The sequence below is a fragment of the Rarobacter faecitabidus genome, assembly GCF_006716265.1.
Lineage (GTDB): Bacteria > Actinomycetota > Actinomycetes > Actinomycetales > Cellulomonadaceae > Rarobacter > Rarobacter faecitabidus.
Genome location: NZ_VFOS01000001.1, coordinates 1,152,713 through 1,383,398, shown reverse-complemented (window position 1 = coordinate 1,383,398; position 230,686 = coordinate 1,152,713). Strand labels below are relative to the sequence as shown.

At 66.1% G+C, this 230,686-nt stretch carries 186 protein-coding genes, 2 tRNA genes and 3 rRNA genes (1 of these 191 only partly in view); 163 read left to right on the top strand and 28 right to left on the bottom strand.

What is annotated here, in order from left to right:
- Window positions 1–288: 288 nt before the first annotated feature.
- Together FB461_RS06095 and FB461_RS06090 are read right to left on the bottom strand one after the other, a co-directional pair.
- A complete protein-coding gene (locus FB461_RS06095; protein WP_142119880.1) occupies window positions 289–552 on the bottom strand; it encodes a hypothetical protein in 264 nt (87 codons plus the stop codon).
- A 322-nt stretch (window positions 553–874) separates the two neighbouring features.
- Window positions 875–948 (bottom strand) — tRNA-Pro (locus tag FB461_RS06090).
- A 151-nt stretch (window positions 949–1,099) separates the two neighbouring features.
- Here FB461_RS06090 and FB461_RS06085 point away from each other — a divergent pair.
- The 7 genes from FB461_RS06085 to FB461_RS06055 all read left to right on the top strand — a co-directional run bounded on the left by FB461_RS06085 (window position 1,100) and on the right by FB461_RS06055 (window position 11,164).
- A tRNA-Gly gene (locus tag FB461_RS06085) sits at window positions 1,100–1,173 on the top strand.
- Window positions 1,174–1,377: 204 nt separating this feature from the next.
- Entirely contained in the window at window positions 1,378–2,694 is a 1,317-nt protein-coding gene (gene tig, locus FB461_RS06080; RefSeq protein ID WP_142119878.1) for a trigger factor, read from the top strand.
- Window positions 2,695–3,028: 334 nt separating this feature from the next.
- The gene (locus tag FB461_RS06075; RefSeq protein WP_142120848.1) at window positions 3,029–3,643 is read left to right on the top strand and encodes an ATP-dependent Clp protease proteolytic subunit; all 615 of its coding nucleotides are present in this window, start codon (window positions 3,029–3,031) and stop codon (window positions 3,641–3,643) included.
- A gap of 30 nt (window positions 3,644–3,673) precedes the next feature.
- Window positions 3,674–4,357, top strand: coding sequence for an ATP-dependent Clp protease proteolytic subunit (locus FB461_RS06070; protein WP_142119876.1), 684 nt, complete (start codon window positions 3,674–3,676; stop codon window positions 4,355–4,357).
- A 186-nt stretch (window positions 4,358–4,543) separates the two neighbouring features.
- Entirely contained in the window at window positions 4,544–5,815 is a 1,272-nt protein-coding gene (clpX, locus tag FB461_RS06065; RefSeq protein ID WP_142120846.1) for an ATP-dependent Clp protease ATP-binding subunit ClpX, read from the top strand.
- 224 nt (window positions 5,816–6,039) lie between these two features.
- Window positions 6,040–9,813 carry a discoidin domain-containing protein gene (locus tag FB461_RS06060; RefSeq protein WP_142119874.1) on the top strand — a complete coding sequence of 1,258 codons (3,774 nt, stop codon included), beginning with the start codon at window positions 6,040–6,042 and terminating at the stop codon, window positions 9,811–9,813.
- Window positions 9,814–10,225: 412 nt separating this feature from the next.
- On the top strand, window positions 10,226–11,164 hold the full coding sequence (locus FB461_RS06055; RefSeq protein ID WP_142119872.1) for an endonuclease/exonuclease/phosphatase family protein: 939 nt from the start codon (window positions 10,226–10,228) through the stop codon (window positions 11,162–11,164).
- A 142-nt stretch (window positions 11,165–11,306) separates the two neighbouring features.
- On the opposite strand, the gene valS is transcribed toward FB461_RS06055, so the two are convergent.
- Window positions 11,307–14,039 carry a valine--tRNA ligase gene (valS, locus tag FB461_RS06050; RefSeq protein ID WP_142119870.1) on the bottom strand — a complete coding sequence of 911 codons (2,733 nt, stop codon included), beginning with the start codon at window positions 14,037–14,039 and terminating at the stop codon, window positions 11,307–11,309.
- Between the two features lie 276 nt (window positions 14,040–14,315).
- Here valS and FB461_RS06045 point away from each other — a divergent pair, with 276 nt between their 5' ends.
- Entirely contained in the window at window positions 14,316–14,495 is a 180-nt protein-coding gene (locus tag FB461_RS06045) for a hypothetical protein (RefSeq protein ID WP_142119869.1), read from the top strand.
- A gap of 76 nt (window positions 14,496–14,571) precedes the next feature.
- On the opposite strand, the gene proC is transcribed toward FB461_RS06045, so the two are convergent.
- Window positions 14,572–15,384: a pyrroline-5-carboxylate reductase gene (gene proC, locus FB461_RS06040; protein ID WP_142119867.1), complete on the bottom strand. Its 813-nt coding sequence runs from the start codon at window positions 15,382–15,384 to the stop codon at window positions 14,572–14,574.
- 150 nt (window positions 15,385–15,534) lie between these two features.
- The gene (locus FB461_RS06035; protein WP_211349843.1) at window positions 15,535–16,809 is read right to left on the bottom strand and encodes a serpin family protein; all 1,275 of its coding nucleotides are present in this window, start codon (window positions 16,807–16,809) and stop codon (window positions 15,535–15,537) included.
- Window positions 16,810–16,985: 176 nt separating this feature from the next.
- On the opposite strand from FB461_RS06035, the gene FB461_RS11980 reads away from it, so the two are divergent.
- The 28 genes from FB461_RS11980 to FB461_RS05895 all read left to right on the top strand — a co-directional run bounded on the left by FB461_RS11980 (window position 16,986) and on the right by FB461_RS05895 (window position 47,750).
- A complete protein-coding gene (locus FB461_RS11980) occupies window positions 16,986–17,171 on the top strand; it encodes a DivIVA domain-containing protein (protein WP_170222630.1) in 186 nt (61 codons plus the stop codon).
- A gap of 448 nt (window positions 17,172–17,619) precedes the next feature.
- Window positions 17,620–20,949 (top strand): isoleucine--tRNA ligase, encoded by a 3,330-nt coding sequence (gene ileS / locus FB461_RS06025; protein WP_142119863.1) that lies wholly within the window; start codon window positions 17,620–17,622, stop codon window positions 20,947–20,949.
- Window positions 20,946–22,334, top strand: a complete 1,389-nt coding sequence (locus FB461_RS06020) for a bifunctional folylpolyglutamate synthase/dihydrofolate synthase (RefSeq protein ID WP_425466885.1) — start codon at window positions 20,946–20,948, stop codon at window positions 22,332–22,334. The genes ileS and FB461_RS06020 overlap by 4 nt, the downstream gene beginning before the upstream one ends.
- Window positions 22,331–22,780, top strand: coding sequence for a DUF4233 domain-containing protein (locus tag FB461_RS06015; protein WP_246046040.1), 450 nt, complete (start codon window positions 22,331–22,333; stop codon window positions 22,778–22,780). The genes FB461_RS06020 and FB461_RS06015 overlap by 4 nt, the downstream gene beginning before the upstream one ends.
- 148 nt (window positions 22,781–22,928) lie before the next feature.
- On the top strand, window positions 22,929–23,363 hold the full coding sequence (ndk, locus tag FB461_RS06010; protein ID WP_142119861.1) for a nucleoside-diphosphate kinase: 435 nt from the start codon (window positions 22,929–22,931) through the stop codon (window positions 23,361–23,363).
- 125 nt (window positions 23,364–23,488) lie between these two features.
- Window positions 23,489–24,136 carry a hypothetical protein gene (locus FB461_RS06005; RefSeq protein WP_142119859.1) on the top strand — a complete coding sequence of 216 codons (648 nt, stop codon included), beginning with the start codon at window positions 23,489–23,491 and terminating at the stop codon, window positions 24,134–24,136.
- A 56-nt stretch (window positions 24,137–24,192) separates the two neighbouring features.
- A complete protein-coding gene (gene smc / locus FB461_RS06000; RefSeq protein WP_211349842.1) occupies window positions 24,193–27,759 on the top strand; it encodes a chromosome segregation protein SMC in 3,567 nt (1,188 codons plus the stop codon).
- A 169-nt stretch (window positions 27,760–27,928) separates the two neighbouring features.
- Window positions 27,929–29,116 carry a signal recognition particle-docking protein FtsY gene (gene ftsY, locus FB461_RS05995; RefSeq protein ID WP_142119857.1) on the top strand — a complete coding sequence of 396 codons (1,188 nt, stop codon included), beginning with the start codon at window positions 27,929–27,931 and terminating at the stop codon, window positions 29,114–29,116.
- 2 nt (window positions 29,117–29,118) lie between these two features.
- Entirely contained in the window at window positions 29,119–29,805 is a 687-nt protein-coding gene (locus FB461_RS05990) for a hypothetical protein (RefSeq protein ID WP_142119855.1), read from the top strand.
- Window positions 29,806–29,996: 191 nt separating this feature from the next.
- On the top strand, window positions 29,997–31,289 hold the full coding sequence (locus FB461_RS05985) for an ammonium transporter (RefSeq protein ID WP_142119853.1): 1,293 nt from the start codon (window positions 29,997–29,999) through the stop codon (window positions 31,287–31,289).
- A complete protein-coding gene (locus FB461_RS05980; RefSeq protein ID WP_142119851.1) occupies window positions 31,289–31,627 on the top strand; it encodes a P-II family nitrogen regulator in 339 nt (112 codons plus the stop codon). Before FB461_RS05985 ends, FB461_RS05980 begins: the two co-directional genes overlap by 1 nt.
- A 71-nt stretch (window positions 31,628–31,698) precedes the next feature.
- On the top strand, window positions 31,699–33,501 hold the full coding sequence (locus FB461_RS05975) for a [protein-PII] uridylyltransferase family protein (protein ID WP_142119849.1): 1,803 nt from the start codon (window positions 31,699–31,701) through the stop codon (window positions 33,499–33,501).
- A gap of 63 nt (window positions 33,502–33,564) precedes the next feature.
- On the top strand, window positions 33,565–35,163 hold the full coding sequence (ffh, locus tag FB461_RS05970) for a signal recognition particle protein (protein ID WP_142119847.1): 1,599 nt from the start codon (window positions 33,565–33,567) through the stop codon (window positions 35,161–35,163).
- A gap of 2 nt (window positions 35,164–35,165) precedes the next feature.
- A complete protein-coding gene (locus tag FB461_RS05965; RefSeq protein ID WP_142119845.1) occupies window positions 35,166–36,272 on the top strand; it encodes an amidohydrolase family protein in 1,107 nt (368 codons plus the stop codon).
- A 189-nt stretch (window positions 36,273–36,461) separates the two neighbouring features.
- Complete coding sequence (gene rpsP / locus FB461_RS05960; protein WP_142119843.1) at window positions 36,462–36,887, top strand: 30S ribosomal protein S16; 426 nt, start codon at window positions 36,462–36,464, stop codon at window positions 36,885–36,887.
- A complete protein-coding gene (locus FB461_RS05955) occupies window positions 36,887–37,126 on the top strand; it encodes an RNA-binding protein (protein ID WP_142119841.1) in 240 nt (79 codons plus the stop codon). Before rpsP ends, FB461_RS05955 begins: the two co-directional genes overlap by 1 nt.
- A 138-nt stretch (window positions 37,127–37,264) precedes the next feature.
- A complete protein-coding gene (gene rimM / locus FB461_RS05950; protein WP_142119839.1) occupies window positions 37,265–37,798 on the top strand; it encodes a ribosome maturation factor RimM in 534 nt (177 codons plus the stop codon).
- Window positions 37,795–38,553 carry a tRNA (guanosine(37)-N1)-methyltransferase TrmD gene (gene trmD, locus FB461_RS05945; protein WP_142119837.1) on the top strand — a complete coding sequence of 253 codons (759 nt, stop codon included), beginning with the start codon at window positions 37,795–37,797 and terminating at the stop codon, window positions 38,551–38,553. The genes rimM and trmD overlap by 4 nt, the downstream gene beginning before the upstream one ends.
- Window positions 38,554–38,664: 111 nt before the next feature.
- The gene (locus FB461_RS05940) at window positions 38,665–39,906 is read left to right on the top strand and encodes a CAP domain-containing protein (protein WP_142119834.1); all 1,242 of its coding nucleotides are present in this window, start codon (window positions 38,665–38,667) and stop codon (window positions 39,904–39,906) included.
- A 278-nt stretch (window positions 39,907–40,184) separates the two neighbouring features.
- Entirely contained in the window at window positions 40,185–40,544 is a 360-nt protein-coding gene (gene rplS / locus FB461_RS05935; RefSeq protein WP_142119832.1) for a 50S ribosomal protein L19, read from the top strand.
- Entirely contained in the window at window positions 40,541–41,422 is an 882-nt protein-coding gene (gene lepB, locus FB461_RS05930; RefSeq protein ID WP_246046039.1) for a signal peptidase I, read from the top strand. The genes rplS and lepB overlap by 4 nt, the downstream gene beginning before the upstream one ends.
- Before the next feature lie 4 nt (window positions 41,423–41,426).
- A complete protein-coding gene (locus tag FB461_RS05925; RefSeq protein ID WP_142119830.1) occupies window positions 41,427–42,107 on the top strand; it encodes a ribonuclease HII in 681 nt (226 codons plus the stop codon).
- A gap of 34 nt (window positions 42,108–42,141) precedes the next feature.
- Window positions 42,142–42,441 (top strand): DUF2469 domain-containing protein, encoded by a 300-nt coding sequence (locus tag FB461_RS05920; RefSeq protein ID WP_142119828.1) that lies wholly within the window; start codon window positions 42,142–42,144, stop codon window positions 42,439–42,441.
- A 90-nt stretch (window positions 42,442–42,531) separates the two neighbouring features.
- Window positions 42,532–42,972: a YraN family protein gene (locus FB461_RS05915; RefSeq protein ID WP_170222629.1), complete on the top strand. Its 441-nt coding sequence runs from the start codon at window positions 42,532–42,534 to the stop codon at window positions 42,970–42,972.
- Entirely contained in the window at window positions 42,969–44,531 is a 1,563-nt protein-coding gene (locus FB461_RS05910) for a YifB family Mg chelatase-like AAA ATPase (protein ID WP_281282063.1), read from the top strand. The genes FB461_RS05915 and FB461_RS05910 overlap by 4 nt, the downstream gene beginning before the upstream one ends.
- A complete protein-coding gene (gene dprA / locus FB461_RS05905; protein ID WP_170222628.1) occupies window positions 44,528–45,736 on the top strand; it encodes a DNA-processing protein DprA in 1,209 nt (402 codons plus the stop codon). Before FB461_RS05910 ends, dprA begins: the two co-directional genes overlap by 4 nt.
- Window positions 45,737–45,841: 105 nt before the next feature.
- Entirely contained in the window at window positions 45,842–46,789 is a 948-nt protein-coding gene (locus FB461_RS05900; RefSeq protein ID WP_246046038.1) for a tyrosine recombinase XerC, read from the top strand.
- Window positions 46,790–46,829: 40 nt separating this feature from the next.
- Window positions 46,830–47,750: a FliA/WhiG family RNA polymerase sigma factor gene (locus FB461_RS05895; protein ID WP_142119820.1), complete on the top strand. Its 921-nt coding sequence runs from the start codon at window positions 46,830–46,832 to the stop codon at window positions 47,748–47,750.
- 110 nt (window positions 47,751–47,860) lie between these two features.
- Here FB461_RS05895 and FB461_RS05890 read toward each other — a convergent pair whose 3' ends face one another.
- The gene (locus FB461_RS05890) at window positions 47,861–48,415 is read right to left on the bottom strand and encodes a M23 family metallopeptidase (RefSeq protein ID WP_170222627.1); all 555 of its coding nucleotides are present in this window, start codon (window positions 48,413–48,415) and stop codon (window positions 47,861–47,863) included.
- A gap of 323 nt (window positions 48,416–48,738) precedes the next feature.
- On the opposite strand from FB461_RS05890, the gene rpsB reads away from it, so the two are divergent.
- The 11 genes from rpsB (at window position 48,739) to FB461_RS05835 (ending at window position 59,376) form a co-directional block, all read left to right on the top strand.
- On the top strand, window positions 48,739–49,629 hold the full coding sequence (gene rpsB, locus FB461_RS05885; RefSeq protein WP_142119816.1) for a 30S ribosomal protein S2: 891 nt from the start codon (window positions 48,739–48,741) through the stop codon (window positions 49,627–49,629).
- Between the two features lie 50 nt (window positions 49,630–49,679).
- On the top strand, window positions 49,680–50,531 hold the full coding sequence (tsf, locus tag FB461_RS05880) for a translation elongation factor Ts (protein ID WP_142119814.1): 852 nt from the start codon (window positions 49,680–49,682) through the stop codon (window positions 50,529–50,531).
- A gap of 104 nt (window positions 50,532–50,635) precedes the next feature.
- The gene (gene pyrH, locus FB461_RS05875) at window positions 50,636–51,367 is read left to right on the top strand and encodes a UMP kinase (protein ID WP_142119812.1); all 732 of its coding nucleotides are present in this window, start codon (window positions 50,636–50,638) and stop codon (window positions 51,365–51,367) included.
- 46 nt (window positions 51,368–51,413) lie between these two features.
- Window positions 51,414–51,971, top strand: a complete 558-nt coding sequence (gene frr / locus FB461_RS05870; RefSeq protein ID WP_142119809.1) for a ribosome recycling factor — start codon at window positions 51,414–51,416, stop codon at window positions 51,969–51,971.
- The gene (locus FB461_RS05865) at window positions 51,971–52,834 is read left to right on the top strand and encodes a phosphatidate cytidylyltransferase (RefSeq protein ID WP_142119807.1); all 864 of its coding nucleotides are present in this window, start codon (window positions 51,971–51,973) and stop codon (window positions 52,832–52,834) included. Before frr ends, FB461_RS05865 begins: the two co-directional genes overlap by 1 nt.
- 17 nt (window positions 52,835–52,851) lie before the next feature.
- A complete protein-coding gene (gene rlmN / locus FB461_RS05860) occupies window positions 52,852–54,000 on the top strand; it encodes a dual-specificity RNA methyltransferase RlmN (RefSeq protein WP_142119805.1) in 1,149 nt (382 codons plus the stop codon).
- On the top strand, window positions 53,997–54,545 hold the full coding sequence (locus FB461_RS05855) for a DivIVA domain-containing protein (protein WP_142119803.1): 549 nt from the start codon (window positions 53,997–53,999) through the stop codon (window positions 54,543–54,545). Before rlmN ends, FB461_RS05855 begins: the two co-directional genes overlap by 4 nt.
- Window positions 54,542–55,735 carry a 1-deoxy-D-xylulose-5-phosphate reductoisomerase gene (dxr, locus tag FB461_RS05850; RefSeq protein WP_142119801.1) on the top strand — a complete coding sequence of 398 codons (1,194 nt, stop codon included), beginning with the start codon at window positions 54,542–54,544 and terminating at the stop codon, window positions 55,733–55,735. The genes FB461_RS05855 and dxr overlap by 4 nt, the downstream gene beginning before the upstream one ends.
- Before the next feature lie 56 nt (window positions 55,736–55,791).
- A complete protein-coding gene (locus tag FB461_RS05845; protein ID WP_142119799.1) occupies window positions 55,792–57,090 on the top strand; it encodes a M50 family metallopeptidase in 1,299 nt (432 codons plus the stop codon).
- A gap of 222 nt (window positions 57,091–57,312) precedes the next feature.
- Complete coding sequence (gene ispG / locus FB461_RS05840; RefSeq protein WP_211349841.1) at window positions 57,313–58,479, top strand: flavodoxin-dependent (E)-4-hydroxy-3-methylbut-2-enyl-diphosphate synthase; 1,167 nt, start codon at window positions 57,313–57,315, stop codon at window positions 58,477–58,479.
- A gap of 33 nt (window positions 58,480–58,512) precedes the next feature.
- A complete protein-coding gene (locus FB461_RS05835; RefSeq protein WP_142119795.1) occupies window positions 58,513–59,376 on the top strand; it encodes a GNAT family N-acetyltransferase in 864 nt (287 codons plus the stop codon).
- A 103-nt stretch (window positions 59,377–59,479) separates the two neighbouring features.
- On the opposite strand, the gene FB461_RS05830 is transcribed toward FB461_RS05835, so the two are convergent.
- Entirely contained in the window at window positions 59,480–60,187 is a 708-nt protein-coding gene (locus tag FB461_RS05830) for a YoaK family protein (RefSeq protein ID WP_142119793.1), read from the bottom strand.
- A 158-nt stretch (window positions 60,188–60,345) separates the two neighbouring features.
- Here FB461_RS05830 and FB461_RS05825 point away from each other — a divergent pair, with 158 nt between their 5' ends.
- Window positions 60,346–62,121, top strand: a complete 1,776-nt coding sequence (locus FB461_RS05825; protein ID WP_142119790.1) for a proline--tRNA ligase — start codon at window positions 60,346–60,348, stop codon at window positions 62,119–62,121.
- Between the two features lie 183 nt (window positions 62,122–62,304).
- Here FB461_RS05825 and FB461_RS05820 read toward each other — a convergent pair whose 3' ends face one another.
- Window positions 62,305–63,420: a hypothetical protein gene (locus FB461_RS05820; RefSeq protein ID WP_142119788.1), complete on the bottom strand. Its 1,116-nt coding sequence runs from the start codon at window positions 63,418–63,420 to the stop codon at window positions 62,305–62,307.
- 153 nt (window positions 63,421–63,573) lie between these two features.
- Between FB461_RS05820 and FB461_RS05815 the strand changes: the two genes are divergently transcribed.
- From FB461_RS05815 to FB461_RS05785, 6 genes are all read left to right on the top strand, one after another.
- On the top strand, window positions 63,574–64,140 hold the full coding sequence (locus tag FB461_RS05815; RefSeq protein WP_246046037.1) for a ribosome maturation factor RimP: 567 nt from the start codon (window positions 63,574–63,576) through the stop codon (window positions 64,138–64,140).
- Window position 64,141: 1 nt separating this feature from the next.
- Window positions 64,142–65,206: a transcription termination factor NusA gene (gene nusA / locus FB461_RS05810; protein WP_142119786.1), complete on the top strand. Its 1,065-nt coding sequence runs from the start codon at window positions 64,142–64,144 to the stop codon at window positions 65,204–65,206.
- Entirely contained in the window at window positions 65,161–65,619 is a 459-nt protein-coding gene (locus FB461_RS05805) for a YlxR family protein (RefSeq protein WP_342776112.1), read from the top strand. Before nusA ends, FB461_RS05805 begins: the two co-directional genes overlap by 46 nt.
- 50 nt (window positions 65,620–65,669) lie before the next feature.
- A complete protein-coding gene (gene infB, locus FB461_RS05795; protein ID WP_142119782.1) occupies window positions 65,670–68,447 on the top strand; it encodes a translation initiation factor IF-2 in 2,778 nt (925 codons plus the stop codon).
- Between the two features lie 89 nt (window positions 68,448–68,536).
- Entirely contained in the window at window positions 68,537–68,977 is a 441-nt protein-coding gene (gene rbfA / locus FB461_RS05790; protein WP_142119780.1) for a 30S ribosome-binding factor RbfA, read from the top strand.
- Entirely contained in the window at window positions 68,974–70,011 is a 1,038-nt protein-coding gene (locus FB461_RS05785; protein WP_142119778.1) for an NAD(P)-binding domain-containing protein, read from the top strand. The genes rbfA and FB461_RS05785 overlap by 4 nt, the downstream gene beginning before the upstream one ends.
- A 118-nt stretch (window positions 70,012–70,129) precedes the next feature.
- Here the strand turns inward: FB461_RS05785 and FB461_RS05780 are convergent, their stop codons facing one another.
- Window positions 70,130–71,218, bottom strand: a complete 1,089-nt coding sequence (locus FB461_RS05780) for an N-acetylmuramoyl-L-alanine amidase (protein WP_142119776.1) — start codon at window positions 71,216–71,218, stop codon at window positions 70,130–70,132.
- A gap of 35 nt (window positions 71,219–71,253) precedes the next feature.
- Between FB461_RS05780 and truB the strand changes: the two genes are divergently transcribed.
- The 8 genes from truB (at window position 71,254) to FB461_RS05740 (ending at window position 80,282) form a co-directional block, all read left to right on the top strand.
- Window positions 71,254–72,201 (top strand): tRNA pseudouridine(55) synthase TruB, encoded by a 948-nt coding sequence (gene truB / locus FB461_RS05775; RefSeq protein WP_170222626.1) that lies wholly within the window; start codon window positions 71,254–71,256, stop codon window positions 72,199–72,201.
- Window positions 72,202–72,310: 109 nt separating this feature from the next.
- The gene (locus FB461_RS05770) at window positions 72,311–73,612 is read left to right on the top strand and encodes a TrpB-like pyridoxal phosphate-dependent enzyme (protein ID WP_142119774.1); all 1,302 of its coding nucleotides are present in this window, start codon (window positions 72,311–72,313) and stop codon (window positions 73,610–73,612) included.
- 45 nt (window positions 73,613–73,657) lie between these two features.
- Complete coding sequence (locus FB461_RS05765; RefSeq protein ID WP_142119772.1) at window positions 73,658–74,650, top strand: bifunctional riboflavin kinase/FAD synthetase; 993 nt, start codon at window positions 73,658–73,660, stop codon at window positions 74,648–74,650.
- A 201-nt stretch (window positions 74,651–74,851) separates the two neighbouring features.
- Window positions 74,852–75,121, top strand: a complete 270-nt coding sequence (gene rpsO, locus FB461_RS05760) for a 30S ribosomal protein S15 (protein WP_142119770.1) — start codon at window positions 74,852–74,854, stop codon at window positions 75,119–75,121.
- A 213-nt stretch (window positions 75,122–75,334) separates the two neighbouring features.
- On the top strand, window positions 75,335–77,581 hold the full coding sequence (locus FB461_RS05755; protein ID WP_142119768.1) for a polyribonucleotide nucleotidyltransferase: 2,247 nt from the start codon (window positions 75,335–75,337) through the stop codon (window positions 77,579–77,581).
- Window positions 77,582–78,895, top strand: a complete 1,314-nt coding sequence (locus FB461_RS05750) for a M16 family metallopeptidase (protein WP_142119766.1) — start codon at window positions 77,582–77,584, stop codon at window positions 78,893–78,895. It begins immediately after the preceding gene.
- An 80-nt stretch (window positions 78,896–78,975) separates the two neighbouring features.
- Complete coding sequence (gene dapB, locus FB461_RS05745; protein WP_281282062.1) at window positions 78,976–79,767, top strand: 4-hydroxy-tetrahydrodipicolinate reductase; 792 nt, start codon at window positions 78,976–78,978, stop codon at window positions 79,765–79,767.
- Window positions 79,767–80,282, top strand: a complete 516-nt coding sequence (locus tag FB461_RS05740) for a tetratricopeptide repeat protein (protein ID WP_142119764.1) — start codon at window positions 79,767–79,769, stop codon at window positions 80,280–80,282. The genes dapB and FB461_RS05740 overlap by 1 nt, the downstream gene beginning before the upstream one ends.
- Here FB461_RS05740 and FB461_RS05735 read toward each other — a convergent pair.
- Window positions 80,276–80,863 carry a TIGR00645 family protein gene (locus tag FB461_RS05735; protein ID WP_142119762.1) on the bottom strand — a complete coding sequence of 196 codons (588 nt, stop codon included), beginning with the start codon at window positions 80,861–80,863 and terminating at the stop codon, window positions 80,276–80,278. The two genes, FB461_RS05740 and FB461_RS05735, sit on opposite strands and share 7 nt — an antisense overlap.
- A 138-nt stretch (window positions 80,864–81,001) precedes the next feature.
- Here FB461_RS05735 and FB461_RS05730 point away from each other — a divergent pair, with 138 nt between their 5' ends.
- The 3 genes from FB461_RS05730 to FB461_RS05720 all read left to right on the top strand — a co-directional run bounded on the left by FB461_RS05730 (window position 81,002) and on the right by FB461_RS05720 (window position 90,494).
- A complete protein-coding gene (locus FB461_RS05730; protein WP_142119760.1) occupies window positions 81,002–81,811 on the top strand; it encodes a thymidylate synthase in 810 nt (269 codons plus the stop codon).
- A gap of 284 nt (window positions 81,812–82,095) precedes the next feature.
- On the top strand, window positions 82,096–86,067 hold the full coding sequence (locus FB461_RS05725) for an OmpL47-type beta-barrel domain-containing protein (protein ID WP_142119758.1): 3,972 nt from the start codon (window positions 82,096–82,098) through the stop codon (window positions 86,065–86,067).
- A 68-nt stretch (window positions 86,068–86,135) separates the two neighbouring features.
- On the top strand, window positions 86,136–90,494 hold the full coding sequence (locus FB461_RS05720; protein ID WP_142119756.1) for a glycoside hydrolase family 97 N-terminal domain-containing protein: 4,359 nt from the start codon (window positions 86,136–86,138) through the stop codon (window positions 90,492–90,494).
- 601 nt (window positions 90,495–91,095) lie between these two features.
- Here the strand turns inward: FB461_RS05720 and FB461_RS05715 are convergent.
- Window positions 91,096–93,870: a family 49 glycosyl hydrolase gene (locus FB461_RS05715; protein WP_142119754.1), complete on the bottom strand. Its 2,775-nt coding sequence runs from the start codon at window positions 93,868–93,870 to the stop codon at window positions 91,096–91,098.
- A 500-nt stretch (window positions 93,871–94,370) separates the two neighbouring features.
- Here FB461_RS05715 and FB461_RS05710 point away from each other — a divergent pair, with 500 nt between their 5' ends.
- From FB461_RS05710 to FB461_RS05690, 5 genes are all read left to right on the top strand, one after another.
- Window positions 94,371–98,687: a TIM-barrel domain-containing protein gene (locus tag FB461_RS05710; protein ID WP_170222625.1), complete on the top strand. Its 4,317-nt coding sequence runs from the start codon at window positions 94,371–94,373 to the stop codon at window positions 98,685–98,687.
- 92 nt (window positions 98,688–98,779) lie between these two features.
- Window positions 98,780–99,334: a dihydrofolate reductase gene (locus tag FB461_RS05705; RefSeq protein ID WP_142119750.1), complete on the top strand. Its 555-nt coding sequence runs from the start codon at window positions 98,780–98,782 to the stop codon at window positions 99,332–99,334.
- 25 nt (window positions 99,335–99,359) lie between these two features.
- Window positions 99,360–100,265, top strand: a complete 906-nt coding sequence (gene dapA / locus FB461_RS05700; protein WP_142119748.1) for a 4-hydroxy-tetrahydrodipicolinate synthase — start codon at window positions 99,360–99,362, stop codon at window positions 100,263–100,265.
- A gap of 37 nt (window positions 100,266–100,302) precedes the next feature.
- On the top strand, window positions 100,303–101,985 hold the full coding sequence (locus FB461_RS05695; RefSeq protein ID WP_142119746.1) for a ribonuclease J: 1,683 nt from the start codon (window positions 100,303–100,305) through the stop codon (window positions 101,983–101,985).
- A gap of 76 nt (window positions 101,986–102,061) precedes the next feature.
- On the top strand, window positions 102,062–104,932 hold the full coding sequence (locus tag FB461_RS05690) for an FtsK/SpoIIIE family DNA translocase (RefSeq protein ID WP_142119744.1): 2,871 nt from the start codon (window positions 102,062–102,064) through the stop codon (window positions 104,930–104,932).
- A 24-nt stretch (window positions 104,933–104,956) separates the two neighbouring features.
- On the opposite strand, the gene FB461_RS05685 is transcribed toward FB461_RS05690, so the two are convergent.
- On the bottom strand, window positions 104,957–106,291 hold the full coding sequence (locus FB461_RS05685; protein WP_142119742.1) for a CapA family protein: 1,335 nt from the start codon (window positions 106,289–106,291) through the stop codon (window positions 104,957–104,959).
- A gap of 75 nt (window positions 106,292–106,366) precedes the next feature.
- Between FB461_RS05685 and pgsA the strand changes: the two genes are divergently transcribed.
- The 10 genes from pgsA to dapF all read left to right on the top strand — a co-directional run bounded on the left by pgsA (window position 106,367) and on the right by dapF (window position 115,379).
- Window positions 106,367–106,957, top strand: a complete 591-nt coding sequence (gene pgsA / locus FB461_RS05680) for a CDP-diacylglycerol--glycerol-3-phosphate 3-phosphatidyltransferase (protein ID WP_142119740.1) — start codon at window positions 106,367–106,369, stop codon at window positions 106,955–106,957.
- Window positions 106,958–106,961: 4 nt separating this feature from the next.
- Window positions 106,962–107,471 (top strand): CinA family protein, encoded by a 510-nt coding sequence (locus FB461_RS05675; RefSeq protein ID WP_142119738.1) that lies wholly within the window; start codon window positions 106,962–106,964, stop codon window positions 107,469–107,471.
- A gap of 171 nt (window positions 107,472–107,642) precedes the next feature.
- The gene (locus tag FB461_RS05670; RefSeq protein ID WP_142119736.1) at window positions 107,643–107,972 is read left to right on the top strand and encodes a helix-turn-helix domain-containing protein; all 330 of its coding nucleotides are present in this window, start codon (window positions 107,643–107,645) and stop codon (window positions 107,970–107,972) included.
- Between the two features lie 24 nt (window positions 107,973–107,996).
- Window positions 107,997–108,215: a DUF3046 domain-containing protein gene (locus FB461_RS05665; protein WP_142119734.1), complete on the top strand. Its 219-nt coding sequence runs from the start codon at window positions 107,997–107,999 to the stop codon at window positions 108,213–108,215.
- A 217-nt stretch (window positions 108,216–108,432) separates the two neighbouring features.
- Window positions 108,433–109,452, top strand: coding sequence for a recombinase RecA (recA, locus tag FB461_RS05660; RefSeq protein WP_142119732.1), 1,020 nt, complete (start codon window positions 108,433–108,435; stop codon window positions 109,450–109,452).
- Window positions 109,453–109,508: 56 nt separating this feature from the next.
- Window positions 109,509–110,066, top strand: coding sequence for a regulatory protein RecX (locus FB461_RS05655; RefSeq protein ID WP_142119730.1), 558 nt, complete (start codon window positions 109,509–109,511; stop codon window positions 110,064–110,066).
- Window positions 110,067–110,253: 187 nt separating this feature from the next.
- Window positions 110,254–111,768 carry an Rnase Y domain-containing protein gene (locus FB461_RS05650; RefSeq protein WP_142119728.1) on the top strand — a complete coding sequence of 505 codons (1,515 nt, stop codon included), beginning with the start codon at window positions 110,254–110,256 and terminating at the stop codon, window positions 111,766–111,768.
- Window positions 111,769–111,823: 55 nt separating this feature from the next.
- Window positions 111,824–113,437 (top strand): tRNA (N6-isopentenyl adenosine(37)-C2)-methylthiotransferase MiaB, encoded by a 1,614-nt coding sequence (gene miaB / locus FB461_RS05645; protein WP_246046036.1) that lies wholly within the window; start codon window positions 111,824–111,826, stop codon window positions 113,435–113,437.
- Window positions 113,434–114,468, top strand: coding sequence for a tRNA (adenosine(37)-N6)-dimethylallyltransferase MiaA (gene miaA / locus FB461_RS05640; protein WP_142119724.1), 1,035 nt, complete (start codon window positions 113,434–113,436; stop codon window positions 114,466–114,468). Before miaB ends, miaA begins: the two co-directional genes overlap by 4 nt.
- Window positions 114,465–115,379: a diaminopimelate epimerase gene (gene dapF, locus FB461_RS05635; RefSeq protein ID WP_142119722.1), complete on the top strand. Its 915-nt coding sequence runs from the start codon at window positions 114,465–114,467 to the stop codon at window positions 115,377–115,379. The genes miaA and dapF overlap by 4 nt, the downstream gene beginning before the upstream one ends.
- A 122-nt stretch (window positions 115,380–115,501) precedes the next feature.
- Here the strand turns inward: dapF and FB461_RS05630 are convergent, their stop codons facing one another.
- Entirely contained in the window at window positions 115,502–116,215 is a 714-nt protein-coding gene (locus tag FB461_RS05630) for a class I SAM-dependent methyltransferase (RefSeq protein WP_246046035.1), read from the bottom strand.
- Window positions 116,216–116,333: 118 nt separating this feature from the next.
- On the opposite strand from FB461_RS05630, the gene hflX reads away from it, so the two are divergent.
- From hflX to FB461_RS05615, 3 genes are read left to right on the top strand one after another with little or no spacing between them, the layout of a single operon-like run.
- The gene (gene hflX / locus FB461_RS05625) at window positions 116,334–117,893 is read left to right on the top strand and encodes a GTPase HflX (RefSeq protein WP_142120821.1); all 1,560 of its coding nucleotides are present in this window, start codon (window positions 116,334–116,336) and stop codon (window positions 117,891–117,893) included.
- Between the two features lie 9 nt (window positions 117,894–117,902).
- Complete coding sequence (locus FB461_RS05620; protein WP_142119720.1) at window positions 117,903–119,909, top strand: ATP-dependent DNA helicase; 2,007 nt, start codon at window positions 117,903–117,905, stop codon at window positions 119,907–119,909.
- Between the two features lie 52 nt (window positions 119,910–119,961).
- Window positions 119,962–120,960, top strand: coding sequence for an L-lactate dehydrogenase (locus FB461_RS05615; RefSeq protein WP_142119718.1), 999 nt, complete (start codon window positions 119,962–119,964; stop codon window positions 120,958–120,960).
- 246 nt (window positions 120,961–121,206) lie between these two features.
- On the opposite strand, the gene lexA is transcribed toward FB461_RS05615, so the two are convergent.
- Complete coding sequence (gene lexA, locus FB461_RS05610; RefSeq protein ID WP_142119716.1) at window positions 121,207–122,037, bottom strand: transcriptional repressor LexA; 831 nt, start codon at window positions 122,035–122,037, stop codon at window positions 121,207–121,209.
- 272 nt (window positions 122,038–122,309) lie between these two features.
- Between lexA and FB461_RS05605 the strand changes: the two genes are divergently transcribed.
- Together FB461_RS05605 and nrdR are read left to right on the top strand one after the other, a co-directional pair.
- Window positions 122,310–122,705, top strand: coding sequence for a LysM peptidoglycan-binding domain-containing protein (locus FB461_RS05605; RefSeq protein WP_211349840.1), 396 nt, complete (start codon window positions 122,310–122,312; stop codon window positions 122,703–122,705).
- A 395-nt stretch (window positions 122,706–123,100) separates the two neighbouring features.
- Complete coding sequence (nrdR, locus tag FB461_RS05600; RefSeq protein ID WP_142120819.1) at window positions 123,101–123,553, top strand: transcriptional regulator NrdR; 453 nt, start codon at window positions 123,101–123,103, stop codon at window positions 123,551–123,553.
- A 68-nt stretch (window positions 123,554–123,621) separates the two neighbouring features.
- On the opposite strand, the gene serA is transcribed toward nrdR, so the two are convergent.
- Together serA and FB461_RS05590 are read right to left on the bottom strand one after the other, a co-directional pair.
- A complete protein-coding gene (serA, locus tag FB461_RS05595; protein WP_142119712.1) occupies window positions 123,622–124,836 on the bottom strand; it encodes a phosphoglycerate dehydrogenase in 1,215 nt (404 codons plus the stop codon).
- Between the two features lie 75 nt (window positions 124,837–124,911).
- Complete coding sequence (locus FB461_RS05590) at window positions 124,912–127,104, bottom strand: HelD family protein (RefSeq protein ID WP_142119710.1); 2,193 nt, start codon at window positions 127,102–127,104, stop codon at window positions 124,912–124,914.
- A 172-nt stretch (window positions 127,105–127,276) separates the two neighbouring features.
- On the opposite strand from FB461_RS05590, the gene FB461_RS05585 reads away from it, so the two are divergent.
- On the top strand, window positions 127,277–128,203 hold the full coding sequence (locus tag FB461_RS05585) for a proteasome assembly chaperone family protein (RefSeq protein WP_142119708.1): 927 nt from the start codon (window positions 127,277–127,279) through the stop codon (window positions 128,201–128,203).
- A 108-nt stretch (window positions 128,204–128,311) separates the two neighbouring features.
- Here the strand turns inward: FB461_RS05585 and FB461_RS05580 are convergent, their stop codons facing one another.
- Window positions 128,312–129,211 carry a spermidine synthase gene (locus FB461_RS05580; RefSeq protein WP_142119706.1) on the bottom strand — a complete coding sequence of 300 codons (900 nt, stop codon included), beginning with the start codon at window positions 129,209–129,211 and terminating at the stop codon, window positions 128,312–128,314.
- Window positions 129,212–129,269: 58 nt separating this feature from the next.
- Between FB461_RS05580 and FB461_RS05575 the strand changes: the two genes are divergently transcribed.
- The 6 genes from FB461_RS05575 to ftsL all read left to right on the top strand — a co-directional run bounded on the left by FB461_RS05575 (window position 129,270) and on the right by ftsL (window position 134,171).
- Complete coding sequence (locus FB461_RS05575) at window positions 129,270–129,764, top strand: SAV_6107 family HEPN domain-containing protein (protein ID WP_142119704.1); 495 nt, start codon at window positions 129,270–129,272, stop codon at window positions 129,762–129,764.
- A 108-nt stretch (window positions 129,765–129,872) separates the two neighbouring features.
- Window positions 129,873–131,099: a DNA polymerase IV gene (gene dinB, locus FB461_RS05570; protein ID WP_142119702.1), complete on the top strand. Its 1,227-nt coding sequence runs from the start codon at window positions 129,873–129,875 to the stop codon at window positions 131,097–131,099.
- Window positions 131,100–131,195: 96 nt separating this feature from the next.
- Window positions 131,196–131,585 (top strand): DUF3040 domain-containing protein, encoded by a 390-nt coding sequence (locus tag FB461_RS05565; RefSeq protein WP_142119700.1) that lies wholly within the window; start codon window positions 131,196–131,198, stop codon window positions 131,583–131,585.
- A 570-nt stretch (window positions 131,586–132,155) separates the two neighbouring features.
- A complete protein-coding gene (mraZ, locus tag FB461_RS05560) occupies window positions 132,156–132,590 on the top strand; it encodes a division/cell wall cluster transcriptional repressor MraZ (RefSeq protein WP_211349867.1) in 435 nt (144 codons plus the stop codon).
- 157 nt (window positions 132,591–132,747) lie between these two features.
- A complete protein-coding gene (rsmH, locus tag FB461_RS05555; protein WP_246046034.1) occupies window positions 132,748–133,752 on the top strand; it encodes a 16S rRNA (cytosine(1402)-N(4))-methyltransferase RsmH in 1,005 nt (334 codons plus the stop codon).
- Entirely contained in the window at window positions 133,749–134,171 is a 423-nt protein-coding gene (gene ftsL, locus FB461_RS05550) for a cell division protein FtsL (RefSeq protein WP_142119694.1), read from the top strand. Before rsmH ends, ftsL begins: the two co-directional genes overlap by 4 nt.
- 198 nt (window positions 134,172–134,369) lie before the next feature.
- On the opposite strand, the gene FB461_RS05545 is transcribed toward ftsL, so the two are convergent.
- Window positions 134,370–134,936 (bottom strand): hypothetical protein, encoded by a 567-nt coding sequence (locus tag FB461_RS05545; RefSeq protein ID WP_170222623.1) that lies wholly within the window; start codon window positions 134,934–134,936, stop codon window positions 134,370–134,372.
- Between FB461_RS05545 and FB461_RS05540 the strand changes: the two genes are divergently transcribed.
- The 25 genes from FB461_RS05540 (at window position 134,929) to FB461_RS05420 (ending at window position 163,138) form a co-directional block, all read left to right on the top strand.
- Complete coding sequence (locus FB461_RS05540; RefSeq protein WP_246046033.1) at window positions 134,929–136,662, top strand: peptidoglycan D,D-transpeptidase FtsI family protein; 1,734 nt, start codon at window positions 134,929–134,931, stop codon at window positions 136,660–136,662. The genes FB461_RS05545 and FB461_RS05540 overlap by 8 nt on opposite strands.
- Before the next feature lie 43 nt (window positions 136,663–136,705).
- Window positions 136,706–138,280, top strand: coding sequence for a UDP-N-acetylmuramoyl-L-alanyl-D-glutamate--2,6-diaminopimelate ligase (locus FB461_RS05535; protein WP_142119689.1), 1,575 nt, complete (start codon window positions 136,706–136,708; stop codon window positions 138,278–138,280).
- Between the two features lie 77 nt (window positions 138,281–138,357).
- Window positions 138,358–139,761: a UDP-N-acetylmuramoyl-tripeptide--D-alanyl-D-alanine ligase gene (locus FB461_RS05530; protein ID WP_142119687.1), complete on the top strand. Its 1,404-nt coding sequence runs from the start codon at window positions 138,358–138,360 to the stop codon at window positions 139,759–139,761.
- A complete protein-coding gene (mraY, locus tag FB461_RS05525) occupies window positions 139,758–140,843 on the top strand; it encodes a phospho-N-acetylmuramoyl-pentapeptide-transferase (protein ID WP_142119685.1) in 1,086 nt (361 codons plus the stop codon). The genes FB461_RS05530 and mraY overlap by 4 nt, the downstream gene beginning before the upstream one ends.
- Window positions 140,840–142,282: a UDP-N-acetylmuramoyl-L-alanine--D-glutamate ligase gene (gene murD, locus FB461_RS05520; RefSeq protein WP_170222622.1), complete on the top strand. Its 1,443-nt coding sequence runs from the start codon at window positions 140,840–140,842 to the stop codon at window positions 142,280–142,282. The genes mraY and murD overlap by 4 nt, the downstream gene beginning before the upstream one ends.
- A gap of 3 nt (window positions 142,283–142,285) precedes the next feature.
- Window positions 142,286–143,599: an FtsW/RodA/SpoVE family cell cycle protein gene (locus tag FB461_RS05515; protein ID WP_142119679.1), complete on the top strand. Its 1,314-nt coding sequence runs from the start codon at window positions 142,286–142,288 to the stop codon at window positions 143,597–143,599.
- Complete coding sequence (murG, locus tag FB461_RS05510; protein WP_246046032.1) at window positions 143,593–144,768, top strand: undecaprenyldiphospho-muramoylpentapeptide beta-N-acetylglucosaminyltransferase; 1,176 nt, start codon at window positions 143,593–143,595, stop codon at window positions 144,766–144,768. Before FB461_RS05515 ends, murG begins: the two co-directional genes overlap by 7 nt.
- The gene (murC, locus tag FB461_RS05505) at window positions 144,765–146,204 is read left to right on the top strand and encodes a UDP-N-acetylmuramate--L-alanine ligase (RefSeq protein ID WP_142119677.1); all 1,440 of its coding nucleotides are present in this window, start codon (window positions 144,765–144,767) and stop codon (window positions 146,202–146,204) included. Before murG ends, murC begins: the two co-directional genes overlap by 4 nt.
- A 116-nt stretch (window positions 146,205–146,320) precedes the next feature.
- On the top strand, window positions 146,321–147,352 hold the full coding sequence (locus tag FB461_RS05500; RefSeq protein ID WP_142119675.1) for a cell division protein FtsQ/DivIB: 1,032 nt from the start codon (window positions 146,321–146,323) through the stop codon (window positions 147,350–147,352).
- A 144-nt stretch (window positions 147,353–147,496) separates the two neighbouring features.
- Complete coding sequence (gene ftsZ / locus FB461_RS05495) at window positions 147,497–148,846, top strand: cell division protein FtsZ (protein WP_142119673.1); 1,350 nt, start codon at window positions 147,497–147,499, stop codon at window positions 148,844–148,846.
- Window positions 148,847–148,877: 31 nt separating this feature from the next.
- Window positions 148,878–149,588 (top strand): peptidoglycan editing factor PgeF, encoded by a 711-nt coding sequence (gene pgeF, locus FB461_RS05490; RefSeq protein WP_246046031.1) that lies wholly within the window; start codon window positions 148,878–148,880, stop codon window positions 149,586–149,588.
- Window positions 149,589–149,697: 109 nt separating this feature from the next.
- A complete protein-coding gene (locus FB461_RS05485; RefSeq protein ID WP_142119668.1) occupies window positions 149,698–150,156 on the top strand; it encodes a cell division protein SepF in 459 nt (152 codons plus the stop codon).
- A 3-nt stretch (window positions 150,157–150,159) separates the two neighbouring features.
- Window positions 150,160–150,453: a YggT family protein gene (locus FB461_RS05480; protein ID WP_142119666.1), complete on the top strand. Its 294-nt coding sequence runs from the start codon at window positions 150,160–150,162 to the stop codon at window positions 150,451–150,453.
- 146 nt (window positions 150,454–150,599) lie between these two features.
- Window positions 150,600–151,343, top strand: coding sequence for a DivIVA domain-containing protein (locus tag FB461_RS05475; RefSeq protein ID WP_142119664.1), 744 nt, complete (start codon window positions 150,600–150,602; stop codon window positions 151,341–151,343).
- 199 nt (window positions 151,344–151,542) lie between these two features.
- Window positions 151,543–152,004, top strand: coding sequence for a TraR/DksA family transcriptional regulator (locus FB461_RS05470; protein WP_142119662.1), 462 nt, complete (start codon window positions 151,543–151,545; stop codon window positions 152,002–152,004).
- Window positions 152,005–152,586, top strand: coding sequence for a signal peptidase II (gene lspA / locus FB461_RS05465; RefSeq protein WP_211349839.1), 582 nt, complete (start codon window positions 152,005–152,007; stop codon window positions 152,584–152,586).
- Entirely contained in the window at window positions 152,583–153,506 is a 924-nt protein-coding gene (locus tag FB461_RS05460; RefSeq protein WP_142119659.1) for an RluA family pseudouridine synthase, read from the top strand. Before lspA ends, FB461_RS05460 begins: the two co-directional genes overlap by 4 nt.
- Window positions 153,507–153,593: 87 nt before the next feature.
- Window positions 153,594–157,142 carry a DNA polymerase III subunit alpha gene (gene dnaE / locus FB461_RS05455; protein ID WP_142119657.1) on the top strand — a complete coding sequence of 1,183 codons (3,549 nt, stop codon included), beginning with the start codon at window positions 153,594–153,596 and terminating at the stop codon, window positions 157,140–157,142.
- Between the two features lie 36 nt (window positions 157,143–157,178).
- A complete protein-coding gene (hisD, locus tag FB461_RS05450) occupies window positions 157,179–158,513 on the top strand; it encodes a histidinol dehydrogenase (protein ID WP_142119655.1) in 1,335 nt (444 codons plus the stop codon).
- Between the two features lie 28 nt (window positions 158,514–158,541).
- Complete coding sequence (locus FB461_RS05445; RefSeq protein WP_142119653.1) at window positions 158,542–159,687, top strand: histidinol-phosphate transaminase; 1,146 nt, start codon at window positions 158,542–158,544, stop codon at window positions 159,685–159,687.
- Window positions 159,684–160,295, top strand: coding sequence for an imidazoleglycerol-phosphate dehydratase HisB (gene hisB, locus FB461_RS05440; RefSeq protein ID WP_142119652.1), 612 nt, complete (start codon window positions 159,684–159,686; stop codon window positions 160,293–160,295). The genes FB461_RS05445 and hisB overlap by 4 nt, the downstream gene beginning before the upstream one ends.
- A complete protein-coding gene (locus FB461_RS05435; RefSeq protein ID WP_142119651.1) occupies window positions 160,292–160,783 on the top strand; it encodes a hypothetical protein in 492 nt (163 codons plus the stop codon). Before hisB ends, FB461_RS05435 begins: the two co-directional genes overlap by 4 nt.
- Window positions 160,776–161,417, top strand: a complete 642-nt coding sequence (gene hisH, locus FB461_RS05430; RefSeq protein ID WP_142119650.1) for an imidazole glycerol phosphate synthase subunit HisH — start codon at window positions 160,776–160,778, stop codon at window positions 161,415–161,417. The genes FB461_RS05435 and hisH overlap by 8 nt, the downstream gene beginning before the upstream one ends.
- A gap of 81 nt (window positions 161,418–161,498) precedes the next feature.
- Window positions 161,499–162,242 carry a bifunctional 1-(5-phosphoribosyl)-5-((5-phosphoribosylamino)methylideneamino)imidazole-4-carboxamide isomerase/phosphoribosylanthranilate isomerase PriA gene (gene priA / locus FB461_RS05425; RefSeq protein WP_142119649.1) on the top strand — a complete coding sequence of 248 codons (744 nt, stop codon included), beginning with the start codon at window positions 161,499–161,501 and terminating at the stop codon, window positions 162,240–162,242.
- Between the two features lie 11 nt (window positions 162,243–162,253).
- Complete coding sequence (locus tag FB461_RS05420; RefSeq protein WP_246046030.1) at window positions 162,254–163,138, top strand: SseB family protein; 885 nt, start codon at window positions 162,254–162,256, stop codon at window positions 163,136–163,138.
- Window positions 163,139–163,144: 6 nt separating this feature from the next.
- Here FB461_RS05420 and FB461_RS05415 read toward each other — a convergent pair whose 3' ends face one another.
- Entirely contained in the window at window positions 163,145–163,516 is a 372-nt protein-coding gene (locus FB461_RS05415; protein ID WP_142120809.1) for a DUF1844 domain-containing protein, read from the bottom strand.
- 181 nt (window positions 163,517–163,697) lie between these two features.
- On the opposite strand from FB461_RS05415, the gene FB461_RS05410 reads away from it, so the two are divergent.
- The 5 genes from FB461_RS05410 (at window position 163,698) to FB461_RS05390 (ending at window position 167,560) form a co-directional block, all read left to right on the top strand.
- Window positions 163,698–165,044, top strand: coding sequence for a PAS domain-containing protein (locus FB461_RS05410; RefSeq protein WP_142119648.1), 1,347 nt, complete (start codon window positions 163,698–163,700; stop codon window positions 165,042–165,044).
- A gap of 268 nt (window positions 165,045–165,312) precedes the next feature.
- Window positions 165,313–165,897: a translation initiation factor IF-3 gene (gene infC / locus FB461_RS05405; RefSeq protein ID WP_281282074.1), complete on the top strand. Its 585-nt coding sequence runs from the start codon at window positions 165,313–165,315 to the stop codon at window positions 165,895–165,897.
- Between the two features lie 127 nt (window positions 165,898–166,024).
- Complete coding sequence (rpmI, locus tag FB461_RS05400; protein ID WP_142119646.1) at window positions 166,025–166,219, top strand: 50S ribosomal protein L35; 195 nt, start codon at window positions 166,025–166,027, stop codon at window positions 166,217–166,219.
- 58 nt (window positions 166,220–166,277) lie between these two features.
- On the top strand, window positions 166,278–166,661 hold the full coding sequence (gene rplT, locus FB461_RS05395; RefSeq protein ID WP_142119645.1) for a 50S ribosomal protein L20: 384 nt from the start codon (window positions 166,278–166,280) through the stop codon (window positions 166,659–166,661).
- 77 nt (window positions 166,662–166,738) lie between these two features.
- On the top strand, window positions 166,739–167,560 hold the full coding sequence (locus tag FB461_RS05390; protein WP_342776111.1) for a TrmH family RNA methyltransferase: 822 nt from the start codon (window positions 166,739–166,741) through the stop codon (window positions 167,558–167,560).
- 51 nt (window positions 167,561–167,611) lie between these two features.
- Here FB461_RS05390 and map read toward each other — a convergent pair whose 3' ends face one another.
- The gene (gene map, locus FB461_RS05385) at window positions 167,612–168,382 is read right to left on the bottom strand and encodes a type I methionyl aminopeptidase (RefSeq protein WP_142120807.1); all 771 of its coding nucleotides are present in this window, start codon (window positions 168,380–168,382) and stop codon (window positions 167,612–167,614) included.
- 66 nt (window positions 168,383–168,448) lie between these two features.
- Between map and FB461_RS05380 the strand changes: the two genes are divergently transcribed.
- The 4 genes from FB461_RS05380 to FB461_RS05365 all read left to right on the top strand — a co-directional run bounded on the left by FB461_RS05380 (window position 168,449) and on the right by FB461_RS05365 (window position 178,120).
- Entirely contained in the window at window positions 168,449–168,751 is a 303-nt protein-coding gene (locus tag FB461_RS05380; protein ID WP_142119642.1) for a helix-turn-helix domain-containing protein, read from the top strand.
- A 77-nt stretch (window positions 168,752–168,828) separates the two neighbouring features.
- A complete protein-coding gene (gene pheS / locus FB461_RS05375) occupies window positions 168,829–169,896 on the top strand; it encodes a phenylalanine--tRNA ligase subunit alpha (protein ID WP_142120805.1) in 1,068 nt (355 codons plus the stop codon).
- On the top strand, window positions 169,896–172,490 hold the full coding sequence (pheT, locus tag FB461_RS05370; protein WP_142119640.1) for a phenylalanine--tRNA ligase subunit beta: 2,595 nt from the start codon (window positions 169,896–169,898) through the stop codon (window positions 172,488–172,490). The genes pheS and pheT overlap by 1 nt, the downstream gene beginning before the upstream one ends.
- Before the next feature lie 143 nt (window positions 172,491–172,633).
- Window positions 172,634–178,120 carry a beta strand repeat-containing protein gene (locus tag FB461_RS05365; protein WP_142119638.1) on the top strand — a complete coding sequence of 1,829 codons (5,487 nt, stop codon included), beginning with the start codon at window positions 172,634–172,636 and terminating at the stop codon, window positions 178,118–178,120.
- Window positions 178,121–178,204: 84 nt separating this feature from the next.
- On the opposite strand, the gene FB461_RS05360 is transcribed toward FB461_RS05365, so the two are convergent.
- On the bottom strand, window positions 178,205–179,209 hold the full coding sequence (locus FB461_RS05360) for a quinone oxidoreductase family protein (protein ID WP_142119636.1): 1,005 nt from the start codon (window positions 179,207–179,209) through the stop codon (window positions 178,205–178,207).
- Window positions 179,210–179,275: 66 nt separating this feature from the next.
- Here FB461_RS05360 and argC point away from each other — a divergent pair, with 66 nt between their 5' ends.
- From argC to tyrS, 9 genes are all read left to right on the top strand, one after another.
- Window positions 179,276–180,331, top strand: coding sequence for an N-acetyl-gamma-glutamyl-phosphate reductase (gene argC, locus FB461_RS05355; protein ID WP_211349838.1), 1,056 nt, complete (start codon window positions 179,276–179,278; stop codon window positions 180,329–180,331).
- On the top strand, window positions 180,328–181,551 hold the full coding sequence (argJ, locus tag FB461_RS05350) for a bifunctional glutamate N-acetyltransferase/amino-acid acetyltransferase ArgJ (RefSeq protein WP_142119632.1): 1,224 nt from the start codon (window positions 180,328–180,330) through the stop codon (window positions 181,549–181,551). The genes argC and argJ overlap by 4 nt, the downstream gene beginning before the upstream one ends.
- Window positions 181,548–182,546 carry an acetylglutamate kinase gene (gene argB, locus FB461_RS05345; protein ID WP_142119630.1) on the top strand — a complete coding sequence of 333 codons (999 nt, stop codon included), beginning with the start codon at window positions 181,548–181,550 and terminating at the stop codon, window positions 182,544–182,546. Before argJ ends, argB begins: the two co-directional genes overlap by 4 nt.
- Complete coding sequence (locus FB461_RS05340; RefSeq protein WP_142119628.1) at window positions 182,543–183,838, top strand: acetylornithine transaminase; 1,296 nt, start codon at window positions 182,543–182,545, stop codon at window positions 183,836–183,838. Before argB ends, FB461_RS05340 begins: the two co-directional genes overlap by 4 nt.
- Window positions 183,838–184,779, top strand: a complete 942-nt coding sequence (argF, locus tag FB461_RS05335; protein WP_142120803.1) for an ornithine carbamoyltransferase — start codon at window positions 183,838–183,840, stop codon at window positions 184,777–184,779. Before FB461_RS05340 ends, argF begins: the two co-directional genes overlap by 1 nt.
- A complete protein-coding gene (gene argR / locus FB461_RS05330; protein WP_142119626.1) occupies window positions 184,779–185,294 on the top strand; it encodes an arginine repressor in 516 nt (171 codons plus the stop codon). The genes argF and argR overlap by 1 nt, the downstream gene beginning before the upstream one ends.
- A 57-nt stretch (window positions 185,295–185,351) precedes the next feature.
- Window positions 185,352–186,581, top strand: coding sequence for an argininosuccinate synthase (locus tag FB461_RS05325; protein ID WP_142119624.1), 1,230 nt, complete (start codon window positions 185,352–185,354; stop codon window positions 186,579–186,581).
- Window positions 186,582–186,583: 2 nt separating this feature from the next.
- The gene (argH, locus tag FB461_RS05320) at window positions 186,584–188,050 is read left to right on the top strand and encodes an argininosuccinate lyase (RefSeq protein WP_142119622.1); all 1,467 of its coding nucleotides are present in this window, start codon (window positions 186,584–186,586) and stop codon (window positions 188,048–188,050) included.
- A gap of 123 nt (window positions 188,051–188,173) precedes the next feature.
- Window positions 188,174–189,439: a tyrosine--tRNA ligase gene (tyrS, locus tag FB461_RS05315; RefSeq protein WP_281282061.1), complete on the top strand. Its 1,266-nt coding sequence runs from the start codon at window positions 188,174–188,176 to the stop codon at window positions 189,437–189,439.
- Here the strand turns inward: tyrS and FB461_RS05310 are convergent.
- The gene (locus FB461_RS05310) at window positions 189,436–190,038 is read right to left on the bottom strand and encodes a GNAT family N-acetyltransferase (protein WP_142119620.1); all 603 of its coding nucleotides are present in this window, start codon (window positions 190,036–190,038) and stop codon (window positions 189,436–189,438) included. The two genes, tyrS and FB461_RS05310, sit on opposite strands and share 4 nt — an antisense overlap.
- Before the next feature lie 612 nt (window positions 190,039–190,650).
- On the opposite strand from FB461_RS05310, the gene FB461_RS05305 reads away from it, so the two are divergent.
- The 3 genes from FB461_RS05305 (at window position 190,651) to rrf (ending at window position 195,850) form a co-directional block, all read left to right on the top strand.
- Window positions 190,651–192,169: ribosomal RNA gene (locus tag FB461_RS05305) — 16S ribosomal RNA — on the top strand.
- 365 nt (window positions 192,170–192,534) lie between these two features.
- Window positions 192,535–195,654: ribosomal RNA gene (locus tag FB461_RS05300) — 23S ribosomal RNA — on the top strand.
- Between the two features lie 79 nt (window positions 195,655–195,733).
- Window positions 195,734–195,850 (top strand): 5S ribosomal RNA (rrf, locus tag FB461_RS05295).
- Together the 16S, 23S and 5S rRNA genes form the textbook arrangement of a ribosomal RNA operon.
- 479 nt (window positions 195,851–196,329) lie before the next feature.
- On the opposite strand, the gene FB461_RS05290 is transcribed toward rrf, so the two are convergent.
- On the bottom strand, window positions 196,330–197,679 hold the full coding sequence (locus FB461_RS05290; RefSeq protein ID WP_142119618.1) for a hypothetical protein: 1,350 nt from the start codon (window positions 197,677–197,679) through the stop codon (window positions 196,330–196,332).
- On the opposite strand from FB461_RS05290, the gene FB461_RS05285 reads away from it, so the two are divergent.
- The 13 genes from FB461_RS05285 (at window position 197,602) to FB461_RS05230 (ending at window position 211,964) form a co-directional block, all read left to right on the top strand.
- Complete coding sequence (locus FB461_RS05285; protein ID WP_142119616.1) at window positions 197,602–198,573, top strand: hypothetical protein; 972 nt, start codon at window positions 197,602–197,604, stop codon at window positions 198,571–198,573. The genes FB461_RS05290 and FB461_RS05285 overlap by 78 nt on opposite strands.
- A complete protein-coding gene (locus tag FB461_RS05280) occupies window positions 198,566–199,606 on the top strand; it encodes an HAD-IIA family hydrolase (protein WP_142119613.1) in 1,041 nt (346 codons plus the stop codon). The genes FB461_RS05285 and FB461_RS05280 overlap by 8 nt, the downstream gene beginning before the upstream one ends.
- A gap of 145 nt (window positions 199,607–199,751) precedes the next feature.
- Complete coding sequence (locus FB461_RS11975) at window positions 199,752–199,898, top strand: hypothetical protein (protein ID WP_170222621.1); 147 nt, start codon at window positions 199,752–199,754, stop codon at window positions 199,896–199,898.
- 19 nt (window positions 199,899–199,917) lie between these two features.
- Complete coding sequence (locus tag FB461_RS05275) at window positions 199,918–200,826, top strand: TlyA family RNA methyltransferase (RefSeq protein ID WP_425466904.1); 909 nt, start codon at window positions 199,918–199,920, stop codon at window positions 200,824–200,826.
- Window positions 200,827–200,834: 8 nt separating this feature from the next.
- Window positions 200,835–201,698, top strand: coding sequence for an NAD kinase (locus FB461_RS05270; RefSeq protein WP_170222620.1), 864 nt, complete (start codon window positions 200,835–200,837; stop codon window positions 201,696–201,698).
- Window positions 201,695–203,395: a DNA repair protein RecN gene (recN, locus tag FB461_RS05265; RefSeq protein ID WP_142119607.1), complete on the top strand. Its 1,701-nt coding sequence runs from the start codon at window positions 201,695–201,697 to the stop codon at window positions 203,393–203,395. Before FB461_RS05270 ends, recN begins: the two co-directional genes overlap by 4 nt.
- Before the next feature lie 5 nt (window positions 203,396–203,400).
- Window positions 203,401–204,588 carry a putative cytokinetic ring protein SteA gene (gene steA / locus FB461_RS05260; protein ID WP_425466881.1) on the top strand — a complete coding sequence of 396 codons (1,188 nt, stop codon included), beginning with the start codon at window positions 203,401–203,403 and terminating at the stop codon, window positions 204,586–204,588.
- Window positions 204,589–204,641: 53 nt separating this feature from the next.
- On the top strand, window positions 204,642–205,805 hold the full coding sequence (locus tag FB461_RS05255) for a copper transporter (protein ID WP_142119604.1): 1,164 nt from the start codon (window positions 204,642–204,644) through the stop codon (window positions 205,803–205,805).
- A 214-nt stretch (window positions 205,806–206,019) separates the two neighbouring features.
- On the top strand, window positions 206,020–206,673 hold the full coding sequence (locus FB461_RS05250) for a hypothetical protein (protein ID WP_246046027.1): 654 nt from the start codon (window positions 206,020–206,022) through the stop codon (window positions 206,671–206,673).
- A 10-nt stretch (window positions 206,674–206,683) separates the two neighbouring features.
- The gene (murJ, locus tag FB461_RS05245) at window positions 206,684–208,285 is read left to right on the top strand and encodes a murein biosynthesis integral membrane protein MurJ (protein WP_142119600.1); all 1,602 of its coding nucleotides are present in this window, start codon (window positions 206,684–206,686) and stop codon (window positions 208,283–208,285) included.
- Window positions 208,282–209,457 (top strand): glycosyltransferase, encoded by a 1,176-nt coding sequence (locus tag FB461_RS05240; protein WP_142119599.1) that lies wholly within the window; start codon window positions 208,282–208,284, stop codon window positions 209,455–209,457. The genes murJ and FB461_RS05240 overlap by 4 nt, the downstream gene beginning before the upstream one ends.
- A 129-nt stretch (window positions 209,458–209,586) precedes the next feature.
- Entirely contained in the window at window positions 209,587–211,287 is a 1,701-nt protein-coding gene (locus tag FB461_RS05235; protein WP_281282073.1) for a CTP synthase, read from the top strand.
- A complete protein-coding gene (locus FB461_RS05230) occupies window positions 211,284–211,964 on the top strand; it encodes an NUDIX domain-containing protein (protein ID WP_342776110.1) in 681 nt (226 codons plus the stop codon). The genes FB461_RS05235 and FB461_RS05230 overlap by 4 nt, the downstream gene beginning before the upstream one ends.
- Before the next feature lie 199 nt (window positions 211,965–212,163).
- Here the strand turns inward: FB461_RS05230 and FB461_RS05225 are convergent, their stop codons facing one another.
- Window positions 212,164–213,108 (bottom strand): COX15/CtaA family protein, encoded by a 945-nt coding sequence (locus FB461_RS05225; RefSeq protein WP_170222619.1) that lies wholly within the window; start codon window positions 213,106–213,108, stop codon window positions 212,164–212,166.
- Between the two features lie 33 nt (window positions 213,109–213,141).
- On the opposite strand from FB461_RS05225, the gene FB461_RS05220 reads away from it, so the two are divergent.
- From FB461_RS05220 to pflA, 3 genes are all read left to right on the top strand, one after another.
- Window positions 213,142–214,446 carry a M18 family aminopeptidase gene (locus FB461_RS05220; RefSeq protein WP_142119593.1) on the top strand — a complete coding sequence of 435 codons (1,305 nt, stop codon included), beginning with the start codon at window positions 213,142–213,144 and terminating at the stop codon, window positions 214,444–214,446.
- 280 nt (window positions 214,447–214,726) lie between these two features.
- Window positions 214,727–216,997, top strand: coding sequence for a formate C-acetyltransferase (pflB, locus tag FB461_RS05215; protein WP_142119591.1), 2,271 nt, complete (start codon window positions 214,727–214,729; stop codon window positions 216,995–216,997).
- A 152-nt stretch (window positions 216,998–217,149) separates the two neighbouring features.
- On the top strand, window positions 217,150–218,019 hold the full coding sequence (gene pflA / locus FB461_RS05210; protein WP_142120797.1) for a pyruvate formate-lyase-activating protein: 870 nt from the start codon (window positions 217,150–217,152) through the stop codon (window positions 218,017–218,019).
- Here the strand turns inward: pflA and FB461_RS05205 are convergent.
- Window positions 218,012–219,280 (bottom strand): HRDC domain-containing protein, encoded by a 1,269-nt coding sequence (locus tag FB461_RS05205; protein ID WP_142119589.1) that lies wholly within the window; start codon window positions 219,278–219,280, stop codon window positions 218,012–218,014. The genes pflA and FB461_RS05205 overlap by 8 nt on opposite strands.
- Complete coding sequence (locus FB461_RS05200; RefSeq protein WP_142119587.1) at window positions 219,277–219,876, bottom strand: DUF3000 domain-containing protein; 600 nt, start codon at window positions 219,874–219,876, stop codon at window positions 219,277–219,279. The genes FB461_RS05205 and FB461_RS05200 overlap by 4 nt, the downstream gene beginning before the upstream one ends.
- Window positions 219,877–219,994: 118 nt before the next feature.
- On the opposite strand from FB461_RS05200, the gene gndA reads away from it, so the two are divergent.
- Genes gndA through FB461_RS05185 form a run of 3 tightly spaced genes read left to right on the top strand, consistent with a single transcriptional unit; the run spans window position 219,995 to window position 223,685 of the window.
- A complete protein-coding gene (gene gndA / locus FB461_RS05195; protein WP_142119585.1) occupies window positions 219,995–221,428 on the top strand; it encodes an NADP-dependent phosphogluconate dehydrogenase in 1,434 nt (477 codons plus the stop codon).
- Window positions 221,429–221,487: 59 nt separating this feature from the next.
- Window positions 221,488–222,528, top strand: coding sequence for a lipid II:glycine glycyltransferase FemX (locus FB461_RS05190; RefSeq protein WP_142119583.1), 1,041 nt, complete (start codon window positions 221,488–221,490; stop codon window positions 222,526–222,528).
- Window positions 222,525–223,685, top strand: coding sequence for a DegT/DnrJ/EryC1/StrS family aminotransferase (locus tag FB461_RS05185; protein ID WP_142119581.1), 1,161 nt, complete (start codon window positions 222,525–222,527; stop codon window positions 223,683–223,685). Before FB461_RS05190 ends, FB461_RS05185 begins: the two co-directional genes overlap by 4 nt.
- Window positions 223,686–223,813: 128 nt before the next feature.
- On the opposite strand, the gene FB461_RS05180 is transcribed toward FB461_RS05185, so the two are convergent.
- Window positions 223,814–225,046: a carboxylate--amine ligase gene (locus tag FB461_RS05180; protein WP_142119579.1), complete on the bottom strand. Its 1,233-nt coding sequence runs from the start codon at window positions 225,044–225,046 to the stop codon at window positions 223,814–223,816.
- Between the two features lie 166 nt (window positions 225,047–225,212).
- Here FB461_RS05180 and zapE point away from each other — a divergent pair, with 166 nt between their 5' ends.
- Window positions 225,213–226,247 (top strand): cell division protein ZapE, encoded by a 1,035-nt coding sequence (gene zapE, locus FB461_RS05175; RefSeq protein ID WP_142119577.1) that lies wholly within the window; start codon window positions 225,213–225,215, stop codon window positions 226,245–226,247.
- Between the two features lie 115 nt (window positions 226,248–226,362).
- On the opposite strand, the gene sepH is transcribed toward zapE, so the two are convergent.
- Complete coding sequence (sepH, locus tag FB461_RS05170) at window positions 226,363–227,718, bottom strand: septation protein SepH (RefSeq protein WP_170222618.1); 1,356 nt, start codon at window positions 227,716–227,718, stop codon at window positions 226,363–226,365.
- Between the two features lie 176 nt (window positions 227,719–227,894).
- On the opposite strand from sepH, the gene FB461_RS05165 reads away from it, so the two are divergent.
- From FB461_RS05165 to FB461_RS05145, 5 genes are all read left to right on the top strand, one after another.
- Entirely contained in the window at window positions 227,895–228,746 is an 852-nt protein-coding gene (locus FB461_RS05165; protein ID WP_142119573.1) for an inositol monophosphatase family protein, read from the top strand.
- A 145-nt stretch (window positions 228,747–228,891) separates the two neighbouring features.
- On the top strand, window positions 228,892–229,191 hold the full coding sequence (locus FB461_RS05160; protein ID WP_142119571.1) for a DUF4193 domain-containing protein: 300 nt from the start codon (window positions 228,892–228,894) through the stop codon (window positions 229,189–229,191).
- Entirely contained in the window at window positions 229,188–229,646 is a 459-nt protein-coding gene (dut, locus tag FB461_RS05155) for a dUTP diphosphatase (RefSeq protein WP_142119569.1), read from the top strand. Before FB461_RS05160 ends, dut begins: the two co-directional genes overlap by 4 nt.
- A 142-nt stretch (window positions 229,647–229,788) precedes the next feature.
- Window positions 229,789–230,520, top strand: a complete 732-nt coding sequence (locus FB461_RS05150) for a DUF3710 domain-containing protein (protein WP_142119567.1) — start codon at window positions 229,789–229,791, stop codon at window positions 230,518–230,520.
- Between the two features lie 21 nt (window positions 230,521–230,541).
- Window positions 230,542–230,686 carry the beginning of an OB-fold nucleic acid binding domain-containing protein gene (locus FB461_RS05145; protein WP_142119565.1) on the top strand. 266 nt of this gene lie beyond the right edge of the window, so 145 of the gene's 411 nt are visible here — the first part of the coding sequence; its start codon is at window positions 230,542–230,544; its stop codon lies beyond the right edge, outside the window.

Below are 230,686 nucleotides of genomic sequence, written 5' to 3'. Positions count from 1 at the left end.
CGTGGCCTCGACGCTGAGGGTGAGAGTGCCACGGGTACTGCGGAAAATAGACGCGCGGAGGCGCTTGGCCAGTGGGCCGCGGCCCGGACCAATAAGGTCAGCGGCTTGAGGGACAGCAACAACAGGGGAGGGCGCGGTAACTGAGCGTGGCTCGGATGCTACGCATGTCAACCCTCCTGTGCTGGTCGGTCGCGGAAATCGCGTTATGCCCATGATAGGCACGAAAGTGCGGGCATTGTCTTCGATATCGGAGGATTCGTCGGCGACGACTACCAGCAGGGGTGCCTGTCAGAGGTAAATGGCGAGCCAGATCACGACGCTCGCGGCACTGGCGGCAGCGATGACGATGCGCAACGCGGTAGCGAGCCGTGTGTGCGGGCGGCATGGCCGTGCCTCGCGCGCCGCCCGTCGGATCTCCTTCTTCAATGCGCGCCGCTCGGCGCGGTTCAATCCGGGGCGGCCGCCTGGGGCGCCCGGCATCATCTTTCGAGTGTCGCGTACCTTGAACTCCGTGGACGAGTCCTTCCCCGTCCCGCCCAGGCGATTAGCCATCCAAGGATCCATCGGACCATTGTTGCAACCGATGGCGGTCGAATCCAAGGGCGGGCGGTACTTGCCGTTCGTTGACAGGCTCCTATTGTGAAACGCGCGGCGTAGGTGCCGGTGAGCGTCCCTGGGTGACGTCTTCGAACCGCCACCAATTTCGCCAGAGGCGCACCCAATCATCGCGCACGGCTAGTTGACGGATCGCCGGTGCCGCGAAAGTGTCGGGGCGACAGGAGCCGTCACTCGCTGACGCTCGCTCCTCCCAAATCCTGGCCAAGTTCAATAAAATCAGTGAGGACCCAGCTACGCCGGGCCCTCACTGATTTTGTCGGGGCGACAGGATTTGAACCTGCGACCTTCCGCTCCCAAAGCGGACGCGCTACCAACCTGCGCCACGCCCCGATGCCGGACAGAGCCACTCGTCCATGCCCCGGTCCGCAGCACAGTCTAGCCATGCCACGCGACGGAGGGCGAATTCGGACGTTGTGAAGTTCGCCAGGACGCGCGGAGTTGCTATAGTGGTCCGTCGGACAGCCCGAAACGGATGTCCCACGCGGATGTAGCTCAATGGTAGAGCCTCAGTCTTCCAAACTGATTACGCGGGTTCGATTCCCGTCATCCGCTCCATTTTTTCGCCCGCGGGACGCAGTGGCGCTCCATCAGGCGGCGTGCCTTAGAATGGTGTAGTTGTGCCCTCAGCGTGGCCACGCAAAGTGCGGCTCCCCTCGGATTCGCCACTGCCGCAGCGACACGCGCCCGGGCGACCATCATGCCAGTCACCGTTAGCGCCGCCCATCGCAAGGCGCATGACACCCGTTGGAGAGAACCGAAGTGAAGAGCACTGTCGAGTCACTAGAACCCACCAAGGTCAAGCTCACGGTGGAGGTGACCTACGACGAGCTCAAGCCGAGCATCGACCACGCCTACAAGCACATCGCCGAGCAGGTGCAGGTTCCCGGCTTCCGTAAGGGCAAAGTTCCTGCCCGCATCATCGACCAGCGCGTCGGGCGCGCGGCAGTGCTCGAACACGCCATCAACGAGTCGCTCGGCGGCTTCTACTCCGAGGCGGCGCGTGAGAACGAACTGCGCCCCCTCGGCCGTCCCGATGTCGACGTCACGCGCGTGCCCGACACCGACGACACCAGCGGGGAACTGCACTTCACTGCTGAGGTGGAGATCCGCCCCGAGGTCGAGCTTCCCGATCTGTCCTCGATCACCCTTACCGTCGACGACCTTGAGGTCACGGACGCTGAGGTCGACGAGCGCGTCACCCTGCTTCGCGAGCGCTTCGGCACCCTCGTGGGCGTTGACCGTCCGGCAGCCGACACGGACTTCGTAGTGATCGACCTCGAGGCGAAGGCCGATGGCGAGGTGCTGGACTCGGTGAAGGGCATCAGCTACCAGATCGGCTCGGAGTCGATGCTCGATGGGTTGGACGAGGCGCTCGACGGTCTTTCGGCCGGTGAATCGACCACGTTCACCTCCGCCCTGGTGGCGGGCGAGAACGCTGGCCGCGACTCGGAGATCACGGTGACCGTCGAGCAGGTCAAGGAGCGTCAACTGCCTGAGGCGGACGACGACTTCGCTCAGCTCGCCAGCGAGTTCGACACGTTCGATGAACTGGTTGCCGACCTGCGGGAGCAGGCCGGTCAGCAGAAGGAGCAGGGACGCGTCACGCAGGCACGCGACCTGCTGCTCGCCGAGTTCGACAAGATCGAGGTCCCGCTCCCCAGTGGCGTCATCGAGACCGAGGTCCACTCCCACCTCGAAGGCGAGGGACGCCTGGAGGACGAGACGCACCGCGCCGAGGTGACCGAGGAGGTCAAGGAGGGCCTGCGCCGGCAGATCGTCCTCGATACTCTCGCGGAGAAGCTCTCAGTCAAGGTCGGCCAAGGCGAACTCCTGGAGTTCCTTCTCAACGCTGCCCGCCAGTACGGTCAGGACCCGAACGAGTTCATCCGCAACATCGATTCCTCCGGCCAGATCCCGGGCGTCGTGGCCGAGGTCGCCCGATCCAAGAGCGTAGTTCTCGCCCTCCGCGACGTCACCATCGTCGATGGCGCGGGCAACTCGGTGGACATCTCCGAGTACCTCGCCGTCCCGGAGGACACAGAGGACGACGAGGCTGCAGAAGGCTCCGAGGACTGAGTCCGACACATTTTCGTAGACCGTCGCCTCCGCGACGGTCTACCGTGTGGGGCGGCACCGAATTCGACGGTGCCGCCCCACACGTGTTCTCACCCGCGGCGCGAGAGAAACGAGACGCCGCCCGCTCGGGACGGGCTCGCACGCATGCCTGGACGGGAGCGGGAATCGATGGCGGTGCGCCGACAGCGAAACCGGGCGCGAATGGCACTTTTTTCGTTTCCCGGCGCGCTAATGTCAATACACGCGGCCGCAGCCTCGGCCGCCGACAATCAGTCCCACCGGTTGCGCTCAAGCGTGCCGGTTCGTGAGTTGAGGAGACGGCGTGACTGAACTTATGCCACAGGCTGCCCGTGGCGAATCGGGGTCGTTCGCATTGAACGACAGCATTTACAACCGCCTGTTGAAAGAACGAATCATCTGGCTTGGCTCGGAAGTGCGCGACGAGAACGCGAACGCGATCTGCGCTCAACTGATGCTCCTCGCTGCCGAGGACCCGGACAAGGACATCTACCTCTATATCAACTCGCCCGGCGGCTCGATCACCGCTGGTATGGCCATCTACGACACGATGCAGTACATCAAGCCCGACGTGGCAACCGTCGCTATGGGGCTTGCCGCGTCGATGGGTCAGTTCCTGCTCTCGTCCGGCGCGAAAGGCAAGCGCTACGCGACGCCGCACGCCCGCATCATGATGCACCAGCCCTCCGGTGGCGTAGCCGGCACCGCGACGGACGTGCGCATCAACGCCCAGCTCATCCTCCACATGAAGCAGGTGCTGTCGCAGTTGACGGCTGAGCAGACCGGCCAGCCGCTGGAGAAGATCCTGAAGGACAACGATCGCGACAACTGGTTCACCGCGCAGGAGGCGCTGGAGTACGGGTTCATCGATCAGGTCGTCGCCAGTTCCCGCTCCGTTGCCGGCGGTGGCGGCACCGACAACAACTCCTAACCCCCTTACGCACCGAAAAGAGGAATTTCCGTGAGTATTGAATCGCAGTTCGCCTCCACGGCGCGTCGGCTGGCGGGGGACCGTGGACTGAACGTTCCGTCTGCACGTTACGTTCTTCCGCAGTTCGAGGAGCGCACCGCGTACGGCATGAAGCGGCAGGACCCATACACCAAGCTCTTCGAGGATCGCATCATCTTCCTGGGTGTCCAGGTCGATGATGCGTCGGCCGATGACGTGATGGCGCAGATGCTCGTCCTGGAGAGCCAGGACCCTGACCTCGACATCAAGATCTACATCAATTCGCCCGGCGGATCGTTCACCGCCATGACGGCCATCTACGACACGATGCAGTTCGTGAAGTCACGAATCCAGACTGTCTGCCTCGGCCAGGCCGCGTCCGCCGCTGCCGTGCTGCTGGCGGCCGGCCACCCAGGGTTGCGCCTAGCGCTGCCCAACGCTCGCGTGCTCATCCACCAGCCGGCGATCTACGAGGGCTCCTACGCGCAAGCGACCGACATCGAGATTCAGGCCAACGAGCTCGACCGCATGCGCAACTGGCTCGAATCGACCATCTCGGCCCACACCGGAACGGACATCGAACAGGTTCGCCGCGACATCGAGCGCGACAAGATCCTCTCCGCTCAGCAGGCCCTCGAATACGGCATCGTCGATCAGGTGCTCGAGAGCCGCAAGCCCGTGGCAGTCAGCCTCTGACGCACGCTTTCGCGTGTCAGCCCGCCGCTCCGTAATCTGATAGTCATCGTGTACGGGGCGGCGGGCTGACTTTCGTATCCGAGTAGTGTGGAATAGATGAAGTGCTCGATTCGCGGAGAGTGACCAAGGTTGCCTCGCTCGTCGAGGGATCTCGTCGTGAATCGACCCGGCCCAGGAAGGAACGTGATCACGCGCATGTCCGAAGGCGGAGACCTGCTGAAGTGTTCGTTCTGCGGCAAAACCCAGAAACAGGTCAAGCGGCTCATTGCTGGTCCTGGAGTCTATATCTGCGACGAATGTATCGAATTGTGCAATGAGATCGTGGACGAGGAACTCGGTGAGGACACCACCGATGACGAGATGGAACTCCCGAAGCCGCAGGAGATCTACGCGTTCCTCGAGCAATACATTGTCGGACAGGATGGGGCGAAGAAGGCTCTCGCCGTAGCCGTCTACAACCACTACAAGCGTGCCCGCGCCGAGAACGCCTCACGTTCAGTGGGTGAGGATGACGGCGTGGAGATCGCCAAGTCGAACATCCTTCTGCTCGGCCCGACGGGCACGGGCAAGACCTACCTCGCGCAAACCCTCGCGAAACTGCTCAACGTCCCCTTCGCCATCGCCGATGCGACAGCCCTCACTGAGGCGGGCTATGTCGGCGAGGACGTCGAGAACATCCTGCTCAAACTGCTTCAGGCCGCGGACTTCGATGTCGCACGTGCGCAGCGGGGCATCATCTACATCGACGAGATCGACAAGATAGCTCGCAAGGCGGAGAACCCGTCGATCACTCGCGATGTCTCCGGGGAGGGCGTGCAGCAGGCACTCCTGAAGATCATTGAGGGCACCGTTGCGTCGGTACCGCCGCAGGGCGGGCGCAAGCATCCGCATCAAGAGTTCATCTCGATTGACACCTCCAGCGTGCTGTTCATCTGCGCCGGCGCCTTCGCGGGCCTCGAGGAGATCATCGCCCAGAGATCGCGTAAGCGGGGCATCGGATTCGGCGCACCGATGTACACGAAGGACGATGGCGACATCTTCAGCGAGGTCAAGCCTGAGGACCTGCACAAGTTCGGACTGATTCCCGAGTTCATCGGACGGCTCCCTGTAGTCACCAACGTCGAGAAGCTCGATCGTGACGCCCTCGTCAGCATTCTGACCGTGCCTCGCAATGCACTGGTGCGCCAGTACCAGCGCATGTTCGAGCTTGATGGCGTGGAGCTCGAGTTCACGGACGAGGCGATCGCCGCGATCGCCGATCAGGCGCTATTGCGCGGCACCGGGGCTCGCGGCCTGCGTTCCATCATGGAGGAGGTCCTCCAGCAGGTGATGTTCGAGGTTCCCAGCCGCACCGATGTCGAGCGCGTCGTCATCACGGACGAGACTGTGCTCGAGAATGTCTACCCGACCATCGTGCCAAAGGAGACCAAGCGCCCCCCGCACGAGAAGAGCGCCTAGCCCCCAGTCAGCACGCCGCCCGGCGTCACCATCGCTGTTCCGCCCGGCGCGCCAGCGTGACGGGCAGTCAAGAGGTGTCGTCCGAAACGATTCGCCGCGGGGAGTCAAACCGGTTTGATTCGTGGTATGTTGTGACTGACCCAAGTCTCACGGATACCCACGTCAACGAAGACGAACCGTTTCGGTTGTCCCGGTAGGTAACCACAAATCTCCTGGAGAACGTCATGCGCATCTTCTCGCGTAGATCGGCAATCGCGTCGATCGCCTTCCTGAGCGCGGCAGCACTCGTCGCCCCGACAACGTCCTCTGCCTCGACCTTCGTGCAGGCGGAAATCACCGGCGTCAATGCCTATCCGGCGGCGCCGCAACCCGCGTTCGGTAATTTCAGCTGGATCAACCGCGCCCAGGCCTTCGACGACTTCGCCTACGACTGGACCGATCGAGGCATCTACACCACGATCCGCACCGACAGCACCGCCCTGAACATGCCGGGCGGTAAGCCCACGTACAAGATGCCGGCCTACTACGGCGATCAGCGGGTGCAGACGGCCGGCCCCAATAATGGCGATGGCTATCAGGAGTCCGTTACCCAGCTGGCATCCGTGATCAGCGCAACCCTGATCGGCATCGACAAGTCGAACCAAACGTGTGGCATGCCGACCGCAGTGAACGGCAAGTGCAACTACGTCGACATGCTGCAGACCTTCTATCGCGGGAGCACTACCGGTGTGGCGGGCAACACGCCCACCCCGGGTGGGTCGGGCGTACCCGGCACGAACGACGGCTGGTACCAGTTCCTTCCCAACGCGCTGTACTCGATCCTCGGGGAGATGTACCCAGAGGCCGAGAACATGACGACCATTCAGCGCAACATCGGCGATAAGTTCTACGACGCTGTGGTCAACCTAGGCGGGGCGAACGCGAATTTCGACATGTGGGACTACAACTTCGCGACCGGCCAGAAGTACCTCAACGGCACCAAGTATCAGTCGGCTGAGCTGGCGACCGTTGTCGCGTTCGTACTGATCAACGCCTACGAGAAATTCGGAGACCAGAAGTACCTCACTGGTGCGAAGTGGGCGATGGACTCGATCGAGCGCTCGAACGACAACACCTACTACGAGATCACCGTTCTGCTCACGCCGTACATCGCGGCCCGCATGAACGCGCTCTACGGCACCAACTACGACGTCACCAAGCCGTTGCGCTGGCTCATGGAGGGCTCGAAGGTCCGAAACAACTGGGGCACGCTCGGCGCGCTCGCGACCACCCCCGTCAAGTGGGCTGGCAAGGACGTGTCCGGACTGCAGGGCAGCTTGAGCGACCGAGGTCCGAGCGGAGACGGTGAACCGGGTTATGTGTTCGCCATGAACTCGTTCGCATCGCCGTGGTTCGCCGCGACCGCGAAGTACGACACGTCGTACGCGAACCTCGTCGGGAAGTGGCTCCTGAACGTCAACAGCGCAGCGCGGCTGTTCTTCGCGGACCAGCTCTCGGCAAGCCAGCAGTACTACGGCTCCGACTTCATCGATGGCGTCTCGGCCGGCCAGTCGGGCTCAGCAACCGGCTGGGACAAGGACGACCGCGCGTCCGCCATCGCCTACGAGGCCCTGCAGTCCAAGGCCAACGACGGAATTCGCGCGCTTTCGGACGTGCCCGAACGATCCACCAACTGGGGCGTCGGCTCCGCCGCTCGCGGCCTGGGCATGTATGGCTCGGCATGGATCGGATTCATGTCCGTGATCCACCCGACCAATGTTGACAACGTCCTGCGCATCGACCTGAACGCGCTCGACACCTACGGTGAGAAGACGTACCCCACCTCACTGATCTACAACCCGACGGGCTCCGTGCAACAGATCCAGGTTCCGCTCGCGAGCGGCGCTAAGGACCTCTACGACTCCGTCTCGGGCACCTTCCTGGCGCGCGGTGTCAGCGGCAACGCAACCATTCCTGTGCCCGCCGGGAACTCCGTGGTCGTCGTCGAGTTGCCCGCCGGGGCGACCCTGACGCACAGCGGAAGTACCCTGCTCGCCAATGGTGCGGCCATGGCCTACGACGTGGCCGACCTCGGAGACGTAGCCCGCGACAAGTCGGCAACCTACGAGACGGCTGACCCCGCCACATCCGTCCCCGTGGCGCCTGTCGTCGATGGCGACGCAACCACCGGCTTCGCCTCAACTCAGGCTGTGGCTCGCAGCGTGACGGTGGACACCGGCACGGTGCGAGAGCTCGGACGAGTTGCCCTGAACTGGGGGGCCAAGCACCCGTCGTCCTACACGTTGAGCGCTTCTGTCGATGGCACCAGTTGGTCAACGGTCGGATCGCCCATAACCTCGCTCGGCGGCATCGAAGACATCACGTTCGCCCCCGTGAATGCCCGATATGTGCGAGTGAATGTAGCCGCCGGCGCAGGGGAGTTCACGCTCCGGTCGTTCGAGGTCAGCATCGCCGACCTCGCTCGGAGCAAGCCCGCCAACGCGTCTTCCACACAGCCGGGCAAGGCGCACGATGCGTTCCAGCTGACCGACGGATCGAGCGGCACCCGCTGGGAGTCCCGAACCCAGGACTACAACGACACCGAGAAGAACAACCAGAATGTCGTCATCGATCTCGGCAAGAAGATGCCGCTCGGCGGCGTCCGTCTCAACTGGGAGGGCGCATTCGGCAAGACCTACACGTTCGATGTGTCGGACAACGGTACGGCGTGGACGACGGTCGGCACCGAGTCGAACAACACCGCGGCGGGGATCAAGAACTACACGCTGAACCCCGGAGCGAGCGGTCGCTACCTCCGTTGGTCGGGAACGGCGCGCGGCACCACGTACGCCTACTCGCTGTGGGACTTCCAGGTGTTCGGTGCACCCGGCCTCACGCGAACCGGCCAGGCCTACACGGACGTGGAGTCCGTCAGCCCGGGTGACGACATCGCTCTGACCGGAGCGGGCTATCAGCCTGGGGAACAGATCCAGATCACGATCGACGGAATCGTCGTCAAGACGATCAACGCGGATCCGTCGGGAGCCTTCGCCACATCCGTATCGGCGCCGAACACCACCGGCCCCGCAACGATCGTGGCAACGGGAACCGCATCGGGCTCGTCGACTCAGTTCGTCGTCACGGTGGAGGTTGCGGACGCGACCACCACATCGCTTGCGCTGAACGGGACCAAGATCGTCGCGGATTCAACCGATTCGGTGGTTGCGACGGTCAATGTCGCCTCCGCTGGCTCGACGACTCCGGAAGGGACCGTGGTGCTCACCGGAGGAGCCCGCGAAATCGGCCGAGCCACTGTCGTGAACGGCGTCGCCCAGATCACCATGGGCTCGGATCTTCCCATCGGTTCGTACAACCTCGTCGCGAGCTTCGAGAGCGCTAACGCGTCCAAGTGGACTGACTCCGCGTCGATGGCTCGCCAACTCGACGTTGCGATCGCGTCGGTCACCATCAAGGCATCCGTGCTGAACGTGCGAGTCGGTGTCCAGCCGGTGCTCGACCTCACCGTGACGACGCCTGGCAAGTGGGAGCCCACCAATGTCTGGATCGCCCGCGCTGGGGGCGGGCAGTTCGTGACCGTGCCCGCGTCGGGCAAGGTCAAGGTGAAGCTTCCCTACGCTTCCGTCACCGGCACCCAGAAGGTGACGGTGACCGTCCCGGCCGCGCAGCGGCGGGCAGCGAAGAGCGCTTCGGTCACCTATTCGGTCGCCAAGGCGGCGCCAAAGATCAAGGTGGCAGCCAAGAAGAAGGTGCGTAAGGGCCAGGCGCTGAAGCTGACCATCAAGATCACGGCACCGGCTCGGACCGGAACGAAGGCGGCCAAGGCGAAGATCTTCGTCGGTTCCAAGCGCGTTGCCACGGTCAGCGTGAAGAAGTCGGGCAAGGCCAGCGTCAAGATCCGCATCTCCAAGACCGGCACCAAGAAGGTGCAGGTCAAGTTCCCCGGGAACAAGACGCTCAAGGCGGTCAAGAAGACCGTGAAGGTGCGCGTCATCCGCTAGTTAGACGAGCAAGCAACAAAAGATGGGCGGTCCTCATAAGGAGGGCCGCCCATCTTGCGTTGTGGGGCTAGTTGATCAGTCCAAACGCGAGACCAGATGTGTCGACAGGCGCAACTGAAGTTCTCGCTCCAACGCCCGCAACGGTGCAGTGCAGTTGTAGCGATTTCAGCAATTTTGATTGTGAAAAGCATATATCCATATCTGACATCGTTGTCGCCCCCCCCTTTGTTGATTGCGAAAGTGATTACTTTGTTTGGGGGTGAGTGCTCAAGTGCATTCGCGGCCATAACTAATTCAGGCAAGCAAGCGGTTCTCTCAATGTGTTACCGAAGAGGGAAGGAGATGCGAAGATGTATGACCTATGCGGCTGTGGTAGGTTGAACACTCCCCCCCAAGTAGACGAGGAAAGCGCGTGAAATTTCGCAAGATCGCATCCATATTGACGCTATTGAGCGTCGTAGTTGTCGTGAGCGTGACCGCAACTCCAGCGCAAGCGGCGATTGCACCTGGGGTCAACGTCATGGAGTGGAATGTATGTCACTTAGACCCGGAGTGTGGAAATGCGGGGGTCTACTCGAAAAACCTGGCGACGGCTTCTGCCCGAATTGTTGAAGAAAAGCCTGCCATCTTTCTCGCCATCGAATTCTGCCAAAAATTGATGGGTGATTACCAGAAGATCGGTAACAAGTGGTTCGCAGGATCTGTGTTCTATCCCAAGCGCGACTCGGGAAACTCTAAGTGTGGCAAGGTAGGAACTGCCATCTTCACGCACCGTCCACTGACCGATCTTGGTTTCGTCAAGATTCCAGTCAGGGTCCAAAGTGGAGCGTTGGACACGGTCGGTTGTGCATTGACGCAAGTTGGTAGCAATAAGATTTCGGTGGTTGCGTGTGTCACACACCTTGACAACTCGAGTGATGTGACGGTTCAAAAGGCCCAGCTTCAAGGTACTAAGGCAAAAGGGGCCGCGCCAGGGAGTCTTACCAACGGGACAACCAAATGGCAGGGCGCAGCTGGTTGGGCTTTGGACAAGGCCAACGGCAAGCCCATGGTCTTTGGTGGAGACCTAAATCTGAAGCACGACAGTGCGGCGTTAAGTCACATGTATAGCAATGTGATCGAGGACGGGAACGTATCGACTGGACAGCGTTTTGCCGAGGTCGATCAGGTTGGCAATGGCGTGACTCACGGCGCCGACACGAAGGGGAAGAAAATCGACTACATCTTCTTTAAGAAGGGGTACTCTTCACGCTACAAAGTTGGGCAGCACGCTCCGGAAAAATTCGCTGCCTCGGATCACCGCATGCTTTATGGTGAAGTTCGACTTTGCAGTGATCCCTCTGAGTGTTGATCCATGACTTTGTGGCTTAGAGGTATTCCGTCGTGGACGGTTGCGTGGTAACTGGCAGGCTAACTCGGTTGGCATGAAACCAGTGCGGTGGCCGTCGCGCGGGACTAATTTCAACGCGCGACGACCACCAGACGTGGTTTGGCTATGCCTGGCGCCGGGCCGGTGCCTCGCCAAGTTCGACCGCAGTCACGGCAATGCCGCCCTGGACGGATGGGTCGGTTGCGCCAGCGTCGACCGCGGTGATGTCTACCGTGCCGATGGCCCGTCCACCATTGCGGACATCGACAATGACGGCCTCCAGCGCGGCCACCGAACCGGCGGGAACATCGAGCGTTACTGCCAGGATCGGCGTCTTCATGGATACCTTCGCCTCGGTCTTCGTCTTGCGTAGCGCGGCAAGGGCGTGACCGGCAACGGTCAGCAGACTCGGATCCGTGTCGCCCGCCGCCTTGCGTAGCGTCTCGGCGCTGGGCCAAGGCGAGGTGTGGACCGACGTGTCGTTGTACCAGGACCAGACCTCCTCGGTCGCGAACGGCACGAAAGGCGCCAGCAGGCGTAGCAGCGTGTCGGTCGCGATCGCGAGGGCGGTCCGCACGGATACGGTCTCACCCGAGACATCATCGGTTCCGGAACCGTAGGCGCGATCCTTGACCAGTTCGACGTAGTCATCGCAGAACGTCCAGAAGAACGTCTCTGTCAGTTCCAGCGCGCGCGTGTGGTCGTACGATTCCAGCGCCGCCGTCGACCGCTCGACGACCTCGGCTAGACCCGCCAGCATGGCCTTGTCCAGGGCCACCGTCACCAGCGAAGGGTCGAGCGAGATCGAACCGGTGCCGTCCTCCTGCACGCCGTACGACAGCGCGAGCTTGGCGGCGTTCAGCACCTTGATGGCGAGCCTGCGGCCGATCTTCATTTGCCCGACCTCGAAGGCAGCATCTGTGCCGAGTCGCGCGGAGGCCGCCCAGTAACGGACGGCATCCGAGCCGTACTCCTCGAGCAGGCCCATCGGGGTCACGACGTTGCCCTTCGACTTCGACATCTTCTTGCGGTCCGGGTCGAGGATCCAGCCCGAGATCGCAGCATCGGACCAGGGCAAGCCGCCGAATTCAAGGTGGGCGCGCACCACCGTGGAGAATAGCCACGTGCGGATGATGTCCTGACCCTGGGGGCGCAGGTCCATCGGGTAGACGGCGGAGAAGAGCTCCGGTTCTTCGAGCCAGCCGCCGGCGATCTGCGGCGTCAGTGAGCTCGTGGCCCAGGTGTCCATGATGTCGGGATCACCCAGGAAGCCGCCGGGCTTGCCACGCTGGGACTCGTCATATCCGGCGGGAACGTGACTCGACGGGTCGATAGGCAGCTCGTCCTCGGTCGGAGCGAGGGGATTCTCCCACTGCACCTCACCCTCGGCGTCGATCGGATACCAGACGGGGAAGGGGACTCCGAAGAACCGTTGGCGCGAGATCAGCCAGTCCCCATTGAGCCCCGAGACCCAGTTCGCGTAGCGCACCCGCATGAAATCGGGGTGGAAGTTCAGTTCGTCGCCATCGGCGAGGAGTTCGGCGCGTAAGTCTCGGGAAGTGCCGTCCTCCTTGACCCAGTCGCGGCCGCCGTTGCGCAGGTACCACTGGCGCGACGTCACGATCTCCAGGGGCTTGTCGCCCTTCTCGAAGAAGTTCGTCATGCGCTGGGTCGCCTTCGGCTCGCCGTCCAGGTCGCCGCTCGCGCGCAGGGCATCGACAACGATCTGGCGCGCCGAGAACGTGGTCTTCCCGCCCAGTTCCGCGAACGTTTCCCGGCCACCCTCGTCCGTGATCCACTCCGGGACCTCGGCAACGATGCGACCGTCGCGGCGAATGATGGAGCGCGTGGGCAGTTGCAGTTCGCGCCACCACTGGACGTCGGTGAGGTCGCCGAACGTACAGCACATGGCGATTCCCGCACCTTTGTCCTTCTCAGCTGCGGGGTGCGCGAGCACGGGCACCTCGACGCCGAAAACGGGGGAGGTGACGACCTGGCCGAATAGGTGCTGGTAGCGCTCGTCATCGGGGTGGGCGATCAGCGCCACGCATGCGGCCAGTAGTTCCGGGCGCGTGGTCTCGATGTAGACGGGTGAACCGTCGCCCTGGTGGAACGCCACCCGGTGGTAGTGGCCGGGATACTCCCGGGCCTCGAGTTCGGCCTGCGCTACGGCCGTCTGGAAGGTGACGTCCCACAGCCCCGGCGCCTCGGCCTGATAGGCCTCGCCACGAGCAAGGTTCCGCAGGAAGGCCGCCTGCGCGACCTTCTGTGCGCGCCTACCAATCGTCTGGTAGGTGTGGTCCCAATCGACGGAGAGCCCCAGTCGGCGCCACAGCGCCTCGAACTGCTTCTCGTCCTCGACCGTCAGCCGCTCGCACAACTCGACGAAGTTCCGGCGCGAGATCGGCTGCTGATCCGCGGCCTTCACGCTCTTGCCCTCGGCCCCCTGGAGCGGCGGCTCGTAGCCCTCGATGTAGGGCAGCGACGGGTCGCAACGCACGCCGTAGTAGTTCTGCACGCGACGCTCGGTCGGCAGGCCGTTGTCGTCCCAGCCCATCGGGTAGAAGACCTGCTTGCCGCTCATGCGCTTGAAGCGCGCGATCACGTCGGTGTGCGTGTAACTGAACACGTGGCCGACGTGAAGCGAACCGGAGACGGTGGGCGGCGGGGTGTCGATCGAGTAGACATCGGTCCTGGGCGACGAGCGGTCGAACGAGTAGGTCTGCTCGCTCGTCCAGCGCTCGTCAAACTTGGTCTCCAGGCCGTCCGTGCTGACTCGGTCCGGTACGCCCTTGACCGCCGCGGTCTTGCGTGTTGCGGGCGCGTTCGAGTCAGGCGTGTGGGGGGAGTTGCTCATAGCCCTATATTCTTCCACAGCGGCGCGCTCCGGCAGCTCAGGATCAGCGTCCTCAGCCGCGGTTCACGATGTGAGATTTCTCGACCATCCGTTGTCGAGCGAGTACCGTCGCGCCAGGATGGATGCATGAGCGCATCACACATGACGAATGCAGGCGGCCACCCGCCCGTCTCGTCGATGCGCCCCCGAATGCTCTGTTGTTGATGAAACGGCCGCCCTTCCAGGCCGCACGCGCTGACCGCACCCCCATCATCGACAACCTCAGGCAGGCATTCCATGACTACTTCCGCACACCTTGAGCGCTACCTCGCGACCTTCGTGAAATCCGCTCGCGCGGGCAGGCTTTCCCAGGACGAGGCCTCCGTCGCCGCCGCTGACGTGATCATCAGCATCGAGCACCTAGTGGCGCGCGACATCGACGCCTATTCCAAGCGCGCGCGCCTCGCGACCGCCTGACGATCCGATAGGCTTCGTCGCGTAACAACGTTGACGCGCACGGAACCTGGCGCGTTGCTTCTGCCGCGACGTCGGCTCAGGCCTTGCCGAGTTCCTGATCGCGGTCGATGGTCGCCTTCACTCCGGCCACGACGGCGGCGAAGAAGCCCTCGTCCTCCAGTTTGAGCAAGCCCGCTACGGTGGTGCCGCCGGGGGATGAGACTATGTCGGCCAACTCCCAGGGGTGAGTGCCGGATTCGAGCAGTAGTTTGGCGCTGCCGAGCACGGCCTGGGCGGCGGCTTCCGTCGCCACGGCCTTAGGCATTCCAGCCGCTACGGCCGCTCGAGCGAGCGCATCGATGTAGACAAAGGTGAACGCGGGGGAGGAGCCGGCGATCGCCGTGAACGCGGAGAACTGCTTCTCATCTAGTTCGATCACGCGACCCACGGCCCCGAACACGTCGAGCGCTGCCGAGCGCTGGGCTTCGGTCACGAATTCGTTGCCGGTCAGGGCCGACATCGAGGCGCCGACGGTCGCGTTCACGTTCGGCATCACCCTGACAATCGCGGCATCGGCACCCGCCAACTCGGTGAGCCGGGCGAGTGTGAGGCCCGCCGCGATCGACACGATCGCGCTGCCGCGCTCGGCGACGATGGTACCGAGTTCGGGCAGGACGCTGGCGACGACATTCGGCTTGACGGCGATCACCGTAAGGTCGGCTCGCTGAGCGATCTCGGCGGCACTGTCCAGCACCTGGGCGCCGCCCACTGACTCGGCCAGCGCGACTGCCTTGTCGCGGCTGCGGTCAACGAGCAGCACGTCAGCGGCGGCAACGATGCCATCCGCGACGATTCCCTTCACGATCGCGCTCGCCATGTTGCCGGTGCCAATGAATCCCACGGTTGTCATAGGGACTACGTTACCGTCGCCCATGCGCGGACTGGTGGCTATGGCGCGACCTGCGCCGGCCGCCCCGGCGATGCTTTGACCGACTTGGGCGAGGCGCGGTTTCCGTATCAGCGTGGTGCGCCCCACCCCTTGGCGCCGGCGCCGGTTCGCCTAGCGGGGGTCGCGGATAGCGGCGTAGAACAGCGGCCAGCCCGTGCTGTCGTGGTTGATGGTGAACAGGAAGGGGCGGTCGAACCGGATCTCCCTGACTTGGGGGGCCTCCATAGGGGCACTTCCCGCGAACACACCCAATTCGGTTACCGCTGCGGCTATCGTTCCTGCCTCGTTCACGCGAAGCACCACTTGCTGCGCGGCTTGCTGCACGCACAAGTCGCCGGGGCTCAGCGCAATACCGGAAAGATCCACGTCGGGGTTACCGCACAGGATCGATCCGATGCCGAGGCCGCCAATCGCGCCACCCTGAATCAGATCGATCTTGTCCTTGAAATCAATGGTCGGCAGCCACACGCTCGCTGGTGCAGGCTGAGCCGCCCCCAGTTTCTGCGCCGCCTCGGCAAGAAGCTCAGGGCTCGCCTCGGCCGGGTCGGTGCCCGCTGGGGGAAGCAGAACATCGGCCACCGCGCCGGACGTGTAGGGGAGACGCACCGCTACCCAGCCGTCAGTTAGGTCCGCGTAGGCGAACGGCTCATCGTGGATCGACATCGTAGGAACCGCCACGCTGCCGCCGGTTCCCAGGGTGAATGGCAGATCCACTGTTCCCGCCGATTCGAAAGGCGTGGCCCAGCGGGCGGCGAACAGCACGGCATCCTGAATGACTAGCCGAAGATCCGCATTCGGTTCGATGGCCGACTTGGAGATAAGACCACCCGTGTGGTGCTTCACCCACTCGTCGAGCACTTTCTTGCTTGCCGCCGACGTAAGGTCGGCCCGCTGCACCCCCGTGCCGAAACCATCGGCAAGAGCCCGGAGGAACTCGTCCCTGACCTCGAAGTCGTCGTGGACGACCAACCGATTCGCCAGGTGTATCAGCGCATTCTCGGGCAGTTCGTCGCCAGTGGCATCGCTCGGATCACCGTCGAATTCACCGATCACGGCCCGAAGCGCCGCAAACGCGTCCCGGCGGTCCTCGCCGGTTGCGCCGAGCGCCGCCTCCAAGTCCGACAGGGTTGCGCCTTGTGCGCCCTCGGTCAGCATGGCCAGCGCGGAGGCGAGGCTGGCTGGCGAGACGACAACGTTGTTCTCCCTGTCGGCCCCGCTCAACACTGTGGTTCCAACCGCCCGGGAGGCGTTCACGATATCGCCGAGCGCGCTAGCGTCGGCCGGGGAGACGACCCGCATCGACACGCCCTCGGCGCGCACCATATCCGCATCCGGTCCGCCCCCGCACGCGGCGAGGCCGATCAGCATCGGAATGATTGCGCCCACGGCCAGTGTGCGTATGGCGTTGGACGAGTTCGGCCGAACGTTACGGCGACTACTAGACTGTGGATGCACGCCTCCAACGCTACCCCGCCGGGCGTCTCCGTGCAGGGTGGTGTTCGCTGCCCAACGGCTGGCGAGCTTTCGACGCGATACTGATTGCCTGCTTCGAAAGGATCCCCGTGCTCACCGCCGATGATGTCCGTGCCACACGGTTCAAGAAGGCCAAGCGTGGGTCGCTCTACGACGTAGCGCAGGTCGATGCTTCCTTTGCCGAGGTTATCGCTGCCCTTGAAGCCAGCTGGCAGTCCGGCAATACATCACAGCCGGGCACTAGCTGGTCGTCGGGTACGAGCTGGTCTCCGTAGTCCCCGTGAATCTCGCTGGCGAGGATTGCCCGCCGCGTGAGCAAGTGTCCGCGCGACGCCCGTATCGATGCGCGATATGGCACCCTCGAGGGTCTCTGCGGCACAGCAACGCGATTGAGCATTCCGGTCGAGTAATATGGTCGGTTAGAGACATCGACCCGGCAATCACCGGTGAGTCTCCGGAAGAACGGCCCCCGCGTGCCAGCGCAGTTGACGCTCAGCAGTCCATTGCCTCGTGGCCACGCGGGCGGCCTAGTAGAACCGGACGGGCGGGCCCGTGACAGCCTGGCAATGAGTGGCCGCGAAGAACTCGTCCAAAAAATCCGGACGGAAGAAGACGCGGCAAGCGGGGTGGTACCGCGGGCCACGGGGAGACCCGGGCGCTCGTCCTCGTAGCGTCGTTCGTCAACCGATCGCGCCGACCGCGACACTCAGGACCAGGAGAGACATGGCCTACCCCCGCCACCGCGCCGAGGAATCCGTACCGGCGTCCCCGCGTTTCCCCGCCATCGAGGAGCAGATCCTCGCCTACTGGGAGCAGGACGGCACGTTCGCGCAGTCCATCGCCCAGCGGCCCGCGGGCGAGAACGGCTCCAACGAGTTCGTGTTCTACGACGGCCCGCCGTTCGCGAACGGACTGCCTCACTACGGCCACCTCCTTACCGGCTACGCCAAGGACGTGATCCCGCGCTACCAGACGCTCCGCGGCAAGCGCGTCGAGCGCCGGTTCGGCTGGGACACTCACGGCCTGCCCGCCGAACTCGAGGCCGAGCGCGAACTCGGCATCCAGGGCAAGGCCGACATCGAGCGCGTCGGCATCGACCGCTTCAACGAGGCCTGCCGGTCCTCCGTTCTCAAGTACACCCGCGAATGGCAGGACTACGTCACGCGGCAGGCCCGCTGGGTCGACTTCGACAACGACTACAAGACCCTTGACGTCACCTACATGGAATCGGTGCTCTGGGCCTTCAAGCAGCTCTACGACAAGGGCCTCGCCTACGAGGGCTACCGCGTGCTGCCCTACTGCTGGAACGATCAGACGCCGCTGTCGAACCACGAGCTTCGCATGGACGACGACGTCTACCAGAACCGGCAGGACAACACCGCGACCGTGGGCGTGCGCCTGGACAGCGGCGAACTCGCCCTGATCTGGACCACCACGCCGTGGACGCTCCCGTCCAACCTGGCGATCGCGGTCGGCCCGGAGATCGACTACGTCACAGTCGCCCCGGCGGACGGCCCGCTGGCCGGTGAGCGCGTCATCCTCGCCAAGGCTCTCGTCGGGTCCTACGCCCGCGAGCTGGGGGAGGCGCCGCAGGTCGTCGCCGAATTCGCGGGCAAGGACCTGGCCGGCCGGCGCTACGCGCCGATCTTCGACTACTTTGCCAATCGTGGTGAGGACGAGGCGCCCGGCGCGGCGGCCTTCCACATCCTCGCGGCGGACTTCGTCACCACCGAGGACGGCACAGGGCTTGTCCACCTGGCCCCCGCCTTCGGTGAGGACGACATGGCCGTGTGCCGAGAGGCCGGTATCCGCACCGTGCTGCCGGTGGACGACCGGGCCGTGTTCACCTCTGAGGTTCCCGACTACGCGGGCTTGCAGGTGTTCGACGCCAACAAGCCGATCATCACCGACCTGCGCGACGGCTCCGGGCCGCTGGCACGGCGTCCCGAGACCGACCGCGCCGTGCTGGTGCGCCAGGCCTCGTACGAGCACTCGTACCCGCACTGCTGGCGATGCCGCAAGCCGCTCATCTACAAGGCCGTGACCAGTTGGTTCGTGGCCGTGACCACGTTCCGCGACCGGATGGTCGAGCTCAACCAGCAGATCGACTGGACCCCGGACAACGTCAAGGACGGCCAGTTCGGCAAGTGGCTCGAGAACGCCCGCGACTGGTCGATCTCGCGCAACCGCTACTGGGGTTCGCCGATCCCGGTGTGGGTCTCGGACAACCCCGACTACCCACGCACTGACGTCTACGGCTCGCTCGCCGAGATCGAGGCCGACTTCGGCCGGTTGCCCCGCAATCACGAGGGCGAGGTCGACCTGCACCGACCCTTCATCGACGAACTGACCCGCCCGAACCCGGACGACCCGACCGGCCAGTCCACCATGCGCCGCATCACGGACGTGCTAGACGTCTGGTTCGACTCCGGCTCGATGCCGTTCGCCCAGGTCCACTACCCTTTTCAGAACCGCGAGTGGTTCGAGGACCACTACCCGGGCGACTTCATCGTGGAGTACATCGGGCAGACCCGCGGCTGGTTCTACCTGCTGCACGTGCTCGCCACGGCGCTGTTCGACCGCCCCGCCTTCCGCTCGTGCGTCTCGCACGGGATCGTGCTCGGGAACGACGGCCGCAAGATGAGCAAGTCGCTGCGCAACTATCCCGACGTGCGCGAGGTGTTCGACCGCGACGGCGCCGATTCGATGCGCTGGTTCCTCATGTCGAGTTCCATCCTGCGCGGAGGGAACCTCATCGTCACGGAGGAGGGCATCCGCGAGGCAACTCGCCAGGTGCTGCTTCCCCTGTGGTCCACGTATTACTTCTTCACCCTCTACGCGAACGCGGCAGGCGGGCAAAACAAGCGCGTAACTGACCCGATCGAATACCGCAATGCGGCGAACTCGACTGGCGACGGCGCCGGATATCAGGCGAAGCGCCTGGACGCGGCGGAGGTCGCCAGCCTGCCCGCGATCGACCGCTACCTCCTGGCACGCACCCGCACCCTCGTGGAGCAGGTACAGGCCAGCCTGGACGAGTTCGACGTTCCCGCCGCCTGCGAGGCAGCGCGCGACTTCGTAGACGTCCTGACCAACTGGTACGTCCGCACGCAGCGCACGCGCTTCTGGGACGAGGACACCGCCGCATTCGACGTGCTCTTCACCGTGCTGGAGACATTGACTCGCGTCATCTCCCCGCTCGCACCGCTGATCACCGAGGAGGTGTGGCGCGGCCTGACCGGCGAGCGCAGCGTCCACCTCACGGACTGGCCGGACCTCGACGGCGAGTTGGGTGGCATCCTGGTGGGTGACGATGAACTCGTCCGCGTCATGGACGAGGTTCGCGCGATCACCTCGTCCACGCTCTCCCTGCGCAAGGCGCACGGGCTGCGCGTGCGCCAACCACTGGCCGCGCTCGCCGTGTGCGTCGACGATGCGGACCGCCTTGAGCCCTATGTCGCGCTGCTGCGTACGGAGCTCAACGTGAAGGACATCGTCCTGACGGAGCACACCGCGGAAGCCGAACGGGAGTACGGCATCTCGCAGCGCCTCACGGTCAATGCGCGCGCCGCCGGGCCGCGCCTGGGCCGCGGCGTGCAGGCCGTGATCAAGGAATCGAAGTCCGGTAACTGGCACCTCGATGAGGCCGGTGCGGTCGTGATCGACACCGAGGGCGGGCCAGTGCCGCTTGAGGCACCCGAGTATCAACTCGAGACGGTGGTCGAGTTCGGCGACGGCGATGGCGAGCAGACGCGCGCCGCGGCCGTGCTGCCGGCCGGCGGATTCCTGGTGCTCGATATCGAGTTGACCGACGTTCTGCGCGCCGAGGGCTTCGCCCGAGACGTCATCCGCGAGGTGCAGGAGGCGCGCAAGAACGCCGGCCTCGATGTGGCCGATCGCATTGTTCTCACGCTCGAGGTTCCTCGTGACCAGGCCGACGCCGTGCACACCCACAAGGACCTGATCGCGGCCGAGACCCTCGCGACGGCCATCGATGTCATGCCGGTCGACGGCGACGCGATTGCCGCAGGCGTGGTCAAGGCGGGCTCGTGAGCCAGCCAATGGAGCCGCACGTGCGCGAACGCCTGGCGGAGGTCTATGCCGCGATTCTCTCGCGCGCACCGGAACACGACATCGACCCGACGCTGGATCGCGTCCGGGACGTCCTCGATCTGCTCGGCAACCCGCACCTGGCGTACAAGGCCATTCACATCACGGGCACGAACGGCAAGACATCGACCGCTCGCATGGCGGAGGCGCTCATCCGGGCGCACGGCCTGCGCACGGGACGTTTCACGTCGCCTCATCTGTCGAGCGTCACGGAGCGCATCGCCATCGACGGCGAGCCGATCAGCCCCGAGCGGTTCATCGATACCTATGACGACGTGATCCCGTACGTCGAGATGATCGACGGCCGATCGCAGGAGAACGGCGGGCCACGGCTCAGCTTCTTCGAGGTCCTCACGGTGATGGCCTACGCCGCGTTTGCCGATGCGCCCGTGGACGTAGCAATCGTTGAGGTCGGGCTCGGGGGGCGCTGGGACTCAACTAACGTGATCGAGGCGGAGGTGGCGGTGCTGACCCCCATCGCCATCGACCACACGCGCTGGCTCGGCTCCACGATCGACGAGATCGCGTTCGAGAAGTCGGGAATCATCCACGCCGGAGCGACGGTCGTGAGCGCGCGACAGCCGGAGGCTGCGGCCGCGCTGATCGCCGATCGCGCTTCCGAGGTCGGCGCCGTGGTTGTCCGCGAGGGTGCGGACCTTCGCGTGCTCGACCGGAAGGTCGCCGTCGGTGGCCAGATGGTCACGCTGCAGACGCCAGCCGCCACCTACGAGGATCTGCTGATCCCGCTGCACGGCGAGTATCAGGCGCACAACGCGCTACTCGCTTTGACCGCGGCAGAAGCCCTGCTCGGCGGAGGCCGCTCGCTCACGGGCGACGTGGTCCAAGAGGGGTTCGCAGAGGTCACCTCGCCGGGGCGCCTAGAGGTCGTGTCCACGTCCCCGACCGTCATCGTGGATGCCGCGCACAACCCCGCCGGAGGCGAAGCCCTAGTGGCCGCGCTGGCCGAGGCCTTCGCCCTGCAACGCGTCGTGGCGGTCGTTGCCATGATGGCCGACAAGGATGCGGAGAGCTTCCTGTCGGTCCTCGAACCCGAGATCGAGGCCGTCGTCGTCACGACGATGCCCACCGAGCGTGCCTACGAGGTCGATGACCTCGCAGAGATCGCCCTCGACGTGTTCGGCGAGGACCGCGTCTACCGGGCCGAGAACCTGCCCGACGCCATCGAGGCGGCCGCCGCGCTCGCGGAGTCGGGTTCGGACGAGTCCTCTCCGCTTACCACCGGGGTCGTCGTGACGGGCTCGGTCGTGCTCGCGGCGCACGGCCGCACGTTGTTCGGTCGCGACGAGCCGAAGGAGACCGCGCCGTGAGCGAGAACAGGCCGAAGAACCCGGTGCCACGCCCGGGCGACCGGATCAGGGCGAAGCGCAGCGCGAAAATGCAGTTCGCCCAGGCCACGCTCATTCTCGAGGCGTTCGTCATCCTGTTCGCGACACTCGTCGTCAACACCCTGCGCAGCGTTCCGAGCGTCTGGCAGGGCGATCCGCCCACGGCCGCGCGCGTGTGGATCGCGGGCGGCGCGCTGGTGCTGATACTGATCCTCATCTCGCGCTACGCGGGGACGTCGACGGGGGATATCGCCGGTTCGGCAGTGCAGGTTCCGATCCTGCTCAGCGCGCTTGTCGTGCCGATGATGGTCGTGCTCGGCATCGTTTTCACGGTCATCTGGATACTCTCGCTGTGGGTGGGCGGCAGGATCGATCGAGAACGAGCGGCCTACGACGCGGCCAACCCGGATACGGCCCCGAACGTCTGACTGGCCCGATGCCCATGCCGGTCAGGGCCGCGTTGATGTGCTCGGCGGGCACGTTTTCCTTCCCCAAAAGGTTCTCGGGTGGCCCGCGCCACGATGAGGCCCTCGATTGGCGGACTCGGGCACCCGCACGCCTATTAGGCTTATCACCATGACTGTCACAACTGAACGCACGCTCATTCTCGTCAAGCCCGACGGCGTCGCGCGAGGCCTCGCTGGTGAGGTCCTGCGCCGTATTGAGGCGAAGGGTTACGTCCTTGAGGCCGTCGAACTGCGTCGCGCACCGCGAGACCTGCTCGAACTGCACTACGCGGAGCACGCTAACCGTCCCTTCTTCGCGCCGCTCGTCGACTTCATGAGTTCCGGCCCGGTGCTCGCCGTTGTCGCCAGCGGCGAGCGCGTCATCGAGGGATTCCGGTCGCTCGCGGGGACGACCGACCCGACCACGGCGGCTCCGGGGACGATCCGGGGCGACCTCGGACGCACGTGGGATGCCCCGGTGCAGCAGAACATCGTTCACGGTTCGGATTCGGTCGAATCGGCCGAGCGTGAGATCTCCATCTGGTTCCCCTTCCTGGTTCGCTGACCGCGAACTGGGGTTTCGAAGCCGAAACTGGGGTAGATGGCGCTATTGGGCAGCGCCTTTCTCGCGCCAAGATGGATGGACGAGCCGCGCGAGCGGCTCGTCCTGGATAGGGCGGAGAGGTCAGTATGCGGAAGGTCATCGGAGCGGTCATTGCCGGACTGCTCGCCACAGTGACCCTCGTCGGCCCCGGGGCCGCTGGGGCGAACGCCAAATTGAAGGAATGCGACAGAACGGGCAAGGTGACGGCGGGCAAGATCGCCCGGTTCGGCCAGGACGTCACCGAATACGCGCAGGTCGCCGAACTGGCCAAGCAGTTCTACACCAAGGGCGAGACGTTCAAGAAGTCCAAGACCAAGTCGGGCTTCTACGTGGAGACGTACGTGGCGGTGAAGAAATCCAGGGTCAAGATCGGCGGAAACACCTACACGCTACCTAAGAAGACGGTCTTCTTCGTGGAGTGCTACGGGCAGTCGAAGGCGGGTCCGTTGTACTCGTCCCTCAAGCCGATTGCCGTCTTCGCCAAGAAACTCACGATATCGGTACAGACGACCGCCAAGAACCCGGGTGGGGTCGTTACCCGGTACGCACTTATCAACCCCATTGGCAAGAAGTCGCAGACCTACAAGGTCACCGTTTCCGAGACCGAGACTCGCTTCTCGTCGACCGAAAAGCTGAACGTCACCCCATACGTTGGCAAGAACGCGGGTAAGTGCTTCTACCCCCGAGCGGGATACGTGAACAGCAAGGGCAAGTCGGCGACCACGAAGAAGTAAGCGCCATTCGGCTCGATATCGTCCACATCCCGCGGCGTCCCGGTTAGTCTTTTGGGGTGTACCTCAAGACGCTGACCCTGCGCGGCTTCAAGTCGTTCGCGTCAGCGACGACCCTGCAACTCGAGCCCGGCGTCACCTGCGTCGTCGGCCCAAACGGTTCGGGAAAGTCGAACGTCGTCGACGCTCTCGCGTGGGTGATGGGGGAGCAGGGGGCTAAGACTCTACGAGGCGGCAAGATGGAGGACGTCATCTTCGCCGGAACATCGGGCCGAGCCCCGCTCGGCCGCGCTGAGGTGTCACTCACGATCGACAACGCCGACGGGGCGCTGCCGATCGACTACGCCGAGGTCACCATCTCGCGCACGCTGTTCCGCAGTGGCGGCTCCGAATACGCGATCAATGGATCGCCGTGCCGGCTCCTGGACGTGCAGGAACTCCTCTCCGACACTGGCATGGGCCGCCAGATGCACGTCATCGTCGGGCAGGGCCAGCTCGATGCGGTGCTACGCGCGACCCCGGAGGAACGCCGCGGGTTCATCGAGGAGGCATCGGGCGTCCTCAAGCACCGGCGTCGCAAGGAGAAGGCGCTGCGCAAGCTCGAAGGGATGGCGACAAATCTCACCCGCCTCCAGGACCTCACGGCGGAGATCCGGCGACAACTCGGTCCGCTCGCCAAGCAGGCGCAGGTCGCTCGGCGAGCTTCGGTGATCCAGGCCGAGGTGCGCGACGCCAGCGCCCGCCTGCTTGCGGACGATCTGGCGCAGGCCATCGCTCGACACGAGCAGGAGGCCGCGGACCTCAGCCAGATCGAGGCGAAGCAGGCGGAACTCGAAACTGAGATCAAACGGGCCGACGCGCAGGTGGCCTTCGCGCAGCATCGGATCGCCGACGCCAGCCCGGCCGCGGATCGGGCGGCGGAGACCTGGTACCGGTTGTCATCACTGCGAGAACGCTTGCGCTCGCTGCGCGCGTTGGCTACCCAGCGCGTCCAATTGCTCAGCGAGGTGCGGACTGCCCAGTTCGGCGCCGACCCGGAGGAACTACTCGCCCAGGCCGAGCGGACGCGCGTCGCCGAGGCCGAGTTGGCAGCCGAGGTGGAGGCGGCGGCGACATCGCTCGCCGCGATGACCCAGGCAAGGGAGATCGCGGAGGCGAAGGCGCGTGAGAGCGCCGATGAGGCACGCGAGCTACAGCGGGCAATCGCTGACCGTCGGGAGGGCATGGCGCGCCTCGCCGGTCGGGTCGAGACCAGCCGTGGCAAGCTCGAGGCGAGTGAACTGGAGATCGCCCGCTTGGATGCGGAGATCGCCCGGCTCACCGCGGAAGTCGCGGAGGCGGAGCGCAGTTACCGCTCCATCGAGATGGAGGTCGCGGACGTCGAGGCGGGCGAGATCGACCTGGATGCGGCATTCGAGGCGGCGCGCGATCGCCTCGAGCAAGTGCAGTCTTCGAGCAGGGATCTCGCCGACTCGATCCAGCGTGCGAGCGGCGAGATCGCCACTCGCAGCGCCCGGCTAGAGGCCCTGGACCTCGCGCTCACCAGGAAGGACGGTGTCGGCGCCCTCCTTGCCGATCAACCGGCCAACGTGCAGGGATCACTGGCCGCGGCCATCGTGGTGGAGCACGGGTTCGAGGAGGCGATCGACGCTGCGCTTGGGCCCTACGCCAACGCTGTCGTGGTGGCGGACGACGAGTCGGCAACCGCGGCGTTGCACTGGCTTCACGAGAACGATGCTGGACGCGCCGCGATAGTCATCTGCGCAGTGGGAGACGAGTCCGTCGTCGTGCCAGCCGCGACGGGCGACGGCGTGCGTCGTGCGCTCGATGTCATCTCAACCTCGGCCGCGATCACGCCGGCACTCACGGCACTGCTGGGAGACGTGATCGTCGCCCCCGATCTCGCCACGGCCCGCGCGCTGCGAGGCCGGTTCCCGCAACTGCGGGTGGCGACGACGGCGGGCGACCTGCTAGGACCAGCGCACGGCTGGGGCGGGTCGAGTTCCTCGCCGTCGGTCCTGCAACTTCAGGCAGACTACGACGACACGGCGCGCGACCTTGAGACGGTGCGCGCCACCCTGGCCGAACTCACGCGGCGGGAGTCGGATGTGCAGTCGGAGGTGGCATCGGCGCAGGCGGAACACGATGCGGCGCTCATGCGGCTGCACGATTCGGACGCCAAGATTTCTGCGGTCGCAGCCAAACTCGCGCGCATCGGCGAGGAGATGCGCCGAGCGCAGGCGAACATCGAGCGGCTGACCGCCAGCCGCGCCGAACGTGAATCGGGTATGGAGACCATGCGGGCCGACCTCGCCGAGGCGGTTCAGCGATACGATGCCGCCCAGCAGGATCCGGCGGAATCGCAAGGGCGCGTCGAAGAACTCGTCCAGGAACTGAGCGCATTCGAGGAAACCGCAAAGCGTGCCCGGGGCGCAGAAACCGACGCCAAACTCGTGCTGCGTACCGCCCAGGAGCGGGCGCGAGCGCTGGCAGGCAAAGCGGAGGCGCTTACGCGCACCGCCGATCAGGAGCGCCAGCGCAGGCGCGAGGCCGCGCAGGCCGAGGAAAATCGCAAGCAGGGCATCGAACGCGCAGCGGATGTCGTGACGGGAATCGATACGGCGCTCACCCGGCTGGAGGCATCGCTGCAGCAGGCGGCGGCCCATCGAGATGAGACGAACGCCCAGCGCCGCGAACTCGAACGCGAGGCCACGCGAGCGCGGGACAAGAGGGAAGAGCTTCGAGCGGAGGCAGCGAAACTTCTCGATGCTGCGCACCGCGAGGCACTCGCACAGGCTCAGCACGAGGCCAGGCTCGAACAGGTCCGCCAGCGCGCCGCCGACGAGCTGGGCATCGATCCAGACGTTCTCGTGGAGGAGTACGGCCCCCACCAGGGGGTCCCCGTCGTCGACGAGCCCGACGAGTCGGACGAGGACGGCGGCGAGCCCGAGCCGCGGCTGATTCCCTACGTGCGCGCGGAGCAGGAGAAGCGGCTGCGCGCCGCCCAACGTGCCATGTCCCTGCTCGGCAAGATCAACCCGCTCGCGATGGAGGAGCACGCTGCGCTCGAGGAACGCCACCGATTCCTCACGGAGCAGTTGGCCGACATCAAGCGATCGCGCCAGGACCTGCTGCACATCGTCCATGAGGTGGACGAGCGCGTCGAGAAGGTCTTCGCCGAGGCTTTCGCCGACACGGAGCAGCAGTTCGAGCGGGTTTTTGCCCGACTCTTCCCGGGTGGTGAGGGGCGGCTCGTCCTGACCGACCCCGCCGACATGCTGAACACGGGCGTGGAGGTGGAGGCGCGTCCAGCGGGCAAGAAGGTCAAACGACTGTCGCTGCTCTCCGGCGGCGAACGCTCGCTCGCGGCCGTCGCCATGTTGGTCGCGATCTTCAAGGCCAGGCCAAGCCCGTTCTACGTGATGGACGAGGTCGAGGCGGCGCTCGATGACGTCAATCTGGGGCGGCTCCTGGAGATATTCAAGGAACTTCAGACCGACTCGCAACTCATCGTCATCACGCACCAGAAGCGCACGATGGAGATCGCCGACGCCCTTTACGGCGTGACCATGCGCGGCGACGGCGTGACGACCGTCATCTCCCAGCGCCTGACGGCCGACGCCTGACGGCCGACGCTAGTCGACCTCCCCGAGCCCGCCCTCGAGAAAACACCGGATAGGGCCATCGAGCACCCGATATAGGGCGCACTCAGCAGCCACAACCGGTGTTCCCTCGTCTCGCGGATCCTGACGGCTACGGCAGGCGAGCCGGGCTCCGCGTGGCAGACTAGGGCGCGTGAATGATCTGTTCTCCCCAGCCGTGATAGTTGCCGCAGTCCTGGTGGTCGTGGCCATCGTCGCCTCCATCGTGCTCATCTCCCGAAAACGACCGGGCAAGCCCTTCGAGCCGCCGTCGGAGCCGTCGGAGACTCCCGTCCATGAACCCGCGGGCATCGACCAGTTCGGTGGCCAGGCGGAGGCGCCGGCCGGTTCCTCGGCTGAGGACGAGTCCTCCGCCGTCGCCGTGCTGGAACGTCCCGAGCCGGTGCTCGGCCGGTTCGGGCGGCTTAAGGCACGGCTCGCGCGGTCCGGCTCGCCGCTCGGCGTCAAACTGCTCGCCGTGCTCTCGCGCGATTCGCTGAGCGAGGACGACTGGGACGAACTGGAAGAGACGCTCCTACTAGCGGACATCGGTGCCGGTCCGGCGATCGAACTCGTGGAAGATCTGCGCAATGAGGTGCGCGTGCGCGCCCTGGCGGAACCCGCGCAGGTGCGCGCCCTGCTGCGTAGCAAGCTAGTCGATCTGGTCGATCCGACGCTCGAGCGCACCCTGAACCTGTCCAAGCACATCACCGAGGACGGCGCTGAGAAGCCAGCCGTCGTCCTGGTGGTCGGCGTCAACGGAGCCGGGAAGACCACGACCGTCGGCAAGCTGACGCGAGTCCTGGTCGCCGAGGAAAAGAAAGTCCTGCTCGGTGCCGCCGACACGTTCCGCGCCGCCGCTGCCGACCAGCTCACCACGTGGGGCAACCGGGTCGGCGTGGAGACCGTGCGATCCGACCGCGACGGCGCCGATCCGGCTTCGGTGGCGTTCGACGCCGTTAAGCGCGGATCGGCCGAGGGCGTGGACGTGGTGCTCGTCGATACTGCCGGCCGACTTCAGAACAAAACGGGCCTGATGGACGAACTGGGCAAGGTGTCGCGTGTCATCGAGAAGGAGGCGCCGCTGAGCGAGGTACTTCTGGTGCTCGACGCGACTACCGGCCAGAACGGATTGGCCCAGGCGCGAGTGTTCACGGAGGTGGCCGGTGTGACGGGCATCGTCCTCACAAAGCTCGACGGCACCGCCAAGGGCGGGATCGTCGTCGCCGTGCAGCGGGAACTCGGCCTCCCGGTCAAACTCGTGGGACTGGGCGAAGGGTCGGACGACCTCGCGCCGTTCGATCCTGAGCAATTCGTCGACGGGCTACTCGGGGAGGCCTGATCGTGCTGCCTCGAGTGGGCGCCGCGGTGGCGATGGCGGCGGCTTGCCTCGTCTGTACCGCGTGCGGGCCGCACTCCGGTGAAAACGACGAAGCGAACGCGGTTAGGTCGGATACCGTCGAGGCGTCGGTCCTTGGCAGTCGGTGCGAGGACCCCATCGAGTGGCGAGGTGCCGAGCCGGGCTGGTGGAGGGGCCTGCGAAACGGTGACGCCCCCACCGGCACAGTCACCCTCTGCGCCTCGACGTCCGTCCTCAAGGACGACGACCCGGACTTCGACTACTACTCGGTCACTATTTCGTCGACATGGGAAACGAACAAGGCCAACGATACGGAGGCGCCGGCCACACAGTCCGTGTCCTCATCACTTCCCGCACTGGACGGCGTGTACTCGGCGACTCCCACCTTCACCTCGCTGAGTGGGTGTGATTCCGTCTCTCGAATTCCCACGGGTGCCGGGTGGCCGTCTGCCATCGTGCGTGCCTGCAGCGGCGCGACCCTTGAGTCCATCGCCAGCGATGAGGCTGGCGCGACCTGGGAGACGGCGCGAGTGCAGGACGTTCCGAAGTTTGTCTCCATTTTCAGCCAAAAGCTCGAATCCGGTGTCGTTCCTCGGTTCACGGCATCGTTCCGTATTCCAACGTATGTAGATGGCGAACCGCGCTGGATCGAAAAGAACCTCCAGTTCTGAGCGATCCAGCCCACGCGGGACGCGCCGCGTAACACAGCATTTACATACAGACGCGTCGCGATACAGAAACGAAATATTCGCGCACGATGGGTGAAATCCCCATGCGTCAGGGTTGATCTTGAGGTTAGTCGAACGGCTGACCAAAGATGATGACCGGCCTGGCGCTGGTGGTTCAGAGAGGCGACCCATTCATGGATGAGTTTGTGTTGGATAGCGGTAACACCGCGTGGCTGATCGCATCAGCCTCGCTCGTGTTGCTGATGACGCCGGGACTGGCGTTCTTTTACGGCGGCATGGCGCGCTCAAAGTCGGTGCTGAACATCATGATGATGTCCTTCGGTGCGATGGGCGTCGTGGGCGTCATCTACGTTCTGTGGGGATACTCCATGAGCTTCGCAGACGGAAACCCGATATTCGGTAACCCCTTCACGTGGTTCGGACTGTCGGATCTGACGGATGCAGATGCGCTGCTCGGCGGAAGCGGTGTCCCGGCACTGGTAGGCGTGGGTTTCCAGGCGACGTTCGCGATCATCACGGTCGCACTCATCAGCGGCTCGATCCCCGACCGCGTCAAGTTCGGCTCCTGGATGACCTTCGTTGCGCTCTGGGTCACGCTGTCCTACTTCCCGCTGGCCCACATGGTCTGGGGCGGAGGCTGGCTGGCTGGCGAGGGCATCACCAAGAGCCTGTCCACCCCGCTCGACTTCGCTGGTGGAACCGTCGTCCACATCAACGCCGGCATCGCCGGCCTCGTGCTCGCCCTCATCATCGGCAAGCGCAAGGGCTTCGGCAAGGAGCCGATGCGACCGCACAACCTGCCGTTCGTCATGCTCGGCGCAGCACTCCTGTGGTTCGGCTGGTTCGGATTCAACGCTGGTTCCGCTGGTGCTGCTGATGCACTCGCCGGTCAGGCCTGGGTCACCACGACTACCGCCACGGCAGCCGCGATGCTCGGCTGGCTTATCACGGAGAAGTTCCGCGACGGACACGCCACCTCGCTCGGTGCCGCATCCGGTATCGTCGCCGGTCTCGTCGCCATCACTCCGGCGGCAGGGTTCGTTTCGCCGGTCGGATCGATCTTCATCGGCATGATCGCAGGCGTCCTGTCCGCACTCGCCGTCGGCCTGAAGTTCAAGTTCGGCTACGACGACTCGTTCGACGTCGTCGGCGTCCACCTCGTCTCTGGCCTCTGGGGAACCGTCTCCATCGGACTCTTCGCCACCGCGGATGACCTGTGGGACGGCTCGAAGGCCGGACTGTTCTACGGCGGCGGCTTGACGCAGATCGCTACGCAGACGATCGTGGCTGTAGTGGCCGTACTGTTCGCCGGTATCATCACCGCGATCATCGCCTACGCCATCAAGGCGACCATCGGATGGCGCGTGAGCGAAGAAGTTGAGGTCGCCGGAATCGACCTCGCTGTGCACGGAGAATCGGCCTACGAGACGGTCTCGGCGGGTCGCGTTGTTACGGAGGTGAAGTGATGAAGCTTGTGACTGGGGTTATCCAGCCGCACCGGCTCGACGACGTGAAGTCCGCACTTGAGGCGGCAGGCGTGCGAGGCATGACGGTATCGGAGGCCAGCGGCTACGGTCGGCAGAAGGGCCACACCGAGGTCTACCGTGGTGCTGAGTACACCGTCGACCTCGTCCCGAAGGTTCGTATCGAGGTGCTGGTGGACGACGAGGACTCGTCCGCTGTCACCGAGGTCATCGTGAAGGCCGCTCAGACCGGCAAGATCGGTGACGGAAAGGTGTGGACGGTGACGGTGGACGATGTCGCCCGGGTCCGCACGGGTGAGCACGGCGCACAGGCGCTGTGATCAGCCCGACACCTTGAAGTTCGACCTCACAAAACAACATCGCTGACGCAGGGAATCGAAGGAGGGCCAAGATGGATCACTCCGGAACCCAGCACAGCGAGGTACCGAAGGCCCCGCACACTGATGGCGTGCGGGGCCTTCGGGCTGCGATGCTCGAGGTCGGGGCGCGGTACTCGGGGCCGGACGCGCTTCCGGCGGCCGACGGCATGACGCTCGGCCAGACCCGGCGCCACGTACTGGTCGAAACGATCGCTACCCGACTCAAGGTCCTGTGGGATGAGGCGATCGACGGCTCGGCGGAAGGCGTTGCCCTCGCCGCGGTGGGGTCGCTCGGACGTGGCGACATGGGCCCGGTGTCCGACCTCGACCTCGTCCTCGTCCACGAGGGACGAGGACACAGCTCAACCGATCTGTCGACGCTCGCCGAGAAGCTCTGGTACCCACTGTGGGACGAGGGAATCGACCTCGACCACTCCGTGCGGACGCTTGCCCAATGCCGCCAGGTGGCAGCGAAGGATGTTCCCGCGGCCGTGGGGATGCTCGACATGCGAGCGCTCGCGGGTGACACCGTGATCGTGCATCGCGCCAGCTCAGTCGTCCTGAGCGACTGGCGATCGGCGGCCCGCCGCCGGCTACCCGAGTTGCTGTCCTCGATCAAGACGCGCGCCGAGCGGTTCGGCGAACTCGCCTACCTCATCGAGCCCGACCTCAAAGAGGCGCGTGGCGGCATGCGCGATGCCGTGGTGCTCGACGCGCTCGCCGCCACCTGGCTCACCGATCGCCCGCACGGGGCGGTGGACGAGGCGCGAGAGGTTCTCCTGGACGCCCGCGATATGCTGCACCTCGTCAGCAAGCGCCACACCAACAAGCTACTCCTGGCCGATCTGGACGAGGTCGCTGAACTCAGCGGCTATCCGGACTCCGACGACTACCTCTCGGTGCTCGCCGAGGCGGGTCGCGAGGTGAGTTACGCGCTCGACTCCACCATCCGCCGCGCTCGCCAGGCATTGCAACGGCCATCGCTCGCCGCGCGCCCCTTCATCATCCGTGGCCGGCGCACGGCGCCGCGGCTACGTGCGGTCGCAGACGGACTGGTCGAGCACGACGGCGAACTCGTCCTGGCCGTGGATGCCAAGCCCGCCAACGATCCGCTGCTACCTTTGCGGGCGGCCGCCACCGCGGTACGTACCTCCCTCGCGCTGTCACCGGTATCGGTCGCGAGCCTCGCCAAGTGCCCGCCCCTGCCCGAACCGTGGCCGAAGACGGCCCGCACCATGCTGCTGTCCCTGCTCGCCAGCGGTCCGGCGCAGATTCCCGTCTGGGAGGCGCTGGACCTCGCGGGCGTCGTGACTTCCTGGATCCCCGAGTGGCAGGGCGTGCGCAACCGGCCGCAGCGCGTGGCGGCGCACCGGCACACCGTGGACCGGCACATCGTCGAGGTCATCTCGAGATGCCGCCCCACGCCGGACATGCCGCGCCCCGAGATCCTCTATCTCGCCGCGCTCCTGCACGACATTGGCAAGCGAGCCGGTGCCGACGACCACTCAATCACGGGGGCCGAGCTCGTCCCCGGGATCCTGCAGCGCATGGGCTTCGACGACCAGACCATCTCGGATGTGACGCTGCTGGTCCGCCACCACCTGTCGCTGTCGAAACTGGCGCTAAACAACGATCCGGAGGACCCTCGGACCGTCCGCGAGCTCATCGACCTGGTCGGCGGGCGCGAGGACCTGCTCGGCGTGCTGCGAGCCCTAACCGAGGCTGACTCGTCCTCGCTCGGAAAGCAGGGCTGGACGGCGTGGCGCGCCACGCTCGTGAACGGGCTCGTGGAGCGTGCGATCAGCGCACTGAGGGCCGGAACCGGTACCCTGTAACGAGATTTGTGTACGCCGATCCGCTGGCGCGCACTCGATGCCAGTAGCGAAGGAACTCGTTTCGTGTTTGGGACCCTGTCAGACCGGCTGACTTCCACTTTCAAGAACCTGCGATCCAAGGGCCGGCTCACCGAGTCGGACATCGACGGGACCGTCCGCCAGATCCGTCGTGCGCTGCTCGATGCCGACGTCGCCGTCCCCGTCGTGCGCGAATTCACCGGGCGAGTTCGCGAACGCGCATTGTCGGCCGAGGTCTCCGGCGCGCTCAATCCGGCGCAGCAGGTCGTCAAGATCGTCAACGACGAACTCGTCGGAATCCTCGGCGGTGAATCGCGCGCGCTCAACTTCGCCAAGACGCCGCCGACCGTGATCATGCTCGCCGGGCTCCAGGGTGCCGGTAAGACGACGCTGGCGGGGAAACTCGCCAAGCACCTGCGAGAGCAGGGGCACACGCCGCTACTGGTCGCCGCGGACCTGCAGCGCCCGAACGCGGTCACCCAGCTGCAGGTGGTCGGCGAGCGCGCGGGCGTCCCCGTCTACGCCCCGCACCCCGGCATCGCCTCCGAAGCGGAGGTTCCCACCGGCGACCCCGTCGAGGTCTCGCGCGGGGGCGTAACCGAGGCGAGGGCGAAGCTTCACGACGTCGTCATCATCGACACCGCCGGCCGCCTCGGCGTTGACCAGGAACTGATGCGGCAGGCCGCGGACATCCGCGAGGCCACGCAACCCGACGAGGTTCTGTTCGTCATCGACGCGATGATCGGTCAGGATGCCGTCAACACGGCCAAGGCGTTCCTCGACGGCGTCGATTTCACGGGCGTCGTGCTGTCCAAGCTGGACGGCGACGCGCGCGGCGGGGCGGCGCTCTCGGTCGCATCGATCACCGGGCGCCCCATCCTCTTCGCATCGACGGGTGAGCAACTCACCGACTTCGAGCCCTTCCACCCGGATCGCATGGCCTCCCGCATCCTCGACATGGGTGACGTCCTATCGCTCATCGAGCAGGCCGAGAAGGCGTTCGATGCCGACCAGGCCGCTTCCATGGCGCAGAAGATCGTCTCGGGCGACGGTTTCACGCTCGAGGACTTCCTGGTCCAGATGCAGCAGTTACGCAAACTCGGGTCGATGAAGAAGATGCTCGGAATGCTGCCCGGCATGGGACAGATGCGCGACGCCATCGACAACTTCGACGAGCGCGAGGTGGACCGAGTCGAGGCGATTATCCGATCGATGACGCCCCAGGAGCGCACGAGCCCGAAGATCCTGAACGGCTCGCGTAAGGCCCGTATCGCGCGCGGTTCGGGCGTGACCCCCGCCGAGGTCAACCAACTGCTCACGCGCTTCGAGAGTGCGCAAAAGATGATGAAGCAGATGGGCCGTAGCGGGGGACTTCCGGGTATGGGAGGCATGCCCGGAATGGGCGCACTGCCCGGCTCCGGTAAACGAGCCGGAGCGCGGACCCCGTCGAAGGGCAAGAAGAACAAGGCGGCCCAGCGTAAGGCGTCCGTGCAGGCGATGAAGGCGCGCAAGGCCGCGCTCGCTCCCGAGACAGACGCGGCCCCGGCGGGCTCGTCCTTTGGACTCGGCGCCGGGCCGGGACAACCCGCCAGCGTCGAGGATCTTCAACTGCCCGCGGACCTGGAGAAGTACCTCAAGGGCTGACCATGACCACGATTCACCTGACCGGACGCGTCATCCTCTCCGACGAGATCGAGGTAGGCGAGGCGTGGGTGGTCGGTGGCAGGCTGACCCTCGATCGCCCCTCGTCGCTCGGAACCGATGTGGTTCGCGTCGATGGGTTCGCCCTGCCGGGCCTGGCCGACGCTCACTGCCACGTCGGGCTCGGGCCGCTCGGCTCGGTAAGCCGTGACGAGGCGCTCGCCCAGGCCCGAACCGATCGCGACAGCGGCGTGCTGGCGATCCGCGATGCGGGTTCTCCTGCCGATACGCACTGGCTGGATGACCGCTCCGACATGCCCCGCATCATCCGGGCGGGGCGCCATATCGCCCGACCAAAGAGGTATCTGCGCCACTATGCGGTGGAACTCGCCGAGCCGTGCCAACTCGCATCGGAGGTGGCGCGACAGGCAGAAGCCGGGGACGGTTGGGTCAAACTCGTCGGCGACTGGATCGACCGCACGGAGGGCGACTCGTCGGATCTGCGGCCGCTGTGGACCCGGGAGCAGTTGACCGAGGCCATGAGCGCGGCGCATCGCCTCGGTGCGCGGGTGACGGTCCATACCTTCGCTCACGAGGCGATCGACGACCTGCTCGCCGCGGGAATCGACTGCATCGAGCACGGCACGGGCATCGCAGAACGCCACCTGTCGACGCTCGTTGAGCGAGGCATACCCGTGACCGCCACGCTGCTGCAGATCGGCCAGTTCGAGGCCATCGCCGCGCAGGGCGCCGCAAAATATCCGGTGTTTGCCGCTCGTATGCGCCGGCTATACGAGCGCCGCTACGAGCACGTGCGCATGCTGCACGAGGGCGGGGTCCAGCTCCTGGTCGGCACCGATGCCGGCGGTACGATCGGGCACGGAACAATCGCCGCGGAGTGCGCCGAGATGGTCGCCGCCGGGGTCCCGGAGCCAGCCGTCGTGGCCGCAGCATCGTGGCGCGGGCGGGCTGTCATCGGCGCGGAGACGATCGGCGAGGGCACCCGGGCGGACCTGGTCGTCTTTGACGAGGATCCACGCCGCGACATCCGTGCGCTTGGGGCTCGGCCCACTGTGTTGCTCGGCGGGGAGATCGTAGCGCCGGGGGCGTAGGACGGGTTCGTGCCCGCATCGCCGTCGTGAGTGGCGCGAGAGTCGAAAACCTGGCACAATGGTCCGCTGTACTCGGCGCGTTCCGGACCCTCTCACCGGAGTGGCGCTCAGTGAAGAATCTCACCGCGATGCGGCCCCACCGCGAGCGGGGTGCGATTCACCCAATCCAAGCTAGGAGAGACCACAAAAGTGGCCACCAAGATTCGCCTGAAGCGGTTCGGCAAGATCCGCGCCCCGTACTACCGTGTCGTCATCGCCGACTCCCGCGCCAAGCGCGACGGTCGCGTGATCGAGGAGATCGGCAAGTACCACCCGACCGAGGAGCCCTCGGTCATCGACATCAACTCAGAGCGTGCCCAGTACTGGCTCGGGGTCGGCGCACAGCCGACCGAGGCCGTCCTCGCGCTCCTCAAGGTGACCGGCGACTGGCAGAAGCACAAGGGCCTGCCGGGCGCTGAGGGTACCCTCCGCGTCAAGGAAGGCGCCTTCGACGCGCAGGCAGCCATTGAGGCGGCCAACAAGGAAGCCGAAAAGCTCAAGGCTGACGCTTCCGCTGCCAAGGCTGCCGTTGCCGAGGCACCGGCCGCGGACGCTGAGTCGGACGAGCAGGCCTGATGGTCGCGGACGCGCTGGAGCACTTGGTGCGGGGGATCGTCGATCACCCGGATGACGTCACCGTCACACTCAAGCGCTCGCACCGGCTCGAGATCCTCCAGGTGCGGGTGCATCCCGAGGATTTGGGCCGCGTGATCGGGCGTGGCGGGCGTACGGCCCGCGCGTTGCGCACGGTCATCAACTCCATCGCGCCGAGCGGCAATGTCCGCGTCGACGTCGTGGATGTCGACCGCGGATAGCGACGGCGCGTCGCACACCTCATCGGCATTGGTCCGGCTCACCGACTCAGGCGAGCCGGGCCTTTGCTTTCCCCAGCAGTAATACTCTGTGCCGGATCTCGGCGAGTCAGCCGACCGGTGGTTCTCCAAGGAGACGACGTGGAACTGAACATTGCGAGGATCGACCGGGCACAGGGCTTGCGCGGCGAGGTGGCGCTGACGCTATTCACTGACGATCCGGACAGCCGGCTCGCCGTCGGAACTCAGCTCGAGACGGACCGCGATGACGCGGGATCTCTGACGATCGCGTCGACGCGCATCTACAAGTCACGGTGGTATGTGCGTTTCGAGGAGGTGCCCGATCGGACTGCGGCCGAGGCGCTTCAGGGTACGATCCTGACGGCCGATATCGAGGGCTCGGACGAGGAAGACGCGTGGTACGCCCACGAACTCACCGGGCTACACGTCGAACTGGCGGACGGTACGGTGGTGGGCACCGTGATCGGCTTGGAGCACCTGCCCGCTCAGGACCTCCTCGTGGTCGCCGAACGACCGGGTGGCCGCACGCTCATCCCCATGGTGTACGAGATCCTGCTCGACGTGGACATCGCAGGCAGACGCATCGTCGTTGATCCCCCGGGCGGGCTCCTGGAACGCGACCAGATCGAGGGTCAGGAGGACGACGCCCTGTGAGGATCGACGTCGTAAGCATCTTCCCCGAATACCTTGCGCCACTCGACCTGTCCCTCGTGGGTAAGGCTCGCCAGTCGGGACTCGTCGACATCACGGTGCACGATCTACGCGACTGGACCTCCGATCGTCACCGTACGGTGGACGATACGCCGGTGGGCGGCGGCGCGGGCATGGTGATGCGCGCCGATGTGTGGGGCAGGGCGCTGGACGAGGTGCTGCAGCCGGGTGCCACGCTGGTTATACCGACCCCGTCCGGACGGACCTTCAACCAGCGCGAGGCCGAGGACCTAGCGAGGCGCGAGCGGATCGTATTCGCCTGCGGTCGATACGAGGGCATCGATGGACGAGTCGCCCGGCATTATCGCGGGGCCGACTATCACGTCGAGGAACTGTCGATCGGGGACTACGTCCTCAACGGCGGCGAGGTTGCGACGCTCGCGATGATCGAGGCCATCGCGCGGCTCGTGCCCGGAATGGTCGGAAACCCCGAATCGCTGGTCGAGGAGTCGCACGGTGCCGCGGGCCTGCTTGAATATCCCGTGTTCACGCGCCCCACTACGTGGCGTGGCCTCGACGTGCCCGAAATTTTGCTGAGCGGACACCACGCGAACATCGAGCGCTGGCGACGCGACGAGGCTCTCGAGCGCACCGCTCAATTACGTCCCGATCTGATCGCAGCGCTGGCCAAATCTCAGGGACTGAGCGCGCGCGATCTGCGGGCGCTCAGCGACGCGGGCTTCGAGAATCCCTCCTGAGCGCTTCCTCCCGGGCACCTGAGCGAACAAGGGTGGGCCCGCGCAGACCAGTGAGTTGGACCGCCCAATCCATGATTGACGCTACCGCTCGGGCGTTCGTACGATGCAGGGATGCGAAAGAGAACGCTCGTGGCCGCGCTCGTGACCGCCGCGCTGGCGGTACCAGCGCTTTGCTCCGCCGCGTACGCCGATGACCCCGTTCCGCTCAAGACGGCCGTCAAACTGAAGCTCATCGACGAGAACCGCTGGCCGGTGCGCGGTATCGACGTGACCGCCACTGACGGGAATCTCCTGGTCGAGGACGCGACATCGTCCAGCAACGGCGCGGTCAACCTCGTCTTCGACTATGCCGAGACCCGAGACGTGACCCTCACGCTCGTCGATGGATACGGCGAATCAGCCGACTCGTGGCGCACTTTGACGCTCCAGGCGCTGCATCCGGGAGAGACGCGCGACCTCGGAACGATCACGTATCGGGTTCAGGCGAAGCCTGGCAAAGCGAGCACCGCGATCAACACGTCAAGTAAGGCGGCCGTGGCGAAGGCCTACCGGAGCCAGTACAAGAAGCAGTTGCGGAATGAAAAGCCGGTCAAGGTCAAGGGCTGCAAGGTCGGCAAGACTCCGGCCGCGCTGCAGAAGCGTGTGCTCACCAGCGTCAACTTCGTCCGTTCCCTCGCTGGTGTCGAGAAAGTAACGCTCGACAAGAAGATTTCGGCCCGCGCGTCCAAAGCGGCTCTCATTCAGTACAAGCAAGGGTGGCTCGAACACTTCCCGAGCAAGAAGGCAAAGTGCTGGTCCAGCGTCGGCGCCGACGAGTCGGGCAAATCGAACCTGTCGGGCGGCACCATTGGCGCGGCGAACGTCAGGGCGTACATGGACGATGCAGGCGGGAACAACCTCGACGCCGGGCACCGCGGATGGCTCCTCACGCCTACGCTGAGCAAGATCGGCGTCGGCTACGCCGGCGACTTCGGCGCGTTACACGTCGTGAACTACGGTGATGGGCAGCGCGTCGACAGCGTGAAGCAACCGCTGTGGACGAGTTGGCCGACGGCGGGGTATTTCCCGAAGCAGTTGGAACCGCAGGGCCGTTGGTCGTTCAACACCTCGCGGGGTGACATCAGTTTCGCCAAGGCGAAGGTCAAGGTGCAGGTCGGCAAGAAGACGGTCAAGCAGAAGGTCGTGTCCAGGGGTGACGGCATCGTGTTCGATCTCGCCAAGACGCCCTACAGTACCGCGAAGAAGTACAAGAACAAGGTGGCCTCGGTGAAGGTGACGATCTCGGGCATGCGGTTGCGCGATGCGACGACGTTGCCTCCTTACACCTACACCGTCAAGTTCTTCACCCCGTAGTGGTCGCACGCGAGCGGGAATCAGCACAGCAGCGCCTGCAGGGTGACGCCTGACGTTTCGATCGCCCCACGCGAGCGGGAATCAGTACGTCGTGTTGAGAACGGCGAACGGGGTGGGGTAGAGTGAATCCTTGGTCTGCGCCGCCGTCTCTGCCTCAGGGGAGTACGCGGGCTCTGGCCACCGGCTTCGACGGTGGCGCCGCAGTTCCACACCCAAGACAAATGGGACCCGTGAGGTCCACGATCGTGCCTGACCTGTGGCAGGTACTGGAGAGAAACATGCAGACGCTTGACCATGTTGATGAAGCTTCGTTGCGTTCCGACATCCCCGCGTTCCGCGCGGGCGACACCGTCAAGGTGAACGTGAAGGTCGTAGAAGGCAACCGTTCCCGCATCCAGGCGTTCCAGGGCGTCGTCATCGGACGTCAGGGCGCTGGCGTCCGCGAGACCTTCACGGTCCGCAAGATCAGCTTCGGCGTGGGCGTCGAGCGGACCTTCCCGCTCCACGCTCCGACGATCGAATCGGTCGATGTCATCACCCGCGGTGACGTCCGCCGTGCGAAGCTCTACTACCTGCGCGCTCTTCGCGGCAAGAAGGCGAAGATCAAGGAGAAGCGCGAGCAGGCTCCCGCTAAGTGAGCAACGTAAGCGATGATGTGACGCCGGCGGCGGGCGACCCTCAGGGTCGGCCGCCGTTGGCGTCCGACCAGAAAGCGGCGGACGTGGCCTCACCGATCGAGCCGGAGAGCGGCGAACAGCAGGACGACAGCGCCCCGAGCGGCGAGGCGAGCGAGCCCGTCGAGGAAGCCGGAAACGCCCCGCTCACGCGCAAAGAGCGCCGCGAGCGCTGGCGTCGGGCACATCCCACCGCGAGCCACGTACTCGACTTCTTAACGGTCATCGTCGTAGCGCTCGTCCTCTCCTTCCTCATCAAGACTTTTCTCGCGCAGCCGTTCGTGATCCCTAGCGAGTCGATGGAGGATACCTTCGTCCGCGGTGATCGAGTCGTGGTCTCCAAGTTGTCGACGTCCGTTTCCCACGTTCGGCGCGGCGACATCGTGGTGTTCCGCGACGACGACGGCTGGCTGGCTGAGCCGGTGGACGTTGACCGCAATGCTCTTCGCCGCGGACTCGAGGCGGTGGGGCTACTTCCCGAGACCGAGCATCAGTACCTGATCAAGCGAATCATCGGCGTCGGCGGAGATAACGTCGCGTGCTGCGATTCTCAGGGAAGGGTGACGGTCAACGATCAGCCGATCACCGAGCCATATCTCAAGCCAGGCTCGATCCCGAGTCAGATCCCGTTCTCCGTGCAGGTTCCGGAAGGCAAGCTGTGGGTAATGGGTGACAACCGTCAGAACTCGGGCGACTCGCGGTTCCATATGGGCGATCCCGGCGGTGGATTCGTCGACGAGGATCAGGTTGTCGGGTCTGCGTTCGCGACGGTCTGGCCGCTCAACCGGTTAAGTTGGCACAGCAACCCCGAGTCGGTGTTCGACCAGGTTCCAAACCCGTAGCACGATGGCCGCAACCAAGCTCCCGCAGGCGGACTTCGTTTTCGAGTCGGGGCTCACCGCCCGGGGCGGCGTTCTCGCGGGGATGGACGAGGTTGGCCGCGGTGCGCTTGCCGGACCGGTTTGCGTGGGTGTGACGGTCGTATTGGACAGGTCCGTTCCCGTGCCGGTCGGTCTGACCGACTCCAAGCTACTGACGCCCCGGCGCCGGGCGGCCCTCGCCCAGGAACTGCGCGCTTGGGTGGATGCCTGGGCGGTGGGGACAGCGACGGCCCGCGAGATCGACGCGGTGGGAATCATCGGCGCGCTCCGTCTCGCAGGCGAACGGGCGCTCGAGAAAGTAAGTGCGACGATCGACGACGTGGAACTCGTCCTGCTCGACGGAAGTCACGACTGGCTCACTGGGCGTGCGCGGGACTCCGGTGAGCTAGACCTGTTCGGCAGCGCTTCCGGCGCGCGTTCGCCTAAGGTCGTGACGAAGGTTAAGGCGGACGTATCGTGCGCAAGCGTTGCCGCCGCATCCGTCCTGGCGAAGTGTCATCGTGATGCGATCATGGCCGAGCTCGACGCGCACTATCCCGGCTACGGCTGGCTTCGCAACAAGGGATACGGCAGTGCCGATCATCGCGAGGCGATCGGTCAGCTCGGGCCGACTGGTCTGCATCGCCGCTCGTGGCGTCTCAACTGACACGTATCGCAGCAAGATAGGACATGATGATCTAGTGAGCGGCGAAGAACTCGAGAACTACGAGACCGACATGGAACTCGCGCTGTATCGCGAATATCGCGACGTGGCGCGGCTCTTCTCCTACGTCATTGAGACGGAACGGCGGTTCTACCTGGCGAACTTCGTGGACCTGCAGGTGCGGTCCGCCGCCGGCGAGGTCTACTTCGAATTGCGGCTCCAGGATGCGTGGGTTTGGGATGTCTACCGGAGTAAAAGGTTCGTCAAGTCCGTGCGAGTGGTCACCTTCAAGGACGTCAACGTCGAAGAGCTGGCGAAGACGGACATCGACCTCTAGGCGGATGCCTGAGCGCTCGATCCGCCATTAAGTTCTCCACAACCCCGCTTTCGACGCGTGCCCAGCGCGCCGATTCGCCACCCTTGAAGCGTGAACAACGCACCGAGGACCGCACCCCCCGCTCAAGCCAAGACGGAGGCGATTTCGCGCGACGATGTGGCGCCGACGCCTGACACCAGGCGGATCGAACTCGGCCGCCGTGGCGAGGACACCGTCGTTGCGCTGATCGAGGACTGGGGATGGACGCTGCTCGACCGCAACTGGTCGTGCCGGTTCGGCGAGATCGACATCGTGGCGATGGACGGCCATGAGCTGGCGATCATCGAGGTCAAGACGCGCAGTTCGCTGAATTTCGGGCACCCTGCCGAGGCCGTCGATGACCGGAAGCTGCAACGCTTGGGCAGACTCGCGGCACAGTGGCTGAGCGAACACCCGGACGTTCGCGCGGGAACCGTACGCATCGACGTCGCCGCAATTCTGCAGCAGGGGACATACCTCGACTGCGAGTACCTTCACGGGGTGACACTGTGACCGCGACGGTGTCTGGCGAGGCTCGCATCCGCGGAAAGCTCGGCAGATCGCTCAGTGTCGGATTAGTGGGGATGTCGGGCCATCTGGTGGACGTCGAGGCGCACCTCGCCAACGGCGTTCCGGGCTTTGTCATCGTCGGGTTGCCGGACGCCTCCCTCGCAGAGGCTCGCGACCGGGTTCGGGCAGCCATGTCGTGCTCGGGGTTGCGATTGCCCCAGCGCCGCATCACCGTCAACCTGGCACCCGCTTCTCTGCCCAAGCGTGGCTCCGTGTTCGATGTGTCTATCGCGGTCGCCATCCTGGCGGCGGGACTTGTGGTTGACCCGGAACGCGCCGCCACCACCGTATGTCTCGGCGAACTGGGCCTGGACGGTCGTGTGCATCCGGTCAGGGGCGTTCTGCCCGCGGTCTCAGCGGCCATGGCGTCCGGGCCGGCGAGGATCATCGTCCCCGAGCAGAACGCCGCAGAAGCCCGGCTCGTTCCTGGCGCCGAGATAATCGGGGTGAACTCCCTGCTCGAGGTAGCGGCGAGGCTGGGCGCCGATGTCGAGCCTCCGGCACCGGAGGCCGTCGCTCCTCCCGGTGCGCCCGTGGCACGACCCGCGCATCGTGCACCGGACCTGGCCGACGTCGTCGGCCAGCACGAGGCCCGCCACGCGCTCGAGATAGCCGCGGCAGGGGGCCATCACCTCTTCATGGTCGGCGCGCCCGGGACCGGAAAGACGATGCTCGCGCAGCGGCTGTCGACGATCCTGCCGGACTTGAACGACGAGCACGCGGTGGAGGTAACGGCCATCCATTCCCTCGCGGGAACCCTGGATGCCTCGGCAGGGCTGATCCGGCGTCCGCCGTTTCAGTCGCCTCACCATACGGCGACGGCTGCCGCGCTCGTGGGCGGGGGCAGCGGGCTGCCCCGGCCAGGTGCGGTATCGCTCGCGCATCGCGGCATATTGTTCCTCGACGAGGTTCCGGAGTTCGCCGGACGCGTCTTGCAGACCCTGCGCCAGCCGATCGAGGCCGGAGAATTGACCATCCATCGTAGTGGCGGAGTGGCGCGCTATCCGGCGCGCTTCCAACTCGTGATGGCAGCCAATCCGTGCCCGTGCGGCAAAGCACTCGACGATTGCGGCTGCACCTCGCTGGTTCAGCGCAGGTATTTCTCTCGCCTTTCCGGACCACTGTTGGACCGGGTGGATCTCCACTGTCACGTCAGCCCTACCGGAATCGGGACGCTGCATGGAACTGGCGGCGAGAGTTCCGCCGCTGTCGCGCAGCGAGTGGCGGAGGCCCGCCGAGCCGCTGCGGAGCGCCTGCGGGGAACGGAATGGACACTGAACTCGCAGGTGCCCGGCTCCTGGCTACGCGAACGGTGGGCGGCCGATCCGAAGATTCTGCAGCCACTGCATAACGCGATCAGCCTCGGACACATATCCATGCGGGCCGCCGATCGAGTGGCGCGGGTTGCATGGACGATGGCCGACCTGGCCGGACGAGTGTCCCCGGGACGCGAGGAGATCGATGCGGCCCTTGCGATGCGCTCGGTGGGATCGATGCGATGACTGGGCCAATTCCAGCCGCTGCGCCGGACGAGCGTCAGGCGAGAATGTCATGGGCCATGGTCACGGAGCCAGGGGAGATCCGCGCGATTGCCCTCGTCCAGCAACTAGGTGCCATGGATTCCTGGGAGTGGCTGCGCGAGCAGGGGCACCGCCTAGAATCTGGCGGCAACCATCACGTGCCCGCATCGCTCCGCAGGAGCGTCAAACGCTGGTACGAGCATGCCCGGACAATAGATCTCCCCGGCGTCCACCGGGCAATTGAGAGCGTTGGTGCGCGCACGCTCGTACCCGGCGATTCCGGGTGGCCGGTCAAGCTCGACGACCTCGCGGACGAGGCGCCGTTGTGCCTCTGGGTCCGAGGGAACCCGGATCTCGGGGCTGTCTCGCGCTCTGCCGTCGCAATCGTCGGGGCGCGGGCCGCGACCGCGTATGGCGTGGGGAGGGCGGGGGAGATGTCCGCCGATCTCGCGAGCCAGGGTATCGCCGTGGTCTCGGGTGGAGCGTTCGGTATCGACGCCGCGGCGCACCGAGGGGCATTGGGAGTGGGAGGCCCCACGATCGCTTTCCTGGCGGGTGGGATCGATCAGTTCTACCCGCGGGCGAACGCAGCCATGCTCGCCGCCATCTGCGAGCGCGGGGGTGCCGTCGTGAGTGAACTAGGTCCCGGTGCCCAGCCGTTGAGATCCCGATTCCTGAAGCGGAATCGCCTGATCGCTGCACTCGGGGACGCGACGGTCGTCGTCGAGGCTGGCCTGCGGTCGGGAGCGATGTCCACCGCGAGGCAGGCATCGAGCCTAGTGCGCCCGCTCGGCGCCGTGCCAGGGCCGGTGACATCGCGGGTCTCTGCGGGCTGCCACGAACTGATCCGCAGCGGCATGGCCGTCCTCGTGTCGAGGGCACAACACATCGTGGAGTTGGTGAGGCCGTTCGGGGATTTGGCGGCGTCCGATGCGGATATCGTGATGGCTGGCGTGCAGGGTGAGTTGCGCGAGCCTCAGGAGTCCGCGCCGACGTGGCTTACCGACGCCATGGACGTGGTGCGCAGTGCGTTGCGCGCGCGGCGGCGGGGAGTGAGTATCGACGAGATCGTCGAAGTCACCGGGCTCGCGACCAACACGTCCCTCGCGGTGCTCGGTGAACTAGAGGCGCGGGGCGAGGCAACCTGGCGGGGTCGAGGGTGGGAGTTGATTGATTCGAGCAGGTGAACGGCAGATTGCCGGTGGTTCCGTCCGGCCACAGGAGAGTAACGAAATTCATCCGACGACCGAGCGAGACTTGCTTTTCCGAACATAATGGACAACGGTTGCCACATGAGTGTGACTCAGGCAACAGGTCGCGAAAGCGCGCACCGAGCTGCGCCTTCGTGCCTCGATCGCTTCGAGGAGTACTTGCGAAGCAGGCGCGGGTTGTCGGAGGGGACCGTGCGCGGCTACCTAGCGGATCTGCGGACGTACCGGGATTTCCTCGCAGTACCGGACCTCACGGCCGGCGAAGTGACCGTGGCACATGCGCGCCGCTGGTTGGCTGCGGGGACTCGCAACGGGCTTGCCAAGTCAACGATTGCGCGCCGCCGCGCAAGCATCCGCGCATACAGCGACTGGCTGGCGCGAACCGGCGAGGCACCGTCCGGTATCGGGCGGATTCCCGCCCCGTCCCTCCCCAGCCGCCTTCCTGCGGTCCTGCACGTCGAGGCGGCCGCCACGCTGCTGAACACCGCGCGGGCGGACTACGACGAAACGCAGGCTCCGGAGGAGTTGCGCCTGTGGGCCTGCCTCGAACTCATGTACGGCACGGGAGCGAGGATCGCCGAGATCGCCGCGATCGACGTGGACGACCTGGATCTCTCCGGTCGATTCGTCCTGCTACACGGCAAGGGCTCGAAGGACCGGGTCGTTCCCCTCGGGGCCCCAGCGGCCAGCGCATTGCAGACCTGGCTGACAGCGGGCCGCCCCACGATGGCCTCCGCTGGCCGAGGCACTACCTCGCATGCGTTGTTCCTCGGCACGCGCGGGGGCAGGTGGGGAGTTCGGCAGATCCGCGAATCGGTGCATCGGGCCTGCATTAACGCGGAAATCACTGACATCTCGCCCCACGCCTTGAGGCACAGCGCCGCCACCCATTTAATTGAAGGCGGAGCTGACCTAAGATCAGTTCAGGAGTTACTGGGACATTCGAGCATTGCAACGACGCAACGCTACACGCACGTCTCGGTCGAACGACTGAAGTCCATCTACCGCCAAGCGCACCCGCGTGCGTGACGGTCTGTTGAAGGGAACTCTCCGAATGAACGCTGCCAGCATGAATGCGACAGAGGTGGAAGGCGCGACTCAAACCGCTGCGACCAGGACCACGGCTCGTTCGGGCCTGTTGTTTGCGCGGCGGGACGAGCGAGCGAAACCCGTCCACGAGGTGGCGCTGCGCGCCGACCCGAGCGATGCACAGGTGGTTGACCTCGAAAACGGTGAGATCCGGGACGTATGGACCTACTACCGCATGACGCGCGCGTTGGCCGCTCGCGAGAAACTGATTCTGTTCTACAGCCCGCTCGTCGGCCAGGTGGCCACGCGCATAGGCATGCGGCTGCCGAACACGGTGGAGCAGGCCGACCTCGTCTCCTACGGCATGTTCGGACTCATCGACGCGATCGACAAATTCGATCCAGATCGGGACATCCGCTTCGAGACCTACGCCCAGACGCGCGTGCGTGGCGCCATCATCGACGGACTGCGCTCAATGGACTGGGTGCCGCGCTCTGTTCGAGCGAAGGCGCGAAGCCTGGAGCGGGCCGTCGAAGAGCTCGAGGCTAGGCTGCGCCGGGCCCCGTCTCGCGAGGAACTGGCCGATCACCTGGGTATCGCGCTTGGCGAACTTCATCACATCGAGTCTGCGAATTCGAGTTCCTCCATCGTGGCGCTCGATGAGCTCCTGGCCCTCGGGGATGGGATCGAGCAGCGCCTCGCCCCGTCGCAGCCGTCTCACCACGACGTTGACGATCCGGCTGGTAGTTACGAATCAGGCGAGCAGCGCCGCATTCTTTTCGATGTCGTCAGCCGACTCGGCAATCGTGACCGACTGATCCTGATGCTCTACTACTTCGAATCCCTGACGCTCAGCGAGATCGGCGCCATCCTTGGCGTCACCGAGTCCCGCATTTCGCAACTCCACTCCGGGGCGATGAAGCAACTCCGGTCTCAGCTCACCGACATGGGAGTGCGGTAACCCGAGCTGCCGTAAGCGGTTCGCGTTCCGGTGCGGGCAGGCACGCACCGCGAGGGTGACGTGCCGCGCAATACCGGAAGATCGAACTGCGCGTCAGGAGGGATGCGGGCTCAGGAGGGATACAGGCGGATTGCGATGACTCCCAGGAGCATCAGCGGATTGAGATAATCGCCGCGCGGGTTGCGCACGCCCCAGTGCAAGCATGTGGCCGCTCCGCGGCAGTCGTGTCCGGTCGCAACCTCGCCAACCGACTGTCCACGCACGACAACTGTGCCGGAGGACAAATCCGACTCGACGGGTTCGAGCGTCGACCTCAGGCCGTCCTCGTGCTCGATGACAATGAGCGGCCTGCCCGCAACGCGTCCGTTGAACGTAACGGTGCCCCCCGCCGGAGCGCTCACCGCCGTCGCCGCTTCGGCCGCCAGGTCGACCCCTCGGTGCCCGGCCGCATAACGGTTTGCTGGCGCCTGGAAGCCGCGTATTACTAGGGAGGCGATCGTTCCCGGTAGCGGAAGCTCGTATCCTCGTAGTGATTGCGGCTCTTCGTTCGGCTGGTGGGCGAGAGGATCCTGCGCGGAGGACGAGGCCCACGGTGCGGCCATCGGCGCAGGAGCCACACTGGCTACCACGGCCGACGCCAGGACGACTGCCAGAATTCTCTTCATGACAGCACTCATACCCGCCGTCTACTACCACCGCACGCCAGCACGAGGGTTGGGGATAACTCGTCCCAGCCGCCGCGTGAGTGGCCGGCGCGAAATCGGGTAGGATGGTCCAAGCAGCTGACCTCGTCGGCTGACTTCGCGTGCCAGCATTCACCGGTTCCACCGGTGAGGCGCGGTTTCCCTCCGGTCCATGAATCAAGATTCATGGCGGGAGCCCGGCTGGCACCAGGGGAGGCATCGCACGTTGCCTCCGACAACCACCGCGGCGTTCACGTCGCCAGATTGATGGCGCTACTCCATGAGTTGCGCCCGAAAGGACCACCATGGCTGTGGTAACCATGCGCCAGTTGCTCGAGAGCGGCGTCCACTTCGGACACCAGACTCGCCGCTGGAACCCCAAGATGAAGCGCTACATCTTCACCGAGCGCAACGGCATCTACATCGTCGACCTGCAGCAGTCGCTGTCCTACATCGACAATGCCTACGAGTTCGTCAAGCAGACCGTCGCGCACGGTGGCTCGATCCTGTTCGTCGGCACCAAGAAGCAGGCACAGGAAGCGATCGCCGAGCAGGCGACCCGCGTTGGCATGCCATACGTGAACTACCGCTGGCTTGGCGGTCTGCTGACCAACTTCAGCACCGTGCACAAGCGCCTGCAGCGCCTCAAGGAACTCGAGCAGCTCAACTTCGACGACGTCGCCGGCTCTGGCTACACCAAGAAGGAACTGCTCGTCCTGCGCCGCGAGCGCGACAAGCTCGCCCGCACGCTCGGCGGTATCCGGGACCTGAACCGCGTTCCGAGTGCGGTGTGGATCGTGGACACGAACAAGGAGCACCTCGCGGTTGACGAGGCTCGCAAGCTGGGCATCCCGGTTGTCGCGATCCTCGACACCAACTGCGACCCGGACCTGGTCGACTACCCGATCCCGGGTAACGATGACGCGATTCGATCGGTCGCCATGCTAACCCGCGTGATCGCCGACGCCGCAGCCCAGGGGCTCATCGAGCGCGCTGGCGCCTCGTCCTCCACCACGGAGGCGGCACCCGCTGCCGAGCCGCTCGCCGAGTGGGAGGCCGAACTGCTCGCCGGTTCCGCCGACGCTGAGGCGCCGAAGACCGAGGCACCCGCTGCTGAGGCCGCTCCGGCTGATGAGGCACCCGCTGCTGAGGCCGCTCCGGCTGATGAGGCACCCGCCGCCGAGGCGCAGGCCTGAGCCTGACTCAGTTTCCAGACTCTTACCACACAGGAAAGAAGCAAGACGTTATGGCGAAGATTAACCCCGCCGACATCAAGGCCCTGCGCGAGCGTACGGGCGCTGGCCTGCTCGATGTGAAGAAGGCACTCGTCGAGGCTGAGGGCGACCCAGAGCGCGCGATCGAGATCATCCGCGTCAAGGGCCTCAAGGGCGTTGCCAAGCGTGAGGACCGCTCCACCTCGGAGGGCCTCGTCGCGCTCAGTGTCCGCCAGTCCGAGGAGGTGGAGGGCGAGGTCGGCACGATCATCGAACTCAACTCCGAGACCGACTTCGTCGCGAAGTCCGACCCGTTCATCAACCTTGCCGCCCGCGTACTCGACTCCATCGTGGCCGCTGGTGCCTCGAACGAGACCGACGCGCTGACCGCCGATGCCGATGGCAAGACGGTCAAGGAGGTCATCGACACGACCGCCGCGACGCTGGGCGAGAAGGTGGCGCTTCGCCGCGTCGCTCGCGTTGCAGGCGAGCGCGTCACGAGTTACCTCCACCACACCGCCGCCGGCCTGCCGCCGTCGATCGGTGTCTTGGTCGCGACGAACGTCGCCGGTGCCGCTGTTGCCAAGGACATCGCGCAGCACGTAGCCGGCCTCTCGCCGCAATACCTCAGCCGTGAGGACGTTCCCGCCGATGTGGTGGAGAACGAGCGCCGCATCGTCGAGGAGACGGCCCGCAATGAGGGCGGTAGCAAGCCGGATCACATCATCGCGAAGATCGCGGAGAACCGTCTCAACAAGTTCTTCGAGGATGTCGTCCTGCTCGAGCAGCCGCTCGCAAAGGATCCGAGCAAGACCATCGGTCAGCTCCTCAAGGAGGTTGGCGGAACCCTCACCGAATTCGTTCGGTTCCGGGTAGGCGCCTGATCTTGCAACTCGGCCCGGTCCACTTTCTCAGTGGGCCGGGCCGAGCCGCACCCGGGTAGTTTCAATCCTGCGATACATAGCAACTCACATGAAGGGCAACGAGGATGACAGTTGAGCAGAGCACGAGTGAGCCGCGTCGGGTACTCCTGAAGCTGTCCGGAGAAGCGTTCGGCGGCGGGCGTGTCGGGGTCTCACCCGATGTCGTGCGCCGAGTCGCCGGAGAGATCGCTGCGGCTGCGCACCAGGGCGTGCAGATCGCGATCGTCGTCGGCGGTGGGAACTTCTTCCGCGGGGCCGAGCTCGCGCAAAACGGACTGGACCGCTCACGCGCCGACTATATGGGCATGCTCGGTACGGTCATGAACTGCCTGGCGCTCCAGGACTTTCTGGAGCAGGCAGGGGTCACCACGCGTGTGCAGACCGCCATCACCATGGGGCAGGTCGCCGAGGCATACATACCCCTGCGCGCGGTGCGCCACCTTGAGAAGGGACGCGTCGTAATCTTCGGTGCCGGTGCCGGAATGCCCTATTTCTCCACAGATACCGTCGCTGTCCAGCGACTGCTGGAGATCGGCGGCCAGGAGGTCCTCATGGCGAAGAACGGCGTCGATGGCGTTTACACGGCCGATCCGAAGGTCGATCCCACGGCCACGCGACTCGACACGCTGGGCTACAACGAGGCCCTGGTCAAAGGCCTTAAGGTTGTAGACGCTACGGCCTTCAGCCTTTGCAAGGATAATGACGTTCGCATGCGGGTGTTCGGCATGGATGAGCCAGGCAATGTCACCAAGGCTCTGCTTGGGGAGAATATCGGAACGCTGGTAAGCGCCGACTGATTGACGCGACAGCACAAGCATCGCGAACGAGATGGGAGATGGATCGGTGATTGACGAGATCCTCCTCGAAACCGAGGAGAAGATGGACAAGGCGATCGAGGTCGCCAAAGAGGAATTCAGCGCGATTCGAACGGGCCGCGCGAACCCCGCGCTGTTCTCGAAGCTCGTCGCCGACTACTACGGCGCCCCGACGCCACTGCAGCAGCTCGCATCATTTGCCATTCCCGAGGCCCGCACCGTCGTCATCTCGCCTTTCGACAAAACCGCGATCGCCGCTATCGAGAAGTCGCTACGCGATTCCGACCTGGGTGTGAACCCCACCTCCGACGGTAACGTGATCCGCGTGTCCCTTCCCGCCCTGACGGAGGAGCGGCGCAAGGAATACGTCAAACTCGCGAAAATCAAGGCTGAGGAGGGGCGCGTCTCCGTTCGCGCCGTGCGCCGCAAGGCCAAGGACTCGCTCGACAAGCTCGAGAAGGACGGCGACGCCGGCGAGGACGATGTCGCTCGCGCGGAGAAGGAACTCGAGGCTCTTACCAAGGCGCACGTGGATCAGATTGACGTGCTCCTGGCGGGCAAGGAGAAGGAACTTCTCGAGGTCTAATGACCGACTCCGCCAGCCCCGCCGAGGCCGAGCCCAGAGCACGTAAGGGCGGACGCGATCTGCGCGTCGCCATACCTGTGGGGCTCGGTCTGCTGGCGCTTGTCGCGGCCGGACTGTTCGTACAGAAACAGTTCTTCATCATCGTCGTGGCTATCGCGCTCGCGCTGAGCATGTGGGAACTTGATCAGGCTCTTGCCAAGAAGGGCATCCGAATCCCGGTTGTCCCGCTCGCGGTCGGCTCGGCCGGCGTCAGCATCTCGGCATATCAGGCAGGCACCGAGGGCCTGATGATATCCATAGTCCTGACGATCTTCGCCGCGATCGTCTGGCGACTGATGGAGGGCGGGGGCCCGGCGGCGCTACGAGATTTGACCGGCATCGCGTTCGCGACGGCCTATCTGCCGCTCATGGCAGGATTCGTCGTGGTCATCCTGGCCAGCGACAACGGTCAGCATAAGGTCGCGTTGTTCCTGCTGCTCGCGGTCGCCTCTGACGTGGGTGGGTTCTTCGCGGGCGTCTTTCTCGGCAAGCATCCGCTCGCTCCGTCGGTGAGCCCAAAGAAGACCTGGGAAGGGCTCGCGGGATCATTCGCCTTGACCATCGCGGTTGCCACGGTGGGGGCGCGAATTCTCGGACTGGATCCGATCTCGGGCGCGATGCTCGGCCTTATCGTGCCGATCACTGCAACTCTGGGCGACCTCGGAGAGTCGCTCCTGAAGCGGGACCTCGGCCTGAAGGACATGGGCTCGCTGCTGCCGGGTCACGGGGGAGTCCTGGACCGCATCGACTCGATGCTGCTCACGGCGCCATTCGTGTACGTGGTTTTCGTCGTCGCCGACCGCATGAGTGCGGCGGCGGCCTGACCGTAGGGAAGTTCTTCATGGCCGTCCGCCCGCAATCGCTCGGGATGCCGCTCGATTTTTCGGCCCGAACCAAGGGCCGGCGAGGTAAGCCGCCTCGCCATTTCGTCGACTTCTCGCAGGACGAGGTCTCCGAGTTCCTCGCCGAAGTCGGTCAGCCGAAGTTCCGCGGCAAGCAACTCGCGACGCACTATTTCGAGCATTTCTCGAACGACTCGAGCGAGATGACTGATCTGCCGGCCGCGATTCGCGAGCGGATCCAGGAGACCCTCTTTCCCGCGCTTCTCACCGAGGTACGCGAACTCACGGCCGATGGCGGCACGACCGTCAAGACCCTGTGGAACCTGTTCGACGATGCCAAAGTCGAGTCGGTCCTGATGCGTTACCCCAGTCGCAGCACGCTGTGTATCTCCAGCCAGGCCGGCTGCGGGATGGCTTGCCCCTTCTGCGCCACCGGCCAACTCGGCCTGACGCGCAACCTGACCACGGCGGAGATCGTCGAGCAGGTACGGGCCGCGCAACGCGCCCTGCACGAGGGACGAATCCCTGGCGGGCCCACCTCGCTCAACAACATCGTGTTCATGGGCATGGGTGAACCGCTGGCGAACTACAAGGCGATCATGGGGACCGTGCGCGCGCTAGTCGCCCCGCGACCGTGGGGGATGGGGATGTCCGCCCGCAACGTCACGGTCTCGACCGTCGGCCTCGTCCCGGCCATGCGCAAACTGGCCGATGAGGGGATCCCCGTGACCCTAGCGCTGTCGCTGCACGCGCCTGACGATGACCTTCGCTCGGAGTTGGTGCCGATTAACACGCGATGGTCGGTGGGGGAGGCGCTTGACGCCGCGCGCCACTACTTCGAGGTGACCGGCCGCCGGGTGTCGATCGAATACGCCCTGATCAAGGACATGAACGATCACGCATGGCGCGCCGACCTGCTGGCGAAGAAGCTGAACGCCCGCGGCAAGGGCTGGGTCCACGTAAACCCCATCCCGCTGAACCCGACCCCCGGATCGATCTGGACCGCGCCTGACAAGGACGTGGAACGCGAATTCGTCGACCGGCTGCGCGCCGCCGGCATTCCGACGACGATTCGCGATACTCGTGGAAGTGACATTGACGGTGCTTGTGGTCAACTTGCCGCCGCTAAGGAGGAAAAGTCAGCATGACGACGGCGTTCCCAAGGTCAAACTGGTTCCGATTCGGCTACGATCCCGAGGAGGTTGACGACTTCTTCGACCTGGCCAGGGCATCCTACGAGGGTGATCCCGCGGCCCGGCTCAGCGTGGACGAGATTCAGAGCGTCGCTTTCGATCAAGTTCATCGCGGCTACAAGTGCGATCGCGTGGACGCCGCCCTGGACCGACTGGCCGCGGCCATGGTGGTCAAGGAGCGCGCGCAGATCGTGGAGGCGCTCGGCCAGCAGGACTGGAATCAGCAGCTGGCGCAGCGCGCGACGACGCTGTACAGCAGGCTCACGCGCCCGGAGAGGGAACGCTTTGCGCCACCGAGGGGACGACGCGGATACGATGCCGCGCAGGTGGATGCCCTGCTCGATCGATTGACCGCCTTCTTCGACGAGGGAACTCCCATCACCGCCCGCGAGGTGCAGCAGGCGACCTTCAAACGGCGCGGTCCCAAAAAGGGGTACGACGAGGCCTCGGTCGACGCCTACCTGCGCCGCGCCGGGCAGGTTCTGCTCGCCGCCGTATGAGCGCACCAAGCGACGGGCCGCGCTCTCTCGCACTACTCGGCTCGACGGGGTCAATCGGCACGCAGACCCTAGACGTCGTCTCGCGGAACCCCGACCGATTCACCGTGGCCGGACTGGCCGCATCGGGTTCGAGCCCGGACGAGCTCGCGGCCCAGGTGGCACGCTTCCGCGTCCCGGTTGTTGCGATCGCGAATCCCGACAACGTCGCTCGGGTGCGCGCCGCGCTACAGCAGCGCGGGATCAGCGGCGTCGAAATCCTCGCGGGCCCAGGAGCGACCGCGGAACTGGCGGCCCGCGGTGCGGACGTGGTCCTGAATGCGGTGGCCGGATCGATCGGTCTCGGCGCAACCCTTGCTGCACTGCAGGCCGGATCCACGCTCGCCCTCGCCAACAAGGAATCCCTGGTGGCCGGCGGGAACCTCGTCCTCGAAGCCGCCAAGCGCCCAGGTCAGCTCGTGCCCGTCGACTCCGAGCACTCCGCCATGGCGCAGGCGTTGCGCGCTGGACGGCGAACCGAGGTGGCGCGGCTCATACTCACGGCATCGGGTGGCCCCTTCCGCGGCTGGCCGGCGGAAAGTCTGCGGGATGTGACCGTGGAACAGGCGCTCGCGCATCCGACCTGGTCCATGGGGCCGGTGGTCACTATCAACTCCGCAACGCTCATGAACAAGGCGCTCGAACTCATCGAGGCGCACGTGCTCTTCGGCGTGGATCCGGACGAGATCACCGTCGTCGTCCACCCGCAGTCGATCGTGCACTCGGCCGTCGAGTTCGTGGATGGATCGACCATTGCCCAGGTGTCGCCACCGGACATGCGCCTACCCATCGCCGTCGCCCTCGACTGGCCGAACAGGCTGCCCGACGTGATTCGGGGCTACCCGTGGGACAAGAGCGTCGACTGGCACTTCGAACCGCTAGACGACGTGACCTTCCCCGCGATTGCGATCGCCCGCGCAGCAGTCGGCGCCTCCGCCTGGCACACCGCAGCTCTCAATGCCGCCAATGAGGTGGCGGTCGAGCGTTTCCGCCGCGGTGAGCTCCGCTTCCCGCGCATCGCGCAGATCGTTGCCGATGTCGTGGCCGCGGTGGAATCCACCGGCATCACCGGCACTGGTCCCGCCAATTTCGATGAGGTCCTCGAGATCGAGAACTGGGCCCGCGCGTACGCGGCGGAACTCTCAGATCGATAGTCCACAATGGATGAGCCGCCACGACGCCCCACGTGGCCGGTGGATGGGAGAACCACATGGATTCGGCGCTCGGGATCATCGTCATCGTGATCGGACTGCTAGTGTCGATCGCGTTGCATGAGGTGGGGCATATGCTTCCCGCCAAGAAATTTGGCGTTCGCGTGAGCGAGTACTTCGTGGGTTTCGGTCCCAAGCTGTGGTCAACAAGGCGTGGCGAGACCGAGTACGGCCTTAAGGCGATCCCGCTGGGCGGGTATGTGAGGCTCATCGGCATGTACCCGCCGGCGCGTCCGGGGCAGAAGCAGCGCAAGGGTCGCCTCGCCGAAATGGTCCGCGATGCGCGCATGATGTCGCAGGACGAGATACTGCCGGGCCAGGAACCACGCGCCTTCTACAACCTGAGCGCGCCAAAGAAGGTCACCGTGATGCTGGGCGGGCCCGTGATGAACCTTCTCATCGCCGTGGTCCTGATCGCCATCGTGCAGGTCGGCTTCGGCGATCTGGGGCCATCGACGAAACTGGGAACCGTGCAGGCGTGCGTCGGCGCGGCCAGCGTGCAAGGGGGCAACGACGAACAGCCCTGCACCGACGGTGCGCTACCCGGGCCGGCGATGTCGGCGGGCTTGCGAGTGGGCGATGAGATAGTCGCCGTGGACGGGGTCCAGATCGCATCGTGGGATCAGGTTCCCGCGGCGATTCGCGATGCCGCGGGCGCCGTTTCCATCGACTATCTGCGCGACGGTCAGCAGTTCTCCACGACCATGACCCCCGTCGAGGTCTCCTCGACCGGCGCGAACGGTAAGACCCTGACCCGCCGCTACATCGGGATCGCGCCCGAGGAGCAGTGGCAGTCGCAGCCGATCTCGACGGTCCCCGGTATCGTCTGGGGTCAGATGACGTCCATGGCCGGGATCGTCGTGGAGCTGCCGATGAAGGTGTACCAGACCGCCACGGCCGTCGTTTCCCCGCGCCAGGAGCGGGATCAGGACTCCGTGATCTCCGTGGTGGGCGTGGGACGCATCGCTGGCGAGATCACCTCTGCACCCACGCAGGACCTGCCCTCAGGGTTCAGGGTCGTCAGTCTCCTCAGCCTGTTGGCTGGCCTGAACATCGCGCTGTTCGTGTTCAACCTGATTCCGCTCGTCCCGCTCGACGGCGGACACGTCGTCGGTGCCCTGTACGAGGGCCTTAAGCGACAGATCGCCCGGCTGCGACGCCGTGAGCGTCCCGGCCCGGTGGATACCGCCCGCATGGTGCCCGTCGCATTCGGGATGTTCATCGTGCTGATCGTCATGGGGGCGGTACTTATCGTGGCGGACATCGTTGATCCGATCAGCCTGTTCGCGGCCGGATAGGCGAGCTGGCGCTGCGGGGGTGTGCTGCGGGTATCTGGCGGCGCGCCTTAGCACGTGACTGATGGACGCGCACAGAGACAGGCGCGTGACGTTGCCGCATTGTCGTATCCGATCTGGCCGCGTTCGATGCCCGGCGCGTGATCCGTTCGTGCGATGAGTGTCACACTCGAGAACGCGACGGGCGCGGCCGCACCCGCCGTTAATCCAGCAAGGTGGGGGATAATGAAAAGCGTGAGTACGCCTCTGAACCTCGGTATGCCTTCTGCCCCCGCTCAGGTCCTGGCGCCACGCCGCAAGACCCGCCAGATCCGGGTGGGTAGCGTCGCCGTCGGGGGCGATGCGCCGGTGTCGGTCCAGTCGATGACGACGACGAAGACGACGGACATCAACGCCACTCTCCAGCAGATCGCGGAGTTGACCGCCGCCGGCTGCGACATCGTCCGTGTCGCATGCCCCTCCCAGGACGACGCCGAGGCTTTGCCGATCATCGCGAAGAAGTCGCAGATCCCGGTGATCGCGGATATCCACTTCCAGCCGCGCTACGTGTTCGCGGCGATCGACGCCGGCTGCGCCGCGGTGCGCGTCAATCCGGGAAACATCCGCAAGTTCGATGACCAGGTGGGGGAGATCGCGCGCGCCGCGAAGGACGCTGGGGTGTCGATCCGCATTGGCGTGAACGCGGGATCCCTGGACAAGCGACTCCTGGAGAAGTACGGAAAGGCCACGCCGGAGGCGCTCGTGGAATCAGCCGTCTGGGAGGCCTCACTCTTCGAGGAGCACGACTTCCACGACTTCAAGATCTCGGTTAAGCACAACGACCCCGTCGTCATGGTCCGCGCCTACGAACTGCTGTCGCAGCGCGGAGACTGGCCGCTCCACCTCGGCGTCACCGAGGCCGGTCCCGCCTTCCAAGGCACGATCAAGTCCGCCACGGCGTTCGGTGCGTTGCTGTCGCAGGGCATCGGTGACACGATTCGCGTGTCGCTGAGCGCGCCTCCGGTCGAGGAAGTCAAGGTCGGCATCCAGATCCTGCAGTCGCTGAATCTGCGCGAACGAAAGCTGGAGATCGTATCCTGCCCGTCGTGCGGGCGCGCGCAGGTGGACGTCTACACGCTCGCCGAGCGGGTGACCGCCGGGCTGGAAGGCCTACCGGTTCCATTGCGCGTCGCAGTGATGGGTTGCGTCGTTAACGGCCCTGGGGAGGCGCGCGAGGCGGATCTCGGGGTCGCGTCGGGCAACGGCAAGGGGCAGATCTTCGTCAAGGGCGAGGTCATCAAGACGGTCCCGGAATCGATGATCGTTGAGACGCTCATCGAGGAGGCGATGCGCATCGCCGAATCGATGCCCGCTCAGGATGGTGCCGCGCCGACCGTCACCGTCGGCGCCTAGCGGGCCCCGGCCGGAAACCTGTCTGGGCTTGCGATGCGGCAACTCTTCACGGGACTGAGGCTCCTTCGGGAGGAGGATCTCGCTGAGGCGCTGAAACTGTGCCGGGTCGATCCTGCGGCATCCATCCTCGCGGCCGCCCGAATCGAGGGCGCGCTCCGCTCGGGCCTGCGAGACGGCGGCGGGATGTTGCTGGGCTATCCGCGCTTCGGTGAACTGCAGGCGTTCGCCTGGGTCGGATCGAATATCGTGCCCGTCAACCCCTTCGGCCTCGCGGACTTCCGCCCGGCCCTCGCCGATGGCCTGTCGAGGCACGGCACCGCCGTCTCGTCCATCGTGGGCGCGAGCGATGAGGTGCTCGGCCTCTGGCGGATGCTGGTGGACGATTGGCCCGCCCCGCGCGACATCCGGCCAGTCCAGTACTCGATGGTGCTGCGCGGGGCTCCGCGCGTCATGCCCGACACGACGGTACGTCTGGCCGAGCCATCCGAACACGGTGAGCTGCTACCGGCGTGCGTCGCTATGTTCACCGAGGAGGTCGGTTACTCTCCGCTCAAGGCGGCTCCGCACTCCTATCCTGAGCGCGTGCGCTGGCTGATCGATTCCGGTTCCGCCTGGATATCGCGCGGCGAGGTCGATGGGCGCTCGAACGAGATCCGTTTCAAGACGGAGGTGGGCGCGACCACGTCCGAGATGGGGCAACTCCAGGGCGTCTGGGTGCACCCGAGCCTGCGCGGACGAGGCCTGGCGGCACCGGCAATCGCGGCGGTCGCCGCGAGCGTTGCGTCGCAGGGGAGGACCCCATCGCTGTATGTGAACGACTTCAATGCCCCGGCCATCGCGGCATACGAGCGCGTCGGCTTCGAGCGCGTCGGCACCTACGCGACCATACTGTTCTAGGTTGCTCTGCGCCGGGAACGGGTCGCGCGGCCGTCACGAACCTGCTCCGCTGTCCTGCGCGATGCGCGATTTCCCATGCCGCTCGCGTTCCTGCGCGCTGCGGCTATGGTCCCAGCCGCACTCGTATTGCGCGATGCGAGCGGTGCGTGGCCACGCCCACGGCGATGATCGACACTCCGCAGGCGGCGAGCCCAGCCGCGAGGCCGATCTTGACGAGGAGCGCGCCGGCCGCCGCGCCGGCCGCCAATGCCAGCAGCGCCCCGGTACGGCGACGCCAGCGCCTGTTTTGGCCGGCTCCGATGGACGAGTCCGCCGCCAAGCCCGTGAGCGTCATCGTCACCACAACGGTGGATACGTCGGCCACGCCGAGGCTCCGGGCGGCCGCGGCCTGCGCGCCCATCGCGAGACCCAGTGTCGCGGTGACGACTAGCGCCCAGCGGCTTCCGTGCTGTGGTGGGCTCAGCAGAACCGCCAGGGCCGTGGCGGAGACGAGCAGTCCGGTTGCCAGCAGCGTCCTCGTCGTCGTGCTCGTCCACCCGCTACCGGCGCCTCGATGCGCGCGACCACTGAGTGCTGCGCCGAGGAAGAATCCGGCGAACGCTACCAGGGGGCCTGCCACCGGGAGGGCGGCGCCGCCGGCGACGCCGATCGCGAGAATCACGACGTTCCCGGTCATGTTGGCGGTGAACACCCGGTCCAGGCCTAGGTAGCCGATGGCGTCGATCATCCCAGTGGTGAAGGTGAGGAGCAGTGCAGCCAGAACGTTGAGCCGGCTGTGCCCTAGTCTGTGCAGCGCGGTCCCAGCCGTCATGTCTTCCCGCTCTTCCCTAACGTCGACATCGTCATTGCGCACGACTTTACCCGCCGATTAGCCCTGCGCCGGATCCGATGGGCCGGTGCGAGGCGCACGCCATGTGGGCTGCATCCCACAATGTCCGGTGCATCGCACAAACTGAGTAATCTGTAACCATGCTCATCCGGATGTCCACCCTTTTCCTGCGCACTTTGCGTGAAGACCCCGTCGACGCCGAGGTCGCAAGCCACAAGCTGCTCGTGCGCGCCGGCTATATCCGCCGCGCCGCGCCTGGCATCTACACCTGGTTGCCGCTCGGCCTGCGCGTGCTCGGCAAGATCGAGCAGATCGTCCGGGAGGAGATGGCGGCCGCCGGTGCGCAGGAGGTGCACTTTCCGGCACTGTTGCCGCGCGAGCCCTATGAGTTGACGAACCGGTGGACCGAGTACGGCCCGAACCTGTTCCGCCTCCAGGATCGCAAGCAGGCGGACTATCTCCTCGCCCCCACGCACGAGGAGATGTTCACGCTACTCGTGAAGGATCTCTACTCGTCCTACAAGGACCTGCCGGTAACCCTCTACCAGATTCAGACGAAGTATCGGGACGAGGCGCGCCCTCGCGCGGGCTTGCTGCGGGGCCGCGAGTTCATCATGAAAGACGCCTACTCATTCGACATCGACGACGAGGGCCTCAACGCCTCATATCTCGCTCAGCGCGACGCCTACGAGCGCATCTTCGCCCGCCTCGGACTCGACTACGTGATTGTCACCGCCACCTCCGGTGCGATGGGTGGTTCGCGTAGCGAGGAGTTCCTCTCGCCCACCGCCATCGGCGAGGACACCTTTGTCCGTTCTCCTGGCGGATTCGCCGCCAACGTCGAGGCCGTCACGACGCATGCCCCCGCGCCACTTCCGTTCGAGGACGCCCCGGCCAGCCGCGTGGTGGACACGCCGGACACCCCGACCATCGACAGCCTCGTTGAGCGGCTGAACGAGATCGCCCCGCGCGAGGATCGCGCGTGGCACGCCAGCGACACCCTTAAGAACGTCGTCTTCGCGCTGACGGGAGTCGGCGGCGAGCGCGAGCTTCTAGTCGTCGGCGTGCCCGGCGATCGCGAGGTCGACGTCAAGCGGCTCGAGGCCGCGGTATCGCCCGCTGAGGTCGAGCCTGCCGGCGATGCCGACTTCGCAAAGCATCCTGAGCTCGTGCGTGGCTACATCGGGCCGCAAGCCATTGGTCGTGCGCAGACCGGGAACGAGGACGGCATCCGCTACCTCGTGGACCCGCGTATCGTCTCGGGGACGAGTTGGGTCACGGGCGCTAACGTGGCGGGGAAGCACGTGGTGGGCCTCGTGGCCGGCCGCGACTTCACGCCCGATGGCACGATCGAGGCCGCCGAGGTCCGGGCCGGGGATCCATCACCGGATGGTTCGGGACCGCTCGAGCTTGCTCGTGGCATCGAAATCGGCCACATCTTCCAGCTAGGCCGCAAGTACGCCGACGCGCTCGGCCTCAAGGTGCTAGACGCGAACGGGAAGCAGCAGGTCGTGACCATGGGCTCCTACGGCATCGGCGTTTCGCGCGCCCTGGCCGCGCTCGCGGAGAACTTCCACGACGACAAGGGCCTGGCATGGCCGGCGCACATCGCGCCCGCGGACGTCCACATAGTCGCCACCGGCAAGGACCCCGCTGTGTTCGAGGCGGCAGGTGCTCTCGCAAACGAGCTGAGCGAGGAGGGGGTCGAAGTTCTTTACGATGACCGACCCAAGGTTTCGCCCGGCGTGAAGTTCGCCGATGCCGAACTCCTGGGCGTGCCGCTGATCGTCGTTGTCGGGCGTGGCCTGGCAGGCGGCACGATCGAGATTCGATCACGCTCGGGCGATTTCCGCGACGAGGTGCCTGTCGCCGAGATAGCTCAGCGGGTTCGTGACGAGGTTCGCTCGCGAAACTAGCTCCCTTGGCGGGCGCGTGCGCACTTGCGCGTATGCACTCGTGCCGGCGTGCGTTGGCGCGTGCCGCTGGGTCGGTCAGGCACTCGGGGCAAAGCGTTGACATGCGCTCGGCACCGCGGCGGGCAGAGTCGCGCTGGCCGCGGCAAAGCGAGAGGTGTCTGGGCGGCGACCTCTCGACTTCGATCAGTCGGCTGAACCGGTTGCGGAGGTATCGGCCTCGTCACTCGACTCGTCGGCACCCTCTGCGTCGTACTCGCTGAGGCCGGGCAGCGCGGACGGCTCTGCGCCGAGCGCCCGTTCTGCGAGGTATGCCTCCGTCGCGAAATCGAGTAGCGACTGGCGCTCGTCCGCCCCCACGCTCGCGAATGCGGCGAGGAAACGGTGGGTTTGATCGGCGAACTGGTCGCGCGCGAACCGCTTGAGGATTCGGGGCGCAGGGCGTCCTTCGCCGACGACGTAGAATACCTCGCGAGGGTCGGCGTCCGTTCCGGCGATCCCCGCCGAGATGGCCCATGCGCGTGCGCGCGAGCGGTCGGAACGTGATTGATCGAGAATCTTGGTGCCGCTCTTGCTGGACGTGTGCAGACCCCATTGCTCCCGCGCGTACCCCACGGCGTCGAGGCTCGCGATGGCGGCAATGGCCTCGTCCTGGCTCAGCCCGGGGGGAAGCGTGGCCGACGCGGTGGCGGCAACGGCGGACGAGTAGTCGGTTGCGGGCAACGTCACCTTGAGTTCCGTTTCGACACCCACGCTCGCGGCGGTCACGAGGGTCACGGCGGATTCGTAGTCGCTGAGCGCGATCGAGGCGTAGAGGCGTGCGCGCAGGGGATCCTCGACCGTGGGGAGGGTGCCCCGGGTTCGATTCGCCGAATCGGCGAGAAGTTGGATCAGCGACTCCACCGTAACCGGAGTGGGCGACGGGGTCGTGATGGGAACGGAGCGGGATACATAGTCCGGACCGGGATCGTAGGTTCCCCCGAGCGCCGTGATCTGGGTGGCGGTGTCGCTGGCGATTCTGGTCAGAACCGTGGCGACCTCCTGCGATGCGGTGCCCGCCGCGCCCAGTTGGGCCGCGCTCACCTGGATCATGAGGGCGTCCGCGACCATCGCCTCACGCAGTACCTCAGCGGCGTCGGGTGCCGGTGCCGTAGGTGCTGGGGTCTCGATGCGCACACCGCAGCCTGCGCCGAGCGTGAGGGCGAGGATCGCGGCGAGGGCAGTCGCGCATCGAAACATTTTGCGCGCCGAGCGGGTGAGGTGCGCCCGCCCGGTAGTGGCGGTCGAAGTTGGCGAAGTCATTGCCTCCGATCATGTCACGATGACGGTGAATGTAGTCGCAGCCGTTCCGTGGGCGGCGAAAATCCGGATAGGCTTGGATGCAACGGCTTGCGCCACGCTCAATTTCACATGGGGTCTCGTGCGCAGTCGCCCTGCAACGAAAGGCGGTCCCGTATGGCGCGCGGCGCACACAATGGCCGTAATCGGCACGCCGGCTCACGCCCGAGCAAGCCCCAGCAGTCGCATCAGCCGGCGGCGAACCACGATGAGGTGCTGGCGTTGCTGGCTCCCGTGGCGGCTGCGGATGGCGCGTACCTGGAGGACTTATCGGTTCGGCGCGCTGGCGGTACGACTCTCGTGCGGGTCACAGTCGATCTCCCCGACGACCAGGTCGGATCGATGTCGCTGGATCAGATCGCCGTGGTTTCCCGGTCGATCTCGGATGAATTGGATCGCGCCGACGTGATCGCCGGGGCGTACACGCTCGAAGTCTCGACCCCGGGCGTTTCGCGACCGCTCACTGAGTTGCGGCATTTCAAGCGAGCCCGGACGAGGCTCGTGACGATCGTGCTCAAGGATGGTTCGACGCGAGCGGGAAGGCTGACAGACGCCGACGAGTCCCGACTCGTGCTGGCCGGCGGTATCGAGATCCCCCGGGAGCAGATCGTGCGCGGACAAGTAGAGGTAGAGATGTCATCGGCGGCGAAGGCCGACTTCGGTGACGAGGAAGGGGAGGTCTGACATGGACATCGATATGGCGGCGCTGCGGGCGCTCGAACGCGAGCGCGAACTGAGCCAGGAGATGATGATCGATGCTATCGAACAGGCGCTCCTGCTGGCGTACCAGAAGAACTTCTCGACGCATCGAACGGCACGCGTCGAGGTCGATCGGTCCACTGGACACGTCGTGGTGTGGGCTCGCGATGTGCTCGAGAACGAGGTGCCCCTTTCCGCGGATGAGATCGAGGCCCTTCGTGAGCAGAGCGAGGATGACGAGGCCGAGATCCCCTCGACCCGCATCGAGCGTACGCTCGGGCCCGAATACGACGACACGCCGAGCAACTTCGGTCGCATCGCCACCGCGACGGCTCGCCAGGTCATCGTCCAGCGCCTGCGCGAGGCGGAGGACGACCAGGTGCTGGGCAGCTTCCGCAACAAGCAGGGCGAACTCCTGGCCGGGATCATCCAGCAGTCACCCGATTCGCGCAACGTCAAGGTGGACGTGGGCGGCACGGAGGCGATTCTGCCGTCGCACGAGCAGGTGTCCACGGAGCGTTATCCGCACGGTGAGCGCATCCGCGCCTACGTTGTAGAGGTCGCCCGCGGCCCCCGCGGGCCGCAGATCGTACTGTCGCGCAGTCATCCCGAGCTCGTCCGCAAACTCTTCGAACTCGAAGTGCCCGAGATCGAGCAGGGGAGTGTCGACATCGTGTCGATAGCCCGCGAGGCCGGGCACCGCACCAAGGTCGCGGTCAAGTCCAACGTGGCCGGCCTTGGCGCAAAGGGCGCGTGCATCGGGCCCATGGGGCAGCGGGTTCGGGCAGTGATGGCCGAGATCGGCGGCGAGAAGATCGACATCGTTGACTTCAGCGAGGACTCCGCCCGCTTCGTGGCCAACGCGCTGTCGCCCGCCAAGGTCTCGTCCGTGACGATTGTCGATCAGGAGGCGCGCACCGCCCGCGTCGTCGTGCCCGATTACCAGCTGTCGCTCGCGATCGGTAAGGAAGGGCAAAACGCCCGCCTGGCGGCGAAACTCACCGGATGGCGCATCGATATCAGATCCGATGCGGAGCAATCCGGGGCGTGATGTCGGAAAACGCCACGAGTCGCGATAGAATGGACGACGGCCCGGATATAGGTTCCGGGCTTGACACCGGCGAATCAGCGCGTTCGCAGCCGATCCGAACTTGCATCGGATGTCGGGCACACGACGCGCAAAGCAACCTGATTCGCGTCGTCGCGACTGCCTCGGATGGCACGACGCGCGTGGAATTCGACCGCGCGCGCAGGACCCCCGGAAGGGGAGCCTGGCTCCACGAACGGTGTCTTATGCGAGCGATTTCGAAGCGCGCCTTCGGGCGCGCCTTCCGAGTGGTGGGGAACGTCGATACGTCGGCCCTGACACGCGGCGCTCACCAGCACGGGACGAACCAGTCCCACAACGTCGATTTGGAAAGCGGGTTGGAAGCCGATGGGCACCCGATGAGCACCCAGCGATGAAGTTCTAACGACGGTCCACCCTGTCCCGGGCGGGCCGAGACAGGAGAAATGTGGCTAAGGTCCGCGTTTACGAGCTCGCCAAAGAGCTCGGAACCAGTAGTAAGGACGTGATGGCGAAGCTCACCGAACTGGGTGAGTTCGTTCGTTCCGCATCGTCCACCATTGAACCGCCCGTCGTGCGTAAGTTGCGCGACGCATTCCCCGCGCCGGCCCAGGCCGCGCCGGAGGCACCCGCCGCCAAGGCTGAGCCGAAGAAGCCTGCGGCCAAACCTGTAGCGAAGGCTCCCTCCGAGGCGAAGCCCGCGCCGGTGCCCGCCGATGCGGAGCAGGCACCTGTGCGCAAGCCGGCGGCTCCCACTCCGGCGCCCGCGGCCCGCAAATCGCCCGAGCCCGAGGCACCTTCGGCGAAGCCGGAACAGTCCCCAGCGCCGCGAAAGGCCAGCGGGGGCCCCGCTCCGCGTCCATCCGGCCGCGTGGGTAACAACCCTTACGCCTCTACGCAGGGCATGCCCCGTCCGCGTGCGGGCAACAACCCCTATGCCTCCACGCAGGGCATGCCCCGTCCGGGCAGCCAAGGTGAGCGCAACGACGCACCCCGGCCCCAGGGCAGCGGTGCAGCCGGGCCTCGTCCTGGCGCGCCCCGACCCGGTGCTCCTCGTCCCGGAGCCGCGCGTCCCAACCCCGGCATGATGCCGGGTCGCGCCCCAGGCCGGCCCAGCGAGCGCACCGGAGGCGCTGCGCCGGGTCGCGGCGGAGCGGGCGCTGGCCGCGGTGGTTTCAACAACGGCTTCCGTCCCGGCGCCGGCGGAACCGGGGGAGCCCCCGGGAACACCGGTGGTGGCTTCGGCGGCGGCCCTCGTGGCGGTGGCCGCGGTGGTGCCGGTCGAGGATCGACGCAGGGCGCCTTCGGTCGCCAGGGAGGACGTCCGGCACGCGGGCGCAAGTCGAAGCGCGCGAAGCGCCAAGAGTTCGAGGCAATGCAGGCACCCTCGCTGGGTGGCGTGCAGGTGCCTCGCGGTGATGGCAACACCGTCATCCGGTTGCGCCGTGGCTCGTCCCTCGCGGACTTCGCCGACAAGATCGATGCCAATCCCGCCAGCCTCGTAACCGTGCTGTTCCACCTCGGTGAGATGGCGACGGCCACGCAGTCGCTCGACGAGGACACCTTCGGCACCCTCGGTGTCGAGCTCGGATACGTCATCGAGATGGTCTCCGCCGAGGACGAGGACCGCGAACTCCTGGAGGCGTTCGACATCGACCTCGAGGCCGAGGAGGCGGGCGAGTCCGACGACGTCCTGGAGCCGCGTCCGCCGGTCGTGACCGTCATGGGTCACGTCGACCACGGTAAGACGAGGCTGCTCGACGCGATCCGTCACTCCGACGTCATCGCGGGCGAGGCCGGCGGCATCACGCAGCACATCGGTGCCTACCAGATCCACCACGAATACGAGGGCGAGAGCCGCGCCATCACGTTCATCGACACTCCGGGTCACGAGGCGTTCACCGCCATGCGTGCCCGCGGTGCGCAGGTCACGGACCTCGCGATCCTCGTGGTCGCAGCCGATGACGGCGTGATGCCGCAGACGATCGAGGCGCTCAACCACGCTCAGGCGGCGGGCGTGCCGGTCGTCGTGGCGGTCAACAAGATCGATAAGCCGGAGGCCAACCCGGCCAAGATCCGCCAGCAGCTCACCGAGTACAACCTGGTGGCTGAGGAGTACGGCGGCGACACCGTGTTCGTGGACGTCTCCGCGCGCCAGCAGCAGGGAATCTCCGAACTGCTCGACTCGGTGCTGCTCGTAGCCGATGCGGAGCTCGACCTGCGGGCGAACCCCGACAAGGATGCACGCGGCGTCGCGATCGAAGCGAACCTCGACAAGGGGCGTGGCGCGGTCGCTACCGTGCTGGTCCAGTCCGGGACGCTCGCCGTGGGCGACTCGATCGTCGCCGGTACCTCGTACGGACGCGTCCGCGCGATGTTCGATGAGCACGGCGAAAACGTCGACGTGGCGCTCCCGTCGCGCCCTGTTCAGGTGCTCGGCCTTACGTCCGTGCCGCGGGCCGGCGATACCTTCCTGGTCGCGCCCGAGGATCGCACCGCCCGGCAGATCGCTGAGAAGCGCGAGACGGCCGAACGCGCGGCAACGCTGGCCAAGCGTCGCAAGCGCGTGTCGCTGGAGGACTTCACTCAGGCACTCGAGCAGGGCAAGGTCGAGACGCTCAACCTCGTTCTCAAGGGCGATGTCTCCGGTGCCGTCGAGGCACTCGAGGACGCGTTGCTCAAGATCAACGTGGGCGACGAGGTCGAACTGCGCATCATCCACCGAGGCGTCGGTGCGATCACGCAGAACGATGTCAACCTCGCCACGGTCGACAACGCGATCATCATCGGCTTCAACGTCAAGCCCGCTGAGCGCGTCGCTGAACTGGCCGACCGTGAGGGAGTGGACATCCGCTTCTACTCGGTCATCTACCAGGCGATCGACGACGTCGAGGCGGCGCTCAAGGGCATGCTCAAGCCGGAGTACGAGGAAGTCCAGCTCGGCACCGCTGAGATCCGCCAGATCTTCCGCTCATCGAAGTTCGGCAACATCGCCGGTTCGATGGTCAAGAGCGGGCAGATTCGCCGCGGAGCCAAGGCACGCGTGCTGCGCGACGGGGTCGTCGTGGGGGACAACCTCTCGATCGATTCGCTGCGCCGCGAGAAGGACGATGTCACCGAGGTTCGCGAGGGCTTCGAGTGCGGTATCGGCCTCGGGTCGTTCAACGACATCACCGAGGGCGACATCGTGGAGACGTTCGAGATCCGCGAGAAGCCGCGGGCATAGGCCCGGTCATCGGTTCGTGGGGTCCGCACTTGTGCGGGCCCCACGGCCGTATCATCAAGAGATAATCGTCAGAGATAAGGAGAACGTCCGTGACTGAAAACCCAAGGGCGGGTCGCCTCGCGGAGCGTATCCAGCAAATCGTTGCGCGGCTCCTCGAATCGCGTATCAAGGATCCCCGGCTCGGCTTCGTGACGATCACCGATGTCAAGGTGACCGGCGACTGCCAACACGCATCGATCTTCTACACGGTCCTCGGGTCGGAGGAGGACCGCGCGGGTAGCGCCGCGGCGCTCGCCAGCGCCCGCGGACTCATCCGTTCCGAGGTCGGCAAGCAGACCGGATTGCGGCTCACGCCGACAATCGATTTCCACCTCGACTCTGTACCGGAGGAGGCGCAGCACCTCGCGGACGCACTGGCCGAGGCGCGCGTCCGGGACGCCGAACTGGCCGAACTGCGCCGCGGGGCTACTCCCGCAGGCGACGCGGACCCCTACAAGAAGCCACACGAACGGTCGGACGACGACGAGTGAGTGAAGCGGTATCCCGCGTCGCCGTCATAGGCATGGGCCAGGCCGGCCTTTCGGCGGCCTACCACCTGCAGCGGCGCGGGATACCGTCTCTTCTGCTCGACTCCGAGCAGGGCCCCGGCGGGGCGTGGCGTCACCGGTGGGACTCACTCACGATGGCCACCGTGAATGGTATCTTCGGCCTACCAGGTATGCCGGTGCCGCCCGTCGATCCGGCGGAGCGCAGTTCGGTCGCCGTGCCGCGATACTTCGCCTCCTACGAGCGCGAGCGGGCATTCGATATCCGCCGGCCGGTCCGCGTCGAGCGAGTGGAGCGTATCGCCGGCGGCTTCGAGATCTTCTGCCCCGGCGCTTCCTGGCGTGTCCGCGCCCTGATCAATGCAACCGGCACGTGGACGAATCCCTACACCCCGGTCTACCCGGGTGCGGCGGAATTCCGGGGTGCCCAGCTCCATGCGGTGCAATACCGGCGAGCCGCCGACTTTGCCGGTAGTCGGGTCGCGATCGTGGGTGGCGGGATCACGGCCGTTCAGTTGCTGGACGAGCTCTCCGCCGTCGCCGACACGCTATGGTTCACTCGGCGCGAGCCGGTGTGGGTGGACGAGTTCCGCCACGAAACCCTAGGGCGAGAGGTCGAGGCGAAGGTGGCCGCGGACGTCGCCAATGGAGAGCCCGTCGGCTCGATCGTCTCCTACACCGGCCTGGTGAAGAGCGCGTACACGCAGCGGGCTGCGGCGCGCGGCGCGCTGGTGCGTCATCCGATGTTCGTCGCCATCGAACCAGACGGCGTGCGGCTCGCAGCCGGGAGGTTCGAGCCGGTGGACGTGATCCTGTGGGCGACTGGCTTCAGGGCCGCCCTCGACCACCTGCGCCCGCTGGGGCTGGATCCCGCTCTCGGGATCGCCATGGACGGCACGGCCGTTGCAGGCGAGTCGATGCTTCATCTGGTCGGGTACGGCCCGAACCAGTCCACGATCGGAGCGAACCGGGCCGGGCGCCACGCCGTGGCGGCGCTGGCGCGCAGCATGGCGACGTGATTCTGCCTGTTGACGTGCCTGTAGACACACGACGCCGTCAAGCCTCGGAAGTGCCCCCAGAGCCGCGGCGAGAGGAGCTCGGACCTGGTCGCCCGACGAATCGTCGCCTCGCTTTTCCTCAGCTCGCAGCCACCCACGCCGAGATCCCGGCCGCGATCGCGCGGGCGTAGCGCCGCTGGCCCTTGGCGCTGCGCATGACCGCTACGTCGCGGGCATTGCGCATCTCGCCCAGTTCAAGCATGACGACCGGCTTGGCCGACCAGTTGAGCGTTCCCAAATCGTTGCGATACGACGTAGCGCTGCGGATAGTGCTCGACTTCGCGAAGCCCTGGTCTTCGAGCGAACCGATCAGTTGCTTAGCGAGCGCACGGCTCGGCTTCCCCTGCGCCTTGTTCAGCGGCGTTCGGGTGACGATCGCGAAGAATCCGCGGACTGAGGTGTTCACGGAGCCGTTCGCATGGATGGAGACGAGCAGATCGGCATCGTGATCGCCGGCGAACCTGCCGCGCACGTCGACGCACGGGCCATTTCCGGTGTCGGAGTTCCTGGTCAGAATGACTGTCGCCCCACCCTTGCGCAGGATCGTGCGCGTGCGCTTCGCAACGAGCCAGTTGAAGCGATGCTCCGAGATACCTGCCCCACCGGTTCCGGAGGTGTTGCAGGTCTTGCGGCTTCCGCGGCCGTCCGGGGCCGCGGCGCGCTGGGCGGCCGCGTTCTTTCCGTTGTGGCCGGGATCGAGAGCCACGATCACGCCCGCGAGGGGAAGGTCCCCCGAAGTTGCGGTTACGGCGCGGGTAGAACTGCGAACAGTGCGCTTGCCAGTCTTCACGGAGGCCCGGTATTCGAGGCCGCGCTTCTGATTCGTGGACGTGCGGTATCGGCCCGACGAATCGGCACGGACCGTCCTGTAGGTATGCCAGTTCGCCGCACCGATCCGCCTCTTCTGGATCACGACGCGGGCATCTGCTACACCGCCCTTGGCAGCATTGCGGACGCGGCCGGTCAGCCTGATCGTGGTGCCGGGCGCCGCGTTGCGCGACGATGAGGTCAGGCTCACGTTCGCCGCGACGGTCCCGGTTGCGCGCATGACTCCGGGGTCCGAAACCACCGCGGCACCGGGTAGATTCGGTGCCGCAAGAGTGCCGGGAGCACTCGTCCACAACGAGCCAGCCACCAGGGCGAGCGCGAAAGCGTGACGGAATCGCATTCGATCAGTGTCGCACGGTGATAACGTGACTCGGCGTGAAGACTACCCGCATCGATACGCGCCCCTGGGGCCCGACCGAGAACGGCATCGTCGTCGTCGACAAGCCGCAGGGTTGGACGAGCCACGACGTAGTCGGCAAGATCCGTTCCCTCGCGAAGAACCGCAAGGTGGGGCACGCGGGCACGCTCGACCCTATGGCGACCGGCGTGCTTGTCGTCGGGATCGGTAAGGGCACGAAGCTCCTGCAGTACATTGTGGACGCCCCCAAGGAATACGTCGCCACCATCAGGCTCGGGGTTGCCACAGTGACGGAGGACGCGGAGGGCGAGGTGACGGCCACACCCGGATTCGCCGATACCGACCTGACCAGGTTACGAGCGGTCGCCGCGGGCTTCGTGGGGGACATCCTGCAGGTACCGTCCGCCGTGAGCGCCATCAAGGTCGATGGCAGGCGCGCCTACGACCGTGTTCGCGCCGGCGAGGACGTCGAACTGGCGGCGCGTCCAGTACGTATCCACGCAATCGACATCGTCTCGGCAATCACCGAGGTCACGGCCGATGGCGTGGCTGTGGTCGACGTCGAGGCGAGGATCGAATGCGGGGCGGGGACGTATATTCGCGCGCTTGGGCGTGACATCGCCGCCGAACTCGGCACGGCGGCGCATTTGACGGCTCTGCGCCGGACTCGCATCGGCGGTTTCGCTGTGGCGGACGCGCGGACCACGGCTCAGCTCGAGGAGATCACCGAGCGCGATCTCGCGCTGCCGGTCCAGCAACTCGCCGCGGCCGCCGGAGCCGTGCTGCCGGTTCGGCGACTCAGCGGGGACGAGGTCACCGAGTTGGGCTTCGGCCGCGCGATCGAGGCCAGCGGGGTTCCGGGGCCCGTTGCCGCGATTGGCGAGGACGAGTCCCTCGTCGCGCTCGTGCAGGACTCCAAGCGGCGCGGAGAAACCAAGGCGTGGCCGCTCGCCGTCCTGGCTTAGCCTCGAGGAATCGGCTCGATGCTCGTCTGGATGGGCGGGCTATGATCGTTTCTGAGCAGCCGAAATCGCTGCCCGTCTCCGAGTCAATGCCGACCCCAAAGGAAGCGCGATGTCCGCAAACGTGCCAGCCATTCCATCCGAAGCAGGATCGCTTGTGCCCACTCACTGGTACAACATCGCGGCGGACTTTCCCGAGCCGCTGCCCCCGCACCTGCACCCCGGAACCGGCGAACCCGTCACCGTCGAGGACCTGATCGGGCTGTTCCCGCGGGCCCTCGCCGAGCAGGAGCTCAGCGTGGAACGCTATATCGAGATCCCGCAGGAGATACGCGACGTGTACGCGATCTGGCGCACGACGCCGCTCGTGCGCGCGACGCGACTGGAGAAAGCGCTCGGCACGTCGGCACGCATCTTCCTCAAGTACGAGGGAGTCTCGCCCGTCGGGAGCCACAAGCCCAACTCCGCGGTCGCGCAGGCGTACTACAACCGCAACGAGGGTGTCACCAAGTTGACGACGGAGACCGGCGCCGGCCAGTGGGGATCGTCGCTCGCCTTCGCGGGGGCCCTGTTCGGCATCGACGTCGAGGTGTGGCAGGTTCGGGCCAGCTACGAGTCGAAGCCGTACCGCCGCTACCTCATGGAGCTCTACGGCGGACGGGTCCACTCGAGCCCTTCCGAGCTGACCGAGGCGGGCCGAGCCATCCTCGCGGCCGATCCAGAAACGACGGGTTCGCTCGGTATGGCGGTCAGCGAGGCAGTCGAGGTCGCTATGCGCGATGATGCCACCCGCTACGCACTCGGTTCCGTGCTGAACCATGTGGCACTGCACCAGAGCGTGATCGGGCAGGAAGCCCTCGCGCAGTTGCAGGCCGCGGGCTTCGACGGCGCCGACGTAGTCTTCGGCTGCGCTGGCGGCGGCTCCAACCTGGCGGGACTGTCGTTCCCGTTCCTGCGCGAGGTGCTCGCACACGGCGCGAAGACCCGCATCGTTGCCGCCGAGCCGGTCGCGTGCCCCTCGCTAACGCAGGGCGAGTACCGGTACGATTTCGGCGACTTCAGCGGTATGACGCCGCTACTGAAGATGTACACGCTCGGCAAGGACTTCGTTCCGGATCCCATTCACGCCGGAGGCCTGCGCTATCACGGCATGGCGCCCACGCTGAGCCACGCGGTGAACCTCGGCCTCGTGGACGCCGTCGCGATTGAGCAGGACGCCGCCTTCCACGCGGGAATCCTGCTCGCCCGGACCGAGGGGATCGTTCCTGCGCCCGAATCGACGCATGCACTCGCGGCCGCGTATCGGTACCTCGCAGAATCCGACCGTGACGAGACGATCGTGATCGGAGTCTCCGGACACGGCCAGCTCGACCTGCCGGCCTACGGCGGATTCTTGGACTCGTACCCGCGCTGAGTACCCTGGAAGGCGCACACATCGCGCCTATAGATGAGGAATGCAGTGCAGGTCTTTAACGGTATCGGCGAGGTGCCGGCCAATTTCGGTCCGTCCGTGGTGACGATCGGCAACTTCGACGGCGTTCACCGAGGGCATCGCAAGGTGCTCGAGCAGGTCGCCGCCATCGGGCGTGCCAACTCGCTCACCTCCGTGGCCATGACTTTCGACCCGCACCCGGCGGTAGTGCACAATCCTTCGGCGGCGCCTGAGCCGATCTGCGACCTGCCGCAGCGGCTCAGGCTCCTCGCGGAGACGGGGATCGACGCGACGCTCGTCGTGCCGTATGCGCTGGACTTCGCCCGGCAGACCCCGGAGGGCTTCGTACTGACCTACCTCGTGGGCGTGCTCGGCATGAGAACCATCGTCGCGGGCCGCGACATCCGATTCGGATGGCAGAACGCGGGGGACATCGCCACGATGCGATCCCTTGCGGACGAGTACGGGTTCGACGTGGTGGAGATCGCCGACGTTGGATCGGCCGATGCGGGTGACCGATGGTCGTCAACGAAGATTCGCGAGCTGATCGCCACCGGAGACGTCGCCCGGGCCGGAGAGATGCTCGGCCGATCGCCGTTCGTCGAGGGCGAGGTCGTGCATGGCGATCATCGCGGACGCGAACTGGGGTTCCCGACCGCGAACCTCGGCCAGGTCCGCGGGCAGATCCCTGCCGATGGCGTGTACGCCGGATGGCTGACCGCTCAACACGAGACGCAGGCCCGCGAGGACGTCCCCGGCCGCGCGGCGGTCAACGGTGCCGACATTGCGGACGGCAGGCTCCCCGCGGCCATCTCGGTGGGGACGAACCCGACTTTCGGCGAGAACGCGCGCCGCATCGAAGCCTTCGTGCTGGACGCGACGGGTCTGGACCTGTACGGCCAGGACATCGTCGTCGAGTTCGTGGCGAAGGTGCGCGGGCAGGCGACGTTCGCCTCGGCGGCCGAACTCATCGAGCGGATGCACGCCGACGTCGCCGAGGTCAGGCGGATCCTCGGCTAGCACGAACGCCCTGTCCTCCCGCGCTGTCATCCCGCGCTGTGGGCGGCCGGTGCTGGCGAGGGCGACCTGCCACGAGGTCGAAGCAGTGAGGGTGGTGCCTGTGGTAATGTGGTTTGTTGCCGTCAGAACGGCCGCGGACTTGAGAGCGCCCGGATGGATCAGCCCCGGAGCACCGCGCAACGAGAAATCATAAGGAGAACCGTGCCCCTCGACACCGCCACCAAGGCGCAGATCATCAAGGAATATGGAACCAGCGAGTCGGACACCGGTTCGCCTGAGGTCCAGGTCGCCCTGCTCACGCAGCGCATCAAGGATCTGACCGAGCACCTCAAGGAGCACAAGCACGACCACCACTCGCGTCGTGGGCTCCTGCTCCTCGTCGGTCAGCGTCGCCGTCTCCTCGGCTACCTGCAGAAGATCGACATCAACCGCTACCGTAGCCTCATCGAGCGCCTCGGTTTGCGCCGCTAATCATTCTCGCCAGCCAGCCCGGGCCGCATTGCGGCACCGGGCTGGGCTGCAGAAGCGGCTCATTTCAACAATCACCCATTCGCTTCCCTCCTGACCACCCTTCGTTTTCGGTCCTCGGTAGTGACTTCCGCCACGCGGCACGCGTGCGTGAGTCTCGATCGAAGACCGGCGCGGGACATCGAGGGCGAGTGACACACGAAAGGACAGGTACCCATGGCAGGTACTGAATTCGCCACCGAGGCCACAATCGACAACGGTCGATTCGGCACTCGCACCATTCGTTTCGAGACCGGCCGCCTCGCTCAGCAGGCAGGCGGCGCAGTGCTCGCCTTCCTCGACGGCGAGACCACCATTCTCTCGACAACGACCGCGGGCAAGCACCCCCGCGATCAGTTCGACTTCTTCCCGCTCACCGTCGACGTCGAAGAGCGTCAGTACGCGGCGGGCAAGATCCCGGGCTCGTTCTTCCGCCGCGAAGGCCGTCCGTCGACCGACGCGATCCTCGCGTGCCGCCTGATCGACCGCCCGCTGCGCCCGCTCTTCGTCAAGGGCCTGCGCAACGAGGTCCAGGTCGTTGAGACGGTCCTCGCCATCCACCCGGACGACGCCTACGACGTCCTCGCGATCAACGCCGCCTCGGCCTCGACGCAGATCTCCGGTCTGCCGTTCTCGGGCCCCGTAGGCGCGGTTCGCCTGGCTCTGATCGACGGTCAGTGGGTCGCGTTCCCGAAGTACTCCGAGAAGGAGCGCGCGGTCTTCGAGATCGTCATCGCCGGTCGCAAGATCATCGACAAGGACGGCAATCCCGACATCGCGATCGCCATGATCGAGGCCGAGGCCACAGAGGCCGCGTGGAACCTCATCAAGAACGAGGGCGTCCAGGCGCCGAACGAGGCGATCGTCGCGCAGGGTATCGAGGCATCCAAGCCGTTCATCCGCGCCCTGATCGATGCTCAGGAGGAGCTCGCGGCGGGTGCCGCCAAGGAAATCCAGGCGTTCCCGCTGTTCCCGGACTACCAGGACGACGCCCTGGCAGCCGTGGAGGGTGCCGCAACCGAGCGCCTGACCCAGGCGCTCTCGATCGCGGACAAGCAGGATCGCGAGAACCGCCTGGACGAGATCAAGGCGGAGATCCTCGGCGAGTTCGCCGATTCCTTCGAGGGCCGCGAGAAGGAGATCAGCGCCGCCTACCGCGCAGTGCAGAAGGCGATCATCCGTCGCCGCATCCTGACGGACGGCTTCCGCATCGACGGCCGTGCGCTGTCGGACATCCGCTCGCTGGCCGCCGAGGTCGACGTGCTGCCTCGCGTGCACGGTTCCGCGCTGTTCGAGCGCGGCGAGACGCAGATCCTCGGCGTCACCACGCTGAACATGCTGCGTATGGAGCAGCAGATCGACTCGCTGAGCCCCGAGACGCGCAAGCGTTACATGCACAACTACAACTTCCCGCCCTACTCGACCGGCGAGACCGGCCGCGTCGGCAGCCCGAAGCGCCGCGAGATCGGTCACGGGGCACTTGCCGAGCGCGCCATCGTGCCGATCCTGCCGAGTCGTGAGGAGTTCCCGTACGCGATCCGCCAGGTGTCCGAGGCTCTCGGATCCAACGGTTCGACCTCGATGGGCTCCGTGTGCGCCTCGACGCTCGCACTGCTCAACGCCGGTGTGCCGCTGCGCGCACCCGTTGCCGGCATCGCGATGGGTCTGGTCTCCGGTGAGATCGACGGCGAGACCAAGTACGCTGCCCTCACCGACATCCTCGGTGCCGAGGACGCCTTCGGCGACATGGACTTCAAGGTTGCCGGTACCTCGGAGTTCATCACCGCGATCCAGCTCGACACGAAGCTCGACGGCATCCCCGCGTCGGTGCTCGGTGCCGCGCTGTCGCAGGCTCGCGAGGCGCGCCTCGAGATCCTCGACCTGATCAACGACACGATCGATTCGCCGGACGAGATGGCCGACACCGCTCCGCGCGTGATCAGCGTCAAGGTTCCGGTCGACAAGATCGGCGAGGTCATCGGCCCGAAGGGCAAGATGATCAACCAAATCCAGGAGGAGACCGGCGCCGACATCACGATCGAGGACGATGGCACCGTTTACATCGGTGCCACCGATGGTCCGTCGGCTGAGGCGGCTCGCGCGCAGATCAACGCGATCGCCAACCCGACGGTTCCCGAGATCGGCGAGCGCTACCTGGGCACGGTCGTGAAGACGACCACGTTCGGCGCATTCGTGTCGCTCACCCCCGGCAAGGACGGCCTGCTGCACATCTCGCAGATCCGCAAGCTCGTCGGTGGCAAGCGCGTCGAGAACGTCGATGACGTCGTATCCGTCGGCCAGAAGATCCAGGTCGAGATCGGCGAGATCGACGCTCGCGGCAAGCTCTCACTCCTCGCGGTCACCGCGGAGGATGAGGGCGGCAAGAGCGATGCCGAGACGCAGAACGCCGAGCAGAACAGCTAGATGCCCTGGCAACTGCCACTCGTCGCCGCAGGTTCACCTGAGGCGACCTTAACCGCCAGGCAGGATGGAGCGACCATTCGCCGCTCCGTCCTGCCTGGCGGCGTCAGGGTCCTGACCGAGTACGTTCCATCGGTCCGTTCCGTGACGCTCGGGCTGTGGGTTCCCGTCGGATCGCGAGACGAGACCAAGGGGCACTTCGGCTCCACGCACTTCCTCGAACATCTGCTGTTCAAGGGCACGGCGACCCGCACGGCCGCGGAGATCGCTGCCTCGTTCGACGAGGTCGGCGGGGAATCCAACGCGGCCACCGCGAAGGAGCACACCTGCTACTACGCGCGCGTGCTCGACTCCGATCTCGACATGGCGGTCGGGGTCCTCACCGACATGATCACGGGCGCGGTCATCGATCCCGGCGAGTTCGACACCGAGCGCCAGGTCATCCTCGAGGAACTCGCGATGAATGAGGACGACGCGGCGGATGTAGTCCATGAGCGCTTTGCCGAGCACACCCTTAGGCCAACGTCGCTGGCCCGTCCGATCGGCTGCACACGCGAGACCATCACGGCCGTCCAGCGCGACGACGTCTGGGAACACTATGTGGCCCACTATCGGCCCCACAACCTCATCGTCACCGCCGCCGGCAACGTAGACCACGACCAGCTCTGCGACCTCGTCCTGCATGGCCTGAGCGCCGGCGGCTGGCAACTCGATGAGAAGACCCAGCCCAGCGCCCGGCGAGCCTCGTCCGCTGCCCTGCCGCCCGCGACCGAGGCGCGCGTGCAACTGGCCAAGCCGGGAGAGCAGGCGCATCTCATCGTGGGATCCCCAGGGATCGTCGCGGGCGACCCGCGCCGTTTCACCATGTCCATGCTCTGCACCATCCTGGGCGGCGGTTTGTCCTCGCGCCTGTTCCAGGAGATCCGCGAGCGGCGGGGATTGGCATACTCCGTGTACGCGTTCTCGTCCTCCTACAGCGACGACGGATCGTTCGGCATGTACGCGGGGTGCGCCCCGCGAAACGTTGCGGAGGTCGAGCAGCGAATGGCGGACGAGTTGCGCGCTCTCGCGCGCGGTGAGATCGATGCCGATGAATTACGGCGAGCGCAGGGTCAGCTCACGGGCGGGCTCGTTCTCGGGCTCGAAGACACCGCATCGCGGATGAGCCGGCTCGGGCGGGCCGAGATCTCGATTGGCGAGCTCTACTCGATCGACGATTCACTCGCTGCCATGCGCGCGGTGACTCTCGACGACATCGTCGCGCTGGCGGACCAGCTGGCGAGCACGCCACTAACGACGGTTTCCGTTCAGCCGTAGGCTCTCAGTTGGTCGAATGCGCAGCGCCCACGTCCGCAAGTCTGGTCAACGATCACAGTTGGGATTGGTAGGGTGCTTCGGTGACTTCCTCAACCGCCCCTGATACCCCAGAAACGACGAATCCCCTCCGCGTAGCCGTGCTCGGCGCGCAGGGACGCATGGGAAAGACGGTCTGCGATGCGGTTGAGGCCGCGGACGGGCTTGAACTCGTTGCACGCGTCGATTCGGGCGAGGACCTCGCGACCGTCCTCGAGCGATCGAAGGCTCAGGTGGCAGTGGACTTCACCGTGCCCTCGGTGACGGAGGCGAACGTCCACGCCCTGATTGATGCCGGCGTGCACGCGGTCGTTGGCACCACCGGGTGGGACGAGGCTTCCCTCGGTCGCCTTTCGGAGCACCTGCAACGCGCTCATAACGGCGTGAGTGTGCTGATCGCACCCAATTTCTCGCTGAGCGCGGTTTTCGCCATGACGCTCGCCGCGAAGGCGGCGCCCTATTTCGAATCCGTCGAGATCGTCGAACTGCACCACCCCGACAAGGTCGATGCTCCATCCGGCACCGCTCGCCACACGGCGGCTGCGATCTCAGCGACGCGCTCGGCCGCCGGTCGCGGATCCTCGCCGGATGCGACCGAGACCGGTCACGAGGCGCGCGGTGCCGTGGTCGATGGCATTCACGTGCACGCGGTGCGCCTGCGCGGGCTGACCGCGCACGAGGAGATCCTGCTCGGAAACCCCGGCGAACAGTTGTCCATCAGGCAGGACTCGTTCGAACGTACCTCGTTCATGCCCGGCGTGGTGCTGGCCGTGCGCAAGGCGCCGTCGAGGCCGGGCCTGACCGTCGGCCTCGAGAACCTGCTGGAGATCGGCTGATGCGGCAGTTTAAGGCGATCACCCCAGTGGTCCTCGTCACCGTGCTGCTGGCGATCTACTTGTGGGCCGTGACCGGCAGCGCGATCGCGCTGATCAAGACCGGCGAATGGCACGGCATCGGGATCGGCGTCGCCGTGCTGGCCTTGCCCGTCATCGTGGTCTTCTTCGTGATGCGCGAACTCATGCTCGCGTCGCGCGTGCAGGCGATGGCCAATGAGCTCGCCCGACTCGATGAGTTGCCGAAGGACGAACTGCCTCGTTCGCCCGGCGGACGGATCGACCGCAAGGCGGCCGACGAGGCGTTCCTGCACGTTCGCGAGGTAGTGGCCGAGGACCCCGAGAACTGGAAGAACTGGTACAACCTGGCATTCGCCTACGAGGCCGCCGGCGACCGCTCGCGGGCCAGGCAGTCGCTGCGCAAGGCGGCGGCTATCAGGCGGACGCAGCGATCCGAGCGGGGCGCAGGGACTGTTGCTCCGGCCAACGCGGGGCCGGAGCAACAGTCCGATCAGTGACCCTTGGGCTGGGACATCTTGTCGATCCAGGCTAGTGCCAGAGCGGACACGACGAAGGCCAGGTGGATCACCGTCTGCCAGAGCATCGTCTCGGACGTTACGCGCCCGGAGTTCGATTCGATGAATGTCCTTAGCAGGTGGATCGAGGAGATTCCCACGATACTCATCGCGAGCTTGGTCTTCAGCACGTTCGCGTTGACGTGGTTCAGCCACTCGGGCTGGTCCGGGTGGCCATCAAGGTTGATGCGCGACACGAACGTCTCGTATCCGCCGATGATCACCATGATGAGCAGGTTCGAGATCATGACGACGTCGACGAGGCCCAGCACGAGCAGCATGGTGCTCGACTCAGTGAGCGCCTCGCCGTGGCCGAACGCCCCCTCGATCAGGTGCCACAACTCCTTGAGGAACTGCCAGACGTAGACGGCCTGCGCGACGATGAGTCCGAGGTAGAGCGGGGCCTGCAACCAGCGGGAGGCGAAGATCGCCATGCCGATGGCGGAACGCTGCCGGGGTGTCGGGCCGTTCGCAGCGGCTGCGATACTCGAATGATCCGGGCTGTCGGGGGTGACCGTGGTCATGGAAGAACTCCTTGCGGGGTTTGGCTCGCGGAACCGATAGACAGTGCTCCGGAATAATACTCGGTGAAAGCGACCTGATCCTGAGTACGCGTGCGCTGCGGCCCGTGAACCGACCGCTTCCGCGGTTACGATGGTGAGGTGACCGAAACCACGCCTGCCACCCCGTACGAGGATCTCCTGCGCCACGTCGTCGAGCACGGTACCGCGAAGTCCGATCGCACCGGCGTGGGAACCACCTCCGTGTTCGGCCACCAGATGCGCTTCAATCTGCAGGAGGGATTTCCGCTCGTCACCACCAAGCGGGTCTTTCTCAAGGGCGTGGTGGGGGAGTTGCTGTGGTTCCTGCGCGGTGATTCCAACGTCCGCTGGTTGCAGGAGCGCGGAATCAAGATCTGGGACGAGTGGGCCGACGCCGACGGCGAACTGGGTCCCGTATACGGCGTCCAGTGGCGCAGCTGGCCCACTCCCGACGGCGGTCACATCGACCAGATCGAGCGGGTGCTCGAACAACTTCGGGCCAACCCCGACTCACGGCGCATCATCGTCTCGGCCTGGAACGTGGCCGACCTGGATGACATGGCGCTTCAGCCGTGCCACGCGTTCTTCCAGTTCTATGTGGCCGATGGCAAACTCAGTTGTCAGCTCTACCAGCGGAGCGCCGACCTGTTCCTCGGCGTCCCGTTCAACATTGCCTCGTACGCACTGCTCACTCACATGGTTGCGCAGCAGGTTGGCCTCGAGGTGGGTGACTTCATCTGGACCGGCGGCGACTGCCACATCTACGACAATCACCGGGAGCAGGTGGCGGAACAGCTGACCCGAGAGCCGTATCCTCTGCCGACGCTTCGTCTGCACCAGGCGCCCAGCTTGTTCGACTACGACTTCGCCGACGTCGAGATCGAGAACTACCAGCACCACCCGGCGATCCAGGCACCCGTGGCCGTCTGACCCCGAGACGACCCTCGACGAGGGTTGATGCGTGGGTTTGCTGGCGCGCGCTTTTTATCTGTTGCGGCGCTCGGTCCCGTTTTTCCCAGTTAGCGCCCCCGGTCGGATGTAAATTTGCCACTTTACGTCTGTAAAGAAGCATATAAACCGGAAGTCGAATTGCATATATGACCATTCCTTCGCTACTCTTGCCTTTACACAGTTAATGGAAGTCTCGCCCGATGCGGGGCGGACTAAAACCAGGGACAACTGACGTCCCGCTGAATTGCCTCAAAGGAGATGCAATGCGTCGACTGACGACTACCCGAATTGCGACATTGTCCTTGGGGGTGTCACTGGCTGCGGGTGCCATTGCCGTGGCGCCGCCGGCGACTGCGAGCAGCAGCGCGACGGTCGATCCGTGCGCCGTAACCGAACCCGTCGGGGAGTACACCGATGGAATCGACGGCGCCACGATCCGCGTGCTCGCCACCGATCCGGTCACATGTCTGCGCAGCTATCGCCTCACCAGCGACATGGGCGTGACCAAGCAGTTCAACGAGACCCCCGGAGACCCGCTACTGCGCACCGGATCCGCGGTCCTCGACGGGATGTTCGCATTCGCTCTGCACGAGGAGAAACTGTTACAGCGCGATCGGATCAACACCGACAACTACAACGCTGGCGCATCGATCGACTGCAACCCCCAGGGAATCCCTGATGCCGAACGCGTCGGCTGCTACATCACCGGCAAGAACTGGTCGTACATCTGGACTCGCGACCTGGCCTACGCAGCAGACCTGGGTCTTGCCGCAGTCGATCCCATCCGGATGCGCAACACGCTGGACTTCAAGCTTTCCGAGCGTCGCGTGGACGGTGTCGCTGGCGGCGGCGGCATCGCTGGTGACCTGCAGATCCTGCAGGACACCGGCACGGGCGGCAGCTACCCGAACTCGACGGACCGCGTGTCCTGGGCAACCGGCGCCGACGAACTCCTCAATTGGCTGCCCAGCGCCCAGCGGGCGAGTTTCGCCAGCCGTTCGCTCGAAGCGGTCAAGAACACCGTCGATCACGACCGTGCGGTGATCTTCGACAGCGAAACCGGCCTCTATCCCGGTGAGACCTCCTTCCTCGACTGGCGCCAGCAGACGTACCCCGAGTGGACGGGATCTGACGTCACCGATATCACGGAGTCCAAGTCGCTTTCGACCAACGTCACCCACTGGATAGCGATCGATCTCGTTGCGCGGCTCTCCGCGGAGGCGGGGCATACTGCCGATGCGGCCAAGTATCGGACATGGGCCAACGATCTCGCCGCCGCCATTCGGGACAACCTGTGGTTGCCCGAGCGGCAGCAGTTCTCCTCTGTTCTGTCGAACGCGCTGAACCCAACGCCAACGGAACGCTATGACGCGCTCGGCACGGCGCTCGTCATCCTGAGCGGAATCGCGACGGACGAGCAGGCCAAGGCCGCGATCGCGAACTATCCTCAAACGTTCACCGGACCATCGGTGATCTGGCCGCAGCAGCAGTTCAACGGGACCTACCACAATGAGGGGGTGTGGCCGTTCGTCACGGCGTACATGCTGCGCGCCGCCGCGAAGGTCGGCAACGACACGGCCGCAAGCCGGCAATTCGAATCCATGCTGCGCACGCCGGCACTCTTCGGCTCCAACTACGAGAACCTGAACATCCTCACGACGAGCGTCGACACTCGACTCAACTCGCAGTACCAGACTTGGTCCGTCGCCGGCAGCATCGGCATGATCCGCGACGTGATGTTCGGCGTGGAGGCCGAGTCGGGTGGCCTGCGCATCGCTCCGTTCATCACAGCCCAGATTCGCCAGCGATACCTGGCGGGAGTCGACAAGATCTCCCTGAGCAACATCGACTACCGGGGCAAGAAGGTCAACGTCGTGATCGATCTGCCGAACGACGCCGCCAGCATCGGGGCATATCCGGTGGACGCTATCAAACTGGACGGCGCGAGCGTGCCGACGGGTGAAGTCATCGGGGAGGGTGCCCTGACTGCGGAGTCGAACATCGAGGTGAGCCTCGGAAAGGCCAGCGCGAGCGTCGGAGCGGCTCCGATCGCGAATACCCACAGCAAGGAAGCGATCTACGGCCCCAAGACTCCCGCGGTGACGCTCTCGACGACGGGCAGCGGAACGGACAAGCGAGTGCGGCTCGGCATCAACTACGCCGGTGAGGACCCCGCTCGACTCACAGTGGACGTACTGCGCGATGGAGTGGTAGTCGCCAAGGACGTTCCCGCCGCGAGCACGTGGACCGACCCGGATTCCGCGGCATTGAACAGCGTGTCCTACTGTTACGCGATCCGCGCGACCTACGCCTCGAGCGGAAACGCTTCCCAGGATTCGAATCCGCAATGCTATTGGGGCGACGCGTTCGAGCGAGTGCTTAAGGTTCCCGCCAGTCAGTTCGTGGACGTTGTCGCTGGCGGGATTCCGGCCAGCGGTGCGACCACGCACTACTCCAACTGGGGCACCAACCCAGCCGACCAGATCACCGCAAAGTTCTCTCCCACGGTGACAGGGACCTACCTGCTCCAGGCCGACTACGCCAAGGGCAACGATCTGCGCAACGGCGTGGATTCCGGGATCAAGAAGGTCACCGTAACGCAGGAGGGCTCGTCCGACGATGTCGCGGATGGCTTCTTCGTGATGCCGCGGACGTACGTGGATCCATCGGAAGGCGGCACGCTCGGAAACTGGCAGGCGCGGCAAGGCTCGACGTTCGTCAAAGCCCGTCTTGAGGCGGGAAAGACCTACGAGGTACGCGTTCATCACGACCCGCTAGCCATCAACATGAGCTACTTCCAGGCAAACAAGTGGCACAACGAACAGACCGCCGGGGCATCCAACTACGTGGACATCTTCGAGATCAAGGCACTGCTGAAGAAGGCCGACGTCGGCGCCTTCGCGGCGGCGATCGATGACGACGCAACCGATGTTGAGGCGGAGACCGGCCAGAACGTGACCGTATCCGCCACGATTACAGGCGGGGCCGCTGGCAGCATCTCGGGCGTCACGACCCGCACGGTCGACTTCGGTGACGGCACCGTCAAGCAGGCTCGACTGCTCCCTGACACCGACGGCACGGGATACATCGCGACGGCGTCGCACCAGTACGCGACCGCAGGTTCGTACACCGCAACGCTGACCGCTGGCACCCCCGTCGACGCAGACCAGACCGACACCGTCGGCGTAACCGTGCGCGGCGCGACGACCGGCGCCCTCACCCCGGCGACGCCGAACGGGCTCGCCGGGTGGTACACGGCGAAGCCTGCCCTGTCCGTCAACGGTCCCGCCGGTGCCACCTTGCAGTACAGCACCGACGGCGGCGCCACCTGGTCCGCGTACGCGGCCGGCGCGACGATCGGCGACGGCCCGTCGGATGTCGCAGTGCGTTCGATCGGCGCGCAGGGCCGTACCGGCGATGCCCACAGCGTCGCTGCTGTCAGCGTGGACACGACGGCTCCGAGTGTCTCGGCGAGCGTTGCCACGGGAGCCCGGAGCGCGACGGTCACCCTCACGGGCACCGACGCAGCGTCGGGCATCGACCGGGTCGAATACCAGTTGCCCGGTAGCGCGGCGTGGGCCACCTACACCCTCCCCGTTGACGTCGCCCTGACCGCGGCGAACCAGGTCGTGGCGTACCGCGCCGTCGACATCGCCGGTAACGTCAGCGCAGCGGAAACCGCCAACACCGGCACGTTGCCCAACCCCGCGGACAAGGACCAGCCTGCCGGGTCGGTCAAGGTCTCGGGCAAGGTCAAGGTCGGCAAGAAGCTCACTGCCAAGGCGTCCGGCTGGCTGCCGGGCGCGACGTTCACCTACCAGTGGCGCGCGGGCGGCAAGAACATCGCCGGGGCCACCAAGGCTACGTACAAGCCGACCAAGGCGAACCTGGGTAAGAAGATCACCGTCGTGGTCACGTCATCCGCGGCCGGGTACAAGAAGGTGACGAAGACAGCGAGCGCCGGTAAGTGGAAGATCACGGCCGGCAAGGTCGCGATCGCTGGCAAGGTCAAGGTCGGCAAGACGCTCAAGGCCAAGACCAGCAAGTGGAGGCCGAAGGGCGTGAAGCTCACGTACCAGTGGTACGCCAAGGGCAAGGCCATCAAGGGAGCGACCAAGAAGAAACTGAAGGTGACTTCGGCTCAGCGAGACAAGCGCATCACCGTGAAGGTGAAGGCAAGCAAGAAGGGATTCGCCCCGGCGACGCGAACTTCCAAGGCGGTCTCCGCCTCCTGACCCGCCAGCGGTGGGGCGGCCCAGCGCCCCACCGCTCCAGCCACCTGACTTGAATCAAAGGACAAAAAATGACTTCACATGACACCGGTACGAGGTCCTGGCGCCGTATGCTGCCAGTCGGCTTGGCCGCCGGATCCCTCGTCGTCACAGGCGGTGCGCTGGCAGTGGCGCCTGCCGCGCTGGCCGCACCTGCACCTGCCGTCGTCGTCGTGGGCGACGCCACGACGTCGCCCGACGGCACGATCGCCATCGGCGTTGACGTAGACGCGGATGGACAACTCGTCTACTCCGTGACCAAGGACGGCGAAGAACTCGTCAGCGAATCTGCGCTCGGACTGAACCTCGTCGGCGGTGAGATCCTGGGGGACGACGCCGCGATTACGTCGGCCTCCGCGCAGACGACCACGGACGAAACGTGGGAAACGTACGTCGGCCGCGATGCCGAAGTGCGCAACCACTACACCGAACGCACCTACGCGGTCACCGACAACGGCTACGCGTTCTCCGTGATTGCTCGCGCCTACGATGACGGGGTCGCGTTCCGCTACGACGTGCCCAACCAGACCGGGCTCGCGGATCTCGAAATCATCGACGAGGTCACGCAGTTCAACCTCACCGGTAACCCCGACGCGTGGTGGACACCGCAGAACTTCGACGACGACGAGGCGCTGTGGCAGCAGTCCACGTACGCCACGATGGGCAGCTCCAACGCCCCCGCCACCTTCCGGTACGCCAACGGTGACCACCTGTCCATCCACGAGGCCGACCTCGATGACTATTCGGCGATGACGCTGAAGAAGGAACCGACAGGGCTGCGCGTGGAACTCGTCCCCTCCATGACGCGCGATGCGGCCGTTGTCCGCACGGGCGCCGGGCGCGACGAGCCCACCCCGTGGCGCAGCCTGACCATCGCGGACAACGCGGGCGGACTGGCCGACTCCTACCTCCTGGAGAACCTCAATCCCGCTCCCGACGCCACCTTGTTCGCGGACGCGCAGGACTGGGTGAAGGGCGCCACCTACGTGGGAATCTGGTGGATGCTGCAGCAGGACCTCGCCTCCTGGGAGGAAGGCGACCACCACGGCGCGACCACCGAGCGGCTCAAGGAATATATAGACTTCGCCGCAGCCAACGGCATCCAGGGCGTGCTCGCCGAGGGCTGGAACAAGGGCTGGGACGGTCACTGGAGCGATCAGGATTTCGACGCTCCGACGGACGACCTGGACATCGATGAGGTCCTGTCGTACGCCGAGTCCAAGGGTGTCGAATTCATCGCCCACAATGAAACCGGATCGAACCCGTGGGGCTACGAGACGCAGATCAACGACGGACTGTTCGAACAGTACAAGGACTGGGGAATCCACTACCTCAAGACCGGCTACGTCGGTTCCACCCCGTCGATCCCCAGCCGCGAGGATGCAGACGCCGTCTACCCCGGCTCGACCGGCGACCTGACGCCCAAGCACCACCGCTACGACCAGGAGATGGTCAACCACTTCCGGTTCGTGCTGACGGAGGCCGCGAAGAACCAGATCAACGTCAACTGCCACGAATGCGTGCACGGCACCGGCGAGATCCGCACCTTCCCCAACGCCATCTCACGCGAGGCGATGCGCGGTCAGGAGTGGGACGCCTTCTCGGGGGTCGGCAACACGCCCGAGCACCAGTTGATCCTTCCGTTTACGCGCGGCCTTGCGGCGCCTATGGACTACACGCCAGGCGTGATGGACGTCGCCTACAACAACAGGCAGCCGGGCAACTGGCGGGTGAAGACGACTGCGGCCAAGCAGCTAGCCATGACGGTCAACTACTTCTCCGGGGTCCAGATGGCCGCGGACATGATCGAGCACTATTCGATCAACCGGGGCATCGAGTGGTACGACGGCCTTCCGGCGCAGTGGGATGAATCCCACACCCTCTCGGCGGACATTGGTGATCACCTGGTGACGGCGCGGCGCAAGGGTACCCAGTGGTGGATCGGCGCCATGAATGCCGACCAGCCGCGCGACCTGTCGTTCCCGTTGAGCTTCCTGGGCACGGGCCAGTGGGTAGCTGAGATCTTCGCGGACACCGCCGCTACGGACTACGACGCGGACCCCAGTTCGCTCGACGTCACGCGGGTGCGTGTGACGAGCGCGGACACCATGGTGGCGCAGCTCGGCAAGAGCAGCGGGCAGGCGATCCGCATTCGCCCTGCCACTGCCTCGGATGCGTCGCTTCCCTCCTACGGGCAGCCCGCGCTGACGGTGCAGTCGTTGTCTGCTCCCGCGAGCGCAGAACGCGGCGACATCGTTCCCGTCGTCGCGACCATCGTGAACAATTCCCCGCTGACGGCGCGCAAGTCCTTTCAGGTGAGCGTGAACGGCCGGCCAGGGGTCGCGCAGGAGGTCGTCCTCGAGCCGGGTGGCTCGACGACCCTTCGATACTCCGTGCGCATCGTCGGCAATGATCCCGTTTCCGTGTCCGTGGGCGGCGTGACGGTTAACGTCGCGGTGACGGCTACCGTGCCCGTGCCTCAGAACGTGCGCCTGGTCTCGGTGACCTCGACCTCGGTGAACATCGCCTGGGACCCGGTCCCCGGCGCGAGTTACGAGATCTATCGGCGAGCGGACGTAGGCGTCTATCCGGCTACGCCCCTGGCATCGCTTCCTGTGGGAACGACGACATGGACGGACGCGAAGCGAGCGAACGGCAACAACTATGTCATTCGGGCCGTGCTCAATGGGGCGCGTTCGGCGGCATCGAGCGAGGTCAGCCAATTCGGTACCCTCGTCGGAACGCTCTCCGATCCCACCGGTGACGACAACGGTCCGGGCACCTACGAGTACCCGAAGAACGGCGTGTATGCGCCGGGCTCGTTCGATCTGACGGGGGTGAGGGTGTACGACACCGGAAACGGGCTGACGTTCGTGACCGCCATCAACGCACCGATCGACAACCCGTGGGGCTGCGACACCATCTGCCTTCAGCACGTGGAAATCTACCTCGGATCCGGAGACGGGAGCGCCGTGCCAGCACGCGCTGGCACGAACCTGTCAGCCTCATCTCCGTGGTCCCGGGCCGTCGTGATCGATGGCCGTTGGAACGGCGGCGTCTACAGCGCTCCCGGTTCGGCGAAGGTAGGCGATGTGTCACTGTCCAAGCTCGCGACTCGGGGGGAGATCGCGGCGTCGATCTCGAAGAGCGCACTGCCTGCTGGCTTCAACATCGGGCAAGCACGAATCGGCGTGGGCATGTTCATCAATATCGAGACGCCGGACGCGATCAACAACATCCGTCCCGTCCTTAACTGGGATGACCCGGGCAACACGGACGGTTGGATTCCCGATTGGCGCCCGGGCGGCGGACTCGGCTATGCGGACTTCGGATCCGCTGCCAAGGACAGCGACACCAGGGATGGGAACGCCCTCGACATTATCGTCGACGAATCCACGCAGTCCCAAGCAGATCTGCTCAACTGGACGGCACATTCGCCAGTCATCCTGCCCCTCGTCGCGCTCCAGCCGCCGGCCGCGGAAACCGTGGCCGAACTGATCCGAAACGGAGGCGCAACGGAGGTGGTGGAGCAAACGCCAGCCGCCAATCCGCAACAGGGTGTCACGGCGCTCACCGCGTCGGGCGATCGAGTGCCCGGACTGGCCGTCAGCTTCACGCTTACCGGTTCCGCGACCTTCGCGGCGGGCGGCCAGGTTGCGGTGGTGACCACCGGCGCGGACGGCAAGGCGGATGTGCCGGCTATTCGGACGAGTACCGCGTTGGGCACAGTCAAGCTCAGTGCAACCGCAGGTGACATCTCGCAGGCGCTGGCGGACATCACCGTGGTGCCAGCCCGGGTCACCGTCGCGAAGCCGTCGTTCTCGAAGCGCTCGCAGACGTACGGTCACAGCTCCGTGGCAACCGTGACGGCCGATGTCTCGGGCGCGATCCAGGGGGTCGTGACCTTCCGCAATGGCGGTCAGGTGCTCGGATCGGCGCAGCTGGTTCGCCAGGGATCCTCGTACCGAGCGAGCATCAAACTGCCGCGCACGTTGGCGGCGGGCGTCTACAAGCAGGTAACGGCGTCCCTGGCTTTGCCGGATCGTCCTGGTGCCACCTCGGTGCCCGCAGTAACGTTCACGGTGGTCAAGGCGCGACCGGGCAAGGTGACCGTGTCTGCCAAGCGGTACAAGCGGTCGGCGAAGCCGGTCGTCACCGTGAAGGTCGCCAAGCTGAACAACGGCGCTCCGGCGATCGGTTCCGTCGCCATCTCGGTGGGGAAGAAGCGCGTCAAGACGGTGTCCCTGCCGAAGGGCGGCACGGTCAAGGTCAAGCTCGCCAAGAAGTTCTCGGCCAAGAAGTCGCTCAAGGTTCGTGCGGTCTTCCTGCCGAAGGACGCGAGGAACGTCGCGAGCAAGACATCGAAGTCGGTTACAGCGAAGCGCCGCTGACGCTCGATCAACGGGACGGGGACGGCAACGCAATGCGTTGCCGTCCCCGTCTGTGTTCTGCAGCGCAACGGCAGGTCGATATGGCATGCGTTTGAATGAGTCGGAACTACGCCGGGTGGGGATTTCATGTGCCGGATTGTGGCCATACCGAATGCTCCACTCGGTCGAGGCTGATCTGCACAGAGTGGAGCAGGGCCGAGCCGATCCGCCCAACGGCGAGCTGAGCGGGGCCGAGTCGAGCGGGGCCGAGCCGATCTGCCCAACTACGGGTCGATCCGCCCTACGGCGAGCCGGGCAGGGTCGAGCCGCCCAACTGCGAGCCGAACTGACCTTGCCGAGACTGACCCGGTCCGGCGGTGCGCACGGTGGCCGAATCGCGCTCCAACCCGTCGGCACACTTGACAGTGGGCTATGGAGTGCGAGTGTGCCCCGGGGGTAGCCGCGAGGGCGCCATTTGCCCCGGGGTGGGCCGCGGGGCGCGGGCTCCGCCGGAAGGTCGCTGCCAGGCGCCCGCCTCGCGATTGGCCGCACGCCGGGAATCCATCTCGCACGGCCGCTGACTTCTCACCGCGATCCCGACGACGCCCAGGGGCAAAGGGCGTCAGCGCAGCGTGACAGTGACCCGCCGGGACGTGGCACGCGTCGTGTAGCGGGCCAGCTTCTTGGCGGGCGTGAACTTGGCGGTCACGCGCGCCCGCCCCGCCGTTGCACGGCTCACAACGGTGACTCGTCCGCGGTCCTTCGCGCGGACCTTGACGCTGATGAGCCTGTTGCCAATGCGCACCCTGAGTTTCCCGGCTGGGCGCTTCGTCGCCGCAGTGGCGATTCGCACTCGAATCGTGTGCCGCGCCCCCGCCCTCGCGGCACTGCGCTTCACGGTGACTTTCGTGAGCGCCTTCGCGCCGCGACGAGGGGCCGATTGGGCGTTCCCACTCGCGTAGCCGGGCTTTGTCGCGCTCACCCGTACCCGGACGAGTTTTCCCGCGTCCGCATTCTTCAGGGTGTATGCGGCCCCGGTCGCTCCGGCGATGGGCTTACCAGCGCGTAACCACTGATATCGAACCGTAACGCCCGGCTGTGACCACGTCCCAGACGTTGCCCGCAATCGCTTTCCGACGCGCGCCGTGCCGGTCAGCGTCGGTATGGTCTTGCTGCTGATCTTCACCGGGGCGGTTGACGGGCCGCCGGGCTTCGGATCGTTGTCATCCGGGCCGCCCGGGCAGTCCGCGGCGCCACACGGCTCCCCGCATCCGGGTGCCGCCGCATCGCACGGATCGGGGTCATCCGGGCAGTTAAGGCCCGAGTGGTTCACGCTGTCGTCGCCGCAGGGATCGGTGAGGCCCGCGGCGGAGCCGGTGGGGAAGGGGACATCCGGCGCGCCAGATGCGCGATACACGTCCCACGATTCCCACGGCAGGCCAACGTAAAGCCGACCCAGTTTGTTGTCATGCCAGTTTCCCCAGCCACCATCGTCACGCCGGCTCTCCACGTAGGCGTTCCCGACCGCGTAGTTCTGGATCGTCACGCCGTGCGGGTTGGTGCCAATGACGACGGGTAGCGATGATTGCGTGCTGTCCTTGTCGGCGGTGAGGTGGCTGGCAAGTCGCGTGCCGGGTTCGACCCAGCCGTCGACGTACATGCCCTTGATCGTCAGGTCTGACGTGTTCGACAGCGCGTATATCCGGGCCATGCAGTTCACGGCGCCCTCGACGTACGTGTCCTCGATCGTGACGTTCGCGATGTTCGCCGCACGCGAGGCGCGGTTGTCGTCGCCGCTGAAGTCCCAGTGGCGCGAGGAGTTGAGCACGCAGGTGTTGATCGTGTCCCACTGCATCTGGTTGTGGATCACGTAGGTTCGCGAGACGCGGACGTTGGCGATATTGCGTGGGACCCACCCCCACTGGATGACCGGCCCGTTGGGGCCCTTCCAGACGACCGTGTTGTCGATCGTGACGTTTGAGTGGTAGATCTTCAGCACGTCATCGTTGGCGTGGATGAAGGAATCTCGCATGGTCGATCCGTCGTATAGTTCCAATCCGTCCGTCTGCCAGTACCAGGCGCCGACCTGGTGATAGTTGCGCACGTTCATGGCGAAACTTGACTCGTCGCCGTACACGACGAACGAGTGGTACGGCGGCTCGGCGATCGTGACGCCCTGGAGGTCTAATGTCTGCGGAACGCCCGAGGCGGAATCGAACCGCAACGGCTTGACGCATGCGGCGTGACAGTCGCTGTACTGCGAGGGATCGCGACGGGTAAAGCCGGGATTGCGCGTGTCCGCCTCGTACACGTACTGCTCTCCGGACAGGACCCCGAAGCCGGTGATTTTGTAAGACGTCGTGGCGGCGTTCGAGGGGAACTCGAACGCGCCCTTCACGTAGGCGCCGGGCGCGAAGTAGATCCACCGCACGCGGGGATTCAGCACAGCCCGGTAATCGGCGCCCATGTGGTAGGTTCCGGGTTCGAAATAGAGCACGTCCGCGTTGACCGTATGCAGATTGCGGATTTCGCCGGGAGTCGGCCGGTAGATCTCGCCATCATCCGGACCCGGAATCGATGCCTGGGCTTCGTCTCCGCTCGGGATCGCCTCGGCGAATACGATCATCGCGTTGCGGGGTTCGATCATGCGGCCCACGGAGACGTCCGGCTGGGCGGGGGCAGAGTGCCAGTAGTCACGATTCGCCCCCACCACCTCGGTGAGTTGGGGCGCGAACTCGACCGAGAATCGGTAGCCGTCGGGGGAGTACGGCACCAGAATGCGCACGGTGGACGAGTTGACCAGATACCTAACGAAGTCGAGATTCCGCGGCCGGAGTTGGACATCGTCGATGGACTGCACCGATTCGCCCGTGGCGAGGTGGACGTCGACCCAGGTCGCGGCGGCGTACTCGAACGTGGTCCAGCTCATGGTGTGATGGGCGTTGGTGCCGCCGATCTCCTCGGCGTTCTCCCAGACGTTCTCCGCGCCATCCTGGTGGTACCCGCCGTCGGCGGGATCCTCGTAGCCCGGCTTTCCCTTGCCTGAGCGAGGGATCGTCAGGTACGTGAAGGAGTCGTACCACGTAGCGCGCGCGGTGTCGGAGGCGACCTTGACTGTGTAGAAGGTGGATTGCCGCACGTTTTGTGCCGCGACGGGGACGTCCGCGTTGGCCTCGGCGTTCATATGCCACCAGGTGCGCAGCGAAGGAGTGTGCGCCGTGGACGGGGCGGCTACGCCCAGCGAATGTAGCGTGTCGCCGGCGACCGCTGCCGCTGGTGTTTCGGTGCGAGGTGTGGCGGCCGCGTGTCCGCTGGTGAGAATCAGGCCGGCAAGGACTATGAATGCCGTCGCCACGGCTCGGCGTCGTGTGTGGGGTGTGCGGTGTGGAGTCGTCATTGACAATAACCTTCATTATGGACGAAATAGGAGCATTTCATCTGGTTCTGGTTCCAGTGTAACTTGCAATTTTGTCCATGCGTTGACGGCCGGGAAATCCGGATATCGGCATGCGATCTGCCGTGCGGCGCCGCTCCGCGATGTCTCGCACCATCGCGCCTGTAGTCCCGCAAATCGCTCTTATTCTGGGGAATTATCCGGAAGACGTGGCAACGGGATACTCGACGACAGTGGCGCGCCGAGGTTGCCGCATTCAAGGTTTGAACCCCACAACGGTCGCCTGATTGACTGTCAGGTTTTGCGTCCATAGAATCGAAAAGCAGGAGTTGCGCCGTCGCATCTCCCACGCCGCCAATCAATCGCCGTCTCCAGCAGACCGGAGTCGAGAATGATGCGGCGCGGTGCAAAGCAGCACCGCGCATTCCACGCACGTCCCGATGGAGGATCCCATGCACCGTCCAGTCCACCCTGTCGAACGGACAGACTTGCAGCGTCAGCGCATGCCGAGAATCGTACGTACGCTACGTCGCATCCTCAGTGGCACGGCCATCGCCAGCCTCGCGATTGCTGCCGGGCTGACTCAACCGTCAATGGCGCTCGGTGCGGACCTGCAGGATCGAACCGTCGTCTCGGGCGACGCGCGCTTCGAGGTGCTCAGCGACACACTCTTCCGAGTGGAGTACGCCCCGGGCGGAACGGACCTCACCGACGCCGCGACGTTCAACGCCATCGGGCGAGACGACTTCACCCCAGTGAGCTTCGAAACGACGACCGCTGGCGGCTGGCTCACGATCACCACGGATCGCGCCGAACTCAAGTATCGGGTCGGCACCGGAAAATTCGCGGCAGACAACCTGCGGCTTACCGTGGATGGCACCGAGGTCCGCCCCACGTTCGGACGCGTCGATCAGTGCCAGATCGATCGGATCTGTGAGGCCGAGGAGGGCCAGCTCTACAACCTTGGGGTCGAGAGCGAGCATCTGGGCTTCACCGGGCGCGGATTCGTTGCAGGCTGGGGCAATAGCACCACCCACGGGGCATATCAGTTCGTGGCTCCTGCCACGGGGATTTACGACCTCCACGTCCGTTACGCCAACGGCGGCGCTGCGAGCCGAACCCTGAGTTACACCTTCGACAACGCGCCGCTGAGCCGCGTCACGCTGCCAGCGCTCACCGCGCAAGCGCCCGAGACCAACAACTGGAAGGCATGGGGTACAGCGGTCATCGAGGATGTTCCGCTGACGGTGGGACCGCACAACTTCTATCTGGTGCGCACGGGAAGTGACACCGGATCGGTCAATGTGGACGCGTTCGCCCTAACCGCGCCGGGGGCGCCCTATCCGGCTGCGCAGCCGGCGTCCTGCTCCTTCGGAATCGCTTGCGAGGCGGAAGCCGGCACGATGTCCGGAGCGGTCAAACGGGAGTACGACCACGCCGACTACAGCGGAAGCGGGTTCGCGGGCGGATTCCTCGCAACCGGGGCCAAGACATCGCTTGCCGTTACGGGCGTCCCCGCCGCAGGCCGCTACTGGGCCCACGTGCGCTACGCGAACGGGCCGACGACGCTGACCACCGCAGTCGACCGCGCGGTCACGATCGGTGGCACGCGCGTCGTGCTCCCGTCCACGGGCAGTAACGACGCAGCTTGGGGCAACTGGACCGACTTCAGCTTCGAACTCGAATTGAACGCCGGGACGAACCCGCTGGATATCGAACGCACGTCAACCGACGACGGGTCGGTCAACATCGACTCGATCGCCATCACGGATTCCCCGACGCCGCCGCCCGCGCACGTCCAGATCGGCGGTTACGTCCGCTCGCTCGACAATGTCGACAAGCAGACCACCCTGGCTCCGGGACTGCTGTACCGCGACGGGTGGATGCTGTTGGACGACACGGTGACCTCGCTGTGGGACCCGCAAGCTCTCTCGGCGACCGATCGCAACATCCACCACGCTGACTACCAGGACGGCTACCTGTTCTCGTACGGACACGATTTCAAGGCGGCGCTGCAGGACTTGCGAACGCTCACCGGCCCATCGAAGCTCCTGCCGCGCTGGGCGTACGGTGTGTGGTTCTCTGAGTACCGAGACTTCTCGCAGGACGACTACGAGCACAACATCATCGACAAGTTTGCCGCAGAGAACGTTCCGCTTGATGCCCTCGTCAGCGACACCGACTTCAAGAAACTCAACAAATGGAATGGATGGGAGTTCGACGAGGCGCGTTTCCCCGACCCGCAGGGATTCTTCGAGTATTCCGCGGATCGTGGAATTGCCAACGTGCTCAACATTCACGCGACCATCGACACCCGCGACCCGCTGTACGAGCAGTACTTGGACGACGTGGACGCGGCAGGCGGAAACAGCGCGAACGTGAAGCTGGACGAGCCCGGCGAAGGCTGCCGGATGTTCGGGTCCTACCCGGCCAGCGTGAAGTGCGCGACCTTTGACTGGTCCGACCCCGCGCAGCTCTCGGCCTATATGAAGCTGCACGACGGTATGGACGATCTAGGCGCCGATCTGTGGTGGCTCGACTGGTCCACGGCGGACTACTCGTCCGCGTCAGGCCAGGGCTACGGCGACGACGCGTTCATCAACGAGCAATACGCGGGCCAGAAGGGCTACCTCGTCAACGTCGCGGACGACACTCCCTCTTCTGCGACCGCGCGCGGCTTCGGATTCTCCCGAACCTACGGCGACAACCTGACGCCCCTTCAGTCCGGGATCTGGAACGACCCGAGCAAGGTGCCGGTCTACGGCGCGAACGGACCGAGTTACGGCGCCGTGGTAGGACCCTGGGCGGACAAGCGTTCAACCGCGCACTTCACGGGGGATGCGCGGTCGACGTTCAACTCCCTGCGCTCCCAGATCTCGTTCACTGCCGATGAATCCGCCACCACCGGCATGTCGGCGGTGAGTCACGACATCGGCGGATTCCAGCAGGCCGATGGACTGTTCCAGGTCGGGGACGACGCGCAACGGCGTCTGTGGGACGACCTCTACATCCGCTGGCTGCAGTTCGGGGTGTTCCAACCGATCCTGCGCCTTCACGGCGATCATTCGGCGCGCATGCCGTGGCAGTACACGCCGTCCTCGGTTCCCGCAGCCTCCGCCGCGGTGGAACCCGCAGCCAAGGACTTCCTGCGCCTGCGGAACCGCTTGATGCCGTACATCTACACCGCCGCCAAGCAGGCGGAGGACACCGGGCTTCCCGTGGTACGGGCCATGTATCTGGAGCACCCGCAGGAAAATCTCGCCTACCAGTACTCCAAGTCGCAGTACTACTTCGGGGACGATCTGCTGGTTGCCCCGATCACCGGCGTGGGCAACCCTGCATCGACCACGGTGTGGTTCCCCGCGGGAACGTGGACGGACTTCTTCACCGGCGAGAAGTTCACCTCGGACGGGACTCGCACTGAGACCATCACGCGCAGCTTCGCTCAGATGCCGGTGTTCATCCGTGACGGCGGAATCGTGACTACGCGGTCGACCGCCGTGACCAACGACCACCTCAACCCGCTCGACCAGGTCACGGTGACGGTGGGGTCTGGATCGTCCGGCGAGGCTGAAATGTACGAGGATGACGGCGAGACCGCCAATCCCACAGCGTCGGCCCGCACCGGGATCACCTACGCCGAGTCCGCCGCCGGGGCGTCGCTCGACGTCGCCGCGACCCAGGGCACGTTCTCCGGGCAAGTGGCGAACCGGGCCTGGACGGCCGTGTTCACCGGATTGGACGAGGCACCCGCCGCCGTTTGGCTCGACGGGCAGCAGGCGGATGCCGCGCAGTGGACATTCGACGCCGCGAGCGGTCGCCTCACGGTTCAGGCCGGGACAAAGTCACCGTCCGCGACCACGACGGTGCGATACACGCGACACGATGCACCAGTGGCGACCGTCAACCTCACGGTTTCCGGCGGCAGCCATCTGGTCGGAGACACGGTGACCCTCACCGCGTCTGTCACTCCGAACACGGCTTCCGGGGAGATCACCTTCCACGACGGAACCCAGATCATCGGCCATTCGCCGCTCAATGCGGGCATTGCTACGCTGCCGGTGACTCTCACCGCGGGCTCGCATCAGTTCCGCGCGACGTACGCGGGCTCACCGGACGTACTCGCTGGCTCGAGCCAGACGGTGACGGTCGTTGCCGCCGTCGCCTGCTTGGCAGGCGCTGCGATACCGCCTTGCGGACCAGATGGTCCCGGAAGCGAGACGCCTGCGGTGAGCGCGGCCACCCTGTCGGCGACCAAGCAGACGTACGGCGCGAAGCGACCGGCCACCATCACCGTGGTCACCACCGGCACAACTGGCGGAACGCTTCGCGTGAAGCTCGGGAGCGACTCGCTGGGCACGAAGCCCGTAGCCGCGATCGGCACCAGGAAGGGCGCGGTGTTCGCTTTGCCGAGAACCCTGGGAGCAGGCAAGTACGCGACGCTCTCCGTCGAACTGGTGCCGAGCGGCAAGACCACGACGGTGAGGCGGACGTTCGCCGCCAACTTCACGGTCGTCAAGGCTAGGCCGGCGTCCATCAAGGCGAAGCGCCTCGCATCGCCGGCCAAGGCGGGACCGCGCCTTCGCATCACGGTCAAGCGACTGACCAATGGGTCGCTGCCCGCCGGACGGGTTCAGGTTCTGCGGGGAAAGAAGGTCCTCAAGAGCGTGAAGCTCCCGGCTAAGCGCAAGGGGAAGGTCACGATCACCCTGGCCCGCAAATACGCCAAGGTGAAATCGGTCAAGGTCCGGTTCATGCCGACCAACAAGGACAGCCGGAACATCGCCAAGGTGACCTCCAGGAAGGTAGCGCTGCGCTAAATCGGCACTGAGCCCAAAGCCGGGGCGCATCGCGGCATCCGCGGTGCGCCCCGGTCGCTCACGGCGAGCGCCCTGCAGATACGATTGGCGGCATGACAGGAACGACGCCGGAACCGGCTTCCGCATCCGCCTCGCGCGCCACGAGCCCTGTAATCGGGATGATCTGGGCGCAGGCGGCGGGCGGCGTCATCGGTGCGAACGGAGATATGCCCTGGCACCTGCCCGAGGATCTCGCCCACTTCAAGCGCGTGACGGCGGGGAGTCCGGTCGTGATGGGGCGGGCGACCTGGGACTCGCTTCCCGCGCGCTTCCGCCCGTTGCCCGGCAGGGCCAACATCGTGGTGTCCACTACCGAGTCGGCCCACGACGGAGCCGATACCTTCCCGTCGCTTGATCGGGCACTGGCGGCCGCCCGCGGGGAGTCGACCACCGGCGAAGTGTGGATCATGGGCGGCGGGCGGATCTTCGCGGAGTGCGAGCCGATCGCGGACATTGCCGTCGTCACCTACATCGACCTGACCGTCGAGGGGGACACCTTCGCACCGGACCTTTCGCCCAGATGGGCCGTGGAGCAGGAATCGGCGTGGGAAAACTCGTCCACGGGCCTGAAATACCGGATCGTGCGCTACCGGGCGACGCCGGCGTAGGTTCCAGCCGGGGTACCGTAGAGGCATGCCCTTGACACATGATGCTGCGCTGCCGTTCGGAGCGCTCCTGACCGCCATGGTCACACCGTTCACCGAAGATGGTGACATCGATATCGACGCAACAGTCTCGCTCGCCAGGCGACTCGTGGACGAGGGCAATGACGGCCTTGTCCTGCACGGCACGACCGGGGAGGCGCCCACTACGCACGCACCAGAGAAGTTCGACGTGATTCGCGCGGTCGTGGCGGCCGTGGGGGATCGCGCGACCATCGTGGCAGGTGCCGGATCGAACGACACGAAGCACGCCGTCCGCATGGCCGAACAGGCGGCCGAGGCCGGAGCCGACGGCCTGCTCGTCGTCACGCCCTACTACTCGCGTCCGTCCCAGGCGGGTGCGCTCGAGCACTTCAAGGCCGTGGCGGCGTCCACGGATCTTCCCGTCATGCTCTACGACATCCCGGGCCGCACCGGCCTGCGCATCGGACCGGCCACGTACGACGCGCTGGCCGCTCTCGACAACGTCGTGGCCGTCAAGGACGCCACCGGTGACGTCTATACCGCAGGACTGACCCAGCATCGCACCGGGCTCGCGCTGTACAGCGGCGACGACGGTCTCTATCTGCCCTTCCTCTCCGTCGGCGCCGTCGGCCTCGTCTCTGTCGTCGCGCACGTCGCGACCGGGGCCTTCGTGGCCATGCGCCAGGCCTGGGATGCCGGCGATCACGCCGCAGCCCAGGCACACTTCCACCGCGCCATCCCGCTCATAGAGGCGATCATGGGTGGCGGAATCGGAGCCGTCATGGTCAAGGAGGCGCTGTTCGCCCTTGGTCATCTGCCGTCGGCCGCGCTGCGCCTCCCGCAGGTGCGCGCGAGCGAGGACGAGCGCTCCGCCCTCATCGCAGAACTAACGTCGGCCGGCTTGACGGGCTGATACCCATCGGCCGACACCCAACCACACAGGAGTCAGATTGAGTCTGTCCACACCAGAACTACTGCCACCCCCGCCGCTCGAGCCGGGCACGCTGCGAATCGTGCCGCTCGGCGGACTCGGCGAGGTTGGTCGCAACATGTCCGTCCTGGAGTACGAGGGCCGGCTGTTCATCATCGACTGCGGCGTGCTGTTCCCCGAGGAGCACCAGCCGGGCGTCGACCTGATCCTGCCGGACTTCGACTACATCGCGCACCGACTCGGCGACGTCGAGGCGCTGGTCCTGACGCACGGCCACGAGGACCACATCGGGGCCGTGCCCTACCTGCTTCGGCTGCGGCCCGATATCCCCGTCGTCGGCTCCACGCTGACGCTCGCCTTCGTGACCGCGAAGCTCAAGGAGCACCGGATCAACCCGCGCACCGTCGTGGTCAAGGAGGGCGAGACTCACAAGTTCGGCGCCTTCGAGTGCGAGTTCGTCGCCGTCAACCACTCCATCCCGGACGCACTGGCCGTCGCGGTCACCACACCGGCCGGCACCGTGCTCAACACGGGCGACTTCAAGATGGACCAGCTCCCGCTCGATGGCCGCATCACCGACCTGCGTTCGTTCGCACGCCTCGGCGAACGCGGGGTTGACCTGTTCATGGTCGATTCGACCAATGCCGAGGTTCCGGGATTCGTCACGCCCGAGCGCGAGATCGGCCCCGTCCTCGACCAGGTCTTCGCCGAGTCGTCCAAGCGCATCATCGTCGCCTCGTTCGCGTCGCACGTCCACCGCGTGCAGCAGGTGCTCGATGCGTCGTACGCGCACGGGCGCAAGGTGGCGCTCGTCGGACGCTCGATGATCCGCAACATGAAGATTGCGGCCGACCTCGGCTACCTGCGGGTGCCTGAGGACGTCCTGGTCGATCTCCGCTACGTCGAGAACCTCCCGGACGACGAGATCGTGCTGATGTGCACCGGCTCCCAGGGGGAGCCGATGGCGGCCCTGAGCCGCATCGCGAACGGCAATCACAAGGTGTCCGTCGGCCCAGGCGACACCGTCGTGCTCGCCTCGTCGCTCATCCCCGGTAACGAGAACGCTGTCTTCCGCGTCATCAACGGCCTGACCAAACTCGGCGCTCGCGTGGTGCACTCGGGCAACGCCAAGGTGCACGTCTCCGGGCACTCGGGCGCCGGTGAACTGCTCTACTGCTACAACATCGTGCGTCCTCGCAACGTCATGCCGATCCACGGCGAGACCCGCCACCTCGTGGCCAACGGGGCGCTCGCCGTCAAAACCGGTGTGCCGCCCGAGCGGGTCGTGATCGCCGAGGACGGCATAGTCGTGGACCTCAAGGACTCCAAGGCGCAGATAGTCGGGGCGGTGCCGTGTGGACTCGTGTACGTGGACGGCTCGTCCGTGGGCAAACTCACGGATTCCGAACTCCAAGACAGGCGCGTACTCGGCGAGGAGGGCTTCATCTCCGTATTCGCCGTCGTGGACAGCAAGACACGCGAGATCGTCGCCGGCCCGATCGTGCAGGCGCGCGGCGTCGCCGAGGACGACTCGGTGCTCGAGGGTGTCGTGGACCAGATCCGCGAGTCGCTGCTCAGCGGCCTGGCCGAGAACGTCGGCCGCCACCAGTTGCAGCAGGGCATGCGTCGCGTGGTGGGCCGATTCGCGTCAGGTCGCCTACGCCGCCGCCCGATGATCCTCCCGGTCGTCGTCGAGGCCTGAGTACCGACCTTCAACCTGCCCGAATCCCAGCGCGCCTAGCGGCGCCGGGGGTTCGGGCGGCGATAGATTGACTCATATGTCTGCTCGTTCGCACAACAGTGACGCGCGAGGGCGTGGCGGGTCCGGTCGGCAGTCCGGTCGGAACGCTGAGTCCTCGCTGTCTTCGTCGCCGCCGACCACGAGTGGACGCGCGCGCGCGCAGAGGGCGCCGGGGCAGGACGGCGGGTCAGGCTCAGCCGATCATCGCGGTTCCGCTCGTGCGCAGAAGAACTCGTCCAAGCCCGCGCCGCGAACGCAGGCCAAGCCACGCGTCAAGACCGCGGAGCCGGTCAAGCCGCCGTGGATCGTGCGCGCCGTGCGCGGTTTCTTCCTGGGAATCGCGCACGTGATCGGCGCGGGAGTCCGGCGCATGGGCAGGGACGTCAAGGATCTCGATCCCGCGCATCGCCGCGACGGCACCGCGCTGCTGCTGCTCATCGTCGCCCTGCTCACGGGAGCGGCGGGGTGGTTCGGCGGGGGAGGTCCGGTTTCCACCTGGGTCTACTTCGCCTTCGCCTTCGTCTTCGGCCTGCTCGCCAAGTTGGTTCCGCTGGCTCTCATCGCCGGTGCGGTGCGACTCATGCGCAACCCCGTTCGCAGCGAGCACTCGGGGCGTTTTTCCATCGGAGTGACGGCACTTATCCTTGGCGCGAGCGGCCTGATCCACATCGTGCGGCACTCGCCATCGATCCACTCCGAGGCCGATGGCTGGCACAGCGCGTCGGCCGCAGGTGGCCTGATCGGCTGGGCATTGTCGACTCCGCTCGTGGCGGGGCTAACTGCTTGGCTGGCGGTCCCCGTGCTGATCCTGCTGCTCGTGTTCGGGCTGCTGATCGTCGCAAATCTGTCCGTGAGCGATCTCGGCGCCGTGCTGCGGGGGCAGTCATCGGACCGCCCTGACGACGAGGACGAGTCACCCGACGCGCTGCTCCTGGCCGAGGGCGTTGACTCGCACGATCTGCCGGGAACCTCGCCAGCCGCCGCGCCCTCGCCTCGGCGCCGCATCTTCGGCCGCCGTAAGAGGGATGCGAACCCTGACGACCCAACCGAAATCCTTCCCGAGGGCTACGTCGGAGACGAGGCCTTCGTCCAGGCCGCCGAGCGTATCGCCTCGGACGACACTGGACCGATCCCCGCCAACTGGTACGACCAGGACGAGCAGGACGCCTACGATCAGGACGATGCCGACGCGGTTCGAACCGCCGACGACGCCGTCGAACGGGAGTCGAACGACGCGGAGACCCAGCTACTGCCCACAGCCGATGAGGAGGACCGCGAACTCGTGGCCCCCGAGACCCGCGGCGTGCCGCAGGGCGAGCAGCCGGTGCTGGGCGGCGACATCGTTTACCTGCTGCCCACGGACGACATGCTCATCGCCGGCGCGCCGCACAAGGCGCGCAGCGCGGCCAATGATCGCGTGGTCGAGGCGCTGACAACCGTTTTCGAGCAGTTCAACATCGACGCCCGGGTCACGGGCTTCAGCCGCGGGCCCACGGTTACGCGGTACGAGGTCGAACTGGGCATCGGGGTCAAGGTCGAGCGGGTGACGGCGCTGGAGAAGAACATCGCCTACGCCGTGGCCAGCGCGGACGTGCGCATCCACTCCCCGATCCCGGGCAAGTCCGCCATCGGCGTGGAGATCCCGAACGTGGACCGCGAGACGGTGGTGCTGGGTGATGTGTTGCGCTCCGCCAGGGCGCGCCAGACAGAGCACCCCATGGTCATCGGCGTCGGCAAGGACGTGGAGGGCGGATACGTCCTCGCCAACCTCGCGAAGATGCCCCACCTACTGGTCGCCGGTGCGACCGGCGCCGGTAAGTCGAGCTTCGTGAACTCGATGATCGTGTCGATCATGATGCGCTCGACCCCCGACCAAGTGCGAATGATCCTAGTCGACCCCAAGCGCGTCGAACTCACGATCTACAACGGCATCCCGCACCTGATCACCCCGATCATCACGAACCCCAAGAAGGCGGCCGAGGCGCTGGAGTGGGTCGTTCGGGAGATGGATGCGCGCTACGACGACCTTTCGGCGTTCGGCTACAAGCACATCGACGATTTCAATGCCGCAGTGCGGTCGGGCAAGGTCAAGCCGCTGCCGGGCTCGGAGCGCAAGATCGCCCCGTACCCGTACCTGCTGGTCGTCGTGGACGAGCTGGCCGACCTGATGATGGTGGCGCCCCGCGACGTCGAAGCGTCGATCCAGCGCATCACGCAGCTCGCGCGCGCCGCCGGTATTCACCTCGTGCTCGCCACCCAGCGACCGAGCGTCGACGTCGTCACGGGACTGATCAAGGCCAACGTGCCTTCGCGCCTGGCCTTCGCGACATCGTCGCTGTCCGATTCCCGCGTCGTCTTGGATCAGCCGGGCGCGGAGAAACTGATTGGGCAGGGCGACGCCCTGTTCCTACCCATGGGGGCGGCCAAGCCCATGCGCGTGCAGGGCGCGTGGGTGAGTGAATCCGAGATCCACGACGTCGTGGAGCACGTCAAGACCCAGCTGAAGCCGATCTACCGCGAGGACGTGGCGGTCGCCTCGTCCAAGAAGGTCGTGGACGATGACATCGGCGACGACCTCGACGTGCTGCTGCAGGCGGCGGAACTCGTCATCACGACCCAGTTCGGATCGACGTCGATGCTGCAGCGCAAGCTCAGGGTCGGATTCGCCAAGGCCGGCCGGTTGATGGACCTGCTCGAATCGCGCGAGATCGTCGGCCCATCCGAGGGCTCTAAGGCGCGCGAGGTGCTCGTGAAACCCGACGACCTGGCGGGCACGCTCGCGCTGTTGCGTGGAGACGGGCCCGGGGCGAGTCCCGCAGTCGCGGACGATCCGATCGGCACGCACGTCTACGACGACGATGAGGAAGACGGCTCCGAGGACGCCTGGCAGCTCACCGACCGGGGCTGACCTACTGGGCTGGCACTGCCCGAATCATCCACGCTTTTCTACCGTCGGGGCCGGCCCAGTCGGTACAGGCGCCTCCTTGATCTCCTTCGCCTCGTCGCCCACCTCATCCGCGACCCGCGCGTGACGTGCCTTCATTTCCGCTGCGCTCAGCGTCCCCGCGCCGGACTTGAGGTTGCCCGCGAAGGGGAACAGGTGATGCTTGCCGCGGCGATCCACGGTGATTCCCTGCCAGCGCACGTCCGTGACGGCGGCCGGTTGGCCCTCTGTCTTGGTCACATCCGCGACCATGAGCAGCCCGGATTCCGTGCCAGCCACGCAGCAGCTCGAATCCTGGTTCGAGAGCATGTTGCCCAGTCCGTAGGCGACCCACATGCCGTCGCCTCGCGGTCCGCCCGCGAGTTTCGCCATGGGCTGCGGGATGTGCGCGTGGTGGCCGATCAGCAGGTCCACCGCCCCGGAATCCGCAATCTCCTGGGCGATCCGCAACTGGTCGTCGGTAGGGGCCACGCGGTACTCCTGCCCGAAGTGCAGGCTGACCACGACCAGGTCCGCACCGTCCTCGCGAGCCTGCTTCGCCTGCGCAACTATCTCATCGACATCGATGAGGTTCACGGACCATGGCTTTCCCGCGGGCACCGACAGTCCGTTGAGTCCGTAGGCGGCGGCGATGTGCGCGATGTCGATGGTCATGCCCTCGCGCTCCAATGTGTAGCGCTGCGGAATGCGTTGCATCTTCTCGCTGGTCGCGGTGCCCTCGAAACCCAGGCCCTCGTCCCGCATCGCCGCGATCGTGGCCTCGATCCCGCTATACCCGCGATCCACCGAGTGGTTCGAGGACAGGGAGCAACCGTCCCACCCCTGCTCGGCGAGGGCCGTGACGATCTCGCGCGGCGCCCCGAACATCGGGTACCCGCTGGGCTTCGTACCCTCGGGGGCGATGGGGGTCTCAAGGTGACACAGCGCCAGGTCGGCGCCCTGCACCCACTCGTCGATGCCGGCTAGAAGCGGGTTGAAATCGTAACCGCCAGACACCCGAGCGGATGCACTGACGGGAGTGTGCACAAGGACATCGCCGGCCGCCAGAATCGTGAATTTCGCTACTGCTGGCGGAGGCGGGGTGGTGGGTGCCACCGGCTTGGGGGTGGTGGCGGGGTCGGCTGGCGTGGACGAGGCCTGCGTCGCCGGCCCCGGGGTCGTTGACCCGGCAGTGGCGGAGGGCTCGTCCTTGAAGGGCCTCCAAGCGCCGACGGCGATGGCCGTACCCAGGCCCGCCACGGCGACGACGCAGACCAGGATCGCGATCCCCGCGATCCGGACAATGGGATTGCGTGGCGGGCGCGGAGCGGCGTGACGGGGCATCACAGCAGAATACTGTGCGGCGCCAAAGCGCGCCGCGAATCTCGATCTGGGACCAGCACGGCCTAGGCTAGAGGGGTGAACCAACCCAGGCCGCTGTTGCTCCAGTGGAATGCAGCGAATGCAGTGACCGCTATCCGGGTTGTGCTGGCGCCCGTACTTGCCGTGGTCCTCGCCATGGGTGGCACCGAACCCGCGTGGCGCTGGATCGCCGCCGCGCTTTTCCTCGCCACCGCGCTAACAGACCGCCTCGACGGGCACCTCGCCCGCAGTCGCAATACGGTCACCGACCTGGGTAAGTTGCTCGATCCCATCGCCGACAAACTGCTGATAGGCGTCGCGCTGGTGGCCCTCAGCGCACTTGGGGAGCTCTGGTGGTGGGTGACGATACTGATCCTCGCTCGGGAGTTGGGGATCACCTTCCTGCGGTTGTTGCTGGTGCGCATAGCGATCATTCCGGCGTCGCAGGGCGGCAAGATCAAGACCGCGTTGCAGGTGGCGGGGATTACGCTCGCACTGCTGCCGCTGTGGACTCTTCCCTCCGCGGTGCGATGGAGCGCGCACCTGCTGTTGGCGGTTGCGGTCGTGGTGACGGTTGCTACGGGTGTGCAGTACGTCGTGGACGCACTGCGATTGGCGGCGGCCAATCGCCGCGAGGGTGGCGAGTAGGCCGATGCCCGACTCGCGTCCCCTCGCCGCGGACCTGGTGGGAGCCTGCTCGGCTCGAGGCATCTCGATCGGCACGGCGGAATCGCTGACGGGCGGGCTGGTTGCGGCGGCCATCGTGGACATCCCTGGCGCCTCGGCAGTGCTGCGCGGCGGTATCGTTGCCTACGACCTGCAGATCAAGGCTGGCGTCTTGGGGGTTTCGCACGACTTGCTTGCCGCGCGCGGCGCCGTCGATCCGGAGGTGGCCGCGCAGATGGCGGACGGCGCAGCCCGCATGCTCGGAGTTCGTCTCGCGATCTCCACCACCGGCGTCGCCGGCCCCGGCTCCGACGGCGGGCACTGCGCCGGCGAGGTGTACGTGGGCCTGCGGCTGGCAGACTCGGACGACCACGTCACGCAGCGGGTTCTGCGGCTGCGACTGTCGGGTGACCGCACGCAGGTCCGTGCGCAGGTCGTTCGCAGGGCATTGTCAGAAGCATTGTCTATGGTGAGGTCCGGCGAGTCGGGAGAGTGAGCGTCGCGACCGATGATCTCACCGGCTGGAATAACACGGCCCCGTCTCGGGTTGTACACAGCGATGAAATATGGTGGAACTAAGGTTGGTCGCGAGGCTGGCGTGGAAATCCGCGTCGCGAGCGTCCGTCAGCCGAGTAAGCGCACGGGACACACACAAGGAGGACGCACGATGATTCTGCTTCGTCAAGAAATCGGTGACGTGCTACGTGACCTGCGCCAGCGTCAGGGACGCACGCTACGCGAGGTGTCCTCCAAGGCGAGCGTGTCCCTCGGCTACCTCAGCGAGATCGAGCGCGGTCAGAAGGAGGCCTCGTCCGAACTGCTGAGTTCGATCTGCGAGGCCCTTGATGTGCCGATGTCTACGGTGCTGCACCAGGTGGGTGACCGTATCGCGGTTTCCGAGGCCCTCGAGGTCCCCGACACGCTTCCCGCGGACTTCACCATCGGTGCGGTTTCGGATGCTCCTAGCGGCTACCGCACACTGACCTCCGTCGTCTGACGGTCGCGAGGCACAGCGAACTCGATGGACCTGCGCGAATTCTGGCAGTGCGTTGACACCGTGTTCGGAGTCGGCCACGGCCGCACCATCGCTAGCGAGCACGTGGTGCTTGATCTGGGAGGATCAACCCCGCAGGATGCCCTGGGCCGCGGAATCGATCCGGGTGCGGTGTGGCGTGCGATGTGCGCGGACTTTGACGTGCCGTACGAGTATCACTGGGGCCTTCCCGAGGCGCGCCGGTAGCGGCGTGTCGACCTTTCGTAGAACACTTGTGCGATAGGCTGAGCGGGTTAATGTTGATCCGCTTCCACGCGCGGGGCCGTGAGTTTTCCACATCGCGACCGTCGGCGAGAGCAATCGGCAAAGATCTGATGATGTCAGAGGTAGACCCTAGGGTCGACCCTGACCACGCTGAGCGGCGACCGCCTCGCCCTCGGCTCGACGGATGGAAGGTTCTCTCATGGCCGCACCGGCAGACCGCGAAAAGGCGCTCGAAGCAGCTCTCGCGCAGATTGACCGTAACTTCGGCAAGGGCTCCGTTATGCGCCTTGGTGCCGAGGATCGGGTTCCGATTGAGGTGATCCCGACCGGCTCGATCGCCCTGGACGTGGCCCTTGGCATCGGCGGGCTACCTCGGGGGCGCATCATCGAGGTCTATGGACCGGAGTCCTCGGGTAAAACGACAGTCGCCCTGCACGCGGTTGCGAACGCCCAGCGGGCGGGGGGAGTGGCGGCTTTTATTGATGCCGAGCACGCGCTCGATCCCGAATACGCCGGTAAGTTGGGTGTCGACACCGATGCGCTGCTCGTGTCGCAGCCCGACACCGGCGAACAGGCGCTCGAGATTGCGGACATGCTGATCCGCTCCGGCGCTATCGACATCATTGTGATCGACTCGGTCGCGGCGCTCGTTCCGAAGGCCGAGATCGAAGGCGAGATGGGTGACAGCCACGTTGGCTTGCAGGCGCGACTCATGTCGCAGGCGTTGCGCAAACTGACCGGAGCGCTGTCGGGTTCGGGAACCACCGCCATCTTCATCAACCAGTTGCGAGAGAAGATCGGTGTGTTCTTCGGATCGCCGGAGACGACCACGGGTGGCAAGGCGCTGAAGTTCTACGCGTCAGTGCGGCTCGATATCCGGCGCATCGAAACCCTCAAGGAGGGGACGAACCCCGTCGGGAACCGAACGCGCGTCAAGGTCGTCAAGAACAAGATGGCGCCGCCCTTCAAGCAAGCAGAGTTCGACATCCTGTACGGCGTCGGAATCTCGCGCGAGGGAAGCCTGATCGATCTCGGCGTCGAGCAGGGAATCGTGCGCAAATCCGGATCCTGGTTCACCTACGAGGGCGATCAGCTCGGTCAGGGCAAGGAGAACGTCCGCAACTTCCTGCGCGACAATCCGGATCTCGCCGATGAGATTGAGCAGAAGATCAAGTCGAAGCTGGGCATCGGGCCCGCGGGCGCAGATAGCGACGAGTAGTGGCGGGCAGGGCGCGCGATGCGCGTTCATCCCGTTCTCAGGGGGCGAACTCGGGGATGAGCAATACCGGCTCGGACTCCACAGGCCAGCGCGCCGATCGGTCGGACGAAACAGCGGCCGATCGGCGCCGCGGGCCGCGCCCCCCGGAAGACCCTGGGAGCATCGACCTTGCGCGCGAGGCTGCGCTCCGCATTCTGACGAACGCTGCGCAGCCCTCAGCCGTGATTGCCGCCAAATTGGCGGCCAGGGGATTCGAGGAGCAGGCTATTTGGGCCGTCATCGACCGATTCACCGAGGTCGGCCTGATCAACGACCTCGACTACGCACGATCTCTGGTCCGGAATCGTCGTGACAGCGCTGGGCGGTCGCGCCGGGCGATCAGCGAGGAAATGCGGACGAAGGGAATCGAACCCGGAGTCGCCGAGACCGCGCTTGAAGAGTATGCCCCCGAAGGCGAACTCGAGGTCGCCGCGGCATTCGTCGCGCGCAAGCTCCGCCGAGGGGAGGACCTATCAGACGCCAAGACCGTCCGCAGGATCTTCGGCGCCCTCGCACGACGCGGATTCAGTCCCGACGTCATCGCGCGAGCCCTGCGGGCGCATTCCTCGCAATAGAATGGGTATCGTCGTCGATCCCGTCCGTGAGCGTGGGGTGCGCGCGACGACGACCGGACAGCGGTTCGCAACCGGACGAATCGGACAGAATCGGTCGTACCGGACACCTTCCCCGATGCGGATGTCGCGAGTTCCCATCGAATTCGCGTAATGTGCACTTTCACAACGATGTAGCGGAGGTGGCGACATGTTTGGCGTACTTGAATGGGGATATGTCCTCGCGTTGCTCTCCGCCTGCCTCATCGCACTCATCCTCGTGCTGGTCGCCCGCCGAGAGGCCGCGGCGGTACGCCGGCAGGCCAAGGAGGACTCGCGTGAACTTCGCGACCACCTCCGCGACCGCTCCGCAGAAATCCAGAGCAGGCAGGCGCAACTGCGCGACGAGGAGCGCGACCTAGTCGAGGAACGGCGGGCGTTGCGGAAACAGCGCATGCGGCTACTCCGACGCGAAGAAGCCCTCAAAGAGGCTCAGGAGAGACTCGAGGCTCTCCACCTTGACGGAGCGTCGAGAATCGAGGAAGAACTCGGGCGCATCTCCGGAATGAATCGGGAGGCGGCCAAGTCGGCGCTCGAGCGTAGGCTCGCGGACGAGGCACGCCGCAGCGCCGCCGCCACCATCCGCGCCATCCAGTCCGAGGCGCGCAGCGAAGCCGAGGACCGGGCCAGGGAGATCATTGTTTCCGCGGTAGAACGCCTCGCCGTGTCCGCGAGTTCGGCAGCCGCGGTGACGACCGTGGCGCTGCCATCGGAGGAGATGCGGGGCCGGATCATCGGCAAAGAAGGGCGCAACATCCGCACCTTCGAGGCGACGAGCGGTGTCGACGTGCTCATCGAGGACAGCAGTTCCGTCGTGGTGCTCGCCTCCTTCGATCCGACCCGACGGGAGATCGCCGAAGTGGCCATGTCCGAACTCGTGAGCGATGGGCGCATCAATCCCCAGCGGATCGAGGACGCTCTTGCCCGCGCCGCGAACGAGATCGAGTCGCGAACCCTTCAGGTGGGCAGGCAGGCAGCCGAGCAGATCGGCGTCCACGGACTCGCCGAACCGATCATTGAAGTGCTCGGGAAACTCCGCCTGCGAACGTCCTTCGGTCAGAGCGTCCTGGCGCATAGCCTCGAGGTGGGACAGATCTCGGCACATCTCGCAGAGCAACTTGGCGCAGATACGGACCTCGCTCGCCGCGGCGGCCTGCTACACGACATCGGCAAGGCATTCACCGGCGACATCGTCGGCACGCATGCGGCCGTCGGCGCCGAATTCCTGCGGGACAACGGGGAGGACGAGGTAGTCGCGTCGATCGTTGCCGCGCACCATGACGAGATCCCCCACGAGACTGTCGAATCGGTCATCGTCCAAATCGCCGATGCGATTTCGGCGGCACGGCCCGGCGCGCGCCGCGACGAGGCGGCGCACGTCGCTCAGCGACTGGAACTCCTCGAGAAGGTTGCCGTCAAGGTGCCCGGCGTTGCAAAAGCCCTCTCCCTGGCCGCCGGTCGCGAACTTCGGGTGATCGTCGAACCCGCCGCAGTGTCCGACGACGACGTGGCGCGGATCGCCGCCGAGGTTGCGCGTCAGATCGAACTCGCCTCGTCGAACTCGAGCCTCGTCACCGTGACCGCGATCAAGGAGCTACGCGCGGTCGCAACCACCGGTACCGCTGTTGAGGACGATCCGATCATCGGCGCCCTCACCGATCACTAGCGCGCGGCCAGCGGGCTCGACGACAGGTACCTGCGGGCCGACTAGAATGTCCCTGATGTCTAGCTACGCGCCCCTCCCGACGACGGCCCCCCGCCCCGGCCCCACGTATATCGTCAAGACCCTCGGCTGCCAGATGAATGTGCACGATTCAGAGCACCTCGCCGGCATGCTCGAATCCGCTGGATATTCGCCTGCGTCGCCCGCTGAAGAGGCTACGGGCGCGGCTGACGTCGTCGTGATCAACACGTGCGCGGTACGCGAGAACGCTTCCTCCCGGCTCTACGGCATGCTTGGACAATTGGCATCGAGCAAGGCCGCGCGGCCGGGAATGCAGATCGCGGTGGGCGGGTGCCTGGCGCAGAAGGACAGGTCGGGCATCGCCGAACGCGCCCCGTGGGTCGACGTCGTGATCGGGACGCACAACCTCGACGCGCTCGTGCCGCTCCTGGACCGGGCCCGTCACAACCGGCGCGCTGAAGTTGAGATCGCCGAGTCCCTGCAGGTTTTCCCCTCGACGCTTCCGACGCGCCGTGAATCCGTCTACGCCGGCTGGGTCTCGATCTCCGTGGGCTGCAACAACACGTGCACCTTCTGCATCGTGCCGCACCTGCGGGGCAAGGAGCGCGACCGGCGTCCGGGCCAAATCCTCGCCGAAGTGCAGTCGCTCGTCGACGACGGAGCAGTCGAGGTGACGCTGCTCGGCCAGAACGTCAACTCGTACGGGGTCGAGTTCGGCGACCGCGGAGCCTTCGCCAAGCTACTGAGGGCTTGTGGCGAGATTGACGGCCTGGAACGAGTCCGCTTCACCTCGCCGCACCCCGCCTCGTTCACCGACGACGTCATCGAAGCCATGGCGCAGACGCCGAACGTCATGCCAAGCCTCCACATGCCCCTGCAATCGGGCTCCGATCGCATCCTGCGGGCCATGCGCCGCTCCTACCGCGCCAAGCGATTCCTGGCGATCCTCGACAACGTCCGCAGTTCGCTTCCGGACGCCGCGATCACGACAGACATCATCGTCGGCTTCCCCGGAGAGACGGAGGAGGACTTCCAACAAACCCTAGACGTCGTCGAGCAGTCGCGCTTCACCTCCGCCTTCACGTTCCAGTACTCGCCGCGCCCAGGAACGCCGGCCGCGACCCTCGACGGCCAGTTGCCCAAGGAAGTGGTGCAGGAGCGCTACGAGCGCCTTCTCGCGCTGCAGGAGCGCATCAGCGCGCAGGACGGTGCCGCCCAAGTCGGCCGCGCGGTCGAGGTTCTGGTCACGGAGGGATCGGGTCGCAAGGACACGGATACCCGCCGTGTCTCCGGCAGGGCGCGGGACAACAGGCTCGTCCACGTGCAGGTTCCCGATGGGCTCAGCCACGGCTTCTCGGCAGCTCGCGAGGTCATGGCGGACGATCCGCGGTTGCGCGACGACATCGACCCGCGCCTGCCGCGTCCCGGCGACGTCGTGACCGCGACCGTGACGCGCGGCGCGCCGCACTTCGTAGTCGCCGACTCGGTGACTCACGGAGGGCGCTACGAGGTCCGGGGCACACGCTCCGGCGACGCCTGGGTGGCGCGCGAGCGTGCCCGGCTACTGGGCGGCGGGCACGATCATGCAGCCGCCGCGCAACCCGGCATTCCGATCACCCTCGGCATGCCCACACTGCGGGCCGGTCGGTGACGGCGGGCAGCTCGGCGTCGCAGCGTGTCCTGATCGCAGTCGTCGGGCCGACAGCTGCAGGCAAGTCGGAACTGGCGCTCGACCTCGCCGACGTGCTCGGCGGGCCGGGCCACGTGGAGATCGTGGGTGCGGATGCCTTCCAGTTGTACCGCGGCATGGACATCGGTACCGCCAAGCTTCCCGTTTCGCAGCGCCGGGGCTACCAACATCATCAGATCGATGTGCTCGCGCTGGGCGAGGAATCCTCCGTCGCCGATTTCCAGGCTACGGCCAGAGCCGACGTAGCGGGGGTCGAACGCCGTGGGCGTCGAGCGATCGTCGTCGGCGGATCCGGCCTCTACGTTCGGGCACTCCTGGATGACATCGACTTCCCCGGCACCGACCCGCGTGTGCGCGCGCGGTTGGAGGACCGGGTGAGGGACGAGGGCTCCGCGGCACTATTCGACGAACTGGCCAGCCTCGATCCCGTCGCCGCCCGTGCTATGGACCCGGCGAACCCCAGGCGGATAGTCCGGGCGCTCGAGGTGATCGAGCTGACGGGCGAGCCGTTCAGCGCGCGACTGCCGCGACCGTCGTACACCCGCCCGGCAGTTCAGCTCGGAGTCGACTACGGCCGTGAAGGACTCGACGAGCGCATCGAACGGCGCGTGGATGCGATGCTCGCCGATGGCCTGCTCGACGAGGTCGCCACACTCGCGGGGGGTGATGCGCAGGCATTCTCGCGCACCGCTGCGCGCGCCGTCGGCTACCGGGAGTCACTGGCCCACCTGCGTGGCGAGATCGATCTCGCCACCGCGCGCACTCAGATCATCGCCGCGACGCGACGGCTCGCGCGCAAGCAGATGGGCTGGTTCGGTCGTGACCCCCGCATCAAGTGGCTGCGCGCGGACACCCAATCCGGCGCGGAACTGGTCGATCGCGCCGCCGAGTTCGTTCGCGAGGCGCAGGCGGATCCAGCGGCCACGCTGAACCCCGCTGAGCGCTTCGCCTTGCCCGTTAGCGAACCAGTGCGCCGTAGGCTTGGGTCATGACGACGATCCGCGCCTACAAGGGCCACGGGACCCGGAATGACTTCGTGCTGATCTACGATCCGCAATCCGAAGTCGACCTGAACGATGACCTTGTTCGCGCGCTCGCGGACCGGCGCGGGGGCATCGGCGGCGACGGGGTGATCAGGCTCGTCTCCTCGCACGCGCTCGATGATCCTGCCGCGCGCACGGCAGCGGACGCGGGTGCCGACTGGTTCATGGACTACCGGAATTCGGACGGCTCGATCGCCCAGATGTGCGGCAATGGGGTGCGCGTTTTCGGGGCGTTCTTCGAACTGATGGGGCTTGGCGACCTGAGTGGTGGGCCGCTGGCACTCGGAACCAGGGCCGGTATCAAGACTGTGAGCAGGGACGCTGTCACCGGATGGTTCACGGTCGGCATGGGCCCTGGAAATCTCGTCCACTCGACCGAGGCCGCAATCGCCGGATCGGACAGTGAGGTGGCGGCTGCAGGGCTGGATCGCCCGCGCCCCGCGCTCAGCGTCGATATGGGCAATCCGCACACGGTCGTTGCGCTGGCGGACCCGGACGAACTGGCCGGGCTCGATTTGAGCCGCGCCCCGCAGGTCGAACCGGCGCCACCCCACGGCAGCAATGTCGAGTTCGCCGTTCCACTGGGGGAGATAGCGGGCGAGAGTGGCCCCGTGGGGCGGGCCGCCATGCGCGTATTCGAGCGCGGCGTGGGGGAGACGGAGTCCTGCGGGACCGGCGCGTGCGCGGTCGCCGTCGCCTTGAACCTGTGGGGCGGGCCGGCCGCGCCAGCCAAGTGGCTCATCGACGTGCCGGGTGGCCAGGTCGGCGTGGACGTCTCGGACCTGACCGCGATCACACTGTCGGGGCCCGCCGTGATCCTCGCGCGGCTCGATATCGAACGCGAAGGCCTTAGCGGGTAGCGCGTCGCTTCCGGATTGCTCGCCAGCGCTTGGGGTCATTCGCGACCTCGCGACGGCATGAGGTGCCAGTTCGCGGCACTTCCTCCGCCGCGAAGCATCGCCGCTGGCCGGTCCTCCGGTGGCTAGGCGTTCCGCCGGACGCGCAGGATGCGGAAACCCTTCGCTGTCTGGACGCGCCCGACCTCGCCGGACACCGGCACGCCCTCGGCGCTGAGCATAGATCCGCTGCCGGGAGCGAACTGTTCGGTCAGCCATCGCTGCAGTGAATCGGCCCCCAGGTGTTTGGCGACCACCAGGTACGCGGCCCCGCCCACGCGCAGCCGCGGCAGCCACGCGGTGAGGATGCCGTGGAGGGCCGCCTTGCCGATGCGGATCGGGGGATTGGAGACAATGAGATCGAACGAATCGCGGGCGCTCGGGTCCTCGGCGCGCATCGGCTCGATCTGCGGCAAGGCGTGAATGCTTGCGTTGCGCCGCGTCAGATCCAGGGCGCGGTCGTTGATGTCCGCGGCGACCACCCGCCACGGCTGCGTCTCGCCGGCACCATCCACGGCATTCTTGCGCGCGAGCGCCAGATACAGCGCGATCGCTCCCCACCCGCAGCCCACGTCGGCCGCCGACTGGAAGGTCAGAGGCGCCTCCAGTTCGTCCACCGTTCGCAGCAGGATCGATGTACCGATGTCGAGATGCTCGTGCGAGAACACGCCGCGTGCCGTTGCAACCCGCGTATGGAACGGGCCGAGGGTGACCTCGCGGTACTCGATCTCGCTCTCGGCCGCCGGAGCCATTGCCGTGAAGTAATGCGAATGTTCGGGCTTGCCCTCGTTGATTGACACCCGATCATCGTAGTCGGGGACGAAAAAACTCGGGCTTTCAGTCGCGGAGCGTGGGAAAATGGAAACTTCAGTCGGCGATGCCTCGTCGCAGAGGATCGCACGCAGGATTAAGGACAGCATGACCCAAGACTTCACCCCCCATGATTCCGAACTCGAAGATGCGGCGGGAAGCGATACATCACGCACGGACAGCGATCGGGCGAACGACGCCCTGGCCAGGGACGTCGTCGCAAGGATCCTCGCCCGCGGCGGCACCGCGCTGGACGAGGGGGCTACCCGCCACACCAGTCGCGATGGCGAGCAACTGGAGCTGCAGGAGCGTAGCGCGCTACGGCGCGTGCAGGGACTGTCAACCGAACTGCAAGATGTCACCGAGGTCGAGTACCGGCAGTTGCGCCTTGAACGCGTGGTTCTCGTTGGGCTCTACTCCGGACAGCGGGCCACCGAGGCGGAGCACTCGCTGCGCGAGCTCGCCGCCCTGGCGGAGACCGCCGGCTCGCAGGTCCTTGACGGCATGCTGCAACGGCGCGACAACCCCGACCCGGGGACGTATCTCGGCTCAGGGAAAGCGGCGTCGCTCGCCGACATCGTCGAGGACGTCGAGGCGGACACGGTGATCGTCGATTCCGAACTGGCGCCCTCCCAGCGACGGGCGCTGGAGGACATCGTCAAGGTCAAGGTGATCGACAGGACGGCCCTCATCCTGGACATCTTCGCGCAGCACGCCAAGTCCCGGGAGGGCAAGGCGCAGGTGGAACTCGCCCAGCTCGAGTACCTGCTTCCCCGTCTGCGAGGCTGGGGAGAATCGATGTCCCGACAGGCCGGTGGCCAGGTCGGTGCGGGGGCTGCCGGTATGGGCTCGCGTGGTCCCGGTGAGACCAAGATTGAGCTTGACCGCCGTCGCATCCGGACTCAGATGGCCAAGCTCCGACGCCAGATCGCGCAGATGGGCCCCGCTCGAGAGGCCAAGCGCCGTGCGCGGCGAGGGGCGGAGATCCCCTCGGTCGCCATCGTCGGGTACACGAACGCTGGCAAATCATCGCTCCTGAATGCCATTACGGGTGCCGGGGTTCTGGTAGAAAACGCCCTGTTCGCGACCCTCGATCCGACAGTGCGGCGTGCCCGCACCAAGTCGGGCCGTGAGTTCACCATTGCCGACACGGTGGGCTTCGTTCGCAACCTGCCCACGCAACTGGTGGAGGCATTCCGCTCGACGCTGGAAGAGGCAGCCGACGCGGACCTGGTGCTGCACGTCGTCGATGCCTCGCACGCCGACCCGGTCGGCCAGATCAGCGCCGTGCGGGGGGTGCTCTCGGAGATCGAGGGGATGTCGCAGATCCCCGAGCTCGTGGTGCTCAACAAGGCCGACGCGGCGACGCCCGAGCAGGTCGCGGAGATCCGCCGGCAGGAGCCGGGGGCGCTCGTCGTGTCCGCTCACACGGGGGAGGGGCTGGAGACGCTCATCGAGCAGATCGCAGCGTCGCTGCCCGAGCCGCGTATCCACATCGATCTGACCGTGCCCTACAGCCACGGCGATCTGGTCTCGCGGGCCTATCGCAACGGCGAGGTCGCCACCGTGGAGCATCGTGAGGCGGGCACGCGCATAGTGGCATTCGTGGACGAGAAACTCGCCCGGCAACTCAGCGCGGTTGCGGTTGGCGATGATGCGGGTCGGTAGACTCGTTCGATGATCACGCCGCGCACAGTTCTCGAACGAGTCGTGGGCGCGATGGGCGGGCAACCGCGGGCGGGGCAGCAGGACATGGCCGATGCGGTCGCGGAGGTCATCACCGACGGCGGAACGCTCCTCGTTCAGGCCGGAACGGGTACGGGAAAATCCCTGGGCTACCTGATCCCGGCCATGCTCGCCGCGCGCGAGCCCGGTCACCGAGCCGTCGTCTCGACCTCGACGATCGCCCTGCAGCGGCAACTGCTCGCCAAGGACATTCCCCTCGTCGCCGAGCAGATCAAGGAGCTTCGCGGCGGCGTTGTAACCTCGTCCGCCCTCAAAGGCTGGAGCAACTACGCGTGCCGCAACAAGGTCGAGGGTGGATACCCGGACGAGGAATCGTCCCTGTTCGACCTGCCGGAAACCAGCACCGCGGGAGCGACCAGCGCACTGGGCGCGGAGGTCACCAGGCTTCGCGAATGGGCCGCCGATACAACTACGGGCGACCGCGATGATCTCGATTGGTCGGCCTCGGATCGCGCCTGGCGCCAGGTGTCGGTTTCCACGTCCGAGTGCCTGAACAACAGGTGCACCTTCTGGGAGGAATGCTTCGCCAAACTCGCGCGCGAGGACGCGAGCAGGGCCGACGTGGTGGTCACCAATCACGCCATGCTCGGTATCGCCGCGGCGGGCAATGAGAGCATCATTCCGCCCCACTCGACGCTGGTGATCGACGAGGCGCACGACCTTGTCGCGCGGGTGACCTCGTCCACCACGCAGGAACTCTCGGTGGGCACGGTGACCTCCGCGGCCAAGCGCCTGCGCCGTCACGGGACGCCGGGCGCATCGAAACTCGATGAGGCGGCCCGCTCGCTTGCCGAGCAACTGGTCCAGTTCGATGCCAGCCGGCTCACCACAGGGCTTCCCGATGAGCTGGCAAGCGCCGTGGAACTCGTCCAAACAGCGGCACGATCCGCGCTCAGCGACCTCAAGGATGGAGACACGCAGGCGGTCACGCACAAGGTGGCCCGGGCCGCCGTGACGGACATCTTCGAGATCGCCGAGCGCCTCCTGGTGGGCGGGGAATGGGACGTGCTCTGGACTGAGCGGCGCCCGGGCGATGCCACCGCCAGTCTGAAGATCGCCGCCCTCGACGTGTCCGCAGCCATTCGCGAGCAGATACTGAAGTCCCGCACGGTGGTGATGTGCTCCGCCACGCTTATCCTCGGCGGGGCATTCGAGCCCTTCGCGCGGACAGTCGGCCTCTTCTCCGCACAGGAGGAGGGGACCTGGGCGCCCTTGCCGGCCGATTCCCGGTCCGATGACCTCGAATCGGCGCCCCCCACGGCATCGAGCAGATGGCGCGGCGTCAACGTCAGCACGCCATTCGACTACCGCAGGCAGGGCATTCTCTTCATCGCCCGTCACCTGCCCGAGCCTGGCCGCGCCGGACTCACCCCGGAGCAACTCGACTTGATGGCCGAATTGATCGAGGCCGCTGGCGGGCGCACGCTCGGCCTGTTCACCTCCAAGCGCGGCGCCATTGAGGCCACCGAGGCCATGCGGGATCGACTCTCCCTGCCGGTCCTGAGCCAGGACGAGGGCTATGTCCCGGAACTGATCGCACGGTTCAAGCAGGAGGAGCAGACGTCTCTGTTCGGAACAATGAGCCTGTGGCAGGGCATCGACGTGCCGGGCGACTCGTGCCGGCTGGTCATCATTGACCGGATCCCGTTCGCTCGGCGCGACGACCCGATCGTCTCGGCTCGGCTGGAACGCGTGACGAAGAAGGGCGGCAATGGCTTCCAAACCGTCGCGTTGCCGCACGCCGCGCTGCCGCTCGCCCAGGGCGCCGGTCGCCTTATCCGCAGCAGCACTGATCGCGGGGTCGTGGCGATCCTCGACCCCAGGCTCAGGACGAAGGGCTACGGGTCCTACTTCATCCGGTCCCTGCCGGGCTTCTGGCAGACCGACTCACTCGAGAAGGCCGCCGGGGCGCTGCGCCGACTCGGAAGTGGCTCCTGACGATAGGCTGTATCCGTACTCCGATTCACCCCTAACCAGGAGCGATATGATCATGGCAGAACCGGCAACCGAGCAGCAGGCAACCGCGTCGACGGGATCGACCGTGCGCAGGACGAAGGTATCCGTCGTGGGAGCCGGGGCGGTTGGAGCGACAATGGCCTATGCGCTGCTGACCCGCGGGGTCGCGCGCGAGGTTGCGCTGTTTGACATCAACCGAGCCAAGGTGGAGGCCGAGGCGCTCGACCTGGCCCACGGCATTCAGTTCACCGCGCAATCCGAGGTCGTCGGTTCGGACGACGTGGAGGTCGTCCGCGGTTCCGATGTGGTGATCGTGACCGCTGGCGCCAAGCAGAAGCCGGGACAGAGCCGGTTGGAACTGGCCGAATCGACGATCTCGCTCATGGGCAAGATCCTGCCGTCGCTGCTCGAGGTTGCCCCCGACGCCATCTACCTGATGGTCACCAACCCCGTGGATGTCGTCACCTATGCATCCTTGAAACTCACCGGGCTGCCGCCGAACCGACTGTTCGGCTCGGGTACCGTGCTCGACAGCTCCCGCCTGCGCTACCTCGTCGCGCAGGCGACCGGGGTCGCGGTTCAGAACGTTCACGCATACATGGTGGGCGAGCACGGTGATTCCGAGATTCCGCTGTGGACGTCCGCCACGATCGGCGGAGCCCCGCTCCTCGACTGGCAGGGACTGGAGGGGCGCGGCCCGCTCGGGGACGCCGAGCGAGCGGCGATCGCCTACGAGGTCGTCAACTCTGCCTATCGCATCATCGAAGGCAAGGGTGCGACCAACTACGCGATCGCCCTCGCCGGGTCGCGCATCGTCGAGGCGTTGCTGTACGACCAGCACGCCGTGCTGCCGGTGTCGTCTCTTCTCAAGGACTACTACGGGATCTCGGACGTCTGCCTCTCGGTGCCGTCGGTCGTGGGCAAGGGGGGCGTGCTGCACCAGATCGAGGTGCCGCTATCCGCCGCTGAGTTGCGCGGACTTCAGGCGTCGGCCGAATCGATCCGCAACACGGCGCGTTCGTTCGGCCTGTAGCGCCCCCGGCATTGTTCGTGGGACGAGTCCTGCGTCGCTCGCGGCGCTCTTGCGCTCGGGACGCGACGGAACGCCGTCGTAGCAGGCGGAGCGGAGCGCTTCACGAGCGATAGAACCGAGTCGCGTCGCCATCGGGATACTGGGCAGCTCCCCGTTCTGGAGCCACAGGCTTGGCGACCAGCCAATGTGCCCCTGCCACAGGCTTGGCGACCGGCCGATGTGCCCCTGCCGCCAACGCGACGGGTCTCAGAGCGCGCGCAACACCGACACAACGCGGCCGACGATGGTTGCGTGGTCTCCGTTGATAGGGGAGTACGCGGGGTTGTGCGGAAGCAGCCAGACGTGACCGTCCCTGCGCTTGAAGGTCTTGACCGTCGCCTCGTTGTCGAGCATGGCGGCGACTATCTCCCCGTTCTCCGCAGTCTGCTGGCGACGCACCACGACCCAGTCGCCATCGCAGATCGCGGCGTCGATCATGGAGTCTCCGCTTACGCGCAGGAGGAAGAGTTCCCCTTCGCCCACGAGTTGCCTAGGCAGAGTGAACACATCCTCAACGTCCTGCTCGGCGAGGATGGGCGAGCCCGCCGCGATGCGCCCGACCACGGGGACGATGGCTGGCTTGGGTGTATTGCCGGGCTCGTCGTCGTAGGCGAACGAGTGGTCGGGGTCGAAGGCCGTTACCTGCGCGGTACCGTGGGCGCGACCGGGGCGCGACGGCGTGCCGCTCACAGCCGTTGACGAGTCGACTCCGAGCGGGGTGAGCTCCATGGCCCGCGGCCGGCGCCGGTCGCGGCGGAGATAGCCCTTTTCCTCGAGGGCGATCAACTGGTACTTGACGCTCGACGGGGAGACCATCCCGACCGCCAGGCCGATCTCCCGCATCGAGGGCGCATAGCCGCGTCTGTCAAGCGACTCACGAATGACCTGGAGGATCTCGCCCTGGCGTGAGGTCAATGCCGTGCTGCCGTGAGTGTCGCCGCCTCCCGCCGAGTCTGTTCGATTGCGCTCGGCGATCTTCGACCAGGACACGTCGGGCTCTCTTCGCTGCTCGGGGCGTTGCTCGTCGGCTGCCATCATTCGCTCCAATCGTGGGAATTCCGCGGCGTGTCAGAGGCTCGTGTTGGTATTGCTTCCGCTGTACGAGTGAGTCCCACTCTACGCGAGCGTCCAGTGCATTTGCGACAGGTGTTCTAACGTGTCGTACAAAAACACTGGCACACGCGTACTATCCATCGTACACTTGTAATAAGTACACGTGTTCGATGCGGGCGGACAATCGGATTCGCGCCGAGTCAACGAAGTGCGGAGCCTGATCCGTGAGATCAGGCGCCTGGCGGATGGAGATCGAGATGACTGTTGTGGCTGTTGGACCTCAAGGTGTACGTGTCCCTTCGACGCGTCGTGTCGCGCGCGCGTCGGACGAAGTCGCGCGGCGCAACCGCCCGAACGGGTTGTCGTTCAGGCGAGTCCGACTGGCGCTCGCGATAGTCGCCCTCCTCGCCGTCCTGGGTGCATGGGCGGCCCTTACAGGCGGCGGGCAGGCGACCGCCGACGGTCCTGGCCGTCCGCTCGCGGTGACTGTCCACACGGTCATGGGCGGGGAGAGTCTCTGGTCGATCTCGGCGAGTGTTACCCCGGCCGGGTCCGACGTTCGGGACGTGTTGTTGGACATTGCGAAACTCAATAACCTCGTGGAGAGCCACATTGAGCCGGGAATGACGCTGGTCCTTCCCGCTCGGGCCTGAGCGCCACACCGCCTGACCGCACCGATGCCGTCCCGACCATATCGTGAGACACTCGACGCCACGACTTGCACGTGAGGTTAGCCTTTCCTAAATTGTTGGATGTCGCACCGACTGACTGGGGGGTCCATCGGCGCGACCGACACCGGTCCTAGACACGGAGTCACACAGCGTCGCCAGCGGTTCGGCAGTTGACACACTGCGCTTGATGCCACTGAGGTGGCTCTCACACCCGGCGATGGGGATGGGGCGTCCCGACGGGGAGCGGCTGAGGACGGCCGCTCCCCGTCCTCGTCTTAGCCGGATCACGTCGCTGCTCGCAGTAACGGTCGGTACCATGTTGCCTGCCGCCATTCGCGGTGCCCATCGAGTTCAGAGCCGATCCTGCGAGGAGAACCGTGCACTGCCCATTCTGCCGACACCCAGATTCGCGCGTCGTTGATTCACGAACGTCTGAAGACGGACTCGTGATCCGACGCAGACGACAGTGCCCTGAATGTGGTCAGCGATTCTCGACCCTGGAAACGTCCAGTTTGATGGTGGTGAAGCGCTCCGGAGTCACGGAGGCATTCAGCCGGGAGAAGATCGTGAACGGCGTGCGAAAGGCCTGCCAGGGGCGCCCCGTCAGTGACGACGATCTCGCGCTACTGGCGCAGCGAGTCGAAGAGACCCTGCGCGCATCGGGCAGCGCAGAACTCGACTCCCATGATGTAGGTCTGGCCATCCTCGGCCCGCTGAAGGACCTCGATGAGGTCGCGTTCCTGCGCTTTGCAAGCGTCTATCAAGGTTTCGATTCACTTGATGACTTCGAGGCCGCCATCAATCTCCTGCGAATCGAGCACGGCCAGTAGGGGACCAACAGACGACGAAGGCGGGGCTCCCATCACGTGGATGGGAGCCCCGCCTTCGTGCTCGGCCACTACTGCTGCGGCGCGCCCCAGAGGACCTGCAGGCGAACCGTCTGCTCGATCGCCTGCAACGCGGTGATCGTTTCCGGTTCCAGGGATGAACCAATATCCGTCACCACGTACCCCAGGTCTCCGCGGGTGGCCAGCAACTGACCTTCGATGTTCTCGCCGTGCTCGGCGAGGATGTTGTTGACGCGCGCGAGCACACCGGGCGTGTTGCGGTGCAGGTGCGCAATGCGGGCTGCGCCGGTCGTCTGCTCGAGGGCTAGATTCGGAAGATTCACGCTCAACGTCGTCGAGCCGGTCGAAAGGTAGTCCACGATCTTGTGCGACACGAATTGGCCGATCGCCTCTTGAGCCTCCTCGGTGGAACCTGCCGTATGCGGCGTGAGGATGACGTTGCTGAGTCCCTGCAGTGGTGACGAGAAGGGATCTCCCTTGCGCTTGGGCTCGGTAGGGAAAACGTCCACGGCCGCGCCGGAGATGTGACCGCTCTGAAGTGCGTCAGCCAGGGCGGCGACGTCGACAACGAATCCGCGCGCCAGGTTGAGGAACACTGCTCCTGGCTTCATTGCCGCGAAGTGCTCGGCACCAAAGATATCGTGATTGGTCGGACGGCCATCCACATGCAGCGTGACGACGTCGGACTTCCGAAGCAGATCCTCAAGGCTTTTTGCGCGGCGCGCATTTCCCAGAGCGAGCTTCTCGGCAATGTCGTAGAAGATTACCGACATGCCGAGGTTTTCCGCGAGCACCGACAACTGCGTGCCGATGTTGCCGTAGCCGACGATGCCAAGCGTCTTACCGCGCACCTCGTGGGCGCCGATCGCGCTCTTGTTCCAGATCCCTGCGTGCATCTCCTTGTCGAAGACGGGTTGCCGGCGCACGAGGGAGATGATGTTGGAGATGGCAACCTCGACCACCGAGCGAGTGTTCGAGAACGGAGCGTTGAACGCCGCGATGCCGCGCGCTGCCGCCGCCTTCAGATCGATCTGGTTCGTTCCGATGCAGAACGCCCCGATAGTGGTCAGATCCGGAGCCGATTTCAGCACGCGTTCGGTGAGCTGTGTCTTGGATCGGATGCCGACGATGTTGACGCCCTGGAGGGAGTCGATGAGTTCGTCCTCGTCCAGGGCGCCGGTGCGCGTGACCACTTCGATGCCGCGGCTCGCCAGGATCTTGGCGGCGTCGGGGTGAAGGTTTTCTAGCAGGAGAGCTTTTTGCACTCGACCATCGTGCATCGCCGAGGCCGACAAGTCCAAACCGGACACGTCGGCCTCGTTCCCGTGCGGCGGTCTTCGCTACTGGCTGAAGCCGCGAGGCAACGGATCGCTGTGGACGACGATCAGCCGCTGAGTGGGTCGCGATAGCGCGACGAACAGATCCGCCGCACCGTTGCCAGCCGAGAGGATGCGCGCGGGTTCGTGGACGACCACGACATCGAACTCCAAGCCCTTGACCTGCCCCGGAGTGGCGATGGTGAGGCGCTGTTTTCCATCGCGGGCGGTGAACTCGTCCGCGTGTGCGGCCAGCCAAGGAGCAGCCAGTTCCGGCTCGAGGGTGACGATCGCGATCGTTCCCTCGCTACGCGAGTTCGCTTCGGTCAGTGCGCTATCGAGCGCCACGCTCAGCGAAGCGCCCCGGCTCGTCCGCTGGATCTCCAGGCAATCGGGCACATCTCGGGCCGACGTGAGCGGACTCACAGGCAGGCCGGCGTGCCGAGCGACGGACATCGCCAGGTCGCTCACCAGTCGGGGCGTGCGGTAGTTCACCGTTAGCGATTCCAGGTGGAGGTGCCGTCCGAACATGGCGCCCAGCCGCGCACGCCAGTCGCGTGTTCCCGCCGCCGAACTCGCCTGCGCGACGTCGCCAACGATCGTGAAGGATCGCGTGGGGCAGCGCCGAGCCAGTGAATGCCACGCCATCTCGGACAACTCTTGAGCTTCGTCAACCACCACGTGGCCGTAGACCCAACTCCGGTCGTGGGCCGCCCGCTCGGCGAGGTCGCCGCCGCCGCGGGACTCCGCGAACCGCTCTGCGAGGGTCTCGGCGTCCACGATCCCCGCTCCTGCGCCCGACGACTCCAACACCTGGCGGGCGTATTTCACTTCCGCCGCGCGGCCTCGCTCCGTCTCGTCACGCTCAGTCGAGCCGTCGATGGGCCCAAGCAGGTCGAGCGCCTCGTCCAACAGCGGGATATCACCGATCGACCAACCCGCCGAAGTCGGCCGGAGCAGCGCTTCGCGCTGTCTCGGGGATAGGAACGGGGCCGCCTCAGCGAGCCGATGCGGCTTGGCGAAAAGGTCCTTGATGAGTCGCTCTGCGCTGATGGGGAACCACGCGAGGTTGAGTTCGCGGCGTACGGTCGGATGAGAACGCAGATCCTCGGTCGCCAGGGAGCGGAAATCACTGTCGAGATCCTGCCCGGTAGCCAGAAGGTACTGATCCGTGAGGCGTCGCAGCATGTCCCGTACGAACGATTCGCGGGCTTCGTTGTGAGGGCGGTGGGTACGCCGTGCGCGAGCGATGGCGTCGCTGACGTCCCCCCGCCTGATCACGAGCCCGTGTCCGTCGAGATCGAACGGGACATCGACCTCAGGAACGCGCTGGCGGGCACGAACCGCCCGCTCGATCGCCTTGACCCACTGCCTGCTTCCCTTGGCCTCGGCAGCGAGAGGGCTGTCGGTTTCGGTCGCCCTGAGGTGGGGGATGAGGCCCGCGATGGTGGTTGACACCACTCCCGTCTCACCGAGGGAAGGCAGCACCTGATCGATGTAGCGAAGGAACGTGCGTGAGGGGCCCACCAGCAGCACGCCGGAACGCTCCAGGCGAGACCGATGCGCGTAGAGCAGGTACGCGGCGCGGTGGAGGGCAACCGCTGTCTTTCCCGTGCCAGGTCCGCCCTGTACCACGAGCGCGCCAGCTAGCGGGGAGCGGATGATGCGATCCTGCTCGCGCTGGATGGTCGAGACAATGTCGCGCATCTTCTCGGTGCGCCCGCGCGCCAGAGCCGCCATGAGCGCGCCCTCGCCGGCTAGCTTTCCGTCATCCTCACGCTCGAGGTCGAGCAGGTCGTCCTCGATGCCGGTGAGTTTGCGGGACGATGTCAGCAGGTGGCGTCTGCGCCACACGCCGTCGCGCTGCTCGGCGGTGGCCTGATAGAACGGTTCCGCCGCCGGAGCCCGCCAGTCGGTCAGGATTGTGTGGTGACCCTCGTCGGTGAGCCCGATGCGGCCGACGTAGCGCGAGTCGCCCGAGTCGAAATCCAGCCGGCCGAAGCACAAGCGCTCCTCCACCGATTCCAGGTGGGCGACCCGATCCTCGTACATCGTCGCGAACGCGTCGCGTTCGGATCGATTCTGGGGGGATCCGCTCGGACCTGCGCGGCGGACCTGCGCGAGTTTGTCCCGCAGCGTGAGCCGCAGGTGATCCAGCCGCTCGTAAAAGCGATCGATCGCGCGTTGTTCCCGGTCGAACTCCGTCACATCGGACACGTCGGCGACCCCTTCCTCAGTGACTGCGTAGCGATACGAAAAACCGGCCTACCATTATCCACGAAACTTGGCCGGACGTTCGGGAAGTTATCCGCCTGCGCGCGCGTTGTGATGAGTACACCGTCGCGCTTCCGTGCGCGAGCGGGCGGAAGAAGGGACTCGGGCCACGAGCATGACGACGTCAGGGGAGCACGACGTGATCTACACGATCAACGATGCCGCTGAGCGGGAACTCGCCGAGTTGACCGCCGGGGCAGGAGTGGCGATGATTGTCGCCCTCGAGGGGTACATCGACGCGGGCCAGGCCGGGAAACTGCTTTCCGACGATCTGCTGCGCGCAAGTCGCCGGCTCGTAACCTTCGACACCGATGAGTTCATTGATGCCCGCTCGCGCCGCCCGATGGTCACATATGACGATGGTGCCTACTTCGACCTGAAGCGTCACGTGTTGGCCATGGACGTATGCCAGGACGCTCAGGGTGTCCCGTTTCTGCTGCTGCACGGGCTCGAGCCCGACTATCGCTGGGATCGCTTCGTCACCGCTGTGCTGGCGCTCGCCGAACGCTTCGGTGTCGATCTGACCATCAACGTGCACGGGATTCCCGTGGCGGTTCCGCACTCTCGCCCGTCCAAGTTCACGACGACGGCTACGCGCGGCGATCTGGTCGAGGACACGGATCAGTGGTTCGACCGGGTCACATTGCCCGCCGCGCTCGCGACGGTGCTGCACGTTCGGCTGGGGGAGGAAGGGCGCGATGCGGTCGGCATCGCGGTACACGTTCCGCACTACCTGGCGCAGATGCCGTACTTCCCCGCCGCGCTGGGTCTCGCCGACCGGATTGCGTCGCTCACCCGGCTGGAGCTCGATACCGCAGTCCTTGAGGACGAGGCCACCAAGACAATCGACGAGGTCGCCTCGCGGGTGACTGCGTCTGCCGAGCTCACGCAATTGGTGGCATCGCTTGAGGGGCAGTACGACGCGGTCGAGGCGGGACGCTCCGAAGCCTCGCTACTGATCTCTGATCTCGACCAATCGGCGAATAACCTCGCGGACGAGGTCGAGCAGTTCCTTGCGCAGCAGCGTCCGGAGCAGAAGTAGCCCTCTTCGCATGCGCGGAGGTATGCGCCCCGAATTTCGTGGCACCCACTATCTGCCAGGCCGCCCTCGCATACGCGGAGGTATGGGAGACCGGCAACCCGTGATCCGCTAGTCGATGATTGCAGGTGCGCCCGCGCTGAATGCGACCGCCTCATGGTGCAGCAGCACGCGCACGGGCGTCGGCAGGGTACGCAGCGGGCGCTCTATCGCCGCCAGCGAGTCCCATCGTTCCCGAGCGCCGTTCGTCTCAGCGGCCCACGGTTTGGCGACGACCATAACGATGTTGCCGTAGCGCCTGCCCCGAAGAATGCCCGGCTCGGCGGCGATCGCCAGTCGAGCTTGATGTCCGAACCCGGCAATAGCGCTTGAAATCTCGCGCTTGACGAGCGAGAGGGGTGGCTTGTCGGCGATGTTGGCCAGCAGGATTCCGCCCGGCGCCAGCACCCTCGCCGCCTCGGCGAAGAACTGCTCGGTCGTCAGGTGCGCCGGCGTCGTATCGCCGGCGAATGCGTCGCGCACGATCACGTCGGCGCTTTCCGACCGCATCCCGGCGAGTGCCGCGCGTGCGTCTCCGGTTCGGATGCGCAATTGGGGAGAGCGCGGGAGGTCGAGCCATTCGCGGGCGAATGAGGCGAGCAACTCATCTATCTCGATCGCGATATGCACGGAGTCGGGCCGCTCGGCGCAGAGCGTGCGCGCCAGGCTGCAGGCGGCGCCGCCAAGGTGCGTGACGCGGATCCGCCCGGGGTGCAGGGCGTCGATTATCGCCTGCATGATCTCCAGGTATTCGAACCCCAACCGCGTGGGGTCGGCAAGGTCGATATAGCTGCTCGGAACGCCGTTGACGAAGAGCGTGAAGGCGCGCGAGGCATCGCGATCGGGCTCGATATGCGCGGTTCCGTGCGACAGCTCGATCGTCTCCCCCTGCAATGTCAGAGGGTCACGCGATGCTGTGGAGGTGGCGGGCCTCGCCGGACGGCGGCCGCGGCCTGAGGAACGTGGGGGCATCGACACACTTTATCGCGACAGGCTTGCGCCAATAGAACAAGTGTTCGATAATGGGAGTGTGGAGGTGGTGACGATGGTCGAATTGACGCAAGCGGAAGGCGCGGCGCGCGTTCGCCCCATGCGGCACGTCCCTGTGCGGCGTCCGGGCTTTGATCTCGTGCGTCGGGCGGAGGACGAGTTGACCGCTGCGCGCTCAGCCGAGGACGCCGAGTCGGCGTACATCTACGGCCACCTCGCCGCGCTCCGGTACGCGGCTGCGGTACTCGCCGCTCTTGGGCCCGCGCTAAGGCGGTCGCGAAGCAAGTCGGTCTGGGTGCAACTGGCGGATCGGGCGCCGCAGTTCGCGCACTGGGCAGCCATCTTCGAGGAGTCTTCTCGCACGCGTTCGGCGCTCGAGGCCGGCCTCGCTGTCGACCTGAGTGGTGATCAGGTTTCACGCTGTCTGCGCAACGCTGACGAGTTCGGTGCCGAGGTGACGACATTCGTGGACGTTCTCTCTCACTCGGGCGAAGCCTCGGTTCCCCACTGGTCCAGAGAGCGATTCGCGTCGTGAGAACACCACCGTGTGGACGCCGCTGCAGGTATGCCACCGTGTGGAAGTGGCTGGGTCGAAGTCACGGTGTCACCTGCGCCGTGAGGATGCCGCTATCAGGACTGTGCCGTGAGTAATGCGCCGAGGGCCGCAGGTGTGCGCCGCGATTGGGGTGGTGCCGATGACTCGTGCACCATCCTGCACGTCGACATGGATGCCTTCTACGCGGCGGTGGAGATAGCCGATGCGCCCGAGCTCGCAGGTCTGCCGATCATCGTGGGCGGAAGTGGCCGCTCCGTGGTGTTGTCCGCCACCTACGATGTGAGGTCGCTCGGTGTCCGTTCCGCGATGCCAATGGCGAGCGCACGGCGCCTGGCGCCGGGTGCCCTGGTGATCCCGCCACGCATGCACCGATACCGTGAGGTGTCGCGGGAGGTTATGGCGATCCTGTCCGAGATCACGCCCATCGTCGAACAGGTCTCGGTCGATGAGGCGTACCTCGATGTCTCCGGGGTACGCAGACATTGGCGCAGCGCGAGCGAGATCGCCCAGCACCTGCGCGAGCGGATCGCCGCGGAGTTGCGCGTCACGTGCTCGGTAGGGGTGGCGCCGTCGAAACTCATCGCCAAACTCGCGTCAACGAACGCCAAGCCAGACGGCCTACTGGTGATTCCCAGGAACGCTGAGGTCGAGTTCGTCCAGTCCCTGCCGGTAGGGGCGTTGCCAGGGGTCGGGGCTCGAACGCAGGAGGCGCTTCGCGAACGGGGGATTGAAACCGTTCGCGAACTGGCTCAATCGGATCCGGCATCGCTCAGGTATTGGTTTGGCCTGCACGGCGGAAACCTCTACGATCTGGCGTGGGCGCGCGATAGGCGCGGCGTTGACCCCCGCAGGGAGGAACTCAGCATCGGGTCCGAACGTACGTTCGCAGCCGATACATCCGATGAACGCGAACTGGATCGCGTGCTCGTCGCGCTGACCGACCGGGTCGCTGGAATCCTAAGATCCCGCAAGGTCATGGGCGGGGTGGTCGTGCTGAAAGTGAAGGACGCCGAATTCCGGGTGCTGTCGCGATCTCGACAGCTCCCGCATCCATCGTCGGATGCGGGGATACTCATCGATACGCTGCGTCAACTCTGGCGCGAATCGCCAGCCAAGGGACGGCTTATCCGCCTCGTCGGAGTCCGAGTGGAGCAACTTCACGCGAGCGCGGTGACGGGCGTGCAGGGAACCCTGGACGATGAACTGGCGCAGACGTCCGTGCCGCGCGAACTGGTGGCTTCGGCGGTCGATTCAGTACGCGACAGGTTCGGCGGGCATGTGCTCGCCCCCGCGAGCGGCTTGCGCCGGGGCTAGGTGCAGTCTCATTGCCCAGGAACTCAACTACCAACCGGACCCGTTGCGGACTATCCTGGTTGTGTTGCATTGTCACGCACCGGATGGAGGTGTCTCGTGCCTCTTTCAGAGTACGAGCAGCGCGTTCTCGATGAGATGGAGCGCTCGCTACGCGGAGACTCGAGTGAGCCGGCCACCGAATCGAGCGCGCCGCGACGCGTTCGACCCCGAAAGTACTCGGTGGCCATCGCGGGGATCATCGTCGGACTCGTCCTCGTCGTGCTCGGCGCGGTTCAATCACTGGTCGTCGTCGGCATCCTTGGCTTCCTGATCATGCTGAGCGCAACCATCTACGGCTTCGGCCGTCCCGCCAACTCTCGGACCGAAGCGCAAGGCGGTCGTGGAAAGTCCGAAACGGACAAGGCGCGACGCGCTTCGACCCCCAAGGCCAGTTTGAGCGAGCGGCTCGCTGACAGGTGGGAACGCCGCCGTCGCGGCGAACTGTAGCGCGCCCATTCACTACGCCGCTTCCCGCGCCTGGTGCGCGGCGAAACCTGGCGAACCCCTAACGCACAAGAGGGAGCGCCCCGGCAACTGCCGGGGCGCTCCCTTTCTTAGTGATGCGGTCATTCGCCGCCCACAGGCGGCTGGACTGCCCCGCATGCACGCTCGCCAATGGTGGGGCCGAGGCGGAACCCATCTCCACCACTTTCCTCCACATCGTTTGCTCACATCCCCTCCCGTTCGATCTGGCCCTACGCCGTGTCATACGATGCATGCGCCACTGAGGGGACCAAAACATTGATATTTCAATGAATTCAACGCTGAACTGAACTCGCGGACACACCACGCCAGCGGTTGGGTGACCGCCATGGGAAGCCCCCCAAACCGCGCTATGGCGCATTCAGGCAAAACATCGCCACTTTGCACCACGGGCTTGACCTGCAGTTATGCACCAATTTCTCTGGAATCTCCCCAAATGACGCGACAGAGTGGAGTGAAGTGGAGTACTGTGGTGCCACTGGGTTGAGGAGAGGAGGTGACTTGATGTCCGAGGAACTTGGCGGGCTGCCGAACTTGTTGCTAGGCACCTACACGCCGTTACTCGATGACAAGGGTCGCCTCATCCTGCCCGCGAAGTTTCGCAACCAGCTCGCGACCGGATTCGTCATGACTCGCGGTCAGGAGCACTGCCTCTATCTGCTGCCGCTGGACGAGTTCAAGCGGATGTACGCGAAGATCAGCCAGGCCTCCGTCAACAGCAAGGGCGCACGCGACTACATGCGCGTCCTGATGTCGGGTGCCAGCCAGGAACTCCCGGACAAGCAAGGCCGGGTATCGATCCCGCCGCTCCTGCGCAAATATGCCGGCCTGGAGCGCGAACTCGCCGTGATCGGCGCGGGCAGTCGAGTGGAGATCTGGGACCTCGCGGCGTGGGAGCAGTACCTCGCTCGCACCGAGGGCAGTTATGCGGATACCGAGGAGGAGGTGCTCCCCGACCTCAGGTTCTGACAGGCATCCCCTCTTGTGGCCTCCTCCCGCAGTTCTGACGCACTTCCCCGGCGCCAGCACCGCCGCGGTGGGAGACCTCAGGGGAGGAACCTCCCACCAGCGTGTTGCGGCACGCGTCTAAAAACCCAGCGGAGAACGGATGAGAAAGGACGCACGTGTGACCGCTTCTGAACGGCAAGCCGACATCTCGGCGCGGCACATTCCCGTCCTGCTCGATTCCGCACTCGACCTCCTCGGTGCCGCGCTCACGACGGACAGCCCGGTGCTCGTAGACGGCACACTGGGCCTGGGAGGGCACTCCGAGGCGTTCCTGACGGCTTTTCCACACCTCAAGGTGCTCGGAATCGACCGGGATACGAGCGCTCTTGAACTGGCACGCAAGCGGCTGGCGCGATTTGGCCCGCGCTTCGTCGGAGTGCACACGACTTACGACCACGTGGATGAGGTCGCGTCCGAGTACGCCAACGGGGCCGTGCAGGCGATCCTGCTCGACATCGGGGTGTCATCCATGCAAATCGACGAGCGTGAGCGGGGATTCTCCTACAGCCAGGACGCTCCGCTGGACATGCGCATGGACAACACGCAGTACCTCACGGCGGCCGACGTCCTCAATACCTACCCGGTCGAGGAGCTCACTCGCATCCTCAAGGAGTACGGCGAGGAGCGATTCGCCCGGCGCATCGCCGAGAAGATCGTGGCCCGTCGAACTTCGCGTCCGTGGGAAACCAGTGCCGATCTCGTAGAACTGGTGAAGTCCTCGATTCCCGCCGCACTTTGGAAGGGCGCGGGCAATCCCGCCAAACGGACGTTTCAGGCGCTCCGCATCGAGGTGAACGCCGAACTCGACGTGCTGCGCCGGACCCTTCCGGCTGCGATCAACTCGCTGGCGATCGGCGGGCGCATCGGCGTCATGTCATACCACTCCCTCGAGGACCGAATCGTGAAGCAGTCATTCGCATTGGGAACCTCGTCCAGAACCCCGCCCGGAATCCCCGTGGAACTGGCGGGCGACGAACCCTACCTGGCGGCGATCACGCGAGGTGCCGCCAAAGCCTCGGCTGGCGAGATCGCCGACAACCCGCGCGCGGCTTCAGTGCGCTTCCGCGTCGCTGAAAGAACACGTAGCACCCCCGCCCAGATGCCCCAAGGAGCGACTCGATGAGCCTCGCACAGCCGTTGCCTCCGGCACGCCCACAGCGTCGAATCGATCGCACCGGATCGACCCGCACATCCGTGCGTCCGCCCGCCGCCGAGCGGCCTCACCTGGAGGTCATCCCGTCGACGGTTCCCGATAGCGGCCGATTCGTATTCCTCATCCTCTGCATGATCCTGCTCGGACTCGGGCTGTTCGGATCGCTCGCCCTCAATACCATGATGGCTCAGGGCAGTTACCAGCAGGCGTCGCTTCAACGCCAACTGGCAGACGAGGCGCAGTCCAAAGATATGCTCCAGACACACCTGAACTTTTTGAATACCCCGGAAAACCTCGCAAAGTCTGCTAAGAAGTTGGGTATGTCCCAACAGCAGGCACCGCTGATGATCCGGCTCCAGGACAAGCAGATCATCGGTCTGACGGAGTGACGGCGGATCCGGCAACGATATGACTGACTCAGGCAGGAACGCGGATCGTCCAGTAACGCGCCGGCGGCCCACCGGCGGCAGCGGTTCCGGGAGCCCGTCTCCTGACGGCGCGACGCGACGCTCCGGTTCCGGTAATCGGAGCTCAGGATCATCGAGGCAGGCCGGCGGCGCGTCCGGGCGGGACGCAACGCCGTCGCGTCAGTCGCGCGCCTCGGGCAGTGAGGCTACCAACTCGGCACGCAAGGCGAAGCCGGGTTCCACGGCGCCGCGGAGTCCCGGTACTCGCGCCGGAATCCAGCCAAGCGGGGAGGGAACCCGAACGACCGACGTCACCGCCGAGCGAACCGCCCGGGGGCGTGGCTCGAGCCGGGCCCACGGCCGTGGCGACGATACCGGGCGCGTCACCAAGCCGCGAGGGGCAACCACGGCCAACTCCGGATCTGGCGCGCCCTCAGTATCCAGCGGACGCAGTGCAAAATCGCCGCGCCCTTCGAGCGGCAACGGTCGCAGTCGAGCCGGCGGGCAGGCACCACGGACTGCCGGCACGCGCCGGGCGTCGACGCGCAGCGCGTCCTTGCGCACGTCGTCGTCGCGCAGCTCGTCCTTGCGCACGTCGTCGACGCGCACCTCGTCCACCAGCGAAGTCAGCGGACTCAGTTCCGCGCCGGGGAGATCCCGCAGGGTCGAGGAGGCGAGGGTCGTCGAGTCGGGCCAGCGGCGGCATGGCCGCTGGCGAGCGCGCGCCGGACGCCCATCGGTGCGCACCAACTGGCTGGTGGGAATGGCCGCTGCGGTCCTCGTCCTCTTCGTCGGGCGCCTCGTCTGGATCCAGGGCTTCGAGGCTTCGGCCCTCGCTGCCGAGGCCTACAAGCAGATCACGTTCACGCGGGAGGTCCAGGCCAGCCGCGGCGACATCACCGATGTCAACGGGGTGGTGATGGCGACGTCGGTCAAGCGGTACAACCTCACGGTGAATCAGCGTGAACTCGCCAAATGGACCCACAAGAACGAGGCGGACATCGAGGTGGGCGGCCCGGCCGAGGCCGCGCGCCTGACGTCGGATCTGCTCGATATGAACGAGGCCGAACTCGCCGCCATCTATACCGGCGATCGGATGTTCAAGTACGTCAAGAAGGGCCTGCTGCCCGAGGTGTGGGACGCCATCTCGTCACTGCGCATCGCTGGGCTCTACTCCGAGGAGACCTCGCAACGCGTCTACCCTGCGGGAACGGTTGGCGGCAACATCGTCGGCTTCGTCGGCTCGACCGGAGAAGGGAAGGCCGGTATCGAGTCCGCCTTCAACGAGCAGCTGACCGGAACCCCTGGATCGCGCACCTACGAGCGCTCCGGCACCGGGCACGTCATCCCCGCCGGCAAGCAGACAACCGTCGCCGCGCAGCCGGGGGACAACATCACGCTGACCATCGACCGGGACATCCAGTACGTCGCCGCCCACGCGCTCGCTCAGCAGATCAAGAAGTACGGCGCGAGCGGCGGCTCGGCGACGGTCGTCGACATCCCCACGGGGTCGGTCCTTGCCCTGGCGGAATCAGGATCCGTTGACCCGAACAAGCCGGGCGCCACGGACGAATCCAACCGCGGAGCCAAGTCGGTGTCCGACGTCTTCGAACCCGGCTCGACCGCGAAGGTGATCACGGTGGCGGCGCTGCTGGAGACAGGGCTGGCGACCCCCAAATCCAAGTACACGGTGCCCGACCGCTACACCACGAGCAACAACCAGACCTTCAAGGATTCGCACGATCACGAGAAGGAGAAGTGGACCCTGACGGGCATCCTCTCCAACTCCTCCAACACCGGCACGCTCATGGCCGCCGAAGACCTGCCCACTCAGGTGCGATACGACTACCTGCGCAAGTTCGGGTTCGGGGAGAAGACGGGCATCGAACTGGCCGGCGAATCGCGCGGCATCCTGCACGATGTCGACGATTGGGATGGACGAACCAAGCACGCCGTGCTCTTCGGCCAGGGCGTGTCCGTTACGGCGCTACAGGCCGTCGACGTGTTCGCGACGATCGGCAACGGCGGCAAGCGGGTCTCGCCGCACCTCGTTCAATCGATCACCTCGGCTGACGGCACCGTCACCACGAAGGACGCCGGAGAACAGACCCAGGTCATCAGCAAGGAGGTCGCTGATCAGCTCCTGCGGATGCTCGAATCCACGGTGATCGACGGCACGGGCAAGCCCGGTGCGATCCCCGGCTACCGCGTCGCCGCCAAGACCGGAACGGCGCAGGCAGCGGATGCCTCGGGGCAGATGAACGACATCGTGTCGTCGTTCATCGGCGTCGTGCCGGCCGAGAAGCCGCGCTTGGCGATCTCGGTCGTGATCAACAACCCCAGCGAGCGAATATCCATCTACGGTGGCCCCGTGGCGGGTCCGGTATTCGCCGAGGTCGGTTCCTACGCGCTGCAACGCCTCGGGGTCGAACCGAGTACAGAATCCCCGAAGCTCTACAAGGAGGAGTGGTGAGCCGAGTCGGAGAAGGTGACTCGCGAGCGGTAGATTGGCGATCATGACTTCGGACCAGGGGCGGCTTCGCCCTGCCGCGAAATATGCCCGTAGCCTCGGAGAACTCGTCGATCACTACGCGGACTCGCTCGTCCTGCTCGACCTCACTGCACGCGAGATTCAGTTCACCGGCTTGGCCGTGGGAACCTCGGATCTGCTGCCGGGAGACGTCTTCATCGCCTTCCAAGGGCTCAAGACCCACGGCGCTAGATTCGCCGTCGATGCGCAGCGCGCCGGGGCCGTGGCGATCATCACCGATGACGCGGGCGCGACGCTGCTGCGGGACGAAGGCGGGGCCTCGATCCCCGTGGTCGTCCTGCGCGAGACATCCACCCAGCGTGCCCTGGCCGGAGACATCGCGGCGTGGTTCTACAACTATCCGTCGCGTGGCATCACGACCGTCGGGGTCACCGGGACGAACGGCAAGACGACCACCACGTACTTCATCGACGCCGCGCTGTCCGGAGGCGATCACACGACCGCACTCCTCGGCACGGTGGAACTGCGGGTGGGGCAGGATTCGATCCCGAGCCCGCGCACGACCGTCGAGGCTCCCGTGCTGCAGGCGATCACGGCCATGGCGAGCGAGCGAGGTGCAACCGCGCTGACCACGGAGGTGTCATCGCACGCCCTCGCGCTCGACCGCGTCGCGGGGGCCAAGTTCGACGTCGTCGCCTTCACCAACCTGCAGCGCGACCACCTCGACTTTCACGGCACCATGGACAACTACTTCGCTGACAAGGCGAGGCTTTTCGCACCGGGGCTCGCCCGGCACGGGGTGGTGTGCGTCGACGACGAGTGGGGAGTCCGACTCGCCGACAACGCGCCTATTCCCGTCGACACCGTCGCATCACGGCCCGGATCCCCGGGATACGAGACCGCCCAATGGCGGGTCACTCAGGCGACGATCGGGCTCGACAACGTCGGATCGTCCTTCCGGCTCGTTGGACCCGGCGGCATCGAGGTCACCGTGCACAGCCCGCTACCAGGCCTCGTCAACGTGTCGAACGCGGCGCTCGCCGTCGTCGTGGCGTATCGGTCCGGCGTGGAACTCGCCGCCGCGGCTCGCGGCATCGAGACGATTACAGCGATCCCAGGTCGCATGGAACGCGTGGTGGACGATGCCGACCATCCGCTCGTCATCGTCGACTACGCGCACACGCCCGACGCGCTCACGCTCGCCCTCGAGGCGGTGCGGCCCATTACCGCGGGACGCCTGGTCATCGTCTTCGGGTCCGACGGCGATCGCGATCAGGGGAAGCGCCCCATCATGGGCGAGATCGCCGCCCGGCTCGCAGACGTGCTCGTCGTCACCGACGAGAACCCGCGTTCAGAGGATCCTGCCGAGATCCGGTCGGCGATCCTCGCCGGGGTCGGTCGCGTGCGGCCGGACCTGTCCGACGTTGTCGAGGTCAGTCCGCGGTGGGATGCCGTGGCACGCGGCATCGAACTGGCCCAGCCCGGCGATACCGTGATCATCACCGGCAAGGGCCACGAGCCGACCCAGGAGATCGCCGGCGTCTTCCATCCGTATAACGATCGCGACGCCGCCCGCGCGGCAGTCTCCGCAGATTCATAGTTCCGTCATAATTAGATGCTGATACACATCGCCGATGCTGCCGCCGCCCGAACGGGCCGGCCAAAGGAGAATCTCGCGTGAACAATCTGTCCGCCGCTACGATTGCCGAATTCGTCGGTGGCAGCCTGCGAGGGACCGACGCGACAGTGACCGGCCCCGTCGTGACGGACTCGCGCGAGGCCATCCCGGGCAGCCTCTTCGTCGCCCTCAAGGGCTCGGCGGCAGACGGTCACGACTTCATCGACGCCGCGGTCGCAAACGGCGCCGTTGCAGTCATCGCCGAGCGTGAGGCGGAGGGCGCTTCGACGATCGTGGTCCCCGACGCGCTCGCGGCCCTCGGAGCGCTGGCACGGGCGTGGCTCGCGAGACTGCGCGATTCCGGCGACATCCGGGTCATCGCCGTGACCGGCTCAGCCGGGAAGACCACGACCAAGGACCTGCTCCTTCAGATGCTCAGCTCGCGCGGACCCACCATTGCGCCCGTCGCGTCGTTCAACAACGAGGTGGGCCTGCCCCTTACCGTGCTACGGGCCGATGAGTCCACGCGCTTCCTCGTCCTCGAAATGGGGGCCAATCACCTGGGCGAGCTCACCTACCTGACGTCCATCGCGCCGCCGGACATCGCGATCGTGCTGATGGTCGGCCAGGCGCATGTCGGCGAGTTCGGCGGGATCGAGGCGGTCGCGAAGGCGAAGGCCGAGCTCGTCCAGGGTCTGCGCCCCGGCGGCACCGCCATCCTCAACGCCGACGACCTGCGGGTCGCGGCCATGGCCGACCTCGCGGACGGCCCCGTCGTGACGTTCGGCAATGTGCGAGGAACCACCCTCATGGCCCGCGACGTCTCGATCAGGCCCGACGGCGGCGCCGATTTCAACGCCTACGATGCGCGGACCGAGCTGAGCGCCCCCGTGAGCCTGCGCCTGATCGGCGCGCACAATGTCTCGAACGCCCTCGCGGCTATCGCAGCAGTGGGCGAGGTGGGCATCGATGTGGCCGACGCGGCGGCCCTGATCAGCGATGCCACTGCCATGTCGCCGCATCGGATGCACGTCACCACGCGTGCTGACGGCGTGACCGTCATCGACGATTCGTACAACGCGAATCCGGACTCGATGAAGGCTGCCCTGCGGACGCTCGCGGTCATCGCAGGGCGTAAGCGGCGCACCGTGGCGCTCCTGGGCGAGATGCTTGAACTGGGTGACGCCTCACGCGCTCATCACCACGACATCGGGCTGCTTGCCGTCCGGCTCAACATCTCGCTCACCATCGTGGTCGGCCGCGGTGCCTCGAGCATCTTCGACGGCGTCACGCAGGAGGGCTCGTGGGGCGATGAGGCTCGCTTCGCAGAGACGCTGGACGAGGCCCGCGAGATCCTGTCAGCGCAATTGCAGCCGGGCGACGTGGTCCTCATCAAGTCCTCGCATGGCGCGGGCCTGTGGCAACTGGCCGACGAACTGGCCACGGAAGGGAGCTTCGCGTGATCGCCATCATCGTCGGCGCCGCGGTCGCGCTACTGGTGTCGATGGTCGGCACCCCGTTGTTCATCCGGTTCCTGGTCAAGCGCCAGTACGGTCAGTTCATCCGGCAGGATGGCCCTCAGTCCCACCAGGTCAAGCGCGGCACGCCCACGATGGGAGGCGTCGTGATCATTGCGGCGACCGTCATCGGCTGGATGAGCGCGTCGATCGTCATGGGACGCCCCCCCGGCATGTCGGCCATCCTGGCTGTGGGCCTCATGGTCGGTCTGGGAATAGTCGGTTTCCTCGACGACTACACGAAGATCCGCAAGGAACGTAGCCTGGGGCTCTCGCCGATCGCGAAAATGATCGGCCAGGGCGTCGTCGGGGTCGCGTTCTCGATCCTCGTCCTGCAGTTCCGCGACCAGCACGGGCGAACACCCGCGTCCATGAACATATCGTTCCTGCGCGACACGCCGCTCAACCTCGCCCATTGGGGGACGGGAATCGGCATCGTCCTGTTCATGATCTGGGCGAACTTCCTGATCACCGCCTGGTCCAACGGCGTCAACCTCACGGATGGACTAGACGGGCTCGCGACTGGCGCCTCGCTGATCTCCTTCGGGGCGTACGTGCTCATCGGGCTGTGGCAGTTCAACCAGGATTGCACGTCGCCTACGGCGCTGGCCTCCACCTGCTACCAGGTGCGAGATCCGTACGATATGACGATCGTCGCGGCGGCGATAGCAGGCGCGTGCTGCGGCTTCCTGTGGTGGAACGCCTCACCCGCGAAGATTTTCATGGGGGACACCGGATCGCTGGCGCTCGGCGGCGCATTCGCGGCGATCTCTATCCTGACGCGCACCGAGGTTCTCGCCGTGGTCATCGGCGGGCTGTTCTTCATCATCGTGATGTCGGACGTGATCCAGATCGGCTTCTTCAAGATGACGGGCAAACGAGTGTTCAAGATGGCACCGTTGCACCATCACTTCGAGCTGAGCGGCTGGCACGAGGTGAACGTCGTGATCCGTTTCTGGGTCATCGCGCTGCTGTGCGCCGCTGCCGGACTCGGACTCTTCTACGGGCAGTGGGTGGCTTCGTCGTGACCACCGCTGTTCCCGCCCTCGCCGATGCACACGTACTGGTGGTCGGGCTCGGCGTGACAGGTACGGCCGTGGTCGAGGCCCTTACCGGTCGGGCTCGCGCCATCACCACGCTCGACGCGGGCGGTGGCGCGGACTTCGCGGACGATTCCGCCGTCGACCTCGCGGACATCGACGTCATCGTCGCCTCGCCCGGGTGGCAGCCGCGATCGGATATCTTCGTCCGCGCCGATCTGCTCGAGATCCCGATCTGGTCCGAGGTCGAGCTCTCCTGGCGGCTGCGCGTGGCCGGTACGCGGACGGGAAAGCCTGCCGCATGGCTGGCCGTGACCGGAACGAACGGGAAGACAACGACGGCCCTGATGACGGGCGCGATCCTTGACGCCGCGGGCGTCCCGCACGCGGTGGTTGGCAACGTGGGCACGCCCCTGATCACCGCCGCACTCGATCCGGCGCTGGAGGTGCTGGTCGTCGAACTCTCGAGTTTCCAACTCCACTTCACGCATTCCCTGCAAGCGCACGCAGCGGCGGTGCTCAACCTCGCCGAGGACCACCTCGACTGGCACGGATCCATGGCGGCGTACGCCGCGGCGAAGGCCAAGATCTTCGCCGGCGTCACAGGCGCCCTGGTGTATCCCGTGGGAGACGAGGCCATCACCGCTATGGTGCGCGAGGCGGACGTGACCGATGGCGCCCGCGCCATCGGCTTCACCCTCGGGGCGCCGGGACCCGGCGAGATCGGGCTGGTGGAGTCGATCATCGTCGACCGGGCCTTTCATGCGGATCCCGCAGATCCGCTCCGTCATCGAAGCAGCGAGGAGATCGGCACTCTCGACGACCTGGGTCATCTGGGGGGCGCCGACGGGTCGATTCCATCGCACGTGATCAGGAATGCGCTTGCCGCGGCCGCTCTCGCCCGCAGCGTGGGCGTGCCCGCAGGGGACGTCAGCGAGGGACTGTCGTCGTTCCATCCCGGCCACCACCGGATTGAGACGATCGCCGCGATAGGTGGCGTTCGCTATATCGACGATTCCAAGGCGACGAATCCGCATGCCGCGCGTGCCGCGCTGCTCGCGCAAGTGGATGGCTCGGCCGTGTGGATCGCAGGCGGCCTGACGAAGGGGGTCAGCTTCGACGACCTGGTGATCGAGGTCGGGCGCAAACTGCGAGCCGCCGTGGTCATCGGCCGCGAACGTGGGCAGATCGTGGAGGCACTTCGCCGACACGCGCCGCATATCCCCACCCTCGAGGCGGATGACAGCGACACTGACATGGTGATGAGTAGTGCGGTCGAACTTGCAGCAGGCGTGGCCAGGCCCGGCGATGTCGTGTTGCTTGCCCCCGCGTGCGCATCCATGGATCAGTTTCGCTCGTACGCGCACCGTGGCCAGGCGTTCGCCTCGGCAGTGAGTCGGCTCGCGGAGGCGACAGGGGCGCGGTAGCAGATGACACGACTTGATGCCCACGCTCAGGCCGCGCGTTCCGCAAACAACCCTCGTCCGCATCGCGACGCATCTCGTCAGCCCGGGTGGTGGGCGACGGTCTGGGATTCCCCGCTCACCAGTTACTACATGCTGGTGGGCGCCACGACGATGCTCCTCGTTCTGGGGCTCGTCATGGTGTTGTCCTCGTCCTCCGTGGATGCGCTGGGCGATGGGCAGTCCGTGTACTCGGTGTTCCTCAACCAGGGCATGTTCGTGCTCGTGGGACTTATTCCCATGCTGCTGGCCACCCGCATCCCCATCGGCTTCTACCTCAAATCCGCCGGCGTCCTGCTGATCGTGTCCTTCGTCATGCAGTGCCTGATCTTTACGCCGCTCGCGCGTGGGCAAGGCGGCAACACCAACTGGGTGCACATCGTCGGCGGCATAACGGTTCAGCCGTCTGAGTTCATCAAGCTCGCGCTCGCGGTATGGCTCGGCTCGATCATGTTCCGCAAGGAAAAGTTGCTGGATCACTGGCTGCACGCAGCGATCCCGGCGGTGCCCGTCATCGGCCTGGCGGCGATGCTCGTCATTGGCGGTCACGACCTGGGGACGGCGGCTATCCTGCTGCTCCTGTCGGCCGGGGCGCTCTTCGTGGCGGGGATCCCCATGCGCATCTTCTCCGTCGCGGCGGCGGGCATCGTCGTTTTCGCCATCGTGTTCGTTGTGTCGGCCCCGAACCGCGTGCAGCGAGTCCAAGCGTGGCTGGGTCACGCGGATGTTGCCGATCCCCAGGGAACCTCGTATCAGACCAAGCACGGCCTATGGGGCCTGGGTACGGGCGGATTCACGGGAGTGGGCCTGGGCGCGGGCCGCCAGAAGTGGTCCTATCTGCCCGAGGCGCACAATGACTTCATCTTCGCCGTTATCGGCGAGGAACTCGGACTCGTCGGCACGCTCTGCGTCCTGGCGCTCTTCGCGGCACTCGGTATCGGCATGGTTCGCGTGATCCGCCGACACGAGCACACCATGGCACGGGTGACGACGGCTGCAATCGCGTGCTGGATCATCGGGCAGGCGCTGATCAATATCGGCGTCGTTATCGGCCTGCTACCGGTGATCGGTGTCCCGCTGCCCCTGGTCTCTGCGGGAGGATCGGCGCTGATCGCGTCAATGACGGCGCTAGGCATCGTCATACATTTCGCCAGGACGGAACCCGGGGCTGCCGAGATGCTGGCGGCGCGGGGATCGGTGGTGAAGAGATCCGTGGCAGTCGTCAGTCGGGTCAAGCGCAGCGTCAAACGTGGCGGGCAGGGAGGAAGCGGATCATGGTGAAGGCGATGTCGGTGCTGCTCGCTGGCGGTGGTACGGCCGGGCACGTCAACCCGCTGCTGGCTACGGCGGACGGTTTGCGGCAGAGCAACCCGGCGACGCTCATCACGGTACTCGGCACGGCGACCGGCCTCGAGGCTGAACTGGTGCCGGCACGCGGCTACGACCTGCGCACGATCGCCCGCGTACCGCTCCCGCGCAGGCCCTCCAAGGAGTTGCTGACGTTGCCGTCCCGATTCCGCGGCGCTATCCGAGACGTCAAGGACATTCTCCGGCAGACCGGCGCGGACGTCGTCGTGGGGTTCGGCGGATTCGTCGCCACCCCGGCGTACGTGGCTGCTCGCCGGCTCGGCATACCGATCGTCATCCACGAGCAGAACGCACGCCCCGGGCTGGCCAATCGCCTCGGCGCGCGCTGGGCCACCGCCGTCGCCACCACGTTCGCAAGCACACCGATCAGGGGAGCACATCAGGTCGGCCTGCCATTGCGTTCGGAGGTGGAGCGGCTTGCGAGCGCCCGGCTATCGGGATTGGACGAGGCCTCCGTCACGGCCGCGAAGGTCGAACTGGGCCTCGCGGCGAATCTTCCAGTGCTACTCGTCACGGGGGGCTCGCTCGGCGCCGCTCGTCTCAACGCGGCGGTGGTCGGCGCGCTCGCCGATCTGGTTGGGCACACCAACATCGTGCACCTGACGGGCAAGGGGAAGTCGGTTGAGCCGCTGCGTGCCAGGGCGGGCCTGCCCGAGGACCTACGCGGCCGGTACCTAGCGCAGGAGTATTCGACCGACATCACCTCTCTGTTCGCCATCGCGGACTTGGTCCTTGCTCGCGCCGGGGCCGGCACCGTCGCGGAACTGACCGCGCTCGGCCTGCCCGCGGTGTACGTACCGCTTCCCATCGGCAACGGCGAGCAGGAGCGCAATATCGCAGATGTGGTGGCAGCGGGCGGAGGAGTACACGTGCGCGATGCACAGTTGACGGCCGACTGGATTCGTGACGAACTGGCCCCGCTGATCGGTGACCGGATGCGGCTCGCAACAATGGGACGGGCAGCTCGGAGCACGGGCCGCGTCGACGCCACAGCCGAGCTGGTCCGCATCGTGGAGCGAATCGGATCCGGGGATCGGGGGCGGACATCGCCGACCGCCGACGACGCGGAGGATCCGAAATGACCGGCGTCCGCGAGCAGCAGGATAGCGCTCGATACGACGCGGCCTGGTGGGGAAGGGTTCATCTGATAGCGATCGGCGGCGCGGGCATGAGCGTCATCGCCGCCATGCTGCTGGAGCAGGGGGTATCCGTCCAGGGCAGTGATGCCAACGACTCCGCAGGACTACGCGCGCTCGGAGAGGCGGGTGCCACGACTTGGGTCGGCCACGACGCTTCCCACGTCGACGGCGCCGACACCGTCGTGGTCTCGAGCGCGATCAAGGAATCCAACCCGGAACTTGCGGCGGCGCGCGCGCGAGGCCTGCGGGTGCTGCATCGCTCGGAGGCGCTCGCGGCATTGGCGCGTGGAAGGTCGCTCGTAGCGGTCGCCGGCGCGCACGGAAAGACCACGACCTCGGCGATGATCGCGACTGCGCTGCGCGGACTCGGCGCGGATCCGTCGTTCGCGATCGGTTCGACGATCGCGACGGCGACGGGAATGGCCAGCGGGGGGCATTCGGGCAGCGACGCGCTCCTTGTCATTGAGGCCGACGAATCCGACGGCAGTTTCCTGAACTACTCCCCGACGATCGCGGTGGTCAATAACATCGAGCCCGATCACTTAGACCACTACGGTACGGCCGAGGCCCTGTACGCGGCGTTCGACGCGTTCGCCGAGCGTGTCGTCGCGGGCGGGACGCTGGTTCTGTCAGCGGACGATCCTGGCACCCGTGCCCTTGCCGAGCGCTCGCGGGCGAGGTGGGCAGGTCAGACTCCGACGCATCGCCGCGTCGTCACGTTCGGCACCGATCCCGCGGCAGACTACGTCATCTCCTTCTCCGGGAGCGGTTCAGACGTGCATTTCGGTGACCGTGTCACTCGCCTGGAACTGACTGTGCCCGGCGAGCACAACCTGCGCAACGCGACTGGTGCTCTCGCCGCAATCGTCGAACTCGGATTCGATGCGGACGAGGCCGCCGCCGCGATTGGTGCCTTCCGCGGCACCGGGCGCCGGTTCGAGTTCCGCGGCGAAGCGAACGAGGTGCGCGTGTTCGACGACTACGCGCACCATCCGACGGAGGTGGCCGCGGTACTGGCTGCCGCGCGGCAGGTGGCGGGGGAGGGCCGGGTGATTGTGCTGTTCCAGCCGCATCTGTATTCGCGGACGGTGGCCTTTGCCCGCGAGTTCGCCGAGGCACTGCAGCTTGCCGACGTGGCGGTCGTGTCGGACGTCTACGCTGCCAGGGAGGCGCCGCGCTCCGACGTCGGCGCCCGGACCATCACCGATCTCGCGACGCCGGGCAGTGGCGTCGCTGCGGTGCCCGACCTGGCGACCGCCGCCCGCACCGTGGCCACCGAGGCCAGCCCCGGCGACCTCGTCCTCCTCGTCGGAGCAGGGAGCGTCACGGCTATGGCCGGCGAGGTCCTGCGCACGCTCGCGGGGGACGAGGGCTTGTGAAGCCACCCTCACGGCCGCGACCAGCACCGGATCGCGCCCCGCCAAAAACTCCCGAGCGCTCGGCGGGCCGCTCGTCCGCGCCGGACGCGGCCACCCAGGAGCGTGGGCGTCGCCCCGTGTCCGATGGGGGGTCGTCAAGCACGGCTGGCGCGACTGCTGCGCAAGGCGATGCGGCTCGCAAGCCCACCTCACGCGACGATGCGGCGCGCGCGACGCGGGCGCGCGCGGGCACCGAGCCGCGCACGGAGAGTTCGACGGCGACCAGCCATCCCGGGACCTCGCAGCGGCACCTGCCTGCCGTGCCGCCGCCCCCCGAGAGCTCCGACGGGGCGATGGAACAGAAGTCCGGTGTGCTCGGCCCGCTCACCGGCGCGCAGGCGCGAGCCAAGTCGCGGTCGGTCGTTTCGACCGGATTGCAGGCTCGGCTGGCGGAGAAGCGCAGCATCGAGCGGGCGCGACGCATGCGGCGATGGTCCTGGATCGGTGGCAGCGTCGCGCTGTTCGCCGTGGTCATGTGGGTCATCTTTTTCTCGCCGTTGCTGGCGCTCGATGCCAACCGCGTGACGATCGAGGGCGCTTCCCAGACAGTCGACGAATCCGCCGTGGCGGAACTCGTGGACAGTCAGATCGGGACGCCGTTGCCGCGACTCAACACGACGGCACTGCGCAACGAAATCAAGAACGTGCGCGGGGTTCGCGACGTCACCCTGCGCAGGCAGTGGCCGAGCGGCCTGGCAGTCATCATCGACGCTCGCCAGCCCGTGGCGGCGGTCGCGGACGGGTCTGCAAGCGGCAGCTACGTCCTGCTCGACTCCGAGGCGGTACAGGTCGGCCGGGCGAAGAAGGTTCCCAAGGATCTGCCGGTCATTGACATCCCGCTAGGTCAGGACAACAGCGATGTGCTGGAGTCCGTGCTCGTGGTCCTCGAGGCCATCCCCGAGGATCTCAGCACGCAGCTCAAATCCGTGAGCGCCAGCACCAAGGACGACATCCTGCTGACGCTCAAGGGTGATACGGAGGTCAACTGGGGAGACTCGTCCAACAACAAACTCAAGGCGGCCGTGCTGGAAGTGCTGCTGGCGGACGAGGCCAATGCGCAGGTGAAGAAGTTCGACGTGTCGGCACCGACGGCGCCGATCACGTCCTAGGGGACGACGCGGAGGTCAAGTTTCCGACACGCGCCCGATGTCGTTGCTCAGCGGCCACGTGACCCCTAGCGTCTGGGTACCAGTTGAACCTGACATAACAATAACCTTCAAGTAGAGGGTTAAGGAAGACCGAGGGGTACCGTCGTGGCCGATCCACAGAACTACCTGGCAGTCATTAAGGTCGTCGGCATCGGCGGCGGCGGCGTCAACGCCGTGAACCGCATGATCGAGGTGGGATTGCGCGGTGTTGAATTCGTCGCGATCAACACCGACGCGCAGGCGCTGCTGATGTCGGACGCCGACGTCAAGTTGGATGTCGGGCGAGAACTGACCCGGGGCCTAGGTGCGGGTGCCGACCCTGAGGTCGGGCGAAAGGCGGCGGAGGACAACGAGGACGACATCGCCGAGGTCCTGCGCGGCGCCGATATGGTGTTCGTCACGGCCGGCGAGGGTGGCGGTACGGGAACGGGCGGTGCTCCCGTCGTCGCCCGCATCGCGCGCAACCTCGGGGCGCTCACCATCGGAGTCGTCACCAGGCCCTTCAACTTCGAGGGCCGTCGTCGAGCGACGCAGGCCGATTCCGGCATCGAGGCGCTCCGCGACGAGGTCGACACCCTGATCGTCATCCCGAACGATCGTTTGCTGCAGATGTCCGATCGCAGCGTCTCAGCGCTTGATGCGTTCCACTCGGCGGACCAGGTGCTGCTCTCCGGCGTCCAGGGCATCACTGATCTCATCACCACTCCCGGCCTCATCAACCTCGACTTCGCCGACGTCAAGTCGGTCATGCAGGGCGCCGGCAGTGCGCTGATGGGCATCGGAGCCTCGCGCGGTGACGATCGAGCGGTGCAGGCCGCAGAACTCGCGATATCCTCGCCCCTACTCGAGGCGAGCATCGACGGCGCCCACGGCGTGCTGCTGTCGATCCAGGGCGGCAGTGATCTCGGCCTCTTCGAGATCAACGAGGCGGCCCGGCTGGTGCACGAGGCCGCGCACCCCGAGGCCAACATCATCTTCGGTACAGTGATCGACGACGCACTCGGGGACGAGGTGCGCGTCACGGTAATCGCCGCGGGATTCGACCAGCCGATCAATTCGTCGGACCTGCCATCGCCGTCGCGTTCCGCCAGCCACGCCCCGCAGCCCGCCACGCCACAGCAGCCGATCGCGGCCCAGCCCGCTGCCCGGGCCGCTGCACCCTCCCCGGAGCCCGAGCAGCAGGAGTTCCGCTCGCGGCGCTCAGCCGAGCGGGCGCCCGTGACGGGAGCCCACGCGACAGTGCGTCCGGTGGTTCCGCTCGAAGACGATATCGACGAGACCGGTGGGCAGCCGGCGCAAGAGCGCAACGGCGAGGCGCCGGCGGTGACGGCGCAGCAGGCAACGCCCACCACATCGGCTCATACCGGTGCCATCGAGCTGCCTCACATCTTCGACGAGCAGCCGTCGCGGCCTAAGGTCTCGGATGAGCTGGACCTGCCCGATTTCCTGAAGTGAGTTCATGGCGCCCGGTTGGATAGCTGCTCCATTGAGCGGTGTCGTTGCCGGATTCACGACCAGATTCGGCGGCGGCTCCGCGTTTCCGTACGACTCTCTCAACTTGGGTCTCAACGTCGGCGATTCCCCGGAAAACGTCGCCGCGAACCGAGCGGAAGTCGCCGCCGCGACCCGCGCGCCCCTGCGTTACATGAAGCAGATCCATTCGGCGATCGCCATCGAGTTGGGCAGCGACGAAGATGGCTTGGCGGAACCCGAGGCCGACGCCTCGATCACTCGTTCTGACGCATTCGCCCTTGGCGTGTTGGTCGCGGATTGCGTCCCGATCATCCTTGCCGATGCAGAGCGCTCGGTCGTGGCTGTCGCGCATGCGGGGCGAGCAGGCATCCAGTTGGGCATTATCGGTTCCTGCCTGGCTGCGATGCGCACTGCTGGCGCCGAGTCCATCTCGGCTGTGGTGGGTCCGGCGATCTGCGGAAGGTGCTACGAGGTACCCGAGGCCATGCGCGACGATGTCTCTCGCGTGACCCCGGCAGCGTATGGACATACGCGCGAAGGTACACCGGCGCTCGATCTGCCAGCCGCCGCAGTGGCGCAGCTCACCGCCGGCGGCGTGTCGTCGGTCACGGCACTGGGGATCTGCACGTATGAGGACGATCGCTTCTACTCGCACCGCCGAGCGACACACGAGGGGCGCTCGGCGACAGGGAGATTCGCGGGTTTCATCGCGCTGGAGCGCTGATCGGCGTGTCGGCCGAACGCGGCAAGTCCAGCGCGTTAGCGTGTGATCAGAGCAGGTGGGTGCAGACGGCGCTCACGGGTATGAACAGACGGCGAGAACGGAGTCAGTGATGGCCTCAGGCGCACTTCGCAAGACCATGCAGTACTTGGGCCTTGGTGACGCACGTGATGACCAGGAGTTCCAGGAGTACGACGACGTGGACGGTTACTACGAGGACGACGCGCGCGAATACGACGCGCCCGTCACGCCCATCCGCCCAGTTCATGAGGCGCCCGCCCAGGGTGAACTGAGCCGGATCACCACGATTCACCCCCGGTCGTACAACGACGCGCGGGCGATCGGGGAAGCGTTCCGCTCCGGCACGCCCGTCATCATCAACCTGTCCGACATGACCGACGCCGATGCCAAGCGACTCGTCGACTTCTCCGCCGGGCTCATCTTCGGTCTTCGCGGCTCGATCGAGCGCGTCACGGCCAAGGTGTTCCTGCTGACCCCGACCTTTGTCGAGATCGCGGGAGACCAAACCAACCGCGAGGGTTCGCGCGCCGGTTTCTACAACCAGAGTTAGCCGATGCACGTCGTATGGTGGCTACTGTCGTGGCTGCTGATGGTCTTCCTTCTGCTCCTCCTGGTACGCGCGGGCCTGAGTTGGGTGCAGGTTCTCGCCAGGGACTTCCGCCCTCGCGGGGTGGCACTGTTCGTGGCTGAGATCACGTACACCGTCACCGACCCGCCGCTGAAGGTCGCCCGTAAGGTGATCCCAAGCATTGCGCTGGGACGGATACAATTCGACTTGAGTTTTATCGTCGTGTTCTTCCTATGCTCGATACTCGTGCAGGTGTGTTCCGTGCTTGCGGCCACCTGAGCGAATAGGTGAGCATGGGTGTTCAGATCGCGAGAATTTCGCGCTTGGTCACGCTCATGGTGCGCCAACTGCGATCATTCCGCTAACGTAGTGCCAGCATGTGGTTCTTTGCCACGCAATCCGCTCTAATTGTTCGAGGTGAAACGATGGAACTACTGACACCAGAAGACGTCCTTAACAAGACGTTCCAGACGACGAAGTTCCGTGACGGCTACGACGTCGAAGAGGTCGATGACTTCCTTGATCTGGTGCTTGGTACGCTGCGCGATCTCTACGCGGAGAACGAGCAACTGAAGGCACAGGCCGGTAGCGCCCCCGCCGCCCCGGACAACAGCGAGCAGATCGCGGCGCTCGAGGCCGAACTCGCGGCAGCGCGCGAGCAGGCGGCCACAGCAGCGGCCCGTGCCTCTGAGGTGGAAGCGAGCGCGATCAGCGCCGACGCACTGAACTCCGCCCAGGGCGAGGCGGACGCGCTCCGCGGCGAACTCGAGAGCCTTCGATCAGAGCTGGCCAGCAAGGAACAAGAACTGGCCGACAAGGCCGCCGCTCTCGACGCTGCGACCGCGGCCACGCCGGTAGCCGAGCCCGAGGCAGCTGCGGGGATCATCTCGCTGGCCCAGCAACTTCACGACGATCACGTTCGCCAGGGTCAGGACGAGGCGGCGCGACTCGTCGCCGAAGCGAACTCCGACGCGGCACGCATCGTCGGAGAGGCGCAGTCGAAGTCCGCGCAGATCCTCTCGGATCTGGAGCGCGACCGCGGGGTCCTCGAGGGCAAGATCGAAGACCTGAAGGCCTTCGAGCGGGACTACCGTGGCCGCCTCGAATCGTCCCTCAACGGCTTCCTCAGCCAGCTGCAGAACGGGCGGACGCCCGGCGCGTCGGCCTGACGGGTCGGCTGAACGCAACCGTTTCGAAGCGGTGCGGCACCATCGTCGATGGTGCCGCACCGCTTTTCGCATTCCGTCGGAGCCTTGCCGCACAATCGACGCGAAAGCGTGTAGTGTAGGCCGACAGCCGAGTGCTCCACCGCCGAGTGATTGGACTAGCGCGGATGGTGCCAACCCGTGAACGATGAAAGTGACGAAGATGACGACTAGCGAAAGCCAGATCGGTTCAACTGCCGCGGAACGATTCCCGCACCTTCGCACCGACGCGGCGGAGTTCGTGGTTCGCGAAGGCGAGAAGCCATGGACGCCTGAGGAACTCGAGAAGATCGCCGATGATCTGCTGACGGCCAATGCGCGTGTCTCCGGCGAACTCAACGACGCAGACAGATTCCTCGGCGAGCTGCTGCGCAACTCCGGCGACGGTGCGGGCGACGACCAGGCGGATTCCGGCTCGTCCGCCTTGGAGCGTGAGCACGAATTGTCCATGATCAACAACCTGCGCGACCTGCTGGCGCAGAACAACCGCGCGCTCGAGCGCATCGACAACAAGACGTACGGCCAATGCGAACAGTGCGGCCAGGCAATCGGCAAGGCGCGCCTCCAGGCATTCCCGCGCGCCACGCTGTGCGTCACCTGCAAGCAGCGCGAGGAGCGTCGGTAGTTGAAGCCAGCAGCCAAGTCGGTACCGATCGTCGTTGGTGCCGTCGGCGCCGTCACGGTCCTCATCGACCAGCTCACCAAGTGGTGGGCACTGTCCACCCTCACCCCGAACGCCGAACCGATCGAGATCCTCGGCAGGTTCCTCGGATTGCGGCTCGTTCTCAACCCCGGGGCGGCGCTTTCGCTCGGAGCGTCCAGTACCTGGATCATGACCTCCCTGGCGGTGGCCATCACCGTAGCCGTTATTGCCTATTCGCGGCGGGTAACCTCACGACGATGGGCCTGGGCGCTCGGGTTCATCCTGGGGGGCGCCGTGGGAAACCTCATTGACAGATTCTTCCGCGCACCGGGTTTCGGCCAGGGGCACGTCGTTGACTTCATCGACTATCAGGTATTCGTCGGGAACGTGGCGGACATAGCGCTCGTGGGGGCGGCGGTGTACGTCGTGTGGCTGAACCTTACTGGCGTCCCGCCGCACGCGCAGACGCCCCGGCAATCCGTGTCCTCGGCGCCGCTTCCGGCCTCGTCCACAAGCCAGGCCGATCCGCGCCCGGGGCGGCCGAGCGACGAGGACGTCAGGTGAGCGCCGCGCGTGGCCTCTACATCCCCGACGGCATCGCCGGAGAGCGCGTCGACACGGCACTGAGCCGCATGCTCGGATTCTCCCGCGCCGCCGCGGTGGAACTGATCGCCGAGGGGAGGGTGAACCTCGACGGGCGTTCGGTGCGCAAATCCGACCGGGTACCGGCAGGGGGATGGCTCGAGGTCGACCTGCCCGAGCCTGATACGCAAGTGGGCGCGGCACCAGAGCCGATCGAGGGCATGGACATCGTGTACGACGACGACGATATCGTCGTCGTGAACAAGCCCGTCGGCGTGGCCGCGCACACCTCACCGGGATGGACCGGCCCGACTGTGCTGTCCGGCCTCGCCGGGGCGGGCTACCGGATCGCCACCTCTGGTCCGCCGGAGCGGCAGGGGATCGTGCACCGGCTCGACGTCGGCACCTCCGGACTGATGATGGTCGCCAAGTCCGAGCTCGCCTACTCCGTGATGAAGCGAGCGTTCAAGCAGCGCACCGTCACGAAGGTGTATCACGCACTAGCCCAGGGGCACTTGGAACCGATGGCCGGCACTGTTGACGCGCCGATCGGGCGCCACCCCGGCCGCGATTTCAAGTTCGCCGTGACATCGGATGGCAAGCCCTCGATCACGCACTATCAAGTCATCGAGATGTTGCCCGGCGCCTGCCTGGCCGAGGTCCACCTCGAGACCGGCAGGACTCATCAGATCCGGGTCCACATGGCGGCACTCAAGCATCCGCTGGTAGGCGACCTGACGTATGGCGCTGATCCGACGTTCGGGCGTCGAGTCGGGCTCGAACATCAGTGGCTGCACGCCGTGGAGCTCGGTTTCGCGCACCCGCGAACTGGGGAGCCGATGCGGCTGACGAGTGACTACCCGGCCGAACTCGAGCGCGTGCTGGAACAACTGCGGCCCTAGTTGTCGGCCGGCGGACGCGCGGGGAGGCCCCGACACCCGCCCTCGTACTGAGCCCTTCGGCACCGCCCGACAACTAGGATGGTGACCATGCCAGCGCCGAGCGACTTCGTCCATCTCCACGTCCACACCGAGTACTCGATGCTGGATGGCGCGGCGCGAATCGGGGACCTGATCGCGGAGGTCGCCCGCCAGGAGCAGAAGGCCGTCGCGATGACGGATCACGGCTACCTGTTCGGGGCGTTCGAGTTCTGGAAGAAGGCGACTGCGGCCGGTATCAAGCCGATCATCGGCCTCGAGGCCTACCTGACCCCGGGCACCAGCAGGCACGATAGAACCCGCGTCCAGTGGGGCGGCCCGGGAGACAACCGGGACGACGACGTCTCCGCGCGCGGCGCCTACACGCACATGACGATGTGGGCCGAGAACAACGAGGGTATGCACAACCTGTTCCGCCTCGGCTCCCACGCGAGCCTTGACGGGCAGATGGGCAAGTGGCCGCGCGCCGACCGTGAATTGCTGCAGACGTACTCCAGGGGCCTGATCGCGTCGACGGGATGCCCCTCCGGCGAGGTGCAGACCCGCCTACGGCTCGGCCAGTGGGACGAGGCGGTCCGCGCCGCCGGCGAGTTCCAGGACATCTTCGGCAAGGAGAACTTCTACGTCGAGCTGATGGACCACGGAATCGACATCGAGCGGCGCACCTTCCGCCAGCTGATCGAACTGTCGAAGGTCATCGGCGCCCCCCTCCTGACGACGAACGACCTGCACTACGTCAAGAAGGAGGATGCGTACTCCCAGGAGGCGATGCTCGCGGTCAACTCCGGTGATCCCCTTACGGAGCCCACCAAGGCGCAGGGCGGCAAGCGCTTCGCGTTCGACGGCGAGGGTTACTACGTCAAGTCCTCGCAGGAGATGTACGCGCTCTTCCCGGAATTCCCGGAGGGCTGTGCGAACACGGTCGAACTAGCGGAGCGCTGCGAGGTCACGTTTGACACGAACGCAAACTACATGCCGAACTTCCCCTGCCCGCCCGGGGAGGACGAGACGAGCTGGTTCATCAAGGAGGTCGAGACCGGCCTGGGCCTGCGCTACCCGGGGGGCATTCCCCAGGACGTGCGCAAGCAGGCCGAATACGAGACGGACATCATCGTCCAGATGGGTTTCCCGGGTTACTTCCTGGTGGTCGCCGACTTCATCAACTGGGCCAAGAAGAACGGCATCCGGGTGGGGCCGGGACGAGGATCCGGCGCGGGCTCGATGGCGGCCTATGCCATGCGCATCACCGACCTCGACCCGCTCCAGCATGGGCTCATCTTCGAACGATTCCTCAACCCCGAGCGGGTCTCGATGCCCGACTTCGATGTCGACTTCGACGAGCGCCGTCGCGGTGAAGTCATCCGCTACGTCACTGAGAAATACGGCGAGGATCGCGTCTCTCAGATCGTCACCTACGGCACGATCAAGACCAAGCAGGCACTCAAGGACTCGGCACGGCTGCTCGGCATGCCCTTCGCGATGGGGGAGAAGCTCACTAAGGCCCTCCCGCCCGCCATCATGGGCAAGGACATCTCCCTGAGCGGAATCTTCGACTCCGCCGACAAGCGCTACAAAGAGGCGGGGGAGTTCCGCGCCCTGCACACGGAGGACCCGGACGCCCAGCGCGTCGTCGAGCTGGCCCGGGGCATCGAAGGACTGAAACGCCAGTGGGGCGTCCACGCTGCGGGCGTGATCATGTCGAGTCATCCGCTCATCGACATCATCCCGATCATGCGCCGGCCGCAGGACGGGGCCGTCATCACGCAGTTCGACTATCCGACCTGCGAGAGCCTCGGCCTGATCAAGATGGACTTCCTCGGGCTCCGCAATCTCACGATCCTGGACGATGCCCTCGACAACATAGTGCGCAACGGCAAGGATCCGCTGGTCCTGGAGGACCTCGCGCTCGACGACGAGGAAACCTACGCACTCTTGGCCCGCGGCGAAACCCTGGGGGTGTTCCAGCTCGATGGCGGGCCGATGCGGTCGCTGCTGAAATTGATGAAGCCCGACAACTTCGAGGACATCTCCGCCGTCCTGGCCCTGTACCGGCCAGGGCCGATGGGCGTCAATTCCCACACCAACTACGCGCTGCGCAAGAACGGCCTGCAGGCGGCAGACCCCATCCACCCTGAGCTAGCGGAGCCCCTCGCCGAGATCCTCGGCGGCACCTACGGCCTGATCGTGTACCAGGAGCAGGTGATGGCCGCGGCCCAGAAGCTCGCCGGCTTCACGCTCGGGCAGGCGGACGTGCTGCGCCGGGCCATGGGTAAGAAGAAGAAGGAGGAACTCGATAAGCAGCAGGCCGACTTCTTCGCGGGCATGACCGCACAGGGCTATTCGCGCGAGGCGCAGGAGACCCTGTGGAAGGTGCTCGAGTCCTTCGCCGACTACGCGTTCAACAAGGCGCACACCGCCGCCTACGGCCTCGTGTCCTACTGGACCGCCTATCTGAAGGCCCACTATCCGGCGGAGTACATGGCCGCGCTGCTCACCTCTACGCGCGGCGACAAGGACAAATCGGCGATCTACCTCTCCGAATGCCGCCGCATGGGCATCACGGTGCTTCCGCCCGACGTCAACGAGTCGGTGGGCCTTTTCACCGCGGTCGGCAGGGACATCCGCTTCGGGCTGTCGGCGGTCCGCAACGTCGGCGCGCAGGTGGTCGAGGAGCTCGTCGCCGCGCGCACCGAGCTGGGGGCCTACACGAGCTTCAACGACTTCCTCGACAAGGTGCCGGCGGTGGTGTGCAACAAGCGCACCATCGAGTCGCTGATCAAGGCGGGGGCGTTCGATTCCCTCGGTCACGGCCGCCGGGCGCTCGTGACTGTGCACGAGCAGGCGGTGGACGCGGTGATCTCCGTGAAGCGCAAGGAGGCGGAGGGCCAATTCGACCTGTTCGAGGATCTGGGCGGCGACGACGGCCCCGGCTTGGCGGTGGTAGTGCCGAACGTGCCGGAATGGCACAAGAAGCAGTTGCTCGCGTTTGAACGGGAGATGCTCGGCCTCTACGTCTCCGATCACCCGCTGTACGGGCTGGAGCAGGTGCTCGCGCGCGAGTCCGATGCGACGATCGCCTCGCTCATCTCGGATGACGAGCGCGCCGATGGATCACAGGTGAAGATCGCGGGACTGATCTCCCAGGTCCAGCGCAAGATGTCGAAGAAGGGCGAGCAGTTCGCGACGGTGACCGTCGAGGATCTGGACGGCTCGATCGACGTGATGTTCTTCGGCGACACCTACCTCGCGTACTCGACTGCGCTGGGCGAGGACCAGGTGGTGACCGTGCGCGGCCGGCTGCGCAGGCGTGAGGACGAGGTCTCCATGCAGGCGTTCGAGTTGACACTTCCGGACGTCACGACGATCGGCGATGACTCGCCGCTGGTGCTGTCGGTGGGCTATTCGCGGTGCACCAAGCCGGTCGTGGACGAACTCCGCGACATCCTGCGCGCTTATCCAGGCGGTTCTCCCGTGCACATGCGGCTCTCACAGCCCGGCCGAACGACCGTGATGAAACTCGAGGACGGCTTGCGCGTGGAACGCACCGCCGACCTGTACGGCTCGCTCAAGGCGCTGCTGGGACCGAACTGCGTCGCCTAGGCTCGGCTGCGCGATGGGCCACGTAGAATGGTTGGCGTGATCAGGCGAATTGACCTCCGTGGCCAGGCCCTGTCGAACCGCGCACTGGTCGACGCCCTTCCGCGCCCGGAACTGAGCGTTGACAATGCGGCCGAGATCGTCGCGCCCATCCTGGCGGACGTCCGCGTACGGGGTGCCGCGGCACTGCGGGACCTGTCCGAGCGATTCGATGGCACGCGCCCTGAGTACCTCCGCGTCCCGCAATCGGCGATCGATTCGGCGCTGCGGGACGTGGACCCCGAACTCAGGCAGGCACTGGCGGAATCGATCACGCGCGTGCGCGCGGTCCACGAGGCGCAGCGACCGGCCGACTTCTCGGTGTCTGTGGCGCCGGGTGCCGAGGTTCGCCAGCGGTGGATCCCCGTGCAACGCGTCGGCCTGTACGTCCCCGGCGGGCTGGCCGTCTACCCGTCGTCGGTGATCATGAACGTCGTGGCGGCCCAGTCTGCGGGGGTGCCGTCGCTCGCGGTCACCTCGCCGCCGCAGGCGGGTAGCGGCGGGCTGCCGCACCCGAGCATCCTTGCGGCGTGCGCGATGCTCGGGGTGGACGAGGTCTACGCCGTCGGCGGGGCACAGGCGATAGGCATGCTTGCCTTCGGCGCGGCGGGTGAAACGGCGACCGATGGTGACGTGCTGTGCGAACCGGTCAACGTGATCACCGGCCCAGGCAACGTCTACGTCGCGGCCGCCAAGCGACTCGTGCGCGGGAGCGTCGGCATCGATTCGGAGGCGGGTCCCACGGAGATCGCCATCCTTGCCGACTCGTCGGCGGATCCCGAGTTCCTCGCCGCGGACCTGATCTCGCAGGCCGAGCACGATCCCAATGCGGCCGCGGTGCTCGTGACCGACGACGAGGCGCTCGTGGAACAGGTCGAGGAAAGGGTGGCGGCCCGTGCCGCTGACACCCCTAACGCTGAGCGGGTCGGCACCGCACTGGGCGGCCAGCAGTCTGCGATCGTCCTGGTCGATTCCATCGAGGACGGACTGCGGGTAGTCGATGCGTACGGTGCCGAGCATCTCGAACTTCACACTGAGAACGCGGCCGAACTAGCGACTCGCGTGAACTCGGCAGGCGCGATCTTCGTCGGCCCCTACTCGCCCGTCTCGCTGGGCGATTACATGGCCGGGTCGAACCACGTCTTGCCCACCGGGGGGGTCGCGCACTACTCGTCGGGCCTGGGCGTGCACTCGTACCTCAAGGCCGTACAGGTCATCGAATACTCCGACCGCGCGCTCAGCGAGGTCGGGGAGAAGATCATTGCCTTCGCCCGCGCCGAACACCTGCCCGCCCACGGCGAGGCCATCGAGGTCCGCCTCGACGCCACGGTCTGACGCGGCGGCACCGACCTCCTGGAGAATCGTGACTACCGAAAGCCAGCGAATCGCGGGCGCGCTTCCGTTGCGCCCCGAGTTGCGCGACGAGAAGCCGTACGGCGCGCCGCAACTCGATGTTCCCGTTCTCTTGAACGTCAACGAGAACCCCTACACGCCACCACCTGCGGTGATCGAAGACATCGCTGCCGCAGTCGCGGACGCCGCCGGTTCGCTCAACCGCTATCCCGATCGGGAGTTCCTCGGCCTGCGCAAGGGGCTGGCCGACTACCTGGGGCGCGAATCGGGAGTGCACCTGGTACCCGAGCAACTATGGGCGGCAAACGGCTCCAACGAGGTCATGCTCCACATCATGTCGGCCTTTGGCGGACCTGGCCGCACGGCGCTGTCCTTCGCCCCCACCTACTCGATGTATTCCGAGTATGCCCGTAACACGCACACGGCGTGGCTGGCGGGTCCGCGGCGTGACGACTTCTCGCTCGATGCGGGCGAGGCGGCGAACCTGATCGAGCGGGTGCAGCCGGCGATCATCCTGCTGACCAGTCCCAACAATCCGACCGGCACCGCGCTGGAGCAGGGCGTGCTCGCGAGCGTGCTCGAGGCGGCCGGCCGGGTCGATATCGACGGCGCGCCCGCAGTCGTGGTCGTGGACGAGGCTTACGCCGAATTCCGCCGGGAGGGCGTTCCATCGGCGCTCGAACTGCTCGCTTCCCACCCGAACCTCGCCGTGACTCGCACGATGTCGAAGGCGTTCGCGGCCGCAGGGCTTCGCCTGGGTTACCTCGCCGCAAGCCGCGACTTGGTCGATGCGTTGCGGATAGTCCGCCTGCCCTATCACCTTTCGGCGATCACGCAGGCCGCGGCGAGCGCGGCCCTGCGGCACGCCGACGTCCTGCTGGCTCAGGTCGAGGAACTGCGCGCCGAACGTGATCGCACGGTCGAGTGGCTCCGACAACGTACAGTAGATGGCACGCCGCTCCGCGTGGCAGATTCCGATGCGAACTTCGCCTACTTCGGCGTGTTCGAGGACCGGCACCGGATCTGGCAGGGGCTGCTCGAACGGGGAGTCCTGATTCGCGAGGTGGGCCCGGCGGGCTGGCTACGCGTGTCGATCGGCACGGCGCAGGAAATGGACGCGTTCAAGAACGCCTTGGTGGAGGTAGCAGGACTATGAGTGAAGCACCCGCGCGTCGCGCGCGCCTGGAGCGATCCACATCCGAGTCGACGGTCACCGTCGAACTGAACCTCGATGGCAGCGGGCTTGCCGACGTTCAGACCACCGTGCCGTTCTTCGATCACATGCTGGGCGCCCTCGCACGGCACTCGCTGATCGATATGGTCGTGAGATCCACCGGGGACACGCACATCGATGCCCACCACACGGTGGAGGACACGGCTATCGTCCTCGGGGAGGCGCTGCGGATCGCGCTCGGCGACAAGGTCGGAATCTCGCGGTTCGGCGATGCCACGGTGCCGCTGGACGAGGCCCTTGCGCAGGCCGTCGTCGACGTCTCCGGGCGGCCCTACTTCGTGCACACCGGAGAGCCCGCGGGCCAGGAGTATCACCTGATAGGCGGGCACTTCACCGGATCGCTCACGCGCCACGTGCTCGAATCGATCGCACACCACGCGGGTATCTGCGTGCACATGCGTGTGCTCGCGGGACGCGACCCCCACCACATTGTGGAGGCCCAGTTCAAGGCGCTCGCGCGCGCACTGCGGTTCGCGGTGGCGCGCGACGAACGCGTGGTTGGAGTTCCCTCGACCAAGGGAGCGCTGTGACGGAGAAGGATGCCTCGCGGCTCGTGCCCGGTGGCGCGTCTGCGCGGGCTCCCCAGCCCGCGATCTTGCTCACCCAGATCGCCTCGGCTGAGGCGCTCGCGGCGACCTGCGCGCTGCATGACCTGGAGATACTAGCGTTCGATAGCGAGCTCGGGGCATTCGGCGTCACTGATGCCGACAGCGCCCCGACGGTGGCCAGGACGCTCAGCGCGGCCGTGTCGTCCGTGCCTTTCCTTGAGTTGAGCGTGCGCGACGACAGGCTCTCGGCTCACCGCTGGGAGAACGGCGAGCAGGGTGAGGATGTGCCTGCCGCCCTGATCCTCGACTCGCTACCCGAGCGGGTGGAGCAGGTCCTCCTCGGACAGGCCACCGATGCGGACCTGAGCGCGGGAGTGCGCGCGAGTTCGCTGGGCCGATGGAAGACCATGCGGATCCTGGCGAAGTCTTCGAGGCGGTCACGAGGTGACCGGGAGGTTGCGGATGGCTAGCTCGGTCGTCGTCTTCGACTACGGTTTCGGCAACGTCCGCTCGGCCGTGCGCGCCCTCGAACGGGTGGGTGCGCAGGTCGAGTTGTCGAGCGATCTGGATACGGCGATGGCGGCCGACGGGGTCGTGATCCCGGGCGTGGGCGCCTTCGCCGCATGCGCGTCCGCTTTGCGCGCGGCCCGCGGGGACTGGGTCGTGGAACGTCGCCTGGCGGGTGGCCGGCCGGTGCTCGGGATCTGCGTGGGAATGCAGATCATGTTCGATTCCGGCATCGAGCACGGCGAGGCGGCTGAGGGGCTCGCTCAGTGGCCGGGGACCGTGGACCGCCTCGAGGCGGACGTGGTGCCGCACATGGGTTGGGACACGGTCGATGCGCCCTCTGACTCCGTATTGTTCCGCGGACTCGGCGACGAGCGCTTTTACTTCGTTCACTCGTATGCCGCGCGCAGCTTCCCCCTGTCGGACGAGCCCGTTTCCAGCGCCGCCATTCGGAGGCCTGCCGTCACGTGGAGCGACCACGGAGGACGCTTCGTGGCGGCCGTCGAAAACGGCCCGCTGAGCGCAACCCAGTTTCACCCCGAAAAGTCGGGGGACGCCGGGGCGCGCCTGCTCGAGAACTGGCTGACGACACTCTGACAGGCTCGACGCCTGAAACGGATTCCACACGACCCGGCGACAACGCGCCGGCACGACCGCGCGAAGAAAGTGAGTTCCACCATGCCCGATCAGACCCAAGAGCGGCTCGTCCTCCTGCCCGCCGTAGACGTCGCTGGTGGGCAGGCGGTCCGGCTCGTTCAAGGAGAGGCAGGCTCCGAGACATCCTATGGTGACCCCATTCGTGCCGCGCTCGACTGGCAGGACGGTGGCGCCGAGTGGATTCATCTCGTCGACCTCGATGCGGCTTTCGGACGCGGATCCAACGCGGAACTCCTCGCTGACGTGATCGGCCAGCTGGATGTCGACGTCGAGCTTTCGGGCGGCATCCGAGATGACGAGTCGCTCGCCAGGGCGCTCGCGACCGGTTGCCGCCGCATCAACCTCGGCACCGCCGCGCTCGAGAACCCCGAATGGACCGCTCGCGTGATCGCTGAGCACGGCGACAAGGTCGCGGTCGGCCTCGACGTACGCGGAACCACGCTCGCCGCCCGCGGCTGGACCCAGGACGGCGGCGACCTGTGGGACGTCCTCGCACGGCTCGACGCCGCGGGCTGCTCGCGGTACGTCGTCACGGACGTCACCAAGGACGGCACCCTGCAAGGACCCAACCTCGATCTCCTGGCCGAGGTCGCTCGTCGCGGCAACGCCCCAGTGGTCGCATCGGGGGGAATCTCCTCGCTTGAGGACCTGCGCAACCTCCGCGAGCTCGTGGGCCAGGGTGTCGATTCGGCGATCGTGGGCAAGGCGTTGTACGCGGGTGCCTTCACACTGCCGCAGGCGCTCGACGTGGCAGGACGCCCGTAGGGGAGAGGAACGTGGGTTTTCGTTTCTCCCGAAAGTCGTCCCCGGTGCGCGACGACGGCGGTTCAGCCACCTATGACAGCCGCGACTGCACGACGGGCGATCCCGCTGACACTGGTTCCGGAGGTTCGTGCAGCGATCACGGCGCGAGCCATTCCCATGCGGACGTCCCCGGCGGTAAGGCGCTTCCGCCGGGCTCGTCATTCGCCGCGGATGACGGTTCCGCGGATCCGGCCTTCGCCGCGATCGTCCGCCAATTCAGCGAAGGCGACGCGCCCCTGTCCGCGGTGATCGAGGCACTCCGGGACACGCGCGTCCTGATCCCCATGCTGGCCGAGTTGGTGTCCGAGGATCAGACGGCGACCGGCTTGCGCGTCGACAAGGAGGCCGCCACGGGTGTCGTTGCCATCGCCACGCCCGATGGTCGCAAGGCACTACCGGCATTCACCAGCGTCGCCACGATGGCGGCATGGCACCGCCAAGCGAGGCCGGTGCCCGCGGTGGGCGCCCGAGCGGCGCTCGCGGCGGTGGCCGAGGACTGGTCCCTGCTCGTCGTGGATCCCGCCGGCCCGCACCGGGTGATCATCCCGCGCACGGCCGTGTGGGCGATGGCGCAGAGCGAGCCGTGGCGCCCGGCTGTGCGCTCGGGCCGGGTGGACGAGTCCGTCGCTACCGCTATTCGCACGGCGATCCTGGCGCAGGCCGAATCCGTGACGGGCGTCCGGTTCTCGACCATCCCCGGTGACGACGAGACGCTTGTCGTCGAGGTCGTGCTGCAGCCGGGGCTGGATCGTTCGAGGTACGAGACGACCCTCGCGTACGTGAACCGGGCGCTCGCCTCGATCGCGGAAGTCGCCGAGCGAGTCGACGCTATCAAGATCCAGGTCCGGCCGAACTAGCCCTGCTTACCTGACGGGCCCCGTCAGGTCCTCTCCTGGCCCCTGACCGATCGGGTCGGGATACGCAGAGGCCTCGCGGAACGCGAGTTGTAGCGACCTCAGCCCATCCCGAAGCGAGCGGGCATGCTGCGACCCGATGTCCGGCGCGGCCGCCGTGACGAGTCCGGCGAGCGCCTGAATGAGTTTGCGTGCCTCGTCCAGGTCCTTGAAGGTCTCGGCATCGGAGCCCTCGGACAGGCCGCACTTGACGGCGGCAGCGCTCATGAGGTGGACGGCCGAGGTCGTGATGACCTCGACTGCCGGCACCTCCGCGATATCGCGAGTTGCGCCCGCCACGCTCTCATCGGGCGGGGCGGGATCGCCGTGGGGCAATGTCATCGATTCGTCGGTCACCGCTCCATTGTCGCCGATGCCGCGGCTGGATTTCGCGGTGCCGGTGTGAAGGCTCCCCGAAACTTGCTGCGATGGCCTTGTCCTCGGCCCGGAACGTGCCGAATATCACTATGGATGCGGCCACCGGGCGAATCCGGCAAGTCGTTGGTGAGCGAAAGGACCATGCGTGCAGTCTTCAGTCATTCCAACTGGAATCGTTCGTGAAATTCCCGCCGGAACGGTCCTGTTCTCCACGACCGACGAATCCGGCAAGATCACGGGAGCGGGCAAGAGTTTCTGCGAGATATCGGGATACACCGCCGAGCAGTTGGTCGGTTCACCGCACAATATCGTCCGCCATCGCGAGATGCCTGGCGGATTGTTCCACCTATTCTGGGCCCAATTGGCGACGGGCAAGCCGATCGCCACCTACGTGCTGAATCTCGCGGCGGATGGGGCTTCCTACTGGACACTCGCGTGCGTCTCGCCCGTCAAGGACGGAACGTACTTGTCGGTTCACGTGCAGGTGTCCCGCCAGGATCACCACGAGAATCTGCGACACGCGTACGACACAGCACGTGCGACTGAACGCAAGATGCGCGCCGCCGGGATGAGCGCCCGCGATGCCGCGGCCGAATCGAGCAGCATCCTCGAAGGCCTGCTGGTGGAGCGCGGCTACGGCGGCTTCGCCGCTATGGCGGCCGTGGTCCTGCCTGATGAAGTCGACGCTTGGGACAAGCTGCCCCGGCCGCAATTGCCGGCGGCGTTCGTCAAGGACGGCCACGATGTCGGCCGAGTCCTCGGCGCCACGAGGGAGATCGACGAGGAACTCGCGGTGCTGCGCGCCCGGTTGGTGGAGTACACGGCACTCGCGCGGTCGTTGTCGACGGAGGCGGAGAGCCTGCGCGGCTCGGTCGGTAACCTCTCGCGCACGGTGACGGCCGCTGCGGCGGCTTCCGAGGAGGTCGGGGGCTCGGCTCCCGTTCTGGCGCGGGCCGCGGCTGCGGCCGCGGCCTTGTCCGACGAGACGTCGGCGCACCTGCAGGCGCTGCCTGCCCTGCTGCAGGCGACGCAGGCTGAGCTGATGCAGTTGCGCGTCGTAGTCGCCATGTGCGTACTCCACTCGGCGGCAGCCGAATCGTTCGCGGTCGAGATTGCCAAGGGCGAGGCGTCGGGCGACGCGATGGGCAGTCTCGAACTGCTGTGTGCCGCTATCGAGCGGACGGTCGCAGCGGTCGAGCGGGAGTGGAACTCGGTGGGGGTTCGCGTCACGGAGGCCGCGGATCACATCGAAGAGGCGGCCGACCGGCTCGCGAAGTTCCAGCGCATGCTGCTGGACTGGCGCAACCTCGTGGTGCGCTTCCGGCTCAGCGGGCAGCTGTCTGGCATGCTCGGGGACATCGACGGCCAGGAGGTCCGAAGTCGGGCGCGAATGAAGTCGTTGCGTGACCTCGCCGCAGAATGCCGCGATGCGGCCAAGCCACTCGACCTCAATCGGCTTCGCCAGGCAGTATCCCGCGTCAGCATCCGCTGATGCGTAGCGTTCCCTCCTAGGTGCCGGGCGTCGTCTGTGGTAGATTGTTAGAAGGTCCGAGTGCGTAAGTGTGCCCTCGGTATCCAATCGAAGCGGAGTTCGGCTCCCACCTTGGATGCGACTGCGGCTGGCGCCGCGACAGTTTCCGGGTTCCTCACAGCGAGGTGGCGCATTTGCGCCGCCCTTTTCGTGTGGTGTGGTAGGCCTTCGTTTCGTATGCAACGGAGGCCTTTTTCGTTGCCGAAGCAGACCAGACAGATGTGAGGAGATCACCATCAGCGAGCCGCGTATCAACGACCGGATTCGCGTACCCGAGGTCCGACTTGTGGGCCCCGGCGGCGAACAGGTAGGGGTCGTCCGTATCGAAGTGGCGCTCAACCTTGCCCAAGAGGCGGACCTTGACCTCGTCGAAGTTGCGCCGGATGCACGTCCGCCGGTCGTGAAGCTCATGGACTACGGCAAGTTCAAGTACGAGTCCGACATGAAGGCGCGCGAGGCTCGTCGGAACCAGACGAACGCGCAACTCAAGGAGATCCGCTTCCGGCTCAAGATCGATGATCACGACTACGAGACCAAGAAGGGGCACGTGGTCCGCTTCCTGTCCGCAGGCGACAAGGTCAAGACAATGATCATGTTCCGCGGTCGTGAGCAGTCTCGTCCGGAGATGGGCGTTCGCCTGCTGCAGCGACTCGCGGATGACGTGGCCGAGTTCGGCACCGTCGAGTCCATGCCGAAGCAGGACGGCCGCAACATGGTGATGGTTCTCGCTCCGACGCGCAAGAAGACCGAGAACAAGGCTGAACCGAAGCGCGCGCGGTCGAGCCGCGGCGGCGACGAGGTTCCGGCCGAATAGGCGCTGCTTCGCCGCGCTTTCAACTGAATTTCCAGATAACCAGCAAAGTGTGCCCGCCATCGGGCGTGCACCACGACGATGTCGCCCGGCGCTCCCGGGTGACCAGACACGAGGAGAGACGGCAGTCATGCCGAAGAACAAGACACACTCCGGTGCTAAGAAGCGCTTCCGGACCACGGGAAGCGGCAAGCTGATGCGCGAGCAGGCGAACAAGCGACACCTGCTCGAGCACAAGTCGTCGCGGCGCACCCGCCGACTGAGCCTGGACAAGGCCGTTTCGGCTGCGGACACCCGCACGATCAAGAAGCTGCTGGGCAAGTAAGCCCTGGTGCTCACGCACCCAAGACCCCCTTTCGAATCACTACTGCAAGGAGCATCACGTGGCACGCGTGAAGCGGGCGGTCAACGCCCAGAAGAAGCGTCGTTCAACCCTCGAGCGGGCCAGCGGCTACCGCGGTCAGCGCTCGCGCCTGTATCGCAAGGCCAAGGAGCAGGTCACCCACTCGCTCGTTTACGCCTACCGCGACCGCAAGGCGCGCAAGGGCGACTTCCGCAAGCTGTGGATTCAGCGCATCAACGCGGCAGCTCGCGCTGAGGGCCTGACCTACAACCGTTTCATCCAGGGCCTCAAGGCCGCTGAGGTCGAGGTCGACCGTCGCGTGCTCGCCGAACTCGCGGTGAGCGACCCGACGGCGTTCAAGGCTCTCGTCGACATCGCGAAGAAGGCCCTCCCGGCCGACGTCAACGCGCCGAAGGCGGCCTGACCTGCACCCTTGACGGGGCTCGTCAACATTCGCTGAACGCCCGGACAGGCAGGGTACGGACTCTCATGATCACCAATGTGCGAAGTGATCGCGTCCGTGCCGTGAGCAACCTGTCCGGGCGTTCAGCGCGTCTGCGTGGCAATCGTTTCCTGGTCGAGGGGCCGCAGGCCGTCCGCGAACTCGTCCGGTACGCGACGGACGACGTCCTCGATCTCTATCTGACGGCCGCGGCCGCGGAGCGCTACGCCGATATTGCGGACGCGGCGGATCTAGCCGGCGTCTACGTGCATCAGGTGTCGGACGAGGTTTCGCGCGCCATGAGCCCGGATGCCCAGGGGATTCTGGCGGTTGCCGAACGCACGCGGTACTCGATGGCCAGCGATGTCGCGCTCGGTCTGCTCGCAGATGTCGCGCGCGATGGCGCGCTCATCGCGATCCTGTCTCAGGTGCGCGATCCCGGAAATGCGGGAGCCGTCATCCGCGCATGCGACGCCGCAGGAGCGGATGCCGTGGTGCTCACCGATTCATCGGTGGAGATAACCAATCCAAAGGTCGTGCGGTCCACCGCCGGATCGATGTTTCACCTGCCCGTCCTTGGGGGAGTCGACTTGATCGAGGCGGTGGATGTCGTTCGCGCCGCCGGCCTGCAGGTGTTGGCCGCTGATGCAAGCGGCTCGACCCTCGCGCAGTTCGATGGGGAAGGCGGGCGCCTCGCGCGTCGAACCACCTGGATCTTCGGCAACGAGGCGTGGGGCTTCACTCCCGATCAGCTCGCGCTCGTGGACGAGCCGGTGGCGGTGCCGATTTTCGGCCGCGCCGAATCCCTGAATCTAGCGACCGCCGCAGCGGTGTGCCTCTACGCGTCGGCGCTCGCTCGACGTTCTGCTTTCGGCGCCTAGGCGCTGACGGGACTTCCCGACGATCATCTCGCGACGATCATCTCCGGGCGGTCATCGCGGCAGCGTCAGGACGCGTGGGCCCTCCTCGGTGATGGCGATCGTGTGCTCACTGTGCGCTGTGCGGCAACCGGTCGCGCTCCGGAGCGTCCATCCGTCGCCATCGGTGACTAGTTCGTCTGTGTCGGCCATGACCCAGGGTTCAATGGCCAGGAGTAGTCCCGGGCGCAACTGGTAGCCGCGGCCCGGCCGCCCGGCATTGGCGATGTGCGGATCCTGATGCATGGTGGATCCCACCCCGTGTCCACCGAATTGAGTGTTTATGGGATAGCCGGCGTCCGTCAGGACGGTGCCGATGGCGTGGGAGATGTCGCCGACGCGGGCCCCAGGAACGGCGGCGGCGATACCGGCCGCCAGTGCTCGCTGCGTCGCGGCGATCATGGCGAGGTCCTCGCTGCGGGCGGACGAGCCGACGACGAAGCTGATCGCCGAGTCGGCGACGATGCCGTCGAGGGACACCGCGAGGTCGAGCGTGAGCAGGTCGCCATCGCGCAGGGCGTAGTCGAATGGTTTGCCGTGCAGCACGGCATCGTTGACGGACGTGCAGATGTAGTGCCCGAACGGCCCTCGACCGAAGGAAGGCTCGTAGTCGACGTAGCACGACTGCGCGCCGGCCTCGGTGATCATGGTCCTGGTCCAACGGTCGATGTCAAGCAGATTCGTGCCGACGGTCGTGCGTTCCCTGGCGGCCCGGAGAATGCTGGCCACCAGTTCGCCACTCCTACTGGCGCGATCCAATTCCACGTCGTTCAAGACCTCGATCACGCGTTTCCCCTCCCGCAATCGGCCGATAACTATGCCGGCCATGCTACCGGTATTATAATTGGATTCATGGTGAGACTACCGCTCACACCGGGCGAACTGGCCCGCGGGCAGCGCCTTGGCGAGTTGTTGCGTCGTTCGCGTGGCGCGCAGTCCATCCCCGAGGTCGCCGCTGCGGCGGAGGTGTCGCCGGAGACCCTCCGGAAGATCGAGTCCGGCCGTATCGCGACCCCTGCCTTCACGACGATTGCCGCGATCGCCGCCGTCCTGGACATGTCCCTCGACGGGTTGTGGGGCGAGATCAGCCGCGTGAGCGAGGAGACCGGCCCCGACGAACCGTCCGCCGCTTCGGGAGGCCCCCTGGCGTCGTGATCCAGGGGTCAGGGCTGTCCTAGAATGGTTCGATGGCGCGGCCGAGCGCCACCCCGAGCATCGACCGGAAGGCAAGCATGCCCACCACCGACGATTCGACGATTTCGCCCCTGGACGAGGTCGCGGTCGGCGCCGCAGTCGCGGCGGCCCTCGCAGACATCGCAGCGGTCACCTCTCTAGAGGGACTGAAGGCCGTCCGCCTGGAGCACACGTCCGACAAGAGCGCACTCGCGCTCGCCAATCGGGCCATTGGCAGTCTTCAGGGCGCCGATAAGGCCACCGCCGGAAAACTTGTCGGGCCCGCTCGGGGCCGGATATCGAAGGCGATCGCGCAGCGGCAGGCGGAACTGGAAGCGGAACGCGACGAGCGGGTCATCCGCACCGAGCGCGTGGACGTGACCGTTCCCACGGACCGGCGCCCGCGGGGCGCCCGTCACCCCCTGGAGACCATGCAGGACCGCGTTGCCGACTTCTTCGTCTCCATGGGATGGGAGATCGCGGAAGGCCCCGAACTCGAAGCCGAGTGGTTCAACTTCGACGCGCTCAATATCGCCGTCGACCATCCATCGCGCCAGATGCAGGACTCGTTTTACGTCGATTCCGGTGCCGAAGGTCGGGCATCCGGACTGGTGCTGCGCACGCAGACGTCGTCCGTCCAGGTGCGCGAGCTCCTTGCGCGAGATCTCCCGCTCTACATTGCTTGCCCCGGCAAGGTGTTTCGGGCGGACGAACTCGACGCCACTCACTCGCCCGTGTTCCACCAGGTCGAGGGTCTCGCGGTGGACAAGGGCCTCACGATGGCTCACCTGAAGGGCGTGCTCGACCGCTTCGCTCAGGCGCTGTTCGGTTCTGAGGCACGCACGCGCCTGCGCCCGAGTTACTTCCCGTTCACCGAGCCGAGCGCCGAGATGGACCTCTGGTTCCCGCAGAAGAAGGGCGGAGCCGGCTGGATCGAGTGGGGCGGCTGCGGGATGGTCAATCCGAACGTCCTGCGCTCCGCGGGAATCGATCCCGAGGTGTACACCGGATTCGCCTTCGGCATGGGCATCGAGCGATCGGTGATGCTTCGGCACGCGGTGACGGACATGCGGGATATCGTCGAGGGCGATGTTCGCTTCTCGCAGCAATTCGGGATGGAGATCTGATGCCGTACGTCATCAAGGACTGGCTGGCTGAGCACGTTAAGGTGCCCGCGGACATGACCGCGGAGGAACTCGCGCGGGCACTGGTTAAGGTCGGCCTCGAGGAGGAGGCGATCCACAGCTCGGACGTGACGGGGCCGGTGGTCTTCGGACGAGTTCTCAAGGTCGAGCCGGAGCCTCAGAAGAACGGTAAGACGATCAACTGGTGCCAGGTCGATGTTGGCGCGCACAACGTCACCGACGAAACCGGTGAGCCCGTCGCGCCGCGCGGCATCGTCTGCGGCGCGCACAATTTCGAGCAGGGGGATCTGGTCGTCGTGTCGCTCCCCGGCGCGGTGCTGCCCGGTGGTTTCGCGATCGCTTCGCGTAAGACCTACGGGCACGTGTCGGATGGCATGATCTGCTCCGCGCGCGAGCTGGGCCTAGGGGACGAGCACGACGGCATCATCGTGTATCGGAAGGCGAACGAGCAGTCCGAGGCGGATCCCGCGCCCGGCACAGACGCGCTGGGCCCGCTCGGGTTGTCGGACGAGATTCTCGAAATCAACGTCACCCCCGACCGCGGATACTGCTTCTCGGTGCGCGGCGTCGCGCGCGAGTTCGCGCTATCGACTGGCGCCGAGTTCACCGATCCGGGCCTCCCCGCGGCGCCATTGCCCGGCCCCACTGCGGACGGCTTCGAGGTCGAGGTCGAGGATGGCGCCCCGGTGCACGGTGCAGTGGGCTGCGATCGCTTCGTCACGCGCATCGTTCGCGGCATAGACCCGCAGGCCCCCAGCCCGCAGTGGATGCAGGAGCGCCTCACAAAGGCTGGTATGCGGCCGATCTCCTTGTCGGTAGACGTCACCAACTACGTCATGCTCGACCTGGGGCAGCCGCTGCACGCCTACGACCTGAGCAAGGTTTCCGCACCGATCGTCGTGCGCCGCGGACGCGAAGGCGAGGGCCTGACCACGCTTGACGGCGTTGAGCGCCGCCTTTCGACCGAGGATCTGTTGATCACCGATTCGCCCGCGGGCCAGCGTGGTTCACGTGTGCTCGGGATTGCGGGTGTGATGGGTGGGGCCTCGAGCGAGGTCTCCGAGACGACGACGGATGTGCTCATCGAGGCTGCTCACTTCGATCCGGTTTCGATCGCGCGCTCCTCGCGCCGCCACAAACTGCCATCCGAGGCGGCCAAGCGATTCGAGCGCGGGGTCGATCCGAAACTCGCCCCCGTGGCGGCGCAACGCGTCGTTGAACTGCTGGTCGAGTTCGGTGGCGGTGTCGCCGACGCGGCCGTCAGCGATCTAGACGACACGACGGCGCCTGCGCCGATCCAGATGCGCCTGAGCGAACCGCAGCGCCTGGTCGGCGTCGCCTACACGCGCGATCAGGTAGTCGGCGTGCTCGAGGCCATCGGCGCGCGCGTTGAATCGGCGGGTGAGGACGACGTCACCGAACTACTGCGAGTCACGCCTCCCACCTGGCGTCCCGATCTGACCGGCCCGGCCGAACTGGTCGAGGAAGTCGCGCGCATCGTTGGTTACGACGAGATCGTCCCGGTGCTGCCGAAGGCGCGGGCGGGACGAGGGCTCACCGACAGTCAGCGATTGCGCCGATCCGTCGCCAGGTCGCTCGCCGAACAGGGCCTCGTGGAAACACTGTCCTATCCGTTCGTGGCACCGGATGTGAATGACATCCTGGACGTACCTGCGGGTGACCAACGGCGAGGCGTGATCAGCCTGGTCAATCCCCTTGGCGACGACCGGCCGGATCTGCGGACATCCCTGCTGGCCACGCTGCTCGACACGGCCAAGCGCAACCTCGGCCGCGGTGCGAGCGACCTGGAACTGTTTGAGATCGGGCAGGTCTTCTTGCGGGGCGATCATTCATTGGCCGCACCGTCGCTTCCGGGCGGAACGCGTCCTAGCGATTCCGATCTCGACGAACTTGCAACCGCAGTTCCTGATCAGCCACGGCACGTCGCGGGCATCCTGCTTGGGAACCGCGAACGCTCCGGCTGGTGGGGCGAAGGCCGGGCGGCGGATTGGGCGGACGCCATCGATCTGGGGCGGACTGTCGTCGATGTGGTCGGGATCCCAGTGTCGGTCTCGTCTGCGGAATATGCTCCGTTCCACCCCGGACGATGCGCATCGTTCACCGTCGAGCAATGCAACGGTGAGGACACGATCGTGGCAGGCTACGCCGGGGAACTACACCCGAAGGTGCTGGAGCGCCTGGGCCTCCCACCGCGCTCCGTAGCGTTCGAACTCGATCTCGATGCCCTCATCGAGCAGGTGACTGGCACGCCAGTCGAATCCGAGCCCGTATCGGCCTACCCCGTGTCCAAGGAGGACCTTGCGTTCGTCGTGGACGAGGGCGTGCCAGCGGAAGCGGTAGCCGCAGCGCTCCGGGTAGGCGGGGGAGACCTGGTCGAATCTGTGCGGTTGTTCGATGTCTACCGCGGCGATCAACTCGGCGAAGGCAAGAAGTCGCTGGCGTTCGCGCTCCGCCTGCGCGCGGACGATCGCACGCTGACCGCGCAGGACGCGGCCGCTGTCCGCGAGTCCGCTATTACGGCTGCCGCGGTAATCGGGGCGACACTTCGCGTCTGAGTTCGGCGGAAATTGTCGATTATCCAAAACTGGTGCCTGATCTGGGGTGATTCATCTCTTTTGTTCCATCTGGTCGACGTGTAGCATTTGGACCTGAACATTGCTTGCGTGTGATCCGTGTGCCGAGATTGAGGACAAAATTCATGAGTGCTGACCAGTATGTCCGGCGGGGAAATTCCGTGCGTCATCGCATCCTGTCGGTGCTGACGGCGCTGCTCATGATCATTGTTGGGACTGTCGTCGTGGCTCCCGGCGCTCACGCTGCGACGATCATGATTGATGACTATGCGGGCACGGTGCTCGGTAGCCGGAGCGCATCCACCGTTGGGAGCGGGAGCTTCACGCAGTCCGGTGGGCTCGGGGTATTCACAGCTCAAGGTGCCGGCAATACGGCAGGTTCTGCCACAATCAGTTACGCCATTCCCACTCGCGACCTGACCGATAGCGGACTGAACAAGCAGTTCTTCCTGGAGTTCACCGACATCAATCGGACCAATCGTCCCAATGCTTGGGACACTGCAGCAAACATCAGCATTTCCGTGACGGGCGGCGGTATAACCGGCGTTTACAGCAGTGGCATCGCAAACACAGACGGGCCGTTCAATTTCGTTTTTAACATGGACTGCAACGTGACGGGCGGCGCCTGCTTCAGTCCCATGCCGAATTTCACCAGCGTCACAGCCATCAGCGTGACAGTGGCCTACCCGAGGAACTATGACACGTCCGGTGGCGTACTTACCGCCAAACTCGATCAGATTCGCACCACACCCCTGGGTGGTGGAGTGCCAGCTGCCCCGTCGGTCAGCATCTCGCAGCCGACCGGCAATCCTGTCTACGTCAAGCAGGGTGACACGCTTACGTTCCCCGTGACAGTGTCGCTGGGCCAGGGAGCAACGCTGGTCAATGGCCTGGCGTCGAATGAAGTGAGCCTGTCAGGGACGGCAGGCGGAACGATCTCGTCAGTCACGGGGTCGGGGACCTCCTACACGGTGACCGTGACCGGGATATCGACGAGTGGCACGGTCAAAGTCAACGTCGTCGCTGGCGCGATTGTGGACAGTTGGGACCAGGTGAACGCCGCTTCCTCGTCCAACTCCGTGAACGTCGTCTATGTTGTCCCGCCGGTGTTCCGGCCCCCGGCATCGTTCACCTGGGTCAAGGGCCAGGCGGCCACGGGCAGCATCAACGTTCAGTCTGCTGACCCCAACGTCGCCTACGCACTGGATACCGGAAGTCTTCCGACCGGTGTGTCCCTCAATTCATCGACCGGAGCGCTCACCGGAACGCCGACGGCCACAGGGTCGTTCTCACCCCAGATCAAGGCGACAAATATTGCAGGAAGCGCAACAGCCTCATTCTCGATCCAGGTCAACGAAGTACCCGCCATAACCTCGACCAGTACCGCAACCTTCATGGCAGGCCAAGCGGGCAGCTTCTCTGTGACAGCAACAGGAATCCCGCAATCCAGCATCACGATCGGATCGCTTCCGGCAGGGCTGAGTGTCGCCACGCAGAGCGGATCGACTCGCGTCATCAGCGGAACGCCGACGACTCCCGGCTCCACCGTCGTCAGCGTCGATGCGACGAACTCGGCGGGATCCGTCCACCAAGACCTGACAGTCAATGTCAATCAACGCCCCATCTTCGGCGTCGCGCCGACATCGCAGAACCTCCTGGTCAATCAGGCTGCAGCGGTGGATCTGCCCTTCACGGCATTTCCTGCGCCGACCGCCAGCCTTGCCACCGGTTCTCTGCCCGCAGGCCTGTCGCTGTCAATCGTTGGTGGGGTCGCCCGGATCTCCGGCACCCCTTCACTTGCCGCGGCTGGTACTCACACCTTGACCGTTCGTCTCACCAACGCGCATGGCAGCGCCGACCACGCCCTCACGCTGAATATTGGAAGCCCGGCGGCGATCACGTCGGCGAACACCAGCACCGTCACGGTGGGTCAACCAGCGAACATTGCTGTGACGGCTAGTGGCGTCCCGACTCCCGCAATCACGGTGACAGGGTTGCCGACGGGCCTCACGTGGACAGACAACGGCACAGGCGCTGGATCCATCACAGGTTCGGTCGCGACCACCGGTACCTATAGTGCGACGGTCACGGCCGCGAACTCGTCCGGACCAAACGCCACTCAGAACCTCACGATCCGCGTTGTTCAGGGGCCCGCGATCACGAGCGCGGCCGCCGCCACGCTGACGCAGGGCACGGCAGCGTCCTTCACCGTGACCACGACTGGCTACCCAACGGCCGCGATCACGCGCACGGGCACCCTGCCCAGTGGTATGAGTTTCATTGACAACGGTGATGGGACGGCAAAGCTTTCGGGGACACCAACACAGTTCGGTGTATTCCCACTCACCATCACCGCGACGAATCCTGACTTCCCGGCGGTCACTCAGGTTCTTACGATCACTGTTCACGGCGCGCCGGTGCTGGCCGCAACTCCGGATAGGACCGGGACAACCGGAACTAGCCTCTCCTTCAACCTGAGCGCGACGGGTCTCCCAGTGCCATCATTGACCGTTGCCGGTCTGCCGTCGGGACTGTCGAGTACGGACAACGGCGACGGAACCATCACTGTCAGTGGAACCCCAGCGGCATCCGCAGGTGGCGTCTACACCGTCACCGTGACCGCGACCAACTCGGTGGGAACCGTGAACCGTGACTTCACTTTGACGGTATCGCAGGCCCCCGCCATCACGAGCGCAGCAGGTGCAACGCTCACCCGCGGGATCGCCGGGCAGTTCCAGTTCGCCGCCACGGGATACCCCGCGGCGGACATCGCCCTCACGGGAAGCCTGCCGACGGGTCTGACACTGGGAACCTCCGCCAATGGCACGCGCACACTCTCGGGCACGCCGTTACAGCACGGCGTGTTCCCGCTGACCGTCACCGCCTCGAACGGAGTCGGCGTCGAGGCCACGCAGACCTTCACCCTGCGAGTCGAGGGCGCACCAGTCCTCGGCACGGCTCCTGATCGGACCGCCCAGACGGGGATATCTACCGATTTCGCCATCACCTCGGACGCGCTGCCCATCGCCTCGTTCGACGTGACTGGACTGCCCAGCGGGCTGGCAGCCTCCGAGGAGAACGGCACGCTCACGATCAGCGGCACTCCGGCTGGGGGCACCGGAGGCAACTACGACGTGAACGTCACGGCAACGAACTCAGTCGGATCCGTCGGCACATCGTTCACGCTCACGGTGAGACAGCCTGCGGCAGTGACAAGCGCAGCAGCCACGACGCTGACGCGCGGATCGGCCGGATCGTTCACGGTACAGACCACCGGGTATCCCGCTCCGGCACTCGACACGACGGGAATGCTACCGGCAGGAGTGACCTTCCACGACAACGGCAACGGCACCGCCACGCTGTCCGGCTCGCCCACCGAGCACGGGACCTTCCCGGTCACGATCACGGCCACTGGCGAGGTCGGGGAACCTGCGGTTCAGTCCTTCCTCTTGACCGTCGAGGGTGCGCCCATCATCGAGCAACCGGCGGATCGCGTCGCGCAGACGGGAGTGCCGACGCAGTTCAGCGTCGTGGCGAGTGCGGTGCCCGCCGCGACGCTGAACGTCACCGGGCTGCCCGCAGGTCTCGCCTTCGCCGAGGCGAACGGCGTCGCCATGATCAGCGGTACGCCGAGCGCGGGGGTGGGGGGAACGTACCAGGTCTCCGTGACCGCCACGAACGCACTCGGCACGGATGACTCGTCCTTCACGCTGACAGTGAATCAACCCCCGGCCATGACGAGTGCTGTTTCGGCGACCTTCACCCGCGGCGTAGCCGGTTCGTTCACGCTGAGTTCCACGGGATACCCGGCGGCGACACTGACCATTGCGGGTGCGTTGCCGAACGGGCTCACATTCGAACCCGGAGCCGATGGCACCGCAGTCCTGTCCGGGACGCCGACGGAGGATGGGACGTTCACGCCGCAGGTCACGGCAGGCAATGGCATCGGAACGGCCGTGCAGCAGACGCTGACCGTCACCGTCAACGGGGAGCCGGCGGTCACCGGCGGTGTCGTGATCGAGGGATCGGGCAAAGCGGGCGAGCCGCTGACGATCGACTCGGACCTCGCCTCGAGTGTCGCGGGCGCCCAGTTGAGCGGGCACTGGTTGCGCGACGGCTTGGTCATCCCGGATGCGGACGAGGCCACCTGGACGCCGTCGAACTCGGATGCAGGGTCGCTGATCACGTACGAGGTCACTGTCACGGCACCGGGCTTCGTGCCGCTGACTGTCCCGTCCGTCAACGATGTCGAGGTGATCGGCATCATCTCGGCGGAATCGCTGCAGGTGACGGGAACTCCGCAGGTGGATGAGCTGCTCTCGGCCGACTTGGCTGGCCTCGACCCGTCGGACTCTTCGGTGACCTTTTCGTGGAGCATCGATGGCGACGTCGTCGCCAGCGGCCCCACCTACTCCCCGCGTGCCGCCGATGTCGGGTCTTCCATCGATGTGACAGCGTTCGTCACGCGCCCGAACTTCCAGGACCTCACAGTCAGCGAGTCGCTGTCTCCCGTCGTGGTCGCGCAGTTCGCGACGGCACCAGCCGTAGCCTGGACCGGTACGGCACAGGTCCGGCAGCGCCTGACCGCAGTGACGCAGGACTCAGTGCCAGCCGCGGAGGCGACCGCTCTGCAGTGGTATGCCAACGGAGAGCCGATCGCCGGTGCGACGCAGGACGAACTCGAACTGTCTGCGAATCTGAAGGGAAAGAGGATCTCGGTCAAGGTCACGGTTACTCGCCGGGGATACGCCGAAGCCATCGCGACCAGCACGGAGAGCGGCCCGGTCGCGACCGACAGTGCTCCGGCCATCACTCTCCGTTCTAACGCCACATCGCTCCGCCGCGGAGCTGCGGCGCGCCTCACCTGGAGCACCAGCGAAGCGACCAGGGTGTACGCGGGCGGAGCCTGGCGCGGAACAGTCGCTGCGTCAGGCAGTGCCGCGGTGACCCCAACCTCGATCGGTGCGAACGTCTACTCGATCTCGGCGAGCAACCACATCGGCACGACGACGGCGCAGGTCGTGGTCAAGGTCCGTCGCCCCAAGGCCAAGGTCGCGATCAGCTTCCCCGATCGGTTGTACGGCGTGACGACCAAGGTCCGCGTGAAGATCGGCGGCTTGGACGCGGGCGAGGCGTTCAAGGTGCGCATCGGGGGCATCGTCGTCGGCAAGGGACGTGCCGACGCCAAGGGTAAGGCGACGATGGCCGTGCGCGTTCCCAAGCGCCGCGCTGGCGGTAGCAAGATCATCAACCGTTCGCATATCCGTGTGTTCGGCGAAGAGAAAGACCGCCAGGGAATCGTCAAGTTGCGAGTCACGCGCCACAACCTCCTTGCCAAGAAGGCGCTGAAGGTGCGACTCGGGGCGAAGCGCGTCCATGCATCCGACTCCCAGACAATCGTTGTGCGAGGACTGGGCAGGCGCGAGCCCGTGACCGTCGTCGTCAACGGCATCCGGGTCAGCAAGCCGAACGCCAAGGCGGACGTCAAGGGACGCTATCGCGTCGTGCTGAAGAACGTGGGGCGGAACTGGGGCACCAGGGTGGTAAAGGTCAAGGCCCCGCTGTCAGCACGCTCCAAGTCGGTGCGCTTCACCGTGTCCGCGGCTTCGTAGCGGCCACGAAGAACCGGAGCACGCATACCCCCCTCAGCGGCTGAAGTCCTGAGGCCGCGGAGCGGGGGGGTATGGCGTTCCGGACTATTCGGGCTCGACCGAGGGGTTTACGGCGAGCACGATCTTGCCCGTGGATCCCCTCGACTCGAGTAGTTCATGCGCTGCGGGGGCCTCGTCCAGTGCGAACTGCGCCCCAATGCGAACCGTCACGTCACCGCCCTTGATCCACGCAAACAACTCGCGGGATCGCCGGAGCAATTCGTCCCGGCTCGCGACGTAGTGCCACAGGCTCGGCCTGGTCAGGTACAGGGACCCGCCGGCGTTTAGCCGCTGGATGTCGAACGGCTCGATGGGGCCAGAGGCCGCGCCGAAGGCCACCAGCATGCCGCGGGGGCGGAGGCTAGCGAGCGAGCCGTCGAACGTTGCTCGCCCCACGCCGTCGTACACGACGGTGACTCCGCGCCCGCCCGTGAGGGCCTTGACGGCACGGGGGAGTTCGGTGGCGAGGTCATCGAACGCCGTGTAGTTGAGCGTGTTCGACGCTCCCGCCTGACGGGACAGTTCCGCCTTCTCCTGCGTGGAGGTGGTCGTGATGACGCGCGCGCCGTGTAGGTCCGCCATCTGCGTCAGCAGCAGGCCGACGCCGCCCGCACCCGCGTGGATCAGGACGTCATCGCCGGCCGCGAGCGGGAAGGTCGATGTCGCCAGGAAGTGGGCCGTGAGGCCCTGCAGCGCGACCGCGGCGGCCGCCCGCAGCGAGATTCCGGCGGGGACAGGAATCGCGCGCTCGGCTCGGAGCACTGCGAACTGCGCGTAGCTCCCCGCGGCGTCGACCCAGGCGACTCGGTCACCGACCTGCACCTCGTCGACGCCCGCGCCAACCGCCTCGATGATACCCGCGCCCTCGACGCCCGCGATGGCGGGCAGTTCCACCTGGTACAGACCGGTGCGCCGGTAGACGTCGATGAAGTTGACCCCCGCGTACGCGACGCGCACCAGGACCTCGCCTGGTCCGGCGGCGGGCGTGGGGGCGTCGACGGGGACGAGTGCTTCCGGCCCGCCCGTGCGGGCTACTTGCATTGCGCGCATGGGGCTAGCCAATCACCTTGCCGGCCCCATTTCCAGCACTATGCACCCAGGTGTATGATTATGCGCATGACGTTTTCCGTGGCTGTGACCGGTGCGAGCGGTTATGCGGGCGGTGAGTTCCTGCGCCTTGCGCTGCAGCACCCCGAACTCGAGATCGGTGCGCTGACCGCCAATGCGAGCGCCGGGACCACGCTCGGCGAGCACCACCCGCACCTGCGCGCCCTCGCCCCGCGAGTCATCGAGCCGACCGACGCGGCGCGGCTCGCCGAGCACGACGTGATCGTGCTCGCGCTACCGCACGGCACCTCCGGCCCCATCGCGGGCCAGTTGCCCGATAACGCCATCGTCGTCGACCTGGGCGCCGATCACCGCCTCGAATCGGCCGCCGACTGGACCACCTACTACGGCGGGGATCACCCCGGCACCTGGGCCTACGGCCTGCCGGAGCTGATCCGGGCAGCGGGCGACCGCCAGCGTGAACGCCTCGCCGAGGCCCGCCGCATCGCAGTACCCGGCTGCAATGTGACCGCCGTGACCCTCGGCATCCAGCCGGGTGTCGCTGCTGGCATCATCGACCCGTCCGATCTGGTGGCCGTGCTATCGGTCGGCTACTCCGGCGCGGGCAAGTCGCTGCGGCAGAACCTGCTGGCCTCCGAGGCGCTGAGCAGCGCTGCCCCCTACGCCGTCGGCGGGACGCATCGCCATATCCCCGAGATCGGCCAGAACCTGCGCGCGGCGGGCGCGGGGGATGTTCGCCTCTCGTTCACGCCGGTGCTCGTCCCCATGAGTCGCGGCATCCTCGCCACCACGACGGCACGCCTCGCGCCGGGGTTGAAGGGTGTCGACGCGGCCGAGCTACGCGCGGCGTGGGTCGACGCGTACTGCGAGGAGCGCTTCGTTGAAGTACTGCCCGAGGGACAGTGGCCCACCACGGCGATGGTGCAGGGATCGAACACGGCGCTCGTCCAGGTCGCCTACGACGCCACTGCCGGGCGCATCGTTGCCGTGAGCGCGATCGACAACCTCGTGAAGGGGACGGCGGGCGGCGCCATCCAGTCGCTCAATCTCGCACTCGGCCTCCCTGAACATCTCGGACTTCCAGTGAACGGAGTCGCACCATGACCGACTATCTCGCCGGGCCGCACGACGGCGTCGCGGTCGACGGCCAGGGGCCCACCGCGGCGGCGGGCTTCCGCGGCGCGGGCGTCACCGCAGGCCTCAAGGCGTCCGGTCGCCCCGACCTGGCGCTCATCGTCAACGACGGCCCTTCCCAAGCCGGCACCGCAGTCTTCACCACCAACCGCGTGGTCGGCGCGCCGGTCATGTGGTCCCGCCAGGTGATCACGGACGGCAAGGTCGCGGCGGTGGTGCTCAACTCGGGCGGTGCGAATGTGTCGACCGGTCCCGAGGGCTTCCAGGACACCCACGCCACCGCAGAAAAGGTCGGCGAGGTGCTGGGCGTCTCCGCAGGCGACGTCGTCGTGTGCTCGACGGGACTGATCGGCGAGCGGCTACCCCGCGACCTCCTGCTCGCCGGCGTCGATGTCGCAGCGGCCGAACTGCGCGCGGACGGCGGCCGGGATGCCGCCCTCGCGATCATGACCACCGACTCGGTGCCCAAGCTCGCGCAGATCACCGTTACCACCGATGCCGGCACCTTCACCATTGGCGGCATGGCCAAGGGCGCCGGAATGCTTGCGCCGGCAATGGCCACGATGCTCTGCGTCATCACCACCGACGCCGACCTGCCGTCGGATGTGCTGGCGCGCGCACTGCCCGCCGCGACCTCGGTAACCTTCGACCGGGTGGACTCCGACGGTTGCATGTCGACCTCCGACACGGTCGCGCTCCTGGCGTCGGGCGCGTCCGGGGTCACCCCCGCTGAGGACGAGTTCATCGCCGCGCTCCGGAAGGTCACCGGATCGCTCGCACGGCAGCTGGTGGCCGACGCCGAGGGCGCGAGCCACGACGTCGCCGTCAGCGTGTCCGGCGCGAGCACGCAAGAGGCCGCCGTGACCGTCGCCCGCGCGATCACCCGCTCCAACTTGTTCAAGGCGGCTATCTTCGGCAACGATCCCAACTGGGGCCGGGTCCTGGCACAGGCGGGCACAGTCCCCGAATACATCGCCCCGTTCGACCCGCTGAACGTGGACGTATCGATCAACGGCGTCATGGTGTGCCGAGGATCTCGTCCATACGCGGACCGCGCCGAGGTCGATCTCGCGTCGGAACGCGAGGTCATCATCGACGTCGATCTGCACGCAGGCGCAGAATCCGCCACTGTGTGGACGAACGACCTCACCCACGATTACGTCCACGAGAACAGCGCGTACTCAACATGACAGATCAGCCCAACGAGGCGACCGAGTTCGTCTTCGACACCGCACGCGACCTGCGGCCCGACCAGAAGGCCGAGGTCCTGGTTCAGGCGCTCCCGTGGCTGCAGCAGTTCAACGGAGCGCTCGTCGTGGTCAAGTACGGCGGCAACGCCATGGTCGATGACGAACTCAAGGCGGCGTTCGCGCAGGACATGGTGTTCCTGCGTCAGGTCGGCCTGCGGCCAGTCGTGGTCCACGGCGGAGGCCCGCAGATCTCCGAGATGCTCGCGAAGCTCGGAATCGAGTCCGAGTTCCGGGGCGGCTTCCGGGTCACGACGCCGGAGGCGATGGATGTCGTGCGCATGGTGCTCACGGGCAAGGTATCGCGCGAACTGGTGGGACTCATCAACGCCTACGGTCCGTTCGCCGTCGGGATGTCCGGTGAGGACGGCGGGATGCTGCGCGCGCGCCGGCGCCGGGCCATCGTCGATGGCAAGTCCGTGGACATCGGGCTCGTGGGCGACGTCGTCGAGGTCGACGTGCGCGCCGTGCAGGATCTGCTCGATTCCGGCCGTATCCCCGTCATCTCGACCATCGCTCCAGATGTCGAGGACCCCACTCAGGTGCTCAATGTCAACGCCGACACTGCGGCAGCCGCGCTCGCGGTCGCGCTCGGCGCGCGCAAGATCATCGTCCTGACTGACGTCGAGGGCCTCTACCTCAACTGGCCCGACCGCACGTCGCTGATCCGCCAGATATCCACCGCCGCGCTCGCCGACCTGCTGCCGTCGTTGGAATCCGGAATGGTCCCGAAGATGGAGGCATGCCTGCGCGCGGTGCACGGGGGAGTGCGCCAGGCGCACATCATCGACGGCCGGATCGCGCACTCGGTCCTGCTCGAGGTGTTCACCGAGCAGGGCGTCGGCACCATGGTGCTGCCAGAATCCGACGGTCGCCTCATGTCGAAGCACGGCATCGACACGACCGGTGCGATCAAGACCGTGGAGGACCAGATATGAGCGATCTCGCGACGGACGACGCCGGTCAGGTCGCCGCCTCGACCGGCGGGCTGGCGAGCGTCTCGGGTTGGACACAGCGATACACTGGCGCGCTCCTCGACGTGTTCGGCCCACCGCAGACGGTCCTCGTGCGCGGCGAGGGCGCATACGTGTTCGATGCCGATGGTAAGCGCTACCTCGATCTCCTCGCGGGGATAGCGGTCAATGCGCTCGGCCACGCCCACCCCGCTCTGACGGGGGCGGTCTCGGCTCAGCTCTCGACGCTCGGACACGTGTCGAACTTCTTCGCCACTCCCACCCAGATCGGCCTGGCGGAAAAACTCCTGGAGGTCTCGGGCGCGCCCGAGGGCTCGCGGGTCTTCTTCACGAACTCGGGCACCGAGGCCAACGAGGCGGCGTTCAAACTCGCGCGGCGCAACAACGAATCGGGTAATCGCACGAGGATACTCGCCCTCACACAGTCCTTCCACGGCCGCACGATGGGCGCGCTAGCGCTCACGTCGAAGGCGGCGTACCGGGAGCCGTTCGAGCCGCTTCCCGGCGGAGTCGAGTTCATCGAAGCGGGCGACATCACGGCGCTCGAGGCCGCCTTTGCCAACGGCGAGACCGTGGCGGCCGTATTCCTGGAGGTCATCCAGGGCGAGGGCGGAGTCCGCCAGCTGCCGGTCGATTACCTACGCCGCGTCCGCGAGCTGACTCGCCAGCACGGCGCGCTGTTCGTGGTGGACGAGGTCCAGACCGGCATCGGGCGAACCGGGAATTGGCTGGCGTTCCAGGATCCAGTTATCGGCGGCGGGATCGTGCCCGACGTGGTGACCCTCGCCAAAGGGCTGGGGGGAGGGATTCCGATCGGCGCGCTAGTCACGTTCGGCCCTGGCCCATCCGGGCTGTTCTCGCGTGGGCAGCACGGCACGACCTTCGGAGGGAATCCCGTGGCCGCGGCCGCAGGGCTCGCGACGCTCCACGTCATCGAGCGCGACGGACTGCTTGACTCGGTGCGCGCGCTAGGTGCGTGCCTTGTGGACGAGTTCTCCGCTCTGGCCGCGAACGCCGACACGGTGGTGGCCGACGTGCGGGGAGCGGGCCTGCTGCTCGGAGTCGAACTGACCGGTGAGTGGGCGGCCGCAGTCGTGGCGCTCGCCCGCGAGGCTGGTTTCATCGTGAACGCCGTCACGCCATCGACGATCCGGATAGCGCCACCGCTGATCGTGACCCGGGAGCAACTCCAGACCTTCATCGATTTCGTAGTCGGCCTCTCCCCGGAGCGCCTGGCCGAGGAGAATCCCGCATGATCTCGAAGCACTTCCTCCGCGATGACGACCTCACGCCCGAGCAGCAGGGTACGGTTCTGCGGCTCGCACTCGCCTTTCGCCGGAACCGCCAGGAGCGCACGCCGCTGGCCGGCCCGAAAGCGGTGGCGGTCATCTTCGACAAACCCACCCTGCGCACGCAGGTCTCCTTCACGACCGGAATCGCCGAACTGGGGGGGTACCCGCTGCTCGTCGACGGCAACCTCGCCAAGATCGGCGTGCGGGAGTCCATCTCGGACACAGCTCACGTCCTGGGCCGCCAGGTTGCGGCGATAGTGTGGCGAACCTTCCATCAGTCGTCCCTGGAGGAGATGGCCGCGGTGGCCGGCGTGCCGGTGATCAACGCGCTCACCGACGACTTCCACCCGTGCCAGATCCTTGCCGATCTCGCGACGCTCGCGGACCACTGGGGTGGCGTCGGCGAGTTGCCGGGGCGGACGCTGACCTACCTCGGAGACGGCGCGAACAACATGGCGCACTCGTATCTCCTGGGCGGGGCGACCGCCGGACTGCATGTGCGGATCGGCGCGCCGAGCGAGTTCCACCCGCGCGCCGACATAGTTTCCGCCGCCGAGCGGATCGCAGCGGCTACGGGCGGTTCGGTTACCGTGACGTCCGACCCGAGGACGGCGGTCGCGGGCGCGGACGCCGTCGCAACCGACACGTGGGTGTCCATGGGCCGCGAAGAGGAGCAGGATCTTCGCTCCCAGCCATTCGTGCCGTACCGGCTCGACTCGGAATTACTCGGATCGGCGAGGGACGGAGCGCTCGTCCTTCACTGCCTGCCGGCGTATCGGGGCAAGGAAATCACCGCCGAGGTCCTGGACGGTCCGCAGTCTGTCGTATGGGACGAGGCCGAGTACCGACTGCACGCGCAGAAGGCGTTGCTCACCCACCTGCTCGAGACGAGCCAGGGCTGCTGATGTCTCGCAAGCAGTCGCTACCGACCACGAAGGCCGCCCGCCACGCGCGAATCCGTCACGTCCTTGCGCATCAGGAGATCAGCTCGCAGGGTCAACTCGTTCAGGCGCTCGCGCACGACGGGCTCTCGGTCACCCAGGCCACGCTCTCGCGCGATCTGGTCGAGCTGAACGCGCTGCGCGTGCGCAGTTCCGGAGGCACCCTCGTCTACCGGATAGCCGAGCCGGCGGATCGCGGACACGACGTCAGCGGTGTGGCCGAACAGATAGCGTCGCGCCTGGCCAGGGTGTGCACCGAACTCCTCGTCTCCGCCGAGGCCGCGGGAAATCTCGTCGTGCTGCGAACTCCGCCAGGGGCCGCCCAGTACCTGGCGTCGGCCCTGGACGACTCCGTGTTTCCCGACGTGCTCGGGACTGTGGCCGGCGACGATACCGTGCTGGTCGTGGTCCGCGATATCGTGGGGGCGCGCGACGTAGCCGGGCGACTCATCGGCCTGGCAGACCGCTCCGATTCTTGACTTTCCATCAACCCCGTTCCCAGACCGGAACACGAACAGCTAGAAAGAAGAACGCAGATGACTGAACGCGTGGTGCTCGCCTACTCGGGCGGACTGGACACCTCCGTGGCAATTGGTTGGATCGCCGAGGCGACGGGCGCCGAGGTCGTGGCTGTTGCCGTCGACGTCGGCCAGGGCGGAGAAGACCTGGAGGTCGTGCGTCAGCGAGCTCTCGCCTGCGGCGCGGTCGAGGCCTACGTGGCGGACGCTCGCGAGGAGTTCGCCTCGGAATACTGCTTCCCGGCGCTCAAGGCGAACGCGCTCTACATGGACCGCTACCCGCTCGTCTCGGCGCTCTCGCGCCCGGTCATCGTCAAGCACCTCGTGCGCGCAGCGCGGCAGTTCGGCGCGACGACGGTTTCGCACGGCTGCACCGGCAAGGGCAACGACCAGGTGCGCTTCGAGGTGGCGACGACCTCTCTCGCGCCGGAACTCAAGACAATCGCACCCGTGCGCGACCTCGCGCTGACGCGCGAGAAGGCCATCGCCTACGCGGAGAAGAACGACCTGCCGATCGCGACGACCAAGAAGAACCCGTTCTCGATCGACCAGAACGTCTGGGGACGCGCCGTAGAGACGGGCTTCCTGGAGGACATCTGGAACGGCCCCACCAAGGACGTCTACAACTACACGGACGACCCGACGTTCCCCCCGGTCGAGGACGAGGTGACCATTCGATTCGAACGAGGCATCCCTGTCGCAATCGACGGCGTCGAGGTGACGCCCCTGCAGGCAATCCAGGAGATGAACCGGCGCGCGGGCGCGCAGGGCATCGGCCGTATCGACATCGTCGAGGATCGCCTCGTCGGCATCAAGTCGCGCGAGATCTACGAGGCGCCGGGCGCGATCGCCCTCATCGCCGCGCACGCCGAACTCGAGAACGTCACCATCGAGCGCGAGCAGGCTCGGTTCAAGCGGACGGTCGATCAGCGCTGGACCGAGCTCGTCTATGACGGCATGTGGTTCTCGCCGCTCAAGAAGTCCCTGGACACCTTCATCGAGGACACGCAGCGCTACGTCACGGGCGAGATCCGCATGACGCTGCACGGCGGGCGCGCGACCGTCACCGGTCGCCGATCGGACTCGGCACTGTACGACTTCAACCTCGCGACCTACGACGAGGGCGACTCCTTCGACCAGTCGCAGGCCAAGGGCTTCATCGAGATCTTCGGCCTCAGCGCCAAACTCGCCGCGGCTCGCGACGAGAAGTTCGGCAACGGCGTCGACTTCGGCGTGGGGAGCCTGTAACCATGGCGGACGCTCCGGACGCAGCGCCTGGCAGTGACGCGACCCATCCTTCCGACGAGGCTGGCAAGTCCACCGCACTGTGGGGTGGGCGCTTCAGCGGTGGCCCTGCGCAGGCCCTCGCCGCGCTGAGCAAGTCGACGCATTTCGACTGGCGGCTAGCGCAGCTCGACATCGCGGGATCTAAGGCGCACGCGGGCGTCCTGCGGCGTGCCGGGCTGCTCTCGAGTGACGAGCACGCCGGCATGGTAGAGGCCCTCGATTCGCTTGCCGCCGACGTCGAGTCCGGGGCGTTCGTCGCGGCCGAATCGGACGAGGACGTGCACACGGCGCTCGAACGCGGGTTGATCGAACGGGCGGGAGCCGAACTCGGCGGCAAACTGCGCGCGGGTCGTTCACGCAACGACCAGATCGCCACCCTGATCCGCTCTTATCTGCGCGAACAGGCGAAGGAGATCGGCCACCTGACGCTCAACGTCGTGGATGCACTGCTGGATCAGGCGGAGGCCGCTGGCGACGCGATCATGCCCGGGCGCACGCACCTCCAGCACGCCCAGCCGGTACTGGTTGCGCATCACCTGCAGGCGCACGTGTGGCCATTGCTGCGCGACGTGGACAGGCTCCTTGACTGGGACGCGCGCGCCGCTCGCTCGCCGTACGGTTCCGGCGCGCTCGCCGGCTCCTCCCTGGGACTCGATCCGGCGCAGGTCGCCGCCGAACTCGGCTTCGACGGACCGGTCGAGAACTCGATCGACGGCACCGCCGCTCGCGATGTCGTTGCCGAATTCTCTTTCGTGGCCGCGATGCTCGCCATCGATCTCTCCCGATTCGCCGAGGAGGTCATCCTGTGGAACACCAAGGAGTTCGACTTCATCAAACTCGATGACGCATACTCCACGGGCTCGTCGATCATGCCGCAGAAGAAGAACCCAGACATCGCCGAGTTGACGCGCGGTAAGGCGGGACGCATCATCGGCGACCTGACAGGGCTGCTCGCGACGCTGAAGGCCCTGCCGCTCGCATACAACCGTGACCTGCAAGAGGACAAGGAACCGGTATTCGATCAGATCGACTCACTCACTGTCCTGCTACCCGCTATCGCTGGGATGATCGCCACGGCGACGCTCAACCTGCCGCGGATGGCCGAACTCGCTCCCCAGGGATTCTCGCTCGCGACGGACATCGCGGAATGGCTGGTGCGCCGCGGCGTGCCCTTCCGGGACGCGCATGAGATCTCCGGGGCGTGCGTGCGTGAGTGTGAGTCGCGGGGGATCGAGCTGTGGGACCTCACCGATGACGACCTTGCCGCCATCAGCCCGTCGCTGAACAGCGAGGTGCGTGAGGTGCTCTCGGTCGAGGGATCGGTCGCATCGCGGGACGCGGTGGGCGGAACAGCGCCGGTTCGCGTCGCCGAGCAGCGCGCAGATGCTCGCGACAAGGTGATCGAGTATCGAGTCTGGGTCAACGGCTGATCGGCCATAGCCAGCGCATCGCCCGCATGGGGCACAATTGATCTCGGCGTGCGCCGGGCCGCCTCGGCGGCCCGGCGCACCTGTAGTGGCAAACTAAACCGAGCGGTACAGAAGGGTGATCCGGTGACCGGCGACATCATCGACGAGTTAGCGTGGCGCGGGCTTGTCTCGCAAATGACCGACGAGGAAGCGTTGCGCGCGCGCCTTGCTGAGGGGCCAATCACCGTCTACGCCGGCTTCGACCCGACCGCTCCTTCGCTACATCACGGGCACCTGGTGCAGTTGGTCCTGCTGCGGCACCTTCAGCGGGCGGGGCACCGGGTGCTGCCGCTCGTCGGCGGCGCGACGGGCCTGATCGGTGATCCTCGGCCGACGACCGAGCGTTCGCTCAACACCAGGGACGTCGTGGAGCAGTGGACCGAGCGCCTAGCCCGGCAGATCTCGTCCTTCCTCGACTTCGAAGGGGACAACCCGGCGACGATGGTGAACAACCTGGAATGGACGGCCGGGTTGTCCGCTATCGATTTCCTGCGGGACATCGGCAAGCACTACCGCCTGGGCACCATGCTCGCCAAGGACATCGTGGCACGCCGGCTCGCGAGCGACGAAGGGATTAGTTTCACCGAGTTCAGTTACCAGATCCTGCAAGGCATGGACTTCCTAGAACTGAGTCGGCGATACGGCTGCGAGCTGCAGACGGGCGGCTCCGATCAGTGGGGCAACCTGCTCTCGGGCGTCGAACTCGTCCGCAAGGCCGATCAGAAGCGCGTCTTCGCGCTCACGACGCCGCTGATCACCAAGTCCGACGGAACGAAGTTCGGCAAGACCTCCGGGGGAGCGGTGTGGCTCGACCCGTCGATGATGTCGCCGTACGCCTTCTACCAGTTCTGGATCAACTCCGGCGACGAGGACGTGATCGGCTGGCTGAAGACCTTCACGTTCCGTACCCGCGAGGAGATTGCCGAGCTTGCGACGGCCGTCGCGGAGCGGCCGTTTGCGCGCGAGGCGCAGCGCACGCTCGCGCACGACGTGACCGCGCTGGTCCACGGCGAGGAGGCCACCTCGCAGGCGATCCTCGCCTCGCAGGCGCTGTTTGGACGAGGCGACCTGAGCGAACTGGATCGCCCGACACTCGAGGCGGCCGTCTCGGAGCTGCCGCAGGCGCGCGTCGAGCCGGGGACGAGCGTCATGGACGCGCTCGTTGCCTCGGGCATCGTCAAGGGCCGCAACGAGGCGCGGCGCGCCCTGGGAGAGGGCGGCGTGTACCTCAACAACGTCAAGGTCGCCGACCCTGACGCGATCCTGACCGATTCCGACTTCCTGCAGGGACACGCCGCGATGCTGCGCCGCGGTAAGAAGTCCCTTGCCGCGGCGATCGCCGAAGCCTAGCGGGGCGCGGCGAAGCGCCGCAGGCGCTCGGTGAGCGCGAACTTCACGGTGGGCCATTCGTTGTCGAGAATCGAGTAGACCACGGTGTCTCGCACGGTGCCGTTCTCGAAGAGCACGTGCTGGCGCAGCACCCCGTCCTGCTTGGCCCCCAGCTTCTCAATGGCGCGGCGCGATTGATGATTGTGCCAGTGGGTGCGCAGCTCCACTGCCATGCATCCCAGGTCCTCGAAGGCGCGCGTGAGTAGGAGCAGTTTCGCCGCGGGATTGATGGCCGTGCCCTGCGCGCTGCGCGCCAGCCAGGTCGAGCCGATCTCCAGACGCCTGTTCTCGGGATCGAGGTGAAGGTACGTCGTCATGCCAACGGCGCGCGAGGAGGCGGCGTCGATGATCGCCCACGGGGCGAGGGTGCCAGCCTCCTGCTGGGCCAGTCGTCGCACGATCTCGTTGCCCATGTCGCGTGGCGCCGGCACATGCGTGTACCAGACCTCGTGCAGGTCGTCGGCTCCCGATGCGTCGGCCAAATCGTCGCGGTGAGCGAGCGATAGCGGTTCGAGCGCGACGAATCCATTGGCGAGCCGGGGTGTGGAGCTGAATCCCATGACGCGATTCTATTAGCGCGCGCCTACGCGATGACGGGCTGTGCCGCTGAATGCGACAGGGCATTTCGGCGGAATATCAACGAAGTTGCGCGGACCGGAAAGAGTGTGTAATGTTTTACCTCGTTGCCCGGAAGGGAGACACGGACAAGAGCAGGAACCTCGGTTCCGATGCGAGGCCGGTCCCACGGGCAAGACCCCACTTGATGCGCGAGGCAATCGCGAGTATAGTGGAGTGCCTGCTGAAGGAGCGCGAAGCGCCGATTCGGAGGCCTCGACACAACGACCGACAACGTCAAGTTGAAGGGGTTTGACTTTGGTTGTGGGTGTGTGTAGGGTTGAGAAGTTGCCCTTGGATGGCTGGCCTGGTGGTTGGTTGTTTGGGTGTGTGGTGGTTGTTTGAGAACTCAATAGTGTGTTTGATAGTTGATGCCATTGATGTTGGGGTGGCTGGGCTGGCTTGCCTGTTGTGGGTGGGTTTGGTTTGGTTGTTTTGACATCTTTTTGTTTGGTCCAGCATTTGCCTTTTAGGTGGGTGTTGGTTTTTTGATGCCAGTTTTGGCGTAATTTGTATGGTTGTTACATCTGCCTTTGTGGTGGGTGTGGCGTTGTACTTTTACGGAGAGTTTGATCCTGGCTCAGGACGAACGCTGGCGGCGTGCTTAACACATGCAAGTCGAACGATGAAGGAGAGCTTGCTCTTTGGATTAGTGGCGAACGGGTGAGTAACACGTGAGCAACCTGCCTTCCACTTCGGGATAACATTCGGAAACGGGTGCTAATACCGGATATGACCTTGGGACACATGTTTTGGGGTGGAAAGTTTTTCGGTGGAAGATGGGCTCGCGGCCTATCAGCTTGTTGGTGGGGTAATGGCCTACCAAGGCTTCGACGGGTAGCCGGCCTGAGAGGGCGACCGGCCACACTGGGACTGAGACACGGCCCAGACTCCTACGGGAGGCAGCAGTGGGGAATATTGCACAATGGGCGAAAGCCTGATGCAGCGACGCCGCGTGAGGGATGACGGCCTTCGGGTTGTAAACCTCTTTCAGTAGGGAAGAAGCGAGAGTGACGGTACCTGCAGAAGAAGCGCCGGCTAACTACGTGCCAGCAGCCGCGGTAATACGTAGGGCGCAAGCGTTGTCCGGAATTATTGGGCGTAAAGAGCTCGTAGGTGGTTTGTCGCGTCTGGTGTGAAAACTCACGGCTCAACCGTGAGCTTGCATCGGGTACGGGCAGACTAGAGTGCGGTAGGGGAGACTGGAATTCCTGGTGTAGCGGTGGAATGCGCAGATATCAGGAGGAACACCGATGGCGAAGGCAGGTCTCTGGGCCGCAACTGACGCTGAGGAGCGAAAGCATGGGGAGCGAACAGGATTAGATACCCTGGTAGTCCATGCCGTAAACGTTGGGCACTAGGTGTGGGGCTCTTTCCACGAGTTCTGCGCCGTAGCAAACGCATTAAGTGCCCCGCCTGGGGAGTACGGCCGCAAGGCTAAAACTCAAAGGAATTGACGGGGGCCCGCACAAGCGGCGGAGCATGCGGATTAATTCGATGCAACGCGAAGAACCTTACCAAGGCTTGACATACACCGGAATCGGCTAGAGATAGTCGCGTCTTCGGACTGGTGTACAGGTGGTGCATGGTTGTCGTCAGCTCGTGTCGTGAGATGTTGGGTTAAGTCCCGCAACGAGCGCAACCCTTGTCCTATGTTGCCAGCGGGTTATGCCGGGGACTCATGGGAGACTGCCGGGGTCAACTCGGAGGAAGGTGGGGACGACGTCAAATCATCATGCCCCTTATGTCTTGGGCTTCACGCATGCTACAATGGCCGGTACAAAGGGTTGCGATACTGTGAGGTGGAGCGAATCCCAAAAAGCCGGTCTCAGTTCGGATTGGGGTCTGCAACTCGACCCCATGAAGTCGGAGTCGCTAGTAATCGCAGATCAGCAACGCTGCGGTGAATACGTTCCCGGGCCTTGTACACACCGCCCGTCAAGTCACGAAAGTCGGTAACACCCGAAGCCGGTGGCCCAACCCTTGTGGGGGGAGCCGTCGAAGGTGGGACTGGCGATTGGGACTAAGTCGTAACAAGGTAGCCGTACCGGAAGGTGCGGCTGGATCACCTCCTTTCTAAGGAGCTTTTGATCATCCCGGTAGGGATGGTGGCCATCTTTCGGTGCCGAGTGTGTGCCGGGGTGGTTGCTCATTGGGTGGAACATCAACTCTTGGCTTGCTGCTGTATGTCATTGCTGGTTTCTTAGTACCGCTCTTGTGGGGTGTGGAACGGGTGCTGGTGGTGGTGGCGGCGGGTATCGGACACACTGTTGGGTTTTGAGACAACGACCTATGTTGTTTCTGGTACGGCGTGTATCGCGACTCTCCCCGGTGGGGGGTGGTTGGTGGTGGATGTCCGTTGGTTGTTTGAGAACTGTATAGTGGACGCGAGCATCTTATTTTTGTGTGATCGAGAATAGATTTGTTTCTTGGTTTTTGTTGTTGAAGTTTTTAAGGGCACAGGGTGGATGCCTTGGCACTAGGAGCCGATGAAGGACGTTGTAGCCTGCGATAAGCCTCGGGGAGTTGGCAAACGAACCGTGATCCGAGGATGTCCGAATGGGGAAACCCAGCCAGAGTTATGTCTGGTTACCCTCACTTGAATATATAGGGTGAGTGGAGGGAACGCCGGGAAGTGAAACATCTCAGTACCGGCAGGAAGAGATATTCCGTGAGTATTGGCGAGAGAAAGCGGATCAGGCCAAACCATACGCGTGTCAAGCTGTCAGGCGTTGCGCGTGTGGGGTTGTGGGACTCGATGGACCTATCTGACAGTGGGTCAAAGAGTAAAAAAGTTGCGTGGATAGTCGAACGGTATTGAAAGACCGACCATAGAGGGTGGCAGTCCTGTAGACGAAATTCCGTGACCTCTTTTCGAGGATCCCAAGTAGCACCGGGCCCGTGAAATCCGGTGTGAATCTGCACAGACCACTGTGTAAGCCTAAATACTACCTAGTGACCGATAGCGGACTAGTACCGTGAGGGAAAGGTGAAAAGTACCCCGGGAGGGGAGTGAAATAGTACCTGAAACCGTGTGCCTACAACCCGTCGGAGCCTCCCTAGTTGGGGTGACGGCGTGCCTTTTGAAGAATGAGCCTGCGAGTTAGTGCTCAGTGGCGAGGTTAACCCGTGTGGGGAAGCCGTAGCGAAAGCGAGTCCGAATAGGGCGATACAGTCGCTGGGTCTAGACCCGAAGCGGAGTGATCTATCCATGGGCAGGTTGAAGCGCGGGTAAGACCGCGTGGAGGACCGAACCCACCAGGGTTGAAAACCTGGGGGATGACCTGTGGATAGGGGTGAAAGGCCAATCAAACTCCGTGATAGCTGGTTCTCCCCGAAATGCATTTAGGTGCAGCGTCACGTGTTTCTTACCGGAGGTAGAGCTACTGGATGGCTAATGGGCCCTACAAGGTTACTGACGTCAGCCAAACTCCGAATGCCGGTAAGTGAGAACGTGGCAGTGAGACTGCGGGGGATAAGCTTCGTAGTCGAGAGGGAAACAGCCCAGATCACCGGCTAAGGCCCCTAAGCGTGTGCTAAGTGGGAAAGGATGTGGAGTTGCACAGACAACCAGGAGGTTGGCTTAGAAGCAGCCACCCTTGAAAGAGTGCGTAATAGCTCACTGGTCAAGTGATTCCGCGCCGATAATGTAGCGGGGCTCAAGTACACCGCCGAAGCCGTGACATTCATACTTATAGCTAGGCCTTCGTGGTCCAGGCGTATGGATGGGTAGGGGAGCGTCGTGTGGGCAGTGAAGCTGCGGGGTGACCCAGCAGTGGAGCCCACACGAGTGAGAATGCAGGCATGAGTAGCGAAAGACGGGTGAGAAACCCGTCCGCCGGATGACCAAGGGTTCCAGGGTCAAGCTAATCTTCCCTGGGTAAGTCGGGACCTAAGGCGAGGCCGACAGGCGTAGTCGATGGACAAGCAGTTGATATTCTGCTACCGGCGAAGAACCGCCCATACCAAGGCTTGTGATACTAACCACCCCGCCCCACCTTGGGTGTCCTTCGGGACATCTGAACGTGATGGCGGGCTGGGACCTGAACTTGTAGTAGGTAAACGTGTTAACAGTGGTGACGCAGGAAGGTAGTCCGAGCCTGGCGATGGTTGACCAGGTCTAAGACTGTAGGGCGAACGGTAGGCAAATCCGCCGTTCACATGCCTGAGAGTTGATGGGGAGCACCTACTGGTGCAACTCGGGTGATCCTATGCTGCCTAGAAAAGCCGCGACGTGAGGTTCTAGCCGCCCGTACCCTAAACCGACTCAGGTGGTCAGGTAGAGAATACTAAGGCGATCGAGAGAATCGTGGTTAAGGAACTCGGCAAAATGCCCCCGTAACTTCGGGAGAAGGGGGGCCCGGACCGTCAACCCACATGCTGGGAGAAGCGGGTAAGGGCCGCAGAGACCAGGGAGAAGCGACTGTTTACTAAAAACACAGGTCCGTGCGAAGTCGCAAGACGATGTATACGGACTGACGCCTGCCCGGTGCTGGAAGGTTAAGAGGACCGGTTAGCCCCTTGTGGGCGAAGCTGAGAATTTAAGCCCCAGTAAACGGCGGTGGTAACTATAACCATCCTAAGGTAGCGAAATTCCTTGTCGGGTAAGTTCCGACCTGCACGAATGGCGTAACGACTTCTCCACTGTCTCAACCACGAACTCGGCGAAATTGCACTACGAGTAAAGATGCTCGTTACGCGCAGCAGGACGGAAAGACCCCGGGACCTTTACTATAGCTTGGTATTGGTGTTCGGTCCGATTTGTGTAGGATAGGTGGGAGACTATGAAACAGCCACGCCAGTGGTTGCGGAGTCAACGTTGAAATACCACTCTGATCGGGCTGGGCCCCTAACTTCGGACCATGATCTGGTCCAGGAACAGTGCCTGGTGGGTAGTTTAACTGGGGCGGTTGCCTCCCAAAGAGTAACGGAGGCGCTCAAAGGTTCCCTCAGCCTGGTTGGCAATCAGGTGTTGAGTGTAAGTGCACAAGGGAGCTTGACTGTGAGACTGACAGGTCGAGCAGGGACGAAAGTCGGAACTAGTGATCCGGCCACGGCAAGTGGAAGCGTGGTCGCTCAACGGATAAAAGGTACCCCGGGGATAACAGGCTGATCTTGCCCAAGAGTCCATATCGACGGCATGGTTTGGCACCTCGATGTCGGCTCGTCGCATCCTGGGGCTGGAGTAGGTCCCAAGGGTTGGGCTGTTCGCCCATTAAAGCGGTACGCGAGCTGGGTTTAGAACGTCGTGAGACAGTTCGGTCCCTATCCGCTGCGCGCGCAGGAAACTTGAGAAGGGCTGTCCCTAGTACGAGAGGACCGGGACGGACGAACCTCTGGTATGCCAGTTGTCACGCCAGTGGCACGGCTGGTTAGCTACGTTCGGAAGGGATAACCGCTGAAAGCATCTAAGCGGGAAGCCTGCTTCAAGATGAGGTTTCCATCCCACACAAGTGGGGAGAGGCACCCAGCAAGACCACTGGGTAGATAGGCCGGACGTGGAAACAGGGACCAACGACCTGTGGAGCTGACCGGTACTAATCAGCCAACAACCTCAACACACCACACCAAAAAATGTGCGCGTCCACTATACGGTTCCCAGAGAACCAACACACCCACGTGTAAACACTCTGACAACGTTACGGCGGCCATAGCGAAGGGGAAACGCCCGGACCCATACCGAACCCGGAAGCTAAGCCCTTCAGCGCCGATGGTACTGCCCCCGCCAGGGGGTGGGAGAGCAGGACACCGCCGAACACCCATTCAACGAAGGCCCACCACCACGGTGGGCCTTCGTCATACCCCCAACACACCAACTCAAATCTGAACATTGGCACCCTCACGACGGAGAGATCATGAGCGAATCTGAGCACGACTCGCAGCGCAACGGCGCAGGCGGGCGTTCACGCGACAACCGTGGAGGGAAAGCCGGTGGCGGCCAGCGAGGTGACCGTCAAGGACGCGACAGTCGTGGCTTCGACCGCGATAGCGGCCGTGGATCGGATCGAGGGGCACAGTCCCGCGGTGGCTACACCCGAGATGTCCGCGGCTCGCGCGATGACCGCGATAGCGGCCGTGGATCGGGTCGAGGGGGACAGTCCCGCGGTGGCTACACCCGAGATGCCCGTGACTCACGCGATGAGCGTATCCGCGGGGATCGAAACGACAACCGCGGTGGCTACCGCGACGGATACGGTCGCAGCAACGACCGCGGCGATAGCCGCGATGCAGCAGGCTCACGCGACGGCAACTCCGGAAGCGGTCGTCCCCAGGGCAACCGATATGGCGGTTATTCCCGGCCCGCTCGCGACGACCGCGATCGCGGCAGCGATCGTCCTCGCCGCGAAGGTGGCTACAGCCGGGATGACCGTGGTGGCTACAGCAGGGATGACCGTGGTGGCTACGGCCGGGACGGTCGCAGCAACGGCAATTTCCGTCGGGACGACCGTTCCGGCGGTTCGTATGAGAATCGCGAGCGCTTTGGCGGGCGAGACAACTCCGATGGGCGCGGCCGCAGCGATGGCGTCAAGCGGAGTAGTTTCCCGCGCGATGGTGAACGTCGTGGTGGATACAACGGCGACTCCGGCCGCGGTGCAGTTCCGCAGCGCGATGGTGAGCGTCGCGGGGTGGGCCGGCGCTTTGATGATCGCCGCGATTCGCGCGGCTTCAACGGATCGCGTAACGGCGAACGTGACTACAACCGCGAGGGCCAAGCATCCGGCTCGCGGCGCGGCGGATACGACAGCAGCGCAGAAGGAAGCGGCGGCGACTCCCGTTTCGAGGGTCGCCGAGACGATCGTCGATCCTACGGTGGGCGTCACGATGACCCGCGCGACGATTTCCGGCGTGGCAGTGGCGATCGCGGCGGCTCCCAGCGTGGCGGTTACGATCGCTGGCGCGGTGAATCGGCGGATGGCCGTGGACAAGACGTCAAGCGCGGCGGCGACTATCAACGTGGCGGGTACGATCGTCGCGACGATCGCGGCGCGCAGGGTCGCGATTCTTCCGAGCGTCGCGGTTATCAGAGTCGCGATAGCGACCGCGGGCAGTCGTTCGAACGTCCTGCCAGAGGCGATGATCGAGGTCCTCGTAGGGATGGACGGCGTGACTCGTTCCGGACTGATTCGTCCACTCCCCATTCTTCCAGGCACGATTCCTTCAAACGCGGAGGCGTTGCCGGCGACGACCGTGGCCGGCCCGAGCGTTCGAAGCGCCCGGCTTACGGTTCCGGGACGACTCGTTCGGGTGGCGACTATGGCGGCGACCGTTCTGACCGTGGCAGCAGCCGCGATGGTGGCGACCGGTCCCGCAGCGGCGAGCACCGCGGTGGCGAGCAGCACCGCGGCCATGCGGATAGGGGGCAGCAGGATCGCGGCTACCGGGGGGACCGCCCCGGACGCAGCGACGGGCCACGCGAGCAGCGTGGCTTCGAGCAGCGTGGCTTCGAGCAGCGCGGAACACGCGCGCAGTATCGCGGCGACTTCCCCGAAATTCCCGAGGACTTCACGATGTCCATGCTTGATCGCGAGGCGCGGGAGCGCTTGCGCGGCCTGACCAAGGAGAACGCCCAGTTCGTTGGCGCTCACCTGGTTGCGGCGGGCAGCGTCATCGATGACGACCCGGAGCTCGCGTACAAGCACGCGCAGGCCGCGGTCAGCCGCGGTGGACGCGTGGATGTGGTCCGCGAGGCCCTGGGGATCGCCGCGTATCGCACCGAGCGGTACGCAGAGGCGATTCGAGAACTGCGAACATTCCAGCGCATCAGCGGTTCGCCCGAGCACCTGCCCATCATCGCCGACAGCGAACGAGGCCGCGGCAATCCTCGCCGGGCCGTCGACCTGTGGCAGAGCCCCGACGCTGCGAAGCTCGCCCCGGCGGACTACATCGAACTCGGCATCGTCGTAGCTGGAGCCCGCGCCGATCTCGAAGAGTACGACGCAGCTCTCCAGGTCCTGCAGGACTTCTCGGAGGCGACCAAACTCCCAGCCGACATTCGCCTGCGCATTCTCGAGGCGCGCGTCGAGATCCTGCGCCGGGCCGGGCGCGACGAGCAGGCCGACAGCCTGGAATCGAAACTTCCGCAGCCGAAGACCCAGCCCAGCGACGACAACATCGTCGTCTTCGAAGTGGACGAGGAAGCCGATGAGGCGGGCGAGACCGGCGGCGCGGCGGCGCCTTCGGGCGACATCGAGAGCGCGTTCGCGCACGAGGCCGACGCTTCGGATGACGGGTTCGCCGGCGAGGCCGGCGATTCGGATGACGAGTTCGCCCACGAGGCCGACGCTTCCGGATCGGCTCGGGACGCCGCTCTCGAGAACGACCAGGTAGGACGCGAGCCCGCCTCGGAGGCACCGGTCACGAACGCGCCGCGCGAGGAGCAACCACCGGCGCACGCATCGTCCTCGATCGGTATCGCTGACATGTCGACCACCGACAGCGTCAACGAAGCGACCACCGGAGGTCAGGACAGCGATGAGTGACGCAACGCAGACGGGCGCAGGTCTTGCGCACGTCACATCCCCGCTCATCGACGTCTGCGACATCGCCCTGATCGATCTGGACGGCGTCGCCTACCGCGGCCATCAGCCGATCGCGCACGCCGCGGAGGGGATCGGCGAGCTCCGAGCAAACGGCGTGACGACCATTTTCGTGACCAACAATGCATCGCGTCTGCCCGAGGAGGTCGCCGCCCAACTCACGGCACTCGACATCGAGACCCGTCCCGCGGAGGTGCTCACCGCCGCCCAGGCGTGCGCGCGGTACCTCGATGAGTTCATCGAACCCGGAGCCAGGGTGCTCGTCGTCGGCGCGAAGGGATTGCGCGTCGCTGTGGCCGAGGCGGGATACGAGCTCGTCGCCACCGCGGAGGACGAACCGGCCGCTGTCGCGCAGGGCTTCGGCCCCGACCTCGGCTGGCGGGACCTGGCCGAGGCTGCCTACGCCATCCAGCGCGGGGCCCGTCACATCGCCAGCAACCTCGACCTGTCGCTGCCCACCGATCGCGGTTTCGCGCCGGGGAACGGGTCGCTAGTTCGTGCCGTCGTCGCCGCAACGGGCGTCGAGCCGGAAAGTGCGGGCAAGCCGTCGCCGACCATGTACGACATGGCCGTGCGAGCGGCGGGCGCGACTCGCCCGCTCGTGATCGGCGACCGGCTGGATACGGACCTGGCAGGCGCCCGCGCCGGCGGTTACCTGGGGATCCTCGTCCTGACGGGAGTGTCCTCGGCCCGCGATGCTGTGCTCGCCGAAGCCGCTATGCGCCCCCACATCATCCTGGAGAACCTCGCGGCACTACGCGAACCGCACCCCGCTCCCGCGCGGGACGCCGCCGGCTCGTGGTCCTGCGGCGCGGCTGCGGCGCGCATCGAGGGCGGACGACTCGTCTTGACTGGCTCACTGTCGGACATCGACACGGTGCGCGCCGCCGCCGCGGCCGTGTGGGCCGCGACCGACGGCGGGATCACCGTGGACGAGGCCTCCGTGCCGCACTTCGACCTCGGATACGTCTCCTGACCGTTCGATTCGAGAACGCGCGGAGCGCGACGGTGGCATGAGGCGCCCTCGGCGTGTGGATAGCGCTCTTGGGGCAGCGTCGCGCGGTACGGTGGAGATCGAAGCGGAGATACCCACCCGAGTTGCTACCAGGAGGCCGATCATCATGTCCAGACAGATCATCGCTGATGCCATAGCGGGCGAACTGGAGCGACTCGAGGATCTGCCCATCGGCGAGCATGCTCCGGTCTATGAATCGGTATACGCGATGCTGTCCGACAGCCTCGATGCGCCCGCACACGCCGGTGAGTAGCGCGACGTTGACGCATGGCGTGGGCGAAGGCGAGACATCCGCCGTGCAGCGGCCAGAGCGTGGGGGCCTTCGTCTGGACGCTGCGCTGGTCGCGCGTGGGATCGCGAGCTCGCGGACGAGGGCTCATGCGTTAGTCAAGCGCGGGGCCGTGCAGGTGGGCGGCGAGATCGTTACGAGGGCCTCGCGCCTCGTGCGGGAAGACGATCCGATCGTGCTGCTTCAAGGCGAGGACGCATACGTCTCGCGCGCTGCGCATAAACTTCTCGGCTTCCTCGCGGATCTCGGCGATCGCGCACCGCGCATCGAGGGGACGGCCTGCCTCGACGTTGGCGCATCGACGGGCGGATTCACGCAGGTCCTGCTCGAACGCGGCGCCCGCGAGGTCGTGACTCTCGATGTCGGACACGGGCAACTCGATGGACTTATCCGAGCGGATGCTCGCGTGCGTAACATCGAGGGTTTCAACGCGCGGGACCTCGCGCCTGCGCACCTGCCGTCCGCACCCGGCCTGATCGTCTCGGACGTGTCGTTCATCTCCCTGACCTACCTGATCGCTCCGTTGCGGAATGTCATCGAGCCGGGCGGACGGGCGCTGCTGCTGATCAAACCGCAGTTCGAGGTCGGCAGGGCGAATCTCGGTTCGGGTGGCGTCGTTCGCGATCCCGAGTTGCACCGGCAAGCCATCGTTACGGTCGTAGAGTGCGCAATGGCCGCGGGCTTCGCCGTGGGAGACATCGCCCCAAGTAGGCTCCCAGGTCCGGCGGGGAACATTGAGTACTTCGTGGATCTCACCGCCGCCCATGGCGTCGAGCGCGATGGACAATCCGAGCGCCTGCCACCGGCTGACGCGAGCGCTGATCTGGCACGACGCATCGACCGCGCGGTGGCGATGGGAAGCGGACACCCAGGCAAGGGAGTGGAACGTTGACTCGCAGAATGCTGGTGGTGACCCACCGCGGGCGCCCGGAGGCGATCCACGCCGAGCAGACGGCGTTGAGCGTCCTCGCCGCCGCGGGAATCGAGGCCGTGATCGCAGATGACGCGCCCGGCGGCGCAGCCGACGCCGTCGAGGCCGTAATCGTCCTCGGTGGCGACGGCACGATCTTGCGCGCCGCGGAACTGACGCGGGGGACCACGGTGCCGATCCTCGGCGTGAACCTCGGCCACGTCGGATTTCTTGCCGAGGCCGAGATGGGGGATCTGCGCCGCTCGGTCCAGCGCCTCATCGAAGGCAAGTACACGGTCGAGGCGCGCCCCGCGCTCGATGTGACGATATGGCAGGGCAGCACGGGTGATCCGCTACGTTCCTGGGCGCTCAACGACGCGACCATAGAGAAGTTCGATCGCCGCCTGATGATCGAGATCGAACTGGACATCGACGGCCGCCCCCTCACGTCATATGCCACCGACGGGCTGGTCATGGCGACATCGACGGGATCGACCGCGCATGCCTTCTCGGCGGGCGGTCCAGTGTTATGGCCGGACGTCCAGGGAGTACTCGTCGTGCCGCTCGCGGCACACGCGCTGTTTGCCCGTCCACTGGTGGTCGGCCCCGCGTCAACCGTCGGAGTCACGATCACGGCCAGCGCCGCCGCGGAGGCGATCGTCACCATGGACGGCCGCCGGGCATTCGAATTGGAACCCGGTGCCCGGATCGAGGTAACAGTGTCGCCTGATCCGGTCATCCTGGCTCGTCTCAGCACCGCCCCATTCGCCGACCGGCTGGTCAACAAGTTCAACCTGCCCGTGATCGGCTGGCGCGCACGTGCGCGGGCCGCGGGAGCCGAAGGCGCGAAATGATCCGGGATCTGCGAATCGTCAACCTGGGCGTCATCGCCGACGCGCGCCTCGAACCCGGGCCCGGCCTCACCGCCATCACGGGGGAGACCGGCGCGGGTAAGACCATGCTGCTGCAGGGGCTCGACCTCCTGCGCGGGGCACGCGCCGACCTGTCGCTCATCCGAGCGGGGCAGGACGAGGCGGTAGTCGAATGCGAGGTCGAGATCCCGGACGAGCGCTTGCGCGCCGACATCGACCAGGCCGGAGGACGACTCGAGGAGGACGCAACGGCGCTGATCGTCCGAAGCGTGCGCGACGGAAAATCGCGCTTCCTCATCGGCGGTCGCGCCGTTCCGCGGTCAGCGGTCGCGGATGTGCTGGGCAAACTCCTCACTGTGCATGGACAGTCCGACCAGATCCGGCTTCGCGACGCCGCGACGCAGCGTGACACGCTCGACCACTATGCAGGAGCGAAGCACCTGGCCGCGCTGGAACGATACCGGGCGCTATGGCGAGAGCGCAGCGAGCTCGCAGCTCGTCTGGAGGAACTCGTCTCGAACCAGGCCGAGCGTGCCCGTGAGGCAGAACTGCTCAGACTCGGCCTGGAGCAGGTGGAGGCCGTAGCACCGCAAGCCGGCGAGGACGCGGAGCTCGACGCCACGGCGGAACGACTGCGACACTCCGAGGATCTGAGCGGCTACGTCTCCGCCGCATACTCGACCCTCGGCGGCGACGGCGGGGAGGCGTCTGCGAACGCCGCGGGCGCCGTCCACGAGGCACTACGACAGGTCGCCAGGGCGGCGAATCATGACCCCTCGCTCTCTCTCGTGCACGAGGAACTGACGGATGTCAGCTTCCGACTGGGTGAGGTATCGTCTCGGCTCGCCGGGTACCTCTCCGACCTGATCGTGGAACCGGGCAGGCTCGACGCGATCGAGGAGCGTCGTTCGCAACTTGCGAAGCTCATGCGGAGTTATGGTCCTACGCTGGCCGACGTGCTCGCCTGGGCGGACGAGGCGGGGCGTCGCCTCATGGAACTGGACGGTGATGGCGACGCCACCGTGGAGCTACGCGATCGCCTGGCCGAGCTCGATGCCGAACTCGGCAGTGCGGCGTCAGAAATCACGGCCGCTCGTGGCCGCGCCGCCCGTCGGCTGGAGCGCGCGGTGAAGGCCGAGTTGTCCGAGCTGGCGATGGCCTCGGCAACGTTGGCGATCGAGGTTTCCCCGCGCGACGGCCTGGGACTCAGCGGCGGCGACGACATCACTATGCTCTTCAGCGCTCACCCCGATGCCCCGCGGCGGCCGCTGGCCAAGGCGGCATCGGGGGGCGAGTTGTCCCGCGTCATGCTCGCCCTCGAAGTAGTGCTCGCGGACAGCGGCAGCGCAGGCAAGCGCCTCGTGATGGTCTTCGACGAGATCGATGCCGGCGTCGGGGGAAGGACGGCGACGCACATCGGAAAGCGACTCGCCCGGCTCGCAGAACTTCATCAGGTGATCGTGATCACCCACCTGGCTCAGGTCGCGGCGCTCGCGGGCACGCAACTGGTCGTGGGTAAGGACTCGGTTCCCGGCCGGTCCGTTTCAACGACCGTGACGACAGTGACAGGCGATGCCCGGGTGGTCGAACTGGCGCGCATGCTGTCGGGTGAGCAGGACTCGCACACGGCGCGCGCGCACGCCAGCGAATTGCTCGCGGCGGCTGGTAGGGGAGAATAGCGCGAGTGAGTTTGTTTCGAAGGCGGACCGCCCCGCTGGCACAGGCGGGGGGAGAGGTACGCGGAGCCGCCAGGGTCGACCGGCGCACCAAGGACCTGGTACGCCGGCTCGCTCCCGGCGACATCGCGATCATCGATCACGTCGACATCGATCGGGTGGCCGCCGAGGGACTCGTCGCGGCCAAACCGGCAGCGGTGCTCAACGCGGCGAAATCCATCTCAGGACGCTACCCGAACCTGGGACCGTCGATCCTGATCGAGGCCGGCATTCCCCTGATCGACGACCTCGGCCCCGACGTCATGACGATCCGCGACGGCGCCTGGGTGGACATTGACGGCGGTGAGGTCGCCACGAACGGCAGGCTCGTCTCCGAGGGAACGCCGCAGGATGCCGCCAGCATCGACGCCGCGCTCGAGGAGGCCCGCGAAGGCCTCTCCAACCAACTGCAGCTCTTCGCGGCCAACACGATGGAGTACCTGGAGAAGGAACGCAATCTCCTCTTCGACGGCATCGGCGTCCCCCAGGTCCGTACCCGGATCGCCGGACGTCACGCGCTTATCGTTGTCCGCGGTTACCACTACCGCGAGGACCTGGTGGCGCTGCAGCCGTACATGAAGGAATTCCGGCCGGTGCTCGTCGGAGTGGACGGCGGAGCCGACGCGCTGCTCGAGCAGGGATGGAAACCCGACCTTATCGTCGGCGACATGGACTCGGTCTCTGACACGGCGCTGAGATCGGGGGCGGAGATCGTCGTGCACGCCTACCGCGATGGCCGCGCCCCCGGCCTGGATCGCGTCAAGGAATTGGGACTGGACGGCGTTGTCTTTCCCGCAGTGGGGACGAGCGAGGATGTCGCGATGCTCCTGGTGGACGACATGGGCGCCGACGTCATCGTCGCAGTGGGCACGCACGGCACGCTGATCGAATTCCTCGACAAGGGACGAGCAGGAATGGCTTCGACCTTCCTGACGCGGCTACGCGTGGGCAGCAAGCTCATCGACGCCAAGGGCGTGTCGCGGCTTTACCGCCACCGGATCTCCAACTGGCAGATCGCGTGGCTGATCGGTGCGGGGGTCACGGCAATTGTGGCGTCGATGGCGGCCACCAGCGCAGGCCACGTCTTCCTCGGTCTCATCGGCGCGCGCTTCGATGACGTCGTCTCGTGGTTTTCCCGGCTGTTCGGGGGAGGCTAGGGTGAATCGCGCAGTAACTACGGCGGGAAAATTCGCGAAGATCGGAGCGCACGTTGATTGACATTCGATACCACCTGGTCTCGATCATCGCCATTTTCTTCGCGTTGGCCATTGGCGTGATACTCGGTGCTGGCCCGCTCAAAGAGACGATCGGCAGTCAGCTCACCGGGCAGGTATCGCAGCTTCGCGAGGAGAAGCAGCAGCTTCGCGATGAGTTGGATGCGGCCACGCGCGAGGCCACGTCCACGAACCAGTTCATTGAGCAGTCGGCAGGCGCCATCCTGGATGGCACTCTCGCCGAGCGGCGAATCGCGATCGTCGAGGCGGAGCCGGTTGACGCTGCGCTCATCGACCAGGTGACCGAACTCGTCGAGCAGGCGGGCGGGCGGGTAGCCTCGCGCGTGCAACTCAACGAATCCTGGTATTCGCCGGATTTCGCTGACGCACGCCAGTCGTACGCGCAGAGCCTGAAGGACTACCTCCCCGCCGACTTCTCGGGGACATATGACCAGGCGCTCGGACGCGCGTTGGCAGTCGCGATGTCAGGAGCCAGTGACGAAATAGGCAGCTCCTACTCGACGAGCGCGAACCTCGTCCGCGACATCCTCGTCTCCGCCGGCCTGATCAACGTGGCCCAGGAGGGAACCGCCCCCGCGGACGCGTACATCGTCCTGGAAACTCTAAGCACCACGCCCGTGGCGGAATCGGACACCACGCAGCAGGAACTGGCGCCGCTGGAGCAGCAGGCCGCAGTGATTGCGCGTACGGCCCAGGAACTTTCCGGCGCATCGGAAGGGGCAGTCGTGTCCGGACCGGCGTCTAGCCCTGGTTCTGTCATCGCGGCTCTTCGCGCCGACACGTCGCTGCGGTCCACGGTCTCTACGGTGACCGACGACGACGTCAGTTCCGGCAGGGTCCTGACAATCCTCGCGCTCTCGGATCAGGTGTCGGGCACGAGCGGACACTACGGACTCGCCGAGACTGACCAGGCGTTCCCGAGCGGCTCTGCGCTCGACGCTCCGATACGCACCTGGATGGCGGAACTCGGAACGAATGACGCGGGATCCGCCGGGACGGACGAGTCGGACACCAGCCAGACGGACTCTGCTCCCGCAGATGGCGATTCGGGCGCCACGGACTCGACTGGGGAGGGTGCCGACCAGGAATCCGGGCAGCAGAACGAACCGGACACCGATCCCGCCGCAGGCAATGGCTAGCGCGGCTCGAAGCATCGCTGCCGCCCTCATTGGTGCAGGCGTTGCAGCGGTAGGAGCGCGAGCGACCCGCCGGTTAATTGCCCAACGGAGCTGCGCCTCCCAGGAGGCTGCCGCTCGCTGGCATCGAAGCAACTTCGCTGGCGAACAGGTCAGCCTCACCGAAGGCCCGGCACTCGCGGCAGGATTAGTCGTCGGGCAGTTGGCCAGGGGCGCCGTGACCGGCAACCGACTGCCGATCGCCACCGCCGCGAATACGGCCATCGCCGGCGCGCTCGGGCTCATCGATGATCTCGCGGAGGCCGACCCGAATGCGGCGAAGGGCCTGCGCGGACACCTCGGAGCGCTCCGTCGCGGCACGCTCACGACGGGCGCCGCCAAGCTCATCGGAATCTCGTTGTCATCGGCCGCGACAGCCGCGATCATCGCGCGCGCTCGGCGGCGAACCCGCGGTAGCGCTGCGGCGGCCATCGTCGTGGACACGGTGCTGATCGCCGGAATGACGAATCTCGTCAATCTCTTCGACCTGCGGCCCGGCCGCGCGCTCAAGGTCGGCGCTTTGCTGGCGCTGCCCCTGGGCGCCGAGGCGTTTCCCCTCGCGGGCGCTGGCGGCGCGGTTGCGTCAGAGGATCTGCGGGGAGGTTCGATGGCGGGAGACGCTGGCGCGAACGCTCTGGGTGCCGCGATCGGTTGCACCTGGGCAATGGCGATGCCGTTGCCGGTCCGCGCTGCCGCCGCAGTCGGTGTCACGGCTCTGACCGTCGCGAGCGAGCGCATTTCGTTCAGCCGGGTCATTGCGGGCACTCCTATCTTGGACCGCATCGATCGCCTGGGCACCGCGCGGGTCGCGCCGATCGCGTCGCACGATTGATGGTGATCCGATGAGTGCGCGCGTACGTCATTCGATAGCGGCGGGCGCTCTGGTCATGACGATCGCGACGATCGTCGTGCGCGTGCTCGGCCTCGTGCGCTGGGGCGTGCAGGCATCGGAGGTGGGGTCGGTCGGCATCGCCGAGCCATACGCTGCTGCGAACGTGATCCCCAACCTTCTCTTCGAGGTGGTCGCCGGCGGCGCGCTGGCAGGCGCGATCGTCCCTCTGCTTGCGGGTCCATTGGTGGACAGGGCGCGCGAACGCGCCAACCTCACAATCTCCGCCATGCTCACGTGGACGGTGACGGTCCTGACCGCGCTCGGGGGACTCGTGGCCCTCCTCGCTCCCAGAATCGTGGATCTCATCCCGCGCGTCGGAGAGGGCGAACTCAGCGATCTCGCGGCATTCTTCCTGACCGTATTCGCCGTCCAGTTGCCGCTCTACGGCATCGGCGTCGTCCTCACCGGCGCGCTCCAGGCGCAGCGCCGGTTTCTGTGGCCGGCATTGGCTCCCGGCTTCAGCTCCCTCGTGGTGATCGCGACCTACCTGAGATTCGGCCAGCTCGCGGGCGGCGCACAGGCGACGCCGGGGCTGGTGCCCGATTCGGCAGTTCAGATCCTCGCCTGGGGAACGACGGCGGGCGTCGCGGCGATGAGCCTGCCGCTCCTCATCCCCTGCTGGGGTGCGGGCATCCGGCTCCGCCCGCAGTGGCGTATGCCGGCCGGCCAGGTGCGACTGTTCTTCGGGCTTGCGGGAGCAGGCGTCGCGAGTCTCGTGGCGCAGCAGATCAGCATCGGCGTCACCCTCGTGCTCGTGAACGACAACGGCGGCCCTGGCGCCTACCCCATCTGGCAATACGCGCAGGCCGTGACGATGGTGATCTACGGGGCGCTGGCCATCCCGGTCGCCACGTCGTCGTTTCCCGCCCTGTCCGAGCAGTGGTCGAGCGGCCGACGGGCAAGGTTCGACGACACGGCCTCGTCCTCGCTCCAGATGATGACGGTCGTCTGCGTCGGCGGGGCGGCGGCCGTCGCGGCGGCCGCCGGACCGATCGAGGCGTTCTTCGGCTTCACCGCCGGGGGAGTTGCCGGGATGGCAACGGCGGTGCGATGGCTCGGAATCGCCATCGTTCCCATCTCGTTGAACTTCTACCTGGGCCGCGTGCTGTACGCAGCGCGAGCGCCACGGGCCGGGGCGGCGGGAACGGTGACGGGCTGGCTCGTCGCTGCGTTCCTGCCCATCGTCGCCGTTCGGCTGGTCCAGAGCGGCAACTCGGACGAGGCCTTCGCCGCGGTGGCGGCCAGCAGCGCGATCGGTCTGGCTCTGGGTACCGTCGTGCTGTTGATGTCGGTTCGGGCGAAACTCGGAATCGCGGCGCTCAGGGGATTCGCGAGGGTGCTCGTTGCCACCGCGCTCGCCGGAGCCGGCGGATATCTGCTGGCGCTCCTCGTGACCCCCACGACTCACGAGATGACGGTCCTGACGGGCGCGACGTGGACGGTCGCGATCGGCGGCGGCGTTGGCCTCGCGTGCGCGGGTGTGGGACTGTGGACTGCAAGGGGCGCTTTGCGAGCGTTCCTGCGACCCGCACCGCTCAGGGAGGAACCGTGACACCCGCCGTTCTCATCGTGGTCGGCCGCGCGAGCGGCGGAGTTGCCCAGCAGGTGGGGATGCAGGTTCGCGCGCTGCACGAGCGGGGTATTCCCGTCGAGGTTTGGGGTCCGCATTCCACCCTGGACAGCCTCGGTGGTATTCCGAGCCAGGTGCAAACCCAGGTGGTCGACGTCGGCGAGCGCCCAGCACTGCGCGACGTCGCCACCGTGCGGAGGCTGCGCCGCGCCTGGTCGCGTTTCGCCGTTGTCCACGCGCACGGGGCCAGGGCCGGGGCACTCGCCGCCCTCGCCTCCGTAGGCATCAACCCGGCCGTCCGACGAACCCGATTCGTCGTGACGCTCCACAATCGCCCCATCGGATCCCGGCCGGTCAGGTTCGTCGGGTGGCTGCTCGTCTGGCTGGTGGCCCAGCGCGGGGACGCAGTGCTCGCGGTCAGCCCCGACCTCGTTCGGCGCGTCAAGGTGCTCGCGGCCGGCCGCTACGCATTCTCGCTCGTAGCGCGTCGTCATCGTCCGCTGGTCGACCTCGCCATCGTTGCCGCACCCATTCCGGTGGACGAGGTTCCCGCCTCGCTTGAGGAGGCACGTCGTCGCGCGACTGCCACCCGCTACGTACTGGAGTGGCCCCAGGACGAGTTCATCGTCGCCACCGTGGCACGCCTCGCGCCGCAGAAAGGCCTCGATTCGGTCATCTCGGCGGCCATCGAACTCGCTCAGGGTGCCTTCAGCGGCCGCCGGTGGCGCTGGCTGGTCATTGGAGACGGACCACTGCGGGCGCAGCTTGAGGCTGCCGCGCGTGACAGCGGCGTGGCGGCCAACGTCGAGTTCCTCGGGCGGCGCAGCGACGCGGTCACGCTGATGCGACTGGCCGACATCGTGGTGTCGCCCGCCCTGTGGGAGGGGCAGTCCGTGGCGATCATGGAAGCTCTCGGCGTCGGGGCCGCGCTCGTTGCGACGGACGTCGGTGGGACACGAGGGGTCACCGGGAGAGCCGCCAGGCTCGTCGCCCCCGCGCGCCCGGATGCTTTGGCCGATCAGATCGCGGCGGTGGCCTCGTCCACAATGCTGACCGACCAACTGCGCACGGCAGCGATCCGCCGTGCCCGCACCCTCCCGCGGGTACCCCAACTGCTCGATCAACTGCGAAGGGCGTACGATTCGACGATCTAGTTCGCGGGTCGACGGCCCAAAATGGCCACGCGACTGTTACAGTGGAGTTCCGTGGCAGATGATCAGAACCCCGGCGAAAAATCGCGACTCGACGACATCCTGGGGCTCAGCCCCGTCAAAAATCAGCGACTGATCTCGTCCTTGGGGCGCGGAGATCACATCACCCGCCAGGTCTTCGTGACCGGCGGCGTGGCATCGTCGCTCGGAAAGGGCCTCACGGCATCCAGCCTGGGCCGCCTGCTACGCTCGCGCGGACTGCGAGTGACTATGCAGAAACTGGATCCCTACCTCAACGTGGACCCGGGAACCATGAACCCTTTCCAGCACGGAGAGGTGTTCGTGACCGAGGACGGCGCCGAGACGGATCTCGACATCGGCCACTACGAGCGATTCCTCGATGAGAACCTCGGAGCGCTCGCCAACGTGACCACCGGCCAGGTGTACTCCAACGTCATCGCCAAGGAGCGCCGCGGCGAGTACCTGGGGGACACCGTTCAGGTCATCCCGCACATCACCGACGCCATCAAAGAGCGCATGCGGGCACAATCGGGGACGAACGTCGACGTCATCATCACCGAGATCGGCGGAACGGTGGGTGACATCGAGTCGCAGCCCTTCCTCGAAGCCGCGCGCCAGGTGCGCCACGAACTCGGCCGCGACAACGTGTTCTTCCTGCACGTGTCCCTCGTTCCCTACATCGGCCCGTCCGGTGAGCTCAAGACCAAGCCCACGCAGCACTCCGTCGCCGCGCTCCGCTCGATCGGCATTCAGCCGGACGCGATCGTGCTCCGCGCCGACCGTGACGTGCCCGAGGCGACCAAGAACAAGATCGCCCTGATGTGCGACGTCGACACCGAGGCGGTCGTGACCGCCAAGGACGCACCGAGCATCTACGACATCCCCCGAGTGCTGCACTCCGAGGGCCTCGACGCCTACGTCGTGCGCCGACTCGACCTGCCCTTCCACGACGTGGACTGGGACGGCTGGCGCCAGTTGCTCGAACGCGTGCACTATCCCGAGCGCACCGTCACCGTCGCACTCGTCGGCAAGTACATCGACCTGCCGGATGCCTATCTCTCGGTCACCGAGGCGCTGCGTGCCGGCGGCTTCGCCGCAAATGCGAAAGTGAATATCCGCTGGGTCGCCTCCGACCAGTGCGAATCGCCGGAGGGCGCCCAGCAGGTGCTCGGCGGGGTCGATGCCGTGCTCATCCCCGGTGGCTTCGGTGTGCGAGGCGTGGACGGCAAGATCGGCGCCGCCCGCTGGGCGCGGGAGAACAAGGTCCCGACGCTCGGTATCTGCCTCGGTATGCAGGTCATGGTGATGGAGTACGCGCGCAACATCCTGGGCCTGGCCGGCGCGTCATCGTCGGAGTTCGACCCCGAGACGAAGCACCCGGTCGTCGCGACCATGGCGGAGCAGCTCGCCTTCGTGGACGGCGAGGGCGATCTCGGTGGCACCATGCGCCTCGGCGCCTACGACGCAGAACTCAAGGCGGGATCGGTACTGGCCGAGACATACGGCTCCACGAGCGTCTCGGAGCGTCACCGGCACAGGTACGAGGTCAACAACGCCTACCGCGACGCACTTGAGGACGCCGGGCTGTCCATCGCCGGTACATCGCCCGATGGCTCGCTCGTGGAGTTCATCGAGCTCCCGCGCGAAACCCACCCCTACTACGTCGCCACGCAGGCACACCCCGAGTTCAAGTCCCGTCCGACCCGCGCGCACCCGCTATTCGCCGGGCTGATTCGGGCGGCCCTGGACGGGCAGGGGCTGCTGCTCGAGGACGAGGAAGTCGACCGCGCCGTAGCCGACGAGTTGGCATGATGGCCGTCGTCGCGTTGACGACCGGCGCGCAGGTACCGCTCACGGACGTCGAGTTCCGGGCGGACCTGCTCAGCCGTAAGGCGTTGTACGAGGGCCACGTGTGGAACCTGGTACAGGACCGGGTGGACCTCGGGGAGGCCGGGGTCGTGACTCGCGACCTGCTCGATCACCCCGGCGCGGTGGGAATCATCGCGCTGGACGACGATGGCCGAGTCCTAGTGCTGCAGCAGTACCGCCATGCGGTGGGCCGGAAGCTGTGGGAGGTCCCCGCGGGACTGATGGATCACGCCGGTGAGGACCCGCTGGCCGCTGCCCAGCGCGAGCTGGCCGAGGAAGCCGATCTCGTGGCCGGAAGCTGGCACGTCTTGTCGGACTTCTACACTTCTCCAGGCGGCTCGACCGAGCCGCTGCGCGTGTTCCTTGCCCGCGACCTGGCGCCCATCCCCGAGCACGATCGCTACGAACGCGGCGAGGAAGAACTGGACATGCCGACCGGGTGGGTTCCGCTCGATGATCTGGTCGCCGCGGTACTGGCCGCAGAGGTACACAATCCGACCCTCGTCGTCGGGGCCCTCGCGGCGTTCGCTAGCCGCGCCGGCGGCTGGTCATCCCTGCGGCCCGGGGACGTGCCCTGGCCCGAGCAGATCAAGCGACGCCTCATCGAGGATGCCGACTAGTCGAGCCGACACTCGCTGGTCAGGCCGATGCTCCTATTTGGCCACCAATCCTTGGTCGAGCCGACACCGGTTATGGCTGTCAGGCACCGGATACATCGGGTGCTCCACCGCCCTAACCGGTGTCCGGCAGCGGTAGTTGGGCGGCGACCTGTGTGAAGGTAGGTGTCCGGCGGCGGTAGTCGGGCGGCGGTTGCTGCGCCTAGTTGCGTTCCCGCGCGGCCGTCAGCACGAAGATGCCGGCCGCTGTGATCGTGGCCGCGAGCAGCATGTGCAGCGCCACGAGGGCCGCTGGCAACCCGGTGAAGAACTGCACGTAGCCGACGATCCCCTCCGCCGCCACGATGGCCCATAGGGTGACCGCCGCTCGCCGCGAGCGTGCCGGCGCGGGTTGCTGCCGCTTGAACAGCATGACCGTGAGCACAGCGAGCGAAAGGACCAGCACCCACACGGTCATGGAATGCAGGCGCGCGGCGTGCGTCGGGTCGAACGAAAACCGGTACGCGATCTCATCGTCTCCCGAGTGCGGGCCGGAACCCGTGGTGAGGATCCCGAGCATCACAACGGGCAGCAGCCACGCGGCCACGAACCTGGACACTAGCGTGGTCGGCCGGTCGAGGGAGGCCACGGGCGCGCCATCCCCTTCGGCCTGCCGCGCCACCAGGTAGGCGGAGGCGGCGACGAGTCCCACCGAGATCAGCATGTGCCAGCCGACGATCGCCGGGTGCAGATCGATGAGCACCGTGATCCCGCCGATGACGGCCTGAATGATCACGCCCACCAACGGCACCCAACCGAGCAGGCGGTAGGAACGCGAACGCGATCTGTCGGACCAGACGGCTACCAGTACGGCAATTCCCAGCAGCGACAGGACCCCGGACATCGTCCGGTTCCCGAACTCCACGAACGGGTGATAGCTCACTGCCTCGTGGAACACGGGCGTGAACTGCCCGGGCTCGCAGTTCGGCCAGGTCGAACAGCCGAGCCCGGAACCCGTGAGCCGGACCAGTCCGCCAGTGAGGATGATCAGGATCTGGCCCGCCAGATTGGCCCATACGGCGAGGCGTGCATTCCGGCGCAACCAGCTGGCGATCCGGCCGAGGGGGGAGGCTTCGAGGGTGACGGGGGAGGCGGGTGAAGGGGTCACCGGGCAATCGTAGCCCGTGGTTTGATGGAGTCTATGAACTCTTCGGCTCATGCTGCCGGCCACGCAACGGACTATGCGGCCGATCTCGGCCGATACATCTTCGCGAGCCCATCGAGCTACCACGCGGTCAGCGAGGCGGCGCGTATGCTCATCGCGGCCGGATTCACGCAGCTCTCCGAACGCGAGGCCTGGCGTGACGTCTCGGGCAAGCGCTTCGTGATCCGGGACGGGGCGCTGATCGCGTGGCAGGCGCCCCCGGGCATACCGGTTGGGGCGGGGTTCCGCATCGTCGGCGCGCACACCGATTCGCCGGGTTTCAAGGTCAAGCAGGATCCGACATTCGGGCATCTCGGCTGGCGCCAGCTCGCCGTCGAGGTCTACGGCGGCCCGCTCGTGCACTCGTGGCTGGATCGCGACCTGCGGGTGGCCGGGCGGCTCGTTGATCGAGGGGGACGAGCCCTCCTGGTCGAGTCCGGGCCCGTCGCTCGCATCCCGAGCCTCGCGATCCATCTCGATAGGGACATGGCGGCGGGCGTCACGCTGGACCGCCAGCGACACACGCAGCCCGTCCTCGACCTGGACTCGGAAGGCGGGGCAGAGCTCGTCCAAGCCCTGGCCCAGGATGCCGGCATGGCCCCGGACGACGTCGCGGGCTTCGATCTGTACCTCGCAGACACGCAGGCTCCGGCAGCCATCGGCCTGGGGGGAGACCTCCTGGCGGCCGGGCGCCTTGACAACCTGTCGTCCACCTTCGCGGCGTTGCGGGCGCTCATCCGCGCGAGCGACCACGGGGACGGCACGGGATTCATGAGCATCGTCGCACTCTTCGACCACGAGGAGGTCGGCTCGGCATCCAGTTCGGGGGCCGCCGGGCCGGTCCTGGAGGACACTGTTCGGCGCATTGCGGTTGGGCTGGGGCTTGGGGAGGACGAGTATCGAGCCGCGCTCGCGGCTTCGATCTGCGTGTCAGCCGACGCCGGGCACGGCATCCACCCGAACTACCCCGAACGTCACGATCCGACGCAGTGGCCGCACCTCGGTGCAGGCCCGATGCTCAAGGTGAACGCCAACCAGCGCTACGCCTCCGACGGGATCGGCGCGGCACTGTGGCGCGGCTGGTGCGATGCGGCGAACGTCACCACGCAGGCGTTCGTGTCTAACAATGCGATCCCATGCGGGTCGACCATCGGTCCGATCACGGCCACGCGGCTGGGCATCCGCACGATAGACGTGGGCGTCCCGCTCCTTTCCATGCACTCGATCCGTGAGCTCGCACACGCAGACGATCTCCAGGGTCTGGCGCTCGTGCTGCAGGAGTTCCTGACTGGCGCCAGCTAGTCGCCTGGCGACCGCGGGGGCCACGAGATCGCGCCGCGCAACGCGCCACGATGACCGCTTGCGGACTCGTCCGAAACGGGACCAAGGGCCCAAGACGACTCCGCGGGTAGCCGCGAACGTTGGAACCGCAGGCTGTCGCGGTTACTGCGGGAGCCCAATTGTGACCTAGATCGCATTATCGGAATGTCCCCTTCGGGCCGATGGTCCCATGCGCGTCGGCGGTGCCGGCCCTAATGTTGTTCGTAGATCACATCCGATCTACTGAGCCTAGGAGAGGGTCATGACCATTACGTCCGAGTCGACCGACCAGGTAGTTGCCATTGAGCCGTGGCGCGGATTCGCCGGCGGTGTCTGGCAAGAGACCGTGGATGTCCGCGACTTCATTCAGCGCAACTACACGCCGTTCACCGGTGACGCCTCGTTCCTCGCAGGCCCGACCGCCAAAACCCTGGCCGTCTGGGACTACCTTGAGAAGAACTACCTATCCGTCGAGCGCGAGCGCCGCGTCTACGACGTCGACACGCACATCCCCGCGGACATCGACGCGTTCCCCGCCGGCTACATCTGCGAGGACGACGACGTGATCGTCGGCCTCCAGACCGATGTCCCCCTCAAGCGCGCCATGATGCCGTACGGCGGCTGGCGCATGGTCGAGACCGCGATCCGTGAGGCGGGCAAGGAGCCCGATCCCGAGATCAAGCGCATCTTCACGAAGTACCGCAAGACCCACAACGAAGGGGTCTTCGACATCTACACCCCGCGTATCCGTGCCGCGCGGTCCTCGCACATCATCACCGGCCTGCCCGACGCGTACGGCCGCGGGCGCATCATCGGTGACTACCGTCGCGTGGCGCTGTACGGCGTCGACTTCCTGATCGAGCAGAAGCTCAAGGACAAGGACGCGATTGCCGACCAGCCGTTCTCCGAGAACTGGGCTCGCTACCGCGAGGAGCACTCGGAGCAGATCAAGGCGCTGAAGAAACTGAAGAACCTCGGCGAGCAGTACGGCTTCGACCTCGGTCGCGCGGCCACGAACTTCCAAGAGGCCGTCCAGTGGACCTACCTCGGCTACCTCGCCTCGGTCAAGAGCCAGGACGGTGCCGCCATGAGCATCGGTCGACTCTCGGCTTTCTTCGACATCTACTCGGAGCGCGACTTCGCGGAGGGCACGCTGACCGAGGACGAGGCGCAGGAGATCATCGACGCGCTGGTGCTGAAGCTGCGCATCGTGCGCTTCCTGCGGACCATCGACTACGACCAGATCTTCTCCGGCGACCCGTACTGGGCCACCTGGTCCGACGCAGGCTTCGGCGACGACGGGCGCCCGATGGTCACCAAGACCTCGTTCCGCCTGCTGCAGACGCTCCGCAACCTCGGCCCGGCACCGGAGCCGAACATCACGATCTTCTGGGACCCCGAACTGCCGGACGGCTACAAGGACTTCTGCGCAGCGATCTCGATCGAGACCTCGGCCATCCAGTACGAGTCCGACGCGCAGATCCGCCAGCACTGGGGCGACGACGCGGCCATCGCATGCTGCGTGTCCCCGATGCGCATCGGCAAGCAGATGCAGTTCTTCGGAGCGCGCGTCAACGCCGCCAAGTCCTTGCTGTACGCGCTGAACGGCGGGCGAGACGAGATGACCGGCAAGCAGATCGTGAAGGGCTACGAGCCGATCACGAGCGAGGAACCGCTCGACTACGACGAGGTGTGGGCCAAGTACGACGCCATGCTCACCTGGGTGGTCGAGACCTACGTCGAGGCACTGAATATCATCCACTACAGCCACGACAAGTACGCCTACGAGTCGATCGAGATGGCGCTGCACGACAATGAGATCATCCGCACGATGGGTTGCGGCATCGCCGGCCTGTCGATCGTGGCCGATTCGCTGTCCGCCATCAAGTACGCGAAGGTCACCCCGGTCCGCGACGAGTCCGGCTTGATCGTTGACTACGTCACTGAGGGCGACTTCCCGGTCTACGGCAACGACGACGACCGTGCCGACGAGATCGCCCAGCTGGTGGTCAAGACCGTCATGGACAAGATCCGCAAGATCAAGCTCTACCGCGACGCGGTGCCGACCCAGTCGGTGCTGACGATCACGTCCAACGTGGTTTATGGCAAGGCGACGGGAAGCTTCCCCTCGGGGCACGTCAAGGGCACGCCGTTCGCACCGGGGGCCAACCCCGAGAACGGCATGGACACCCACGGCATGGTCGCCTCGATGCTCTCGGTCGGCAAGCTCGACTACAACGACGCGCTGGACGGCATCTCGCTCACCAACACGATCACGCCGTCGGGGCTCGGTCGCGACAAGGATGAGCAGGTCGGCAACCTGGTCGGCATCCTCGATGCGGGCATGGGTGAGGGTCTCTACCACGCCAACATCAACGTGCTGAACCGCGAGACCCTCGAGGACGCCATCGAGCACCCCGAGAAGTACCCGAACCTGACCGTTCGAGTCTCGGGGTACGCGGTCAACTTCGTGAAGCTCACCCGCGAGCAGCAGCTCGACGTGCTCTCGCGGACGTTCCACCACTCGGCGTAGGCGAGTAGTCTCTTAAGTCAAGGACGGTGGCCGCCGGCGGATCGAATGCGCCGGCGGCCACCGCTTTCATTTGGAGGGAGTCGGTCACCATGCCGGAAAAGAGTCAGGGCGGTTCGGACGGCGGTTCGATCATGCTGGGCATCCCGCGCGGGATGTCGCACGGCGTGGCGGGGGCTGCGCCGCGGGATCAGGATTTCGAGGCGCCGCAGCGGCGGACCATGGGCGCGGGCACGACCGGTCTGGCGGTGGTCGACGTCGAACACGGAGATCGCCTCGCCATGATGCGGGACGGGCAGCTCGGCTCGGTCCACTCGTGGGAACTCGTCACGGCGGTGGATGGCCCGGGTACTCGCCTGACAGTGTTCATGGCCGGCTGCCCCTTGCGCTGCCTCTACTGCCACAACCCGGACACGTTCAAGATGAAGGACGGCGAGCCCGTCACGGCAGAGACGTTGCTGAACAAGATCCGGCGCTACCGCGGAGTGTTCAAAGCGACAGGCGGGGGCATCACGCTGTCCGGTGGTGAGGTGCTCATGCAGCCGCGCTTCGCCGCTACGATCCTGAAGGGCGCCCACGACATGGGCATCCACACGTGCATCGACACTTCCGGTTACCTCGGTGCCAACTGCACGGACGCGATGCTCGACACGATTGACCTGGTGCTGCTCGACGTCAAGTCCGGCATCCCAGAGACCTACAAGCGCACGACGGGCCGTGATCTAGCGCCGACGATCGCGTTCGGCGACCGGCTCGCGGAACGCGGGATCGAGGTGTGGGCGCGGTTCGTGCTCGTGCCCGGACTCACTGATGACGTCGAGAACGTCGAGGCGGTCGCTGACATCATCGAGCGCTGGCAGGGAAACGTGTCGCGCGTTGAGGTGCTGCCGTTCCACCAGATGGGCCGGGACAAGTGGGATGCCCTGGGCTATGAGTACAAGCTGGAGGACACCGAGCCGCCCAGCCAGGAGCTCGTCGAGCGGGTGCGCGGCCAGTTCCGCAGCCGGGGCTTCACGGTCAAATAGCGCGTTCGTCGCTGGCGTGGTCGGCCTCGTCCACCTTTTGCGCGATGATCGGGCCTGCCTGTTCTATCTGCCACGGCCGGGCGCCACGCCCAGCCAGGAACTCGGCGACGCGGTCGCCGCCGATGGACTCGTCCCAGCACAACCTCCGCAGTGTGTCTGGCTGCAATAGGTTCTCGACCGGCAGGTTCAATTCCTCCGCGCGGGCGATCACCGCCGGGCGGGCGGCCTCCAACCGGGCGGCGGCGCGTGGCGCTCGCTCCGCCCAGCTGCGGGGGGCGGGCGGGCCGTCCGAAGCGGGGCCTCGCATGGACGGCAACTCATCCTCGCGCAGGGCGAGAGCTCGCTGGATCGCGGCGAGCCACTGCGTGGCCCGGTTCTGGACGCTCCTGCCCGCGAACTCGCGCAGGGCGAGCAGATCGGGAACGGAACGCGGCAGCACCTGCGCCGCCTTGATGATCGCTCGATCGGGCAGCACCCTGCCGGGGGATACGTCGCGTCGCTGCGCCACGTCGTCGCGTTCCTGCCAGAGCTCGCGCGCGATTGCCAGCGCGCGCCGAGTGCGCAGATCGGTGATGTGCGATGTGCGCCGCCATGGATCCACCCGCGGCGAGGGCGGCGGCGCGGCGAGCACGGCGGCGAACTCCTGGTGCGCCCATTCGAGTTTTCCCGCATCGGCGAGCCGCTCCGTCAGCCGGTCGCGTAGCTCTACCAGTACCTCGACGTCGAGCGTGGCGTACCTGAGCCAAGACTCGGGCAATGGGCGTTTCGACCAGTCGGCCGCGGAGTGCTCCTTCGCGAGCCGCAGGCCGAGGATGTCCGCGACCACCGCGCCGAGCCCCACGCGCGCCATGCCGAGAAGGCGGGCGGCCAGTTCCGTATCGAAGATCCTGCGCGGCTCGAGCCCCTGCTCGCGCAGGGGATGTAGATCCTGGCTCGCGGCGTGAAACACCCACTCGTCATCGCCGATCGCGTCGTTGAAGGCGCTCAGGTCGGGTAGCTCGATGGGGTCAATGAGAACTGTGCCGGCACCCTCGCGGCGCAACTGGACGAGGAAGTTGTGCTGCCCGTATCGATAGCCCGACGCCCGCTCGGCGTCCACGGCCACCGGGCCGCGCGCCGCCGCGAAGGCATCAACCGCGCGGCGCAGTTGGCTTTCGGTCGTCAGGACGGGTGGGATGCCACCTGCGGGCTCCTCCAGGTCGATCAGTTCCGGTTCGCCAGCCGGTTGGGTGGGGTTCGCGGACGAGGTCTCCGCTGTCATTTGATCACCGAAATCCTGGCCGCGGATGGTTCGAGTCCGGCGGCCATGCCTAACATGTCGGCCCACGCGCTCAGGTGCGCGGCCATGTTGTCGTCGGATGGCGTCCACGACGCGCGCAGTTCCACCTCGACCTGTTCGTCGGCGTCCTCGAGGACGCCGAAACTGTGCGATAGCGCGCGGGTCACAGTGCCGCCGCGCGCGGATTCGGTCGCGCCGGCGGACGAGAGGGCCTCGTCCAGCCAGTCCCACATCACGGTCGGCAGCATGGGATCGCCCGCGAGCTCGGGGTCCATCGTGGCCCGCACCAGGACGACTACCCGGAAGTTGCCCTGCCACGAGGACTGGCCATCGGGGTCGTACATCAGCACGAACCGGCCATCGCAGGCGTGCAGATGCGTGGGACGGCCAGGTCCGGCTACGACGCCATCTGGCAGAATGTCCTTGACGTCTCCGCTCAGTGCCACCGCGTAGGGTGCGATCTGGCCCGGCGCCCTGATCTCGGCCAGTTCGATCTCCGGCCGGATCGCGGCATCGCGCAGTGATCGCAGCGCGGCCAGGAACTCGGCGGGCGCCTCGCGCGGTAGTTCTTCCCTCACTTTGCCAGGATAGGCGGGCTGGGGTCGCTGACCGTGCAAGGCACGCTGGGCGCCCGAAAGCGCACTAGGCTATACGGGGACGAAATGCCAACACCAACGAATGAGGGGACTATTTCGAATGTCTGACTTGGCACAGATCGGAGTGACCGGTCTTGCGGTCATGGGGCGCAACCTGGCGCGCAACATCGCGCGTCACGGGTACTCCGTCGCCATCCACAACCGCTCCTTCGGCCGCACGCAGTCGCTCGTTGCCGACCACGGCGACGAGGGCACGTTCATTCCTTCCGAGTCAGCGGCGGACTTCGTCGCCTCGATCGAGCGTCCCCGCAAGATCATCATCATGGTCAAGGCGGGTGCGGCGACGGATGCCGTCATTGACGAACTCGTGCCGCTGCTGGATCAGGGCGACATTCTGATCGACGCGGGTAACGCGCACTTCCCCGACACGATCCGCCGCGAGAACGCGCTGGCAGCACAGGGCATCCACTTCGTGGGTATGGGCGTCTCCGGCGGCGAGGAGGGTGCGCTGAACGGGCCGTCGATCATGCCCGGCGGCGCGCCAGAGTCGTACACGACCCTCGGCCCGATCCTGGAGGACATCTCCGCCAAGGTGGACGGCGTTCCCTGCGCCACCTACGTCGGCCCCGACGGTGCCGGCCACTTCGTCAAGATGGTGCACAACGGCATTGAGTACGCCGACATGCAGCTCATCGCCGAGGCGTACGATCTGCTCCGCCAGGGCCTGGGTATCTCCGCGGCCGAGATCGGCGAGATCTTCGCGCAGTGGAACAACGGCGACCTCGAGTCCTTCCTGATCGAGATCACGGCGGACGTCCTATCGCACATCGATGCCGAGACCGGCAAGGCGTTCGTGGACATCGTGCTCGATCAGGCCGAGCAGAAGGGCACCGGCCGCTGGACCGTGCAGAACGCGCTCGACCTCGGCGTTCCGATCACGGGCATCGCGGAGGCCACGTTCGCCCGCGCCCTGTCCGGCTCGGTCCCGCAGCGCACCGCCGGCCGCGTACTGCCTGCCAACGCGGGCGAGTGGAACGTCACCGACCGCGATGCCTTCATCGAGGACGTCCGCCAGGCGCTGTACGCGTCCAAGGTGGTGGCCTACTCTCAGGGGTTCGATCAGATCGCCGCCGCGTCGGCCGAGCACAACTGGAACATCGACCGCGGGGCCATGGCCCGCATCTGGCGCGGTGGCTGCATCATCCGCGCCCGCTTCCTCAACCGCATCACGGAGGCGTACGAGCGCGACGCCGACCTGCCGCTGCTGCTGGCCGACCCGTACTTCACGCAAATCGTCGGCGATGGCGTGTCCGCGTGGCGCCGCATCGTGGCACTCGCCGCGACGAACGGCGTCCCGACGCCGGCGTTCTCGTCCTCGCTTGCCTACTACGACGGCGTGCGCGCTGCCGGGCTGCCCGCCAACCTGATCCAGGCGCAGCGCGACTTCTTCGGTGCCCACACCTACCGTCGTACGGACAAGGAAGGCACCTTCCACACCGAGTGGTCCGGCGACCGCAGCGAGATTCAGGAGTAGCCGATTCCGGTTCGCGGATTCCGGCGAGGTCGGAATCCGCGAACCGATTGGCCAGGTTTATGAGTGAGACAGCAGTAAACGCGTCAGCCCTCCGAGTGGTGGTCGTCCGCGACCGGGTCGAATGGGACGGCCACGTCCGAGACCTCGGCGGCCATCCCCTCCAGTTGTGGGGATGGGGTGAGGTCAAGGCGCACGGCGCCTGGCGTCCGTTGCGCGTGCGAGTCATCGGGGCCGATGACGCCACCGTCGGGGCCGCGCAGATCCTGGTTCGCCGCCTTCCCTTCCCGTTCCGTTCCCTCAGCTACGTGCCACGCGGGCCGATGCTTGCGGAGGGGGCGGACGGCTCTGCGGTCGCCGAGGCGATAGCCGCGTGGGCCCGCAGGGCGATTGCGGGCATTGCGATCTCCTTCGAGCCGCAGTGGCCGGTCGGCACGCCGGTGCGGATCAAGGGTTCGCGGATCTCCGAGAACGACATCCTGCTGCCGCGCACGCTGCTCATCGACCTGACGCAGACCGAGGACGAGTTGCTCGCCCGGCTATCGCGCACCACCCGCCAGGGCGTCCGGCGCTCATCGCGCACGGACCTGGTCTATCGCGAGGTGACAACGGACGAGGATATGCAGCGCTGCCTCGACGTGTACGAGGAGACCTCGCGCCGCGCGGGCTTCCAGTTGCATGACCGCTCCTACTACGAGCAGGTCTACCGCGATCTGGGTCCGAACTCGGCGCTGTACGCGGCGTTCGACGGGGACGATCCGGTCGCGTTCCTGTGGCTGGCCGTCTCCGCGGCGACGGCGTTCGAACTTTACGGTGGCTCGAACGATCATGGACGCAAACTGCGCGCCAACTACTCCCTGAAATGGCTCGCCATCACCGACTCCAAGCGGCGTGGCGCGCGCACCTACGACGTGAACGGCCTGCTCAACGACGGCATCTCGGACTTCAAGCGCAGCTTCTCCGATCACGACGACGATGTGTTCGTCGGCACTATCGATGTGCCGTTCTCCCCGGTCCTCTATTCGCTGTGGACCAGGTTGCTGCCCCGGGCCAAGTCGATCCTACGCTCGATCCGGTCGCGCCGGTCGGGGAAGCCAGAATGAGCTCCGACTCCGCGGCGACCGCGCGTCTGCGGGCCGAACTGGCCGCCGTGACCGGCACGAACGGCGAGGACTGGTTCTTCGTGTTCAAGGCCCGTTACGGGATGCAGGCTGTCTTCGATGCGCTACGCGCCAATCGGGCGGGAACCGAGGTCCTGACGCAGGTCCTCACGTGTTCGACGGCCATCGACCCGATCCTGGCGGCCGGACTCACGCCCCGCTACGGTGAGGTCGCCGAGGACACACTCGCCCTCGATCCGGCCAGCGCCGTAGTCGGATCCGCAACCGCGGCCGTCGTCGTGCAGCACACCTTCGGGATCATTGCGGACGAGGCCACCGCCGCGCTGCGCGAACGTGCACACGGGGCGGGCGCGCTACTCGTCGAGGATAGTGCGCACTGCGTCGCGCGCCTTGCCCGCGATGCTGGGGGCGAGCCGCTGGCGGACGTCTCGGTGCACTCCTTCGGCGTCGACAAGATTCTGCGCACCCGCTTCGGGGGCGCGATCTGGGTCAATCCGGAACTCGCGGATCGTTCGCTACGCGACGGTTTGCGAGCCTCGCTCGGCTCCCTGCCGGGGCTATCCCGCCGGCTCGACTGGGTGACGCGCATCAACCGCGGGCAATCCGCCGTCTTGAACCGCCTGCCCGGTAAGATTGGCGGACCACTTCGGTCGGGCCTCGCGCGCGTCGGTCTCTTCGAATACGTGGTCTCGCCCATTGAGCAGCGCGGACGGCTCCCGTACGCGCCGATGGCCTCGTCCCCGTGGATCGATGACCAGGCCCGCGCTCACCTCGAATCCCTCGCGCCGAACGAGGCCCAGCGGCGCGCGGCCGTGGCGGTCTACCAGCGCGAACTGGCGGGGCACATCGACTTTCCTGCGATCCTGGGAGGGGATGCGCAACCGCTGGTGCGTTTTCCGATCCGCGTGCCTCAGGCCGAGGCGCTGATCTCGAATCTGGCATCGCAGGGGTACTTCGCGGGACGCTGGTATCGCCCAGCCATCTTCCCCGGGCCGGTCGATGCGTCCGCCTACGGCTACGCGCCGGGCACCTTGCCGCGCACGGAGCGGATCATCGACGAGATCGTGAACCTGCCCACGAACGTCCCTCCCGAGGCTGCCGCTTCGATCGCCGCGCGGGTCCGCGACTTCCTCCGCTAGACCTTCTCGGTAACCGCGTCCGCGATCTTTTTGCCAGTGCACCGGTTAGGGCTGTGGAACACCCGCTATAGCCGGTGTTCCACAACCACAACGGGTGTTCTAGGTCGCGTTCGCAGGGACGCGGCTCGTCAGCGGGCGTTACGCGTGCGGAAGTACTTGAAGTAGGCCAGCGTCTGGCGCAGGTCGATGCGCGCCACCTCGATCGCGCGGCGCGGCGAGAAGTCGCGGCGATAGCGCAGCGTGTGGACGGCTGGGCGGCGCAGTGCGCGCAGCGCAGCACCCCGCATCGACTTCGGGATGAAGATCAGCGCGATGATGAGCGGCAGGTTGATCCACAGCCGTTCGATGCCCACGACGGTCCACGGCAACTGCTTGCCGTACACAAGGTCATCGACCGCGCAGCGCGTGATGTTGCCCTTCCCGGCCATCGTGTAGAAACTCGTCGCGCCCTGGCGGAGGTTGATCTCGAGCAACTGCGAGGTACCGTCCCGGCGGTCGAACATGATGTCGAAATTGGCGTAGCCCACGTAGCCCAGGCCGTCCAGCAGCGTCTGCAGCGATTCCGTCAGGGCCTCGTCGGCGGTGGAGATGATCGCGTTGTTGTTCCCGATCAGCGCCGGGTCGTACTCGGTGAGAGCCACCTGCCCGACGCTGACGAAGCGCAGGCGGCCGCTCGCATCGGAGTAGGTGTTCGCGACCTGCATCACGGACTCGTCGCCGGCGATGAACTCCTGCACCACGATCTCGTCCTCGTATCCGGCCGCGAAGATCCGTGACACTACCGACTCGAGTTCGCGCCGGTCCTTCACCACGTAAATCTTCTGCTTGCCCGCGAACTGCAATCGTGGATAGGTGTCGGTGTTGGACGGCTTGACCACTACGGGAAACGAGAACGGCAGGTCGCCGCCGAGACGCTCCTGCGCGTCCTCGGGTGCGACGATGACGCTCCTGGGGTGCGGCACGCCGAGGCGCTCGCAGGTCGCGTAGAAGTCGGTCTTCGTCATGATCTGGTCCGCGAGTTCGCTCGACACGAGCGGAATAAGGAAGTCCGCGAGCCGGTCCCGGTTCTCCAGCACGACGGTGGCGTAGTACTCGATGTCGGGGTAGAGCAGTAGTTTCCGGCCGGCGAACTCGCGGGCGATCTCCTGGAGAGTCTCGACGATGAACTCCGGGTCGTCGAACTCGCGGTAGGCGCGGACTTCCACGATCTTCGAGTGCGCAGTCTCGCGCAGCGCCGCCCTGCCGAGTGCGAGCGAGCGGACTCCAAACGCCTCGTGGAGCGATCGCGCCTGGTTGTACGCGTTGAGGTTCGTCCCCAAGATCACGGGGACGAAGTCGTCGTTTCCCAGAGCGTGTGGCACCGAATTCTGCTTTCGTCGATACGCCGGCGGCGAGGCCGGATGGTCACCTGCACATGCTACCGGTCGCCGCGTGACGCGATCGGATCGGCGAGAGCGCGGACCCTCGGCGCGTCTTCGTCGGCGGACGCCCGTACTCAACCGCGACAGGGCGGACGTAGGATGAACTGTGACAAAAGTCCTCTCGACCTCTCTGGTGGGCATTAGGCCGCAGGTGTCGCCCCAGCGACTACTCGACGAATTCGTGCCACCCAAGCACTTCGAGAACGCATCGTTCGCCACCTACGTTCCCGACTCTCGTCACCCCAGTCAAGCCGCCACTCGCGACCGTATGGCGGCCGTCGGCCGCGAACTATCGCAGTCTCCCAAGAAGTCGCTGGCGGGGATCTTCCGCGGTCGCGCGAAGCCCGCCGCGCTCTATCTCGACGGCGGCTTCGGGGTCGGCAAGACGCACCTCCTTGCGTCCCTGGCGCACGCAGTAGGCCCGGCGGCCTGCGCGTTCGGCACGTTCGTCGAGTACACCAATCTGGTCGGGGCGCTCGGCTTCCGGCAGACGGTCGAAGCGCTATCGCAATACCGCCTGGTGTGCATCGATGAGTTCGAACTCGACGATCCCGGCGACACCGTCCTCATGTCCCGACTGCTTCGCGAACTGGCCGACGCGGGGGTTTCGCTCGTGGCCACCTCGAACACTCTGCCCGAGGCACTCGGGGAGGGCAGGTTCGCCGCCGAGGACTTCCTACGGGAGATCCAGGCACTCGCCGCCCGCTTCGAGGTTCATCGCATCGATGGCGAGGACTACCGTCACCGGGAGGCCGTCACCGATGGCCTCATCGTCGCCCCCGACGAGGCTGCGCGGCTGGCGCGGCGGCTATCCCCGGCCAGCGGCACTGTCACGTCGGACGAGTTCCCCGACGTGCTCGCTCACCTCGCCCAGGTCCACCCGAGCCAGTACGGAGCGATGCTGGATGGCATCGGCGCCGTGGTCATCAGCGGCGTCACCACGATCGAGCACCAGCACGACGCGCTGCGGTTCGTCGTCCTGGTGGACCGACTCTACGATCGGGATATCCCGGTCGTCCTCGGCGGTGACGAATCCGCCGGGATCTTCACTCCTACGATGCTGGCGGGCGGCTACCGCAAGAAGTACTTCCGAACACTATCCAGGTTGGGCGCCCTGACCAGAATGGCTGCCGACGACTAGGCGCTTGCCGCTCAAGCCGAGGTTCCGCGCGTTGTGCGTGCTCGTGCACGTTGATGCCGCCGCTCGCTAGTCGCTCAAGCCGAGGGAGCCTCTGGTAGGCGGGACGGCCTGCGGATCAGTCGGTCTTTGCGCCGAAGACGATCTCGTCCCACGTCGGCATCTGTGAGCGACCTCGCCGTCCCTGTTTTGGCTTACCGGTCGGCTCGTTCTTCACCGATGCCTCACTAGTGGCGGAACCTTGAGTTGCTGGCGGGACGGCCTCCGCCGACGGACCGCTCGCCGACCCAGAGCCCACCCGCGAAGCGTTCGCGGACGCCACGCGCGGCTCGTCGATAGCGCCGAGATCGAACTCGGGCTGGCTCGCGCCATCTTCGCCCGTCCTCAGGGCACCGAGCCCGGCGCCGCCGCGGCGGTCGGAACCGCGCTCGTCGCCGCCGTGCTCGTCGCCGCTGGGCTCGTCGCAGCTGTGCTCGGCGTCGCTGACTCGGGGATCACCGGGCGGATCGCTAGGCAGGCTAGTGCTAGACAGCGGGGAGGCCGCACCGGCGATCTGTTCCGTGACTGAACCGCCACCCTGCTGGAAGTCGACGATGCGCGCGACGGAGGCCTCGTCCCCGGGGACCTGTCCGCCGTCCGACTGGCTGAGCGCCGATGATCCCGAACTGATCGAGGAGGGCTCCGCATCGGCGTCGAAACCCTGCCGCACCCCGCGGCGCGCGGCGAGGTCGTCGAGCAGCGCATCGGTGTCCACGACGACCTGCTGGGCGCCGGTCTCGAGCGAATAGACGGGCGCAACCTCGGATTCGGCCGGTTGCGCATCGCGAACCGAACTGAGATGGCGCCGCGGGATCGGCTCATCGGCGATCTCCGTTTCCGACAGCCAGCGAGCCTCGTCCTCCAGTGCCTGGAGCACCTGGGTGCGCGGGTGGAAGCGCCATCTCGCGGTTCGCTCGGAACCGCCCGCCTCGAAGTTGACGGATACCTGCCAGCCGCCCGTCGCGAGCTTGATCGCGTCCCAGGCCAATTCGGAAGTCTCCACGTTCCGGGCCGCCAGCCGGTCGGTGACTAGATCGCCGAGCGCGGGGGCGTCGGCCGTGTTGCCCAGCCGCGCGGCGCGAGCCTGGCGGGCGACGAAGGCCCGCTCGTCCAGCACCGTGCGCTCGTAGCGCTGAACCTGCGCGAGTGGCATGCCCGCGCTCGCGGCGATGTGCTCGGCGGTCTCGCCCGCGCGCACGCGCCCCTGGATCTCGCGCGGGCTCAGCGCAGCCGAGGATTGCAGGAACTCCAACCGCGACCGATCGCCGCGGATCGCGGCCTGGAGGGATTCTGTGATCGGTAGCACGAACTTGGTGTTGCCAGCGGTTCGCAGGATGATGTGCTCTCCGTCGGGGTGGAGGCCCACGAGGGACAGTTCGATCGCGGTCTCGGCACCTGGCACGCGCCCGGAAGACGAGTTGTCGTCGTTCGTCATGACACCTCCGATTCCTGGCTCCGCAACATGGTGCGCGGGCGATTCGCGGTGCGGCGCGCGGGCGGGTGCCGCGCCAGCCACAGAGTCAAGAGTGCCACCAAATGCCCCGCTTCGCGTGGAGCGCGCGCGGTGTGGCGCGAACCGCACCATTTCCTTGCGGCGGCTACCATGGCGCCATGAGTGTCACCCACGAAAACCTCGACCCCGCGGACATCGAAGCGCTAGCGGCGCTGGCGAGGACGGTGGCGGTGCGAGCGGGCGACCACATCCGGAGGAATTCCACCGATGCCGTCGAGGTCGCGGCCACGAAATCGTCACAGACCGACGTAGTCACAGCGATGGACCGGGAGGTCGAAGGGCTACTGCGCGAGTGGATCCTGGCCGCGCGGCCCGATGACGGCTTCCTCGGGGAGGAGGACGGCTCCGTCGCCGGCACCTCGGGCCTCACCTGGGTCCTCGACCCGATCGACGGCACCGTCAACTACCTCTACGGACTCGACTCGTACGCGGTTTCCGTGGCCGTCGTCAGCGGAGAGCCCGACCCGTTGCACTGGACGGCCGTGGCGGGCGCCGTCCATGACGTGCCCCGCGAGCGTACGTGGTGGGCCGGGCTCGGACGCGGCGCCTGGTATGGGGAACGCCGGTTGACGATTCCTCCTGCGCAGCCGCTCGGGTTCGCGCTCGTGGGAACGGGATTCGGGTACGACGAACGCCGTCGCAGGGTCCAGGCGGAGGTGCTGCTCGACGTGCTGCCGCGCGTGCGCGACATCCGGCGCATCGGATCCGCCGCCCTCGACTTGTGCCGTGTGGCCGCGGGACAGCTCGATGCCATGTTCGAGCGCGGCCAGCAGCCATGGGATCACGCCGCTGGCGGGTTGGTCGTAACGGAAGCCGGCGGCGTCGTCGTCGGGATCGACGGCGCGGCCCCGAGCGCCGACATGCTGATCGCAGGGCCGGCCGAAACCGTTGAGTCTCTGCGGAGCATCCTGGCCGTTGCCGATGCGACACGACCTGACATCGATGTCTAATTCCGATGACGAATGTGCATTTCGTTCCGCGATCGTGCACAATTGCGGGCCTTAGGGAACAAAATTGCGCGCCCGTGCCTTACACCGGGGGACGGTGGCGTAACATGTCCTGGAATCAGCACCGAAATGGAGTGTGATAGAGCTAATGGCAACGGATTACGACGCACCTCGCAAGACAGAAGAGGATCTGTCCGAGGACTCACTTGAGGAACTCAAGGCCCGCCGGTCCGACAAGAGCTCGGGCCAGGTCGACGAGGACGAGATCGAGGCCGCAGAAGGGTATGAACTTCCCGGTGCGGACCTTTCCGGCGAGGAGCTTTCCGTCCGCGTCCTGCCGCGTCAGGCAGACGAGTTCACCTGCACCAGTTGCTTCCTGGTCCACCACCGCAGTCAGCTTGCGTACGAGAAGGACGGCCAGCAGGTCTGCACCGAGTGTGCTGCATGACGTCCGCCGAGGTCCTCGTGACCATCCTGGACGAGGTTGCCGCGCCGCCCGCGTACGCGCATCCCGGTGATGCCGGAGCGGACCTGGTGACCACGATCGACGTCGTCCTGCAACCCTTCGAGCGCGCGCTCGTACCTACGGGCATTGCAATCGCGCTACCCGACGGCTACGTGGGACTCGTCCACCCGCGCTCGGGCCTGGCCGCCAGGCACGGTTTGACCATCGTGAACGCGCCCGGCACCGTCGACGCGGGCTACCGCGGCGAGATCAAGATCTCGCTGTACAACTCAGATCCGAGCACGCCGATCGAGCTCAAACGAGGCGACCGTATCGCTCAGCTGGTCGTCCAGGAGTACGTCAAGGCGCGCTTCGTGGTGGCGGAGAAACTGCCGGGATCGGACCGTGGCGAGGGCGGGTTCGGCTCGTCCGGCGGCTGGGCGGCGGCCCAGCCGTAGCGGAAATCTTCCCGGACCGGCGCTCGGTGTGACCACCGGGTTGGCGGGCCGGTCCACAATGACCGTAGGCTAGCGGTGCCGGAACGGCATATGGCGGCAGGCAACACCTTGTCGCGGACAGTTATCAAGGAGATTGCGTCCCGTGGGAATTTTCAGTCGGAAGAGCAAGGGCGAGTCGTCGACGCCCGAAGCGGAGCACGAATCCGCCGAGTCGACGCTCAGCGGGGCCGCTGACGAGGAGTCGCGGGGCACCGAACGTGCAGCCACGGGGCCCTGGGATGTGACGGAGCGTCCCGAACCCGGCGAACTCATCGACTTTGGCGCTCTGCGCGTTCCCGGCGTCGATGGAATGTCAGTTCGCCTGCAGGCTGACAGCCAGGATGTCATCGGCGGCATCACCATTCAGATCGACCAGTCCTCCCTTCAACTCAACGTGTTCGCGGCACCGCGCAACTCCGGTGTGTGGGACGACGTCCGTTCGGAGGTCGCGGCGTCGATTACGCGCGACGGCGGCGTTGCGGATGAGGCGCAGGGACCGTTCGGTACGGAATTGCACGCCCGCGTGCCCGTGAACACCCCGCGCGGCGGAAGTCACGGGCTAGCCCCCGCGCGATTCATCGGCGTCGACGGCCCCCGTTGGTTCGTTCGTGCGGTGATCACCGGCAAGGCTGCCGTGGACGAGGCCGCCGCGAAGGACCTGGAAGGCATCATCGGGGGGATCGTCGTCGTTCGCGGAACCGAGGCACGGCCGCCGCGCGAAGTACTGGCGCTGACCGCACCCAACGTCGTGGCGCCCGCACCCGCGACACCCGAGGCGAAGCCGGACGACTTCAATCCCCTGGAGCGGGGCCCCGAGATCACCGAGATCCGCTAGCCTCCGCAAAGACCCACCCTCGTGACCACCCGCGCCGCAGATGCCGCCGCATCCGAACAACCGAGCCTTTCGGGTCGCCTCAAGTCGCTCTTCGACTCCCGCGACGACATGGCCGCGGCCGACAGTCGCGCGCTGGGACGTCGCGAACCCGGAACGCAAACCTGTG

What these genes read in the sequence shown, in the direction of transcription:
- FB461_RS05470 (WP_142119662.1), top strand. Translation starts at nt 151,543, where the DNA reads ATGACGACTAGCGAAAGCCAGATCGGTTCAACTGCCGCGGAACGATTC.
- FB461_RS05780 (WP_142119776.1), bottom strand. Translation starts at nt 71,218, where the DNA reads ATGCGATTCCGTCACGCTTTCGCGCTCGCCCTGGTGGCTGGCTCGTTG.
- recA (WP_142119732.1), top strand. Translation starts at nt 108,433, where the DNA reads ATGGCCGCACCGGCAGACCGCGAAAAGGCGCTCGAAGCAGCTCTCGCG.
- FB461_RS05230 (WP_342776110.1), top strand. Translation starts at nt 211,284, where the DNA reads ATGATGGCCGTCGTCGCGTTGACGACCGGCGCGCAGGTACCGCTCACG.
- murC (WP_142119677.1), top strand. Translation starts at nt 144,765, where the DNA reads ATGACCGGCGTCCGCGAGCAGCAGGATAGCGCTCGATACGACGCGGCC.
- FB461_RS05940 (WP_142119834.1), top strand. Translation starts at nt 38,665, where the DNA reads ATGCGAAAGAGAACGCTCGTGGCCGCGCTCGTGACCGCCGCGCTGGCG.
- FB461_RS05515 (WP_142119679.1), top strand. Translation starts at nt 142,286, where the DNA reads ATGACACGACTTGATGCCCACGCTCAGGCCGCGCGTTCCGCAAACAAC.
- ftsL (WP_142119694.1), top strand. Translation starts at nt 133,749, where the DNA reads ATGAGCCTCGCACAGCCGTTGCCTCCGGCACGCCCACAGCGTCGAATC.
- FB461_RS05865 (WP_142119807.1), top strand. Translation starts at nt 51,971, where the DNA reads ATGACCGACTCCGCCAGCCCCGCCGAGGCCGAGCCCAGAGCACGTAAG.
- FB461_RS05965 (WP_142119845.1), top strand. Translation starts at nt 35,166, where the DNA reads ATGACCACGATTCACCTGACCGGACGCGTCATCCTCTCCGACGAGATC.
- FB461_RS05665 (WP_142119734.1), top strand. Translation starts at nt 107,997, where the DNA reads ATGGACCTGCGCGAATTCTGGCAGTGCGTTGACACCGTGTTCGGAGTC.
- argB (WP_142119630.1), top strand. Translation starts at nt 181,548, where the DNA reads ATGACAGATCAGCCCAACGAGGCGACCGAGTTCGTCTTCGACACCGCA.
- miaB (WP_246046036.1), top strand. Translation starts at nt 111,824, where the DNA reads ATGTCTAGCTACGCGCCCCTCCCGACGACGGCCCCCCGCCCCGGCCCC.
- FB461_RS05725 (WP_142119758.1), top strand. Translation starts at nt 82,096, where the DNA reads ATGCGTCGACTGACGACTACCCGAATTGCGACATTGTCCTTGGGGGTG.
- dnaE (WP_142119657.1), top strand. Translation starts at nt 153,594, where the DNA reads ATGCCAGCGCCGAGCGACTTCGTCCATCTCCACGTCCACACCGAGTAC.
- dprA (WP_170222628.1), top strand. Translation starts at nt 44,528, where the DNA reads ATGACTGGGCCAATTCCAGCCGCTGCGCCGGACGAGCGTCAGGCGAGA.
- FB461_RS05340 (WP_142119628.1), top strand. Translation starts at nt 182,543, where the DNA reads ATGAGCGATCTCGCGACGGACGACGCCGGTCAGGTCGCCGCCTCGACC.
- FB461_RS05620 (WP_142119720.1), top strand. Translation starts at nt 117,903, where the DNA reads ATGATCACGCCGCGCACAGTTCTCGAACGAGTCGTGGGCGCGATGGGC.
- hisH (WP_142119650.1), top strand. Translation starts at nt 160,776, where the DNA reads ATGGCTAGCTCGGTCGTCGTCTTCGACTACGGTTTCGGCAACGTCCGC.
- FB461_RS05980 (WP_142119851.1), top strand. Translation starts at nt 31,289, where the DNA reads ATGAAGCTTGTGACTGGGGTTATCCAGCCGCACCGGCTCGACGACGTG.
- FB461_RS06060 (WP_142119874.1), top strand. Translation starts at nt 6,040, where the DNA reads ATGCGCATCTTCTCGCGTAGATCGGCAATCGCGTCGATCGCCTTCCTG.
- murJ (WP_142119600.1), top strand. Translation starts at nt 206,684, where the DNA reads ATGAGTGCGCGCGTACGTCATTCGATAGCGGCGGGCGCTCTGGTCATG.
- lexA (WP_142119716.1), bottom strand. Translation starts at nt 122,037, where the DNA reads ATGATGGCAGCCGACGAGCAACGCCCCGAGCAGCGAAGAGAGCCCGAC.
- FB461_RS05185 (WP_142119581.1), top strand. Translation starts at nt 222,525, where the DNA reads ATGAGCTCCGACTCCGCGGCGACCGCGCGTCTGCGGGCCGAACTGGCC.
- FB461_RS05830 (WP_142119793.1), bottom strand. Translation starts at nt 60,187, where the DNA reads ATGACGGCTGGGACCGCGCTGCACAGACTAGGGCACAGCCGGCTCAAC.
- argR (WP_142119626.1), top strand. Translation starts at nt 184,779, where the DNA reads ATGTCTCGCAAGCAGTCGCTACCGACCACGAAGGCCGCCCGCCACGCG.
- FB461_RS05270 (WP_170222620.1), top strand. Translation starts at nt 200,835, where the DNA reads ATGCTGGTGGTGACCCACCGCGGGCGCCCGGAGGCGATCCACGCCGAG.
- FB461_RS05770 (WP_142119774.1), top strand. Translation starts at nt 72,311, where the DNA reads ATGTCCGCAAACGTGCCAGCCATTCCATCCGAAGCAGGATCGCTTGTG.
- priA (WP_142119649.1), top strand. Translation starts at nt 161,499, where the DNA reads ATGCCCGATCAGACCCAAGAGCGGCTCGTCCTCCTGCCCGCCGTAGAC.
- argH (WP_142119622.1), top strand. Translation starts at nt 186,584, where the DNA reads ATGGCGGACGCTCCGGACGCAGCGCCTGGCAGTGACGCGACCCATCCT.
- FB461_RS05605 (WP_211349840.1), top strand. Translation starts at nt 122,310, where the DNA reads ATGACTGTTGTGGCTGTTGGACCTCAAGGTGTACGTGTCCCTTCGACG.
- FB461_RS05845 (WP_142119799.1), top strand. Translation starts at nt 55,792, where the DNA reads ATGGATTCGGCGCTCGGGATCATCGTCATCGTGATCGGACTGCTAGTG.
- FB461_RS05890 (WP_170222627.1), bottom strand. Translation starts at nt 48,415, where the DNA reads ATGAAGAGAATTCTGGCAGTCGTCCTGGCGTCGGCCGTGGTAGCCAGT.
- nusA (WP_142119786.1), top strand. Translation starts at nt 64,142, where the DNA reads ATGGACATCGATATGGCGGCGCTGCGGGCGCTCGAACGCGAGCGCGAA.
- dapF (WP_142119722.1), top strand. Translation starts at nt 114,465, where the DNA reads ATGACGACGATCCGCGCCTACAAGGGCCACGGGACCCGGAATGACTTC.
- dapA (WP_142119748.1), top strand. Translation starts at nt 99,360, where the DNA reads ATGCCCTTGACACATGATGCTGCGCTGCCGTTCGGAGCGCTCCTGACC.
- FB461_RS05735 (WP_142119762.1), bottom strand. Translation starts at nt 80,863, where the DNA reads ATGACCACGGTCACCCCCGACAGCCCGGATCATTCGAGTATCGCAGCC.
- FB461_RS05820 (WP_142119788.1), bottom strand. Translation starts at nt 63,420, where the DNA reads ATGACTTCGCCAACTTCGACCGCCACTACCGGGCGGGCGCACCTCACC.
- FB461_RS05285 (WP_142119616.1), top strand. Translation starts at nt 197,602, where the DNA reads ATGTCCATGCTTGATCGCGAGGCGCGGGAGCGCTTGCGCGGCCTGACC.
- FB461_RS05925 (WP_142119830.1), top strand. Translation starts at nt 41,427, where the DNA reads ATGGCCGCAACCAAGCTCCCGCAGGCGGACTTCGTTTTCGAGTCGGGG.
- rlmN (WP_142119805.1), top strand. Translation starts at nt 52,852, where the DNA reads ATGGCCGTCCGCCCGCAATCGCTCGGGATGCCGCTCGATTTTTCGGCC.
- FB461_RS05585 (WP_142119708.1), top strand. Translation starts at nt 127,277, where the DNA reads ATGACGACGTCAGGGGAGCACGACGTGATCTACACGATCAACGATGCC.
- FB461_RS05825 (WP_142119790.1), top strand. Translation starts at nt 60,346, where the DNA reads ATGCTCATCCGGATGTCCACCCTTTTCCTGCGCACTTTGCGTGAAGAC.
- FB461_RS05280 (WP_142119613.1), top strand. Translation starts at nt 198,566, where the DNA reads ATGAGTGACGCAACGCAGACGGGCGCAGGTCTTGCGCACGTCACATCC.
- FB461_RS05750 (WP_142119766.1), top strand. Translation starts at nt 77,582, where the DNA reads ATGCCCTGGCAACTGCCACTCGTCGCCGCAGGTTCACCTGAGGCGACC.
- FB461_RS05670 (WP_142119736.1), top strand. Translation starts at nt 107,643, where the DNA reads ATGATTCTGCTTCGTCAAGAAATCGGTGACGTGCTACGTGACCTGCGC.
- FB461_RS05205 (WP_142119589.1), bottom strand. Translation starts at nt 219,280, where the DNA reads ATGACAGCGGAGACCTCGTCCGCGAACCCCACCCAACCGGCTGGCGAA.
- FB461_RS05705 (WP_142119750.1), top strand. Translation starts at nt 98,780, where the DNA reads ATGACAGGAACGACGCCGGAACCGGCTTCCGCATCCGCCTCGCGCGCC.
- FB461_RS05360 (WP_142119636.1), bottom strand. Translation starts at nt 179,209, where the DNA reads ATGCGCGCAATGCAAGTAGCCCGCACGGGCGGGCCGGAAGCACTCGTC.
- rpmI (WP_142119646.1), top strand. Translation starts at nt 166,025, where the DNA reads ATGCCGAAGAACAAGACACACTCCGGTGCTAAGAAGCGCTTCCGGACC.
- FB461_RS05895 (WP_142119820.1), top strand. Translation starts at nt 46,830, where the DNA reads ATGAATGCGACAGAGGTGGAAGGCGCGACTCAAACCGCTGCGACCAGG.
- gndA (WP_142119585.1), top strand. Translation starts at nt 219,995, where the DNA reads ATGTCTGACTTGGCACAGATCGGAGTGACCGGTCTTGCGGTCATGGGG.
- FB461_RS05835 (WP_142119795.1), top strand. Translation starts at nt 58,513, where the DNA reads ATGCGGCAACTCTTCACGGGACTGAGGCTCCTTCGGGAGGAGGATCTC.
- FB461_RS05740 (WP_142119764.1), top strand. Translation starts at nt 79,767, where the DNA reads ATGCGGCAGTTTAAGGCGATCACCCCAGTGGTCCTCGTCACCGTGCTG.
- pflA (WP_142120797.1), top strand. Translation starts at nt 217,150, where the DNA reads ATGTCGCACGGCGTGGCGGGGGCTGCGCCGCGGGATCAGGATTTCGAG.
- murG (WP_246046032.1), top strand. Translation starts at nt 143,593, where the DNA reads ATGGTGAAGGCGATGTCGGTGCTGCTCGCTGGCGGTGGTACGGCCGGG.
- FB461_RS05675 (WP_142119738.1), top strand. Translation starts at nt 106,962, where the DNA reads ATGCCCGACTCGCGTCCCCTCGCCGCGGACCTGGTGGGAGCCTGCTCG.
- rpsB (WP_142119816.1), top strand. Translation starts at nt 48,739, where the DNA reads ATGGCTGTGGTAACCATGCGCCAGTTGCTCGAGAGCGGCGTCCACTTC.
- FB461_RS05580 (WP_142119706.1), bottom strand. Translation starts at nt 129,211, where the DNA reads ATGCCCCCACGTTCCTCAGGCCGCGGCCGCCGTCCGGCGAGGCCCGCC.
- FB461_RS05685 (WP_142119742.1), bottom strand. Translation starts at nt 106,291, where the DNA reads ATGCCCCGTCACGCCGCTCCGCGCCCGCCACGCAATCCCATTGTCCGG.
- FB461_RS05755 (WP_142119768.1), top strand. Translation starts at nt 75,335, where the DNA reads ATGGCAGGTACTGAATTCGCCACCGAGGCCACAATCGACAACGGTCGA.
- pheS (WP_142120805.1), top strand. Translation starts at nt 168,829, where the DNA reads ATGCCCACCACCGACGATTCGACGATTTCGCCCCTGGACGAGGTCGCG.
- FB461_RS05365 (WP_142119638.1), top strand. Translation starts at nt 172,634, where the DNA reads ATGAGTGCTGACCAGTATGTCCGGCGGGGAAATTCCGTGCGTCATCGC.
- FB461_RS05650 (WP_142119728.1), top strand. Translation starts at nt 110,254, where the DNA reads ATGTTTGGCGTACTTGAATGGGGATATGTCCTCGCGTTGCTCTCCGCC.
- argC (WP_211349838.1), top strand. Translation starts at nt 179,276, where the DNA reads ATGACGTTTTCCGTGGCTGTGACCGGTGCGAGCGGTTATGCGGGCGGT.
- FB461_RS05805 (WP_342776112.1), top strand. Translation starts at nt 65,161, where the DNA reads ATGGCGCATCGATATCAGATCCGATGCGGAGCAATCCGGGGCGTGATG.
- pheT (WP_142119640.1), top strand. Translation starts at nt 169,896, where the DNA reads ATGCCGTACGTCATCAAGGACTGGCTGGCTGAGCACGTTAAGGTGCCC.
- FB461_RS06045 (WP_142119869.1), top strand. Translation starts at nt 14,316, where the DNA reads ATGACTACTTCCGCACACCTTGAGCGCTACCTCGCGACCTTCGTGAAA.
- FB461_RS05380 (WP_142119642.1), top strand. Translation starts at nt 168,449, where the DNA reads ATGGTGAGACTACCGCTCACACCGGGCGAACTGGCCCGCGGGCAGCGC.
- FB461_RS05655 (WP_142119730.1), top strand. Translation starts at nt 109,509, where the DNA reads ATGAGCAATACCGGCTCGGACTCCACAGGCCAGCGCGCCGATCGGTCG.
- FB461_RS05955 (WP_142119841.1), top strand. Translation starts at nt 36,887, where the DNA reads ATGGTCGCGGACGCGCTGGAGCACTTGGTGCGGGGGATCGTCGATCAC.
- FB461_RS05615 (WP_142119718.1), top strand. Translation starts at nt 119,962, where the DNA reads ATGGCAGAACCGGCAACCGAGCAGCAGGCAACCGCGTCGACGGGATCG.
- FB461_RS05715 (WP_142119754.1), bottom strand. Translation starts at nt 93,870, where the DNA reads ATGACGACTCCACACCGCACACCCCACACACGACGCCGAGCCGTGGCG.
- FB461_RS05900 (WP_246046038.1), top strand. Translation starts at nt 45,842, where the DNA reads ATGAGTGTGACTCAGGCAACAGGTCGCGAAAGCGCGCACCGAGCTGCG.
- FB461_RS05985 (WP_142119853.1), top strand. Translation starts at nt 29,997, where the DNA reads ATGGATGAGTTTGTGTTGGATAGCGGTAACACCGCGTGGCTGATCGCA.
- ileS (WP_142119863.1), top strand. Translation starts at nt 17,620, where the DNA reads ATGGCCTACCCCCGCCACCGCGCCGAGGAATCCGTACCGGCGTCCCCG.
- FB461_RS05415 (WP_142120809.1), bottom strand. Translation starts at nt 163,516, where the DNA reads ATGACATTGCCCCACGGCGATCCCGCCCCGCCCGATGAGAGCGTGGCG.
- valS (WP_142119870.1), bottom strand. Translation starts at nt 14,039, where the DNA reads ATGAGCAACTCCCCCCACACGCCTGACTCGAACGCGCCCGCAACACGC.
- pyrH (WP_142119812.1), top strand. Translation starts at nt 50,636, where the DNA reads ATGACAGTTGAGCAGAGCACGAGTGAGCCGCGTCGGGTACTCCTGAAG.
- FB461_RS05720 (WP_142119756.1), top strand. Translation starts at nt 86,136, where the DNA reads ATGACTTCACATGACACCGGTACGAGGTCCTGGCGCCGTATGCTGCCA.
- rplS (WP_142119832.1), top strand. Translation starts at nt 40,185, where the DNA reads ATGCAGACGCTTGACCATGTTGATGAAGCTTCGTTGCGTTCCGACATC.
- FB461_RS05480 (WP_142119666.1), top strand. Translation starts at nt 150,160, where the DNA reads ATGCACGTCGTATGGTGGCTACTGTCGTGGCTGCTGATGGTCTTCCTT.
- FB461_RS05475 (WP_142119664.1), top strand. Translation starts at nt 150,600, where the DNA reads ATGGAACTACTGACACCAGAAGACGTCCTTAACAAGACGTTCCAGACG.
- FB461_RS05975 (WP_142119849.1), top strand. Translation starts at nt 31,699, where the DNA reads ATGGATCACTCCGGAACCCAGCACAGCGAGGTACCGAAGGCCCCGCAC.
- dxr (WP_142119801.1), top strand. Translation starts at nt 54,542, where the DNA reads ATGAGCGCACCAAGCGACGGGCCGCGCTCTCTCGCACTACTCGGCTCG.
- tsf (WP_142119814.1), top strand. Translation starts at nt 49,680, where the DNA reads ATGGCGAAGATTAACCCCGCCGACATCAAGGCCCTGCGCGAGCGTACG.
- FB461_RS06075 (WP_142120848.1), top strand. Translation starts at nt 3,029, where the DNA reads ATGCCACAGGCTGCCCGTGGCGAATCGGGGTCGTTCGCATTGAACGAC.
- pflB (WP_142119591.1), top strand. Translation starts at nt 214,727, where the DNA reads ATGACCATTACGTCCGAGTCGACCGACCAGGTAGTTGCCATTGAGCCG.
- FB461_RS05190 (WP_142119583.1), top strand. Translation starts at nt 221,488, where the DNA reads ATGAGTGAGACAGCAGTAAACGCGTCAGCCCTCCGAGTGGTGGTCGTC.
- recN (WP_142119607.1), top strand. Translation starts at nt 201,695, where the DNA reads ATGATCCGGGATCTGCGAATCGTCAACCTGGGCGTCATCGCCGACGCG.
- FB461_RS05710 (WP_170222625.1), top strand. Translation starts at nt 94,371, where the DNA reads ATGCCGAGAATCGTACGTACGCTACGTCGCATCCTCAGTGGCACGGCC.
- sepH (WP_170222618.1), bottom strand. Translation starts at nt 227,718, where the DNA reads ATGACGAACGACGACAACTCGTCTTCCGGGCGCGTGCCAGGTGCCGAG.
- FB461_RS05485 (WP_142119668.1), top strand. Translation starts at nt 149,698, where the DNA reads ATGGCCTCAGGCGCACTTCGCAAGACCATGCAGTACTTGGGCCTTGGT.
- FB461_RS05855 (WP_142119803.1), top strand. Translation starts at nt 53,997, where the DNA reads ATGACGACGGCGTTCCCAAGGTCAAACTGGTTCCGATTCGGCTACGAT.
- ndk (WP_142119861.1), top strand. Translation starts at nt 22,929, where the DNA reads ATGACTGTCACAACTGAACGCACGCTCATTCTCGTCAAGCCCGACGGC.
- dut (WP_142119569.1), top strand. Translation starts at nt 229,188, where the DNA reads ATGACGTCCGCCGAGGTCCTCGTGACCATCCTGGACGAGGTTGCCGCG.
- FB461_RS06005 (WP_142119859.1), top strand. Translation starts at nt 23,489, where the DNA reads ATGCGGAAGGTCATCGGAGCGGTCATTGCCGGACTGCTCGCCACAGTG.
- hisB (WP_142119652.1), top strand. Translation starts at nt 159,684, where the DNA reads ATGAGTGAAGCACCCGCGCGTCGCGCGCGCCTGGAGCGATCCACATCC.
- FB461_RS05160 (WP_142119571.1), top strand. Translation starts at nt 228,892, where the DNA reads ATGGCAACGGATTACGACGCACCTCGCAAGACAGAAGAGGATCTGTCC.
- FB461_RS06095 (WP_142119880.1), bottom strand. Translation starts at nt 552, where the DNA reads ATGGCTAATCGCCTGGGCGGGACGGGGAAGGACTCGTCCACGGAGTTC.
- FB461_RS05535 (WP_142119689.1), top strand. Translation starts at nt 136,706, where the DNA reads ATGACTTCGGACCAGGGGCGGCTTCGCCCTGCCGCGAAATATGCCCGT.
- FB461_RS11975 (WP_170222621.1), top strand. Translation starts at nt 199,752, where the DNA reads ATGTCCAGACAGATCATCGCTGATGCCATAGCGGGCGAACTGGAGCGA.
- hflX (WP_142120821.1), top strand. Translation starts at nt 116,334, where the DNA reads ATGACCCAAGACTTCACCCCCCATGATTCCGAACTCGAAGATGCGGCG.
- ispG (WP_211349841.1), top strand. Translation starts at nt 57,313, where the DNA reads ATGAAAAGCGTGAGTACGCCTCTGAACCTCGGTATGCCTTCTGCCCCC.
- FB461_RS05165 (WP_142119573.1), top strand. Translation starts at nt 227,895, where the DNA reads ATGAGTGTCACCCACGAAAACCTCGACCCCGCGGACATCGAAGCGCTA.
- FB461_RS05690 (WP_142119744.1), top strand. Translation starts at nt 102,062, where the DNA reads ATGTCTGCTCGTTCGCACAACAGTGACGCGCGAGGGCGTGGCGGGTCC.
- FB461_RS05815 (WP_246046037.1), top strand. Translation starts at nt 63,574, where the DNA reads ATGGCGCGCGGCGCACACAATGGCCGTAATCGGCACGCCGGCTCACGC.
- FB461_RS05325 (WP_142119624.1), top strand. Translation starts at nt 185,352, where the DNA reads ATGACTGAACGCGTGGTGCTCGCCTACTCGGGCGGACTGGACACCTCC.
- proC (WP_142119867.1), bottom strand. Translation starts at nt 15,384, where the DNA reads ATGACAACCGTGGGATTCATTGGCACCGGCAACATGGCGAGCGCGATC.
- argJ (WP_142119632.1), top strand. Translation starts at nt 180,328, where the DNA reads ATGACCGACTATCTCGCCGGGCCGCACGACGGCGTCGCGGTCGACGGC.
- FB461_RS05310 (WP_142119620.1), bottom strand. Translation starts at nt 190,038, where the DNA reads ATGGGATTCAGCTCCACACCCCGGCTCGCCAATGGATTCGTCGCGCTC.
- FB461_RS05220 (WP_142119593.1), top strand. Translation starts at nt 213,142, where the DNA reads ATGAACTCTTCGGCTCATGCTGCCGGCCACGCAACGGACTATGCGGCC.